Source organism: Ekhidna sp. (assembly GCF_040223195.1).
In the GTDB taxonomy this organism is placed as follows: Bacteria; Bacteroidota; Bacteroidia; order Cytophagales; family Cyclobacteriaceae; genus Ekhidna.
Genome location: NZ_JAVKDX010000022.1, coordinates 115,344 through 346,029 on the forward strand (window position 1 = coordinate 115,344; position 230,686 = coordinate 346,029).

At 44.3% G+C, this 230,686-nt stretch carries 219 protein-coding genes, 4 tRNA genes and 1 riboswitch (2 of these 224 only partly in view); of the genes, 97 read left to right on the forward strand and 126 right to left on the reverse strand.

Annotated features, from left to right (window positions below; translation table 11 throughout):
- Nucleotides 1–191, reverse strand: partial view of an ATP-dependent helicase HrpB gene (gene hrpB / locus RLN88_RS14085; protein ID WP_350222054.1) — the 5' portion only. 2,308 nt of this gene lie to the left of the window's left edge; 191 of the gene's 2,499 nt are visible here — the first part of the coding sequence; the start codon lies at nt 189–191; the stop codon falls past the left edge of the window.
- Nucleotides 192–544: 353 nt separating this feature from the next.
- On the opposite strand from hrpB, the gene RLN88_RS14090 reads away from it, so the two are divergent.
- Nucleotides 545–1,201, forward strand: coding sequence for an SET domain-containing protein (locus RLN88_RS14090; RefSeq protein ID WP_350222055.1), 657 nt, complete (start codon nt 545–547; stop codon nt 1,199–1,201).
- 217 nt (nt 1,202–1,418) lie between these two features.
- Nucleotides 1,419–3,710, forward strand: a complete 2,292-nt coding sequence (locus RLN88_RS14095) for a Tex family protein (RefSeq protein WP_350222056.1) — start codon at nt 1,419–1,421, stop codon at nt 3,708–3,710.
- Here RLN88_RS14095 and RLN88_RS14100 read toward each other — a convergent pair.
- Nucleotides 3,707–4,840, reverse strand: coding sequence for an MBL fold metallo-hydrolase (locus RLN88_RS14100; RefSeq protein WP_350222057.1), 1,134 nt, complete (start codon nt 4,838–4,840; stop codon nt 3,707–3,709). The two genes, RLN88_RS14095 and RLN88_RS14100, sit on opposite strands and share 4 nt — an antisense overlap.
- Nucleotides 4,841–4,896: 56 nt before the next feature.
- Here RLN88_RS14100 and RLN88_RS14105 point away from each other — a divergent pair, with 56 nt between their 5' ends.
- From RLN88_RS14105 to RLN88_RS14115, 3 genes are read left to right on the forward strand one after another with little or no spacing between them, the layout of a single operon-like run.
- Nucleotides 4,897–5,424 carry a TetR/AcrR family transcriptional regulator gene (locus RLN88_RS14105; protein ID WP_350222058.1) on the forward strand — a complete coding sequence of 176 codons (528 nt, stop codon included), beginning with the start codon at nt 4,897–4,899 and terminating at the stop codon, nt 5,422–5,424.
- 50 nt (nt 5,425–5,474) lie between these two features.
- A complete protein-coding gene (locus tag RLN88_RS14110) occupies nt 5,475–6,302 on the forward strand; it encodes an oxidoreductase (protein WP_350222059.1) in 828 nt (275 codons plus the stop codon).
- A 52-nt stretch (nt 6,303–6,354) separates the two neighbouring features.
- On the forward strand, nt 6,355–6,756 hold the full coding sequence (locus RLN88_RS14115) for a hypothetical protein (protein ID WP_350222060.1): 402 nt from the start codon (nt 6,355–6,357) through the stop codon (nt 6,754–6,756).
- Nucleotides 6,757–6,758: 2 nt separating this feature from the next.
- Here RLN88_RS14115 and RLN88_RS14120 read toward each other — a convergent pair whose 3' ends face one another.
- The 4 genes from RLN88_RS14120 to panB form a co-directional block, all read right to left on the reverse strand.
- On the reverse strand, nt 6,759–7,616 hold the full coding sequence (locus tag RLN88_RS14120; protein ID WP_350222061.1) for a phytochrome family protein: 858 nt from the start codon (nt 7,614–7,616) through the stop codon (nt 6,759–6,761).
- The gene (locus RLN88_RS14125) at nt 7,606–8,484 is read right to left on the reverse strand and encodes a hypothetical protein (RefSeq protein ID WP_350222062.1); all 879 of its coding nucleotides are present in this window, start codon (nt 8,482–8,484) and stop codon (nt 7,606–7,608) included. Before RLN88_RS14125 ends, RLN88_RS14120 begins: the two co-directional genes overlap by 11 nt.
- Before the next feature lie 122 nt (nt 8,485–8,606).
- Entirely contained in the window at nt 8,607–10,823 is a 2,217-nt protein-coding gene (locus RLN88_RS14130; RefSeq protein WP_350222063.1) for an NADP-dependent isocitrate dehydrogenase, read from the reverse strand.
- A 16-nt stretch (nt 10,824–10,839) separates the two neighbouring features.
- Complete coding sequence (panB, locus tag RLN88_RS14135; protein WP_350222064.1) at nt 10,840–11,655, reverse strand: 3-methyl-2-oxobutanoate hydroxymethyltransferase; 816 nt, start codon at nt 11,653–11,655, stop codon at nt 10,840–10,842.
- 111 nt (nt 11,656–11,766) lie between these two features.
- Here panB and RLN88_RS14140 point away from each other — a divergent pair, with 111 nt between their 5' ends.
- Complete coding sequence (locus RLN88_RS14140; RefSeq protein WP_350222065.1) at nt 11,767–12,213, forward strand: hypothetical protein; 447 nt, start codon at nt 11,767–11,769, stop codon at nt 12,211–12,213.
- On the opposite strand, the gene RLN88_RS14145 is transcribed toward RLN88_RS14140, so the two are convergent.
- The gene (locus RLN88_RS14145; RefSeq protein WP_350222066.1) at nt 12,214–12,771 is read right to left on the reverse strand and encodes a thioredoxin family protein; all 558 of its coding nucleotides are present in this window, start codon (nt 12,769–12,771) and stop codon (nt 12,214–12,216) included.
- Between the two features lie 54 nt (nt 12,772–12,825).
- On the opposite strand from RLN88_RS14145, the gene RLN88_RS14150 reads away from it, so the two are divergent.
- Nucleotides 12,826–14,475, forward strand: a complete 1,650-nt coding sequence (locus RLN88_RS14150) for an amidohydrolase family protein (protein WP_350222067.1) — start codon at nt 12,826–12,828, stop codon at nt 14,473–14,475.
- Nucleotides 14,476–14,481: 6 nt separating this feature from the next.
- Nucleotides 14,482–15,462, forward strand: a complete 981-nt coding sequence (locus tag RLN88_RS14155) for a tetratricopeptide repeat protein (RefSeq protein WP_350222068.1) — start codon at nt 14,482–14,484, stop codon at nt 15,460–15,462.
- On the opposite strand, the gene RLN88_RS14160 is transcribed toward RLN88_RS14155, so the two are convergent.
- Together RLN88_RS14160 and aspS are read right to left on the reverse strand one after the other, a co-directional pair.
- Nucleotides 15,434–16,366, reverse strand: a complete 933-nt coding sequence (locus RLN88_RS14160; RefSeq protein WP_350222069.1) for a glycerophosphodiester phosphodiesterase — start codon at nt 16,364–16,366, stop codon at nt 15,434–15,436. The two genes, RLN88_RS14155 and RLN88_RS14160, sit on opposite strands and share 29 nt — an antisense overlap.
- A 47-nt stretch (nt 16,367–16,413) precedes the next feature.
- The gene (gene aspS / locus RLN88_RS14165; RefSeq protein WP_350222070.1) at nt 16,414–18,174 is read right to left on the reverse strand and encodes an aspartate--tRNA ligase; all 1,761 of its coding nucleotides are present in this window, start codon (nt 18,172–18,174) and stop codon (nt 16,414–16,416) included.
- A 293-nt stretch (nt 18,175–18,467) separates the two neighbouring features.
- Between aspS and RLN88_RS14170 the strand changes: the two genes are divergently transcribed.
- The 10 genes from RLN88_RS14170 (at nt 18,468) to hisIE (ending at nt 27,536) form a co-directional block, all read left to right on the forward strand.
- Nucleotides 18,468–19,025: a hypothetical protein gene (locus RLN88_RS14170; RefSeq protein WP_350222071.1), complete on the forward strand. Its 558-nt coding sequence runs from the start codon at nt 18,468–18,470 to the stop codon at nt 19,023–19,025.
- Nucleotides 19,022–19,474 carry a nucleoside deaminase gene (locus RLN88_RS14175; protein ID WP_350222072.1) on the forward strand — a complete coding sequence of 151 codons (453 nt, stop codon included), beginning with the start codon at nt 19,022–19,024 and terminating at the stop codon, nt 19,472–19,474. Before RLN88_RS14170 ends, RLN88_RS14175 begins: the two co-directional genes overlap by 4 nt.
- A 60-nt stretch (nt 19,475–19,534) precedes the next feature.
- Nucleotides 19,535–20,134: a superoxide dismutase gene (locus RLN88_RS14180; RefSeq protein ID WP_350222073.1), complete on the forward strand. Its 600-nt coding sequence runs from the start codon at nt 19,535–19,537 to the stop codon at nt 20,132–20,134.
- 212 nt (nt 20,135–20,346) lie between these two features.
- Entirely contained in the window at nt 20,347–21,204 is an 858-nt protein-coding gene (hisG, locus tag RLN88_RS14185) for an ATP phosphoribosyltransferase (protein WP_350222074.1), read from the forward strand.
- 17 nt (nt 21,205–21,221) lie between these two features.
- Nucleotides 21,222–23,054 carry a histidinol dehydrogenase gene (hisD, locus tag RLN88_RS14190; protein WP_350222075.1) on the forward strand — a complete coding sequence of 611 codons (1,833 nt, stop codon included), beginning with the start codon at nt 21,222–21,224 and terminating at the stop codon, nt 23,052–23,054.
- A gap of 6 nt (nt 23,055–23,060) precedes the next feature.
- Nucleotides 23,061–24,668 (forward strand): histidinol-phosphate transaminase, encoded by a 1,608-nt coding sequence (hisC, locus tag RLN88_RS16755; RefSeq protein WP_502880109.1) that lies wholly within the window; start codon nt 23,061–23,063, stop codon nt 24,666–24,668.
- A gap of 31 nt (nt 24,669–24,699) precedes the next feature.
- Nucleotides 24,700–25,278 carry an imidazole glycerol phosphate synthase subunit HisH gene (gene hisH, locus RLN88_RS14205; protein ID WP_350222076.1) on the forward strand — a complete coding sequence of 193 codons (579 nt, stop codon included), beginning with the start codon at nt 24,700–24,702 and terminating at the stop codon, nt 25,276–25,278.
- Nucleotides 25,279–25,382: 104 nt separating this feature from the next.
- The gene (hisA, locus tag RLN88_RS14210) at nt 25,383–26,105 is read left to right on the forward strand and encodes a 1-(5-phosphoribosyl)-5-[(5-phosphoribosylamino)methylideneamino]imidazole-4-carboxamide isomerase (RefSeq protein WP_350222077.1); all 723 of its coding nucleotides are present in this window, start codon (nt 25,383–25,385) and stop codon (nt 26,103–26,105) included.
- A gap of 65 nt (nt 26,106–26,170) precedes the next feature.
- Nucleotides 26,171–26,929 carry an imidazole glycerol phosphate synthase subunit HisF gene (gene hisF, locus RLN88_RS14215; RefSeq protein WP_350222078.1) on the forward strand — a complete coding sequence of 253 codons (759 nt, stop codon included), beginning with the start codon at nt 26,171–26,173 and terminating at the stop codon, nt 26,927–26,929.
- 4 nt (nt 26,930–26,933) lie between these two features.
- Nucleotides 26,934–27,536 (forward strand): bifunctional phosphoribosyl-AMP cyclohydrolase/phosphoribosyl-ATP diphosphatase HisIE, encoded by a 603-nt coding sequence (hisIE, locus tag RLN88_RS14220; RefSeq protein WP_350222079.1) that lies wholly within the window; start codon nt 26,934–26,936, stop codon nt 27,534–27,536.
- Here the strand turns inward: hisIE and RLN88_RS14225 are convergent.
- Genes RLN88_RS14225 through rlmD form a run of 4 tightly spaced genes read right to left on the reverse strand, consistent with a single transcriptional unit; the run spans nt 27,533 to nt 30,218 of the window.
- Nucleotides 27,533–28,015: a GNAT family N-acetyltransferase gene (locus RLN88_RS14225; protein WP_350222080.1), complete on the reverse strand. Its 483-nt coding sequence runs from the start codon at nt 28,013–28,015 to the stop codon at nt 27,533–27,535. The two genes, hisIE and RLN88_RS14225, sit on opposite strands and share 4 nt — an antisense overlap.
- Nucleotides 28,015–28,425 carry a hypothetical protein gene (locus RLN88_RS14230; RefSeq protein ID WP_350222081.1) on the reverse strand — a complete coding sequence of 137 codons (411 nt, stop codon included), beginning with the start codon at nt 28,423–28,425 and terminating at the stop codon, nt 28,015–28,017. Before RLN88_RS14230 ends, RLN88_RS14225 begins: the two co-directional genes overlap by 1 nt.
- Nucleotides 28,403–28,771, reverse strand: coding sequence for a four helix bundle protein (locus RLN88_RS14235; RefSeq protein WP_350222082.1), 369 nt, complete (start codon nt 28,769–28,771; stop codon nt 28,403–28,405). Before RLN88_RS14235 ends, RLN88_RS14230 begins: the two co-directional genes overlap by 23 nt.
- Before the next feature lie 28 nt (nt 28,772–28,799).
- Entirely contained in the window at nt 28,800–30,218 is a 1,419-nt protein-coding gene (rlmD, locus tag RLN88_RS14240) for a 23S rRNA (uracil(1939)-C(5))-methyltransferase RlmD (RefSeq protein WP_350222083.1), read from the reverse strand.
- Nucleotides 30,219–30,268: 50 nt separating this feature from the next.
- On the opposite strand from rlmD, the gene RLN88_RS14245 reads away from it, so the two are divergent.
- The gene (locus RLN88_RS14245) at nt 30,269–32,833 is read left to right on the forward strand and encodes a T9SS type B sorting domain-containing protein (RefSeq protein WP_350222084.1); all 2,565 of its coding nucleotides are present in this window, start codon (nt 30,269–30,271) and stop codon (nt 32,831–32,833) included.
- On the opposite strand, the gene RLN88_RS14250 is transcribed toward RLN88_RS14245, so the two are convergent.
- Complete coding sequence (locus RLN88_RS14250; protein WP_350222085.1) at nt 32,834–35,326, reverse strand: DUF5686 and carboxypeptidase regulatory-like domain-containing protein; 2,493 nt, start codon at nt 35,324–35,326, stop codon at nt 32,834–32,836. It abuts the gene before it with no gap.
- A gap of 126 nt (nt 35,327–35,452) precedes the next feature.
- Between RLN88_RS14250 and RLN88_RS14255 the strand changes: the two genes are divergently transcribed.
- The gene (locus RLN88_RS14255) at nt 35,453–36,250 is read left to right on the forward strand and encodes an SDR family oxidoreductase (protein ID WP_350222086.1); all 798 of its coding nucleotides are present in this window, start codon (nt 35,453–35,455) and stop codon (nt 36,248–36,250) included.
- Here the strand turns inward: RLN88_RS14255 and RLN88_RS14260 are convergent.
- Entirely contained in the window at nt 36,243–36,959 is a 717-nt protein-coding gene (locus RLN88_RS14260; protein ID WP_350222087.1) for an SH3 domain-containing protein, read from the reverse strand. The genes RLN88_RS14255 and RLN88_RS14260 overlap by 8 nt on opposite strands.
- Nucleotides 36,960–37,054: 95 nt before the next feature.
- On the opposite strand from RLN88_RS14260, the gene RLN88_RS14265 reads away from it, so the two are divergent.
- A tRNA-Lys gene (locus RLN88_RS14265) sits at nt 37,055–37,127 on the forward strand.
- 37 nt (nt 37,128–37,164) lie between these two features.
- Here the strand turns inward: RLN88_RS14265 and RLN88_RS14270 are convergent.
- From RLN88_RS14270 to RLN88_RS14290, 5 genes are all read right to left on the reverse strand, one after another.
- Nucleotides 37,165–38,799 (reverse strand): sensor histidine kinase, encoded by a 1,635-nt coding sequence (locus RLN88_RS14270; RefSeq protein ID WP_350222088.1) that lies wholly within the window; start codon nt 38,797–38,799, stop codon nt 37,165–37,167.
- 23 nt (nt 38,800–38,822) lie between these two features.
- On the reverse strand, nt 38,823–39,197 hold the full coding sequence (locus tag RLN88_RS14275; protein ID WP_350222089.1) for a LytR/AlgR family response regulator transcription factor: 375 nt from the start codon (nt 39,195–39,197) through the stop codon (nt 38,823–38,825).
- A gap of 236 nt (nt 39,198–39,433) precedes the next feature.
- A tRNA-Leu gene (locus tag RLN88_RS14280) sits at nt 39,434–39,515 on the reverse strand.
- A gap of 128 nt (nt 39,516–39,643) precedes the next feature.
- Entirely contained in the window at nt 39,644–40,450 is an 807-nt protein-coding gene (locus RLN88_RS14285) for a GyrI-like domain-containing protein (RefSeq protein WP_350222090.1), read from the reverse strand.
- 18 nt (nt 40,451–40,468) lie between these two features.
- Nucleotides 40,469–40,681 carry an SRPBCC family protein gene (locus RLN88_RS14290; protein ID WP_350222091.1) on the reverse strand — a complete coding sequence of 71 codons (213 nt, stop codon included), beginning with the start codon at nt 40,679–40,681 and terminating at the stop codon, nt 40,469–40,471.
- Between the two features lie 41 nt (nt 40,682–40,722).
- On the opposite strand from RLN88_RS14290, the gene RLN88_RS14295 reads away from it, so the two are divergent.
- From RLN88_RS14295 to RLN88_RS14305, 3 genes are all read left to right on the forward strand, one after another.
- Complete coding sequence (locus RLN88_RS14295) at nt 40,723–41,121, forward strand: RDD family protein (protein ID WP_350222092.1); 399 nt, start codon at nt 40,723–40,725, stop codon at nt 41,119–41,121.
- A gap of 77 nt (nt 41,122–41,198) precedes the next feature.
- Entirely contained in the window at nt 41,199–41,783 is a 585-nt protein-coding gene (locus tag RLN88_RS14300) for a TIGR00645 family protein (RefSeq protein ID WP_350222093.1), read from the forward strand.
- A gap of 101 nt (nt 41,784–41,884) precedes the next feature.
- Nucleotides 41,885–41,968 (forward strand) — tRNA-Leu (locus RLN88_RS14305).
- 283 nt (nt 41,969–42,251) lie between these two features.
- On the opposite strand, the gene RLN88_RS14310 is transcribed toward RLN88_RS14305, so the two are convergent.
- The 5 genes from RLN88_RS14310 to egtB form a co-directional block, all read right to left on the reverse strand.
- On the reverse strand, nt 42,252–42,896 hold the full coding sequence (locus tag RLN88_RS14310) for an SCO family protein (RefSeq protein ID WP_350222094.1): 645 nt from the start codon (nt 42,894–42,896) through the stop codon (nt 42,252–42,254).
- A complete protein-coding gene (locus tag RLN88_RS14315; RefSeq protein ID WP_350222095.1) occupies nt 42,893–43,495 on the reverse strand; it encodes a toxin-antitoxin system YwqK family antitoxin in 603 nt (200 codons plus the stop codon). Before RLN88_RS14315 ends, RLN88_RS14310 begins: the two co-directional genes overlap by 4 nt.
- Before the next feature lie 76 nt (nt 43,496–43,571).
- Nucleotides 43,572–44,369, reverse strand: coding sequence for a YHYH protein (locus RLN88_RS14320; protein WP_350222096.1), 798 nt, complete (start codon nt 44,367–44,369; stop codon nt 43,572–43,574).
- Nucleotides 44,370–44,441: 72 nt separating this feature from the next.
- Nucleotides 44,442–45,392, reverse strand: a complete 951-nt coding sequence (gene egtD / locus RLN88_RS14325) for an L-histidine N(alpha)-methyltransferase (protein WP_350222097.1) — start codon at nt 45,390–45,392, stop codon at nt 44,442–44,444.
- Nucleotides 45,393–45,399: 7 nt separating this feature from the next.
- Nucleotides 45,400–46,656 (reverse strand): ergothioneine biosynthesis protein EgtB, encoded by a 1,257-nt coding sequence (gene egtB, locus RLN88_RS14330; RefSeq protein WP_350222098.1) that lies wholly within the window; start codon nt 46,654–46,656, stop codon nt 45,400–45,402.
- Between the two features lie 239 nt (nt 46,657–46,895).
- On the opposite strand from egtB, the gene RLN88_RS14335 reads away from it, so the two are divergent.
- Both RLN88_RS14335 and RLN88_RS14340 read left to right on the forward strand, forming a co-directional pair.
- Nucleotides 46,896–47,396, forward strand: coding sequence for a CAP domain-containing protein (locus RLN88_RS14335; protein ID WP_350222099.1), 501 nt, complete (start codon nt 46,896–46,898; stop codon nt 47,394–47,396).
- Nucleotides 47,397–47,446: 50 nt separating this feature from the next.
- A complete protein-coding gene (locus RLN88_RS14340; protein ID WP_350222100.1) occupies nt 47,447–48,133 on the forward strand; it encodes a head GIN domain-containing protein in 687 nt (228 codons plus the stop codon).
- Nucleotides 48,134–48,420: 287 nt separating this feature from the next.
- Here RLN88_RS14340 and RLN88_RS14345 read toward each other — a convergent pair whose 3' ends face one another.
- Together RLN88_RS14345 and ettA are read right to left on the reverse strand one after the other, a co-directional pair.
- Nucleotides 48,421–49,698 carry a metal-dependent hydrolase family protein gene (locus tag RLN88_RS14345; RefSeq protein ID WP_350222101.1) on the reverse strand — a complete coding sequence of 426 codons (1,278 nt, stop codon included), beginning with the start codon at nt 49,696–49,698 and terminating at the stop codon, nt 48,421–48,423.
- Nucleotides 49,699–49,707: 9 nt separating this feature from the next.
- Entirely contained in the window at nt 49,708–51,390 is a 1,683-nt protein-coding gene (gene ettA, locus RLN88_RS14350) for an energy-dependent translational throttle protein EttA (protein WP_350222102.1), read from the reverse strand.
- Nucleotides 51,391–51,435: 45 nt separating this feature from the next.
- Between ettA and RLN88_RS14355 the strand changes: the two genes are divergently transcribed.
- Both RLN88_RS14355 and RLN88_RS14360 read left to right on the forward strand, forming a co-directional pair.
- Nucleotides 51,436–52,638 (forward strand): DUF349 domain-containing protein, encoded by a 1,203-nt coding sequence (locus RLN88_RS14355; protein WP_350222103.1) that lies wholly within the window; start codon nt 51,436–51,438, stop codon nt 52,636–52,638.
- A gap of 142 nt (nt 52,639–52,780) precedes the next feature.
- Nucleotides 52,781–53,002, forward strand: a complete 222-nt coding sequence (locus tag RLN88_RS14360) for a DUF2795 domain-containing protein (protein WP_089356648.1) — start codon at nt 52,781–52,783, stop codon at nt 53,000–53,002.
- A 56-nt stretch (nt 53,003–53,058) separates the two neighbouring features.
- Here RLN88_RS14360 and RLN88_RS14365 read toward each other — a convergent pair whose 3' ends face one another.
- From RLN88_RS14365 to queA, 3 genes are all read right to left on the reverse strand, one after another.
- Complete coding sequence (locus RLN88_RS14365; RefSeq protein ID WP_350222104.1) at nt 53,059–53,835, reverse strand: response regulator transcription factor; 777 nt, start codon at nt 53,833–53,835, stop codon at nt 53,059–53,061.
- 91 nt (nt 53,836–53,926) lie between these two features.
- On the reverse strand, nt 53,927–54,568 hold the full coding sequence (locus tag RLN88_RS14370) for a 2-C-methyl-D-erythritol 4-phosphate cytidylyltransferase (protein ID WP_350222105.1): 642 nt from the start codon (nt 54,566–54,568) through the stop codon (nt 53,927–53,929).
- 9 nt (nt 54,569–54,577) lie between these two features.
- Nucleotides 54,578–55,624 carry a tRNA preQ1(34) S-adenosylmethionine ribosyltransferase-isomerase QueA gene (gene queA / locus RLN88_RS14375; protein ID WP_350222106.1) on the reverse strand — a complete coding sequence of 349 codons (1,047 nt, stop codon included), beginning with the start codon at nt 55,622–55,624 and terminating at the stop codon, nt 54,578–54,580.
- A gap of 197 nt (nt 55,625–55,821) precedes the next feature.
- Between queA and RLN88_RS14380 the strand changes: the two genes are divergently transcribed.
- On the forward strand, nt 55,822–57,081 hold the full coding sequence (locus tag RLN88_RS14380; protein ID WP_350222107.1) for an ABC transporter permease: 1,260 nt from the start codon (nt 55,822–55,824) through the stop codon (nt 57,079–57,081).
- A 53-nt stretch (nt 57,082–57,134) separates the two neighbouring features.
- Here RLN88_RS14380 and recA read toward each other — a convergent pair whose 3' ends face one another.
- Complete coding sequence (gene recA / locus RLN88_RS14385; RefSeq protein ID WP_350222108.1) at nt 57,135–58,130, reverse strand: recombinase RecA; 996 nt, start codon at nt 58,128–58,130, stop codon at nt 57,135–57,137.
- Nucleotides 58,131–58,392: 262 nt separating this feature from the next.
- On the opposite strand from recA, the gene RLN88_RS14390 reads away from it, so the two are divergent.
- Nucleotides 58,393–58,617 (forward strand): hypothetical protein, encoded by a 225-nt coding sequence (locus RLN88_RS14390; protein WP_350222109.1) that lies wholly within the window; start codon nt 58,393–58,395, stop codon nt 58,615–58,617.
- A gap of 80 nt (nt 58,618–58,697) precedes the next feature.
- The gene (locus RLN88_RS14395) at nt 58,698–59,312 is read left to right on the forward strand and encodes a SiaB family protein kinase (protein WP_350222110.1); all 615 of its coding nucleotides are present in this window, start codon (nt 58,698–58,700) and stop codon (nt 59,310–59,312) included.
- Here RLN88_RS14395 and RLN88_RS14400 read toward each other — a convergent pair whose 3' ends face one another.
- A complete protein-coding gene (locus tag RLN88_RS14400) occupies nt 59,313–59,726 on the reverse strand; it encodes a hypothetical protein (RefSeq protein ID WP_350222111.1) in 414 nt (137 codons plus the stop codon).
- Between the two features lie 71 nt (nt 59,727–59,797).
- Here RLN88_RS14400 and RLN88_RS14405 point away from each other — a divergent pair, with 71 nt between their 5' ends.
- The 8 genes from RLN88_RS14405 (at nt 59,798) to tsf (ending at nt 66,115) form a co-directional block, all read left to right on the forward strand.
- On the forward strand, nt 59,798–60,817 hold the full coding sequence (locus RLN88_RS14405) for an aminopeptidase (RefSeq protein ID WP_350222112.1): 1,020 nt from the start codon (nt 59,798–59,800) through the stop codon (nt 60,815–60,817).
- Nucleotides 60,818–60,990: 173 nt separating this feature from the next.
- Nucleotides 60,991–61,677, forward strand: a complete 687-nt coding sequence (locus RLN88_RS14410; RefSeq protein WP_350222113.1) for a response regulator transcription factor — start codon at nt 60,991–60,993, stop codon at nt 61,675–61,677.
- 15 nt (nt 61,678–61,692) lie between these two features.
- Nucleotides 61,693–62,772: a sensor histidine kinase gene (locus RLN88_RS14415; RefSeq protein WP_350222114.1), complete on the forward strand. Its 1,080-nt coding sequence runs from the start codon at nt 61,693–61,695 to the stop codon at nt 62,770–62,772.
- Nucleotides 62,765–63,487: an RluA family pseudouridine synthase gene (locus RLN88_RS14420; protein ID WP_350222115.1), complete on the forward strand. Its 723-nt coding sequence runs from the start codon at nt 62,765–62,767 to the stop codon at nt 63,485–63,487. Before RLN88_RS14415 ends, RLN88_RS14420 begins: the two co-directional genes overlap by 8 nt.
- A gap of 90 nt (nt 63,488–63,577) precedes the next feature.
- On the forward strand, nt 63,578–64,021 hold the full coding sequence (rplM, locus tag RLN88_RS14425; protein WP_350222116.1) for a 50S ribosomal protein L13: 444 nt from the start codon (nt 63,578–63,580) through the stop codon (nt 64,019–64,021).
- A gap of 6 nt (nt 64,022–64,027) precedes the next feature.
- On the forward strand, nt 64,028–64,414 hold the full coding sequence (gene rpsI / locus RLN88_RS14430) for a 30S ribosomal protein S9 (RefSeq protein ID WP_350222117.1): 387 nt from the start codon (nt 64,028–64,030) through the stop codon (nt 64,412–64,414).
- Nucleotides 64,415–64,421: 7 nt separating this feature from the next.
- Nucleotides 64,422–65,189, forward strand: a complete 768-nt coding sequence (rpsB, locus tag RLN88_RS14435) for a 30S ribosomal protein S2 (protein ID WP_350222118.1) — start codon at nt 64,422–64,424, stop codon at nt 65,187–65,189.
- 95 nt (nt 65,190–65,284) lie between these two features.
- Complete coding sequence (gene tsf, locus RLN88_RS14440) at nt 65,285–66,115, forward strand: translation elongation factor Ts (RefSeq protein ID WP_350222119.1); 831 nt, start codon at nt 65,285–65,287, stop codon at nt 66,113–66,115.
- A gap of 329 nt (nt 66,116–66,444) precedes the next feature.
- Here tsf and RLN88_RS14445 read toward each other — a convergent pair whose 3' ends face one another.
- The 3 genes from RLN88_RS14445 to RLN88_RS14455 all read right to left on the reverse strand — a co-directional run bounded on the left by RLN88_RS14445 (nt 66,445) and on the right by RLN88_RS14455 (nt 69,244).
- Nucleotides 66,445–67,395, reverse strand: a complete 951-nt coding sequence (locus RLN88_RS14445) for a zinc dependent phospholipase C family protein (protein ID WP_350222120.1) — start codon at nt 67,393–67,395, stop codon at nt 66,445–66,447.
- A 62-nt stretch (nt 67,396–67,457) separates the two neighbouring features.
- Entirely contained in the window at nt 67,458–68,168 is a 711-nt protein-coding gene (locus tag RLN88_RS14450; protein ID WP_350222121.1) for a ZIP family metal transporter, read from the reverse strand.
- A gap of 47 nt (nt 68,169–68,215) precedes the next feature.
- A complete protein-coding gene (locus RLN88_RS14455; RefSeq protein WP_350222122.1) occupies nt 68,216–69,244 on the reverse strand; it encodes an FAD:protein FMN transferase in 1,029 nt (342 codons plus the stop codon).
- A gap of 67 nt (nt 69,245–69,311) precedes the next feature.
- Between RLN88_RS14455 and ruvB the strand changes: the two genes are divergently transcribed.
- Together ruvB and RLN88_RS14465 are read left to right on the forward strand one after the other, a co-directional pair.
- Complete coding sequence (gene ruvB / locus RLN88_RS14460; RefSeq protein WP_350222123.1) at nt 69,312–70,337, forward strand: Holliday junction branch migration DNA helicase RuvB; 1,026 nt, start codon at nt 69,312–69,314, stop codon at nt 70,335–70,337.
- Between the two features lie 31 nt (nt 70,338–70,368).
- Nucleotides 70,369–70,977, forward strand: coding sequence for a superoxide dismutase family protein (locus RLN88_RS14465; RefSeq protein ID WP_350222124.1), 609 nt, complete (start codon nt 70,369–70,371; stop codon nt 70,975–70,977).
- A gap of 51 nt (nt 70,978–71,028) precedes the next feature.
- On the opposite strand, the gene mscL is transcribed toward RLN88_RS14465, so the two are convergent.
- Nucleotides 71,029–71,421, reverse strand: a complete 393-nt coding sequence (gene mscL / locus RLN88_RS14470; RefSeq protein WP_350222125.1) for a large-conductance mechanosensitive channel protein MscL — start codon at nt 71,419–71,421, stop codon at nt 71,029–71,031.
- Between the two features lie 67 nt (nt 71,422–71,488).
- Here mscL and queG point away from each other — a divergent pair, with 67 nt between their 5' ends.
- Entirely contained in the window at nt 71,489–72,412 is a 924-nt protein-coding gene (gene queG, locus RLN88_RS14475) for a tRNA epoxyqueuosine(34) reductase QueG (protein ID WP_350222126.1), read from the forward strand.
- Here the strand turns inward: queG and RLN88_RS14480 are convergent.
- Nucleotides 72,387–73,295, reverse strand: a complete 909-nt coding sequence (locus RLN88_RS14480; RefSeq protein WP_350222127.1) for a LytTR family DNA-binding domain-containing protein — start codon at nt 73,293–73,295, stop codon at nt 72,387–72,389. The genes queG and RLN88_RS14480 overlap by 26 nt on opposite strands.
- 162 nt (nt 73,296–73,457) lie before the next feature.
- Between RLN88_RS14480 and RLN88_RS14485 the strand changes: the two genes are divergently transcribed.
- From RLN88_RS14485 to RLN88_RS14515, 7 genes are all read left to right on the forward strand, one after another.
- Nucleotides 73,458–74,375 (forward strand): DUF5694 domain-containing protein, encoded by a 918-nt coding sequence (locus RLN88_RS14485; protein ID WP_350222128.1) that lies wholly within the window; start codon nt 73,458–73,460, stop codon nt 74,373–74,375.
- A gap of 2 nt (nt 74,376–74,377) precedes the next feature.
- Nucleotides 74,378–75,154: a CPBP family glutamic-type intramembrane protease gene (locus RLN88_RS14490; RefSeq protein ID WP_350222129.1), complete on the forward strand. Its 777-nt coding sequence runs from the start codon at nt 74,378–74,380 to the stop codon at nt 75,152–75,154.
- Nucleotides 75,155–75,224: 70 nt separating this feature from the next.
- The gene (locus RLN88_RS14495) at nt 75,225–75,584 is read left to right on the forward strand and encodes a VOC family protein (protein ID WP_350222130.1); all 360 of its coding nucleotides are present in this window, start codon (nt 75,225–75,227) and stop codon (nt 75,582–75,584) included.
- Between the two features lie 9 nt (nt 75,585–75,593).
- A complete protein-coding gene (locus tag RLN88_RS14500) occupies nt 75,594–76,178 on the forward strand; it encodes a hypothetical protein (protein ID WP_350222131.1) in 585 nt (194 codons plus the stop codon).
- Nucleotides 76,179–76,195: 17 nt separating this feature from the next.
- Entirely contained in the window at nt 76,196–76,798 is a 603-nt protein-coding gene (locus RLN88_RS14505; RefSeq protein WP_350222132.1) for a trimeric intracellular cation channel family protein, read from the forward strand.
- A 78-nt stretch (nt 76,799–76,876) separates the two neighbouring features.
- The gene (locus tag RLN88_RS14510) at nt 76,877–78,982 is read left to right on the forward strand and encodes a M3 family metallopeptidase (RefSeq protein ID WP_350222133.1); all 2,106 of its coding nucleotides are present in this window, start codon (nt 76,877–76,879) and stop codon (nt 78,980–78,982) included.
- Between the two features lie 130 nt (nt 78,983–79,112).
- Nucleotides 79,113–79,607, forward strand: a complete 495-nt coding sequence (locus RLN88_RS14515) for a phosphoglycerate mutase family protein (protein ID WP_350222134.1) — start codon at nt 79,113–79,115, stop codon at nt 79,605–79,607.
- Between the two features lie 54 nt (nt 79,608–79,661).
- Here RLN88_RS14515 and RLN88_RS14520 read toward each other — a convergent pair whose 3' ends face one another.
- The 9 genes from RLN88_RS14520 to RLN88_RS14560 all read right to left on the reverse strand — a co-directional run bounded on the left by RLN88_RS14520 (nt 79,662) and on the right by RLN88_RS14560 (nt 93,653).
- A complete protein-coding gene (locus RLN88_RS14520) occupies nt 79,662–80,774 on the reverse strand; it encodes a THUMP domain-containing class I SAM-dependent RNA methyltransferase (protein ID WP_350222135.1) in 1,113 nt (370 codons plus the stop codon).
- A gap of 292 nt (nt 80,775–81,066) precedes the next feature.
- Nucleotides 81,067–82,428: an amidohydrolase family protein gene (locus RLN88_RS14525; protein ID WP_350222136.1), complete on the reverse strand. Its 1,362-nt coding sequence runs from the start codon at nt 82,426–82,428 to the stop codon at nt 81,067–81,069.
- Nucleotides 82,429–82,511: 83 nt separating this feature from the next.
- Nucleotides 82,512–85,679 (reverse strand): FG-GAP-like repeat-containing protein, encoded by a 3,168-nt coding sequence (locus tag RLN88_RS14530; RefSeq protein ID WP_350222137.1) that lies wholly within the window; start codon nt 85,677–85,679, stop codon nt 82,512–82,514.
- A gap of 74 nt (nt 85,680–85,753) precedes the next feature.
- Entirely contained in the window at nt 85,754–88,360 is a 2,607-nt protein-coding gene (locus RLN88_RS14535; protein WP_350222138.1) for an ATP-binding protein, read from the reverse strand.
- Nucleotides 88,361–88,633: 273 nt separating this feature from the next.
- Nucleotides 88,634–88,792, reverse strand: a complete 159-nt coding sequence (locus tag RLN88_RS14540; RefSeq protein WP_350222139.1) for a hypothetical protein — start codon at nt 88,790–88,792, stop codon at nt 88,634–88,636.
- A gap of 170 nt (nt 88,793–88,962) precedes the next feature.
- Nucleotides 88,963–89,235 (reverse strand): hypothetical protein, encoded by a 273-nt coding sequence (locus RLN88_RS14545; RefSeq protein ID WP_350222140.1) that lies wholly within the window; start codon nt 89,233–89,235, stop codon nt 88,963–88,965.
- A 188-nt stretch (nt 89,236–89,423) separates the two neighbouring features.
- The gene (gene dnaK / locus RLN88_RS14550; protein WP_350222141.1) at nt 89,424–91,346 is read right to left on the reverse strand and encodes a molecular chaperone DnaK; all 1,923 of its coding nucleotides are present in this window, start codon (nt 91,344–91,346) and stop codon (nt 89,424–89,426) included.
- A gap of 506 nt (nt 91,347–91,852) precedes the next feature.
- Nucleotides 91,853–92,047 carry a hypothetical protein gene (locus RLN88_RS14555; RefSeq protein ID WP_350222142.1) on the reverse strand — a complete coding sequence of 65 codons (195 nt, stop codon included), beginning with the start codon at nt 92,045–92,047 and terminating at the stop codon, nt 91,853–91,855.
- 1 nt (nt 92,048) lies between these two features.
- Nucleotides 92,049–93,653 (reverse strand): class I SAM-dependent methyltransferase, encoded by a 1,605-nt coding sequence (locus tag RLN88_RS14560; RefSeq protein ID WP_350222143.1) that lies wholly within the window; start codon nt 93,651–93,653, stop codon nt 92,049–92,051.
- A gap of 114 nt (nt 93,654–93,767) precedes the next feature.
- Between RLN88_RS14560 and RLN88_RS14565 the strand changes: the two genes are divergently transcribed.
- Entirely contained in the window at nt 93,768–95,348 is a 1,581-nt protein-coding gene (locus RLN88_RS14565; RefSeq protein WP_350222144.1) for a peptide chain release factor 3, read from the forward strand.
- Here the strand turns inward: RLN88_RS14565 and RLN88_RS14570 are convergent.
- Complete coding sequence (locus tag RLN88_RS14570; protein ID WP_350222145.1) at nt 95,345–95,884, reverse strand: Uma2 family endonuclease; 540 nt, start codon at nt 95,882–95,884, stop codon at nt 95,345–95,347. The genes RLN88_RS14565 and RLN88_RS14570 overlap by 4 nt on opposite strands.
- Before the next feature lie 29 nt (nt 95,885–95,913).
- On the opposite strand from RLN88_RS14570, the gene RLN88_RS14575 reads away from it, so the two are divergent.
- The 5 genes from RLN88_RS14575 (at nt 95,914) to RLN88_RS14595 (ending at nt 101,947) form a co-directional block, all read left to right on the forward strand.
- Nucleotides 95,914–96,597: an RluA family pseudouridine synthase gene (locus tag RLN88_RS14575; RefSeq protein ID WP_350222146.1), complete on the forward strand. Its 684-nt coding sequence runs from the start codon at nt 95,914–95,916 to the stop codon at nt 96,595–96,597.
- The gene (locus RLN88_RS14580) at nt 96,584–96,895 is read left to right on the forward strand and encodes a DUF6787 family protein (protein WP_350222147.1); all 312 of its coding nucleotides are present in this window, start codon (nt 96,584–96,586) and stop codon (nt 96,893–96,895) included. Before RLN88_RS14575 ends, RLN88_RS14580 begins: the two co-directional genes overlap by 14 nt.
- The gene (locus RLN88_RS14585; protein ID WP_350222148.1) at nt 96,879–97,844 is read left to right on the forward strand and encodes an aminodeoxychorismate synthase component I; all 966 of its coding nucleotides are present in this window, start codon (nt 96,879–96,881) and stop codon (nt 97,842–97,844) included. The genes RLN88_RS14580 and RLN88_RS14585 overlap by 17 nt, the downstream gene beginning before the upstream one ends.
- A gap of 128 nt (nt 97,845–97,972) precedes the next feature.
- A complete protein-coding gene (locus RLN88_RS14590) occupies nt 97,973–99,079 on the forward strand; it encodes a fatty acid desaturase family protein (RefSeq protein WP_350222149.1) in 1,107 nt (368 codons plus the stop codon).
- 135 nt (nt 99,080–99,214) lie between these two features.
- On the forward strand, nt 99,215–101,947 hold the full coding sequence (locus tag RLN88_RS14595; RefSeq protein ID WP_350222150.1) for a CBM96 family carbohydrate-binding protein: 2,733 nt from the start codon (nt 99,215–99,217) through the stop codon (nt 101,945–101,947).
- 77 nt (nt 101,948–102,024) lie between these two features.
- Here RLN88_RS14595 and RLN88_RS14600 read toward each other — a convergent pair whose 3' ends face one another.
- Entirely contained in the window at nt 102,025–104,913 is a 2,889-nt protein-coding gene (locus RLN88_RS14600) for a CHAT domain-containing tetratricopeptide repeat protein (RefSeq protein ID WP_350222151.1), read from the reverse strand.
- 77 nt (nt 104,914–104,990) lie between these two features.
- Between RLN88_RS14600 and RLN88_RS14605 the strand changes: the two genes are divergently transcribed.
- The gene (locus RLN88_RS14605) at nt 104,991–105,590 is read left to right on the forward strand and encodes an aminotransferase class IV (protein ID WP_350222152.1); all 600 of its coding nucleotides are present in this window, start codon (nt 104,991–104,993) and stop codon (nt 105,588–105,590) included.
- On the opposite strand, the gene RLN88_RS14610 is transcribed toward RLN88_RS14605, so the two are convergent.
- From RLN88_RS14610 to RLN88_RS14645, 8 genes are all read right to left on the reverse strand, one after another.
- A complete protein-coding gene (locus RLN88_RS14610) occupies nt 105,579–106,610 on the reverse strand; it encodes a hypothetical protein (RefSeq protein WP_350222153.1) in 1,032 nt (343 codons plus the stop codon). The genes RLN88_RS14605 and RLN88_RS14610 overlap by 12 nt on opposite strands.
- A complete protein-coding gene (locus RLN88_RS14615) occupies nt 106,588–107,184 on the reverse strand; it encodes a hypothetical protein (RefSeq protein ID WP_350222154.1) in 597 nt (198 codons plus the stop codon). The genes RLN88_RS14610 and RLN88_RS14615 overlap by 23 nt, the downstream gene beginning before the upstream one ends.
- Nucleotides 107,174–107,716 (reverse strand): RNA polymerase sigma factor, encoded by a 543-nt coding sequence (locus RLN88_RS14620; protein WP_350222155.1) that lies wholly within the window; start codon nt 107,714–107,716, stop codon nt 107,174–107,176. The genes RLN88_RS14615 and RLN88_RS14620 overlap by 11 nt, the downstream gene beginning before the upstream one ends.
- Before the next feature lie 188 nt (nt 107,717–107,904).
- A complete protein-coding gene (atpC, locus tag RLN88_RS14625; RefSeq protein WP_350222156.1) occupies nt 107,905–108,156 on the reverse strand; it encodes an ATP synthase F1 subunit epsilon in 252 nt (83 codons plus the stop codon).
- 30 nt (nt 108,157–108,186) lie between these two features.
- Nucleotides 108,187–109,695, reverse strand: coding sequence for a F0F1 ATP synthase subunit beta (gene atpD, locus RLN88_RS14630; protein ID WP_350222157.1), 1,509 nt, complete (start codon nt 109,693–109,695; stop codon nt 108,187–108,189).
- Nucleotides 109,696–109,780: 85 nt separating this feature from the next.
- Nucleotides 109,781–110,998, reverse strand: a complete 1,218-nt coding sequence (locus RLN88_RS14635) for a sensor histidine kinase (RefSeq protein ID WP_350222158.1) — start codon at nt 110,996–110,998, stop codon at nt 109,781–109,783.
- Nucleotides 110,999–111,034: 36 nt separating this feature from the next.
- Nucleotides 111,035–112,327 (reverse strand): ABC transporter permease, encoded by a 1,293-nt coding sequence (locus tag RLN88_RS14640; protein WP_350222159.1) that lies wholly within the window; start codon nt 112,325–112,327, stop codon nt 111,035–111,037.
- Nucleotides 112,328–112,347: 20 nt separating this feature from the next.
- Nucleotides 112,348–113,274: an ABC transporter ATP-binding protein gene (locus RLN88_RS14645; RefSeq protein ID WP_350222160.1), complete on the reverse strand. Its 927-nt coding sequence runs from the start codon at nt 113,272–113,274 to the stop codon at nt 112,348–112,350.
- A gap of 125 nt (nt 113,275–113,399) precedes the next feature.
- On the opposite strand from RLN88_RS14645, the gene RLN88_RS14650 reads away from it, so the two are divergent.
- A complete protein-coding gene (locus RLN88_RS14650; protein ID WP_350222161.1) occupies nt 113,400–114,125 on the forward strand; it encodes a lysophospholipid acyltransferase family protein in 726 nt (241 codons plus the stop codon).
- A 65-nt stretch (nt 114,126–114,190) separates the two neighbouring features.
- On the forward strand, nt 114,191–116,773 hold the full coding sequence (locus RLN88_RS14655; RefSeq protein WP_350222162.1) for a hypothetical protein: 2,583 nt from the start codon (nt 114,191–114,193) through the stop codon (nt 116,771–116,773).
- Between the two features lie 70 nt (nt 116,774–116,843).
- On the opposite strand, the gene RLN88_RS14660 is transcribed toward RLN88_RS14655, so the two are convergent.
- From RLN88_RS14660 to RLN88_RS14730, 15 genes are all read right to left on the reverse strand, one after another.
- On the reverse strand, nt 116,844–117,521 hold the full coding sequence (locus RLN88_RS14660) for an energy transducer TonB (protein ID WP_350222163.1): 678 nt from the start codon (nt 117,519–117,521) through the stop codon (nt 116,844–116,846).
- A 107-nt stretch (nt 117,522–117,628) separates the two neighbouring features.
- Nucleotides 117,629–118,003: a glycine cleavage system protein GcvH gene (gene gcvH, locus RLN88_RS14665; RefSeq protein WP_350222164.1), complete on the reverse strand. Its 375-nt coding sequence runs from the start codon at nt 118,001–118,003 to the stop codon at nt 117,629–117,631.
- Between the two features lie 56 nt (nt 118,004–118,059).
- Nucleotides 118,060–125,181, reverse strand: a complete 7,122-nt coding sequence (sov, locus tag RLN88_RS14670) for a T9SS outer membrane translocon Sov/SprA (RefSeq protein ID WP_350222165.1) — start codon at nt 125,179–125,181, stop codon at nt 118,060–118,062.
- Between the two features lie 25 nt (nt 125,182–125,206).
- A complete protein-coding gene (gene ruvA / locus RLN88_RS14675; RefSeq protein WP_350222166.1) occupies nt 125,207–125,800 on the reverse strand; it encodes a Holliday junction branch migration protein RuvA in 594 nt (197 codons plus the stop codon).
- A complete protein-coding gene (locus RLN88_RS14680; protein WP_350222167.1) occupies nt 125,797–128,079 on the reverse strand; it encodes an NADP-dependent malic enzyme in 2,283 nt (760 codons plus the stop codon). Before RLN88_RS14680 ends, ruvA begins: the two co-directional genes overlap by 4 nt.
- Nucleotides 128,080–128,165: 86 nt before the next feature.
- Nucleotides 128,166–129,251 carry a DUF4837 family protein gene (locus RLN88_RS14685; protein WP_350222168.1) on the reverse strand — a complete coding sequence of 362 codons (1,086 nt, stop codon included), beginning with the start codon at nt 129,249–129,251 and terminating at the stop codon, nt 128,166–128,168.
- Nucleotides 129,252–129,339: 88 nt separating this feature from the next.
- On the reverse strand, nt 129,340–130,704 hold the full coding sequence (locus RLN88_RS14690; RefSeq protein WP_350222169.1) for a lytic transglycosylase domain-containing protein: 1,365 nt from the start codon (nt 130,702–130,704) through the stop codon (nt 129,340–129,342).
- Between the two features lie 215 nt (nt 130,705–130,919).
- Complete coding sequence (tatA, locus tag RLN88_RS14695) at nt 130,920–131,120, reverse strand: twin-arginine translocase TatA/TatE family subunit (protein WP_350222170.1); 201 nt, start codon at nt 131,118–131,120, stop codon at nt 130,920–130,922.
- Between the two features lie 68 nt (nt 131,121–131,188).
- The gene (locus tag RLN88_RS14700; protein WP_350222171.1) at nt 131,189–132,385 is read right to left on the reverse strand and encodes a murein hydrolase activator EnvC family protein; all 1,197 of its coding nucleotides are present in this window, start codon (nt 132,383–132,385) and stop codon (nt 131,189–131,191) included.
- Nucleotides 132,372–133,112: a lipoprotein insertase outer membrane protein LolB1 gene (gene lolB1 / locus RLN88_RS14705; RefSeq protein ID WP_350222172.1), complete on the reverse strand. Its 741-nt coding sequence runs from the start codon at nt 133,110–133,112 to the stop codon at nt 132,372–132,374. Before lolB1 ends, RLN88_RS14700 begins: the two co-directional genes overlap by 14 nt.
- On the reverse strand, nt 133,105–134,808 hold the full coding sequence (locus tag RLN88_RS14710) for a tetratricopeptide repeat protein (RefSeq protein ID WP_350222173.1): 1,704 nt from the start codon (nt 134,806–134,808) through the stop codon (nt 133,105–133,107). Before RLN88_RS14710 ends, lolB1 begins: the two co-directional genes overlap by 8 nt.
- A 5-nt stretch (nt 134,809–134,813) precedes the next feature.
- The gene (locus tag RLN88_RS14715) at nt 134,814–135,812 is read right to left on the reverse strand and encodes a sugar phosphate nucleotidyltransferase (protein WP_350222174.1); all 999 of its coding nucleotides are present in this window, start codon (nt 135,810–135,812) and stop codon (nt 134,814–134,816) included.
- 19 nt (nt 135,813–135,831) lie between these two features.
- Complete coding sequence (locus RLN88_RS14720) at nt 135,832–137,304, reverse strand: lipopolysaccharide biosynthesis protein (RefSeq protein WP_350222175.1); 1,473 nt, start codon at nt 137,302–137,304, stop codon at nt 135,832–135,834.
- Between the two features lie 3 nt (nt 137,305–137,307).
- Nucleotides 137,308–138,096 carry an enoyl-CoA hydratase/isomerase family protein gene (locus RLN88_RS14725; protein WP_350222176.1) on the reverse strand — a complete coding sequence of 263 codons (789 nt, stop codon included), beginning with the start codon at nt 138,094–138,096 and terminating at the stop codon, nt 137,308–137,310.
- A gap of 45 nt (nt 138,097–138,141) precedes the next feature.
- A complete protein-coding gene (locus tag RLN88_RS14730; protein ID WP_350222177.1) occupies nt 138,142–139,092 on the reverse strand; it encodes an NAD-dependent epimerase/dehydratase family protein in 951 nt (316 codons plus the stop codon).
- 83 nt (nt 139,093–139,175) lie between these two features.
- Between RLN88_RS14730 and RLN88_RS14735 the strand changes: the two genes are divergently transcribed.
- Genes RLN88_RS14735 through RLN88_RS14745 form a run of 3 tightly spaced genes read left to right on the forward strand, consistent with a single transcriptional unit; the run spans nt 139,176 to nt 140,889 of the window.
- Complete coding sequence (locus tag RLN88_RS14735) at nt 139,176–139,427, forward strand: hypothetical protein (protein WP_350222178.1); 252 nt, start codon at nt 139,176–139,178, stop codon at nt 139,425–139,427.
- Between the two features lies 1 nt (nt 139,428).
- Nucleotides 139,429–140,616: a glycine C-acetyltransferase gene (gene kbl / locus RLN88_RS14740; RefSeq protein ID WP_350222179.1), complete on the forward strand. Its 1,188-nt coding sequence runs from the start codon at nt 139,429–139,431 to the stop codon at nt 140,614–140,616.
- A gap of 60 nt (nt 140,617–140,676) precedes the next feature.
- Nucleotides 140,677–140,889: a hypothetical protein gene (locus RLN88_RS14745; RefSeq protein ID WP_350222180.1), complete on the forward strand. Its 213-nt coding sequence runs from the start codon at nt 140,677–140,679 to the stop codon at nt 140,887–140,889.
- On the opposite strand, the gene cdaA is transcribed toward RLN88_RS14745, so the two are convergent.
- Nucleotides 140,886–141,749 carry a diadenylate cyclase CdaA gene (cdaA, locus tag RLN88_RS14750; protein WP_350222181.1) on the reverse strand — a complete coding sequence of 288 codons (864 nt, stop codon included), beginning with the start codon at nt 141,747–141,749 and terminating at the stop codon, nt 140,886–140,888. The two genes, RLN88_RS14745 and cdaA, sit on opposite strands and share 4 nt — an antisense overlap.
- Nucleotides 141,746–142,579 (reverse strand): dihydropteroate synthase, encoded by an 834-nt coding sequence (gene folP / locus RLN88_RS14755; RefSeq protein ID WP_350222182.1) that lies wholly within the window; start codon nt 142,577–142,579, stop codon nt 141,746–141,748. Before folP ends, cdaA begins: the two co-directional genes overlap by 4 nt.
- 97 nt (nt 142,580–142,676) lie before the next feature.
- On the opposite strand from folP, the gene RLN88_RS14760 reads away from it, so the two are divergent.
- Genes RLN88_RS14760 through RLN88_RS14770 form a run of 3 tightly spaced genes read left to right on the forward strand, consistent with a single transcriptional unit; the run spans nt 142,677 to nt 144,783 of the window.
- Entirely contained in the window at nt 142,677–143,225 is a 549-nt protein-coding gene (locus tag RLN88_RS14760; RefSeq protein ID WP_350222183.1) for a DUF1599 domain-containing protein, read from the forward strand.
- Nucleotides 143,222–144,316: a BT_3928 family protein gene (locus tag RLN88_RS14765; RefSeq protein ID WP_350222184.1), complete on the forward strand. Its 1,095-nt coding sequence runs from the start codon at nt 143,222–143,224 to the stop codon at nt 144,314–144,316. Before RLN88_RS14760 ends, RLN88_RS14765 begins: the two co-directional genes overlap by 4 nt.
- Nucleotides 144,313–144,783 carry a shikimate kinase gene (locus RLN88_RS14770; RefSeq protein WP_350222185.1) on the forward strand — a complete coding sequence of 157 codons (471 nt, stop codon included), beginning with the start codon at nt 144,313–144,315 and terminating at the stop codon, nt 144,781–144,783. Before RLN88_RS14765 ends, RLN88_RS14770 begins: the two co-directional genes overlap by 4 nt.
- Here RLN88_RS14770 and RLN88_RS14775 read toward each other — a convergent pair.
- Both RLN88_RS14775 and RLN88_RS14780 read right to left on the reverse strand, forming a co-directional pair.
- Entirely contained in the window at nt 144,780–146,309 is a 1,530-nt protein-coding gene (locus RLN88_RS14775; RefSeq protein WP_350222186.1) for an OmpP1/FadL family transporter, read from the reverse strand. The genes RLN88_RS14770 and RLN88_RS14775 overlap by 4 nt on opposite strands.
- Before the next feature lie 12 nt (nt 146,310–146,321).
- Nucleotides 146,322–147,494: a hypothetical protein gene (locus RLN88_RS14780; protein WP_350222187.1), complete on the reverse strand. Its 1,173-nt coding sequence runs from the start codon at nt 147,492–147,494 to the stop codon at nt 146,322–146,324.
- Between the two features lie 125 nt (nt 147,495–147,619).
- Between RLN88_RS14780 and proS the strand changes: the two genes are divergently transcribed.
- From proS to floA, 3 genes are read left to right on the forward strand one after another with little or no spacing between them, the layout of a single operon-like run.
- Entirely contained in the window at nt 147,620–149,089 is a 1,470-nt protein-coding gene (proS, locus tag RLN88_RS14785; RefSeq protein WP_350222188.1) for a proline--tRNA ligase, read from the forward strand.
- A 7-nt stretch (nt 149,090–149,096) separates the two neighbouring features.
- On the forward strand, nt 149,097–149,567 hold the full coding sequence (locus RLN88_RS14790; RefSeq protein ID WP_350222189.1) for an NfeD family protein: 471 nt from the start codon (nt 149,097–149,099) through the stop codon (nt 149,565–149,567).
- A 4-nt stretch (nt 149,568–149,571) separates the two neighbouring features.
- Nucleotides 149,572–150,591: a flotillin-like protein FloA gene (gene floA / locus RLN88_RS14795; RefSeq protein ID WP_350222190.1), complete on the forward strand. Its 1,020-nt coding sequence runs from the start codon at nt 149,572–149,574 to the stop codon at nt 150,589–150,591.
- A 46-nt stretch (nt 150,592–150,637) separates the two neighbouring features.
- Here the strand turns inward: floA and RLN88_RS14800 are convergent, their stop codons facing one another.
- From RLN88_RS14800 to RLN88_RS14840, 9 genes are all read right to left on the reverse strand, one after another.
- Complete coding sequence (locus RLN88_RS14800) at nt 150,638–151,195, reverse strand: YfiT family bacillithiol transferase (protein WP_350222191.1); 558 nt, start codon at nt 151,193–151,195, stop codon at nt 150,638–150,640.
- A gap of 6 nt (nt 151,196–151,201) precedes the next feature.
- Nucleotides 151,202–151,711 carry a DUF2480 family protein gene (locus tag RLN88_RS14805; RefSeq protein WP_350222192.1) on the reverse strand — a complete coding sequence of 170 codons (510 nt, stop codon included), beginning with the start codon at nt 151,709–151,711 and terminating at the stop codon, nt 151,202–151,204.
- A gap of 3 nt (nt 151,712–151,714) precedes the next feature.
- Nucleotides 151,715–152,395 carry a tRNA (adenosine(37)-N6)-threonylcarbamoyltransferase complex dimerization subunit type 1 TsaB gene (tsaB, locus tag RLN88_RS14810; protein WP_350222193.1) on the reverse strand — a complete coding sequence of 227 codons (681 nt, stop codon included), beginning with the start codon at nt 152,393–152,395 and terminating at the stop codon, nt 151,715–151,717.
- Nucleotides 152,396–154,054, reverse strand: a complete 1,659-nt coding sequence (locus RLN88_RS14815; RefSeq protein ID WP_350222194.1) for a S41 family peptidase — start codon at nt 154,052–154,054, stop codon at nt 152,396–152,398. It lies immediately after the preceding gene.
- Nucleotides 154,055–154,138: 84 nt separating this feature from the next.
- Nucleotides 154,139–154,516: a ribonuclease P protein component gene (gene rnpA / locus RLN88_RS14820; RefSeq protein WP_350222195.1), complete on the reverse strand. Its 378-nt coding sequence runs from the start codon at nt 154,514–154,516 to the stop codon at nt 154,139–154,141.
- A gap of 10 nt (nt 154,517–154,526) precedes the next feature.
- On the reverse strand, nt 154,527–154,682 hold the full coding sequence (rpmH, locus tag RLN88_RS14825; protein WP_350222196.1) for a 50S ribosomal protein L34: 156 nt from the start codon (nt 154,680–154,682) through the stop codon (nt 154,527–154,529).
- A 102-nt stretch (nt 154,683–154,784) separates the two neighbouring features.
- Nucleotides 154,785–155,777 (reverse strand): adenosine kinase, encoded by a 993-nt coding sequence (locus RLN88_RS14830; protein ID WP_350222197.1) that lies wholly within the window; start codon nt 155,775–155,777, stop codon nt 154,785–154,787.
- The gene (locus tag RLN88_RS14835) at nt 155,774–156,583 is read right to left on the reverse strand and encodes a glycerophosphodiester phosphodiesterase (RefSeq protein ID WP_350222198.1); all 810 of its coding nucleotides are present in this window, start codon (nt 156,581–156,583) and stop codon (nt 155,774–155,776) included. Before RLN88_RS14835 ends, RLN88_RS14830 begins: the two co-directional genes overlap by 4 nt.
- Nucleotides 156,584–156,642: 59 nt before the next feature.
- Nucleotides 156,643–157,722: a metallophosphoesterase gene (locus RLN88_RS14840; RefSeq protein WP_350222199.1), complete on the reverse strand. Its 1,080-nt coding sequence runs from the start codon at nt 157,720–157,722 to the stop codon at nt 156,643–156,645.
- 185 nt (nt 157,723–157,907) lie between these two features.
- Here RLN88_RS14840 and RLN88_RS14845 point away from each other — a divergent pair, with 185 nt between their 5' ends.
- On the forward strand, nt 157,908–158,261 hold the full coding sequence (locus tag RLN88_RS14845; protein ID WP_350222200.1) for a hypothetical protein: 354 nt from the start codon (nt 157,908–157,910) through the stop codon (nt 158,259–158,261).
- Nucleotides 158,262–158,315: 54 nt separating this feature from the next.
- Here RLN88_RS14845 and RLN88_RS14850 read toward each other — a convergent pair whose 3' ends face one another.
- The 4 genes from RLN88_RS14850 to RLN88_RS14865 form a co-directional block, all read right to left on the reverse strand.
- A complete protein-coding gene (locus RLN88_RS14850) occupies nt 158,316–159,005 on the reverse strand; it encodes a hypothetical protein (protein WP_350222201.1) in 690 nt (229 codons plus the stop codon).
- Nucleotides 159,006–159,220: 215 nt separating this feature from the next.
- Nucleotides 159,221–159,295, reverse strand: a tRNA-Val gene (locus tag RLN88_RS14855).
- 65 nt (nt 159,296–159,360) lie between these two features.
- Nucleotides 159,361–160,023 carry a DUF2461 domain-containing protein gene (locus RLN88_RS14860; RefSeq protein ID WP_350222202.1) on the reverse strand — a complete coding sequence of 221 codons (663 nt, stop codon included), beginning with the start codon at nt 160,021–160,023 and terminating at the stop codon, nt 159,361–159,363.
- Nucleotides 160,020–161,282 (reverse strand): UDP-N-acetylmuramoyl-tripeptide--D-alanyl-D-alanine ligase, encoded by a 1,263-nt coding sequence (locus tag RLN88_RS14865; protein ID WP_350222203.1) that lies wholly within the window; start codon nt 161,280–161,282, stop codon nt 160,020–160,022. Before RLN88_RS14865 ends, RLN88_RS14860 begins: the two co-directional genes overlap by 4 nt.
- A 50-nt stretch (nt 161,283–161,332) precedes the next feature.
- Here RLN88_RS14865 and RLN88_RS14870 point away from each other — a divergent pair, with 50 nt between their 5' ends.
- Complete coding sequence (locus RLN88_RS14870) at nt 161,333–161,518, forward strand: hypothetical protein (RefSeq protein ID WP_350222204.1); 186 nt, start codon at nt 161,333–161,335, stop codon at nt 161,516–161,518.
- Here the strand turns inward: RLN88_RS14870 and RLN88_RS14875 are convergent.
- Genes RLN88_RS14875 through RLN88_RS14885 form a run of 3 tightly spaced genes read right to left on the reverse strand, consistent with a single transcriptional unit; the run spans nt 161,515 to nt 165,623 of the window.
- On the reverse strand, nt 161,515–164,703 hold the full coding sequence (locus RLN88_RS14875; RefSeq protein WP_350222205.1) for an endonuclease: 3,189 nt from the start codon (nt 164,701–164,703) through the stop codon (nt 161,515–161,517). The genes RLN88_RS14870 and RLN88_RS14875 overlap by 4 nt on opposite strands.
- Nucleotides 164,704–164,730: 27 nt before the next feature.
- A complete protein-coding gene (gene recR / locus RLN88_RS14880; protein WP_350222206.1) occupies nt 164,731–165,339 on the reverse strand; it encodes a recombination mediator RecR in 609 nt (202 codons plus the stop codon).
- A gap of 2 nt (nt 165,340–165,341) precedes the next feature.
- Complete coding sequence (locus RLN88_RS14885) at nt 165,342–165,623, reverse strand: ATP-dependent Clp protease adaptor ClpS (RefSeq protein ID WP_350222207.1); 282 nt, start codon at nt 165,621–165,623, stop codon at nt 165,342–165,344.
- Between the two features lie 84 nt (nt 165,624–165,707).
- Here RLN88_RS14885 and RLN88_RS14890 point away from each other — a divergent pair, with 84 nt between their 5' ends.
- Nucleotides 165,708–167,150 (forward strand): sodium:solute symporter, encoded by a 1,443-nt coding sequence (locus RLN88_RS14890; RefSeq protein ID WP_350222208.1) that lies wholly within the window; start codon nt 165,708–165,710, stop codon nt 167,148–167,150.
- Here RLN88_RS14890 and RLN88_RS14895 read toward each other — a convergent pair.
- Nucleotides 167,139–167,471: an MGMT family protein gene (locus RLN88_RS14895; RefSeq protein ID WP_350222209.1), complete on the reverse strand. Its 333-nt coding sequence runs from the start codon at nt 167,469–167,471 to the stop codon at nt 167,139–167,141. The genes RLN88_RS14890 and RLN88_RS14895 overlap by 12 nt on opposite strands.
- The gene (locus tag RLN88_RS14900; protein WP_350222210.1) at nt 167,471–167,881 is read right to left on the reverse strand and encodes a hypothetical protein; all 411 of its coding nucleotides are present in this window, start codon (nt 167,879–167,881) and stop codon (nt 167,471–167,473) included. The genes RLN88_RS14895 and RLN88_RS14900 overlap by 1 nt, the downstream gene beginning before the upstream one ends.
- 107 nt (nt 167,882–167,988) lie before the next feature.
- Between RLN88_RS14900 and RLN88_RS14905 the strand changes: the two genes are divergently transcribed.
- The 6 genes from RLN88_RS14905 to RLN88_RS14930 all read left to right on the forward strand — a co-directional run bounded on the left by RLN88_RS14905 (nt 167,989) and on the right by RLN88_RS14930 (nt 173,493).
- Nucleotides 167,989–168,702 (forward strand): ABC transporter ATP-binding protein, encoded by a 714-nt coding sequence (locus tag RLN88_RS14905; protein ID WP_350222211.1) that lies wholly within the window; start codon nt 167,989–167,991, stop codon nt 168,700–168,702.
- A complete protein-coding gene (locus RLN88_RS14910; protein WP_350222212.1) occupies nt 168,699–169,259 on the forward strand; it encodes a cob(I)yrinic acid a,c-diamide adenosyltransferase in 561 nt (186 codons plus the stop codon). Before RLN88_RS14905 ends, RLN88_RS14910 begins: the two co-directional genes overlap by 4 nt.
- A gap of 35 nt (nt 169,260–169,294) precedes the next feature.
- The gene (locus tag RLN88_RS14915; RefSeq protein ID WP_350222213.1) at nt 169,295–170,362 is read left to right on the forward strand and encodes a branched-chain amino acid aminotransferase; all 1,068 of its coding nucleotides are present in this window, start codon (nt 169,295–169,297) and stop codon (nt 170,360–170,362) included.
- A 141-nt stretch (nt 170,363–170,503) separates the two neighbouring features.
- A protein-coding gene (gene prfB / locus RLN88_RS14920; RefSeq protein WP_350222214.1) for a peptide chain release factor 2 occupies nt 170,504–171,587 on the forward strand; the annotation gives its coding sequence in 2 pieces (ribosomal slippage) (nt 170,504–170,563 and nt 170,565–171,587; 1,083 coding nt in all).
- 108 nt (nt 171,588–171,695) lie between these two features.
- Complete coding sequence (locus RLN88_RS14925; protein WP_350222215.1) at nt 171,696–172,838, forward strand: MFS transporter; 1,143 nt, start codon at nt 171,696–171,698, stop codon at nt 172,836–172,838.
- 1 nt (nt 172,839) lies between these two features.
- Entirely contained in the window at nt 172,840–173,493 is a 654-nt protein-coding gene (locus tag RLN88_RS14930; RefSeq protein WP_350222216.1) for a lysoplasmalogenase, read from the forward strand.
- A 35-nt stretch (nt 173,494–173,528) separates the two neighbouring features.
- Here the strand turns inward: RLN88_RS14930 and RLN88_RS14935 are convergent, their stop codons facing one another.
- From RLN88_RS14935 to RLN88_RS14955, 5 genes are all read right to left on the reverse strand, one after another.
- Nucleotides 173,529–174,419, reverse strand: a complete 891-nt coding sequence (locus RLN88_RS14935) for a hypothetical protein (RefSeq protein WP_350222217.1) — start codon at nt 174,417–174,419, stop codon at nt 173,529–173,531.
- 49 nt (nt 174,420–174,468) lie between these two features.
- Nucleotides 174,469–175,584, reverse strand: coding sequence for a molecular chaperone DnaJ (dnaJ, locus tag RLN88_RS14940; protein ID WP_350222218.1), 1,116 nt, complete (start codon nt 175,582–175,584; stop codon nt 174,469–174,471).
- A gap of 1 nt (nt 175,585) precedes the next feature.
- Nucleotides 175,586–176,146 carry a nucleotide exchange factor GrpE gene (locus RLN88_RS14945; protein ID WP_350222219.1) on the reverse strand — a complete coding sequence of 187 codons (561 nt, stop codon included), beginning with the start codon at nt 176,144–176,146 and terminating at the stop codon, nt 175,586–175,588.
- Between the two features lie 75 nt (nt 176,147–176,221).
- The gene (gene obgE, locus RLN88_RS14950; protein ID WP_350222220.1) at nt 176,222–177,205 is read right to left on the reverse strand and encodes a GTPase ObgE; all 984 of its coding nucleotides are present in this window, start codon (nt 177,203–177,205) and stop codon (nt 176,222–176,224) included.
- Nucleotides 177,206–177,211: 6 nt separating this feature from the next.
- On the reverse strand, nt 177,212–177,787 hold the full coding sequence (locus tag RLN88_RS14955; protein WP_350222221.1) for an adenylate kinase: 576 nt from the start codon (nt 177,785–177,787) through the stop codon (nt 177,212–177,214).
- A gap of 92 nt (nt 177,788–177,879) precedes the next feature.
- On the opposite strand from RLN88_RS14955, the gene RLN88_RS14960 reads away from it, so the two are divergent.
- Complete coding sequence (locus RLN88_RS14960) at nt 177,880–178,329, forward strand: hypothetical protein (protein WP_350222222.1); 450 nt, start codon at nt 177,880–177,882, stop codon at nt 178,327–178,329.
- On the opposite strand, the gene sdaAA is transcribed toward RLN88_RS14960, so the two are convergent.
- On the reverse strand, nt 178,326–179,234 hold the full coding sequence (sdaAA, locus tag RLN88_RS14965) for an L-serine ammonia-lyase, iron-sulfur-dependent, subunit alpha (RefSeq protein ID WP_350222512.1): 909 nt from the start codon (nt 179,232–179,234) through the stop codon (nt 178,326–178,328). The two genes, RLN88_RS14960 and sdaAA, sit on opposite strands and share 4 nt — an antisense overlap.
- Before the next feature lie 79 nt (nt 179,235–179,313).
- On the opposite strand from sdaAA, the gene hemE reads away from it, so the two are divergent.
- Entirely contained in the window at nt 179,314–180,336 is a 1,023-nt protein-coding gene (hemE, locus tag RLN88_RS14970; RefSeq protein WP_350222223.1) for a uroporphyrinogen decarboxylase, read from the forward strand.
- On the opposite strand, the gene RLN88_RS14975 is transcribed toward hemE, so the two are convergent.
- From RLN88_RS14975 to RLN88_RS15005, 7 genes are all read right to left on the reverse strand, one after another.
- Entirely contained in the window at nt 180,330–182,669 is a 2,340-nt protein-coding gene (locus RLN88_RS14975) for a response regulator (protein ID WP_350222224.1), read from the reverse strand. The genes hemE and RLN88_RS14975 overlap by 7 nt on opposite strands.
- 17 nt (nt 182,670–182,686) lie before the next feature.
- Complete coding sequence (locus RLN88_RS14980; protein WP_350222225.1) at nt 182,687–183,685, reverse strand: bifunctional heptose 7-phosphate kinase/heptose 1-phosphate adenyltransferase; 999 nt, start codon at nt 183,683–183,685, stop codon at nt 182,687–182,689.
- Between the two features lie 3 nt (nt 183,686–183,688).
- Complete coding sequence (locus tag RLN88_RS14985) at nt 183,689–184,885, reverse strand: pyridoxal phosphate-dependent aminotransferase (protein ID WP_350222226.1); 1,197 nt, start codon at nt 184,883–184,885, stop codon at nt 183,689–183,691.
- Between the two features lie 84 nt (nt 184,886–184,969).
- A complete protein-coding gene (porV, locus tag RLN88_RS14990) occupies nt 184,970–186,175 on the reverse strand; it encodes a type IX secretion system outer membrane channel protein PorV (protein WP_350222227.1) in 1,206 nt (401 codons plus the stop codon).
- A gap of 97 nt (nt 186,176–186,272) precedes the next feature.
- Complete coding sequence (gene porU, locus RLN88_RS14995; protein WP_350222228.1) at nt 186,273–189,608, reverse strand: type IX secretion system sortase PorU; 3,336 nt, start codon at nt 189,606–189,608, stop codon at nt 186,273–186,275.
- Between the two features lie 34 nt (nt 189,609–189,642).
- Entirely contained in the window at nt 189,643–190,302 is a 660-nt protein-coding gene (gene pssA / locus RLN88_RS15000) for a CDP-diacylglycerol--serine O-phosphatidyltransferase (RefSeq protein ID WP_350222229.1), read from the reverse strand.
- A complete protein-coding gene (locus RLN88_RS15005; RefSeq protein WP_350222230.1) occupies nt 190,299–190,937 on the reverse strand; it encodes an MBL fold metallo-hydrolase in 639 nt (212 codons plus the stop codon). The genes pssA and RLN88_RS15005 overlap by 4 nt, the downstream gene beginning before the upstream one ends.
- 19 nt (nt 190,938–190,956) lie before the next feature.
- Between RLN88_RS15005 and RLN88_RS15010 the strand changes: the two genes are divergently transcribed.
- From RLN88_RS15010 to RLN88_RS15020, 3 genes are read left to right on the forward strand one after another with little or no spacing between them, the layout of a single operon-like run.
- Nucleotides 190,957–192,021: an NAD(P)/FAD-dependent oxidoreductase gene (locus RLN88_RS15010; protein ID WP_350222231.1), complete on the forward strand. Its 1,065-nt coding sequence runs from the start codon at nt 190,957–190,959 to the stop codon at nt 192,019–192,021.
- The gene (locus tag RLN88_RS15015; protein WP_350222232.1) at nt 192,002–195,220 is read left to right on the forward strand and encodes a translocation protein TolB; all 3,219 of its coding nucleotides are present in this window, start codon (nt 192,002–192,004) and stop codon (nt 195,218–195,220) included. Before RLN88_RS15010 ends, RLN88_RS15015 begins: the two co-directional genes overlap by 20 nt.
- Before the next feature lie 21 nt (nt 195,221–195,241).
- Nucleotides 195,242–196,117, forward strand: a complete 876-nt coding sequence (locus RLN88_RS15020) for a YicC/YloC family endoribonuclease (protein WP_350222233.1) — start codon at nt 195,242–195,244, stop codon at nt 196,115–196,117.
- Nucleotides 196,118–196,276: 159 nt separating this feature from the next.
- Here the strand turns inward: RLN88_RS15020 and RLN88_RS15025 are convergent, their stop codons facing one another.
- The gene (locus RLN88_RS15025) at nt 196,277–196,795 is read right to left on the reverse strand and encodes a DUF2911 domain-containing protein (RefSeq protein WP_350222234.1); all 519 of its coding nucleotides are present in this window, start codon (nt 196,793–196,795) and stop codon (nt 196,277–196,279) included.
- Nucleotides 196,796–196,998: 203 nt separating this feature from the next.
- On the opposite strand from RLN88_RS15025, the gene RLN88_RS15030 reads away from it, so the two are divergent.
- Entirely contained in the window at nt 196,999–197,562 is a 564-nt protein-coding gene (locus RLN88_RS15030) for a hypothetical protein (RefSeq protein ID WP_350222235.1), read from the forward strand.
- Nucleotides 197,559–197,885: a nucleotide pyrophosphohydrolase gene (locus RLN88_RS15035; RefSeq protein WP_350222236.1), complete on the forward strand. Its 327-nt coding sequence runs from the start codon at nt 197,559–197,561 to the stop codon at nt 197,883–197,885. Before RLN88_RS15030 ends, RLN88_RS15035 begins: the two co-directional genes overlap by 4 nt.
- 74 nt (nt 197,886–197,959) lie before the next feature.
- On the opposite strand, the gene RLN88_RS15040 is transcribed toward RLN88_RS15035, so the two are convergent.
- From RLN88_RS15040 to RLN88_RS15090, 11 genes are all read right to left on the reverse strand, one after another.
- Nucleotides 197,960–198,184 (reverse strand): hypothetical protein, encoded by a 225-nt coding sequence (locus RLN88_RS15040; RefSeq protein ID WP_350222237.1) that lies wholly within the window; start codon nt 198,182–198,184, stop codon nt 197,960–197,962.
- A gap of 10 nt (nt 198,185–198,194) precedes the next feature.
- Entirely contained in the window at nt 198,195–198,896 is a 702-nt protein-coding gene (locus RLN88_RS15045; RefSeq protein ID WP_350222238.1) for a 2-phosphosulfolactate phosphatase, read from the reverse strand.
- 83 nt (nt 198,897–198,979) lie between these two features.
- On the reverse strand, nt 198,980–200,062 hold the full coding sequence (gcvT, locus tag RLN88_RS15050) for a glycine cleavage system aminomethyltransferase GcvT (RefSeq protein WP_350222239.1): 1,083 nt from the start codon (nt 200,060–200,062) through the stop codon (nt 198,980–198,982).
- A gap of 5 nt (nt 200,063–200,067) precedes the next feature.
- Nucleotides 200,068–200,844, reverse strand: coding sequence for an exodeoxyribonuclease III (locus RLN88_RS15055; protein WP_350222240.1), 777 nt, complete (start codon nt 200,842–200,844; stop codon nt 200,068–200,070).
- Nucleotides 200,845–200,978: 134 nt separating this feature from the next.
- The gene (locus tag RLN88_RS15060; protein ID WP_350222241.1) at nt 200,979–201,311 is read right to left on the reverse strand and encodes a tRNA-binding protein; all 333 of its coding nucleotides are present in this window, start codon (nt 201,309–201,311) and stop codon (nt 200,979–200,981) included.
- Nucleotides 201,308–201,943, reverse strand: coding sequence for a hypothetical protein (locus RLN88_RS15065; RefSeq protein WP_350222242.1), 636 nt, complete (start codon nt 201,941–201,943; stop codon nt 201,308–201,310). The genes RLN88_RS15060 and RLN88_RS15065 overlap by 4 nt, the downstream gene beginning before the upstream one ends.
- A gap of 51 nt (nt 201,944–201,994) precedes the next feature.
- Nucleotides 201,995–202,867 carry a sigma-70 family RNA polymerase sigma factor gene (locus RLN88_RS15070; protein WP_350222243.1) on the reverse strand — a complete coding sequence of 291 codons (873 nt, stop codon included), beginning with the start codon at nt 202,865–202,867 and terminating at the stop codon, nt 201,995–201,997.
- A 180-nt stretch (nt 202,868–203,047) separates the two neighbouring features.
- Nucleotides 203,048–203,431: a hypothetical protein gene (locus RLN88_RS15075; RefSeq protein ID WP_350222244.1), complete on the reverse strand. Its 384-nt coding sequence runs from the start codon at nt 203,429–203,431 to the stop codon at nt 203,048–203,050.
- The gene (locus RLN88_RS15080) at nt 203,428–204,315 is read right to left on the reverse strand and encodes a M28 family metallopeptidase (RefSeq protein ID WP_350222245.1); all 888 of its coding nucleotides are present in this window, start codon (nt 204,313–204,315) and stop codon (nt 203,428–203,430) included. The genes RLN88_RS15075 and RLN88_RS15080 overlap by 4 nt, the downstream gene beginning before the upstream one ends.
- On the reverse strand, nt 204,315–206,948 hold the full coding sequence (locus tag RLN88_RS15085) for an FtsX-like permease family protein (protein WP_350222246.1): 2,634 nt from the start codon (nt 206,946–206,948) through the stop codon (nt 204,315–204,317). Before RLN88_RS15085 ends, RLN88_RS15080 begins: the two co-directional genes overlap by 1 nt.
- A gap of 2 nt (nt 206,949–206,950) precedes the next feature.
- Entirely contained in the window at nt 206,951–207,280 is a 330-nt protein-coding gene (locus RLN88_RS15090) for a PadR family transcriptional regulator (protein ID WP_350222247.1), read from the reverse strand.
- A 105-nt stretch (nt 207,281–207,385) separates the two neighbouring features.
- Between RLN88_RS15090 and RLN88_RS15095 the strand changes: the two genes are divergently transcribed.
- Nucleotides 207,386–207,739, forward strand: coding sequence for a hypothetical protein (locus tag RLN88_RS15095; protein WP_350222248.1), 354 nt, complete (start codon nt 207,386–207,388; stop codon nt 207,737–207,739).
- Here RLN88_RS15095 and RLN88_RS15100 read toward each other — a convergent pair.
- The 3 genes from RLN88_RS15100 to RLN88_RS15110 are packed head-to-tail and all read right to left on the reverse strand — an operon-like array spanning nt 207,726 to nt 211,161.
- Nucleotides 207,726–208,940 (reverse strand): TCR/Tet family MFS transporter, encoded by a 1,215-nt coding sequence (locus RLN88_RS15100; protein WP_350222249.1) that lies wholly within the window; start codon nt 208,938–208,940, stop codon nt 207,726–207,728. The two genes, RLN88_RS15095 and RLN88_RS15100, sit on opposite strands and share 14 nt — an antisense overlap.
- Before the next feature lie 2 nt (nt 208,941–208,942).
- On the reverse strand, nt 208,943–209,854 hold the full coding sequence (locus RLN88_RS15105; protein WP_350222250.1) for a motility-associated ABC transporter substrate-binding family protein: 912 nt from the start codon (nt 209,852–209,854) through the stop codon (nt 208,943–208,945).
- Nucleotides 209,851–211,161: an MATE family efflux transporter gene (locus RLN88_RS15110; RefSeq protein WP_350222251.1), complete on the reverse strand. Its 1,311-nt coding sequence runs from the start codon at nt 211,159–211,161 to the stop codon at nt 209,851–209,853. The genes RLN88_RS15105 and RLN88_RS15110 overlap by 4 nt, the downstream gene beginning before the upstream one ends.
- 81 nt (nt 211,162–211,242) lie before the next feature.
- Here RLN88_RS15110 and RLN88_RS15115 point away from each other — a divergent pair, with 81 nt between their 5' ends.
- From RLN88_RS15115 to RLN88_RS15125, 3 genes are all read left to right on the forward strand, one after another.
- Nucleotides 211,243–212,076, forward strand: coding sequence for a polysaccharide deacetylase family protein (locus tag RLN88_RS15115; protein ID WP_350222252.1), 834 nt, complete (start codon nt 211,243–211,245; stop codon nt 212,074–212,076).
- A 124-nt stretch (nt 212,077–212,200) separates the two neighbouring features.
- Nucleotides 212,201–212,758 carry a hypothetical protein gene (locus tag RLN88_RS15120; RefSeq protein ID WP_350222253.1) on the forward strand — a complete coding sequence of 186 codons (558 nt, stop codon included), beginning with the start codon at nt 212,201–212,203 and terminating at the stop codon, nt 212,756–212,758.
- A 25-nt stretch (nt 212,759–212,783) separates the two neighbouring features.
- A complete protein-coding gene (locus RLN88_RS15125) occupies nt 212,784–214,664 on the forward strand; it encodes an ATP-binding protein (protein ID WP_350222254.1) in 1,881 nt (626 codons plus the stop codon).
- Here the strand turns inward: RLN88_RS15125 and RLN88_RS15130 are convergent.
- Together RLN88_RS15130 and RLN88_RS15135 are read right to left on the reverse strand one after the other, a co-directional pair.
- The gene (locus RLN88_RS15130; RefSeq protein ID WP_350222255.1) at nt 214,661–215,209 is read right to left on the reverse strand and encodes an NUDIX domain-containing protein; all 549 of its coding nucleotides are present in this window, start codon (nt 215,207–215,209) and stop codon (nt 214,661–214,663) included. The two genes, RLN88_RS15125 and RLN88_RS15130, sit on opposite strands and share 4 nt — an antisense overlap.
- 93 nt (nt 215,210–215,302) lie before the next feature.
- On the reverse strand, nt 215,303–216,238 hold the full coding sequence (locus tag RLN88_RS15135; protein ID WP_350222256.1) for a hypothetical protein: 936 nt from the start codon (nt 216,236–216,238) through the stop codon (nt 215,303–215,305).
- Between the two features lie 61 nt (nt 216,239–216,299).
- On the opposite strand from RLN88_RS15135, the gene RLN88_RS15140 reads away from it, so the two are divergent.
- The 3 genes from RLN88_RS15140 to RLN88_RS15150 all read left to right on the forward strand — a co-directional run bounded on the left by RLN88_RS15140 (nt 216,300) and on the right by RLN88_RS15150 (nt 221,058).
- A complete protein-coding gene (locus RLN88_RS15140; protein WP_350222257.1) occupies nt 216,300–218,171 on the forward strand; it encodes an ABC-F family ATP-binding cassette domain-containing protein in 1,872 nt (623 codons plus the stop codon).
- A 24-nt stretch (nt 218,172–218,195) separates the two neighbouring features.
- A riboswitch (TPP riboswitch) is annotated at nt 218,196–218,304 on the forward strand.
- A 66-nt stretch (nt 218,305–218,370) separates the two neighbouring features.
- Nucleotides 218,371–220,602, forward strand: coding sequence for a TonB-dependent receptor (locus RLN88_RS15145; RefSeq protein WP_350222258.1), 2,232 nt, complete (start codon nt 218,371–218,373; stop codon nt 220,600–220,602).
- A 72-nt stretch (nt 220,603–220,674) separates the two neighbouring features.
- Nucleotides 220,675–221,058, forward strand: coding sequence for a hypothetical protein (locus RLN88_RS15150; RefSeq protein WP_350222259.1), 384 nt, complete (start codon nt 220,675–220,677; stop codon nt 221,056–221,058).
- 5 nt (nt 221,059–221,063) lie between these two features.
- Here RLN88_RS15150 and RLN88_RS15155 read toward each other — a convergent pair whose 3' ends face one another.
- Together RLN88_RS15155 and RLN88_RS15160 are read right to left on the reverse strand one after the other, a co-directional pair.
- Nucleotides 221,064–222,062, reverse strand: a complete 999-nt coding sequence (locus RLN88_RS15155) for an aldo/keto reductase (RefSeq protein WP_350222260.1) — start codon at nt 222,060–222,062, stop codon at nt 221,064–221,066.
- Nucleotides 222,063–222,144: 82 nt separating this feature from the next.
- Nucleotides 222,145–223,983, reverse strand: a complete 1,839-nt coding sequence (locus tag RLN88_RS15160) for a vWA domain-containing protein (RefSeq protein ID WP_350222261.1) — start codon at nt 223,981–223,983, stop codon at nt 222,145–222,147.
- Between the two features lie 131 nt (nt 223,984–224,114).
- Between RLN88_RS15160 and RLN88_RS15165 the strand changes: the two genes are divergently transcribed.
- The 4 genes from RLN88_RS15165 (at nt 224,115) to RLN88_RS15180 (ending at nt 227,250) form a co-directional block, all read left to right on the forward strand.
- Nucleotides 224,115–224,450: a GIY-YIG nuclease family protein gene (locus RLN88_RS15165; RefSeq protein WP_350222262.1), complete on the forward strand. Its 336-nt coding sequence runs from the start codon at nt 224,115–224,117 to the stop codon at nt 224,448–224,450.
- A gap of 209 nt (nt 224,451–224,659) precedes the next feature.
- Nucleotides 224,660–225,223, forward strand: a complete 564-nt coding sequence (locus RLN88_RS15170; RefSeq protein WP_350222263.1) for an RNA polymerase sigma factor — start codon at nt 224,660–224,662, stop codon at nt 225,221–225,223.
- Nucleotides 225,210–226,562 (forward strand): energy transducer TonB, encoded by a 1,353-nt coding sequence (locus tag RLN88_RS15175; RefSeq protein ID WP_350222264.1) that lies wholly within the window; start codon nt 225,210–225,212, stop codon nt 226,560–226,562. Before RLN88_RS15170 ends, RLN88_RS15175 begins: the two co-directional genes overlap by 14 nt.
- A 1-nt stretch (nt 226,563) precedes the next feature.
- A complete protein-coding gene (locus RLN88_RS15180) occupies nt 226,564–227,250 on the forward strand; it encodes a carboxypeptidase-like regulatory domain-containing protein (RefSeq protein WP_350222265.1) in 687 nt (228 codons plus the stop codon).
- Here RLN88_RS15180 and prmC read toward each other — a convergent pair.
- Complete coding sequence (gene prmC, locus RLN88_RS15185; RefSeq protein ID WP_350222266.1) at nt 227,247–228,083, reverse strand: peptide chain release factor N(5)-glutamine methyltransferase; 837 nt, start codon at nt 228,081–228,083, stop codon at nt 227,247–227,249. The genes RLN88_RS15180 and prmC overlap by 4 nt on opposite strands.
- Before the next feature lie 24 nt (nt 228,084–228,107).
- Between prmC and ribD the strand changes: the two genes are divergently transcribed.
- The 3 genes from ribD to RLN88_RS15200 form a co-directional block, all read left to right on the forward strand.
- A complete protein-coding gene (gene ribD / locus RLN88_RS15190; protein WP_502880110.1) occupies nt 228,108–229,130 on the forward strand; it encodes a bifunctional diaminohydroxyphosphoribosylaminopyrimidine deaminase/5-amino-6-(5-phosphoribosylamino)uracil reductase RibD in 1,023 nt (340 codons plus the stop codon).
- Entirely contained in the window at nt 229,123–229,599 is a 477-nt protein-coding gene (msrC, locus tag RLN88_RS15195; RefSeq protein ID WP_350222268.1) for a free L-methionine (R)-S-oxide reductase MsrC, read from the forward strand. The genes ribD and msrC overlap by 8 nt, the downstream gene beginning before the upstream one ends.
- A gap of 66 nt (nt 229,600–229,665) precedes the next feature.
- Nucleotides 229,666–230,686: the 5' portion of a GAF domain-containing SpoIIE family protein phosphatase gene (locus tag RLN88_RS15200; protein WP_350222269.1), read on the forward strand. It continues 1,031 nt past the right edge of the window; the window shows 1,021 of its 2,052 coding nt (coding positions 1–1,021); it begins with the start codon at nt 229,666–229,668; its stop codon lies beyond the right edge, outside the window.

A 230,686-nucleotide genomic window follows, 5' to 3' on the forward strand; every position in this document is an offset into this window, starting at 1 on the left:
CGACGCGGCTCCAGCATTATAATTTTTTGGTCTTTCAGCCAGTCTTCTTCGAGTAGTGCCAATGGCAAGAGCGTACTCTTCCCTGCCCCTGGAGGTGCGTGCACGATGAGGGTGGCATCTGTTTCCAGGTGACTTTTTACTTCATCGAGGATCTCTACGATTGGCAGGTCGACGGAGGTTGGATCGAACATGTGGCGAAGTTAGTGTGGTATCTCTTTCTGTCATTTCGACAATAGGAGAAATCTTAAATACATCCCCCTCCCTCCCTTTATCCTCGACTCGCCCCCTTCAAGGGGGGATTTCGTCTTTACTTCATGACTGAATGTCCCCTGGGGGACTATAGGGGTGTTCACATCTTGATCGAAGCGAATCCCTCAGCATCCTAGACGGGATGGGATTCGGCCTGTTCTGCGATGGACGCAGTAAGGCGTACAGCGGAATATCCGTGGATGTGGAATCCTGTATGCTCTCCCCAGAAAAAAATATTTCCCTCCCAATTTTTAAATGCGTAATAATTCCGAATTACTGAGTAAACTTTGTGTTAATGATTCATCCGAAGACGGAAATTAAACACATCAGTGACGAGGTTGGTTACGGTGTGTTTGCCACAGCGTTTATTCCAGAGGGTACGATTGTCTATGTAAAAGACAGCCTTGAAATAACAGTAACACCCACCGACTACCTGCTATACAGCAAGGAAATGCAGGATGTGATCGAAAAATACTCCTACATCGATGAGCAAGGTAACCGCATCATAAGCTGGGATTTTGCCAAATATGTCAACCACTGCTGCAACTGCAACACAATCAGCACAGGCTATGGATTTGAAATGGCTATTCGGGATATATTTCCTGGCGAACAAATAACTGACGAATACGGTATTTTTAACCTGGAGGTAGAGATTCCGCTTATTTGTGGTGAAAAATCTTGTAGAAAGAAAGTAAGTCCCGCTGATTTTGACAGCCACTACGAGGAATGGGATGGTAAGATCAAAAAGTCAATCTCCAAATTATTTGATGTAGATCAGCCGTTGATCCCACTGATTGATACGGAAACCAGAGCTCAATTGGATCAACTCTTCAAAGATCCGGCCGCTTATAAGTCAGTCTATTCGCTTAGAAACAAGAATTCATTAAAAAGTCATTTACCTCAATCGATGAATGGCCGTTCTGATGTAGCGGAAAATTTGGATCTGACTTAATCCTTCATCTACTTCCAGTACTCTCCCATTGACAAATGAAGTGTCTTTGGATGCGAGGATAGTTCAAGTTCGGCTTTCTATTTGCCTATTGGAACAGACGATTCAGATCAAAAAAATGTTTATTCTCTTACCTATCAACAAGTGGATAACTCTTTTGCGATTTTCTCTTTTCGATTGAATCAGAGTTATTTTTGGCGACCATTTTTAGATCAAATTTATGAGACACGAAGCGCGAATTGCGAGTGAACTAAACATTACGCCAAGACAAGTAACTGCCACGGTTGGGCTACTAGATGAAGGAGCGACGGTACCATTTATTTCCAGATATCGGAAAGAAGTGACAGGAAGTCTGGATGACTTGCAGGTGGCAGCCATTCGTGATCGTATTCAGCAGCTTCGTGATCTGGATGCTCGTAGAGAGGCCATTTTAAAGTCAATCAAAGAGCAGGAAAAACTTACGCCAGAACTGGAGAAGAAAATCAATGAAGCAGAGACCATGGCTAAATTGGAGGACCTCTATCTTCCATACAAACCAAAACGAAAGACCCGTGCCAGCGTAGCTAAAGAGAAGGGTTTGGAGCCTTTGGCACTAAAGATTTTGGGTCAGGGTCATTTTGATGTTCATTCAGAAGCTGCCAAATTCATCGATAGTGAAAAAGGGATAGAATCCGAGGAAGAGGCCCTCCAGGGTGCGCGTGACATCATCGCCGAAACAATCAACGAGCATGCAGAGACCCGCCAGAAAATCCGGGAGCTCTTCATGAAAAAGGCCATCATCACTTCCAAAGTACTGAAAAGCAAGGAGAAGGACACAGATGCGCAGAAATACAAAGACTACTTCGAGTGGGAGGAACCTATTGCTAAAATCCCATCACATCGATTGCTGGCCATCCGACGAGGTGAAAAAGAAGGGTTCCTATCCATGAACATTGCTCCGGAGGAAGAAGAAGCCATTCAAATCATTGAGCGGGAATTTGTAAAGGGCTCTACAGAGGCTAGTGAGCAGGTAGCTACCGCTGCAAAGGATAGCTACAAGCGACTGATGAGCGTAAGCATCGAGACGGAGGTGCGAATGGAAAGCAAAAAGCAGGCGGATGAAGAGGCCATTATGGTTTTCGCAGAAAACTTAAAACAACTACTGATGGCAGCTCCGCTTGGACAAAAAGCAGTGATGGCCATCGATCCGGGGTTTAGAACTGGTTGCAAAGTGGTTTGTCTGGACAAACAAGGAAAGCTATTGGAGTTTACCGCCATCTATCCAAACGAGCCACAAAAGGACATCACCAGAGCGGGAGAAACGGTGAAGCATCTCGTAGAAAAGCATCAGATTGAAGCCATCGCTATTGGGAATGGCACAGCGAGCCGGGAGACCGAATCGTTTGTGAAGAAGCTGGGCTTACCGTCCAATGTAATCGTTGCGATGGTGAACGAAAGTGGGGCATCTATCTATTCTGCTTCTGAAGTTGCCCGCGATGAATTCCCGAATGAGGATGTGACTGTGAGGGGATCGGTTTCTATTGGTAGAAGAATGATGGACCCGCTGGCTGAGCTAGTGAAGATTGATGCGAAATCCATTGGAGTAGGTCAATATCAGCATGATGTAGATCAGACAGCCCTGAAAAAATCCCTGGACGATGTGGTGATGGCCTGTGTGAATAATGTGGGTGTGGAACTCAATACTGCCAGCAAGCAGCTATTGACTTATGTATCAGGCCTTGGTGCAAGCATCGCAGAAAACATTGTGAAATACAGAAATGAAAATGGCCCGTTCAAATCACGAGAGGCGTTGAAAGGTGTTCCACGTTTAGGGGGCAAAGCATTTGAACAGGCAGCAGGGTTCTTGCGAATTGCTAGCGCGGAAAATCCACTAGATAAGAGTGCGGTACACCCCGAGCGATATAACCTTGTGGAGCAAATGGCAAAAGATGCTCAGGCCACCGTCAAAGACCTGATGACCAGCGCTGAACTTCGAAAAAAAGTGGACCTGAAAAAATATGTGTCAGATGAAGTGGGGCTGCCTACCCTAAAAGACATCATGGACGAGCTTGACAAGCCTGGCCGTGACCCAAGGGATCAGTTTGAGGCGGTGCAATTCCAGGAAGGCGTGAATGAAATCACCGATTTGAAGCAAGGAATGAAACTACCTGGCGTGATTACTAACATCACCAAGTTTGGTGCTTTTGTGGATATCGGGGTTCATCAGGACGGGTTGGTACATATCAGCCACCTATCCAATTCATTCGTATCCGATCCTACCCAGGTAGTGAAATTGGGACAAAAAGTGAATGTGACCGTACTGGAGGTAGACGTGCCCAGAAAGCGTATTTCGCTCTCCATGAAAGGAGATGCTCCTCAGGTGAAGCGAAGTGAGAAGCGTGCTCAAAACAAAGCTCAGGGTGATAAAACGTTTCGGCAAACTCAGTGCGAAAACAAACCAAAAGAAGAGCGAGTGCCGGATGGTGATCTTCAGGCCAAGCTTGCGATGCTGAAAGGAAAGTGGGGAAACTAGTCATAGCTCTCCCACCACTGATCTAAGTCAGAGCTGTCTGACAGAGAAACTATCTGTCCAACCTCAGGCGTGAAAAGCCTGATATTTTCTTCCAGTGCTTTCTTGTTCAATCGCTGAACGGACTCCTTCCATGGGTGCAGACTCAGGTCGAATTTGCCCCAATGAATGGGCATGAGCAATCTGCCTTTTACATCCAGGTGAGCCTGGGCGGTTTCTTCAGGAAACATGTGAATTTCACTCCAGCCTTCATTGTAGGCCCCACACTCCATAAAGGTGAGATCAAAAGGACCATACTTTTCGCCTATTTCTTTAAACCCCGGGAAGTAACCACTATCGCCGCTGAAGTACACCCGCTTGTTTTCACCCAGGATCACCCAGGATCCCCAGAGGGTTTTAAACCGATCGCCAAACCCTCTGCCAGAAAAATGTCTGGTTGGTGCAAAGGCCAGTCTCAATCCCTTGAAGTCCAGCTCATCCCACCAGTTCAATTCGGTAATGTTTTCAGCAGGAACGCCCCAGCGCTCAAAATGCGCACCTACTCCCAGCGGTAGATAAAATCGATTTACCCGCTCTTTTAGGGCTTTGATGGTTGGGTAGTCCAGGTGGTCATAGTGATCGTGAGACAGGATGACTGCATCAATTTCCGGCAGCTCATCGATGGTCAACTGGTACGTATAATCAAACCGCTCCGGCCCCATAAACGAAAACATGGAAGCCCGCTCGCCCACAATCACCGGATCAGCAAGGATAGTCACCCCATTGATTTTCATGAGAATAGTGGAATGCCCAAACCATACAAATGCGATGCTATCATCAGGTATTTCATCAAATTTTTCCCTACTGAACTTCCTCACCTGAATCATCCATTGTGGATTTTTGTAGGTCTTATCTTCAAATAGATAATGAGCCAGAGACTTGCGAATAGTCGCCCAACTCATCTCCATCTTAGTCTCTACGGTATTCTGAAATTTACCATCACTAAAATTCGGAGCTGATTGCATTCGCTCAAGTCTTTCGCCAGCGGCTTTGCCTCCTATCTGTGGTGCAGTGCGAAAAAAGATAACGACTGCCACTACAATAAGCAGGATGATCGAGAGTAAAATCAACATAATTCGTTTAAAAATTTTCATAATAGTTGGCAAGTTAAAAACATTTTCTAAATTTGTAAGTGATCACTCACTTTTAAATGACTGAAAAACAAGAAAAAATTATCACTGCTGCCCTTGAGCTTTTCGCCGAGGAAGGATACCGAAGCACCTCTACCAGCAAGGTGGCCAAACGTGCCGGAGTATCCGAGGGATTGATATTTCGTCATTTTACCAATAAAGACGGGCTGCTCGACGCTATCATCAAAATGGGGGAAGAACAGGCAAAGGCTCTATTTGCAGATATTGTACTGGAGCCAGATCCCAAAGAATTAATCCGAAAGTACATTGAACTTTTCATCACAGTCAGCAAGGATCAGGAAGCGATAAATTTCTGGAAACTGCAGTTTAAGATTAAATGGGAACTGGAAATATATGGTGAGCATAAAATGGAGGCGATTAAAGGGGCATTAATCAATGCTTTTGAAAAGCTGCGCTACAATCATCCAGAACAAGAGGCAAATCTGCTCCTGACACTCATGGATGGGCTGGCTACCCGGTTTATCCTTCAGCAGCAATTTGACATGAGCGAAACCATTGAGTTTTTGAAACAGAAGTATAAAGTATAAAATTTTACATCATAAATAAGTGATTACTCACTTATTAAATTAAACAAACTATGAAAACAAAAAAAGTCATTCTTATCACAGGTGCCTCCTCTGGAATGGGGAAGGATGCTACGCTACACTTAATTAATGAAGGTCATATCGTCTACGGGGCAGCCCGAAGGATTGATCTAATGAAAGAGCTTGAGGATGCAGGTGGACATGTCCTCAAACTAGACGTTTCTAACGAAAATCAGATTATTGAGGGGGTGAATAAAGTGATAGAAGAGCAGGGACGAATAGATGTGCTTTGGAACAATGCCGGATACGGACTTTACGGAGCGGTGGAAGACATCCCTGTTGATCAGGCGAGAAGACAGTTTGAGGTGAACCTCTTTGGTCTTGCAAGAATGACTCAGGAAGTGCTGCCTCACATGCGAAGGCAACAATCCGGGACCATCATCAATACTTCCTCTATGGGTGGTAAAATGTATACCCCGCTTGGGGCATGGTATCATGGCACCAAACATGCCCTGGAAGGATGGAGCGACTGTCTGCGACTGGAACTTAAACCTTTCAACATAAATGTAGTAATCCTAGAGCCAGGTGTGATTGCAACAGAATTCGGCGAAGTGCTATATGAACCACTACTGAAAAATTCCGGTGAGGGAGCTTATGCAAAAATGGCTAAGCAAGTAGCTCAAGGAACAATGGACTTCTATAAAAAACCAAATGCAGCCTCTCCATCCAGCGTCATTTCCAAAACGATAAGCAAGATCGTAAACAGCAGAAATCCTAAAACACGCTACGTAAAAGGGAAAATGGCCGGGCCACTTATGTGGATTCGAAAATACATGGGAGACCGAATCTTTGATAAAGTGGTAATGAGTCAGGTGAAGTAATGGCGAGAACCATTACTTTGCTTCTCACGTAAAAAGTGAGAAACACCTGACCATGAAAAATCTATTCACAGCTCTTTTGATGGTATCCTTTGGGTTTTCTTTTGCCCAACAGGAATCCTTCTTAACCCGTCATTTCTTCAATTCAGAAGTATACGAATATGCTGACTTGAGTGCATACTCAGTTTTCCAATCGCAGGCTAAAACCAACCTGAATCTGATTCCGAAAAATGCCAATGATCAAACCATTACGCTAGGTGAGCAGTCATTTTTACCCATCACTCAGGGTGTAACGCCTCCTAGCAATGTGATTGGTCTGAGTCCATACCTGGGCACCTCCACCACCAAAACCTTCGAATTGCTTAATCAGAAGGGGAGAACTACATACATTTTTGATGCTCAGGGTAATCTCAGAAGCTCGCAGATGAGCATCTCGATTGGCAAGAAAAAGAACTGAGATTACTGATTCAGAACACCTCCAATTTTATGAAGTACCCCATCAAGCTGGTTTGCGTGTTTTTTCAATTTTTCGAATCCCCGTGGTTCTTTGTGGCTCTCACTGATTAAATCCACCAGGCCCATGATATTCGTTAATGGTGCCCTCACCAGATGAGCATTGATAAATGCAAAATCAACAATACGGGAATTCTCTTCTTCAAGCGCTTTGGTTCGCTCCTGCACTATCGCTCTCAAATTATCGTGGGTTTGCTGAATCTGCCGAGTGTTTTGTTCCAACTCTTCGGTTTTGGCTATGAGGGTTTTGTTCAAAGCTTCCAGCTCCGCATTCCTGAATTCTATCTGATTTCGCTCCTTGTCCAACGCCATTTTGAACAGGATCAACAAAACGGATAGCATGACAAGGTTCAGGAAGTAGTCAAACAGTAATCCCGAGTAGGATATTTCGCCTATAATTGGCAGCATATCAAATCCTAGCACCACCGTAAGTACCACCAGCATTGTACTAAACACCACCCTGAAAATTCCTCGTGTGATGAGGATGATTAATATGGACACTACAGGAAACACATAAGCTCCCCCGCCATTGAGCCCGCCGGATGAGACCCAATAAAAATACACTCCGGCAATGATGAGCAGGCAAAAGAAATTTATCAGAATAGGCCTTAAGGAAGCCACTTTTCTGAGCAAAAGCATGACCAGGCAGATCCCAAAAAAAGTAAGATCTATCGTAAGCAAAAGCGAGTTGCTCATGGAGACCAGATCAAAGAAAATGCTAATGCCGAGGTACGGAATTGCAATCAGGAGGGCTAGGAGAAACAATTGTCCTTCCAGGTCTTTTGGTTTGATATCAAATTTCATAACCTGCCTCCTTTATTTTGCTTCTCAAATGATTCATTTCCTTTTGCAAATTATCCGCTGAGGTCAGCAGCAGCGAAATAAGCCCTTCTGCATCCATTGTTGTCTTGATTTCAGCAATCTCCTGCTGTATCTGCTGATACGAATGTTCCAATTCCGAAAGTGTAATGGAAAGGTATTCTTCCATCTTGCCCTGCTGCTTTTTCAGATTTTCTGTTCGGTGGGCCACCTTCTCATCCAGGAGTTGGTTCAATTCCTCAAGCTGAATTTTCTGGTTAGTCAACTCGTCATTTTTTACCTTCAATTTCTCTCCGGTACTCATCAGCTCATTGGTCAGCATAGCCAAGCGTCGCTTTTTCCTATCAAAGAATACTTTGGCATAGAGTGTAAAACCAATGGCTCCAACGGAGGAAAAGACAAAGTTGTAAGGGCTGTCATTGAGAATGGTAAATGACTCGCTAAAAGAGTTTATGTACTCCACTATCAGGAGGCTGACGATTGCGGCAAAGATCAAAAGTGAGATAAAATAAACAGGCCCTCTTCCCCGAAGCGTAAAAGCGATGATAATTACCCCACCGTAAATATTGTTTTCTATGGATCTGGCCAGGCCCTCGGCCTCTATGAGCATGAGCGCCAGAAGAATGATGAATGGCACGTAGAAAAAGGTGTAGATTTTGAAAAGTGAAAGCTTCCAGTAAACCGCGAGTAGGGCAAATCCAAAGACAAAAACAAAGGCCAGATCAAGGTAAAAGTCTATTTCGATGGATGCATTGGTCAAATCCATGATCACTTCAAGAAGTGATCTTAGCAGACCAATACCGCATGCCAGTATCAGGACATTAGTTTCAAACTGGTGGTTTTGTTTCTCCACGCTCAACAATTAGGGTGACTGATCATTAAGGTAATTAATCCAGACGATTTTTCTTCGTTTTTTTTAGCAAAACAAAAACGCCCAACCGTTTGGCAGGGCGCTTTTTCATGAGATCCATAATCTCAAATCGAATCAATAATTTTGTTCAACGTACCACTAGGACGCATGGCCGCTGTGGTGAGTGTCTCACTTGGCTGGTAATAGCCTCCGATATCAACAGCAGAACCCTGAGCAGCGATAAGCTCTTCATTGATTTTGGATTCATTTGCCACCAATTCCCTTGCCACCGTTTCAAAAGTCTCCTTCAGTTCGGCATCTTCATCCTGATTTGCAAGCATCTCCGCCCAGTACATGGCGAGGTAGAAATGGCTGCCTCTGTTGTCAATTTCATTCACTTTTCTGGAAGGTGACTTGTTCTCCTCCAGCAATTTGGAAGTGGCGTTATCAAGGGCTTCAGCCAAGACCCTCGCGTGTTTATTATCGTATTTCTCACCCAGATGATCCAGCGAAACAGCCAGAGCCAAAAATTCTCCTAGCGAATCCCATCTAAGATGACCTTCCTCTACAAATTGCTGTACATGCTTTGGAGCGGATCCTCCAGCTCCCGTCTCAAACAATCCCCCACCATTCATCAATGGCACGATAGAAAGCATTTTAGCACTGGTTCCAACTTCCAAAATTGGGAATAAGTCTGTCAGATAATCTCTTAGCACATTTCCTGTCACGGAGATGGTATCCTGTCCTTTCCTGATTCGATCTACCGAAAACCTGGTAGCCTCCACCGGGGACATAATATGGATTTCTAACCCTGTGGTGTTGTAATCCTTCAGGTACTTCTCCACCTTTTTGATTAATTCCGCATCATGGGCCCGGTTTTTGTCCAGCCAGAAAACTGCCGGTGTTCCGGTAGCCTTTGCCCTGTTTACCGCCAATTTTACCCAATCCTGCACCGGGGCATCTTTCACCTGACACATCCTGAAAATATCTCCTGCCTCTACAGACTGCTCTAGCAGCACGTTTCCATCAGCGTCCACCACCTGCACTTTGCCCGCAGAGGCCAGCTGAAATGTCTTGTCGTGTGATCCGTACTCCTCCGCCTTTTGCGCCATTAACCCCACGTTTGATACACTTCCCATTGTTGTTGGATCGTAAGCTCCATGCTCCTTGCAATCCTCAATCACAGCCTGGTAAATACCCGAGTAGCATCTATCAGGAATTACTGCTTTCGTGTCCTGCGTCTTGTTGTCCTTATTCCACATCTGACCGGATGTGCGAATCATGGCTGGCATGGAAGCATCAATGATCACATCGCTGGGCACGTGAAGGTTGGTAATCCCTTTGTCTGAATTTACCATGGCCAAAGCAGGACGAGTCTCATAGACCTTTTCAATGGCATCTTCGATTTCTTTTTGCTTTGCCGCATCCAGAGACTGTATTTTGTTGTATACATCCCCGATCCCACTTGTGGCATCTACGCCTAGTTCGTTAAACAGGTCCGCATATTTTTCAAAAACATCTTTGTAGTATACCTCCACAGCCGCGCCAAAGATGATCGGGTCAGATACCTTCATCATGGTGGCTTTCATATGCAGGGAGAAAAGGACATTTTTTGCTTTTGCATCTGCTATCTCCTGCTCAATAAATGACTTCAGTTTAGACATACTCATTGCTGAAGTATCGATCACTTCACCCTCCTGAATGCCAAAGCTATCCTTGAGCATCTTTGTGCTTCCATCAGCTCCCACAAAGTTTATTTTAACCTGTGTTTTGCTTGAGACAGTAACTGACTGCTCACTTCCGTAAAAATCACCCTCCTGCATACTCGTCACATGCGATTGTGAATTGGCACTCCACTTACCCATTGAGTGGGGGAATTTTCGAGCGTAGTTCTTCACTGCCTTTGGTGCCCTTCGGTCAGAGTTACCTTCACGAAGGACTGGGTTTACGGCACTTCCTTTCACCTTGTCGTAGCGGGCTTTGATGTCTTTCTCCTGATCATTTTGGGGATCCGCAGGATAGTCCGGCAAAGCATATCCCTGAGCTTGTAATTCCTTTATTGCCGCCATCAACTGAGGGATGGAAGCACTGATATTTGGAAGCTTGATGATGTTGGCTTCCGATGTTTTCGCAATCTCTCCCAATTCTGATAGCGCATCCCCTATTCGTTGATCTTCGGAAAGGAATTCTGGAAATAGCGCAATGATCCTTCCAGCCAATGAGATATCCCTGGTCTCTACATTTACCCCGGCTTTGCCAGTGAAGGCTTTTACGATTGGTAGAAGTGATTTGGTGGCTAAAGCGGGTGCTTCATCGGTGTGTGTGTAAATGATTTTTGGCATTTTTTCTCTTTAATGGTTAGTAACTCTCCTTTTCGTTGGGGAATTTTTGGGATTTAATGTCAGAAACGTAGTTCTCGAACGCCTCCTTCATGATCTTGTTCAGATCGGCATACTGACGAAGGAAACGCGGTTTAAAATCTTGGGTGATACCTAACATATCGTGTACTACAAGTACTTGCCCGTCTGTGTCGGGACCTGCACCTATCCCGATTGTAGGGATAGAGATAGATTCTGAAACTTTCTTTGCGAGTTTGGATGGAATCTTTTCCAAGACGATCGCAAAACACCCCATTTCCTCAAGTGCTTTTGCATCTTCAAGCAACTTTTGAGCTTCCGCCTCCTCTTTCGCCCGGACGGTGTATGTGCCGAATTTATAAATGGATTGTGGGGTGAGTCCCAGATGGCCCATCACGGGGATGCCGGCGGATAATACCCTGGAAACGCTTTCTTTAATTTCTACGCCCCCTTCCATCTTCACTGCATGTCCGCCAGACTCTTTCATGATTCGGATGCAGGATCGCAGGGCTTCTGAAGAATTTCCTTGATAGCTACCAAATGGGACGTCTACTACCACGAGTGCACGATTTACTGCCTTGACTACCGAAGTAGCATGCCAGATCATGTGATCCAGGGTGATGGGCAGTGTTGTTTCATTGCCAGCCATCACATTGGAGGCACTGTCACCCACCAAAATCACATCTACTCCGGATTGATCAATGATCTTTGCCATGGAGTAGTCATAGGCGGTAAGCATAGATATTTTTTCCCCATTGGCTTTCATTTCCTGAAGCTGGTGGGTTGTTACGATTTTAATTTTTCCTTGTACACTCATGGCATAAAATGGAAGCGCAATTTACATAATCGAAGATGGACTTTAAAATCACCAAAAACTGTAGTATGGCATTTAATTTGATGTAAATTGATTCACCTTCTACAATAAAATATGAAACTCATCTCGATTGCTTTTGTCTTTTTCGCTGTAGCCCTTTCTAACTGCCAGGATGATTTTCGTACTTTGGAAATTACAAAAATCAAGTACGGGACCAGCTTTGGAATGTGCATGGGCTACTGTACACAAATTTTGATCATTGAAAATAATATTGCCTCCAAGAAATTAGTTTCCAGAAACGAAAGTGATTCGGAAAAAAGTTGCTCCAGAAGCATCAATTCATCTGAAATATTTTCTCAAGTCAATAGAGAGCGCTTTAATGATCTACCTGAAACTATTGGCTGCCCTGATTGTGCCGATGGGGGTTCTGAATGGATTGAAATTACAACTAATATCGGATCTAAAAAGGTAATCTATGAATATGGAAAAGAACCAAATGAGGTTAAAGGCTACATAGACGATCTAAGATCTCTGTATGAAGAATTAGGAACGTGTGAGTAATCAGGCCTTCCACTTAATGCTGCAACCGATACTGGGTTTTTGATCCTCAATAATTGGATCATCCTCCAGGTGTGCCTCCAGTGCATCAATCAAATCATCTCCTGTTACCGGCTCAGGATTTCCCGGCGTGCTTGCATCGAACCTGCCCCGGTAAATGCATTTCAAATCCTCATCAAAAAGATAAAAATCCGGGGTGCAGGCTGCCTGATAAGCCTTTGCCGCCTCCTGTGTTTCATCTACCAGATAGGGAAATCCAAACTCAAATTCCTCTGCCTGGGCTTTCAAACCCTCGGGGGCATCTTCGGGATAGTCGGTGGGATCATTCGAGCAGATCGCCACGAAACCAATTTTCAAATCCATATACTGCCGGGCCAGTACCGCAATCTCCTCCTCGATGTTTTTTACGTAAGGACAATGCGCACAGATAAACATGACAACCAGGCCATATTCCATGCGCACATCCTCCAGTGTTTTGTTTTCTCCGGAGATTACATCCTTCAGATCAAAGTCTGGAGCCACCGTGCCAAGGGGCATCATATTCGATTCTACTGCTGCCATACTCCCGAATTGATTATTTTTAAATCTGAGCCAAAAGTTAATACAACATTATCCATGAAAAAATTCCTATTCTACATATTGATTGGTTGCCTATTGCAGACCGCCAGGGCACAAATCACACCATCCCCTTCCAGAACGAGCGGTGATGGCCCTTATGATATGACCATCATTCGTGGCGCCACCCTCATCAATGGCAATGGCGCACCTCCCATCGGCCCGGTGGATATCGTGATTGAGAAAAATAAGATTACGAAAGTTCAGGTGGTTGGTTACCCCGGCGTGGAAATAGACCCGGAGCGAAGGCCGAAACTTGAGGGAAACGGGATGGAAATAGCAGCGGATGGCATGTACGTGCTTCCCGGCTTTGTGGATATGCACGGTCATATAGGAGGAGAGAGCCAGGGGACGCCTGCTGAATATGTATTTAAACTTTGGCTGGCCCACGGCATCACCACCGTTAGGGATCCATCAGCCGGAAATGGGCTGGATTGGGTGCTGAGCCACAAGAATAGAAGCAACCAAAATCAAATCACAGCTCCCCGGATTTTGGCCTATACATCCTTTGGTCAGAACCTGGAAGGCATAGAAGTGGTGAGAAATTTGCCCGGAGAGCGATCCGTAGGCGAGGAGGTGCTAAAAGGCCCAATCACCAATGCGGAGGAAGCCATTTCCTGGGTGCAGGCGAATTATCGCAGAGGAGCGGATGGGATTAAATTTTTCGGGGCTTCCCCCGAAGTAATGGAAGCGGCATTGAAGGAAAACAAACGCCTGGGATTAAGATCGGCCTGCCACCACGCCCAGCTGAGCGTAGGCTGGTGGAATGTGCTGAATTCCGCTGAAGCCGGACTTACCTCCATGGAACATTGGTATGGGCTGCCGGAAGCGATGTTTGAGGACAGAGTGGTTCAAGATTATCCTGTGGATTATAACTATCAAAACGAGCAGGATCGGTTTGGTGAAGCCGGAAAACTGTGGAAACAGGCCGCCAAACCCTATTCTGAGAAATGGAATGCCGTAATGAACCGCCTGATTGAGTTGGATTTTACGCTCGATCCTACATTCAATATTTATGAAGCGAGCCGTGATTTAATGAGATCACGAAATGCCGACTGGCACAAAGACTACACGCTTCCTTCCCTGTGGAAATTTTATCAGCCCAGCAAGATATCTCATGGCTCCTACTGGCACTTCTGGGGTACTGAAGAAGAGGTGGCCTGGAAAGAGAATTATAAGCTTTGGATGACCTTTGTGAATGAATACAAGAACCGCGGCGGTAGGGTAACCACGGGATCAGATTCCGGCTTCATCTTTCAGCTTTATGGTTTTGCCTACATCCGTGAGCTTGAATTGCTGAGAGAGGTAGGATTTCACCCGCTGGAGGTGATTCGATCTGCAACTTTGATGGGTGCTCAGGCACTAGGAATGGAAAAAGAAATTGGCACAGTGGAGGTAGGGAAGCTGGCTGACCTGGTCATCGTGGAAGAAAATCCATTGGCCAACCTGAAGGTGCTGTATGGAACTGGCGCCATCAAACTGACAGAAGACAATGAAATAACACGGGTGGGTGGTGTGAAATATACCATCAAAGATGGCGTGATATATGATGCCAAAGAGCTCCTCAAAGACGTGAGGGAGATGGTGAAAGAAGCCAAAAACGGAGAGGAATTGAAACAGCCCGGATATCCCAATTGGGACGAAAAGTAATTTGACATGAACTTTAGAATCACCTTATTCATACCCATAATCGTTCTCTTTAGCTGCCAGCAAACAAACAATGCTGGTAATGAGGGAAAAACAGCAGTCGTACACCAGGATCGAGATCCATCCAAGGTTTACAACCTGATGGGTGAAGAGCTTCCTCCTGTCCAAATGACAGAAGAAACCCGCAGAAAGTACGAGGAAAATTTGCAGAAAGCTAGATCTGACTATGAAGCAAACCCAGATAGCCTGGAACTGATCATCTGGTATGGCAGGCGTTTAGCTTATTTGGGGAGATATCTGGAGGCTATTCAGGTTTATACAGCAGGCCTGGAAAAATTTCCCACTTCCCATAGGCTAAGAAGGCACAGAGGCCATAGGTACATTACCACCCGGCAACTGGCAAAAGCAGTGGATGATTTTGAAATGGCTGCTTTCTACGCCGTGAATGCTGAAAATGCCATAGAACCGGACGGACTTCCAAACAAGCTGAATAAGCCTCTGGGCAATGATAAATTCAATATCTGGTATCATTACGGGCTCGCTCACTATCTCAATGGACGATATGACAAGGCGATTTCCGCATATAGGAAATGTATGGAATTTAGCAACAATGATGATCTGCTGACAGCTACCTCCTACTGGCTCTATATGACTTATAAGAAAATCGGAAATGCGGATTTGGCCGATCAGTTGTTAGCAGATGTCAATAGCAAAATGACCATCATTGAGAATGATGCTTACCTGGACTTGCTCTTGCTTTTTAACGGCCAAATGAAGGTGGACAAACTTTATAAAAAGGCATTTCCTGAGGGAGGCACCATAGATCCAACCCTGGGCTATGGCGTTGGCAACTGGTATCAGCAGCAAGGGAATACTGAGAAAGCCAATGAAATCTTTCTCAAAATTCTTGAAAGCCCAAGTTGGGGATCGTTTGGATATATCGCAGCGGAGGCTGAGCTTACTACTGCGTTTCCTGTCCCAATCTCCTGATCTCATTTCTGAGCTGGATGGCAATGTTTGGATAATCCGTAATGATGCCATCCACACCGGCATTCAGCATTTTAATCATATCCTCACGGGTGTTTACCGGGTATGCATGTACCTGATAGCCTTTGGCGTGCATCTGGAAAACCCTTCGTGGTGAAAGTGTTTCCCATTGTGGGTTGATCGCTTTCATTCGGTTGCTTTCCTTGGCCCGACCCATATGAATTCTGGTCTCCAGATAAAATGCGATCAAAGGCGCTGAGTCCTCTCCCACGATCAGTGCTTTGGTCTGAATGAGCGGATCAAGCTCGTGTACCTCATCAAGGTATTTGGGCTCATAGGACTGAAGTAAAATCCAATCTTCGCCATTTTTCTCACTCAATACCACATCCACCAGCTTCTGGGCAAAGTCATGATAGTGCGGGTGATCCATGTGCTTGATCTCAATTAAAACCTTGCATCTTCCATTTATCAGGTCAAGCACTTCCTTCAGTGTCGGAATCCTTTGATCGGCATAATGAGAGTCATACCAAGACCCCACATCAAATTGTCTAAGTTCTTCCAAAGTATAAGAGTGGACATCTCCGGTAATGGGGTTGCCGAGCGTATCCCTGGCAATCCGGTCGAGTCGCTCATCGTGAAATACGACAATCTGCTCATCTCTGGTATTCCGTACATCCAATTCAATCTGATCCACGCCTAAATCCAGAGCTTTCTGAAAAGCAGCCATGGTGTTTTCCGGGGCAAGTCCGGAAGCCCCCTTATGGGCGATGATCTGAAACTCCTCGCCAGCCAATCGATCGATGGACGTACTGGCAAAAATGTTCCTATAGAACCAGGGCTCAAAAAGGGAAAATGCGCCAAAGAGTATAAAAAACGGGGCGGAGTAAAGAAGAAATTTCTTAGTCATCAGGTGCGATTATTTAACCGGAAAAGTTAGTAAAAAACTACCAAATGCTAGGATTTTATTGGCTCTACTAATTTCAATCCCAACTCGTCCAATTGCTCCTGGGAGATTTTACTTGGCGAATCGATCATAACATCCCGTCCCGCATTGTTTTTAGGGAAAGCAATGAAGTCCCGGATACTCTGCTCACCTGCCATAATCGCACATAGTCTGTCAAAGCCAAATGCCACACCACCGTGAGGTGGTGCACCGTACTCAAAAGCACCCATAAGGAATCCAAACTGAGCTTCAGCTTCCTCTTTGTTAAATCCTAGCACCTCGAACATTCTGGCCTGCATTGCTCTGTCATGAATCCTGATGGATCCTCCTCCTGCCTCAACACCATTGATGACCATATCGTAGGCATTGGCTCTCACGGCCCCCGGATCAGAAGTCAATTTCTCCACATCCTCCGGTTTTGGTGCTGTGAATGGGTGGTGCATTGCATGATATCTTTTCGTATCCTCGTCCCACTCCAAAAGAGGGAAGTCAAGCACCCATGCGGCCGCTACTTTATTTTTATCTCTCAAACCAAGCTGCTCACCCATTTCCAAGCGAAGCTCATTCAATGCTTTTCTGGTTTGATTCTCTTCTCCAGCAAGTATTAAAAGTAGATCTCCCGGCTTAGCTCCAAATTTCTCAGCCCAGCCTTTCAGAGCATTTTCATCAAAAAATTTATCAACAGAAGATTTGAATGATCCATCTTCATTGTACCTCACATAAACCAATCCCTTTGCTCCGATCTGTGGTTTTTTCACAAAATCAGTTAGAGCATCCAGTTGCTTTCGGGTATACTCCGCACATCCTGCTGCATTAATTCCAACTACCAGTTCTGCACTATCAAACACTACGAATCCTTTGCCTTGCGCCAGATCGTTTAGCTCACAAAACTCCATCCCAAACCTGAGATCAGGCTTATCAGAACCGTATTTGGTCATAGCTTCATCATAGCTGATCCGCTGAAAATCCTCCAGCTCAATCCCTTTAATTTCCTTGTATAGGAATTTGGTCATCCCCTCGAACGTCTGAAGGATATCCTCCTGCTCAATAAAAGCCATCTCACAGTCTATCTGCGTAAACTCCGGCTGACGGTCAGCTCTCAGATCCTCATCTCTAAAGCACTTCACAATCTGGAAATAGCGATCCATCCCTGCCACCATAAGAAGCTGCTTGAAGGTTTGCGGGGACTGTGGAAGTGCGTAAAATTCGTTTTCATTCATTCGCGATGGCACTACAAAATCCCGTGCTCCTTCTGGTGTGGATTTGATCAAATAAGGTGTCTCAACCTCTACAAATTTTTCTTTATTGAGGTACTCACGCACTTTTTGCATCATCGTATGGCGAAGCTGCAATTTTTCCCTCACCGGGTTTCTCCGAATATCGAGGTACCGATATTTCATTCGAAGATCCTCACCCCCGTCTGTCTCATCCTCAATCGTAAATGGTGGGACTTTTGAACCATTCAATAGCTCCAATTTGCTCACACGAATCTCTACATCACCCGTAGGCATCTTATCATTTTTGGAGTATCGCTCCACTACCTCGCCGGTCGCTTTGATCACAAACTCTCGTCCCATTTTCTTTGCCTGGTCAATCAATGCCTGATCCGTCACCCCCTCTTCAAAAATGAGCTGAGTAATCCCGTATCGATCCCGCAAATCGATCCATACCACGCCTCCCTTGTCCCGCTGCTTTTGTACCCATCCGCACAGGGTCACAGTTTGTCCAACATGTTCTGATCTTAATTCTCCACAAGTATGTGTGCGTAGCATAGTTTGTCTTTAGTGTCTATTATAATTTAGTGTTTGCAAAATTAGAACTCTGGATAAGATTTACGAATAAAAACATCCCCCTAACCCCCTTCAAAGGGGGATTTATTTTAAGATTAGAAAGAAATGTCCCCTTGAAGGGACTGCAGGGGTGTATTTCTTAAATTCGCACCATGAAATGTCCATAAAGCAAACTATACCAACCAAGATGAATATCCGAGTAGAAATCACGATTTGATGCAGTTTCAAGCTATCCGGACATTCCATGTGGCCATTGAAAAACAAATTATATACACATGAAAAAACACATTTCTATTCTCGTTGTACTAATTCCACTTTTAACATTCGCCCAAGAGAAACTGGTGAAACGTCAGGTTAATGAAGAAATCAGCTACCTGGTGCCCGAATCCTTTTCCCAGATGAGTGCAGGAGATCGAATTCAGAAGTTTGTTTCTTCACGCGAACCACTCGCCATGTATTCCTCAGTAGATAGAGAGGTGGATTTTGGGATCAACTGGAACCCGATGCAGTGGATGGATGGGGATGAGGAAATCATCTATGGGTTCTACAAAGCGAGTATCCAGTCCATGTTTGATGAAGTAGAATTTCTCCAGGATGATATCAGGGAAATAAATGGGAAGAAGTTTATTGTTTTTGAATTTGTCTCATCGCTGAAAAGTGAAAATGCCTTTTCCGGTACCTCATCATCAAAAAACTATTCCTACATCCAATATACCTCCTACAATGATCAGGTGCTTCTCTTCAACCTTGGATGCAAGGCCCGATTGATGAGCCAGTGGCAGCCAGTGGCCAAGGAAATGATGGAGGGGGTAAAAGTGAAAGAGAAGGGATGAGTCTTAGCATATATAGTGATGAGCACTTCATGAAGCAGGCTTTAAATGAAGCTCAAAATGCTTTTGATGAAGGAGAAATTCCGATTGGTGCAGTGGTGGTGTGTGAAAATAAAATCATCGCCAAAGACCACAACCGGGTAGAGCGACTAAACGATGCTACGGCACATGCCGAAATGCTGGCCATCACCGCTGCACAAAATTACCTCGGATCAAAATACCTGAATGAATGCACCCTTTTTGTGACGCTGGAGCCATGTAGCATGTGTGCCGGCGGATTATTCTGGACACAAATCGGAAGAGTGGTGATTGGGGCATTGGATAAAGAGCGAGGCTTTTCCCGATACAACAAAGACATCATCCACCCCAAAACAGACCTCAAGCTTGGCGTGATGGCTGGTGAATGTGAAGTTTTGATTAAAGACTTCTTTAAAAAGCTTCGAGGCAACTAAACATGCCTCAACCTTGTTATCTTCACAAATCAATTTTTAGAACCTAAAAAACCAAGAATTATGGCATTTGAATTACCAAACCTACCATATGCACACGATGCATTGGAACCACATATAGACGCAAAAACCATGGAAATACACCATGGAAAGCACCATGCAGGATACGTGGCTAAGCTAAATGCTGCCATCGAGGGGACAGACATGGCCGGCAAGTCTCTGGACGAATTGGTAAAAAATCATTCTGACAATGGCGCAGTAAGAAACAATGGCGGTGGTCACTGGAATCACTCACTTTTCTGGGAAGTGATGAGCCCAAATGGCGGTGGTAAGCCTTCCGGAGCTTTGGCAGACGCCATCAACAGCGCATTTGGATCGTTTGACAAATTCAAAGAAGAATTCAGCAATGCAGCGGCTACACGATTTGGTAGTGGATGGGCATGGCTTTGCAAAACGTCTGATGGTAAACTCGAAGTTTGCTCCTCTGCAAACCAGGACAACCCACTGATGCCGGGTGTTGGTTGTGGGGGCACTCCCATCCTTGGCCTGGATGTATGGGAACACGCATATTACCTCAACTATCAAAACCGCAGACCAGACTACATTGATGCATTTTTTAATGTGATCAACTGGGATGCTGTAAGCAAAAAATTTGAAGGCTGATTTGTAATTTAAAAATCGACCTATATTTGCGACAAGAATGAGAACAGTACAACTACATCATCATGCACATCATATCCACTTCACCGAAGAGGTAAGAAGATGATGCTGTAGTTATTAAAAAATAATGCAAAGGCCCGTCGGATTACCCGACGGGCCTTTTTGTTTTTACACGAAAAATTTTGACACATATCAAAAGAAACAGTTTAACCGAAATGCAAGACGTACTAAAAATAGCCATCCAAAAGAGCGGCAGACTCAATGAGAAGAGCATGGAGCTTATGAAAGAGTGTGGCATCAAAATCAACAACGGAGGCAAGCTGAAATCCACAGCATCCAACTTTCCGCTTGAGATCTTCTACCTCCGGGATGATGACATTCCGCAATACGTGGCTGAGGGAGTGGCCGATATAGGGCTTGTTGGGGAAAATGAATATCTGGAAAAGCAGCAGCCTGTTGAGATAGTAAACCGAACCGGCTTTTCCAAATGCCGACTTTCCCTCGCCATCAAAAGAGAGGAAGAATACACGGGGCTCAGTTGGTTCTCAGGGAAAAAAATTGCCACCAGCTATCCGGTTATTCTTAAAAAATTTCTGGAAAAAAATGACATCAAAGCCACCATCGAAGAAATCAGCGGCAGTGTGGAAATCGCCCCAAGTATCGGGCTTGCAGATGCTGTGTTTGATATTGTGAGCACCGGAAGCACCCTTTTGGCGAACGGGCTCAAGGAAGTAGAGGTAGCCCTGAGAAGTGAGGCACTGCTTATTGCCAACACTATGCTGAGCAGCGACAAGAAGGAAATCCTCCAAAAGTTGCTTTTCCGTATTGAGGCAGCAAAATCCGCAAAGCAGAACAAGTACATCCTCCTCAATGCACCGAACCAGAAACTGGATCAAATTATTGAACTCCTTCCCGGTATGAAAAGTCCGACGGTGCTACCCTTGGCCACAGCAGGCTGGAGTAGCGTCCACAGCGTGATTAAAGAAGATGATTTCTGGGACGTAATTGATCAACTAAAGGAAAAGGGAGCTGAGGGAATACTGGTATGTCCAATTGAAAAGATGATCGTCTAAACAACCGACAATTAACAATGAAAAATTATAGATATCCCGAACGCTCCACTTGGGCATCTCTGTGTCAACGTCCAACGCTGGATTTCACAGAATTGAATGAAAAGGTGGAGGCCATTTTCAAGGAGATAAGAGAGCGAGGTGATGTCGCTTTACTTGAGTACAGCAAGCAGTTTGATAAAAAAAACCTCAAGTCACTCCAAGTTGATTTGCGAAATATTGAGTTTTCCATAGACCCGGAATTGGCAGATGCAATTCACTTAGCTAAATCCAACATTGAGAAGTTTCACCTCTCTCAGAAAGAAAAGCCTCAAATCGTGGAAACAACAGAGGGAGTAAAATGCTGGAGAAAAAGTGTGCCGATTGAGAACGTCGGACTGTACATTCCCGGAGGCTCTGCCCCGCTATTTTCCACTTTACTGATGTTGGTCATACCCGCTCAGATTGCAGGATGCAAAGAAATTGTGGTTTGCACACCACCATCAGGTTTTGATACAAAAAATTCCTCTTTAAAAAAGGGGGTGGATGGGGATTTCAGCAGAAAATCATCAAAACCTATTCAATATCTGAACCCTATAATTGGCTGGACCTGTAAGCTGCTCGGCATTGAAAAAGTGTTTCTGACTGGTGGCGCACAAGCCATTGCTGCCATGACTTTTGGTACAAAGACTATTCCTAAAGTGGACAAAATTTTTGGGCCGGGAAATCAATATGTAACTGCCGCCAAGCAAAAGGCAATCAACTATGGAGTTGCCATTGACATGCCAGCCGGACCTAGTGAAGTGCTGGTGATTGCAAATGATACCGCCTATCCACAATTTGTTGCCGCTGACCTTCTCTCTCAGGCTGAGCACGGGCCAGATAGTCAGGTGGTCTTGGTAAGTGATTCAGAAAATCTTACCCTCAGTGTGGAGGAAGAAATAACAAAACAGGTAGAAGATCTGCCTCGAAAATCGACTGCACTTAAAGCACTCCAAAACAGTCAATCCGTTTTAGTTAGAGACCTGAAAGTAGCAATCGCTTTTAGCAATGAATACGCTCCTGAACATTTGATTATTGCAACAGATAATGCGGAAGAATTAGCGGAGCAGGTCACGAATGCGGGAAGCGTGTTTCTTGGAAACTGGAGCTGTGAAAGTGCCGGTGACTATGCGAGCGGCACCAATCACACCCTCCCTACCAACGGGTTCTCCAGGAATCACAGCGGGGTATCACTTGATAGTTTTTTGAAAAAAATCACCTTTCAACAGCTCACTGAGCAAGGAATCAAAAACCTTGGACCAGCGATTGAAAAAATGGCAGAGGCTGAGCGGTTAGAGGCACACAAGAATGCAGTTAGTTTGAGATTGAAGCATTTGCAGAATAAACCCCTCCCCCCAACCCCCTCCAGAGGGGGAGATAGCGCCGGACAATTCCCCCTCCCCGAGGGGGCCAGGGGGAGGCGGGATTCCACATCCTCTAAGGAGCATAGCTTCTACAATAAGAATTTAAAATCAAAAGCGAGAAAACTTAGGAATGAAGCTACAATAGCTGAAGCCACATTGTGGAAATACGTACTAAGAGCCAGTGGATTGGGTTACCCTTTTAGAAGGCAAAGGCCTATTGGTAATTACATTGCGGATTTTGTTTCACTTCCCCTGAAACTTGTAATTGAGGTCGATGGCATCTCTCATTCCTACGAGGAAGTAGCAAAGAAAGACGAATCTCGTCAGGCGGACTTAGAAAATTTAGGGTTTAAGGTAATTCGAATTCCAGATGATGCAATTCTTTCCAATGTAGATCATGTAAGAAATTATTTAATTGAAATTATTGAAAACCTTCACTCAAAGCCTCCAAAAAAAGGGGAAAAATAAATCACTATGTTTGACATCAATAAAATCACTAGAGAAAACGTCAGGAAACTAAAGCCCTATTCCAGCGCACGAAGTGAGTTTGGCGGGGTTGCCGAAGTTTCTCTGGATGCCAATGAAAACCCTTTCGGTTTTGGGCTCAACCGGTATCCGGATGCCTCCCTCCCACACCTCAAAAAAGTCTTTGCTGATTTTCGAGGTGTTGCAAGCAATCAGCTGATTTTCGGGAATGGAAGCGATGAACTTATTGACCTACTCATCCGGGCCTTTTGCGAGCCTGGAAAGGACAAAATTCTGACCTTCCCACCTACCTTTAGCATGTATTCCGTAGCTGCAGCAGTCAATGCTGTGGAAGTGCTGGAAGAACCGCTGGCCACTGATTATCAGATTGATTTGGAGAAGCTCCGACCCAGGCTGAAAGATGATCAGTTGAAACTAATTTTCATTTGCTCCCCGAATAATCCAACCGGAAAGTGTATGGACAATGAAACGATTTTGTCCCTAGCTAAGACATTTGACGGGCTGGTGGTAGTGGATGAGGCCTACATTGACTTTGGAGGTGAAAGTCTGGTTCAGGAAGGTATTCCAAACCTTTTCATTATTCAGACCTTTTCAAAAGCGCTGGCACTCGCCGGGGCTCGACTGGGCGCAGGCATTGGTTCACAGGAGGTCATTGACGTTCTACAAAAAATCAAACCTCCATACAATATCAATTCGCTCACGCAAGAAAAAGCCCTGGAAACTCTAAGCCGGCCGGAATTGATCAAAAAGCAGGTGGAAATCATTATAAGGGAGCGAGAAAAAATGGAGTTGGCATTGAGGGGCATTCCTTCTGTGAAAGAGGTCTATCCCTCAGATGCCAACTTTTTGCTTGTAGCATTTGAAGATGCCAGAGCCACTTATGAGAATTTGCTGTCACAGGGAGTTGTGGTGAGAAACCGCTCAGGCCAGATTGCGAATACCTTAAGAATCACCATCGGAACCCCCGAAGAAAATCTTCGATTGATTGCGGCATTGAAGAAAGAAAAACACACAATCGAAGGCCGGATTGGCCGGTGTGTCCGCGCTACTTCAGAAACTAAAATCAAAATTGAAGTTAATCTGGATGATCCTACCAGAACGTCCATATCTACCGGAGTGGCCTTCTTCGATCACATGCTTGATCAGATCGCCCGGCATGGAGGTATTGGCTTGCAGGTTTTGGTGAAAGGAGATCTGGACATTGATCCTCACCACACCATCGAAGATACGGCACTCGCTTTGGGGACTGCTTTCGATCAGGCGCTTGGAAATCGCGCAGGAATTGAGCGCTATGGTTTCTTGTTGCCAATGGATGATTGCCTCGCGCAGGTAGCGATAGATTTCGGTGGCCGCCCGTGGCTGGAATGGAATGCAGATTTTAAAGCCACTCATGTAGGAGAAATGCCAACGGAAATGGTGTCGCATTTTTTTAAATCATTTTCTGATACGGCCAGGTGCAATTTGAACATCAAGGCAGAGGGTGAGAACGACCATCATAAGATTGAATCCATTTTCAAAGCATTTGCTCGAGCACTAAAAATGGCTGTGAGAAAGGATGATAGTGGGGTGTTGCCATCAACCAAGGGAGTACTCTAAAATTTGATAATGAACAATTAATAGTTGACAATTGATTGCAATCGTAAAATATAACGCAGGTAATATCCGATCAGTGAAAAATGCATTGGATCGGTTAGGGGTTGAGTCAACGCTAACAGATGATCCGGACAAGCTCACTTCAGCTGAGAAAGTCATTTTTCCAGGTGTGGGTGAAGCAGGAACGGCCATGAAATACCTGAAAGATCGAGGTTTGGATCAAGTGATCATATCGCTGAAGCAGCCATTCCTTGGAATCTGTCTGGGCATGCAGCTGATGTGCAGCCACTCCGAGGAAAAAGACACCCCATGTCTTGGGATTTTTAAGGAACGTGTAAGAAAATTTCCTCCGAAAGGCATTATCCCTCATATTGGTTGGAATGATTTTACCAAAGCAAAGGGTTCGCTATTTGAAGGAATCGCAGAATCTGACAACATGTACTTTGTACATAGCTATTATGCTGAGCTTGGTGAAGACACGATTGGGGAGACGGAGTATCTGATCCCATTCACATCAGCCTTGCAAAAGGGCAATTTTTACGGGGTTCAGTTTCATCCAGAGAAGTCGGCGGAGGTGGGGAGAAAGTTGATTGAAAATTTTTTGAGACTATGAATATAGAATAGACCCTGAAACAAGTTCAGGGTGACCTTCTATATATAATTGAGGATATAATTAAAATGTCATGCTGAACTTGTTTCAGCATCTATTTAAACAGCATGCGAATAATACCAGCCATAGACATCATCGAGGGAAAGTGCGTGCGCTTATCCAAAGGTGATTACAATACGAAGAAGATATACAATGAAGACCCGTTGGAGGTGGCGCTACAATTTGAAGATGCCGGCCTCCAATATCTCCACCTGGTAGATTTGGACGGTGCTAAAGCCAAGCACATTGTCAACTGGAAAGTGTTGGAAAAACTTGCAACGAAAACTCAGTTACAGATTGATTTCGGAGGTGGTATCAAAGCAGATGAAGATTTGAAAGTTGCTTTCGAAAGTGGGGCTAAACAAATCACGGGAGGTAGCATCGCTGTAAAAGAACCAGTGAAATTCACTTCGTGGATTACGGCCTATGGTGCTGATAAAATCATTCTCGGAGCAGATGCCCTGGATGGAAAAATTGCCGTTTCCGGTTGGCAGGAAAGTACGAATGAGGGAATCGAAGATTTTATCTCAGAGTATGTTTCTAAAGGAATTGACTATGTGATTGCCACAGACATCTCCAAAGATGGCATGCTGGAAGGACCATCGTTTGAGCTTTACTCTTCGATCCTTGAAAAAATCCCTGATTTAAAATTGATTACCAGTGGGGGTGTTTCTTCAATTGACGATTTAGTCAAATTAAAAGAGCAAGGACTCGAAGGAGCAATTGTAGGAAAGGCGATATATGAGAAGAGGGTGACGTTGAAAGAATTGGGTGAGTTAACTCACCCCTAAATTTCTCCGAAATTCCTCCCCTCTCTTTCAAGAGAGGGGTTTGGGGGAGAGTTAATTATGAACAAATGACATTAAAAAAACGCATAATTCCGTGTTTGGATATTAAAGACGGGCAGACCGTGAAAGGGGTCAACTTTGTGGATATCCGAAATGCCGGCGACCCAATAGCGCTGGCGAAACGATACGTAAAAGAAGGAGCAGATGAGTTGGTCTTTTTAGACATCACAGCCACAGTGGACGGCAGAAAGACCTTCGCAACACTCGTCGAACAAATCGCTCATGAAATTAATATTCCTTTCACTGTAGGTGGTGGCATCTCCTCTGTTGAGGATGCCGCTGTGCTGGTAAAAGCCGGAGCAGATAAAGTGAGCATCAACTCCGCTGCAGTAAAACGGCCAGAGCTGGTAAAAGAAATTGCCGATGAATTTGGGAGCCAGTTTGTAGTGGTTGCCATTGATGCCGGCATGGTCAATGGCGAGTGGAAAGTATTTGTAAAAGGAGGAAGAGAAGCCACTGACATAGATGTATATGAATGGGCAAAGAAAGTTGAGGAATTAGGAGCCGGTGAAATTCTGCTCACCTCTATGAAAAATGATGGTACAAAAAAAGGATTTGCTATTGAACTTACCAGCAAGCTGGCTGCTGCTCTCAATATTCCAGTGATTGCATCAGGTGGAGCAGGCAGTATTGGGCATTTTGCAGAGGTTTTTAAAAAAACCAAAGCGACAGGCGTCTTGGCGGCCAGTGTGTTTCACTTTGGTGAAATTCCGATTCCAAAACTCAAGGCATTTCTTAAAAATAAAAATATAGAAGTAAGAATCTAAATCTATGACAAGCTCAAAACTCGCAACTCAAGACTCGCAACTAATCCCCGCCATCATCCAGCATGCTGAAACGAACCAGGTGCTGATGCTTGGCTACATGAACGATGAATCATTGGCTAAAACCAAAGAAGAAGGGAAGGTCACTTTTTTTAGTAGATCCAAGCAGCGGCTCTGGACTAAAGGAGAGACATCAGGCAACTTTTTGAATGTGGTGAGCATAGAGGAAGATTGCGACAAGGACACCTATCTGATAAAAGTGATGCCGGATGGAGCCACGTGCCACACCGGGAGCTACACCTGTTTTGGTGAGAAAGAGCCTGCAGGATTCCTGCATGAACTTCAGGGAGTGATTCAATCACGAAAGGAAAATCCGGATGAGGATTCTTACACTACCTCGCTCTTCAGATCAGGCACCAAAAAAATTGCTCAAAAGGTAGGTGAGGAAGCGACAGAGGTCATCCTTGAGGTCATGGATGGTAAGAAAGATTTACTCATTGAAGAGTCCTCCGATTTACTGTATCACTTCCTTGTTTTGCTCGCCGATCAGGGATTGAAACTGGAAGATATTGAGGCTAAGTTGATGGAACGGCATTTGAAGAAAGCCTAGGCAATTTTCGCCCCATCAAAATAGCTGATGCGTATGTGACAGCCGTCTTCTATTCCCACAAAGTGGAATTGTGTTCTGGGCCAGGTAGCCTGTGGAAAATGCTTCATCAGAATCGGACTTTGCACTTTCAAAAGGATACCTATCACATCAGAATCTTTACCTTCATTGAAGCGATTGTTCAAATGCTCTTTCGCTTCGCTTATTAGTTGGAGCACCACACCCTGCTGCCGGTGGCCTTCTGCTACAAAAGCTCGAAATACCCAAAAAGTCTTCCCTATTGGTTCGTATAGTCGCTTGGCCATGGTGCTCACACCGATTACCTGATTGTCATCACCTCTCGCAATGAGTGCAATCTGGTCTACTCGTTTTCTCGCCTGATCTTCATTCAGGGCATTCTCGGCAACCCAAAAATTAATCACTTCCTGCTTTTGTGCATCGGTAATCTGTTGGTAAACAAATTCAATTTTTGGAGTCTTCATCAGTCAATGGGATAAGGAATAAAAAGGAAGTTAGTAAACTGCTCATCAATCACAAACAGGCAGCAAAATTCATCAGGGTCTTTGTAGTTTTCCTTGAAGATTTTTTCGTCGGCGATCAAGCCACGTTGGGTAAATTCCTCCATTAGCGAAGCAAAGTAATGCCAATCGTTACCTTCCTGCCCACTTTCCACCAGCAGTTGGCCAATCGGCTGGTCTATTTTGCACATCGCAAAAACCGGAAACTCAGAAAACTCCTGCTTGCGTATGGCGTAGGATGCCTCCTTCAGTGTCTCGGAAATTTTCACAAAATCAGATGATATCTGTCCTAAGTATTTTGGATCTAATTCCGGGTCGTTGTGCATATAGGAAATTCTTCGATTTAAAGATTTACGATTTCTTTGATTGCTCATTTCTGCGAGCAGTTGAAAGTGACTCAACAATTATTGATAAAATCTCATTCGCCTCCTTCCAAATAGGTTCAACAGATTTTCCAGAATCAGGTTTTAATTCCTTGATCAATTCAAGAAAGAACATGCACTCATCACACTCTTCCTCCACTATCTTGAGTTTGTTGATGAAGTCCTTAGCGGATTTAGCTCTACATGCTGCTCTGTAATTAGCTCCCACAGAACTGGAGGCTCGTATAAGCTGATTGGCATATGCCTTAAGTAAGGGGTCAGGATATATTATTTTACAGAAAAGAGCTACATCGACTCCAAACTGTAATGTTCTTTTCTTTAATTCTTCTGCCGTCACTACTAAATCGAATTATTCGTCAATCAAGTCAATCTTTTAATTGCAAGAGTATCACATTCTCCACATGCTGCGTCTGAGGAAACATATCCACCGGCTGGATTTTCACCACATCGTAGGATTGACCTAGCACCTCCAAATCTCTTGCCTGCGTGGCAGGATTGCAGCTCACATAAACAATCCGATCCACCCTCAAATCAGCCAAAAGCTGCGTGACCCGTGGGTGCATGCCTGCCCTTGGTGGGTCTGTGATAATCACATCCGGCTTTCCATGCTGATTGATAAATTCATTAGCCAGCAAGTCCTTCATATCCCCGGCAAAGAACTCCGTATTGGCTATCCCGTTGATCTCGCTGTTGATTTTGGCATCCTCGATGGCTTCCTCCACATACTCGATCCCCACCACTTTTTTTGCAGATCGGGCCACAAAGTTGGCAATTGTTCCCGTTCCCGTGTACAAGTCATACACCAGCTCATCAATCTTCAGGTTGGCAAAATCTGCCGCAACTTTGTACAGTTCATGCGCCTGCTCAGAGTTGGTTTGATAGAAGGATTTGGGGCCAATTTTAAACTTCAAATCACCCATCTGCTCCATGATGTGATCTTTCCCGCCAAACAACTCCACCTCTAAATCTGAGAAAGAATCGTTTCCTTTTTCATTCACTACATACATCAGTGAGGTTATCTGAGGAAACTCTTTCTTCAGGAAGTTCAGCATTAGTTCAATTAGCTCCTGATCACGATAGTACATCTGAAGAATAACCATCAAGTCACCAGTAGTAGCCGTTCTGATCACCAAATTTCGAAGAAACCCCTCCTGTTTCTTTACATCATAAAAGGAAATGTCATTCGCATCCGCAAATGCCTTCACAGCCAGCCTGATCGCATTGGATGGATCTGCCTGAAGGTGGCACTTCTGGATGTCAATTACCTTGTTGAATTGCTTCGGGATGTGGAAGCCCAGACCAGTCCTCACCACATCCTCACCGGATGCTATTTCTTCCTTTGTCAGCCACCTGAAATTTGAAAACGTAAACTCCAGCTTATTTCGATAGAAAGATGTTCTTCCCGAACCTATGATTGGCATCACTTCCGGCAAATCCAGCCCACTGAGTTTTCGGAGATTCTCCTCTACATGGCTTTGCTTATATTTCAGCTGTGCCTCATAGGTCATATGCTGCCACTTGCACCCTCCGCACAGCCCGAAATGCTCACAAAAAGGCTCAATCCTTTCGCCGGATTTTTCCAGTATCTCCTCTGCATAAGCTTCCAGAAACTTCTTTTTCTTGCCGATTATTTTTGCCTGCACCACATCTCCGGGCACAGTCTCCTTCACAAAAACCACCTGCCCATTTACGCGCCCCACGCCTTTTCCTTCGGAGGAAATGCCGGTTATTTCCAGCTCCTCAATAATTGCCCCTTTCTTCATCCTCACAAAATTACTATTCATCCCCTTGCATTACAGGGTTTTTAATGGTTTCATTGTTATTGAATTAATTCATGAAGAGAGTATTAATCACCGGGCTATTCATTCTAATGGCTAGCATGTCCTTTGCCTTCCACATTGTTGGGGGTGAAATCGAGTTTATCTACCTGGGTGATGGGCTGTATCGCATCAATCTCATTCAGTATTTTGACGAGGCACAAAGCCAAAATCCAGGCCCGGATGGGTCGGTGACGGTTTACATTTTCCGAAATGGGGACAATCAGCTAATGTCTACCCATATCCTTCCATTTGTCTCGCAGGAAAATGTAGAATATACCAACATCGAATGCTCGCGGGACGACTTGCAAACCTCCCGGGTGTTTTACTCCGCAGATGTTGCTCTTGATCCTGCTACCTACTCAAGTATTGATGGCTACTACATCCAATGGGAACGATGCTGCAGAAATACGGCAATAGATAATATCGTCAATCCTCAGGGAACTGGAATGAACTATGTTTTGGAAATCCCACCACTCATGAAGGACGGTCAAATTTTCAGGAACTCTTCGCCTATCCTTTTCAAGCCACTCAGCGATTACGCATGTATCAATCAGCTTTACTACGTGGAGTTTACCGGGGAAGACCCTGATGGCGACTCGCTCGTTTATTCCCTGACCACCCCGCTCAATAGTTCATCGGCGGTTGCACTTCCCATCCCCCAGCCCAAACCTCACTTTGGCGTTACATTTCTTCCGGGATTCTCAGAAACAAATATGGTAGGAGGATCCCCTCCGTTGAAAATCAGCAAGAAAGGCTTATTGACAGTGAACCCTGACCAAACCGGACTGTTTGTATTTGCAGTGAGGGTGGAAGAATTCAGGGACGGGGAAAAGATTGGTGAGGTGCGCAGGGACTTTCAGATGCTGGTAGTGGATGGGTGTGAGCCTCCCGATCCGCCAGTGGTAGATATTGAAATTCCGGGGAACCCAACATTCAATCCTGAAGTGGACATACTTACCTATACGGCCAGCGATGAAGCCAAGTGTTTCAGCTTTTTAGTATCCAATGTCACGGCGGGGGAAACCATCTCTTTCCGGGCTGAAGGGGTAAATTTTGATGAAGACCTGGATGAGATTTTTTCATTGAGTTCCCAATTTGTGGATGGCAGCACCAGTGAGCTGGAGATCGAGGTATGTATCCCTGATTGTCCCCCGATAAGAGATGAGCCGTTTATTTTGGATTTGATTGCAGCGGACAATGCCTGCCCATTGCCCCAATTGGACACCCTGAGGCTAACCATCGAAGTAGAGCCTCCTGCAAATACAGAACCTGTCGGCTCTGTGGGAAACAGCAATATTTCTATCGATGAGGGAGACTCTGATTCCAGAATAATCACTGGTACGGATGGTGATGGAGAAAACATGAACATGTCATTATACATTGAGGGGATCGCTGACCCGGCTGCACATGGTTTTGAGTTGATAAACATCACTGGCACACCAGGGAACATCCAGGGCACACTTTTTTGGGATACGAATTGTGAAACCTATGATTTTTCAGAATTTCAAAACTTCAATGTGGGGGTGATTGTAGACGATGCAGATACCTGCAGTTTGCCGGGTGACACGGTATTTATCAATGCTACCGTCATTCTTCCTCCAAATAATGACCCACAGGTTTCACTTGGAAATACCCTTCCGGCACAAATTAATCTTGGTTCCATGTTAGATGTGGAAATTATTGCTACCGATGCAGATGGAGATGATGTGACGCTCACCTTTGCCGGAGGAAACTTCGACCCTGACTTTTACGGAGCTCAGTTTACCCCGGTATCCGGCAATACCTCTGTGAGCTCAGATTTTACCTGGGATCTTAGTTGCAATGCCGAAATATTTGTGGACGGTCATCTGTTTGAGCTGCTGTTCATCGCTGATGATGATGATAAGTGCAAGGTCAAAAATTTTGATACGCTTCGTCATTTCATCCAGGTAAACTATCCACCCAACTCAGCTCCGCAATTTGAAGATATTGATGAAAGTGAGCTATCGATTCGGGTAAATGAATATGTGGAAATTGAGATTGAGGCGTTTGATGCGGATGCGATGGATGAAATCACGATTGAATTTGCCCCCGGGGTAAGGACGCCCAATTCCAGTTCCCTGGAGCTGGCGGCTGTGACCGGGCAAGGCAGGGTAATAGCCATTTTAAAATGGCAACCGGAGTGCGACTTGCTACGCTTTGGGGAAACTTCCTCCTTTCAGGATGTGGTCTTGCAGGTTTCGGACAATGCCTGTCCTGACTCAAATGAAGAAACCCTTCTGCTTACTTTCGAAATCTTCGATGATGCGGATCGGCGCAAGGAGTTTCTGCCACCAAATATTTTCACACCGAATGGCGATGGCAAGAATGATTTTTTCAGTCTTTCAGGAAATTTTGATCCCAATCAAAACCTGCCACCAGACAACTGTGACAATACCTTCGAATATATTGCCATCACCAACCGTGCCGGTGCTCCGGTGTTTCGCTCAGCAAGCAGGGATTTTGTCTGGAACGGAGGCCAGTTTCCGAGCGGGATCTATTACTATATTATCAAATACTCCAATTCGGAATTTAAGGGGTACGTGCATTTGATGAGGTAATTAAAACCCAACCCCAATCCTGAATCCACTCCCGAAGAAATCACTGTTTTGGAAGGCCCAATAGTAGTCCACTCGCATAAACTTGAAGATGTGCTCGATACCTGCACCCAGCTCCACATAGTTTCCGATGGTCTCTGTTGTCAGGTAGTTGGCTGAGGCCACCGCCTGCCAGTTTAGCTTTTTCACCAGCGGGATTTTATTGAAAATAAACTCATTGAAGTGGTGCTGATAATGTGCTTCCAGGAATGGCTTGGTGGTACTGAACACATAGAATGGCAATAGCTCAAATTTGAAATCCTTTCCCACCTGGCTCAGAGAAGTCTGGTTCGCAGAAAAGTGCTTGAAATCCACAAATGTCAACGCATCATCATTCAGGTAGGCTCCTGCTCCCACTGCATAGCTACTTGTCCCGATCAGCCCCAGGCTCATGTCATCCGTCACCCGAAGTTGCACAAAATCAAAATTCACATCACTACCGAGTGCCTCTATCCCTTTTCGATAGGTAAAGAATACTTCAGGGTACTTTGAACTGTAAACAAACTTCTGATCCGGGCGGGTGGCATAGGTCTGCTTGAAACGGAACCTGAAGGTGGCTTCAAAAATCATGGCCTGGTGCTGCGGAAAGCCCGTTTGCGCCAGCTCCTGATTGATCGGCTGGTTGCTGGTGAAATTGACCTTATTGTCAGACGCGAACGTGAAGTCCGTGGTATTTGTCAGCGTGTCTCGCTGCGCATATTCCAGACTGGTATTGAGAAGAACCCCATTTTTTACCTCCTGCTGAAACCGCACATATCCGAAAGACTTCTCAAAAATCTTCATGTAATTCTCTCCGCTCACAAGTGTCACATAGCTATTGATAAACGGAGTGATCGCCTCCGCCTCATCAAACTGGGAAATATACCTACCTCCTCCTGCATAGAAGCGGGTAAACTTGTTGTCAAGTTTTCTATAGCTCCCCTCAAGTTTGGCGTTGAATCGTTCATTTGAAAAACCATAGCGCACTGCCGGCCTGATCCAGTACTTTGTTTGCCCGTCAATCTGTTTCCAGATGGTAGGCTGAATTTCCGGCACAAACCCTTCCACCGTATTGTACTGGAAAATGCTGATCACCGCAGGCAAAGACCAATACTTCTCTTCCACACTATTGGAATGGGTGTAGCCACTCAGAAAAATATTGCCAAGCGTTAGTTTGTTGGTTTCATTGTCCACTGAGTCTTTGTAGGGCACACTTTCCTTCACCAGTCGGATGCTATCCTTTATATGATAGTCCGCCACTTCAATACTCGTCAGGGGCACAGGCCGGATAGTTTTCCAATAGGTAGAATCCCGTTCATTGGAGCCTTCTTCCACCACCAAAACTTCAGCGGTAAAATCTTCTTCCTGAAAAAGATCTGCCTCTTCCTTCGTTCCAAATTTCTGCTCATAAAGCCCTGCACTTCGGTAGGCTTCATAGTTTGGCTCCACTTTATAGTTTGAGTAAACACCAATGTAGTAGCCGCTTCCTTTGAAACCAAAAGCGCCAAACTTGAAAGAGTACTTCTGCGATAGCGGCATCCAGATGTCATATTCGGTGGGAGCAAATACCTGATTGATTTTGAGTGAATCGATAAATTCCAGTCCACGAGCCTTAGTTACAAACAGGTCGATGGTGTGGAAGCGCCACTCATCTTCCACGATGTAAATCACTCCTTCAAACACCGGGTCAGTGGGGCGTTTGGGGAGCACTTTGATCTTGTTGATCAGCTTTCCACCTTCTTCAAAAATCCCCAGCCATTCATAATCATAAAAGAGAAATGCATTGGGCGAAATGGGCGACACGAACTCCCGTTCCATATCCAAATCGATAAACTTATTGTAGGCATTGATATTGAAATCAGACGCCTTGTTGAAGCTAAACCCCTGCTCGTTTCCGCTTACTTTGGAGCTGATCATGCGCTCGGAAACTTTGTCCGGCAGCTCAAAGGAAAACTCAGAAACCGACTCGGATAAGTAGATAATTCCAGTATCTATTGTGATCTTCTGCCCAAGGATTTTATCGGGACGCTTATCCAGCCGGAATAGTCCCTTCAAATAAGCATCCGTTTTGAAGGCACTTACTTCACTTTCATAAAACTTCCGGGTTTTGATCGCTTCCCTGATCACTCGATAAGCCGGATCCTCATCCCCCGCAGTGACCACCACCTCTTTCAACTGAAGCGCCTGTTCCGGCAATTCGAAATCGAAACGTACTGTCTGGCCTTCATTCAACGTGATTTCTTTCTCGGTCACTTTGTAGCCTACATATTGCGCCACGATGGTATGCCTACCAGGGGGTGTTTTCAGGAAGAAAGCCCCCTCGCTGTTAGAAGTGGTGCCATTGGTAGTGCCTTTGATGTACACGGTGGAAAATGGCAAAGGCTCGCCCGATGTACTTCGGGTCACGCCCTTTATTCCGGTTTGTGCCAGTGCAGCAAGCGATAGGAAACTGATCAGAGTGAAAGAAAGTATTCTCATAAGGTTAGTGATAAGTATGGTGATAATGCACTAAAGGCACAATGGGTTGCACAGATTACATTTTTCTCGAAAGTTTTTCATTGTGGGTTATCTTGGCAAAAGTTATACCAGCAGCAAATTTTGAACATGCAAAAAGTAGCAATCATAACAGGTGGATCTTCAGGGATTGGTAAGTCATTGGTGCTAAAATACGCCAGCGAAGGATACGCAGTTGTATTTACCGGAAGGAATGGAGAACGTATGGCCCAAGTGGCAAAAGAGCTGGGCGAGCGGCCTCACCTGGCACTGGAACTAAATGCAGGAGACAGGGACGACAATCAGCGAATGGTGGAAGAGACTGTTCAAAAATTTGGTCGGATAGATGTGCTCATTTGTAATGCCGGGATTTCCATGCGTGCACTTTTTGAAGATGTGGATTTGGACGTTTTCAAAAGCCTGATGGATATCAATTTTTATGGAGCCATCTATGCCACGAAGTTTGCGCTTCCACATTTACTGGAAACAAAAGGTACAATTATAGCCATCTCCTCCATCAATGGGTGGCGCTCTACTCCTGCGCGCACGGCCTACTCCTCATCCAAGTTTGCCATGCAGGGATTTTTCGAGTCGCTACGAACCGAGGTGATGACTCGTGGCGTGCATGTGCTGGTGGTATGTCCCGGATTTACCAGCTCCAATATTCGAAATGCAGCACTGACAGCAGATGGAAAGGCTCAGGGGGAATCCCCTCGCGATGAGAAGAAGATGATGACCTCCGATGAAGTGGCTGATCGCACATTCAAAGCTGCCCAAAAAAAGAAACGAGATTTGATCCTGACATTTGAAGGAAAGATGGCCGTTTTTCTTAACAAGATCATACCATCCCGTCTGGACAAGATGATCTATAACATGATGAAAAAGGAACCGGATAACCCGCTTAAATAACCTTCAATTTCCCATTCCTCACAAAGACCTCCTTACCATCCCAGATAATTCTGGCCCACACTTCATCCTGATCCAGCACTTTCACTTTGTGGCCTTTTGTCAGCATCTCAATGGGCTCTGCGCCAGCCGATGGCCCGGATCGAAGCAAGGTATTGTCTGAAATGATGATGCCCTGAGCTGAGGGTCTCAGGTTCAAAACGGAAAACAGCATGACTGCAAGCACAATCTGGATGACAAAGGCGCCCATTGGCTTCTGGTCTTCCTGTTTTTTTTTGTAGATATATACAGTCAGCGCTACCATCAGGACGACCAAAAGAAGCATGATCCAAAGCTGATTCTTGTGAAGGAGCGCAAGAAAATAACTGAAATCGTCATAATCATATCCGCTCAGCTCGTTTTCCTTCACTATCTCCTCGATTTTCCCAATTACCTGACGGTCAGCAGACTCCTCGTAATATTTATTCATGAAGTAGAGTGCATCGGCATAGTTGCCCAGGCCATCCTGAATAAAGGCCATTTTTAGTAGCATCGATGAAGAAGCCTTGCCCTCCGCAAAAAGCTGATGATATTTGGAAAAAGCCTCGGTGTATTTCTGCTGGTCGAAAAGTGAGTCAGCATGAGTCAATAATTGATTTTGCGCCTTCAAGCCGCCCATCGTGCAGAAGAATAAAATTCCCAGAAATAATCTCACCTTTATTCGGTAAATCATGTGGTATTATTAATTAAGATTTCTATTTTTGCATCCGCAATTTAAGACAAGGGTCTTGAATTGCACTTCTTTTTATATGAAAGGAGATTTAAAATGACTGGCTAGCTCAGTTGGTAGAGCAACGCCCTTTTAAGGCGTGGGTCCTGGGTTCGAATCCCAGGCCAGTCACATCAAGTCCCGGTTAAATGCCGGGATTTTTTGTTTCCTACCTCTCAGATTTAGGTATTTCTATCTCCACGCGCGTGCCCTGTCCTGATTGGCTACTCATAGAAACCTTGCAATTGTTCTTCTCCAGAAGCTCCAGGCTAAGCCCAAGTCCAAGCCCTGTCCCCCGCTCACCTTCCGTGCCAGCGCTCGAAGACTGAAATTCCCGTTTCAGGATCGAGGCTATTTTTTCCTTATCCATGCCTATGCCACTGTCCTGGATGGCTAGCTTGATGTAGCTTCCGTTCCCCACAGCAGATATGGCCACAGTGCCTTTGGGCGGGGTGAATTTCAACGCATTGTGAATTAAGTTTCTAAACGAAACCTTGAGATGATTTTTGTCCGCCCAGACCTTCAGACCTTCAGGGATGTCCACTTCCATAAGAATCCCCTTCTTCCTGATCAATTCTGCATACAGGTCAATATTACTTTCCACTACCTCCCTGATATCTACATCAGTTAGTTTCACATTGATGCCATCCAGCTGGGTGCGGGCCCACTCCAGCAGCGTATTCATGGTATCCTGCAGCGCGCCCACTTTTTCCTTCACGTCTTTTTGGTACTTGAAAAAGTCCTCCTGAGAAAGGGCCCCATCAGATGAAACAGCGAGGAGGCCTTCGAATAAGTCCAGAGGGCTTTTCAAATCATGGGCAATGATCGAAAATAACTTATCCTTGGACTGATTGGCGTCATCCAGCTTATTTCTAGCAGATTCCAGTTTGGTTACATCATTGACAAATACCGCTACTCCCACCACTTCATTGTCATTTTTTATAGGTGTGTATTTGCCTCCTGCGTAAAACGTGGTGCCATCTGGCAACTCGGTCAATTCCAGAAATTCCGGACTCTCTCCCCTTAGAGCGGCTTCAACCAAAGGTTGGTGCTTTTCCAGAATATTGGGCGGCAGTACCTCATCTAGGCGGGAACCGATGATTTTGTCCCTCTTCATTCCGAACGCCCTTTCATAGCTGAGGTTTACCATGCGATACTTCAAGTCCTTCCCCACCAATCCGATAAAAAGCGGCACACTGTCAATCATAGAATACAGCAGCTCATCCTTATCCTTCAACCTCATAAACGCCTTTAACAACGACTGTCTAAAAGCCTCCGCAAACAGGAAAATCAGCAAACATAGAATACTCGTATTCTGAAGATTTATGAAAAAATTGAAGTCATATGGATTCCCCATATAGCCTTGCTTGACAAACTTGAGCCACATCAATACGGCATAGATGATCAAAAAACCAATATATCTGAGCTTGCTATCATACAGCAGGTAGTTTACAGCCATAAAGCCTATCAGAATATTTTCGGTCTCATTGAACCTTCCCTGCTCAAAGGCAACAAAAGAGGCCAGAATCAATGTGGAAACAGATAGAAGAAGGAAATAGGCCCTTGCCGCTCTATACTTTCGCTTATAATTGAGGTATAAAACCAGTGCAAACAGACTGCCACCTACCATAGTGACATAGAATTGAGGAAAGAGGTTTTCAATTCCAATAAGAACAGTCACTCCATAAGTGACAAAAATGGTAACCAAAGAGAGGCTATTGATGAACAAAACCCTTCTGTAATGGAGTGGATCTTCCAGCCCATCAAGCCCCAAATGGTTGATTTTAGCGATTAATCTCTTCATGCAACAGGCGAACCTGCTGGATCTTAATGATCTAACAATTTAATGCATTTGTGAATGGCATTTACCAACTGATCTGAATTTTTCAGTGGCTTCTGAATGAAGTAGACGTACTCCACGTCATAATTTTCCATGACTTCTTCGGGGTGGCTGGAGATCACGATCGTCTTTGGCTTATGGTCACTAAGCTCCAAAACTTCAGGGCCCTCCAGTCCGGAAATATTGATATCCAGCAGCAAAATATCCGGCTTATCCAGATCAATGCGCTTGGCAGCATCGAGCGTATTGTCACAGTTGCCCAGCAGCTCTACCTCCGCAACTTTTTTTACCACGATCTTCAAAATCTCCACAAAAGCGGGATCGTCTTCTACTATCAGGCAGGTATATTTTGAGTCACTCAATGCTTGAAATGATAAATTGAAAGGAGGATAAAAATAGGGTCTTTTTCCGTCATCCAAAAACCAAGATAGCCCGATCCGTCAACATAAAATTCAAATTTATCCTCATAAAGTAAAATTTTATCTTCAGAGCCACATTAGATTGATGATTGGGGGATGCTAAGGCAGGGAGTGGTGGCGGGCGAACCGGCACTCTCCGCTAAATAAAAAATCCTCCTCAGAAAACTGAGAAGGATTCGTACCTGAGGCCGGAATCGAACCGGCACTCCTTGCGGAACACGAGTTTGAGTCGTGCGCGTCTACCAGTTCCGCCACTCAGGCATATTTCTTTTGCCAATATAAGCTGGTGTTTTGGTAAACGGTGGGCAAAAGTATCTAATCACCCATAACATTGCAATAAAAAAAGCCTCCGAAAAAAGGAGGCCTTCTTATGATCTGATTTTCAATTGTTAATTCACCGGATAATACACTTCCGTAATCCATTTGGTAGTATCCGCTTCCATGCTTGGGTCTGTCACATACACTTCCCACGGCATACCTGTTATTTCATAGCCATAGTACCCGGCGTATTGATTGATTTCTTCATGTGTAGCCTCCAGATTGTTATAGCTACCATAGTGTATTGCCCTGAGTGCCGCGCCTTCAGGAGATTGCCGGATTGTTACAACCTCACTATCAATGGTGGACTCCTCAGTAACAGGAATACCGCAGATCATGCCAATGCTGGTTTCGCTATACTCTGTGGTAACAGCCAGCGGATAGCCTTCGCCCATGGTAGCGCCGCTCTGAGTAATAGCAGCCATAATTTGCCCATAGGTATCTCCCATCGCCTGTGCTATCTCATCCGGATCGTGGGAGGTAGTTACTGCCATACCTGCATAAGTAATAGCTGCCACTTCTTGAAGAGAAATATCAGCTTTAAAATTGGGTCGGTTTTCTACCCGCTCTTTGAGTGCGGCCAGTCCCTCCTCATAAGGTGGGCCTAAAAACATCTCCAGTCCTACTACCATCATCTTTTCAAAACCAGACACACCGGTGATGTCAAATGTCCATGTCACTTTAGTTCCACCCTCTGTTTCTTCCAGAATAAATGAGGCGGTTGGCTCCTCCTCGCCTTCATCCGTGAAATCCCGATTATTGTTTTGATCAAATCCCATGTCCATGGCCACAAACGCATTTTCCCTCACCTCAGTAATCTCCATATACCCGTTTCCCACATTTTCATCGGAGCTATACCATATTTGCTTTGCACCCACACCGCTGGATGGGCCTTCCTATTGATACTCGGCATTTGGATCCATCTGAAACCATGGTGACCATTTGTTAAACGTTTTGAGGTTGGAAACCTCTGCATAAACCGCACTGGCCGGGGCATTGATAACTACCTGCCGCTCCAAATGACCGGCCGATGGCCCGAAAAGAACCAGGCCAAGTGCCAGAACCACCACTACCAGAATGATGATCCCAAGAATTTTAAGAATTTTCATAGTTAGATTGTTGAATTTTGTGATATCTAAAGTTAAAAATTTTGCAAGAGAAAACCCCTAAATACGCCGGTTTCTGGAACAGGCTTCTGGCACACAATATCGACCTCCTTCCAATTCTTTTGTTGTTTTATGGAGTGTCTTTTATTGTCCCCAGTTCAGGATATGACTATCTGCTCATTAGCGGAATATATTTTCTTTACCACTTCACATTTGAAACCAGTGCTATGCAGGCCACACCTGGAAAAAGATGGACAAAAATCAAAGTAACCGACTCAAACGGCAATCATCCATCAATGCATCGAACCGTCATTAGAAACTTAACAAAGTTTCTCTCACTGATACTTTTCTTTGGAGGGTTTATTGCTATCATTTTCGACCAAAAGAGACGGGCTCTACATGACTATATAGGGGGTACGTTAGTATTATTTGATGAAGATTAGCTTAATTTGATTTTTTTAGAAGTTTACGTTTAAATATTCGATTATATTTCAGGTCAAATTCTAACAATTCATAACCTATGAGTAATCAGGAATCCCCGATAAAGCGGTTTGAGAATTTTTTTGAAGGCTTCATGTTCTGGAGTAGATGGGTACAAGCTCCTCTATACACCGGTTTGATTATCTCTTCATTTTTCTACTTATACAAGTTTTTCCAGGAGTTGCTTCACATCATCCAGCATACTGTGGATTTTCACGAGACTGAGATGATGCTGGGGGTATTAAGCCTGGTGGACATTTCCATGGTGATGAACCTTGTGGTAATGGTGACCATAGGTGGGTATTCCATCTTTACCAGCCGCATTGATGTGGACATGCACGATGACAAGCCGCTATGGCTGGAAGATCTGGATGCTGGTCAGTTGAAAATTAAACTTGCAACATCGCTTGCTTCGATTTCCGGGGTTCAGTTGTTGAAAACATTTATCGATTACCGGGAGGCAGTAGAGAAAACAAGCTCCGAAGGTATTGTAATGGAGATCGTTATCCACATGGTATTCATTACTTCGGCATTGCTACTTGCACAAACTGAAAAGATCACTCACAGCTACAAGCATGGAGCCCATGCAGAGCCAGCGAGTAGTGATTCTTCCAAAGAGCATTAATTAGGGATACATTGAAAATATTTAGCCGGGAGTTTCTTCCGGCTTTTTTTATTTCTCATCGCTAAGGGATTTACCATCAAAAAGTTATTTTTGCCCTCCCTGCGCACGTGGTGAAACTGGTAGACACGCCATCTTGAGGGGGTGGTGGGAGCAATCCCGTGGAAGTTCGAATCTTCTCGTGCGCACTCTTTCATTCTGAAAGTGCTCGCTTCTCCTTTTTAAATACTAGCAATCCCGTGGAAGGAGGTACGCCTCTCCGATCGAATCTTCTCGTGCGCACTCTTTCATTCTGAAAGTGCTCGCTTCTCCTTTTTAAATACTAGCAATCCCGTGGAAGGAGGAACGCCTCCCCGATCGAATCTTCTCGTGCGCACTCTTTCATTCTGAAAGTGCTCGCTTCACAATTTACAAGTGCCTGCAATCCCGTGGAAGGAGGAACGCCTCCCCGATCGAATCTTCTTGCATTGATTACTCTCCCAAAAGCTGCCGAATATCTTCAATCATCCTTTTCATCTCCAGCTTCAAGGTACCGTTATAGATTCCCCTGATTCTTCGTTTCTGATCTATGAGCACAATGTTTTCGGTGTGGAGAAAATCATCCAGATCGGTGACACCTTTTCCAAATCCTTCATCCACAAAATAGGCCAGACGACCCATCTTGTACAACTCTTCTTGCTCCCCGGTCACCAAGTGCCACTGATCTGAATTGATATCATTTTGCTGTGCATACTCTTTTAATCTAGCCACACTATCCGCCCATGGCATCACAGTGTGTGAAAGTATCTTCACCTGATCATTTCCTTTAAATTCGTTTTGTATCAATGAAAGATTGGCTTCCATTTTGGGGCAAACAGTGGGACATAGAGTGAAGAAGAAATTGGCCACATACACCTTCCCGTCAAAAGTCTCATTGGTGATCATTTCACCCTCCTGATTTACAAATTGAAAATCTGAGATTGTGTGGATTTGCTCATAGGCCGGATCACTTTCATCAATCCACTGAGCGGTGAAGGTGGCCTCCGAATAGAAAGGAAGTGATAACTCCTCGTTCCCTTTCGTTGAGGAGCATCCAATCACAAGTGCAATAAGGGGTATGTATTTTAGTTTTTTCATTTTTCAATTCCTTTATAGGGATCAACAGTCTTTGTGGCTCCATCCAATTTGGTACATCTTTTTATTCCCTGAAGGCCGTACCTCCTCCCATTCTCCCGCACGATATAATTTGATCTTGGCTTGCCGTCCGGCCTCCATACTTGCTGCCTGCCAAATTCTTTCCCATTCACATAATTCATATCAGCAGCCAGCAGACCAGTATCAAACCACTCCTTATGGTTGCCTTCGTTAAATCCATTAACAAAATGGTACTCGAACGCTTTCACTCTGTTTGGGTGATAGCCGATATGAACACCATGCTTTTCACCATCCAAATATGTACGTTGATATTTGATTCCTCCATTTTGATAAAAGGCGGTTGTCATCCCATTTTGCTTTCCATCAAAGTATCCGGTCTTTACTGAGATTGAGTCGTTGGAGTACTTCTCAATTAAATAACCGGAAAATGGAAGTCCGTTATAGCTGATTTCTCCGGTCTGTTTTTTTGTAATTCTTTCATCAAAAGCTGAAATCATCAATTCAGGAATTTGGTAGACTGTAGCTACCGGCTCATTGACTAGGCTTTTAGATTCACTACATCCAATTATCAGTAAAATCAAGAACCCAATTATTCCTATTTGCTTCATGGTAAAAAAGCCAGCTCAGCTTTCGCCAAGCCAGCTATATCGTTAAATGTTATTGTGTAATAGTTCCTGCCTCACCGTAAAAACCATCACCATTGATCCAGGGGAGGTCTGCAGTGATGTGATAGTGGTAAACTCCATTCGGGAAATCCTCGGTAGCAGATGTGTGACCATGGTAGTCATCCAAATCATCATTGGTAATTTCTACGCCATTTTCCATTGGCCCATACACCGGAAAGCCATCTAGCAAGAACCCTAAAAATGCATCAGATCCTTTATTTTCAGTCAACCAAATAGGCTCGATGTGATAGTGATACGCATCACCAGCCGGGTGGCCCTCGTATTGGTCGAATGTATTGAGTTCCTCCAAAATATCATCCCCCGGAGCAGCATTCTGATTAAAGAAAACCACACTGTTTATGGAAATCCCCATTGGCCCCATTGGTGTGGATTCTTTATTGGCCGCTTCTGCAGGGTAGCGTGGGATTTTAAACACATAGTTTTGTGCCGCTATCTCTCCTGGGTTTTTCTTAAAATCAGGATTGTCTGGCTCATCGTATGCTTCATACAATGGATCTGCCAGTGGATAATACATGCTCTTGTGATCGGGAAGATTGGAAGATGTGATGGTGACCCAGGTGTCGTCGAATGTGACGCTCAAGGCATCAGTGTTGTAGAATTTAGAAGCCAGGATGCTAATGTCAACCTCGTCTTCCGTTTCATTTTCATCGTCCTCCAGCTCGTCCTCCATTTTATCATCTATTTCCTCCTCAGCATCATCGCCTCCACAGGCCATAAACATGATCATACCAAACATCAGAATGGCTAGTTTCAAATTGAATTTTTTCATTGTTGTCATCTTTGGTTTCTTATTCGACGGCCAACAGTGAAAAAACCCACCCCTTAAAATCAAAAATTACATCTATTTCTCCCAGAGCACATCGGCAAACCATTTATCACTATCCAGGAAAGTTTTGAGAGATGTAAACCCGGAAGCATCTGCTAATGATTTTAGCTGCTTTTGATCATATTTTTTTGAAATCTCCATGAATATGGCTTCCCATGATCTGAATTCGATCTCGTCACCATCGATGGTCACCGTTTGCTCTGTTTGACTAATCAGGTAGCTACGACATTCACCGGTGTGAGGATTGTAATAGGGATAGTGAATGAACTGATCCCGATCAAAATCAGCACCCAGTTCTTGATTGATTCGATCCAGTAAGTTCAGGTTAAATTCCTTCGTGACCCCCTGGCTATCGTTGTAAGCATTTAGGATAATGGAAGGATCTTTCTTTAAATCCACGCCCATAAATAGCAAGTCCCCTGGCTTCAGAAATTCCTGGAGTTTAGAGAGAAATCCCTCCGCCTCTCCCTGGCCAAAATTCCCCACTGTTGATCCAAGGAAGAATACGATATCTTTTTCCGGACTCTCCGAAATCTCAGCCAAAGCATCAAAATAGTCTCCTTCGTAAGACTCAATGCGGAGGTTTGGCATTTCAGCTTTCAAGTTTCCTTCCAGAATTTCAAGCACATTGCCAGAAATATCCACCGGCGTGTAGGCAAAATCAGCACCTGCATCAAGAAAATGTTTGAGCAGCACTTTGGTCTTTGAACCATCCCCTGCCCCCAACTCAATGATTCGGAAAGGCTCACCTTCATCAATCGCCTCAAGGATTGCAGCTTTGTGGGTTTCGAATATCTCCAGCTCCTTTCGGGTGAGGTAATATTCATCCAACTGCATAATCTGCTGGAAAAGCTCATCGCCCCGGACATCATAGAAATACTTGGATGGGAGATGTTTTTTCTCGGCTTGCAGGCCTTCCATAACATCCTCTGCAAAGGGGGTGAGCGTCGTGGATTCTTTTGTCATTCGTGTGTTATATGTGCTTTGCTAAACGGATACCCGAAAACATCCATCGCAAATGTGGATGAAAGAAATTACGATATGTAGCTCTTATATGGTTTCTGGGCGTACCAAAAGAACCGCCGCGAAGCACCATTTGGTTCACCATAAATTTCCCATTGTACTCCCCGAGTGCCCCCTCAGGTGGGCTGTAATAGGGATAAGCCACATACGGACTGGACGTCCACTCCCAGACATTGCCAAAAAAATCAAAATCGGAAGTTTGGATTGGTCGGAAGTGATCCTCCTCTACAAAGTTTGCTTCCGCCAGTACGTTTGGAGAGTACATCTTGCAGGCAATCTCCCACTCCTGCTCGGTCGGTAACCTGAGCCCTTTCCATTTTGCAAAAGCATCTGCCTCGTAATAGGAAACATGACAAAGCGGGTCATTTTCATTTACTCGCTCAAAGCCACTTAGTGTGTAGTGCCACCACTCTCCCCCATCCTGCTGCTCCCAATATCGTGGAGCTGAAATTTTATTTTCATTGACCCAATCCCACGCTTCTGACAACCATAACAAATGATTTTCATAGCCTCCATCCTTTATAAATTCAAGGTATTCTCCACACGTCACCAGACCTGATGCTATCTGATATTCGTGAACGAAAACTTTATGCCTTCCTTTCTCATTGTCAAAATGGAACGCCTCGCCCTCAAAACCAACTTCATAAATACCCTCATCTACGTTGAGCCAGTCCGACTTTTTTTCCACTTTTTTCACAGATTTGGGAGTCTCGATGTATGGCGGATACAGTGGATTGTCTCCTAAAATGCGCTTAATGTCATACAAAAAAAGCTCCTGATGCTGCTGCTCGTGATTCAAACCAAGAATGACCACATCGGCCACTTCCTGCGAAAGCTCTCCCTGAAGAAACTGCTCCATGTGCTCATTCACATAAGCGCGATACTCAAAGACTTCCTTGACGGTAGGACGAGTAAGCTGGCCCCTGTTTGCCCGAGTCCAGCGCTCACCAGCCGAGATGTAGTAGCTGTTGAAAAGGTATGGGTACTTTGGATGGAAGAGCCTGTAGCCCCTGACATTGGGTACCAAAACGAACGTTTCAAAAAACCAGGTTGTATGTCCCAGGTGCCATTTTAGGGGGCTTACGTCTGTCACCGGCTGCACCACAAAATCCTCTATTTCAAGTGGATCACACAGGTGTTGGGTTTGGTTTCTAACGTTTTTATAACTTTCAAGAAGACCAATAGTGAGTTTAGTTTCCGATTGCAAAACGATTATAGATTTTTTCCAAGATAAAACATCTTGACGGGAGAAGCCATGAAAATTGGACGTTTTTGAAAAAAGAAACCCTATCCCGACAATGCAGGATAGGGCCCTCAACTAACCAAAAAGACAAGAACAATCTATGTTCTAAACTACCTGTCCCATTCATGACAAAATCCCTGCCAGATCATTTCACGTATACCAAAATCGCATACTTATTTCGTTAAAAAACCTTAAAATGCACTATGAAAATAACCCTTTACTTCCTGAGCCTACTTTGGCTTTCACCAATGCCAAAAGGTGATGAACAGGCTGTCCTCACTGCTGATGAAATCCAAATGGTCCTTGACAGGCATAATTACTGGAGAGCTGATGTGGGAATAAATGATGAGCTGGAGTGGTCTGATGAAATGGCGAAACTGGCGGCAGACTGGGCCAGACAATTGAAGAAGAATGGATGTGCCTGGGAGCATCGGCCAGATAATAAGTTTGGCGAAAATCTCTTCAAAGGAACTGCCGGGGCATTCAATGCCGCCTATGTGGTGGATGCCTGGGCCAGCGAGAAAGCAGACTACAATTATTTTAAAAATAAATGCAAACCCGGCAAGATGTGCGGACATTATACACAGATCGTTTGGCAAACAACCACGAAGGTAGGATGCGCCAAAATAGAATGTGATGGCATGGATATCTGGGTGTGCAACTATGATCCGCCAGGCAACTGGGTGGGAGAAAAGCCCTACTAGGTGCAACCTTCCTCCGTACAAATTGTCACTAACTAAAAAAACAACTCAAAATGAAGACTTTTATAACCTTACTATTATCAGCTGCTATTTGCCTCCCATCTTTTGCTCAGAAGCGAACGGTGGACGCTGGGAGCTTTAATGAACTATCTCTTGGCATTCCTGCCAATGTGTATTTAAAGCAGGGAAATCAGAAAGTAGAAATCGAATGTGATGACGACATTTTTGAAGAGATCGAGTTTGAACTGAAAGGTGACCGGCTGGTGATCAAGAAAGAAGGAATACAAATGTGGGGAAGTAGCTGGAGGAAATCTGAGGTAAATATTTATATCTCCATGCAAGAAATTGAGGAGCTATCAGTAAGCGGGAGCGGGATGATAGAGAGCGATGGCAGGCTTGAAGTCGAGGACATTAAACTGTCAGTGAGTGGTTCGGGAGATATTGATCTGGACTTAAGAAGTGATGAGCTTGACATGAGAATTTCCGGCTCTGGCAGCATTATCCTGAATGGTGAAGCATCTGAGGCTGAAGCCAAAATCAGCGGATCAGGAAAAGTAAAAGCAGAGGATATGACGGTTGGGGTGTTTGAGGCATCCATTAGTGGGTCGGGTAGCTGCTACATCACCGCAACGGAAGAAGTGAGTGCCAATATTTCCGGCAGTGGAAGTGTGTACTACAAAGGGGAACCGAAGCGAGTAGTGAGCAATTCCTCCGGAAGTGGCAAAATCAGGAAAATGTGATTAGATCGAAATAGAAGCAAGGTAAAGCCCGGGAGACCGGGCTTTTTTATGTAATCTCCCTTTCAGGTATTTCAACCTTTAAATTTCAAGAACATTTATATCTAATAATGAAGATGCCGGATCAAGTCCGGCATGACATGCTAATGATGTAAGGTTAAAAAATGTTAGGTCACCCTGAACTCGTTTCAGGGTCTATCAACATCCCCCTGCAACCCACATCCCACAGCACCCCCCTTCGAAGGGGGAATGATCACTCCGGCTCATTATCAATTCTTCATTTTCAACTATCAGTTCTTATAAACCTTCCCCTCCTTCATCACAAACTTCACATCTTTCATCACCTCAATGTCTTCCAGCGGATTTCCTGGGACTGCTACGATATCCGCCAGATAGCCTGCTTTCAATGTTCCAATCTGATCGCCCATGCCCAGTAGGTTGGCTGCTGTAGAGGTTGCACAAATGATCGTCTCGATCGCTGGCATGCCACCTTCTACCATGTAAGTAAACTCCCGGGCATTCTCTCCATGCTTGAATACTCCGGCATCCGTACCAAACACGATAGGAACTCCTTTCTTGTAGGCTGCTGTGAATGTGCTTTGAATCTTTGGTCCAATCACTCGTGCTTTTTCAGCTACCACTTTAGGATAGTAGCCCGGCTTTTTCGCATTCTCGGCTACTTCCATACCGGCAGTAATAGTAGGTACCAGATACGAATTCTTCTCTTTCATCAAATCCATAGTGGCGTCACTCATATACGTACCATGCTCAATGGTTTTTACTCCATTTGCAACCGCTCTCCTCATGCCTTCATCACCATGCGCGTGAGCTGCCACGTGAAATCCAAGATCATTAGCTGTTTCCACAATTGCTCTGATTTCGTCTTCTTGAAAGTGCGCCCCTTTTCCATCTTTGGCCACACTGAGCACCCCTCCGGTTGCTGTGATTTTGATTAAGTCAGCTCCATTCTTGTATCGCTGGCGTACTGCCTTGCGCGCATCAGCCACACCATTAACTACACCATCCATAGGGCCAGGATTGCCCATCAGGTCATCTCGGTATCCGTTGGTAGGGTCAGCATGTCCACCAGTGATCGCCAGGCTCTTCTCTGCAGTAAAAATGCGAGGGCCATCTATGGTGCCCTTGGCAATGGCATCACGCAATGCTACATTCACACCGCTCCCTCCTACATCACGCACAGTAGTAAAGCCTGCCATCAACGTCCGTTTTGCAATATCTACAGAGACAAATGCCCTGTCGGCAGGGTTATCCGTAAACTCTCTGATGTATCTATCAGGGCTGGTTTCACCTTCCATGTGGACGTGCATATCTATCCAGCCAGGCATCACGGTATGATTTTTCAAGTCAATCACCTCATCACCTTCCCGAGGTGTCACATAGCCATTTTCTATGGAAGTAATGGTTTTGTCTTCTACAATGATCGACTTTTCATTCATGGCTTTCTTGGATACTCCGTCGATCAAGGTGCCAGCATGGATAATTGTGCGCTGGGCAAAGACGGAAGAAATCGCCAGTACTGCCAATAAGGTTAAGGTTAGTTTTTTCATAGTATTAGGTTATCCAATTAGTTTCTTGTACTTGATTCTTTTCGGTTCCTCATCTCCCAGACGCTTCTTGCGGTTTTCCTCATATTCCGAGAAGTTTCCTTCAAACCAATAGGCTTGAGAATCTCCCTCGAATGCAAGAATGTGCGTCGCAATTCGATCCAGGAACCAACGGTCGTGGCTGATCACTACCGCACAGCCTCCAAAGTTTTCGAGGGCCTCCTCCAATGCCCGAAGGGTATTCACATCCAGATCATTTGTTGGCTCATCCAGCAGAATCAGGTTGGCTCCCCTCTTCAAAGTAAGAGCGAGGTGCACCCTGTTTCGCTCCCCGCCGGATAAAGTGGATAGCTTCTTGCTCTGATCCGTACCTGAGAAGTTGAATTTGCTGACATACGCACGCGCATTCATTTCCCTTCCACCCAGATCAATGATTTCATTTCCCTCGGAGATCACCTCATATACCGACTTATTGGGATCTAGCTGATCATGCTCCTGATCCACATAGCTCATCACCACCGTTTCCCCTACTTCAAAGCTTCCTTTATCAGGCGTTTCCTGGCCGGTGATCATTTTAAAAAGAGTGGACTTACCCGCACCATTCGGCCCGATCACCCCAACAATCCCTCCTTGCGGAAGGCTGAAAGAAAGATTTTCATAAAGGAGCTTGTCACCATATCCTTTGGCCACTCCATTCGCTTCAATCACTTTAGCGCCAAGACGTGGGCCTGGCGGAATGTATAGCTCTAACTGATTTTCCTTTTCTTTCGCTTCCTGACCCATTAGCTTATCGTAAGCGCTCAAACGAGCCTTGGCTTTGGCCTGACGTCCTTTCGGGCTCATACGCACCCACTCCAGCTCTCGCTGTAAGGTCTTCTGTCTCTTTGATTCCTGCTTATCTTCTTTGGCAAGTCGCTTTTCCTTTTGCTCCAGCCAGCTGGAGTAATTTCCTTTCCAAGGAATTCCTTCCCCCCGATCCAATTCCAAAATCCATCCTGCCACATTATCCAAAAAATATCTGTCGTGAGTTACGGCGATCACCGTGCCTTCATATTGCTGCAGGTGCTGCTCCAGCCACAATACTGATTCCGCATCCAGGTGGTTAGTAGGCTCATCCAGTAAGAGAACATCAGGTTGCTCCAAAAGCAGACGGCAAAGAGCCACCCTTCTTTTTTCTCCTCCCGATAGATTTTTTATCAACGCATCTTCAGGTGGTGTGCGAAGGGCATCCATCGCTCGCTCGAGTTTGTGGTCTATCTCCCAAGCCCCCGTCGCATCCAGCTTTTCCTGAATCGCTCCCTGACGCTCTATGAGCTTATTCATCTTATCAGGGTCTTCCAAAATCTCAGGCTCACTGAATTTGGCATTCACTTCGTCATATTCTTTCAGAAGGTCGTTGATTTCCTTCACTCCTTCCCGTACCACCTCGATTACAGTTTTCTCTGGATCGAGCTCGGGTTCCTGCTCCAGCATACCTACAGAGTAGCCGGGTGAAAACACAACCTCACCCTGAAAATCCTTTTCTTTACCGGCAATAATTCGTAACAATGAGGACTTTCCTGCACCATTTAGACCCAGTACGCCTATTTTAGCACCATAGAAAAAGGACAAATAGATATTCTTGAGTACTTGTTTTTGCGGAGGGTAAATCTTGTTTACCCCCGACATTGAGAAGATGATCTTTTCGTCTGACATGCTTAAGTTTGATTAGAAATCGAATATACAGAATTACACTCACCCTTGGACATCATAGAAGTACCATTTGGATTTATAAAAGACGGTAAGGTCTTTCAGAGCGGATGGGGAGAAAACCCTGACAGAGAAATTGGAGAGGTTCGCGATGAGGACAATGAAAAATCTGTTCAGTTTTTTAAGGATCGCTTTGTTGACCTGGAAGGAAAGATCAAGGAAGTCACAGAGAAAATTGACGCTACAGAGAATAAGGGATCGTTCCTGATGAAATTGGTACACCTGAGAGAGCACCTGCCTCAGCATGATGGATTGGGTGATTATCAGGCATTGCACGATCAGATCGCTAGATACGAATCGCTGGTCAGGGACATCATTCAAAAAAACAGGGTACGAAACTCTGAGATCAAATCTGCACTAATAGAAGAGGCTAAGCAGATAGTCGAAATCATCAACTGGAAGGAAGCAACGGAGAGAATAAATGACCTGAAAAGCCGATGGATAAAAACCGGAAGTGCTGAGGAGGATAAAAACGATGAACTGGAAACCAGCTTCTGGGAGATTATTGAGCGTTTCTTTGATCGGAAGAAGCAATTTTTCGAAGATAAGCAAAAACTCACCGAGCATCGAAAGCGGCAATATGAAGAGCTGGTAGAGGAAGCAAAAAAACTGGCAGATGTTCATGGCAAGGAGCGTTTTAATAAAGTGAAGGAGCTAAAGGACAGATGGGCAGAAATTGGTGGCATCCCTGCAGAGTTTTACAAGCCCCTGAATCTTTCCTTCAATCAGGAACTAAAGGGAAAGAAGTTTTCTGCCCCATTCATAGACCATTCGGAAACTCTGAAAAAACTTGAATCTGTAAAAGCCGGAAAGGTACCATTCAACAAAGAGGAGCTGGATCGGATTAAAAAATTGATGTTTAGGGACAAAAGCAGAAACCCTGACAAACAAAAATGCCTTGAACTGATTCAACTTCTCAATGAGCGGGAGTTTGTCATCAAGCTATCTCATAAGCGTTTCCCGGATTTTGCCAAGCTGGATTTGGATAAAAAGAAAAGTGTTCGGATGGGCATCATCAGGGATCTGATTTCGCGGGATCAGGATGATTTGAAAATCTACGAGGAAAATTCTGCCAACTTTTCTTCCAGCGATGGGAAAATGAACAAGATGGTGGAAAACAAGATTAAAAGCCAAAAACGGAAGATTGAGATCAAGTCAAAATTGCTTGACTGGGTTGATTCTGGAGAATTTTGAAAGTTTTAGCAACTTTTTCTTGCGTTTTGGTGTAAGAAAATTACCTTTCGACAAAGGAAAAATTTGATATCTCGCACATAAAATATAATAATATATATTTGCGCGCATTATTAAAACAGGACTTTAAAAACGAGGCTAGAATATGTATTGGACACTAGAACTTGCATCTTATTTAGAAGACGCTCCATGGCCTGCCACCAAAGACGAACTGATTGATTATTCTATCCGATCAGGTGCTCCGCTGGAAGTAGTAGAAAACCTTCAGGAATTGGAAGATGATGGACAGCCATTTGAAAACATCGAAGAGATTTGGCCTGACTACCCGACCAAGGAGGACTTCTTCTTCAATGAAGATGAATATTGATTTGAAAAGAAATTAACAACTCAAGCTCCAGTCTTACGATTGGAGCTTTTTTATTTTTAGATAATCCCCTGCCTGATGCACATGGCTACCAGTTGGGTTGTGTTTTTGCAGTCTGCCTTGGTCATCACATTTTTTCGGTGAGTCTTCACCGTGTGAGTGCTTATGTTGAGTTTATCAGCTATATCATCATTGGAATAGCCAAACGATAACAATCTGAGTACATCTCGCTCCCTGTGAGTAATATCCTGCACGAGCAACTTCTGTCCGCCATACATTTGATAGAAGAGCGTCTCATATTCATCGTTGGCATTCAGGATTTTTGCGGTGGCCTGTATCGGAAGTATTTCATTGGCCTCCAACACCGAGTAGTGTGCAAGCCCGATAATTGGTTTCCCCTGATCGTCAAAAAACATGGGAGTGGTATGCTGGATGATGTTCTTGTAATTGTTGCTCCCATCTTTCACCCGATAGTTCCAGGTATAGGTCATCCTTCGTCTGTCTTCCAGCGGAATGTTTCCCATCGTAAATTCCATCAGGTCCTTCAGTGACTGAAGCCATGTTCCCATCTCCTCAGGATGCATTCTATCCCACCAGTATTTCATCCCAAGGTCACACATATTGAGGATGGAAAGCCTCATAGTTGGTTCAAAATTCTTACTCACATATTCAAATGCTTGTGTGCTGGTATTTGTCACGCAAAAAAAAGTGGCACTGTGAGGGATTAACTGATCGAGTTGCCGGAGCTTCTCTACATGCTTCTCCAGGCTCTCACCCCTAAACTCTTTAAATGTGGAAAATATATCATTGTAGCTTTCTACGATCTTTTGGTTCATAATATCAGTTCTGGTTGAAGGACTATTATCAATTGATAATGCGTAAAATATCAACCAACCTTGAGCAAATCAAGAACTATCACTAAAAAGGCTATTTTAAATCCTCCGGCGTGGTGATTTTAATATTGTCGTAGGACCCACTTACTAGATGCACTTTGTAACCTGCCGCTTCGAAAACACTGGCATCATCGGTAAAAACTGCTGCCCCCATTTTTTCGTATGCATCCTTCAGTGTCGCCACTTCAAAAGTCTGCGGGGTTTGCACCAGCACATAATTTGTGCGATCTCTGGCGATGGATGATCTCCCATCAATTTCCCTGATCGAATCCTTGAGCTCAACTACTGAAACTCCTGATCCATGCTTTTCAGCCGAGTCAAAAGAAGCGGCGATCGTATCTACTGAAACATAAGGCCTCACAGCATCATGAACGGCCACCAGGCCATTCCCTGAAATGAGTGCAAGACCTGAAAGCACCGAAGCACTCCGGGTAATCCCTCCGGCAGTAACAGTTATTTCAATATTCGGAAAATATTGAAATCGAATTGCTTCCCATTGTTTCATATGGGTCTCTGGGAGCACCACGATAATTTCCAGTTTGGAATCATATTCAAGAAATTTCCTAATTGATTGGACGATGATAGGAACATCATTGACAAGGAGGAATTGTTTAGGCACCTCGCTTTTCATACGGGCCCCCACCCCTCCAGCCACTATGATGGCATATTTCTTCAAAACCCCTGATTAGACAATCAACATCGCATCTCCATAGCTGAAGAAACGATACTTTTCCTTGATGGCAATCTGATACGCTTCCTGAATCAACTCATATCCCCCAAACGCTGAAGCCATCATAAGCAGTGTTGACTCTGGCAAATGGAAATTTGTGATAAGAGCATCACAAATTTTGAATTCGTAAGGAGGAAAAATGAACTTATCCGTCCATCCTGAATTATCTTTTAGCAGGCCATTGGCAGATACAGAAGACTCCAGCGTCTTCATCGCTGTGGTGCCTACAGCACAAATCTTGGACTTTTCCTCCAGCGCCCTGTTCACCCTGTCAGCGGTTGGCTTCTCCACCCAGTAGTTTTCTGAGTCCATCTTGTGCTTGGTCAGGTCTTCCACATCCACCGGACGGAAAGTGCCAAGACCGACATGAAGGGTGATTGGAGTCACATCTATTCCAATCAACTCCATTCGTTTCAACAGTTGAGGCGTAAAGTGCATGCCTGCAGTAGGAGCTGCCACAGCACCAATTTTTTTTGCATAGATCGTTTGAAAGCGATCCCTATCCTCAGGCTCTGCCGCCCTTTTGATTTCCTTAGGTAGCGGGGTTTCGCCCAGGGCGTCAATCATTTTGTAGAACTGCTCCTGATCACCATCAAACAGGAACCTGATGGTTCGGCCTCTGCTAGTTGTATTATCAATGACTTCAGCCACCAATTCTCCATCACCGAAGTAAAGCTTATTTCCAACCCGTATTTTTCTTGCCGGATCTACCAGCACATCCCACAATTTCATTTCCGTATTCAGCTCACGCAAAAGGAATACTTCGATTTTTGCTCCGGTTTTTTCTTTGTTTCCGTACAACCTCGCCGGGAAAACTTTCGTGTCATTGATCACAAATACATCGTTTTCACTGAAGTAATCCACCACATCTTTAAAAACCTTATGCTCAATTTCGCCGGTATCTTTGTGTACGACCATAAGTCGTGATTCGTCGCGGTTTTCAGTTGGGTGGAGGGCAATAAGGCTTGATGGTAAGTCGAATTTGAATTCGGATAATTTCATTCCCATAGGAAAAAGGATCTATTTTAATGATCAAAAGAGCGCAAAATTAGCAAATATGTTTCACGTTTGTAACGTAAGCAAGCTTAATCTCGTCAACTACTAGTATTTACCGTTTGAAAACAAGATTGACCGATCGCTATTTAATTGAAAAAGCTGATTAGCTATTGGCTATTTTTGTTTTGATATAATCCGCACCAATGAAAATATTTAAACTGGTACTAGAAAGCTTCAAATTTGCATGGAGTGCACTGAGGCAGAACCTCCTTCGAACCACCCTTTCCTTGCTTGGTGTGACGATTGGAATTTTCGCCATTATTGCGGTTTTTACATTGGTAGATTCATTGGAGCGGAGTATCAAAAGCAGCCTTAGTTTTCTGGACGCTAACAACCTGGACATTCGACGATTCCCTTATGAATTTGGCCCCAACATCCCCTGGTGGGAATACATTAAGCGGCCGTACACCAATTATGAAGAGTACGAATTTCTGAAAAAGAACCTCAAAAAATCTGAGGGCATCACGATTTTCGCAGTGACTGGTGGCGAAACGGTGAAGTTTGAAAGTAGCAGCTATGACGATGTGTCACTTTTCGGGATATCTCACACCCATCAGGATGTCTACGACATTGCCAGCGATGTAGAGAAAGGTAGATATTTCACAGCTTCTGAATCATATACCGGAAAAAATGTGGCCATGATTGGCTATCGGATTGCAAATAAGCTTTTCCCACGAGGAGATGCCATAGGCAAGGAAATTAAAATCAAGGGTCTCAAATACGTCGTTATTGCCATTTTTGAAGAGGAAGGGGAAGGCATTTTTGGAGATACCGGAAACGATGAGAGCATCATGATCCCTTATCAATCATTTAAAAAGATTTTTTACTCAGGAAGAAACCGGGGGGTTGAAACGTTGGTGAGTGTGAAAGGAAGTCCCGATGATATAGGATTGGTAGAACTGGAAGCCGAAATAACCGGGCTACTCAGAACCAAAAGGGGGCTAAGGCCAAAAGAAAAGAACAACTTCTCAGTCAATCGTCAGGACGCCATCATGAACATCATCGGCTCCACTTTTGACGTGATCGGAGTAGCCGGCTGGGCCATTGGAGGCTTCTCCATTTTGGTAGGTGGTTTTGGTATAGCCAATATTATGTTCGTCTCGGTGAGGGAGCGCACCAACATCATTGGAATACAAAAATCACTTGGAGCAAAGAACTTCTTTATCCTTTTCCAATTCTTGTTTGAGGCTGTATTCTTAAGTCTTATTGGAGGTGGAGTTGGGCTATTTCTGGTTTGGCTGCTATCCTTTGCCAGTCTTGGCAATCTAGAGCTAGTATTGACATTTGGGAATGTGGTACTCGGACTTGGGGTAGCTGGTATTATTGGAGTGATCTCAGGAATCGTTCCTGCATTGATGGCGGCAAGACTGGATCCTGTTATTGCGATCAGGACAACAGGATAAATAAAAAAGGTGAGCTGAGCTCACCTTTCTGAAACGATTAAGGATTAATTTTTTTACCCGTTCAGCTTTTCTTTGATCTTTTTCTCAAGTTCTTCCATAAGCTCAGGATTGTCTTCAATGAGTACTTTCACCGCATCCCTGCCCTGACCAAGCTTGTTGCCATCATAGGAAAACCAAGAGCCCGATTTTTGAATCACATCCAGCTCCACTCCTATATCCACAATCTCCCCGCTCTTGCTAATTCCTTTGCCATACATAATATCAAACTCTACCACCTTGAATGGAGGTGCTACTTTGTTCTTCACCACCTTCACCCGGGTTCGATTACCCATCACATTATCTGCAGATTCTTTGATCTGGCCAATTCTTCGGATATCCAATCGGATGGAAGCATAAAATTTAAGCGCATTACCGCCTGTGGTTGTTTCCGGGTTTCCAAACATTACCCCGATCTTCTCTCTTAGTTGATTGATGAAAATGCACGAGCATCCTGTCTTGCTAATTGTCCCAGTCAGTTTCCTCAGGGCCTGAGACATCAAACGTGCCTGAAGACCCATCTTGCTGTCCCCCATCTCACCTTCCAGCTCCCCTCGCGGTACCAAAGCAGCAACAGAGTCAATCACGATAATATCCAGCGCACCAGATCTGATCAAGTGCTCCGCAATCTCCAATGCCTGCTCTCCATTATCTGGCTGGGAAATCAATAGGTTTTCAGTATCTATCCCTAGCTTCTCGGCATACCCTTTGTCAAACGCATGCTCCGCATCAATGATGGCAGCCATGCCTCCCGCCTTTTGTGCCTCAGCTATGCAATGCATGGCCAGGGTGGTTTTACCGGATGATTCCGGTCCATATACTTCTATGATCCGACCCCTCGGTATTCCGCCCACTCCCAATGCCATATCCAGGCTTAAGGATCCGGTAGAAATAGTGGGCACATCCATCACTTTTTCATCACTAAGCTTCATTACCGCACCTTTACCATAGGTCTTTTCCAGCTTATCTATGGTGATCTGAAGGGCTTTCATTTTTTCTTGCGAGTCGGCCATATGTTATTTTGATCTAGTTTTTAGAAATCAGACAAAAATAGTCTTTTCAAATTGAAGAAAAATACAATTTGCTAAAAATATTAGGAATGACGTGATTTATTAGATTTCCACATTTCTTATCATTAAACCAGCTAATTAGTCATAATGCTTACTCATTCCTACGCTATTTCCCCGATTATCTAAAAATTCAAACCATCCATCGAAGGCCACAAACTCGCCTAAAATTTTTGAGTTTACTTTATCTGTGTAAACCACCACGCGTATGATCAATGCTATACTTATCAAACACGAAGGCCAGATGTATTCTGCTTCGTTTCCTTCCAGAACTTCCATGATTGATTTTATTGAATCGGATATTCAGCATACCAGATCATCTTTTGATCATAAAGTCATGATTTATGAAAATCAGCTGGAAGATTTGAAGCAATGGGCGCATGCCAGGAACATGGAGACCATGGAGTTTACCGCCACTCGGGTTAGTGCATAACTTAAGTTTATAGCTGCCGTCAAACTATTTCTTCTCGTTCTTCTTTTCACTATCTTGTCGGTCCATCAATCCTATCATCTATGGACAATTCCGGCTATGAAAAGGTGTACACGCAATTAAAGCACCTTAAAAACATCATTACTTTCAAAAAGCTGATGACGGACTCCAATGTGAATGTCGTCTACCTTGGAAACGTCACACAAGCTACAATCGATGGGGTCACGGAGATGATCTCGGAAGACCTAAGCGTCCGAAATGAAAATAAGCGAGTAACCAAACGGGTGTATCATGCAATGATGGAGTCGCTCCAAAACATCTGCAAACATGCCGATAGCCAATCCGATGAGGAGTCAAACTCCTTGGAACAAGGCCTTGTGAAAAAAGGGATTTTTCTTATTGGGCATAATGAATCGGAGTATTTCATTACGACCGGAAACAATATCGAGATCAAAAATGCCGTAGTTCTACGGGATATTCTGGACAATGTAAATGCACAGGATGCTGACGGCCTGAAACAACTATACTTTCAGGCAATGGAGAATTCAGAGCTTGGTGAAACCGGAGGTGCCGGATTGGGATTTATAGACATGGCCAAAAAGACCGGAACGAAATATGAATATTATTTCGAACCGGATAGTGAGACTTCCTGCTTTTTCATTTTAACAATGCGCATTGCCAAGGATGCAGAAGCCTGATCAGGCTACTTCATCGCCATTGACCATTTTTTCCTCCTTCGGCACATAATGAATAGCGTATATCATATACGCCCCCAGTGCCGTTCCGATGGGAAACTTGAAAAACAGCATCACCGCCGGAACAATGGCAAACTTCTTGCCCCAATCCTTTTGAGCACTAAGGCCATAACCTGAGATAAGGAAAATGACAGAGGAGATGGTCTGAATAGTGGGAAGAAAGTAAGCTACACCATCAGGAGGCCGAATCTCAAACAAAACAGCATCAAACTCGCGGATTTCCATCCACAAATCACTCTCAATAAACATATCCACAAAGAAGAATGTGCAAATAGAAATTGGAACCAATATCAGGCCGATGACAATGAAAATCTTTCCAATGATTCGTAAATTATTGTCGTGATCTTTTAAATCCATAAGTGATAAAGGATTGGTTATTACTGTGTATTGCAAGGTATCTTACGATAAACAATAAATAAAGTTGTAGCATGATAAAAAAATTGCTGTGGGGAATAGTTGCCGTCCTGGCAATCATCCTCATTTTGAACAGGGAGATGGTGGCTTACGGACTGAAGCAAGCCAAGGGGCAGCTCTCAATTACGTTCAATACTCGACCAATCAGTGAAGTATTGGCAGACTCTCTGGTTGCCGATAGTATTAAAACCCAGATTGGAATTGTGATGGAAGCACGGGAGTTTGCCTTTGATCGGCTGGGGCTAAAGCAGTCCGACAACTACACCACCTTCTATGATCAGAAAGGCGAGGTGGCACTTTGGAACCTGTCCGCATCAGAGCCATACGCCCTTGAGCCAAAGCTTTGGTCGTTCCCCTTGCTAGGCTCATTTCCTTACAAAGGATTTTTTGACCTGGAAAACGCCAAAAAGGAAATGGCTGAACTAGAGGAGCAGGGATATGATGCAAGGATTAGGCCGGTTGGTGGATGGTCTACCCTGGGATGGACCAAAGACCCAATCCTTTCAAACATGCTGGAGCGACCCGAAGGTGCATTAGCTGAGTTGATCATCCACGAACTCACCCACTCCACCCTTTTTGTGAAAGATCAGGTAGAGTTCAACGAAAATCTCGCTTCTTTCATCGGTGAAAAAGGGGCCGTCCTGTTTCTGAGCGAAAAATATGGCAAAAATTCAGACCCGCTTTTTGAATATATCCTTGCAGAGGATGATAGCCAAACCTTTCGAAATCAGATGCTTCTTGCTACCTCTAAGCTCGATTCACTTTATCAGGCCATAGCAGATATGTCCGATTCAATAAAATCGATCAGAAAGCATATCCTGATTGATCAAATTGCCAGCTCCATTGATACGCTTCATTTTCATAATCCAAGGTACTATCAGGCTTTTCGGTCAGGGAGGCCAAACAATGCCTATTTTATGTCCTACCTGCGCTACTACTCAGCCAAAGATTCATTGGAAAACCTATTTGCAAATAGCTATGAGAGTGATTTGAAGAGATTCATTCAGGGAATGAAAGCATACCATGAAAATTAAATGTTCAGTTACGAAATTGTTACCATTTTAACATACAATTGATTTCTAAGTAATTTTGAATAACGTTGATTGAGATGAGCGAAAGAGATGCTTTTCATTAATAGAAATGGTCAGCGTTTATCAAATTGTAAATAGAGCGTTAATTATAGATTACTGAGACAACCACGCTGAAAATGGCAAAAAACAATCAAAAAATTCTCGTAGTAGATGATGAAGCTGATATCCTGGAGCTGCTGAAATACAATCTAACCAAAGAAGGCTATGATGTAAGAACGGCCAGCGACGGGATCAAAGGGGTAGACATTGCCAAAACCTTTGTGCCAGACCTGATTCTATTGGACATAATGATGCCTAAGCAGGATGGCGTGGAAACCTGTAGGCAAATCAGGGAGCTGCCTGAAATGGCCAACACATTCGTGATTTTCCTCACCGCCAGATCGGAAGAGTATTCAGAAGTTGCCGCATTTGATATGGGCGCAGACGATTACATCACCAAGCCGATCAAACCGCGTGCTCTGGTCAGCAGGATCAATGCCCTTTTTAGAAGGGAATCCAAAAAGAAGAAAGAATCAAACACCATCACTATTGGTGATCTGGTAGTAGATCGAACGAGCTACACTGTGAAAAATGGTGAAGACAAAATTTCCCTTCCCAAAAAAGAGTTTGAGTTGCTCTACTTCCTGGCTCAAAATCCGGGTAAAGTATTCAGTCGCGACGAGCTGCTTCAAAACATCTGGGGAACGGATGTATATGTACTGGCTCGCACAGTAGATGTCCACATTCGTAAGGTGAGGGAGAAGATCGGAAATGATCACATCGTAACCGTGAAAGGTGTAGGATACAAATTTGACGCTAATTAGTTATAATTAGCCTGTATGCAATTCAATTCCCGAGCAATAGCGCTATTGCTGGCACTTTGTGTGGCGGTCATTACCACTGCATTCTTATATCTGGTGCCAGGCATCACTACCACTGCGATAGTGATTGCTTTTTTATTGTCTTTTTCCTCTTCCTATATACTGGTAAGGCTGGTGCTGGAGTTCCTGTTTTTCCGCCAGATCGAAACCATATATGATTCACTGAAGAAAATAAAAGAACGAGAAATCACGCTCAGGGGAAGAGCATCTTCAATCAACCCCCTCAAACGTATTAATCGGGAGATTTCAAGCTTTGCCAAAAGCAAGGAGAAAGAGATTGAAGAGCTAAAAGAGCGGGAAAATTTCCGGCGAGAGTTCATAGCGGATGTTTCTCATGAGCTAAAGACACCCATTTTTTCTGCTCAGGGGTTTGTACACACCCTGCTTGATGGAGCCATCAATGACAAGGAAGTTCGCAAGAAATTTTTAAGGAAAGCCGCCAGAAGCCTGGATGCCCTGGACCTTCTCGTTCAGGACATCCTCACCATTTCTCAAATCGAATCCGGAGAGATCAAAATGCACTTCGAGAACTTTGACATGCGAGGAATGTGCACTGAGATTCTGGAGCAATTGGAAGATAAAGCAGAGAAAAAGGGTGTAGAGATGATTATGTCCAGGAAGTATAAAGACCCCATCATCGTACGCGGGGATTATCGGCGCATCTACCAGGTCATGCTCAATTTGGTTTCCAATGCCATCAAATACACCAAAAAAGGGGGGCAAGCAAAAATCACCTTCAAAGAAGTAGCCGATAATAAAATTCGAATCATCGTCAGTGACAATGGACGTGGAATACCTGAGTCGGATATTTCACGTATTTTCGAGCGCTTTTACAGAGTGGAAAAAAGTCGCTCCCGCGAAAAAGGGGGAACCGGACTCGGATTATCCATCGTAAAGCACATCCTTGAAAGTCACGATTCAGAGATATTTGTAGAAAGCGAGTATAAAGTTGGCTCTACCTTCTATTTCGAACTGGAAAAAGCCAACTACATAGACAAAGTAGACGAAGGATGGGAAGAGGAAGAAGACTATGCATAAGAATTTCAAAAACATTTCTTTCAGTGATCTCATCATCACTGAAAATGCCAATTACATCCTGGTAAACAAGCCCCCCTTCATTGCCAGCCTGGACGATCGCGTTGAAAGTAAAAACCTGCTCAGCCTGGCAAAAGAAGTAAATCAAGAATACCAGATATGCCACCGGCTGGATAAGGAAACATCCGGAATCGTCGTATTTGCCAAGAATCCTGATGCCTACAGGAATTTTGCCATGCAACTGGAGAATAGAGAGGTAAAGAAAGTGTATCATGCAGTGATCAACGGTCTTCACCGGTTTGACGATTTTGAAGCTGATGAGCCTTTACACACCACATCAACCAAATCCAGGGTGGATTTCCGAACCGGCAAACCAGCTTTCACTCTGATAAGTACTCTGGAGGTCTTCAAAAAGCATACATTAGTTAAGTGCTTTCCGGTAACAGGTCGAATGCACCAGATTCGCGCACATCTGGCACATCACGAAGCTCCCATTGCTAACGATCCGGCCTATGGAGGTCAGCCTCCCTTGCTTTCGGAGCTGAAAAGAAATTACAATCATAAAAAGTGGGAAGAGGAAACCCCAATGATAAATCGGGTAGCTTTGCATTCATATCAGGTAGCATTTAAGGACCTTGATGGGAATGTCATTGAGGCAAATGCAGAGTATCCCAAGGATTTCTCGGTGTTAATCAAGCTCTTAAGAAAATTTAATTAGAGCCTCTGGTTTGTTTTCTTAAATGAAAATTCTATTTTTGTGTCCCTTTTTCAAGGGGATAGATTTTGACATTATAAAATCAATATAAAATTGGATACTAACAGCTTTAAAACTGTATCATTAAACAGTACAACTGTAGAGAAGAATTGGGTGATCGTTGACGCTGATTCTCAGATACTTGGAAGAATGGCAAGTGAAGTTGCTAAAATGATTCGTGGCAAACACAAGCCATCGTACACTCCACATGTAGATTGTGGTGATAACGTAATTGTGATCAATGCTGATAAAATCAGATTGACGGGAAGCAAGTGGACTGACAAGCAATATGTGCGTCACACAGGCTATCCTGGCGGTCAGCGAATTGAAACTCCTAATAGTATTAAGGCTAAGTCTTCTACGATTCTTATTGAAAAAGCAGTGAAAGGAATGCTTCCTATCAACAGACTTGGAAGACAGCTTTTCAAAAATCTATATGTATACGAGGGGGCGGAGCATCCGCATGCAGCTCAAAAACCAAAAGAAGTAAAACTATAAACCTGAATGGACAGAATTAATACCATAGGAAGGAGAAAGACCTCAGTAGCTCGGATTTATATGACGAGCGGGAAAGGTGTAATAACCGTAAACGAAAAAGAACTAAACGCTTACTTCCCTTCCGAAATTCTTCAAACCATCGTAAAGCAGCCTTTAGTAAAGGTGGAGCAAGATGGAAATTTCGACATTGATGTGAATGTGTCTGGCGGTGGCCCTGCCGGACAAGCTGAAGCAGTAAGACTGGCTATCTCCCGAGCACTTACAGAAGTAGATGCAGAGTACAGAGGCCCACTAAAGTCTGAAGGCTTTCTTACCAGAGACTCCCGAATGGTAGAGCGTAAGAAGCCCGGTCGAAGAAAAGCAAGAAGAAGATTCCAGTTCAGTAAACGATAATTTTGAGATGCAAAAACTAGAACATAAAGATCTATTGGATGCAGGTGTACACTTCGGACACCTTACCAGAAAGTGGAACCCAGCCATGGCTCCTTACATTTTCATGGAGAAAAATGGCATCCACATCATCGACCTTCACAAAACATTGGTTTGCCTTGAAGATGCTACTGAAGCCATGAAGGCAGTAGTGCGATCAGGACGAAAAGTAATGTTCGTGGCTACCAAAAAGCAGGCAAAAGAAGTAGTAGAGCAGGAAGCTCAGCGACTGAACATGCCATACGTGACTGAGAGATGGCAAGGTGGTATGCTTACCAACTTCGCGACAATCAGAAAGTCCTTGAAGAAGATGCAGGGAATGGAGAAGCTCATGAAAGAGGAAGCTTACCAAAACCTGGCAAAGCGAGAGCGATTGATGATCAGCCGCGCAAAAGACAAGTTGGAAAAAGTATTAGGTGGTATTGCCGATCTAAACAGGCTTCCTGCGGCACTTTTCGTTGTTGATATCAAAAGAGAGCATATCGCTGTAGCTGAAGCGCAGAAATTGAACATTCCGGTTTTCGGGATTGTAGATACAAACTCAGATCCAACACAAATCGACTACCCTATTCCGGGCAATGACGATGCTTTCAAGTCAATCAAATTAATTACCAATTATATAGGAAAAGCACTTGAAATAGGATTGTCTGAGCGCAAAAAGGATAAAGAGGAGCAATCTCAAGCTGAAGAAGAAGCTGCAAAAAAGGCGGCTGACGAAAAATCTGAGGTAGCAGAGTAAAATCTAAAAGACCATAAAATCTTAACATAAAGATTGAACATTGATGTATTTCGGTGTTCAATTTTTGTTTGTAGAAAATTAAACCAAAAATAAAAATGGCTATTACAGCACAAGACGTAAACAAACTAAGACAAATGACTGGTGCCGGCATGATGGACTGCAAGAAGGCACTGACAGAAGCAGAAGGTGATTTCGATAAAGCAGTAGAGCTTTTGAGAAAAAAAGGCCAGAAGGTATCTGCCTCCCGAGCTGATCGTGAAACTTCTGAAGGTGTTGTATTTGCTAAAACCAATGATGCCGGAACTGAGGGAGCTTTGATCGCATTCACATGTGAGACTGATTTCGTGGCAAAGAATGAAGAATTCATGACGCTTGGAAATCAGATTGCCGAACTGGCATTTGCTGAAAAGCCAGCGAGCATTGAAGCACTAAACGGCCTGAGCCTGGGAAGCCTGACTGTAGGTGATAAAATAGTTGAGCTGACCGGAAAAATCGGAGAAAAGCTAGAAGTAAAAGCTTTCGAAATCCTCACTGGCGAAGCTGTGGTTCCTTACATCCACTCAAACGGAAAGCTTGGGGTGATGGTAGTGCTCTCTAACACCAGCGGAGCAAACGTAGAAGATGCCGGAAAAGATGTAGCTATGCAGATAGCCGCGATGAATCCGGTAGCTGTGGATAAGGATGGTGTTGATCCCGGAGTGGTTGAGAAAGAAATCGAGATCGGAAAAGAGCAGGCAAGACAGGAAGGAAAGCCGGAAGAAATGGTTGAAAAAATTGCTTTGGGTAAACTAAACAAGTTTTACAAAGAGAATACTTTGCTAAGTCAATCATTCGTAAAGGATAACTCTAAAACCATCGCTCAATACCTGGATTCAGTATCTAAAGGATTGACCGTTTCGGAATTCAAAAGGGTTTCTATCGGATAAAAAAGCGAAATCTACACTAAAAAACCACCTGCAACCAGGTGGTTTTTTTATGCCCAAAATCAACTAAACAAATAAGCATTATACCTAGATACATCTAAGAGTTACTCACATTTCGATTAACTCATGATATTCGGAGTTTTACATCAAAAAACAATGGACAAACAGGTGAACTATATAGATCCCGAAATCCTTACACGAAAGTTCGTGAAGGCAGGGACTTTGGTAAGGGTTGCATCGCTTGGCCTTGCATACCTTGCAATTATATTAATGTCAATTTAAGGTCTTTTCAACCAGCAAGACCTGATTAGCCAAGGATATCCTTGGCTTTTTTATTTTTCACCAATTCCTGCTTCGTGATTTCGTATTTTCACATTAGGGTCAACCACAAAAGTAGAATCCTGAACCTCATCAATGAGTAAATCACTCAAATCCGGCTGGCCAGCCTTCACCCAGCAGCTAAACCAAAAATCGCCGATCATCTTGATCGAAGATCTCATCCTCCTCTCCACCATTCCGTTGAGCTTTCGGTGATAGTCCAATGAAAAATCATAGGTATGGGTCCGTATGGTGGAACGTCCCCGCTCTTCATAGCCATACTTTTTCGATTCCGGGTACTTCTTGGTTAGCTGCTGCTCAAACAACAGCACCGAATCCAGTGCTTCATGTGCTTTCACCACGGCATCCCACGCATATAATTGTAGATTTTCAACATACTCTGCCTGACCAGTAAGGAGATCATAGTTATCCGCAAAAAGCTCCGGCAATCGCGATTCCCAAAACCCATGAATACCATACTGACCCGTGAGCTGACCGTTGTAGTTTTCTGTGGTGTGAAGTGGCACATTCGCATCAGCGATATAATGCCCCAAGTCGGATGAAAGCCTCAAAATCTGGTCTGCATTCTTATCCTGAAAGGCCTTAATCAACCAATAAGACATTTTATTGATATGATACGGAACAATACCGTAAGCCTGCAGTGTGTCTTCCGTATACTTCTCTACCGCATCATTCCAGTATCGGGGCATTTTGTACACGGCAGAATCTCCATAAACATCTACATCTATGTAATGTCTGGCTGCCTCCTCCTTTACAGCATACCTGCGCATATCCGGTTTCACAGCATTTTCTGTGATATACTGTATGTTTTGCTTGTAGAAAACGATCATTTCAGGAGGCAGTGTGAATACCGCGAGCCGATTGATCTTTTGATGAGCGAAGAACCCCCAGCTTTGTGTGAGAATTGGTGCCAAAAGAGCTATGATGATCAGGGGGAGTCGCATGACAGAAAGGTAGGAAAAAATCCAGTTTCCGTTCAAAAATTTTCTTTAAGCTAGCATTAAATCTAAACGAGGAATTCAACGAAAATGGCCAGAACTGCTCCCAGCAGGCTGATCAGAATTTTATTCAATCCGAAATGGTGCTCCGGACTGGCTTCCACAAAAATGGTAGTTGAAATGTGAAGAAAGCTACCACACACAATCGCAAACACGATCAAAACCGCATCAGCGGAAATTGGGACAATATCACTTAATAATAGGCCTAATGGGGACGCAAGGCTAAAAAGAACCAGGATATAAATCGCCCTTCTACCAATTCCCTGCATAGTCGCCATCAATGCAAATGCAGCCGGCATTTTATGAAGAACAATCCCCAACAGCAAAGAATATGACTCATGCTTTTCATGGAATGGCGAGTCGTGTGTTAGTAGAGTTCCCTCCAGAACACTGTGAACCATTAGGGCAATTACAATCGAATATCTTCCGCTTACAGTCACAGCCTTGTGTGTATGCACGTGACCATGCTCCACTCCAGACGAAAAGTACTCCAGAAACTGCTGCATGAAGAAGCCTATCAAGACATAAAGCCCAATTTTTGAGGGATTCGGACTGATGGAAAAGAGCTCCGGAATGATGTGGATGATCGTAATTGCAAACAGGTAAGAGCCGGCAAAAATCAAGGGTAGCCGAAGGTTTTTCTTCATGCCGGGAATGAGGTAAAGGCTCAATCCTCCCAGCAACGTACAGGCAATAAGTATAGAAATTGTCAGGATCATGGGTTAGGTTCTATTCACATGCATTGTTAAACCAAACTACGGTTTATTTAATTCCCTGCCTTGTTCATTTCCAAAAATGGCTTAATTCCATCAGACACAAAACTTTCAATGGTTCCATCTTCAGACCTGTAGATCAGGATACCATCCAAATCCTGTGAGCGGATGATCTCCTTCGCATAATCTAATCCCAAAACCATAAAAGCAGTGGCATAAGCATCTGCTGTCATGCAATCCGGCGCAAAGACCGAAGCACTCAGCAAGTTGTGCTGTGCAGTAAAGCCAGTTCTGGGATCTATGATGTGCGCATAGATTTTACCGTCCTTCTCATAAAAATTTCGATAGTTACCTGAAGTAGCCAAAGACAAATCCTTTAGCCGCACAATGGCCATCAGCCTCTGCTCATCTTTCGAAACTGTAGGATCTTCAATACCCAAAGACCATGGCTTGCCTTCATCATTCTCGCCCCTACACCTCACCTCTCCCCCTATCTCCACCAGGTAATTCTCAATTCCTCTTGCCTCCAGGAGCTCTGCAACCACGTCCACCGCATATCCCTTTGCTATGGCGCTAAAATCAATCTGAAAGTTCTCAGGAAGTGAAACTTTGCTCTGATCAAACTGCACTTTGTCAAATCCAATGATCGACTGCAAAGAATCCACTGCTGCAGAATCAACGTTGGGGATGCGTTTATCTGGCCCAAATCCCCACGCCTGAACAAGTGGCCCTATGCTCGGATCAAACGCTCCATCCGTCTTTTGATAAATATCCTTACTTTTCTGAAGTACGGGCAGAAAGAAGCCGGATTGAAACTCAAAATAACCTTCCTTGTTCAGGGTTGAAATTTCTGAGGTTGGGACGTATGTAGAAAGTGATTGATTGAAAGCCACCAATTCATCCGAAATCTCTTTGTCCAGCCCATCTGCAAACTCATCCACGTATTTCACATTGTAGATGATCGTGCCCATGGTCTGACCTGTGATATGGTATAATCGCTCCGCATCCTTTCTCAAATAAGAGATGAGTACAAAAGCCACTGCCAGGCCTATTCCAAAAATGATTAGACGCTTTTTGTTCATAGAATTCTTAAAGTGGCAAAACTAAATCAATCGTTCTTCAATCGCTTGTGAGTTATATTTGAGGGCAATGAGAGAAGACTACCTGCAACCGGATGGTGAGGGCATGGAGCCCGCAGAAAGAGAAATTGAAAAGGCACTTCGCCCGCTATCATTTTCTGATTTTACCGGACAGGGAAAAGTGGTGGAAAACCTCAAAATCTTTGTGGAGGCTGCCAAGCAACGCACCGAACCCCTCGATCATGTTTTGCTACATGGCCCTCCGGGACTTGGGAAGACGACCCTCTCCTTCATCATTGCCAATGAGCTGAATGCCAATATCAAAGTGACGTCCGGACCCGTGCTGGATAAAGCGAGCGAGCTTGCCGGCCTACTCACCAATCTGGAGCCACATGATGTGCTTTTCATTGATGAGATTCACCGGCTGAATCCGGTGGTGGAAGAATACCTCTATTCTGCTATGGAGGATTATCGAATTGATATTATGCTGGATTCCGGGCCCAATGCCCGCTCAGTACAGATTGAATTAAATCCATTTACGCTGATAGGCGCAACAACAAGATCGGGCCTTCTCACCTCACCTCTCCGGGCAAGATTCGGAATCAATGCACGTCTGGAATACTATGACTCCAAGCTTCTGACCAAAATCGTTGGGAGATCGGCAGATATTCTCAATTCAATCATTGATGAAGAGGCTGCCTTTGAAATCGCCAGAAGGAGCAGAGGCACCCCGCGTATCGCAAACAACCTGCTTCGAAGAACCAGGGATTTCGCTCAAATCAAAGGAGATGGAGCAATCACCCTGGACATCTCCAAAGTAGCCTTAAAAGCTCTGGATGTAGATGATCATGGGCTGGACGAGATGGACAATCGCATTCTTTCCACCATCATCAACAAGTTTAAAGGTGGTCCTGTGGGGCTCGGCACCATCGCCACAGCATGCGGAGAAGAAGCCGAAACCATTGAAGAAGTGTACGAACCTTTCCTCATACAGGAGGGTTACATCAAGAGGACTTCCAGGGGTAGAGAAGCTACCGAGTTGGCTTACAAGCATTTGGGTGCTATACCCCCTCAACAATCCGGAAGGTTATTCTAATGGTTTCATTCACACAAATTGTCATAGTTGGGTGACTAATAAATTCTCCATACCGATACGCCCACTTTCCCTTCTACTGCTCCTAACCCTGGCCTGTGAGGATGAGATGACCCCTGGCCCAAAAACACATGCTGCCGCAGATATCTATCTGGTAAGCACGGAGGATGGAGAAACATATTCCAAAGGAGAATGGACAGGAAATGCATCCTTTGAATATCAGGATGGGGTCACCACGCTGGAGGTTAACCTTTCAGGGATGGTGCCCGGCAGTCTCCACGCCATGCATCTACATCAGGGAACATTGGAGCAGCCTGGCAGGCATTGGAACCAGGAGCAGTTCGTATCATTCTGTACCAAAAGGAGTTTAGGAGAGATTTGGGCCAAGACGTTTGCCGGGGATATTGGAAATATTGAAATCGATGAGGAAGGAAATGGTTTTTTTACCATCCAGACTGACTTGTGGAGCCTTGGGACTCAGGACAGCACCGACATTTCGGGGACGGTATTGTTTGTGCATGAAAATTTCGAAGACTTTCCTAATGAGTGCGATCCCTTTCATGGCCATGATCACCCTCATATCAATACCAAAATTGCCGGTGGCACGGTGGTTTTAGGCTCAGAGCTGCTCACGGCGAATTAATTCATGTTAAAAAAAGAGTGCCTCACCTTGTAAAGCACTCCTCTTATCCAATTATTTTTTCAATAAATCCCTGATTTCACCTAGGAGAACTTCTTCATTGGATGGTTTAGGGGGTTCGGCAGGTGCCTCCTCCTTTTTCTTTTGCAAGCGATTGTACGTCCTGATTACCATAAAAATCACGAATGCAACAATCAGAAAGTCGATGATTGTCTGGATAAAAACCCCATAATTTATGGTGACAGGATTCACCCCCTCTGAAGCTTCTACTAGAGCAAATTTCAGATCGGTGAAGTCAACTCCACCCAGTGCCATCCCAATGGGTGGCATCAGAATGTCATTGACAAAAGAAGTCACAATGGTCTTGAATGCGGCACCAATAATTACAGCAACAGCCAAATCCAGGATGTTGCCTTTCATGATAAAACTTTTGAATTCCTTCAGCATCGTATTAGGTTTTAGTTAGATTAAATACCTATTCAATCTAATTTGTAAAAAAAATAAATCCAATACCGTGAACCGTTCAAATTCTTCTTTGATCAAGCAACTTGCACGAGAACTTGGATTTTCATTTTGTGGTGTATCCAAAGCCGAGTTTCTGGCAGAAGAAGCTCCTAGATTGGAGGAGTGGCTCCAGAGAGGGTACCAGGGGAAAATGGGATACCTCGAAAATCATTTTGATAAGCGACTGGACCCAACAAAGCTGGTGCCTGGCGCAAAATCGGTGGTCTCTTTGGTATACAATTACTTTCCAAAGGAAATCCATGAATCAGCAGACAAACCTAAGATAGCCAAGTATGCCTACGGTCAGGATTATCACTTTGTGATTAAAGACAAGCTAAAAGAATTCATGGCTCAGATTCAGGAAGAAATTGGTGAGGTGGGGGGAAGGGTATTTGTAGACTCTGCACCTGTGCACGAACGAGCCTGGGCAGTCAAAAGCGGGATCGGATGGATTGGCAAAAACTCACTTTTGCTCAATCGGGAGATGGGCAGTTTCTTCTTCCTCGCCGAGCTGATCCTTGACTTGGAGCTGGAACCGGATGGCCCCATGAAAGACTACTGTGGGACCTGCACTGCCTGCCAGGATGCGTGTCCTACAGGTGCCATCCCTGAACCCTATGTAGTAGATGGAAGTAGATGCATTTCGTATCTCACCATTGAACTAAAAGATGAAATACCCACCGAATTCAAAAACAAAATGGAGGGCTGGGCTTTTGGGTGTGACATCTGCCAGGATGTGTGTCCGTGGAATCGATTTTCAAAGCCTCATGCTGAACCGCAATTCAAACCACAAGGCTGGGAGGAGTTGTCAAAACAGGATTGGCAAGAAATGACCAAAGAAGTATTTCAAAAGGTGTTTAAGAAATCTGCGGTGAAACGAACGAAGTTTGAGGGGTTGGTCAGAAACCTCAAGTTTCTTTCTCAGACAGATTAAGCAGCCTTTCTTTAATCTTGTTTAATCGCTCTCTGCTCATCACAAATTCCGTTTGAGATTTATCCTTCATTCGGAGAATATATTTATCATTTTCCCAGAAGGAATAATTCAGTACCCATTCCAGGTTGACAATGGTGCTTCTGTTGATTCGTAAGAATAGCTCAGCATCCAACTTCTCCTCTAGCTGTGAAATATTTTCTTTTAGGCGGTACTTTTCCGATCCTGTGATTGCAAAGGTTTTTCGGTCTTCGCGAACAATCCACCGAATTCGCTCTACATCCAAAAAAACTTCACCAAAATCATCAGTTGCCCAAAGTCGTTCCTTCTTTTTTCGATTCTTCTCTTTTATCAGCGTGGATTTCGTTTCGTTCAATTGCTGATTATATTGAATGATCAGGTTCACATTTAATATCCCATAGCCAAATAGCAATGACGGAAATAAGTAAACAATGTAGAGTTGGGTGCTGTAAAAATATTCGTCGAAGTATTCTGACCAGTCCGGATCAGGAAGTGTGTGATAAAGAAAGCGAACCGTCAGGGTAAACGGAGCAAACACAAAAAAAGCCAGCAATAGAACAGGGAGAAATTTCAGCTCATAAAGCAGTATTTCCCTTGGTTGCAACTTGATCTGATTCAGCGACCGAAACTGTGCATACTTTCTGATTAGAAAGAAAATAATTGCGACCGTGATACACTCAATCAGCATCTGATCGATAAAAACAAAGCGAAACAAATTAGACCAGGAAAAATATTCACTCTCCGTCCATCCCAGATTTTCAGGGTGGAAATAAACCAGCACCTGATAGATCGATACCACCACCGCAGAGGTAAGGATCACTGCTTTCCAGTTTTTAAGCAAATCATAGTTGAGCGATAGCCACATGCTGTCAGATTTCAGACATGAATATAGTGGTTTCAGACAACCCATTACTCCTTTCCCATTCCGAAATACTCAGATTTCAGACATTCAAAACTGGAATTGAGACAACATTTCAAATAGGTGATTATCAAGGAAACGTGATTTGAAGAAAAAACAAATCACAAAATGAAACACGCAATCACAATTTTAATCATGCTTTTGGTATTGAAGCTATCTGCCCAAAGCCAAATCAACGTAACCATCATAGGTACTGCCCATAGTTTTAAGAAGGAGTACCAGCCGTTGCAAAGCTTTAATGAGGTGCAATCATTCATTAAAGAACTAAGCCCGGATATGATTTGCATTGAGGCAATTCCTACCTATGATACGGCTAGCCTGAAAGAAATCTGGCCCAATACCATGCGAAAAGCAGATCAGCTGAGGGATACTTTAGAAAACATAACCTCTGATTCGGAGCAGGTCATAGTTGGTGCCCAATACTATTCAGCTTATGACTTTTGGAATGCATATTACCATTGGTTTCAGGCAAAACAAACCGAGGACTCACTCCGGTATTTTTCAAAATATTTTAAAGATCAATCAAGCTCTGAATTCGGCCTGATGGTGTTTCCAGCAGCTCAAAAACTGGGAATAACACACCTCTATGGAATAGATTTTAGAGATGGTGAGGATGAATTCATGGCTGCTAATAATAAGGTGTTAAAAAAGCTTTTCTTCAGCTTCAAATGGAAGCCACTGAGGGTCTACTTAAAAACACAGAAGCAGTATAAAAAAGCGGAGAAAGCAGGTGAGCTCATCGAGTTCATCAATGGTGCAGCATTTCAGGACTCATTCAGTGCGCTCATAGACGATCTACCTAAGCGATTGCCAAAATTGGAAGAAGCCAAATTCGTAAAGGCTTACTGGCACCACCGAAATGAAGTGATGGCTGAGCGAATCATCCAGACTGCACAAGCTAATGATGCGCAAAATGTATTGCTCACAGTAGGGAGCGCTCATGTCACTCATATCAAACAATTTCTGGAAAAAGAAGGACATCAGGTTACTACTTATGGTCAAATTCTTAACATTAAAAATCAATAATCATGGAAGAGATCATGCAATCAAACTCCTTCTTTATTATCCCACTTACTATTGCTTATGGAAGTATTTGTGGATTGTGGTTCTGGCTGGACAAAAATGGAAAATCATGGAATCTGGAATCTATTAAATCCTCCACTCATCCCTGGCTGGATTTTGGAATAGCACTAGTCGTATGTATTGCGGTCATGGGTGTAGGGCAGCTCTTTTCAGCGGGATATTTGATTCCAAGAACAGAGAACACGATTATTAATCAGGCACTCATCTGGCCATTGAATAATGTGATCATTTTTTCACCCATATTTTTCGTGTTGATCATTAGAAAGCAAGATCTGAATACAATCTTTATTTCTACTAATCAGATTCTTCGAAAATTAGCATTAGGTTTTGTTGCATCAATAATTGGAATCGTCATTTTTACAGGAATCAGAGGCGAATGGGCTCGTATTCCAGAGATTTTCACCTCCTCGGCACAGTTAAAAACTCTATCCAATTTCCCTGCAATCTTCTTTGAAAACGTAGCGTTGGCCTTCCTTTTCGTTAGACTGAAATGGGCAACAGGAACAAAATGGGCTATTGGGATTCCAGCCATATTATTTGCATTTGCCCATGTTCCCGGTTCAATTGCTGAAGGAGATCCAATCGGTCATATTCTCACATTCTTCTTTCTGACTGGTGGTTTGACCACATTTATCTTATACACAGCTTATCGAAGTAGAGACATTATATGGCTTGGAGTAGTGCATTATTTAATGGATGTGACGATTAAGGCGTTTGGATAAATCACCCATTAGTATGAGCTCAATCATCAATTCTTTAGCGATCATTGAGCTCTACTTTTAAAACAAAAACATGAACTTAGGACAATTTTCAATAAGCCTTCCGGTCAAAAACATGGAAGCAAGCGTAGACTTTTATCAAAAACTAGGGTTTGAAATTATCGATGGTGGGCACATGAACGATAGCTTCCCGGATGGGGAAAATACCTCCTGGAGAATTATGAAATCAGAGAGTGTGGTTATTGGACTTTTCCATGGCATGTTCGAGGAATCCATTATGACATTCAATCCAAAGGATGTCAGAAGCATACAAAAAGAGCTAAAGGCAAAGGGAATAAAGCTGATCAAAGAGGCTAATGAAACAACTGAGGGTCCAGAACATATCATACTAACTGACCCTGATGGTAATCAAATTATGATGGATCAGCATTAGTTTAGAGAAATGAAGAACGTGAAAAAAGTAGCTTATGACATTGTAATGGGAATACTACCTGTTATGATCGGAGTATACCTGGGCATCTATTTCAATAATAGAAATGAAGCAACACAGCAAGAGAGGCTAAAGCAACGAATCATCGAAAGTTTACTGGTAGAGGCTACTTCCAATAAGTCAGAACTTGAAAGATCAGTATCCTATTTTTCCCTTCTTAGGGATAGTACTGAATACTTGATCAGAAACGATCTTCCCTATCGCCAATTCGGTTTTTGGGAAGGGCTAAATCCTCCTAAAATGAATAACACAGCTTTTGAAACCGCTCAAATAACGAATGTCCTTCCTGACATCTCAATTGATTTGTTGCAGGCACTGAGCAAAACGTACTCAAGCATCGAAGATGTTGACAACCTAAGCAATGAATATTCGCTCAGTGTCACGGATAAAATTGGAACATCAGATTTTAGTAACGATAAATATCTCGTCATCCTTTCCAATTATTCATATGACATACTCGTCGCAGAAAAACTTGCGATCGAAGAATTGGGCTCCTTAATTCAACTCTTAGAAAGACAATCAAAAAAACCGAAATAAGAAGGTAATTTCGTCCCGTGACTATCCTTTATTTCATCGATATTCTCGGAACCATGGTGTTTGCCATCTCTGGTGCCTTGGCTGGCAGAGACAAGAAGCTTGATTTCTTCGGGATTTCGGCAGTGGGTTTGATCACTGCTATTGGTGGTGGTACGGTTCGGGATGTATTGCTGGGCAGCACCCCTGTAGGCTGGATGAACGATGTGATCTATATCACCATGATCGGCTCGGGTATTCTCATTTCATTGCTTTTCGGGAAAACTGTACTGAAGCTCCGCCGAACTTTCTTCATGTTTGATACTATCGGGATAGCGGTATTTACCGTGCTGGGATTACAAAAGGCACTCACCATCGGTGTACATCCGGTCATTGCGATCATGATGGGGATGGTTTCTGCCGTTTTTGGTGGGGTAATTAGGGATATCGTGTGCAATGAGATACCGCTTATCTTCAGAAAAGAGATCTATGCCCTCACCTGTCTTTGCGGTGGCATTCTCTACTTTATCCTCCAAAAAGTGGGATTGGATCAGGGCTGGAATATTCTCATCACAGTGGTCTTCATCGCCTCCTTCAGAATTCTTGCAGTGAAGTTTAAGTGGCAATTGCCGGACATCTCTTAAAAAGCAGTCTCCAAATAATTATGAATCAGATTCACCGAGCTTCTTGGTATATTTAGGATTCATCAAGAAAACCACAACATGAAAAAATTGCTCTATGCAGTGGCAGCCATCATTTTCATCAGCTGCCAGCAACAATCAGAAACTAAAGACATGCAATCAGAAAATCCTTTCTACCAGGAATGGGATACCCCGTACGGCGTTCCTCCTTTTGCACAGATTAAAAACAAGCACTACAAGCCAGCCTTTGAGGATGGCATGAGTCAGCAGCTCAAAGAAGTAGAAGGAATCGCTGGCAGTGAAGAATCACCCACCTTCGATAACACCATCGCAGCTTACGAGAAGTCAGGTGAGTTGCTCAATAAAGTTAGCAACGTCTTTTTTACCCTGACAGGCGCACATACCAACGATTCTATCCAGCAAATTCAAAAGGAAGTGAGTCCGATGCTTTCGGCACACAGTGACAATATCTTCCTCAATGCAGATTTCTTCCAACGTGTGAAGACCCTGTATGAGGATAGGGAAAATCTTAATCTCACGGTGGAGCAAAACAAACTTCTGGAGAACTACTACAATAGGTTCATCCGCTCAGGAGCCGCCCTGGATGAAGAGCAAAAAGCCCGAATGCGGGAAATCAATGAGCGGATCTCGGTGCTACAGGTACAATTCGGGGAGAACGTGCTGAAAGAAGAAAACAAGTTTGAGCTGGTGCTGGAAGAAGATCAGCTGGATGGCCTGCCGGAAAGTGTAAGAACCGCTGGCGCTGAGGCTGCCAAAGAAAAAGGATATGAAGGCAAGTATCTATACACTACACATCGGCCAAGCTTATACCCATTCATCACCTACTCAAAAAATCGTGACCTGAGGAAGCAACTCAAAATGGGCTACATCATGCGAGGAGACAATGGTGATGATCTGGACAATAAAGAGATTTTGAGGGAGATCGTGAACCTGAGATTGGAGAAGGCAAACATGCTAGGCTTTGAAACTCATGCTCACTATGCCCTTCAGGATCGTATGCTCAACACCCCTGAAAAAGTATATGACCTGCTAAACAAAGTATGGCCTGCCGCTATTGAGGCGGCTAAAAAAGAGCGTGATCTCATGAAACAAATGTCTGTGGAAGAAGGCCTTGATATTGACATCATGCCGTGGGACTGGTGGTACTATGCTGAGAAAATCAAAGTGCGGGATTACAGCCTGGATGAGGACGAAATACGTCCGTATCTGAAGGTGGACAATGTGATCAACGGATCATTCATCCTTGCCAATAAACTTTTTGGGCTGACGTTCGAAGAGCAAAAGGATATTCCAAAATATCACCCGGACGTTCGAACCTACACGGTGAAGAATGAAGCAGGTGAATTGATCGGAATCTACCTTTCTGACTGGTTTTACCGATCCAGCAAGCGGGGTGGTGCATGGATGAGCAACATCCGTGAGCAGTCCAATATGGATGGAAATCGCATCATCCCAATCATTTACAATGTGGGAAACTTCACCAAACCTACCGCTGACAAGCCTTCACTCTTGTCTCAGGATGAAGCAACAACCCTATTCCATGAGTTTGGGCATGCGCTACATGGCCTGCTTTCCGAGTGTACCTATCCAAGCATTTCAGGCACTGCTACTCCACGGGATTTTGTAGAGTTCCCTTCTCAGGTGATGGAAAACTGGGTGTTCCAGCCGGAAATGTTGTCGCAATATGCCTTCCACTATGAGACAGGTGAGGTGATGCCGGATGAGCTCGTTCAGAAGATCAGAAAAGCCGGAACATTCAATCAGGGCTTTGGCACAGTGGAGTATATGGCTGCTTCTTACCTGGACATGTCCTATCACACCATCAAGGAGCCTTTGACTGGCGACATGAATGAGTTTGAAAATGCAGCAATGGATGAAATCGGCCTGATTGATGCGATCGTGCCGAGATACCGTAGTGGCTATTTCCGTCACATCACAGGAGGATATTCTGCCGGATACTACAGCTACCTGAACTCTGAGATCATGGATGCGGATGCATTCGATGCGTTCAAGGAGAATGGATTGTTTGATAAAGCAACTGCTGATGCATTCCGTGAGCACATCCTTTCCAAAGGTGGCACCAAGGATGCGATGGAAATGTATGTAAACTTCAGAGGTAGAAAGCCGAGCTACGAAGGCTTGCTGGAAAGAAGAGGATTCAATTGATCCATTTTCAAAATGAAATTGAAAGGCCGGCGTTTGTCGGTCTTTTCATTTTATGATCAACCACTCAAATAAAAAGGAATTCATTTCCTGAATTTCATTGGTTAAGTTGCTCTTAGAAAACCCATTCGCTATGAAAAAGCTATTGCTGATCGCCCTACTTCTAACATTCTCAACTCTTGCTTTTGCGCAGGATCAAACCACTTTCATCCTGGTACGTCATGCAGAAAAAGCAGATGATGGCACTCGAAATCCTCCACTGAATGAGGATGGTAAAGTGCGAGCTAATGATCTGGCTTCACTTCTTGCTAATCAGGAAATCACTGGCCTTTACTCCACCCCATTCAAAAGGACCGAAGAAACCCTTCAGCCAATCGCCGAAGCAAAAGACCTTGAAATAATGACATATGATCCGCTTGCAAAAGATGAATGGCTAAAGGCACTGGCTGATAAACATTCAGGAGGTACAGTGGTAATCTCGGGTCACTCCAACACCATCCCGGGGCTAGCCAATGCGCTATTAGGTGAAGAAACTTTCGAGCAGTTTGATGAAAGTGATTACACCAACCTGATCATTATTGTGACAGATGAAGTAGGTAAAGGGAAATTGGTGAGATTGAAGTTTTAACTCTCCCCCAACCCCTCTCTTGAAAGAGAGGGGAGAAATTTGGGGTGAGTAGATTTAATACAACTCATACTTACAGAAGTCACACTCCAGCTTGCCGTTATAGAGCTTGATTCGTTCCGAATCTTTTAGTCCGATTTGCTTCAATGCCTGCTTATTTGAGCTGATCAGCCAGGCATCATAGCCGGCAAAGTTTTGCTTGAAAGCATCGCCCATGCTTTTGTAAAACTCAAGGATATCATCCCCGATACGCTCACCATAGGGTGGGTTGGTGATGATCATGCCGTGATCATTAACCGGTTTGAAGCTCCTGAAATCCATTGTCTTGATTTTGACTTCACGGCGCAAACCAATTTTTCCAAGTGCTTTGCGAGCCAGGGTCACTGCACTGTCATCCACGTCTATCCCTGTCAAATCCATCACCGGCTTGCGCATCTTGTTTATCTCTTCATTCTTCACATTGTTGAAAAGAAGGGGGCTGTACTCCGGCCAGGTTCGGAAACCAAACTCCTTTCGTTTCAGGTTCGGCCCCATGTTCATGGCGATCATTGCTGCTTCGGTAAGGATGGTGCCACTCCCGCACATCGGGTCTACCAGAGGCGTTTTCTTATCCCAGCCCGTCATCATCACCATCCCGGCAGCCAGCACTTCATTCATAGGTGCCCGGTGGCCCTCTTCCCGGTATCCCCGCTGATTGAGGGATTCACCTGAACTATCCATCGACACTGTGAAAAAATCATTGGCACAATGAACATTGAAAAGTACATCGGGCTTTTCTGTATCGATATTTGGACGCCTTCTATATTTGTTTCGAAACTGATCCGCTATTGCATCTTTGGATTTATAACCTACATACTTGGAGTGTGTGAAAATTTCGGAAAACACCACAGTATCAATGGCAAACGTCTGATCCACATCCAGGAAATTTGACCAGTCAAACTCCATCATCTTATCATACAGCTGCTTTTCATTCTTGGCCTGAAAGGAGTGGATAGGAACAAGGATTTTTAATGCAGTTCGTAGCGAAAGATTGGCTCTGTATAAGAAGGCAGGGTTGCCTTCACATTTTACACCCCGGGTGATCTTCTCGATCTTCTCTCCACCCAACTCGGCTACTTCCTTTGCGAGAATATCTTCAAATCCGAAAAGTGTCTTGATGGTCAATTTCATAGGAGTGCAAAAATAGGCTATGTCATCCTGGTACGAGATAAATCTTTAGATTCTTCGCTTGAGCTCAGAATGACACTTCGATTAAAATTCAGTGCTAAAAAATACGCTAACCCCCGCCCTTAATTCTGTGCTGTCATGCTGAGGAACGAAGCATCTATACGTTTTACATGTCATCCCTGAGACTGAGGAAGGAAGGATTCAGAAATCTTATGATAATCAATGATTAAAAGATTCCGGTATTTCTCATCCTTCGAAAACCGAAATGTCTTTGCAGACTTCTTACGGAATCACTTTAGTTGTTAATCCTTTCTTGAATCTGCCCGCTTTTAAAAACAGTGTTGATAGTAAGTGTATTCTCAATTTCTGACAATGGATTTTGATCCAATAAAATCATATCCGCCAGCTTTCCAACTTCAATGCTCCCCAGACTATCTTCCGCATGCATCATTTTGGCGGCATTTAAGGTGCCCATTTTTATGATATCTATGGGTGCCATTCCGCCCATTTGCAGGAGCTGCATCTCTTCGTGCAGGCTGTATCCATGGAAATTAAAATCATTACCTGCATCCGTACCAAGTACCATATTCATCCCTAAATCTATCAATTTTTGAATATCCTCCACCTTTGGCTGGAAGATCGATTCCATGGAAACGGAATCGAGACCATATTCCTCTTTGGTCATCTTTTCCATCCTTTGAGCAAAAGCGATCGCCCCGGGCGTCAGAAGTTTCCTAAGCGTATCTGCAGGATACGCCTGGTTAAGTGCAGGTACCTCAAGCCAATCCGGATTTAGTGCGTAGATGAATGATTTGTCGATCATTAGGGTGGTCACAATGGATGCATCCCGACTAAGCAATGTCTCTACTGCTACCTGATGCACTGAATCACCCCAATCAATGTCAATACCCACAAAATGTATAATATTCTGAGCGCCTCCCCTCACTGCCATCAAGAATTCCTCATTGTCACTGGCATGCGCGAATACCTCCAATCCATATTTTGAAGCCTCCTTCACTGTTTTATTGATAAACTCTTGTGGAATGCGCTCTACAAACGGGGGTGCAGGCCCATCCTCGATGGTCAGCTTAATCCCCAAAATCGGGTATTGAGCTACCCGTTTTACAATTTGTGCAATTTGTGCAGTATCCCGAAGAAAAAAGACAGTCTCACCATCCACCCAGCGAGGACTGGCATACGTTTTTACGGGATGTCTCCCCTCCATAGTAAAATGCTGACTTGTGTGGAAAACACGTGGTACAGGAATTGAATCCTGATTTCCAACCGCTCGCATATCGGCAAAATAATCGTTGGTGCAAGTGCTGCCTCCTGGTATGAAAACAGAGGTCACCCCATAGTGCATCAATTTTGGAAAGTCCCTATTGAAGTCTGTCGTGTGCACATGACAGTCAAATAGACCAGGGATAACAAATTTGCCTGTTCCATCCACCATTTCACCTTTGCCCTCGATATATCCAGAATCAATTTTTGTAATTACCCGATCCTTGACGTAGATGTTTACACGCTTTACCAATGCAGCTCCTGTCCCATCAATCAGGTTGACATTGGTGATGATGAGGTCATAAGAATACTCCGAAGAGGAATTGCATTTGGCCAGCACCAAACTGACCAGCAGTAAAAAAATGAGCTTTTTCATGGTGTTTTGATGTTTCTTCTAATTGTGGGCCACCACACAAATACCATCTCGGTGATGGTAACCGACAATTTGTTTGTAAGGTGCTACCTCAACACGACCCTTTGGTGATGAAATAATTCTTCGCCCCTTCTAATCTCCACCCAATAGATGCCGCTGCGTAAGGCTGAGAGGTCTAGACTATTTTGACCTTGCGAAAGCCGGAATTGAGCCACTCCTCTTCCCGACAAATCCAAGAGTACAACAGACCAATCCTTGCCGGATGGCAAACCATCAACATGAAGCTGTCCGTGCGATGGATTCGGGAAGAGGGTCGGCGCGTTTTCACCTACGCTCAGTACATCATTCACAGTGAGTGTGGCCGCATCGCTCGCAATCGTTCCGCAATCGTTCGTCACATTGCATCGGTAATCTCCGGCATCCGAAAGACTGACCGAAGATAGTGATAAGGTACTCGTGGTAGCTCCAGAGATATCCACTTCATCTTTTTGCCACTGGTATGTCAGATTCTGACCGGAAGCGGTGACGGAAAAATTAACGTTGGTGTCTTCATTCGCAGTTTTGTCTGTGGGCTGCCCGGTAATTGAAGCAGAGGTCAGTATGCTGGCTACCACCTCTGTGCGGGGGCTTTCGCAAATTCCGTTTGTGATGGAGACATAGTAGCTGGTAGTTGTTGTCAGTGTGGGCGTGGTGAATGTGCTGTTTACCGCGCCGGGTATCGCGGTACCCCCGGTGGGCACTTCATACCAGCGGTAGTTTCCATTGGTGCCTCCGGATGCTGTGAGCTCAATCGCTGCAGCCCCACAGCCGGAGTTGCCAGTGGTCATCGGTTGAGACGGGGTGGCATTCAGATTCAGCGTGAAGGCCAATCCATCGGAACCGCAGGCGTTGGTCACCTGCACACTATAGAGTCCGGCATCTGCTGTGCCAGAGGTATTGATGGTAAGTGTATTCGACATTTCTCCAGAAAGAGGATCACCATCCTTGTACCATTGATAGTCAAGATCGTCACCCGTAGCAGTAATACCTATCTCTGTGCTCTCGCCAACACAAAGGGTTGGTGGATTACCAGTACTCCCGATGATCTCCGGAGCGGTGCATGTTGCGTCGGTGCTATTGAACAACACCCACACCCCATTGTAGTTTACGTCCGTAGTTGCCACATCAGGGAGACCATCGTGATTAAAGTCGTGGATTACTGCTTTAAACCCACCAACGGAACCAGCCTCTACCTCCCACGAATCTTCTATACTTAATGATTCGTCAAGTGAATAAACAGTAACAGTACCGGCTCCAAATACACTCGATACGCTTTGAGTGGCTCTTACGATATCCGGCTGGCCATCCACATCCATATCTTCAATCAAAAAATGCGTTGTACCTCCCATACCAGTGATAGTTTGAATAGTAAATGTGCCATCACCTACCCCAAGCAATACTTTATTGGTACTGGCCACTGCAATATCCAGGTGCTCATCGTTATTAATATCTCCAAGCTCAAGCCAGGAAGCATCGCCGGTATCGTAGTTTCCATTGCTGGTGAAACCTCCCTCCCCATCTCCCAGAAATATCACCACCTCGCCCAGTGAATTCTGGCTGACTGCCAGGTCCATGTCCCCGTCTTCATTGGCATCCACGGCACGGATGTCATAGACGGATGAAGTAAGGCTGGTATAGACCGGGGCTGCAAATCCCCCCATGCCATCGCCGGCGAAGAAACCAAAATTGTTTCCTGATCCGCCTGCCACCACAATATCGAGTTTATCGTCGTTATTAAAATCTGCCGTATCAAAATTGAGGGAGGTGGAAGATATGGCCGTGCTGGTGCCGGCGGAGAAGTTGCCTGCCCCATCTCCGAGGTGGAGTCTCATATTGTCTCCGTTCCAGTTGAGCGTGATCAAGTCCAGGTGGTCATCGTCATTGAAATGTCCGGTAAGCAGATCCCTGGGGTCATCGCCCGTGGCAATCGCCTCCGGTAGCGTAAACCGCCCCAGGCTATTCCCAAGCATCACTAAAAGCTGGTCGTCTTCATGACTGGTAGCCGCCAGGTCCATTTCACCGTCTTCATTGAAATCTCCCTTGACCAATGCATAGGCTCCTTCATAATTATTTTCCAGTGGAAGAATGGGATACTGGATGGGAGCGTTAAAGTATCCTTCACCGTTATTTTTCAAAATAGTAACAAACTGCTCGGATGGTAAAGTGCCAATATCCCCGGCTACCACTATATCCAGATCTGTATCATTATCCACATCCACGATCTTCATGGTGCCCTGGCTACCGGCCTGCACATGGTATTTTACATCGTGCGTCAAAGCTCCGACACCATCCCCTTTAGCAATATATACAGCAAAATCACGCGTGAAGAACACCGCATCGGCATCTTCATCACCATCCAGATCACCAGTATGGCCAGGGCCTTCACAATAATTATAGTTAGTTGGTGTGCCAAAGCTCCCAACACCATCTCCCAGCACAGTAATGAATGCAGAGGAGCTGTTTCCTGAAATATCCGGGTTGTTGTCATTGTTCAGGTCGGCAAGCTCGATTGTTCTGGCAAAGAAACTTTCCACCGTATTGGTGGTAGGAAATGTTCCGTCTCCCTCACCCAGAAGCACCATCAGGTTGTCATCTAATGTATTGACCACCGCAATATCCAGGTGCTCATCGTCATCAAAAAAACCGGACACGATATCCCAGGGAGATTCTCCTACGGTGATAAACGTGGGAGCTGCAAAGCTGCCGGAACCATCTCCTGCTAAGAGAGAAATATTGTTACCATCCCTGTTTGCTGTAATGATGTCTGGGAATGCATCGGCATTAAAATTACCTGCAACCAGCCCATATGGCGTGGTGTCTGTACCAGTAGTAAAATAAGAAGGGTCTCCAAAGTCTCCCTCGCCATCACCGAGCAGCACTGCTATTTGATCTGCGTTATTTATCGTTACGATTAAATCGAGGTGATCATCTCCATTGACATCTGCTGCAATCACATCGTAAGGGCCATCGGTTAAATCGATATTTGTCCGATCTGAAAACCCTCCTGACTGATCATTGATAAGAACGCTAAGGCTTTCGCTGTTACTATCCGAATTTCCGGTGACCAGGTCCATGAAACCATCTTCATCAAAATCACCAACGGCCATGGATGTGGGGCCATAATCCACATTGTAGGCGTCTGGCGTCTGAAAGGAAAACTGGGCGGTAAGCTGGATGGCAAGGATGAAACAGAGCGTGAAGATTAGGGTTCTCATAAAGTAATTATTTGTATGGCAAAGGTTGGGCATACCTGGGGGCAGGATTAAAAGTATTGTATCAATGATTGGCTCTATTGTAACACCTGGGCTGCCGCGGCAAATTCGGACGGAACCTTGCCAAACTCCTCTTTAAAAGCTTTGGTGAAATAGGAGAGGCTGCTGAATCCTACTGCGTAGGCCGTTTGGGAGACCGATTCGCCCTGGGAGAGCTTCCTGGCAGCCTTTGCGAGGCGGAGGTGCCGGATGAAAGAAGAGGTGGAATGATTGGTGAGTGCGGTGATCTTACGATGCAATTGCATCCTGCTCAGTGCCATTTCACGACTCAGGTCACTCGCCCCGAATTCGTTGTTGTTGAGATGTTCTTCGATCGTGTGAATGAGCTTTTTCAGGAATATATCCTCCTGGCTGGTCACTACGATTTCGCTTTCCGGGAGCCGCGCGATCTGTCTGTATTTTTCCCGCAACTGCTCCCGACGTTTCAGCATGTTGGAAACGCGCGTCCTGAGCTCTTCTCCATCAAAAGGTTTGGTGATGAAATCGTCTGCCCCGGCGCGCAACCCCGCCATCTTGGTCTCCTTATCTGCCCGGGCTGTGAGCATGATCAGCGGAATGTGGCTGGTGAGCTCATTGTCCCGAATCCACTCACTGAATGCCAGCCCGTCCATTCCGGGCATCATCACGTCAGTGATGATGAGGTCTGGCACTTTTTCATTGGCCATTTTCATTGCCTCGTTTCCATTCTCTGCTCTCACAAGCTCATAGTCGCTGAGTGTCTCGCAGATCAGTGTGCTGATGTCCTCATTATCCTCCACAAGCAAGATAAACTGCTCCTGTCCTTCTGCAAGCATGACCTGCGCTTGTGGCTCGCTTTCCGATGTTGGTGGTGACTTCCGGAGCGGCAGGTCCACCCTAAACGTGGTACCTGCTCCCACCTGGCTGTCTACCGCGATACGTCCCTGATGCAGATCGATAAGCTCTTTGGTCAGGGCCAGCCCAATGCCTGTTCCGGGTGATCTGTGTGTGTCTGATTGGTAGTATCGATCAAAAATGCGTTGCAGTTCCTCTTTCGGAATCCCGATTCCACAGTCTGAGATTACCACATGCAACGATTCATCATAAGAGACCCGGATGGTCACCTCTTCCTCCGCACGGGAAAATTTGATCGCATTTGAGATCAGGTTGTAGAATATTTTTTCCAGCGCATCCTGATCATATGCCAGCCAGAGAGAGGGCTTATCAGCCATCAGACTGATTTTTACACCTTTATTTTCCGCAAAGGAGGCATGCAGATCCACCAGGGTTTGGAAAAAGCGAATGATGTCCCCGGGGGATTCATTGAGGCGAAATTGGCCAGATTCCAGCTTGGAGAGGTCGAGTAATTGATTGATCAGACGGAGCAGCCTGTCCGTGTGTTTCTTGAGCAGGCTCCATTCGCTGGTGTCGCTTGATTCAAGTTGCCGGTCGATAGTGCCAATGATCAGGGTCAGGGGTGTTCTTAGTTCATGAGAAACATTGGCAAAGAGTTTTGTCTTTAGCTCATCAAACGACTTGATCTTTTCCGCCTCCAGCTGCATCTTCAGCGCATGCTCCCGCTCTTGCTCGGCGATGGCCCGGATGACTTTATTGGCACAGAGCGAAGCGATCGTTTTGAGGATATTGAGGTGATGTTCTGTAAAAAAGTACTTGTCCGGATGCTCCGAATCCACCACCCCGATCACCTGCTGGTTATAAACAAGTGGCACAGCCAGCTCGGATAGGCGATGAGCATCATCGGCAATGTACCTGGGGTCTTTGCTTGTATCCGGGACGATGATCGGACGAGCTGACTCTGCCACAGCTCCGACAATCCCTTTACCAATCGGGATGTCAATTGGTTGGTAGATTTCGAATTCCTGAGGGTTTTTGTGTCCATAAGCCGCTTTTTGAACAAGCACTTTTTTCTCTTCATCTACTAGGTATATGACACAATCCACGAACCCGAGTTGACCGATGCAGTTTTTAGCCACATCCCACAAAATTTCATCCACGGAGTTTTTTCCAAACAGGGAGTTGGAGAAGTAATTGATGGTTTTCTCTATTTCCTTACCTTCTGCGATTATTTGCTCATTTTCCTCCAGCTTTTGGCCATAGAGATAGAAATAACAGATTGCTATGACCACACAGCAAAAAAAGGTGACCGTGAGGTTTCCGTAGTAATATTCCGATACTTCGCCAACCGTGAGTGGCACCTCAAAGAGGGAAAAATCTGTAAGGATCAATGCCACGATCGTACCAATAGTGAAAAGGATAGCAAACAGGAGGCTCAGCTTTTCTCTGAACTCAAAAACCAGCACGGCACCAAATAATACGGGGATCAGCACCAGGTGCTCTCCAGCATCTCTACCGAAGGTGGAGGCCGTGGTAAACAGGTATGCATGGGCGGTGAAATACATCCAAAGCTTGGCCAGGTAGTGCCAGCCGAGCCGGTTCCAGAGCCAGGTCATCAAAAAGCAGATCAGCGAAACCACGGAGACATCCGCAAGAAAGAGCTCCTTTCCGTAGAAAACAAACACATACGGCAAGGTGGACGCAGCAGCAAGCAGCGCAAAGATATTGACCAGCCTGATCCGTATCGACTGATCAAATGGCATGGTCTCATCCACACCCCAGCTTACAACGTTCCAGGATTTTGAAGCCATATTCTGCAACACAAGTTCAGCAAAAAGTATTAAAAAATGGTATAAGAATAACGGTTGTAACTATTAACAGGCTCTTTAGTTAGATTCTTCGTATCGCTCAGAATGACACTTCGATTTAAAAATCAGTGCTAAAAAAATACGTTAACCTCCGCCCTCAATTCCGTGCTGTCATGTTGAGCCTGTCGCCGACATAGGCTGGGCACGAAGCATCTCAAAAAAAACCCTCTCCGATTTCTCAGAGAGGGTCTATCACTACCTAAATTAAAAACTACCTTATTTGATTTTGTTGAGGTTGCCGGCCACTTTCTGTGACAGTGCCAGCTGGTGCGTTTCAAAAGCATATAACACCTCGTCCAATGAGTGGGTAAACTCACTGCATTTCTCCGTTACATATCTTTTCCTTATTTCGTCATACCATAAGTAAATCTTCATAGCTCCATCATTTGTGTGATTACACTAGTATGACGGTGAGCATCTTTTTTACCCTACCTAGAAAAGCTTCAAGTCACTAGTTTCAAGCCCCAAGCTTGTCCAGGCAATAAAAAACCCTTCCCGATTTCTCGAGAAGGGTTTATTACCCAATGTTTAGATTAGATTTAATGCTACGCTGCAAAATTATTTTCAAACGCCTTAGCAACATCAAATCCCAATTCCAGCCTTTGCCATTCCTTCAAATCTTCTTGATTTATGCTGGCAACTTTTAAGAACTTAGCCAACACTCCTTCGAATTCAAATCCTGTATCATGTCTATAAGTCAGATAAAGATACTGGCCGTAAAAACTATAACTTTTTCGAAAGGAAATCCAATAATGGGTTGCAGTTACATTTTCAAATCCTAGTTTGTTTATTGCTCTTATGGTATTGTTATTTATCATCTTAAAAAAATTAAATCATCAAGAAATCAATACTAAGATACGATAAACGAAGTGAAGAATACTAATTTTTTTAGCAAAAACCCTCCCTCCCGAGTATTCGGGAAGAAGGGTATAATCTATATCCAGGGTAAAATCAGAGCCAAAAGCTAACAGCCAATGGCAAATAGCTAACGGCCAAAAAACAACAGCTATTTCTTCTCCTCTTCTACCTCTTCGAATTCTACATCAGACACATCGTCAGCAGAACCTTCTGAAGCTCCGGTATCAGCACCTGCACCAGCGTCAGCGCCACCTTCGGCACCACCCTGAGCAGCGTACATCTCCTGCGAAGCATTGGTCCATGCAGTATTCAGCTCTTCCATGGAAGAATCAATTGCTGCAAGGTCTTGCTTGCCGTGTGCTTCTTTCAGCTTAGTCAAGGCGCCTTCGATAGCAGTTTTGTTGCCTTCAGAAAGTTTGTCACCAAACTCTTTCAACTGCTTTTCGGTCTGGAAGATTAGCGAGTCAGCCTGGTTGATTTTCTCAACCTTTTCTTTGGCCTGCTTATCTGCTTCAGCATTTGCTTCTGCTTCCTGCTTCATCTTTTGGATTTCCTCATCGGTCAATCCGGATGACGCCTCGATTCTGATTTTCTGCTCTTTGCCAGTGCCTTTGTCTTTTGCGCTCACATTCAGGATACCGTTCGCATCTATATCGAATGTCACCTCAATCTGAGGCACGCCTCTCGGTGCTGGTGGGATTCCATCCAGGTGAAACTTACCGATCGACTTGTTGTCTTTCGCCATTGGTCGCTCACCCTGCAGTACGTGAATCTCAACAGACGGCTGATTGTCCGCAGCTGTCGAAAACGTCTCAGACTTCTTGGTAGGGATCGTCGTATTCGACTCGATCAATTTCGTAGACACACCACCCATGGTCTCAATACCCAATGAAAGTGGAGTCACATCAAGAAGGAGTACGTCTTTCACCTCTCCAGTCAATACACCTCCCTGGATCGCAGCACCAATCGCCACTACCTCGTCAGGGTTCACCCCTTTAGAAGGTTTCTTGCCAAAGAATTTCTCAACTTCTTCCTGAATCTTAGGGATTCGTGTAGAACCACCTACCAGGATTACTTCGTCAATTTCTGAAGTAGACAGTCCGGCATCTTTCAATGCTGCCGCCACCGGCTTCATAGATCGCTGTACCAAATCGTCAGCCAATTGCTCAAACTTAGATCTGGTCAATTTTCTCACCAAGTGCTTAGGCACACCGTCTACCGGCATGATGTATGGTAGGTTGATTTCAGTCTCAGTAGATCCTGAAAGCTCAATTTTTGCTTTCTCCGCCGCTTCTTTCAATCGCTGAAGTGCCATCGGATCTTTTCTAAGATCAATTCCTTCGTCATTTTTGAATTCCTCTGCAAGCCAGTTGATGATTACCGCGTCGAAATCGTCACCGCCAAGGTGTACATCACCGTTGGTAGACTTCACTTCGAATACACCATCGCCAAGCTCAAGAATTGAAATATCGAATGTACCACCCCCCAGGTCGTACACTGCGATCTTCATATCTTTGTCTTTCTTATCAAGGCCATATGCCAATGCTGCGGCGGTAGGCTCGTTGATAATTCGTTTCACCTCAAGGCCTGCAATTTGCCCTGCTTCTTTGGTTGCCTGTCGCTCTGCATCATTGAAGTATGCAGGCACAGTAACTACTGCCTCTTTCACTTCCTGTCCCAGGAAATCTTCCGCAGTGGATTTCATCTTTTGAAGGATCATCGCCGAAATCTCCTGCGGAGTGTAGGTTCTGTCACCGATTTTCACCCGCACTGTGTCGTTGGTTCCAGACTCCAATCCGTAAGACACATTTTTCATTTCTTCTTTCACTTCAGAATACTTCTTACCCATGAATCGCTTCACGGAGCTTACCGTATTCTGAGGATTGGTGATCGCCTGTCTTTTTGCTGCATCACCTACTTTCCTTTCTCCCTTGCCACCATCGAGGAATGCCACGATAGACGGAGTTGTTCTTCTTCCTTCACTATTCTGGATCACTACCGGCTCGTTACCCTCCATTACTGAGACGCAAGAGTTGGTAGTTCCTAAGTCGATACCTATGATTTTTCCCATGTCTATGATTTATCTATTGTTCGTTAATTCAATGTCTGACTTCAAGTAATCAATGGATGTGCCAAAGGAAAAATTGTGACACATTGACAGACCACATAGTGGCCTTTTATTATTTTTTGTCAAAATGTTGCATTAATGGCATTAATTCTCATTTAAGAAAGTGTGTTGACTTAAACAGAGGAAACGGGATTAGACCCTGAAACAAGTTCAGGGTGGCCTTCTAATTTTACTTTGGTCTTATTAAAAAGAGTACGTCATGCTGAACTTGTTTCAGCATCTATAATTTTTTATGAGAGAACTGGCAGATTTTCACCTCTGCTTATATCCCGGCTGTACGGCTTACTTTGTGCCGCCTGCCATCCGGTCTAGATGGACAGGTATTCGCTTCGAGCTGGTGTGAAAAACATCCCCCTAACCCCCTTCAAAGGGGGAATATGTTCTTATTTAAGAAAGCGAATGTCCCCTTGAGGCCGGGCCGACGTTTCGGGACAATAGAGGTGTTACTATCACTCCTCACCCTTATCATCATACCTACTCTTAATGACCCGCACGATCATCAACAGCACAAAAACGACAATCATGCTGATAACCAATGTATTTTTTACCTCCTTGTGGGTGAGGCCGGTTTCGCCGGAGTTGATCACCTGATAGATCAAAAAGCCGATCATAATGTAGAGGAGGTATCGGAAGGGTTTTCTCATTCTATTTCAAATAATTTATGCTGACAGTGGCCAACTCCGAGTCTGGGAACCGTGAGCGATGATTTGGGTCGATTTTAAGTCCGGCTTCCTCAACCACTTTATTAAAGCTGTCCAATTCCAGAATATACTGATCCGAAAAACCATGAGTAGCTTCATAGGCTGTGCTTGCTGTCCTTCCAAGGTTGACAGCCGTAAGTTTCGGATCGAGTCCATGTAGCTCTATCACAATCAATCCAAAATTTTGAATGTATGGCTTCCACTTTTTCAGATGAGCTTTGAGGTTTGCCTCTACTTCATTGTTGCTCAAAAGCCTCCCTCTCGATGCGAATGCGCCAGTTGAGATGCTGGTCTCCGATATTTTTTCATCCGAATCTTCCCACGTTCGGTTATGATCCAGAAAGGTGCGCACATTTAGCAAATCCGAAAGCTCCATTTCATAGTTTTCTTTCAGGTCATTCGCCAGTCGCTTGGGGTCACCTATATCTCCCCAAATTACCTTTGCCCATACATCTGCATTGATCAGGTGTTCCCGGGTCACTTTCAGCGCTGCTTCATTGTAGTCCGCACCTACTAAAAAAAGCGGATACTCATCCAGCATCTCACCTCGCTTGGTTTTATGGAATACCACATCGAAAATGTGGATCAAAAAAGCTCCATTGCCACAGCCCATGTCCAGGATTCCGCGAGGTTGCTCTTCGATAGGCCTATTAAATAAATCAATGATGATGTCATCCACCCTTTCAAAATAAGCGACATGAGCACCTCCACTTCCCCACACATTCATCTCCCTATCCACTCCCCTTTCCTTTTCGCCTGCTCCCACTTTCAATATTTCAGGATTTCCAAAAATCAGTTCATCAAGATTGCGGAAGGTTGGAATGTAGGATACAGTCACCCCATACGCTGAGGAGCGCTTAGCAAAAAACAATCCCTTTTCAGTGAATTTGTAGGTGTCGTTTTTCTTCTCAAACCAACCCAGATAAGCAAAAAAATCCAATATCTGCTCGAAACTGGTCGGATCCTGATGGTACTCTGCAGGACTGAATGACATCTCCATAAAGTATTTATGAAACATGCCCCCCATACCCAACTGAACCGTGCTGGGCCCTACTAGCATTCCTTCTATATGCTTCAGGATTTGATGATGAATCTCCTGCTCTTCCTTAATGTCAGATGGTTGGATATAGCCTCCCATAAACTTCTTTGCGATCCGGTTCCAAACTTCAAACGGTTCTTTCTCAAATTTTCGCGGATGGAATTGCGCAGAAAATTTCATAAGCTCCACCACCTCCCGGTAATAACTCACATTTGCAAATGCAATCTCACTTTTATCATTGACACTTATGGTCACTTCGCTCACCCGGTTGTCGACCTCATAGTTCAACCACCCCTGAGAGGCAAGAAGTCGAAGTGCTACATTGAGATAACCCGCATTGGCATTAAAGAGATCCGAAAGATCTGTCAGTTTTACAGATTCCGATTTTACTAGTGTATTGAATACTCCTTTATTGTAAAGCTCGTAAGCTACCGGGGCTATGGCTATGCCATCGAGGTGTTGGAATAGCTCACTTCTATACGTCGCATTTCTCTTTTTTATGGAATCCATGGCATGGTTTAAGTCTGAAATTTATTTCAATTCTGCTCCATACCCATCATTATTGGAGTTGAATATCAGATGCTGCCTGCTATTTCCTACTTTTGCGCCTCAATTTCATAGGATATGACACTGGAGCAGGAAATAGGAAGACGAAGAACGTTTGGCATCATCGCCCACCCCGATGCAGGTAAGACAACTCTGACGGAAAAACTCCTGCTTTTTGGTGGAGCAATCCAAACGGCAGGTGCTGTGAAGTCCAACAAGATTGACATGGGTACCCGTTCCGACTGGATGGACATTGAAAAACAAAGAGGTATCTCTGTTGCTACCTCCGTGATGGGTTTTGAATATAAGGATCTGAAAATAAATATCCTGGATACTCCTGGTCACAAAGACTTTGCCGAGGATACCTACCGAACCCTAACCGCAGTGGACAGTGTGATCATGGTGATCGACTGTGTGAAAGGTGTGGAGGAACAGACGGAGAAGCTGATGGAAGTGTGCAGAATGCGAAAAACACCGGTGATTTGTTTTATCAATAAGCTCGATCGGGAAGGACAAGATGCATTTACCCTACTGGATGAAATTGAAGAAAAGCTGGACATCAAAGTTCGTCCCATGAGCTGGCCGATTGGTATGGGAAAAACGCTTCGTGGAGTATACAATATCTATGAAAATAATGTAAACCTCTACGAGCCCAACAAGCAGAAACGTGTGGATGATGTGGTAAATATCAAGGGAGTAAATGACCCGGAGTTGGACAAACGCCTTCCTGAATCATTGGTGAAAGAGCTTCGGGAAGAAATAGAGCTGGTGAATGGTGTGTATGATGATTTCAATGCGGATACATATTTAAAAGGAGAAGTAGCCCCGGTATTTTTCGGCAGTGCGGTCAATAATTTTGGCGTGCGGGAGCTACTTGATTGCTTTACAGATATTGCCCCATCTCCACGGTCAAGGGAAACAGAAGAGCGTGAGGTGAGCCCGGCTGAAAAGAAATTCTCAGGATTCATTTTCAAGATTCACGCTAATATGGATCCGAAGCACAGAAACCGGATTGCTTTCGTACGGGTGTGCTCTGGGAAGTTTCAGCGAGGAAATAACTACTACCATGTGAGGCAAGACAAGCAAATCCGCTTTTCCAACGCCACCGCATTTATGGCCCAGCAAAAGGAAACGGTGGAAGAGGCATTTCCCGGGGATATTGTGGGCTTGTATGATACAGGAAACCTGAAGATAGGCGATACACTCAGCGAAGGGGAAAAAGGACTGTATAAGGGCATACCATCTTTCTCTCCGGAAATGTTCCGTGAGGTGATCAACATGGACGCCATGAAATCCAAGCAGCTGGACAAAGGGCTCAACCAACTCATGGATGAAGGACTTGCTCAGCTTTTCACTTTCGAGCTTGGATCACGGAAAGTAGTTGGAACAGTAGGTGCACTACAATTTGAAGTGCTTCAGCACCGCCTGCTAAACGAGTACAGTGCCAATGCCAAATTTGAGCCCGTAAACATTTACAAGGCCTGCTGGATCAGTTCTTCGTATAAATTCAAACTTGATGCTTTCGTCAAAGACAAGCAACGACACATTGCCAGGGACAAAGAAGGTAAGTTGGTCTTCATGGCTGAATCCAAAGCATGGTTGCAGATGGTGCAGGAAAACTTCCCGGATATAGAGTTCCACTTTATTAGTGAATTCTAGAATATCGATTTCAAATCGAAACCAATACTATCTGATACATCTGACTTTACCTTGCCCTCACGTATCAGGTAGCCCTTCGGCGTGTCATATTCCATTGGGGTGTATATCTCAAGTGTTTGATTTGCCGGGTCTACGATCCAATATTCCGTCACACCAAGATCAAGGTATTTCTTTCGTTTGGTATTTCTATCAATAAAACTATTGGATGGGGAGATTACCTCTATGACCAAGTCCGGTGTGCCCTCAATTCCCCTTTCAGTGACGATTTCATTCCTGCTTTCTGAAATGTAGACCAGGTCTGGCTGTAGCACATTTTGTTCATTGATGTAGAGATCAATTGGAGAAAAAAATATTTCTCCCTTGAGTGTGGCACTTAAAAAATCATACAATTTTCTTAATACCCTTTGGTGATTAGTTGTTGGTGCGGGTGACATAATTAGGTTTCCATCAATGAGCTGGGCAAGCAACCCTTCCTCCAGCTGAAGGTAATCATCAACCGTCCATTCCTTACTTCTATCGATAGTTGCTACTTCCATATATTAAAGATACCTAATTTCGCACCAAAATGAGTGTTCCATTAGTCAAATACGAAGACAATCACCTCCTGATTGTGGAAAAGCCAACCGGATGGCTGGTGCAGGCAGACGATACCGGTGACGGCACGCTCACTGCCTGGGCCACAGAATACATTCGCAGAAAATATAACAAGCCGGGAAACGTATTTTGTCAGCCTTGTCACAGGTTGGATCGTCCGGTCGGCGGATTGGTGATTTTTGCCCGTACATCCAAAGGGCTGGAACGCATGAACAAGCTTTTTAGAGATCGGACCATTAAAAAGTCATACCTGGCAATCGTTGATGGTGTTCCAAAAAACCCTGAACAGACGCTCAAACATTGGCTGGACAAGGATTCGAGCAAAAACAAAGCACACACACGTACCAAGCAAAAAGGAAACGCCAAAGAGGCCATTCTATCTTACCGCATGCTGGCCACTCACAGCAAAATTTCTTTGCTGGAAGTCACGCCGGAGACGGGACGTCCTCATCAAATCCGTATTCAGATGCGAGAGAATCAAACTCCGATCCGGGGAGATGTGAAGTATGGGTTTTCCAAAGCCAATCAGGACAAGAGCATCGATCTGTATGCCTACAAACTAGAGTTTGAACATCCGGTGAAAAATGAGCCGATCAAAGTAATTGCAAAACCAAAATGGCCTGATTTCCAGGCATTCATCAATGAGTTGGATTGAAAAATTGAAGAAAAAGTGGGGGCTGGAAAGTAACTGGCAGTTTATTATTATCATGCTGGTTTTTGCCTGCACAGGTACCACGGTGGTTTTGATCAAAAAACCCCTCATCCATTTGCTATTTGAGGATGGGGTTCGTCCGCTTTGGTTCCAAATTTCCTATTGGATCCTGATCCTGCCTTTCTATAATGTCATCCTGCTTTTCTACGGATTTCTTTTCAGGCAATTTGACTTCTTTTGGAAATACGAGCAGAAAATGCTCAAACGTTTTGGGATCAGTGTGAATGCTGACAAAGAATGAAGCGATATCGAGGCTAAATGAATTGGGAGCGGCTGGCTTGCCATTTTCTTTTTATTGCGATTTTTTGGGAGAGCAGTGGTGTGTTAAGTCTTCCGAAGAACAGTATTTCAGACTAGATATTGATTCGGATTTTTCTAAAAGTCAACAGTCGACAGTCGACAGAAAGCTGTTGACATTTAAGAAAAAACCAATAAGTCTAGAGAAGTTCAAACAAGGATTCAATCAAGTCATTCATCAAATCAACATCGGCAACTCATTTCTTACCAATCTTACCTTCGAAACCCCCATTGAGACCAACCTCAGCCTGGAGGAAATCTTTGCGTACTCCAAGGCCAAATACAAACTCTTAGTGCCGGATAAATTTGTCGTTTTCTCGCCAGAGACTTTTGTGAAAATCAATGGTGACCATATCTATTCGTACCCCATGAAAGGAACCATCGATGCTGATTTGCCCAATGCTGAGCAAACAATCATGGATGATGTCAAAGAGCGGGCTGAGCACGTAACCATCGCGGACCTGATCCGAAATGACCTGAGCCAGGTAGCCGAAAAAGTAGAGGTAACAAAATTTCGATACATCGAACAGCTCGAAACCAACGATAAGAAATTACTGCAGGTAAGCTCAGAAGTGAAAGGGAAGCTGGACAAAAACTGGAGAGGAGAGCTTGGTTCTATCCTTTCCAGGCTGCTTCCTGCAGGCTCTATATCCGGTGCTCCAAAGCCAGAAACTTTAAAAATCATACAGAAAGCTGAATCTTATGATCGTGGATTTTACACCGGGATCTGCGGTCACTTTGATGGAGAATCACTGGATACGGGGGTTATGATCCGGTTTATCAAAAAAGATAACGAAACCTTAATCTTTTGTAGTGGAGGAGGTATTACTTCTTTCAGTCAGGCTGAGAAGGAATATCAGGAGATGGTGGACAAGGTGTACCTCCCCTTATAATCGTTCGAAGCTTCCTATCATCCGATGTACCTGGTTGACTCTCAGCGTTTTCTTGATAACTTTGCGGTTCTATTTATTAAACACTTTCTTTTTAGGGGTGTTAGGTAAAAAATGAAACTGCAAGAGACATGATCAGATACAAATTTGAAAATAAGCTGGACAAGGAATTTGCAACTGCCCTGCGAACAAGGGTAAACGCCTACTTTCAGGATAACGATATCCAGCGCCATGCAAATACCAAAATGATCATTAAGACCATTTCTGTCTTGTCCATGTATTTGGTTCCCTACTTTTTGCTGATCCTGGGAGGATTCACCAATTTGTGGCTTCTGATGGGGCTGTGGCTTTTTATGGGTGTGGGCAAAGCCTTCATTGGCACCACCATCATGCACGATTCCATTCACGGGTCGTACTTTCAGAAGAAATCTATGAACAACCTGATGACATTTTCCGCTACAATCGTGGGTGTGGATAAGCTCATCTGGCACATTCAGCACAATGTGCTGCACCACACCTATACCAACATCGAACATACAGATGAGGACATCCTGCCACGATTTGTCTTCCGATACAACACCAACCAGCCACATATGTGGTTTCACAGGTTCCAACATATTTATGCACCGATCTTTTACTGCGTGCCTCTACTTGAGTGGATCACCACGAAAGATTTTATTAAGGTCTTTGACTACCGTAGAGAAGGACTGATCAAGAAAAAGGACTTCCCAATGGAACTCACGAAGGTCATCCTTAGAAAAGTCTTCTATTGGATCGTCTTCCTTGTGCTTCCGGTACTCCTTATTCCAGTTCCTGCCTGGATCACCATCCTCATGATTTTTGCTTCCCACTGCATTACCGGGATTATGCTGGCGATGATTTTCCAAACTGCCCATGTGGTGGAACCTGCTGAGTTTTTCCTGGAAGAAGATGAGCATGTGAAACACAGCTGGATCGTGCATCAGTTAAGAACGACCTGCAATTACGGCATGGATGATAAGGTGCTTTCATGGTTCCTGGGGGGACTAAATTTTCAGATCGAGCACCACTTGTTTCCGGATGTCTGCCATGTGCATTACCCGGCCATTTCCAAGCTGGTGCAGCAGACCGTAAAAGAATTTAACCTTCCTTATTTCGCATTTCCATCGTTTGGTGCTGCAGTGGCCAGCCACTTCAAGCACATGAAGGAAATGGGGAGCGCAAAGGATTTACAGGTAAGATCCTTTCAGGCCACTTAAGAAAAAGCTATGTCAAATTTGCAATTGTACAAAATTGGTTTTTTCGCTAAGAACTGTTCTATGAAAATCTATTCATATTTCATTTTTCTATTTTTTCTTATTTCAAGAACGCAATCATTCGGCCAAACCTTTCAAATGGATTCCACTAAAGCATTAAATGGAGATGACTTTAGGGCTCCATCCTCGCTTGCTTTCGACTCAGAAAATAGACCTTATTACTTCAATGATACTTACAAGGAGCAATTTGGTAAAATATACTATCTGGATGATGATGGTGTAGAGCAGGTTATCGATTTTAAAAGTGAACTTACTTCATATCTTGCTTCCAATGTAGATGGAGGAACACACTCAGCAGTTGATTTTGAGCCAGTCGACACATTGTATCACGCCAATGGAATGCTCTCCATTACACCTAACAATGAGCTTTTTGCCGCGATTTATCCCCGTAATCCAAAACCTCAAAATCAGGATAACTATAGATTTCCGGTTCTAGTTTATAGCAATAATTTTCAGGATACCGCAAGTTCTTTCGAATTCCATCATTTTTTTGATATCGACAATAGAAATGATGCCGACCTCTTTATTGAATCAAATCGAGGGCATAATGATATAACTTCATGGTTGCCAATCATCGGATTATGGGAAAGAACAGGCGATAAACTACATGGTTCCTTAAATTATTCACATCTAAATACCCTTACTATTTATTTACCCAGCTATGATAATGGACTAGACTTGACTAGCACACTTATTTTGTCTGATTCTGCTTTGCACAGATCAACCCATTCGGGATCTAGATCATGGGCTGCAACGCACGATGATATCACATATATCGCATATGCTGATATCCAGCCTGGGGATTACCACCCTACAGACTTAACCAAAGGCAAGACATCAATTGTACTGGCCGCCATTGACAGAACTACCAACTCAATCATTTCTGGATCTAATTCATTTTTTGATACAGCACATAAGCCGGATGAGAAGATAGATAAATATCCAGATGGTCATTGCATTCCAGAAATAGCTGTTGATGGGATGGGTCGACTTCATATTATCATAGGGTCTCACTCTGGAAGTATGAAATATTACCTTTCAAACCATGGGTCGGATAAATTAACTATAGATGATTTCACACTTCAACATGAGGTTGGAGAAATCAATGATTTAGCTCAGAATGGGTTATCATATCCCTCACTAATTGTCAACTATGAAAATGAGTCTTTGGTAACAAGTAGAAGAAGGTGGGGAGATAATGGACTTGTTCGTACTAAGTCGCATAATTTTACAAATGAGCACTTTCTCATGGTTCAATGCGGTGATTTAACTAGCAGCTGCTACTTGAACGAAATTGATTACTATACCAATTGGAACCATCGGCTTTTTATTGATAACATGGGAAGAGTTTATAGCGCCAATGCACTAAGATCAAGATACAGCTCAGAATGTGCTGCAGAAGATCCTTGTGAAATGCATTATGCATGGGCATTGATATATTCCGATGATGGTGGTGTCAAATGGCATGTTGCCAATAAACACCGAATGGCTAATAATATAGATGGAAATCAAACTTATTTAGTGCCCGCTGCAGACACATTCGTCAGAAATGGCTTACCTGATGAAAATTATGACGGTGAAAATAACTTGTTAATAAAAAATAACACCCCAGGTTCCACAACTATCCGAGAAGCATATTTGAAATTTGATTTAAGCAATCTGGATTTTGTATCATCCGCGCTGCTTACGATGACTACTGAATCCATCAATTCGGATGGTGACATTACAAATTTTGAAGTTTATCGTGTTACCAATGATGTATGGGATGAAACTAAGTTGACGTGGAATAATAAACCTGCCTATCAAACAGAGATTTTGGACTCAAAATTGGGTGATAGTAGCCAAGTGGTCTTTGATTTGACCGACGCTATAAATGAAGAAATAAACGCAAACAAGGTATTAAGCATCGCTATTGTTGGCAAGGAAGAAGGAAACCAACGTAGAATTGGATTCTACTCCACTACAAATCAAAATGGTAAGTCTGTTATTCCAAAACTAACATTTACAGAAAATAGCCTTAATGTGTTAGCTGATAGTTACGTAAGAAGTGGAACGCATTCATCTAACAATTTCGGTACGGAAAGTAAAATAGCTGTTAAGCGTTATGATAATTCCTCAACAGAAAGAGAGTCATATTTAAAATTTGACATTAGTCATATAGATTCTGTTGAAAAAGCATTCTTGATTCTTACTCCAAGCTTGGTCAATGAAGATGCACCAACTACTAATTATCAGGTTTTTGGGGTCACTGATAACTCTTGGACAGAGACGGGAATAACCTGGGATAACAAACCAAATGCGTCGGGAACGTATATCGACAAAATATTGGGTTCTTTTGGTAAAATGGAATGGGATATTACTTCTCTTGTCAATCAAGAAGCCTTACAATCACATGATACGTTGAGCTTGGTACTAAAAGGTGAAGAAAATGGAAGCAAAAGAAATATTTCGTTTCATTCAAGAGAGACAATGAATAGTGATCTAATCCCAAGAATAACTTTCATTGGGTATTCAGGTCAAAGTTCAGCCAGAGAAATTCCTATAGTTTCTAATGCTGGCCACTATAATGAACAAAAAATTGAAATCTACCCAAACCCAACTTCTGATAAAGTAATGATAAGAAGTCTAGGGAAAATTTCGTACTATTCTCTTATTGACTTAAATGGTCGCATTCTTCAAGAGGGTACTTTTGAGGTTAAAGATCAAAGTGTCAAGGAAATCGAAATAAGTTCTCTAAGCAAAGGTTTGTATGTACTACGAATTACCTTTGATACAGGAGATGAATTGATTGAAAAATTCTTAATTGAATAGCTCATGGCTTGACTTTCAACATAAATCAGCTTGACACACATATTATATTCAATTCATCAAAGGCCAATTCTTTTAGCTTAGTTCAGCATCACAAACGCACCCCAATAATATGGCTCAGGGAATGTCTCTCTGAGCTTTTTTTGTGCTGCTGAAAATGCAGCCTCTTTTGATTTGCCCCCCATCCACTCATTGTAAAAATTGGTCATCAGCTGCTTGGTGGCCTCATCGCTCACCTTCCACAAACTCATGATTACCGACTCTGCCCCGGCCACCTGAAATGCCCGCTGAAGTCCGTACACACCTTCGCCGGATTTGATCTCCCCGAGCCCGGTTTCGCAGGCGCTGAGTACCACCAGGTCGGTGTTCTTCAGATCGAGGGTAATCACCTCATAGGCAGTGAGGATGCCGTTATTGGTGCTACTGACTTCCGCACCAGAGGTCTCATCCCCCATCGCCTGCTCCGCATTGGCCAGCATCAGGCCAGACCTAAGTAGTGGGTTGTCTCTGGCTTGATTTACCTCCACTCCAAATACCGCCTCTCCTGACGCCTGGCTTTCGGGCAGGAAGAAGCCATGGGTGGCGATGTGAAGCAAAGATGGCGAGTTGATTCGTTTGAAGTTTTCTTCAGACGCCTCATTCTGCATATAGGTCTTGGCGGTAAATCCTTTCGAGCGTGTGATCTGGCTCACTGCTTCTATTTCCACTTTGGTGCCCGGGAGATCGGTGAGTAATCCCCTCGAACCAAAGGTTGGATACCCAAAGAAATCTGCCTTTTTAGAAGAGAAGCCACTCGTTTTTGCATTTACCAGATCGCGTGTGCTAGCGTACAAATGAAGGTTGAGATTGTCTGAAACGAACGTGCCGTCCGGACGTTGCAATGCGCCGATGTTTACCTGAAAATAGATGCCATCCAGAGACAAATAAACTTCCTTTTTATCTCCCAGCATCTCATCTACCGGCTTCCAAAATTTATCATAGGTGATCCGGTCAGTCGCCTTGATCTTCACCATGTTGAGGTATGCCTTCGCATATTTCGTATCCAAATCCTGGCCTTCTTCAATCAATACGAGCTTTGGGTGAACCGATTGCAGGTCGGCAATCAGGAAAGCATAGTTCTTTTGACTGGTGAAGCTTCGATCAAATTGCGGATACCCGATGATCTCAACGGCTGCACTTCCGGTCGCCAGCTTTCCTTTCACCTCTGCCAAGGTGGTGGTTGGCAGTTTGTTGGACTGAGCAAAAGCAGCTGACATTTTGTTGAGTTCTTTTTCCAGATTGTTTGCCTTCTCCTCTTCAGCCCTGATATCGATTTTTAGCTCCTGCAATTGTTCTTTTGAATAGGAGTAATAGAGTAACAGGTTTTCCTTAGCATCCACCCACTCCCGGTAGGTTTTCTTCAATTGCTCATTATCACTACTTAAAATTTGCTCTCGAACTTTTGTAGAAGCACTCAAAAGAATTCCCTTCGTCTTTAAATGAAGGTTGTACATGTCCGTAAGCAGGGATGGATCATCGGGCTGACGAGCCACTGCAAAAGCAAAGAACTTGAGGATTGAGGGTCGGATCTTCGCCCAGTATTGTGCCTTTTCATATTCACTCATCGCACCGAAGTATTTCTCTACCAGCTCCAGATTGCTCGTGAGCGCACGCTCAAAGTATGATTTGGCCTGCGCGTGATCTCCGAGTTTCCAAGACACGACCGCCAGATCTTCCATGGAGTTGAGATAGTCAGGATGAAACTCATTGAATGTCTCCAGGTAGGCGTTGTTTACTTCCATGAGGATGCCCTTTGCTTCAGACAAATTACCGGAGATCAAGTGGTACCGCCCGAGATTGTGCCGGGTCTTGATGTATGCCGGGTGCGATTCCGAATACTTTTTTCGAAAAATATCCAACGAATGATCCAAAAGTGCGGGCACTTCACTGGTTTTGCCCATCTCCATCAGGGTGGATGCCAGGTAATTTTTCACATTGCCCACATCTGTCTGATTTTTTGCAAATCGCTTTTCCTTCAGCTCGATAATCTCCCGAAAGATACGTTCAGCTGTTTCATATTCACCCGCACTAAAGTGGATCAGGCCTTTATTGATCTCAAATCCCACATTGTCCCTGCCTTTTTCACGAAGTGCCCCATCTGCATATCGGGTAGCCAAATCGATGGTTTGAAGGGCCTTATCGTATTGGCCGATTTCATTATAGAGCAGCGCCTTATTGTTTAAAATCAGGGCGTGAGAAAGTGAACCCTCCCTGTCATTCTTCTGCATGATTTGCTCCGCCTTGTTAAAATATTCTTCTGCCTCAGTGTACCTGCCCTGGGATTGTGAGATAGTGGCATGATTGCAGTAGAGCGAAGCAAGCGCCACAGTATTTTCTCCTATGATCTCCTTAAAGTAGCTGATTGTTTCATCGAGAAATTTCTCTGCGAGCTTGTATTTGCCCTCCGCGTGAATCAGGATCGAAATGTTGGCGATGGTTTTACCCAGCGCATATCTATCCGCAACATTCATTGTATCCATGCGCACCAGCTCCTTGATGACAAATGGTTCTTCAAAAGATGGAGCATCATCCATCATCAATTCCAGCGCTTCTGTCAGGTTCAAGGTGGCCGCACCCGGATGAATGTAAACGGATAGCTCTGCTGCCCTGTTGAGGTCAAAGACCTGCTCATAGACCTCCAGTTTTACCGGCTCTGTATCTTCGTCTTCATAGTTTTTGGCCAGCGTCACCAGCAGGTTTTCTTTGCTGTCCCTATTGGCAAAAAAAGAGGATCGATTGCCTTGTGAAAAAATGTAGTTGTAATACGAGGTATCCTTAACCAACTGTTCTTCTCGGATTTTGGCCATCCTATCGTCCTGATTTACCAATTTTTCAGGATCAACCTCCTCTTCTACCGCCTTTTTCACTCGATCTTTCAGCTTGTTAAAGTTGATCTGAGCCGATGCAGCGGATGAAAAAACAATTAGCATTATGAGTGATATGGTAAGGCGCATATTGTTAGGATTATTTGGATATAAAGTTAGAATTTTACCAGCACACGAAAAACATGAGATTTATAGAAAGCATACTTCTGAAGGACGGTGAGTACAAAAACCTTTCGTATCATCAGCAACGAATGGATCATGTTTTTGAGAAGTTTGCTCCAAAAAATGATGCGCACAACCTTTCACGAATACTGCCTCACCTACAGATGGAGGGTGTTTTTAAGGTGAGAATCGTATATGACATGGATTCTGAAGATGCTGAGTATGACATTGAGTATTCAGAATATCAGCCACGAAAAATTAATACCCTGGAGGTCGTACACTCCCCTCCGTTTGATTATTCGATGAAATATGAGAATCGTACCCCAATCGCAAAACTCCTCAGGTCTTCGCAGGCGGATGACATCATCATTGCGATGAATGGCAGCATTACTGATGGCTCCTATTTCAATCTTGCCTTCTGGAATGGAAATGAATGGCTGACTCCTGACACCCCCTTGCTCAAGGGTGTGAGGCGAACTCAGCTACTGGCGGAGGGGAAAATAAAAGAAGCACCCATCCGGATTTCCGAACTGGGTGCTTTTGAAAAAGTGAGTCTGATCAATGCGATGCTGGATCTGAGTGAGGTGGAAGTGCCTCTGTCGGCGATATTAAAACGATAGTCCGAGCCTCAACGCCGGGAACATTTTTTCAAAATCATTGGTAAAAATCAGCTCAGGAGAAAATGTCACCTTTGAGTTGGACCCTTTGTTGTAAAGGGATAGCTTCCAGGTACTCCCCTCGAAATAACCTCCATCCCGATGGATTAACCCACCAATACCTATTCCCATTTCGTTATTTTTTCCTGTGTTCATTTTCCAGAATCCGGTAATCCACCCATTCAAATCTGACTGATACTTATTGGCTTCATCGCGCGAAAAGAAATATTGTTGGGTATACAAGACGCCAAATTCCATCCAGTCATTCCCCAATCTATCTTGTAGCCTAAAGGAAACCCTACTTCCAATGTCTGGAACAAAACGGTCCCGATAGTATCCCAATCCTATCCCAACAAACGTAATCTCAATATGATCATGCCCCAGCTCCTTTGCTCTTAGTTGGTCAACCTGAGCCTTTCCGTATCTAAATTTCCCATCTCCCAAATACTGATTTCGCTTGCCCTCATCTTCGAATTTCATGTCAATCTGAGACCATACGGATTGAATATCCAGTGCTTTAACTTCTTCCAGTTCAGACAAATCACTGACAAAGAAGCTGACCACCACCTGATCAAAAAGGAGCTGAAACTCTGTCCTGTCTGCCTTTCTCTGGATCATCCCATCCTTCCCGATGAGATACACATCATTCGCCTCTTTCAGCGGCTTCACCTCCACTTTGGCTACTTCACCATCGGGTTGAGCTACCTTTCTGTAGGTCACCTGTAATCCTGGGTTCAGGTCTGAGTTCCGGACTGCAGTCTCCATTACACTCACGGTGGATTTCCACAGGTCATTGTTGAAGTACACCCTTTTCCGACTCATGCGGTTAAAGGCGAAAGTGACCTTGTTACCTACATCCGTCTGGAGTGTCAGTGTGTCAGGGAAATTTGCGCTTAGTGGCTGCAATTCCTGAGCGAATCCCTGACTCATTCCTATCAGAAGAAGTCCGAGGATCGCATATCTAGTGTTTCTTTTCTTTTTCATAGAGCTTAATCTTTAATGCTTGATAATCGACATTTACTTCATTGGGAGAAGTCTGCCATTGAGCTCTTATGGACAAATTCTTACCCTTTTCGACCCTGGCACCCTCGAGACTGGCCTGGATGATCGAAATATCTTCTGCAGCAAATTGCGGAGTAGATGTGTCACCGGCCTTCACCTCCACTTTCTTCAGCGGGATTATTGGCCTGAAATCGATCTCTGCTATGCTTAATTCAATTTTCTTTGGTTCAATAGTTATTGGTGTGCGTTCGAATCTCTTTGTACCCTCATATACCGGTACAACGATTTGAGTTGGTTTCTCCACTATTTCAATTTCATGGCTCTCCATAACCATACGATCTGATACGCTATGCGAGGACTCTTTGAGTAGAGTGAAGGGTATCGTAAGGATGGCGATGAATAAACAGGCTGCCGCCAACCATCGCCTTTCCAAAATGAATGACTTCTTATTCAATCTCGCTTCAAGCTTTATCCATGATGCATCCTCATCGAATGAGAAGCCCAAATCACCAGCAGATATTTGATCTAATTTTTCTGAAAAATTGTTATGAGCCATACCCTGAATTTTTTGATTCCAACATTTCACGAAGAAGCTTCTTTGCTTTGAATAATTGTGATTTGGATGTGCCAACAGACACTCCCAACTGTTCACTGATTTCCTGATGAGAGTAGCCTTCTATCTCATAGAGATTGAAGACTGTGCGATAACCCACGGGGATTTCCGTGATGATTTTTAGCAAATCTGCGGTTTGAAGGTTTTCGAGTGGAGAAATGTCTATCTCCTTGTCCAGGTCCTCGTTGATAGTCAGAATCTGAATCTCTTTATTCTTCCTTAGTTTCATCAGTGCTTCATTCACCATAATGCGCTTCACCCATCCAAAAAAAGCATGCTCACTTTCGTAACTGAACTTCTTCAGATTATTAAAGACCTTGAAAAAACCTTCAAGAAGTACATCCTCCGCATCTGCCTCATTTTTCATATACCGAATGCAGACACCCATCATCGGAATACTCAGACGTTTGTAGAGCTGCTGCTGTGCTTTCCGGTCTCCGGATGTACTTTTTTCGATTAGGTCTTTGGTATTCAAGAGAAGCATTTGGTAGGAGAATGCGAATTAAAGTTGGTTGGTTGTCTGAACACAAAAAAGAATCCAATTTTTCCTACTTGGGAATTTACCACGATGGGATGCAAAAAGCTGAGAAGGTCGAAGCACAATAAATAAAAAAGCCATCTACTACTTAGCAGATGGCTTTTGATTTCCTTATTAACTCTTAATTATTCACTAAGAATTTTTTCCACCAGCACATTCACTTTGTTGTTCATCACTTCTACAACGCCCCCTTCCACAAGGATATGAACCTCTTCCTTTTTCTCAGGTTTGTATCGAATATCCCCCTTGCCAAGTGTCGAAACCATCGCTGCGTGGTTGTTCAATACCTGAAACGATCCATCGCTCCCGGGGAACGATGCACTTATTACTTCTCCCTCGAATACTTTCTCGTCTGGTGTTACTATTTCTAGAAACATAGTTTCTTAATTATTAAAAGTAATTCTTGCTTAAGCAGAAGCTTCAGCCATTAATTTCTCACCTTTTTCGATCGCTTGCTCAATCGTACCTACTAAGTTGAAGGCTGCCTCTGGCAAGTGATCCAGCTCACCATCCATGATCATGTTGAATCCTTTGATGGTGTCCTTGATATCTACTAGAACACCCTGAAGGCCTGTAAACTGCTCAGCAACGTGGAATGGCTGAGAAAGGAATCTTTGCACTCTTCTCGCTCTGTGTACCACTTCTTTATCCTCATCAGAAAGCTCGTCCATACCTAGGATGGCAATGATATCCTGAAGTTCTTTATATCTCTGAAGAATCTCCTTCACTCGCTGTGCGCAATCATAATGTTCAGCACCTAGGATATCTGCACTCAAAATTCTGGAAGTAGAATCCAATGGATCCACCGCAGGGTAGATACCTAGCTCGGCAATCTTTCTTGAAAGTACTGTCGTAGCGTCCAAGTGAGAGAATGTTGTTGCCGGAGCAGGGTCAGTCAAGTCGTCCGCAGGTACATAAACAGCCTGTACGGAAGTAATTGATCCTCGTTTTGTAGAAGTGATTCGCTCCTGCATCAGACCCATTTCTGTGGCAAGCGTAGGCTGGTAACCTACCGCTGAAGGCATACGACCTAGAAGTGCGGATACCTCAGAACCCGCCTGAGTAAATCGGAAAATATTATCAACGAAGAAAAGAATGTCCTTTCCCTTTCCTTCTCCGTCACCATCCCTGTAGTGCTCAGCAACTGTCAGTCCTGAAAGCGCTACCCTTGCTCTCGCACCAGGAGGCTCATTCATCTGCCCGAATACGAACGTTGCTTTCGAGTTTTTAAGTCTTTCTTTATCTACTTTGGACAGGTCCCATCCGCCTGCTTCCATTGATTCTTTGAATTCGGGTCCGTAATCCACGATTCCAGCTTCGATCATCTCACGAAGAAGGTCATTACCCTCTCTTGTTCGCTCACCCACACCTGCAAATACGGACAAACCACCGTGTCCCTTAGCAATGTTGTTGATCAACTCCTGGATCAAGACGGTTTTTCCAACACCCGCACCACCAAACAATCCAATTTTACCTCCTTTGGCATAAGGCTCAATCAGGTCAATCACCTTAATACCTGTGAAAAGTACCTCGGTAGTAGTGGAAAGATCCTCGAAGGGAGGAGCTTGTCTGTGGATAGGGAGACCGTTCGTATTGTCTACCTCTTCCATGCCGTCGATAGCAGCACCTACTACATTGAAAAGACGACCTCTGATTGCCTCTCCTGTTGGCATTTTGATGGGGGCACCCAGGTCAGTCACCTCAGTTCCTCTGCTCAGGCCATCTGTGCTTTCCATCGCGATGGTTCGCACCGCTTCTTCACCCAGGTGTTGCTGCACCTCCAAAATCACCTCTGTGCCGTCCGGACGAACGACCTTTAGTGCATCCATAATTCTTGGAAGTTTTGATCCTTCAGCACTGAAGCTTACGTCTACTACCGGACCAATAACCTGGGTTACTTTACCTTTATTTGCCATTATTTCTTGTGGTTATATTAATGGGTTGATTGAAATTTGGTGCGAAATTAAGGCAAAAATCCATAAGGAAAAAGGGATTTTCACTTCATCCATTCAGGTAAATTCGGAAAGTTGTCCCCCTGTTCATTTCTGACTGCTTTACGAAAATTTTTCCCTGGTGATATTGCTCTATAATGCGTTTTGCGAGGGTCAGCCCCAATCCCCAGCCCCTTTTCTTAGTGGTGTAGCCCGGTCTGAACACATTCGTGATTTTTGACTTAGGGATGCCTTTACCAGAGTCCTGCACATCCACCGCAATCCTGCCTTCGTTGGCCCTCAGGATACTGATGTGAATGGAGCCTTTCCCCTCCATGGCATCAGCAGCATTTTTGCACAGGTTTTCGATGACCCAGGCAAAAAGTGACTGATTGATTTTAGCAGAAATATCCCTGCTCGGGAAAGCCGAAACCGTGATCACTATTTTGGTGGACAGGCGCTTCTGCAAGTACACCACTATTTCATCAATAGCATCTGCAATATTGAGGGCAGAGAGCTGAGGTTCGCTACCAATGCTAGAAAAGCGATCAGTGATGACTTTCAACCGATCCACATCTTTGTCGAATTCAAGTAATGCCTCCATTTGTTCAGGGTATAATCCCTTAAAATATTCCGACCATGCCATAAGTGAGGAAAGAGGAGTGCCGAGCTGATGTGCCGTTTCTTTCGCCAGGCCCACCCATACTCTGTCCTGCTCTACCCTTCGGATATAATTCAGGATCAGGAAAGTGATGATCCCAAAAAGGGCAATGACCGATAGCTGAATATAGGGGTAGTACTTCAGCTGGCTGAGCAGGTAGGAGTTCTTGTAAAAAATATATTTGTAGCCGTAAATGTTGTCCTGATCATCCTTCAGCGTAACCTCAATAGGAGCATGCGCTTCCCTCATCTCTTCAATTTCCCGCTTCAGAAAATCATTTCGATCCTTGCCTGGAGTGAACTTCTCTGCCCTTGCCAGGTTTCTGAAATCTTCCGGATTCTCGTTTTCATCGGTGAGTATGACGGGGATGGAATGATTGGCTGCTACTATTTCGTCTAGTATCAGAAAGAAGTTTACATTGTCGCCTTCATTGGCCAAAAACTCGAGTGAGCTGGCATAAATCTCAATTTGTCGCTGCTCACGCTCGCGTATCTGCTCCACCAGGCTATTGGTATACCAGATGGATCCAAAGCTGATAACAATGGCAAACCCCACCACGAGCCACTTGAAGTGGGGTCGTAGTGGGGCCAGTGTGCTGCCTGTCGCTTCTCTAAACTTTGTTTTCAACCGGTGATCGTTTGGTTAAAAATAACCACGATCTGTCTAATTCTTTTGCATGAGCCACTTGGCCAGCACCTTGTAGTTCACTTTGGTGCCATGCATCAATATCCCTATTCGGTAGATCCTGCCCGCCAGCCATAGGGTGAAAATGAAGCCACCAACCAGCAAAACCATGCTGAGGGCGATCTCCCAAGCCGGCACGCCAAACCCTATTCTGCCCATCATGACGATCGGGGAGGTGAACGGAATGATGGATAGCCAGAAGCTGACAGGACCATCGGGCTCTTCAAATACGAACATGAATAATCCCATTAAGCTGATAATGATTGGCATCATGATCGGCATCATGAATTGCTGTGCATCTGCCGGTGTGTCAACTGCTGATCCTACTGCGGCGAACAACGCTCCGTATAATAGATAGCCGCCAAGGAAGTAGAAAAGGAAAAGAAGGACTATTTGCGTCCAATTAACATCTTGAATGATCTCCAAGATTTCGTTGGATTGCGCTTGTGTTTGCTCCGGTGTTAAATTGGAAGCTTGAGCTGCCGCTGGATCAATTCCAAGAAAAGACATTGCTAGCATCCAAACGACACCCATTAAAACAATCCAGATTACGAATTGTACAATCCCTACTGAAGCTACTCCAACAACCTTCCCTACCATCATCTGGAATGGCTTCACTGTAGATACAATCACCTCAACTATTTTACTGCTTTTTTCCTCAATTACTCCCTGCATCACTTGAGCGCCATATGCAAACAAGAAGATATAGATCAAAAAGCCCATCACATAGCTAATCCAGAAAGTAGACTTAGCGCTGCTTTTAGATTCGTCTCCGGTTTCAGAAAGGTTAAATGATGCAATGGAAATATCCGTCTGAAGCTGATCCAACTGCTCCTTTGTAAGGCCTGCATCTGTTAGCTTAAGCTCCCTGATTTGGTTTTCTATCTCTCGCTCAAAATCACGAACCAGCGTCACTCCGGGAGTGTGCTTGGCATAGAAGGTGATGCCTTGCTGATCATCCAGACTAACCTCTGGGACATAGATAAGTGCAAAATCTTCCGATTTCGTAAATCGTGCTTTTGCAGAGTCCAAGGGACCCTCTACTTTTTCATATTTATACCGCTCGGAATCTTCGAAGGAGATGATGCTGCTTTCATTGAGCAAATGAATGACTTCCTGTTCTTTGTTTTTCTCACTTTCCTCCTTCAAGTAAATCATCCCAATGATGATGGCCGGGAAGATCAGGGGTACCAAAATAGTGGCCAGAAGAAATGATTTCTTCTGAACTCTGCTCATAAACTCTCGCTGTATTACTAATAATATCTTGTTCATTTGAAATTTCTTTAGGGGGATTAGGCTTCTATTAATTCAGGGTTTTCACCTTTCACCAATGAAATGAAAATGTCATTCATACTTGGGATTCGTTCCACAAACGAGTGGATCTCCACCTGGCTGACTAGCTGTTTCAACAATTCATTTGGATTACCATCCGACTGATATTGAATGAGTGACCGTTTCAATCCACGTCCAATTTCCTCCGTGCTTAGAAGCTCAAATCCTCCTCCGGATTTAACCTCCCCCTCACGGTATTCTACGTGGTAGGTTCCATCCCTGAATTGTTCTTTGATGTCGATTTTGGAGCCATCCAGAATTTTCTGAGATTTATTGATCATAGCTACATGGTCGCATAGCTGCTCCACAGATTCCATTCGGTGAGTGGAGAAAATGATGGTGGAGCCTTTTTCCCTCAACTCCAAAATTTCATCCTTTATCAGGTTAGCGTTTACCGGATCAAAACCAGAAAATGGCTCATCAAGGATGATCAATTTTGGCTCGTGCATCACCGTGGCAATGAACTGAATTTTTTGTGCCATCCCTTTGGACAAATCTTCCACCTTCTTTCCCCACCAGTCTATGATTTCCAGCTTCTGGCACCATGCCTTGCCTCGCCTGGAGGCTTCCTTCAGCGAAAGTCCCCTCAGCTGCCCAAGGTATACCAGTTGCTCTCCCACCTTCATCTTTTTATAAAGGCCTCTCTCTTCCGGTAGGTAGCCAATCTCCCGGATATGATTGGGATTGAGTACCTCTCCATCGAACAGGATAGTGCCATTGTCTGCTTCTATGATTTGATTGATGATTCGGATGAGCGTGGTTTTTCCTGCTCCATTCGGCCCCAGAAGGCCAAAAATGGTTTTCTCGGGAATTTCCATGCTCACATTCGTCAAAGCCTGATGCTCGCTATATGACTTGTTTACGTTTTCTACTTTTAATAAACTCACAGTGATTCGGGTTTTATGATCATTAGTTTACGAAAGTATCAAAATATTACACAGCCTCGTATTTTTTTCTACTGACTGGATTTTGCAACTAATTTAGTGGCGTAATAGCACACCTAACCGGCGACATGATTTTAAGACGTTTGTACTCTTTCTGGGCAGTATTTTCTATTGTCTTTTTCTTTTTGATTCTGATCATCCCCCTGATACTGATGGTGCCTATCAAGCCACTTCATAAACTGGCTTTGAGAATCAACTGTCTGTGGGCCTGGTGTTTTTTGAAGATGGCATTTATCCCTGTGAAGAGAAAATGGGAGTTTAAGCTGGAAAAGAAGCAGCAGTATATCTTGTGTGCCAATCATTTTTCCTACCTGGACATCCCCATTCTTGGCCTTTTCCCAAGGCCCTTCAAATTTGTAGGCAAAAGCTCCCTGGCCAGAATTCCCATCTTTGGGTACATGTATAGGAGCCTCCATATTACGGTGAACAGGTCCAGCTATAGAAGTAGGGCTCAAAGTCTCATGAAAGCTCGTGAGGCAATTGGTCATGGGTATAACCTTGCACTTTTCCCGGAGGGTGGAATCAGGCTGGAGCACTACCCAAACATGATGGACTTCAAGGATGGGGCGTTCAAGCTGGCAGTGGAAAACAATGTGCCGATTGTTCCCGTCACGCTCCCTGATAATTACTACATCCAAAGCGATGACGACCTTCTCAATATCCGAAGAAGAACGTGCAGGATCATCTATCACAAACCCATTTGGCCAAACCTTGAATCGGAAGAGCCTGTGAAGCAACTCCGGGAGGAAGTTTTTCGTGTCATTCAGACCGAACTACTTAAGTACAAACAATGATCTACATTTGATCTGATCTCAGGTCGTTATCATTTTCGGGAACTCCAACTAATTAATTCAAAAACGTGATCCAATCTTTCAAAAAGCCACTTTTAGGACTCTTCATTGCAAGCATGATTTTGATGCTGGGAGCTTATAATTCAGGCTATGACCAAGCCATCGACTGGGAAGTGACCACCACAGGTGAGGTGATTGAGTTTCCTGCCTGGACACTCACCACCGACCTGATGACCCACGAGATAACGGGAGAAAAATATTTGCTGACAGAGCAATATTCCGGGAGTGAGATCACCAGAAATATGCTAACTGACCGGGTCTTACTTGGCTTGCTATGGATAGCCATATGTATGACCCTGGCAGCCTCCACCTATCTCAAAAGGTATGGTTTTTTTGCATCTGCCGCTCTTTTTGCTTTACTCATCAATCGGCTCAATCTCCAGGAAATTGGTTTGTTTGGGGTTGAGTCCAAGCTCATTGTATTTATCCCGTTTGTCTTGCTGATCACACCGCTCGTGATTTTTCACGAATACAAAAAAAGCACACCTTTCCTCCTGCGGCTCGGCATCCTGCTTTTGCTCAGCAGTGCGATTCTTTTGGGGGTTGATAACTCTACCTTATTCACTGATCATCTGATCGCTCACTCGCTTTTTAGCTTTGCAATCTGTGCTTTGCTGTTCCTTTTTATCATTTCAGAAGAAATCATTTTCAGCATCCTTTACGTGGTAACATCAGTAAAAGGTGGCCGAAGCAACCACACCCACTTTCTGATCCTCTCCCTGATTTATCTTGGGGATCTTACACTTTACTATTTGAATAAATCCGGATTATTTGAAAACAGTTTTTTCTTTTTTGATCCGTTTATTCTGCTTGTCATCTCTGCATTGGTTGCTTTATGGAGCCTCAGATACAAGGCAGAATATCTCAGTAGGCATATCGATCCTGTTGTTTTCTTTACCATCACCATTAGCCTCGGCATTATCACTTTTGCATTTCTAGCTCATCAAATGATCCGGGGCAATGATTCGGTATATCAGGCTTTTCATTATGTCATCCTGTATTTCCATTTAGGTTTTGTAGCCATGTTTTTTCTTTACATCATAGGCAACTTCGTTGACCCATTGATCAAAGGATTTGAGGTATACAAGATCGCGTACAAAGAGCGGAACCTGCCATACGCCAGTGCCCGTCTTGGTGGCTTCATCGCAGTGCTTGCATTCTACTTTTTGTCGGGGCAGGAGCCTTACAACCTCCTAAAATCAGGGTACTATAACTATCTGTCTCAAGCAGCAAAAACGGAGGGCAATCAGTTGCTGGCCAACGAATACCTTTTGCAATCGGCCTATATTGGATACAACACCCACTATGCAAACTACTCGCTGGGCTGGGTTGAAGCCAAAAAGGATAATGAGTATCCTGCTAAAACCTATTTTAATAATGCGGCGCAACGATATCCCTCGCCTTACGCATGGATAAATTATGGGAATCTGGATTCCGAGATCAATTCAAGCAAGGTAATGGCGGTCTACGAGGAGGCACTTCGAAAGGAAAGCAGTGGTGAGATGGAAAACAACCTTGCGCTTCTAAGGGCCGAGAAAGGGGATCTAAAAACTGCACTGGAATACTTTGAAAAAGCGACACCATCCGACGAATGGAATGAAGCACCAAAAGTGAACAAATGGTGCCTTTTGAAGAGACTGGAAATTATTGATTCCACCGCTCTTTTAGAAGATTACTACGAAGGCAACTATGGGGTAAAAGCGAATATTCTCACTACCCAACTAGCTGAAAACGATCTTGAATTTATCTACGATGGGATAGCGAAGGTTGGGCACCTCCACCGCCAGGCTTATTTGCTAAACAGCAGCTTCATCTTTTCGCATGATTCGATTGAAAGCATCATCCGAAGGGAAGTGGAAAAATCCTCGGATGGCGTTTATAACAACCGATTGAGGAAAGCACTCGCTATTCACCTGTACAAAAAAGGAGAGGTCAATGAGGCATTTATGATGATGGATTACCTTCAGGCCAATGCACACCAATTTTACAAAGGGGAATATCTGGATGCCTTGGGGAAGTTTGCTCTGGATCAGGGTGCTTATAAGCTGTCCCTTGAATTTTTTGACCTTGCGCTGGAGGTAAAACATCATTCATCCATTTTCGGCAAAATGGAAGTGATGGCCAGAATGGGAAATGCAAACCAAATCCCGGATGTACTGCTGAAATTTCTGAAAAGAAATCCCGAATTCACCGAGCAAGCCAACCTGCTACTCGACAAGCTTGAAGGGTACAATGCTCCTTCCCCAAAATCAAAAACAGTACCTGATCTTACAACCCTCTCCAATGATGACCTCCTCTCACTTGGCAGGAAAAATGCCTTCCATGAAGCTCAGGTCATAGCTGTGGCTGATGAGCTGGAGCGAAGGGAGGCCTCCGGTGGGTATGAGCTACTAGTGGATGCAACAGAAATCAATCCTTACTCCACTCCGCTTCTAAAGAAATATGTACTTGTGGCACTTGATTGGAACCTGCTAGCGTATGCAGACCAAACACTGAAAAGGCTCCAAGAATTACTTAGCAAAGAAGAATTTGAGGCATTTCAAAAGCAATACAATCAAGCGAAAAGTGTAATGGAGCAGGAAGGCTGGTAACTGATCAAATTTCACAAGGCATAAAAAAAGCCTCGTGAATCACGAGGCTTAATTTATATTTCCTTCCTACTTAGTTCGAAAACTTGAATAGGATGTTCTGAATCATTTTCTGACGCACCGGCTGGCCTCTTTGCTTGCCCGGCTTCCATTTTGGAGACTCTTTAAGTACCCTTACTGCTTCTTCATCACATCCAGCCCCAATTCCTTTCACCACGTGGATGTCAGTCAATCTACCATCTCTCTCCACCACAAACTGTACGAATACGCGTCCCTCGATACCCATTCTTTGAGCTTGTCTTGGGTATTGCAGCTCTTTCTTTAGATACTCATAGAACGCTGTGATCCCTCCAGGGAAGGTTGCAGACTCTTCCACAATTGTAAAAATCTCGTCTACGTTTTCCTCTTCAGGGGCTTCATCAAAAATAATGTCTTCTACCACCGTCTCTTCTGTCACCTCTACGTCCAACTCCACTTCGATTTCCTCCTCGATTTCTTCCTCATCAGGAACCTCGATAATCTCCGGAATCTGAACTTTCGGTGGTGGTGGAGGCGGCTGCTCGGTAGGTGGAATGTCGATGATGTCTTCAAAGTCATCATCCAAATTTCCAAGGTCCATTAGACCTGAATCATCATAATCTTTCCACTCAAACGCTACGATTACGATCAATAAACTTAGAGCCATCCCAATATTCAGGAACATTCCTGACTGTCTGGAAAGGTCTATTTTCGGATTTTTTTTCGGTTCCATATTCCTTCTTTTGTGAAGTTGAACATCAAATATATGCCCTTCAATTTTTATATACCAAAAGGACACTGGTATTTACTTAATACAAACAAAAAACATTCCAAAATTTCCTATCCCCCTACTTCTGCCTTATAATCTTCGGCACTAATCAGGTGATCTCCCTTGTCAGACACTTTGATCTTGATCATCCAGCCATCTCCATAAGGATCAGAATTTACAACTTCAGGATTGGACTCCAGCGCTCCATTGATCTCAATCACCTCACCCGATACCGGCATGAAAAGATCGGAAACCGTTTTTACAGCCTCCACTGTTCCAAAAACTTCGCCGGCATCCAAAGATTCACCTTCGGTCTCAATCTCTACATAAACAATGTCTCCCAATTCACCCTGGGCAAAATCGGTAACACCAACGGTGGCAATGTCTCCGTCAATTCTCACCCACTCGTGATCTTTGGTGTAAAGTAAATCTGAAGGAATATTCATATGTTTTCTATGTTGTTAAATGGGCGTCAAAAATAAAACTTAGAATTGAACTTGCCTTACTGTGAAAGACCAAATCTTAGCTGAACGCCAAAGGCCGTGGTAGCTCGCTTGTATGAGCTGAGAACTTTCGGGTCGGTGACGTTCCTCTCCATGTAGAAAGTAAAATCCAATTGATTGTTGATTTTGTAAGTAATCGTAGGTCTCACCTGCCAGGTCAGGTTGCCATTGGTAATTGTGCTTCGCTCGTTGATTTTTCTCTGCACTGTCTTGCTATCCCGCACTGAGGCCGCCACACGCATGGTCAGGTCATTTTTCAATGTCATGGTCCTGCCTTGCCACCTCCACGGAAGTTTGAATCCTACTTTTGAATAGCCAAGATCCAGGGTCACATCATTATTGGTGGTTTCGGTCACTTGTGCATTTGACATGTTCAACGCCAGGCTCCTGCTCTTTCTGAATTCCAGGCGTGTGGAGATGTTGCTCTTGGTCCGGATATTGAAGCCGATAAGCGGCACAAACTGCTCAGAGACCATCACCTGATTGATGATATACACAGGCACCAACCTTCCTGTGCTGTCATCCCTGGCCAGTGGGTAGTCGAGAATGTCGTTTTGAAGTCCGATGAGGTCTTCGCCATAATTCAATGAATTGGTAAAACTTGAAACACTGTAAGTGGAATTGTAGCCATGAGAGATGGTGAAGGATGAAAATACTTCAGAAATAGCCGGAATATTAACCAGGCCGGCATAATCCACCCGCCAGTTGGGGAGCGGCACTTTCGGGAATGGTGAAAGACTGACATCACTTGCATCTTTGCCAGAATAGGCCGCTAAAAATGCCGGTATCAATACATCCTGTGAAATCGAATCATAGCCAAGGCTACTGTTAGCTGTGACAGGGTTATTTTCATTTTGTCGCCTTCTTATGATGTCAATATTTCGCTCAAACTCCGAAAAAGCTTCCGAAGAATTGTCCGGGCCGTCTTTTTGAAAAGCTGTTTTAATGGAAAGGAATGAGATGGAATAGCTACCACTTCTTGAAGGAGTCAAAGTCTCAAAGCCGCCATTGCCATCAAACCTGAAAATTTCCTGGTATTGGTTATTCAACCCCCGATTCCAGCTTAGCTGAACCCGAAGATCTTTGGCGGGTTCCAGGTCAGCCTGGATGTCAATGTCTGTCCCATATGTTTGCTGGAATGGACTGGTCAGGTTTTCATTTCTTACAAGCCAGCCGTTTCTGGCTGCCTTCTGCTTGATACCCGAATCCTGACTGCCAAAAATAAATCCAAGCCCCGGTGCACTAAATCCACTATCCAATCCGAATAGAAAAGCCGTGGGTTTGAATCCCGGAAGGGACGTTCCTTCATTGATGTTGTAGCTTCCGTTGATTGATTTCAGCATCATCATAAACCTGAGTGCCTTATTTCCCGGACTCACCGATTCTCCTCTTCCTGGCGGTGTATTGGCATTTTTCAAAAAGGTGACTTTATCATAAACCTTGTTCATGTCTATCCGGCCTGTCAGGCCGATGGTTCGCTGATTATTGATGAAGTTTCCAAAGAACAGATCATCATCTACCAGGCCAACCGTATCACTGGCGGTCCGATTGATTGCCCCGGCCACCCAGCCATACCCGACAGAGTATCTTACATCGGATGAAAGCCAATCGGTAAAAGGAATTTTGTCAAGCGGAAGTGAATAATTTGCCGCAATGCTTTGATTGAAGTTCTTCATCCGCCCAAGATTGAAAATCTGATCCCAGATATATTCCCTTTCATTTCTGGTATTTATATCCCCTTCAATGATCCCTTCAGGCTCATCTATCACCGCATTAGCTGTAGCGCTGTAGGTCAGTCCCAGGCTCTTGGTGATGTCCCAGCGCATGCCATAGTTTCGTGCAAAGGTGAAGGTTCGCTCATAGAGTGGATCAACCCCCTCGGTTGTCAAATCATTGTTGTAATACTGCGTGAGCCTGAAGTCTCTACGCAGATTGGTGGAAACTGAGAAATTGGTCGGGACCGGGGAAAAGTTTATATCCTTTATCAGCGCTAAATATGGAGAGGTGAGTTTCTCCGATTCGCCGAATGGTTCTATGCTCCATGCTGCCGGTGAGAAATTGTAATTGACTCCTCCACTGACTGTCTTATTAAATAATGTCTCTGTATTCACATTGCTCGATACCCGATCGCTATAGGCGTAGCTGAAAGCAAAATTTTCTATGTCATAAATCCTGCTCTTGGCATCCGGATTTACTTTTTCCTTCCTCACATTCGTGAAGTTGATGCTTCTTCTTGTTGTTCGATCTTCTACGATTCTTCGATAGCGAGCACGCTCTTCTGCGTCATCAATGGACTCCAGGGAAGCCTCTAACGGCACATCTGGATCGAGTGGGTCAAACTGAGGGGTAATGGTGGTCTTTTCATAGCTGACAAACATAGGCACCACCAGTCCTGTCTTATCCGGGCGCATGAATTTTTCCAAATTCAGGTTTGCAGAAATGTCGTACTGTTTAGTTTCTGCCCGTGTCCTTTCGGAGATTCTTTGCTGAATGTTCCCAAATCCAATGGAGGTATATCGGGTAGAGGCGGAAACGGTTCCCAGATCTGCCAGCTTGGTGCTGATTCGTGCATTGGCCGCCCAGCCTGCATTACTGTCGAAATCCGTTACCCGAAGTTCATTGGCCCACACACACACGGACTTGGCGGAGCTGGATTCATCCCCCGGATTTTTCACCCCGATCATCATTACCTGCACGGCACTGATATCCGGTCGGCCTTTTACTGTGAAGGTATATTTGCCATCGTTTGATGGTACTGAATAAGGGATGTTTTCATCGAGGTTTGCCCGGTTTCTCTCGGATTTTATACCTAGTAATTCCTTGATTGAAATGTCGATTTCATTTTCCAACGGCCACACTTGCCTCCGAATCTCTTCAAGGTTTCCGGTAATATCTTGGGGGGTCACTTTTAGCGGAACTTCCACTTCATAGTAGTTTTCGTCAAAGTCTGTACCCAGCCGGAGGAATGCAGTGACCTCATCATCAAGCACCATCTCATTATTATATGCTTCAGCATGAAAGAACATTTTCATTCTGCCGTAATTGATCAGGTCGTAGGATACGTTTTTATACACTGCCCTCGCATCCTTATCATCCAAATCCTCTACACACACCTGTAGTGATTGCTCATTGATCCGTCTATTCTGGGTGGTGGTGTTGTCAATATCCCGATTGATACCGGGCGGCAAAACATACCTCACCCCGCCTGTGGTGGAGGTACTGTTGTCTTCGATATTGACCACAGAGACGGAGAAATCTGAGGTTTCTATGTTCGGAATGGCATCAAGCCCCGGTTCATTAAGTGCCCGATCGTATTTCCTCCACTGGCTACCCACCAGCCTCATTTGAGCAAAACGAAGCACCACCGGCTGACTCCAACCGGTTAGGTACATCCTCACGTATTTGATGTTCTCAAAGGTTGGGTTGCCAATTGGTCTTCCTACGTTTTTGATCGGGATTCGGAATAGGTACCAGTTGGACTCTCCGTTACCACTTTCTATCTGATCCACGATGTATTCCTGAAGCACGAGATTTCCCCCATCAGGATTGGTGGACTGATTTTTTGGTGCCAGGTCAATTTCATACTCGAAATATTCTTCCAGATCAGAAACGGTATTATCCTGATTCAAGTCTTCATTGTCTGGAAGGGTAGTGGATGCCGGTATAAATTGGCCGCCACCTCCGGCAATGGGAGAGTTGTTTTCCATGCCATTCCAGTTTTTATATCGCTGAACGATCTTGGCATTCTGGGCATCATACTCTCCATCCAAAATGTATCGGAAGTTGTCCGCTGAAATATCCCCGTCAGTGGGATTAAGGTTGATCCCCGTGCCGTTCAAAATTCTTCCCTCGTCATCATCACTAAGTCCATCAATACCCACATCCTGATTATCTCTGGCTCCCGGTGAGTTCTCAAAGAAATTGGTCAGGTATTGCTCCTCAGTAATTTGTCCCCAGGTGGTGATTGGCCCAATATCCCCATTCGCCGGCAACCCATTTTCAAATGCATGTTTATCATCCGGGGCAATGTCTTCAGAAACGCTCCCCAGGTTAAAGATCAGCTTTCCACCATTTTGATCTAATGAAGCATTTTCATTAAACCTACCATCTTTCACCACTCCTCTTTCCCCATTTATGAATGGATCCATCAGCCAGAATTCCAGGTACTCGATGTTAGTTTTGTTAAAGTTTACCTCGTTGGTAATCGCGCGGGTGACCCCACCCCAGTTTTGCTCAGGGTTTGGCAGTGTATTGTCGGCAGATGTGGCGGGGTTATAATTATACTGCCCCCGTTCGCTTGGGAAAAAGGCCACATCAAAAATCGGCTCATTGAAATTGACCAGGGTTTGATCCCTTTGTCTGAAAATCTCCTGAGGCAGGACTAAACGTTCGTAGTGATTCTCCAAATCACTATCGCTAATATTAGATGGGCGAGCATTCCCCCCAGCCCGGTAGAAAATACTATTGTCAACGGTATACCAGGCGATTTTGGCTTTGCGATCGTTAAAGCTCAAATTTGAATTTCCCCCCTGAGCTTCCGAAAAAACACGTGGCGTTGCGGCCAGCTTCCAGGCCTGCCATCCCATTATATTAATCGGTGTGATGGCATTTTCGAAATCATCAATGTAGGAGGTTCCCTCACCATCTACCACGTTGCTCGTTCCCGGTATCAACTGGGCAAATTCCGCATTGATGGTGACGGTAGATGGAGCCTTGGTACTAATCAATGGAATCTTATCCACCATTTTCGTCAGGAAGCGAGACTCATTCTGATAGTTGATATCAAAGCCGTACTTGGTGTTTTTGGTTGGCTCATTGCCCACCGCATACCTGGAGATACCTCCGGGCCGCTCATTGAGGTGGAGCACGGTAGCCCCAATGTTGAAATTATCATTGAACCGATAGTCAAACCTTGCACCGGTTAGTGTTCGAGTCTGGAAATTGAAAAGATCCGCTTTCTCATATGAAATCTGAATTTGCTTCCCTGAGTTGAGGATGCCTTCATTCAGAATCCGCACCCTTCCCAGATTATAATCAACAGTATAATCCAATCCCTCTGTCAATGGCGTGCTACCGGCAATCACCGTCACCGAACCTTCGGCTATATTGATGCCCGGAAGGGTGATTTCACTGGATGATCCTGCTGTCAGCCTACCGGAAATCACAAACTTATTCTGTGTGGCATTCAGCTCGGCAGTAGCTTTTGGCTCATCGTAGAGTTCGTCATACACGTATTTCTCTACCAGCCTGCCTTCATCGGAATCAAACTGGCTTTCAAGATTTTCGCCAAATGGCTCCAGAATTGGAAAGATGATGTTCCCGTTTTGCACATCAATCGTGTACCCTTCTATAAAGTCAAAATTTCCATCTGGCTGTCGGTCTCCCGTAGGGTTCAATCGATCCAGGTTAAAAACCTCCACAAGTGGCCGGTCTTTAAGTCTTCGCCCTTCATGGAGCGATGGATTGTCCTGTCCCGTGTTGTCATCCCGGTAAATAACCCTAAGCTGAAACCCTTCCTGACTGACCTGAGCGGCATTCAGGTTGTAGATGTTTTTCATCATCAGGTCCCAGGTGGGCACTTGCGTATTGATTTTGTTCGGACGAAGAAGCTTTAGGTAGATGAATTTATCATCGGATCGGTTTTGGTAATCCTCGGTGAGCTCGCCCACTTTGTATCCTGTGCCATTATAGGTGTATTCGTAGGCTACCGCAAGAATTTCGTCACTTGCCAGGCTTCTGGTCAGTGTGATGTATCCCAGCTCCCGATTGATTTTATATTCAGACTCATCCAGCTTTCTGGCGGTGGTCACTTTTACATAATCCGTTGAGTTTTCAAAGCTACCAGCAGGATTGTCTAGGCTACTCAAAAAAGACTCTATGGCCGGGGAATTGGGTTCCGGCAAACTATTAAACAGGGTGTTTGCATTATTTCGGGTGGGCCCGCCATTTCCATTGCCAAAAAGGGCTGGTCTGTGAATCACCTCGCCTTCCCCCAAATCCATAAAACCGACAATGTTTCGTGTGGTTTGCGTGTCGTTATTTCTATTGAGCACGTAGACCTCTGCCCGGGTCACATTTACCCCGGAAATAACTTGAGGCAGTGCTGATAGCCATTGTTCATAATTGTCCCGAAAGAAATGCCCCAGGAAAAAGTGACGGTTTTCGTCATAATCTGAGGCCTGAATTTCAAACTCCCTTCCCTGGAAGCCACTTTCGATGGTCAGCGTCTCATTTCGTCCACGCTGCTGGGATAGGATGGTGGTCACATAGAGTTTTCCAAATTGCAGCTCCGTCTTGATCCCGAAAAGGGACTGTGCCCCACTCATGAGTGAGTTGGTCACCGGCATACTCACATTTCCTATCTCAATTTTCTGAATGATCTCTTCCTCGTATCCGGTATACTCTACTTTCAGATTGTTTTGAAAGTCAAAGGTGTTGTTATTGTCAAAATTTGCAGTGATGGCCAGCTTTTCCCCAACCTTACCAACCACATTCATACTAATTTGCTGATCAAAGTTGAATGCGCCGTTTTTCTGCTGACGAAGTGGGATGGCGGGATTATCTATCCGCTGAAATCTGGCACCAAAATCCAGGTTTACAAATCCATTGGGCTGAATATCTACATAGCTTCCACCGAAAATCCGATCGAAAACCGGACTGATATATAGCCTGGGGATCAAGCTACGTCCGCTCACTGCACTTTCGCCATCCAATCCTACGGATCGCTCCTTGAAGTATTCCCGGTTTAGCTGAGAATTGTTGTAGCGGTTAAATTCCCCAAAGGTCATGAATGAGGCCGGACGGAAGTCCAGCGCACCGATATTTTCATAAACCGAGTAAGTCACCCCGGCATCTTCTGCAGTGGTGTCTGGATTGAACTGCACCTGCATATCTAACTGAGAGGGATCCCGCAGAAAAAGGGGTGATCGTGAGCTCCTGAAGGAAAATGGATCACCAAAGCGATAACCAGGCTGAAAAGTAGGTTTTTTGCTTGGCTCGTACGGACCGACGGTATCTGTTTGGACGGTATCCTGTTCTTGAAAAAGAGAGGCTTTGGCCACAGACCCGCATCCAATCAATAGGCATGCGAAAAGTAATCGTATGTAAAGATTCTCTCTCAAAAAAAGGCGCTTAGGGTTCGGTTAGTTATGACCTCTTGAGGGCTTGTTTAATCAATTCTTCAAGTTTAATCTCCTCTCCATATTCTTTCAAAATCTTGTCAACAGTTTTTTCAGCTGCCAACTTATTAATACCCAAAGTGGTCAAGGCAGATAACGCCTCAGAACGCAGTGTATTATCGAATCGTGGTTGAATTTCTACTGATTTATCCAACAGGCCTTCTTTTTTCATCTTATCCTTCAGCTCTAAGATGATCCGCTGGGCTGTTTTCCCGCCAATGCCTTTCACAGACTGAATGGTTTTGACGTCTTCCTGTACTATGGCAGCCTGGAGTTCTTTGGCATCCAGCGAGGACAGGATCATGAGTGCGGTACTCGAGCCCACGCCGTTGATGGAAAGTAAATCGAGGAACCGCTTTTTTTCTGACGTTTCGTAAAAACCGAAAAGTGTGTGAGAATCCTCCTTCACATGCATATAGGTCTGGATGAGGATATCCTCTTTATCCTTGACCTGAGAATAGGTGGTCAGGCTGATTTTTACTTCATATCCAACTCCACCCACATCCACAACCAGGTGGGTCGGGTCTTTAAAGGCCAGGCGCCCCTTCAAATAAGTGATCATAGTCCATCTCTGTTTTCTACTTCGGCATCTACTACCGCAATCGCAACCATGTTGTAAATCTCCTTCACTGAGCTGCCAAGCTGAAGTACCTGCACAGATTTTTTCATTCCCATCAAAATTGGCCCTATCACCTCTGCACCGCCAATCTCCATGAGGGTTTTATAAGCAATGTTGCCCGATTGCAAATCCGGGAAGATAAGGGTATTTACACTGTGACCCTTTAAATCGCTGAATGGATAGAGTTCTTCCAAAAGGTTTTTATTCAATGCCACATTTGCCTGTATTTCCCCATCAATGATCATATCCGGCCATCGCTTTTTAGCTAGTTTCACGGCTTTAGACATCTTCTCAGGTACATCTCCCTTAGCCGAGCCAAAATTTGAATAGGAAAGTCCGGCAATTTTTGGCTCATAATCGAAGAAGCGAACCGCCCGATGCGTCAGCCCGATGATTTCTACCAGCTCTTCTGCGGTCGGGTTCAGGTTGACCGTTGTATCGGCGAAGAAATAGTTGCCTCGGGAAGTATTCATGATGTACATGCCGGCTACCCTGTTCACGCCTTCTTCCATACCTACAATCTGAAGTGCCGGAAGCACGGTTTTAGGATAGTCATTGGAAAGCCCGGAGATCAATACGTCTGCTTCCCCTTTTTCTACCATCATCATCCCGAAGTAGGTCCTGCTCAGCATGGCCTTTCTAGCCAGGTGCATCGTCATACCTTTTCGCCTGCGCATCAGGGTATATTCCTCTGCAAACTCATCTACTTTTTTGGGATGCTCATACGGGTCGATGATGTTGCAATCGTTGAGTGCTTCCAGTTCATGTTCCTTGATGAGTGACTTGATGGTTTTTGATTTCCCCATAAGTATGGGGGTGCCAATACCACTATCGAGAGTCATTTGTGCGGCCTTGAGGATATTTACATGGTCTGCCTCAGCAAAAATTACTTTTTTAGGGTTCTGGCGCGCACGGTGCACAAATCGGGAGATGAGGCGCTGATCCAATCCTACCCGCTCCAGCAGCTCCTCTTCATATTTTTTCCAGTCTTCAATCTGAATCCTGGCCACACCTGAATCCATGGCAGCTTTGGCCACAGCCGGAGAGATCGTGGTGATCAATCGAGGATCCATGGGCTTAGGAATCAGATACTCCGAACCAAACTTCATGTTGGTCTTACCATAGGCTTTCAGGACAATATCCGGCACTTGCTCCTTTGCCAACTCAGCGATCGCTTTCACCGCAGCAAGTTTCATTTCTTCATTAATGGCCGTAGAGCGAACATCCAGAGCTCCTCTGAAAATGTATGGGAAGCCAAGCACATTATTTACCTGGTTGGGATGATCAGATCTGCCTGTTGCCATCACCACATCTTTACGGGTTTTTACAGCCAGGTCATAGGCTATTTCCGGATCCGGGTTTGCAAGGGCAAAAACAATTGGATTGTCTGCCATTGATTTCAGCATTGCGGGGGTCACTACATCGGCAATGGATAGACCCAAAAACATATCTGCTCCTTTGAGTGCCTCCTCCAGCGTATCGATTTTTTTCTTGGTAGCATACCTAGATTTGATCTCATCCAGCCCCTTTCGGCTTTCATTCAGGATCCCCTTACTGTCCGCCATTAAGATGTTTTCCTTTTTGGCACCTAAAGAAACATAGAGGTCAGTGCAGGCAATGGCTGCAGCGCCTGCACCACTCACTACGATTTTCAGATTTTCGATTTTCTTTCCAACTACCTCCAGCGCATTGAGCAAAGCGGCACTTGAAATGATCGCTGTACCGTGCTGATCATCATGCATGATCGGGATATTCATCTGCTCCCTGAGCGACTGCTCGATCTTGAAGCTCTCCGGGGCTTTAATGTCCTCCAGATTGATCCCTCCGAAAGTGGGCTCCAACGATCTTACGATTTCTATGAATTTATCTGGGTCCTCCTCGTTGATTTCTATATCGAAAACATCAATACCTGCAAATTTTTTAAAGAGGACTCCTTTTCCCTCCATCACAGGCTTGGATGCTGCCGGCCCAATATTGCCCAGCCCAAGCACCGCTGTGCCGTTTGAAATAACCCCTACAAGGTTTCCTTTGGCAGTATACTTATAAACGTCTTCAGGATTGTTTGCGATTTCCTTGCACGGTTCTGCAACACCTGGTGAGTATGCAAGGGCCAGATCATGCTGCGAACTCACCGATTTGGTGGAGTTCACCTCAATTTTTCCGGCGGGTTTGTTTGAATGATATTCTAATGCCTCCTTAGGCCGAATCTTCGTCGTACTCATTCTTTGTTGGTTAAAGTTGGATCGGACATGCTATCCGACCTTCAAAGGTCACCAACTAAAAAGGAATAAGCAATTATTCGTGCGGATTAAGAAGGTTCTTTTGAGCCGGAAATATCTCCTTTGGTCTTGAATGTAGACAGAATAGCCTCCAACTCACGAATCAGGTTTTTCTTTCTCGTCCCCGGTGAATCTACGTATCCCTCCACGTAATAAATGAGCCCTTCAGCTTCGTCTACAATTGTGTAGCTTACGAATGGTCCTCCCCTGGACATGTCACTAATTCTCCACAGACCCCTTCCCTCTACTGCAAAGTGGCCATTGAAATTTACCCGCTCAGTAAAAACAGGGATTTGAGGCTGGCGCTCGATCGCTACATCGGGGTTCTCACCGTCATAGAGATTCCTTCGGGTGATTTTATCCCTGAATTCTCCTATTTCATTGAAGACCCCCTGATCAGTATACGGCTCATAATAAATAAAAATGCTTTGTTCCGTTTCGGCATCCATTTTTCTCAACCAAACAAAGTTTTTGAGGTCGCGGGCTTTCTCCCACCCGTATGGGATAGTCAGTCTCACATTATGATTTTCTTCAATCCGGTTTGCCAATTCCATTTTAGGACTTGCAAAAAGCTGCTCCTTGATGGTCTCCCTGGCAGAACTTTCAAAGTATTCACGAATCTGTGATCGATTGTAATTGATTTGCTGTGCGAGCTTCTTCTCTGTGGCTGAAAACAGGAACATCACCGTTTGGCCTTTGGCAAAAAGGTCACGCTGTGTCCTCATGAATATTGTAGTATCACGTTTGATCTGGTTTAATGACTGATCAGTAAAGTATTGCTGGAGCACACGACTATCCGGTGTTTTGCTATCCAGCGTCATCACAAACACCATGTTTTTGGCAGACTTCAGGACTGAATTTAGTCGTTGTGGATTCACTTTGCTGACCTGAAAGAGTGACTCATCCTGAGGTAGGCCCAGCATCGGGGACATGAATGTTTTTCTAAGTTCAGCGCCCAATAGCACAGTATCTGCCCATTGAGTGGAGTCTACCACGATAATGATTTCATCGGCTTCCCCCCGTGCCTTTGGCAGCATGTCTTTTCTGGCATTTTCGCGTGCGCTTTCGCTGCAACCGAAAGCTATTGCGATAAAAAGAAGTATGTATTTCTGCATATTATCCTGATTTCATTTTCGAGGAATTACGAGCAAAAACTATTCCTCTAGTTTCAAACTTAGGATATTGTAAGAAAAGATGGCGGATTTAATTTGGAATGACCAGCGATTGGCCTGGCTTTATCATGTTTGAAGTCAATTGATTTGCTTGCTTTAGCTTCTCGATGCTGGTATTGTTGTTCCTGCTAATACTCCAAAGCGAATCACCATGTTGGACAGTATAAAGCTTTCCTTCTGCCACAGAAAGTGTGGTTGGCTTGGTGGCAGTTGGAGTACTGGTTGATGCAGAAGCTGTGTAAAGATTTTTGGTATCCGAACTATAAGTAGGCAAAACCCAAATACTGAGCCTTTGGTCTACTCTGATCAGATTCCCTCGAATCCCATTCCAAGACCGAATATCTGAAACTCGTACCCCATATTGTTGAGCAATGGTTCCCAAAACATCACCACTTCTCACCTTGTAGTAAAGTCGCTCTCTACCGTAGGTGCTTCCGGGAGTATTTCTAGCCAAATAATCCAGCTGTTCTTTTCCAACTTTCGAGGCAGTGTCATAAAGTGTGATCCTGTTAGCCACAATTTCTTCCTTCCATTCAGAGGGGATTCTTAAAGCAAAGTCTTTAGTCCCCTCAGGCAAAGCTCCTCGCTTGATTTGTGGATTCCATAGCAGCATTTCATCCAGGCACAGACCTAACTGATTGCAAAATGTCTCCACATGAAAATACTGAGAGATCATGATGGTATCCATCTCCGGGTAGAAATGCTCTGCTTGCTCATGAAAGCCGTGCTCTTCCAGGTGATTAAATAGGTAAGTAATAGCCACAAACTGCGGAACATAAGACCGGGTCTCCCGGGGCAGATAATTATAGATGTCCCAAAAATCTTTTTTGTATCCACTGCGACGAATGGCTTTTCTTACATTTCCAGGGCCGCAATTATATGCTGCAAGTGCCAGCTCCCAGCTATCGAACATTCGGTATAAATCTCGAAGGTGACGTGCGGCTGCATCTGTTGCTTCGTGTGGATCCATCCTGTCATCCACATACCAATCGCTTTGCAGCCCGTACATTTTGCCTGTGGAGGAGATAAACTGCCACAACCCCACTGCATTTGCTCTGGAGATGGCGTTTGGCCTTAAACCTGACTCTACAATAGAAAGATATTTGAGCTCATCCGGCATGTCATATTTTGCCAGTGTTTCTGAGAATAAGGGAAAATAAAGTTCCTTTTTACGAATAATGTCGCGCGTGTATTCACGATCCTTTATGGCGAAATAATCAACGAAAGCCATCACCCGCTCATTAAAAACAAGAGGCACCTCCTTTTCTATGCAAGAAATCCGATCGGCTATTTCGTCGTATGTATTGTCTGGAATTACCTCAGTGAGCTGAAATTCCTGACCTCTTCCCACCAATGAAATGAATATAATTCCAAGAAGGAACCATTTTCGTGTCATACCCTGTCTCATTTTAATCCTTGAAAGTAATGATTTGATTCGATATTTCAATCTAAATCCGCCTTATTGTAGCTGTTTAACACGCTTTGAACGTAGAATCAGTGCTATTATTAGGGATAATCCATATAAAATAGAAAGGAAGGCATGGCCTTCCCTAATATCTTTTGTTATTTGGATTTGCGAACAACTTTGAGGTTCAAAATCTGAATTCAAGCTTAGGCCTTATTCTCCTCGCTTGACCCTTCTTTGATCTCGTTTTTGATTTCTTTCGTAGCATCTTTAAATTCTCTGATGCCTTTTCCCATGCCACGCGCTATCTCAGGTATTTTTTTCGCTCCGAAGAAAATAATGATAAAAAGAGCGATGATCAACATCTCAGTCCACCCTGGCATTGCAAATAGTAATGATGTATGCATTGCTTATAAATTTTATTAGTTACAAAGATAAGTATTTAGCTATGGAGCTTTCAGGTTCTGCTCACAAATTATTTCAACGCTAACCAGTTCTCAGGGTTTAGCTTGGTTGTGCCTTTGTAAACCTGGAATTCCAGCTCAGAAATACCGTCACGATCAGTAAATACCTCCCCAATTATATCATTGGCCTTCACTCTTTGGCCTTTTTTTACATTGATGGTCTTTAATCTTGCATAGACGGTCAGGTAGTCACCATGCCTGATTACCACAATGTTGTTTTTACCCTGAATCGTTCCGATCAACGTTACTTCACCATCAAAAACTGCTTTGACAGGAGAATCCTTCTCAGTTTGAATCCCGACACCATCATTTACTACTGTTATTCTTTTGAGAACCGGATGTGGCTGCTTTCCAAATTTGGATGAAATAAAACCTGACCCCACCGGCCATGTCAAGCTATTTTTTTTAGACTCAAACAAACGGGTCAACTCGGCTGAACTAGCCGCCTCGGCTGTAGAAGCAGTTGAGGATTTTCTCACTTCATCTTCAATGATTTTAGCTATCAACGTATTCAACCTGGCGTTGGCGGCCTTTCTGTCCTCTACCTCCTTTCGCAGTTCTCTTTCCTTTTTTGTAAGCTGGGCTACCAGTTCTGATTGCTTCTTTTTAGAGCTGGCAAGTTTGCGGCTTTCCCTTACTTGCTGATTGAGCAATGTTTGTTGTTCCGTTCGCTTGGCTTCCACTCTACTTCTTTGTTCGCTCAACTCTTTGGCCACAACCTCTATTTGCTCCGCCTGAAGCCTTCGAGCGTCTGCATATTGTTCCAGGTATTTCAGTCTTTGAAGCAATTGGTTAAAGTTTTGGGCTGAAAAAAGGAACATCAGCTTGCTGTTGCCACGGTTTGCCTTGTAAGATGAATAAATCTGCTCTGCATATTCTTCTTTTAAGTGCTTCAGGTCATTTTGTAAGGAGTTGACAACTATTCGAAGATCTGAGATTTCACTGTCAAGAATTTTTATCTCAGATCCAATGGACCGAATCAAAGATTCCCTCGCATTGATCTGTTGATTGAGTGCCTGAAGCTGGCCGAGTGTTGCTTTCTTCTCATCCGCAGTTTCATTGAGAATTCGCTCAGCCTCGGCAATCTTCCGAAGGTTCTCCTTCTTTTCCTGCTCCAGCTGATTCTTCGTTTTCTGGGCGAAGGAATCAAATGAAAGGCAGCATATGAAAGCTAAAAACAGAAAAAGAGCGGTGCTACTTCTTCTCATACTTGTTTGGTACAGAGTAAGGAAAGCTAATAGGTGAGTCCTCGATGACCATTTTGTTGTAAGAAATATTGATCTCCGTATTAGGCTTCTTGTCATCTTCATAGTCTATCACTGCCAAAATCTCATTTGGGAAAATCTGACCGTCTACTAAGATAAAGTCGCTGTAATTTACAGAAATCGTGTTTCTTGTGGCTTCATCGAACACCTTTACTTTTTCCAGCTTCATGGAGCTTGCGCCGATAAAATTATGGAATAGATAAACCCCCTTGGAAGCTGTGTAGGTAAAATAATTGTCTTTTTTCTCTACTCGCTGCTTCTTATAAGGCTCAACCAGATTTCCCAAAATCACTGACTGGATCATTTTGAAGTTGAAGTCAAAATCGTACTCTTCCGATAGTTCTTCAAAGGTGTATTCGTAGTAGTGCTTTTTGAGTTTATCCAGGATGAAAACGTTTTCCGTGTCAATCAAAACGCGAGCGCCTTCCACTCCAAATCCTGAAATAGATATCCAGATGATTGAGTCCTTCTTAATTCTGAAATTGGCAGTTGCTGAGATGCCCTTGTCCCCGTCATCAAACCTAAATTTTGCCTTGGCGGAGAAGTATTCAAACTGTGGATCTACAATCTCCAGCTTATCCTTTTTCTTGCCAAAAACCGCACCTACGTTCCTATTACAGGAAGTAAAGGTCAGCATCCCCGCGAAGCACACTAAAATGAGCTTATTCATACAGCTTTCGATCTGCGATTTTCTTTTCAATTAATTCTGAAGCATTTCCAACGTCTCTTGCCCGCTCCCATTGTTTAATGGCTTCTTCAATTTCGCCCAATTGGAAAAGTACATCCCCGTAATGTTCAATGACTGTGCCATCTTCATCCATCGATGCAGCGCGCTCCAGAAATTTTCTTGACTCCCTGAATTTTCCATTCACATAAAGCACCCATCCATGGGTGTCAAGATAGGTTGGATTATTGGGGTGCTGCTCCACCAACTGAGTTGACATCTCCAATGCTCTCTCCAAATCCTTATTGGCAAGCGAGAGAAAGTAACTGTAATTATTCAGCACATGGTCATTATTGGGGGCATTTTCCAGTGCCTTATCGTATGCCTTATAGGATTTGTCATGCTCCTTCATACCATTGTATGCATCGCCTAGCTGACCATAAAAAACCGTAAGAAGATTTGGGTCTACCGTATATTTTTTTCCTTGCTCCAGCATTCTCACGGACTTTCGATAGTCCTTTTTGATGAGGTATCCGGTTCCCGCGAAATAGTATAGTAAGGCTTGGTTAGGAAAATATTCAAGTGCTTTCTCCGCATGCACCACCAGGCTATCATATTGATTGAGGTCAGCTTCTACGTTCAAAATATTTTGCCAAACCGAGTAGTTGGCGGGCTTAATCCTCACTGCTTTCAAATAGTATTTAACTGCTTGCTCACCTTCTCTATTTTGATACAGCAGGTCGCCCACAAAAGCTTGCGCTTTAAATTCATCAGGGTATTGACCAGCCAAATCAACTGCCACTTCGGTCAATCTTTGCTTGTCATTCGGGTCATTGCTCATTACCAGATAATTGGTAAGAATCTGAAACTTGGATTCAAAGTCGATCGAGCTGGTCTCAAAGGCCTGAGAGAGCAGGTCAAGGGATTTTTTTCGGTCCCCACGCATCCAGGCAAGCTCACTTTTCATGAGGGTAATTCTGGAAGAGGCCGTTTCTGTTGCCTCATAATCAGCAATTGCCTCCTCTGCCTTATCCAGCTTTCTGTTTTGGATTAAAAAGTTGATAAGCTCTGCTTTATAGGAGGATTCATTTGGATAGGCATCAATTAATTTCTCAAACTCCACTACTACTTCATCCACCTTTCCTTCTCTCATGTAAATGCGTTGTTTTTCGCGGGTGATTTCCTCTTTTACTCCCAGTTCTGCTTCTATCTGATCGAAGATGCGAAACATATCATCCCGACGACCTGTCAGTTGGTAAAGTTCTGCCAATTCATAAAGAGCATTCTCCTCCGAGGGGAATTTCTCCAGAAGCCCTTCATATGTTTTTGCAGCATCTATGTAGAATCCTATGGATTGATAAATCCGGGCCAGTCCCAATCTATAGTACTTGTTTTCAGGGTCAAGCTCAATGGCTCTAAGTCCGTAAGGTAGAGCGTCTTGCCCTTCATCACTTTTCGCCAAAACCTCCGCTATTTTAAAATTGATGGCCGCACTTTCCGAATTCATCTCCAATGCCACATGAAAGTTTTCCAGGGCCTTGGCATAGTTTTCAAGAATCAACTGCTTTTCGGCTTCTACCAAAACACCTTCAAGTTTGAGTGAGTCTTCCTGGGTTTGTGGCACAACAGAATCCTGCTTCTTCTTTTGGGCATTGGAAGCAAACACCATCAGAAAAATGGCTGAAAATAAAAGTATGCGCATTGGTTTTACCATTCGGTGTAATCTCCTAAACTCACGGATTTTGGCTGGCCTTTCACATTAACGAAGTTTCCAATCATTGAGTTGGTTAAATCAACGCCCTCTAAAGACGTGTTATTTTGAATGAGTGATTCGGATATCCTAGAGTTACTGATTTTGCAATCTTTCCCTATCGAAACATTGGGTCCGATTGTAGAGTTCGATATCTCTGTGCCCTCCCCAACAAATACAGGTTCTATAACCTCACAATTTTCCAGTTTAGCTGATTTGGCTATCAGGTTCTCTCCCTTCAGAAATCCCAGATAGGCAGAATTTGACTGTACGGTTATTTCTTTGTTTCCACAATCCAGCCACTCCTTCACCGTGCCAATGGTAAAGTTGGTGCCCTTATTTTTCAGGTTTTCAAGTGCCATCGTCAGCTGAAACTCTCCACCTGCCCTGATATTATTTTTGATCAGATAGTCAATTTCTTCTCTTAAATCTTCACCTTTTTTGAAATAGTATATTCCAATAATGGCCTGATCTGAGACGTATTCCTTAGGCTTTTCTATGAAGTCGGTAATGACTCCCTGATCGTCAGTTTTCACCACTCCAAATGCACTTGGGTCTTCTATCTGCTTCGTCCAGATGATGCCGTCATCTTCTGGATTCAACCGGAAATCAGCCCTGAAAAGTGTATCCGAAAATGCCACAGTCACCTTCCCTTCCAAAATTTCATTTGCACAGGCAATGGCGTGTGCTGTTCCTTCTGCTACTTCCTGAACAAAGAAGTGAGCTTCTGCCCCAACCTCTCTCGCTATTTCTTTTAGCTTATCCTTGATCTCCTCATCAAAGTCCCCAATCACAAAACCAATTTTTTCTATTTTCTCTGGTGTGACCTTGGCAATATCCTCTACCAACCGCTGCACAATGGGCTTGCCTGCGATTGGAATTAAGGGCTTTGGGGTGGTAAGTGTATGTGGCCTGAGTCGCTTTCCTTTTCCGGCCATCGGAATGATCAAGTTCATAAAAGCGTATTGGGTTTAGCTATTTAGCTCTGAGTCGGGATAAAGATTTTCTTTCCAAAATGATCGGCAAAGTTAGAAAGATTAAAACGATCAATACCGACTTCAGAAACGATTGTTGCGAGACTTCATTGATGAGTATTCCTCCTGCTGCAAAAACAACATATCCAAGAATCTTAAAAACCTGATAGGACACAGGATAATGCTTCATTCCCCAGATGTAGGAAATGATGACCATCAGGAAATACGAAGCGAAAGTCGCAACGGCACTGCCCATATAGCCAAATACCGGAATTAGTGACCAGTTTAAAATGAACGTGGCGAATGCACCGATTAAACTGATATAGGCCCCATAAAGGGTTTTGTCTGTGAGCTTGTACCAAAGCGACAGATTATAGAAAACTCCAAGGAAAAGCCCACCTCCGAGCAGCCACGGCACAGCATCCAGAGCTATCAAATAGCTATCCTGACGAAGAAAGATCGGTGCATAGTAAGGCATGAACACACATAGCAACAGCCAGCTCAATGACGTAAAAAGCACAAACCATGTCATCACGTTGCTAAATACTTGAGAAGAGTTTTTCTCTTTAGCTTGGGCAAAAAAGAATGGTTCAAACGCATACCGGAAGGCTTGTACTGCCAGTGTCATGAAGACTGAAAGTTTGTAACACGCCCCAAAAATTCCCAGTATTTCAAGGTTGGTGAAACCTTCATAAAAGCCCTCCGGCAGTCTGTATTTTAAAATTGCCCGGCTAAGCATTTCGTTTGTCACCCCGGCAAAACCAATAATTAAAACCGGCCATGCATACTTCATCATGCGCTTCCACTCGGCTGCATTGAGCGTTAACCGAACCTTGAGCCAATCAGGGATAAAGAAGAGAAGATAGAGTCCATTGGCAATCAGATTGGAGAGAAAGACATAACCCACTCCGAGATCCTGATTATATATGTGCCTGACAAAACTTTCCGGGTTTTCCTCCAAAATGAGCGGACAAAGTATGATGAAGAAAATATTCAAAAAGATATTGATCCCAATATTCGATAGCTTGAATGCAGCAAAACTGTAAGCCCTTCCTTCTTGCCTCAAGCGAGCAAAAGGAATTGCTACAATCGCATCAATAGCTAAAATTGCCGCCAGCCACTTGATGAAGCTCGCCTTATCAGGGTAGTAGAGCACTTCGGCAATTGAACCAGAGAGAGTCCACAATGCGCCTGAAAGAATTAAGGATGAAATAAGGACACTGGTAAGTGCCAGGTTGAAATAATTGTATCCTTTTTCATGAGATGAAAACCGGAAATAAGCCGTTTCCAACCCGTAGATATAGAGAATATTCAGAAAAGCCACATAGGCGTAAAGCTCTGTAACAATGCCATATTCTGCAGGAGCAAAAACCGAGGTATAAAGTGGAACCAGCAGGTAATTCAGCATCCGGCCAAGCACACTGCTAAGCCCATAAATAGCTGTCTGGCTGGCTAGCTTCCTAAGAATTGACAAGGGTTATTCGCCTTTAAAATTGGCTTTTCGTTTCTCCAGAAATGCAGCTACGCCTTCTTTGAAATCCTCGGTACCAAAGCAACCGGCAAAGGCATTGGCTTCTGTCTGATAGCCGTTCACTCCTGATTCAAAGTGTGCATTTACCGAATCGATCACCAGCCCGATCGCCACAGGAGCTTTGGAAGAAATTTTGCTTAGCAATTCAACCGCTTTGGCATGTGCTGCATCTTTATCAGCCTCCACATAGTTGGCCAAACCAAGCTTCTCAGCATCATTTGCAGAAATCATATCTGCGCTCATCAGGTATTCAAATGCTTTTCCCTTTCCGATTAGTTGGGTCAGTCGCTGTGTTCCACCATAGCCAGGAATCAAACCCAGGTTCACCTCCGGTTGCCCAAATTTTGCCGATGCAACTGCAATACGCATGTGAGCAGCCATAGCCAATTCACATCCTCCACCCAATGCAAAGCCATTCACCACCGCAACTACCGGAGTATGACAATTTTCGATCGACTGGAAAATCTCCTGACCTTCCTCTGCAAATTTTCTTGCGTGCATCTCGCTCAGCCCGGTAAACTCACTGATATCTGCTCCGGCTACAAATGCCTTTTCTCCGGCACCAGTCAAGATCACTCCTCTAATCTCTTTTGGATTATCCTGCACATGTTGAAAAGCATCTTTCAACTCAAGCATAGTAGCCCGATTCAATGCGTTCATTTTGCTCTCTCTGTTGATGGTAATGGTAAGTATTCCATCCACTAAGTCTAAGGCCAGATTTTCGTACGATTCCATTTGGTTGATTGGTTTTTAGAGACGGAAAGAAAAGGGAAAATTGCCTCAATCAAAAACAATTGTGTCTTTGAGATTGGCAATCATCGTGTTTGTCAGCTCCTTCAAACCAAAGTTGTGTTGCCAGCCCCAATTGTTTCTCGCCGCACTGTCATCAATACTTCCTGGCCAGCTATCAGCTATTTTTTGGCGGAAATCAGGCTTGTAGGTAATCTTGAAGTCTGGGTAGTGCTTTTGAATTTCTGAGGCTATTTCTTTTGGAGTAAAACTCATAGCTGCCAGGTTGTAAGAGCTCCTCACTTTCACATTTGCAGCATCCGTTTCCATCAAATCAATGGTTGCCTTTACCGCATCATCCATATACATCATCGGCAGCATGGTGTTTTCTGACAGGAAGCATTCGTAATCATCGCCGGCTATTGCTTTATGAAAAATATCCACGGCATAATCCGTAGTGCCACCTCCAGGTAAAGCCTTATACCCAATTAACCCCGGATATCTAAGACTCCTCACATCTACACCGTATTTCTCGAAATAATATTCACACCATCGCTCTCCAGCCAGCTTGGAGATCCCATAAACAGTGTTTGGACTCATTACCGTATTCTGAGGAGTGTTTTCTTTTGGAGTATCCGGCCCAAACACGGCAATGGAGCTTGGCCAGTAGATTTTATTCAGCCGATCTCTACCGGCCTCAAGAACCAATAGAAGGCTTTCCATATTCAGTTTCCACGCAAACTGCGGATTTTGCTCGCCTTTCGCAGAAAGTACAGCAGCCAGGTGGTAGACCTGTTTGATATTGTATCGACCCAGGATTGCATGGAAAGCATCCTTATCCATAATATCAAGCTTCTCGTAAGGACCATCGGCAATGAGCTTAATTGGCTCATCCCGAAGATCTGAAGCGATCACATTCTCCGTCCCTTTTAATTCTCTCAATCGCTGGGTGAGCTCCGTGCCCAGCTGTCCACAAGCGCCAATAATCAGGATTTTGTCCATCGGGTCAATTGTTGTTTAAAATGATTTTGGGTTTGCAAATTTACACGCCAAGAGAAAACTAGCTTCCATTAAATTTGCCTTCGATGAAGTTTGATGAATACCTGGAAGGAAAGAAGATTGATTCCAAAAAATACCGACTGGCAGAGCCAGGGCAGTATGAGGAGTTCAAGCGAATTTATGACCAGGTTCATCCTGAAAGCTTTACCCAACAAAAACTCTTCTTGATTAATAAAATTCGCAGAGCCTATAAGCTGGAAGCGGAAACCGCAGAGAAAAAGCCGGCAGCAAAACAGGCCATGCGACCGAAAATACCTTTAAAACCGAAAACAAGCTGATATGTACAAGTCATTAAAGCCAAGACTGGAAAATGAACTAGCCGAAATCAAAGAAGCAGGTCTCTACAAACAGGAGCGCATCATCGCGTCACCGCAGGCTGCTGATATTGTGCTGGAAGATGGATCGAAAGTGATCAACTTTTGCGCAAATAACTATTTGGGTCTTTCCTCTCACCCCAAAGTGATCGAGGCTGCAAAGGCTACCATCGACTCGCATGGTTTTGGTATGTCATCGGTTCGATTCATCTGCGGAACGCAGGACATTCACAAAGAACTAGAAAGAAAAATTTCTGAATTTCTGGGGATGGAAGATACCATTCTGTATGCTGCAGCATTTGATGCAAATGGAGGTGTTTTTGAACCATTATTAGGTCCCGAAGATGCAATCATTTCTGACTCATTGAATCACGCTTCTATCATTGACGGTGTGCGACTGTGCAAAGCACAGCGCTACCGATATAAAAACAATGACATGGCTGACCTGGAGGAGCAACTAAAGGCTGCTTCCGGGGCTAAAGTGAAAATGATTGTGACAGATGGGGTTTTCTCTATGGACGGCACCATTGCCCAGCTGGACAAAATCTGTGACTTGGCAGACAAATATGATGCACTGGTGATGACTGACGAGTGTCACTCTACCGGATTCATTGGAAAAACCGGACGTGGTGTTCATGAGTACAGAAACTGTATGGATCGTGTAGATATCATTACCGGTACTCTTGGGAAAGCACTTGGAGGAGCTTCTGGTGGATTCACAGCAGCCAGAAAAGAGATTGTGGATATTCTGCGTCAGCGATCCAGACCATACCTGTTTTCCAATACGCTTGCACCATCTATTACAGGCGCTTCGATTGCGGTGATCGACATGCTGAGCGAGACGACTGAACTAAGAGACAAGCTGGAAGACAATACCAAATATTTCCGTGAGCAGATGACTCGGGCTGGATTTGACATCAAGCCGGGTGAGCATCCAATCGTACCAATTATGTTATATGATGCCAAGCTTTCCCAACAAATGGCAGCCAAGTTGCTGGAGAAGGGGATTTACGTGATTGGTTTCTACTATCCTGTAGTGCCGAAAGGTGAAGCTCGAATTCGTGTGCAGATATCAGCCGTTCATGATCGTGAGCACCTTGATAAGGCTATCAAAGCCTTTACAGAAGTGGGTAAGGAATTGGGGGTGATATGAAAGCGATAAATTTTTACTAAAAACGAATCAGGTATGATCTGAAATCGTTAAATTCAACATATGAAAGATCATAAGGATTTTGAGAAAAGAGTAAATAAAAGCCTTCAACACATGGAGGCTAAAATATCTTTTCTTAGAGATGGAGTTAAGGGTTTGAGCGAAGCTTTCCATGAATTCCAGGAAGAGATTGGTGATTATATGGCCTATGCATCTGAAAAACATGAAGATTACGATAGAAGAATCTCACGAATTGAAAAAGAACTCAACCTTTAAGCTACCTCTTCCTTAATTTCTACCTCAGGCTCTTTCTTCTCCTTTTCCTTCTCTTTCTTCTCCTTTGGTTCGTTGAGGTATTTGTTGATCTGACGTCTCAGCTCCTGCGCAGAAATGTTGTGCATGGTCTCTCCATCCTGCATCACGGATATCTGCCCGGTCTCCTCAGACACTACGATAATAAAGGTTTCCGTATTCTCCGACATACCAAGTCCTGCTCTGTGTCTTAGGCCATATTGGGCAGGCACATCCCGTTCGGTCACAGGCAGGATACATCTGGCTGCAACGATCCGATCTTTGTGAATGATCACGGCACCATCATGCAATGGGCTGTATTTATTGAAAATGGCCAACAACAATCTTTTAGAAAGGAGGGAATCCATCGCATCCCCTGATTCTGCGTAAAACTTTAGTGGAGAGTCTCCGGAAAGCACAATCAGCGCACCTGTGTTCGATCCGGCAAGTGACTTCACCGCCTCCACAATAGGGGTAATGTTGGCTCGTTTAGCATTTCCATTCTGAGACCAGAACCGTACATTTTTGAAAAATTTGCCCTCCTCGAAAATATTGGTACGACCAACAAGCAAGAGGAACTTTCTGATTTCCTGCTGGAAAAGGATAATAGCTGCCAAAACTCCCACTCCCATAAACTGTCCTAGAATGGTACTGAGGAGCTCCATCTGTAGGGCACTCACTACCAGATAAATCAGGTAGATCGAAAGGAAGCCCACAAAAACTTTGATGGCCACACTTCCTTTCATCAGCTTGTACACCTGACTCAGCAGGATGGTCACCAAAAGAATGTCCAGCACATCCTTCCAGCTGATATCTAAAAATCCTATTTGAAATGCTAAAATCAATTCAGTTTACTTACAAGTTTCACGGCTTCAACAGCCTCCTTTACATCATGTACACGAAGAATGGCCGCACCCTTAAACAAAGCTACGGTATTTAATGCCGTTGTGCCATTCAAAGCTTCCTCAGCGGTCAAATTAAGTGTTCGGTAGATCATGGACTTGCGCGAAACTCCCACAAGAATGGGCCGATTGAGGTGGTGAAAATGATCGAGCTTGTTCAGCAGATCAAAACTCTGATCGGCGGTTTTTGCAAATCCAAATCCCGGGTCTATTATGACATCCTTAACGCCTAACCGGTTGCAATCATGAAGTACTGATGAAAAATATTTCATCACCTCAAACAACAGGTCATCATACTCAGTCAACTCCTTCATGGTTTGTGGAGTTCCACGCATATGCATGGCGATGTAAGGAATATTCAATTTTGCCACCGTTGAAAGCATCTGTTTATCCAGATTTCCGGCGGAAATATCATTGACGATCGCAGCTCCAGCATCGACAGCTCGTCTGGCAACATCCGAACGGAAAGTATCTATGGAAACGATTGCCTTAGGAAACTCTTTCGTGATGGCCTTAATCGAAACTACCACCCTGCTGATCTCCTCCTCCTCAGAAATATCATCAGCAGCCGGTCGAGAAGAATAGCCACCTACATCTAAAAAAGTTGCTCCATCAGAAAGCATTTGCTCCGCACTTTTCAGGATGTCAGTGATTGCAGTTTTGCGACTTCCGGAGAAAAAAGAGTCTGGAGTCGCATTGATTATTCCCATCACTTTAGGTGATGATAGGTCAATGATTTCTCCTCTTACATTGATAGTGTGTTTGGGGCTCAATGGATTAGTTTTGTTGTTCCTAGTCTACAACTGACAGTCGATAGCCGACAGTCTTTACAAAACTAATCTGTAGACTAAGCACTGACGACTGTTGACTATGAAAATTGAAACTGAGCAGCAATACAAAGAAATCATTTCTGAATGCAAAGAGATTTTTGCCAAAAAAACGAAAGATTATGGCACTGCGTGGAGGATATTGAGACTTCCATCCATCACCGATCAGATTTTTATCAAGGCTCAGCGGATCAGATCCATCCAGGAAAAAGGGGAGAACAAAGTTGGCGAGGATATAGCCAATGAATTTATCGGCATCATCAATTATTGCATCATCGCGATCATTCAAATGAAGCTTAATGGAACGGAAGAAATGGAAATTCCATTTGATACCCTGGAACCAAAATACGATGAAGTTGCAGATGACACGATGCATCTCCTGTCTGCAAAGAATCACGATTATGATGAGGCGTGGAGAGACATGCGTGTGAGTTCTATGACAGACATCATACTCATGAAGCTGATGCGAGTGAAACAAATTGAGGACAATGCAGGTAAAACATTGATCTCGGAGGGAATTGACGCCAACTATCAGGATATGATCAATTACTCAGTTTTTTGTTTGATTAAGTTGAAAGAAGGAAAATCATGAAGATCATCAAGGAATTTGCACGATACGCAGTTGGAGCACTATTTATTTTCTCAGGACTTATTAAGGTCAATGATCCGGTTGGAACTCAAATAAAGCTAACCGAATATTTCGAGGTTTTTGCTTCAGATATAGCTCCATTTTTTGAATGGTTTGTGCCTGCTGCACTTTTCTTAAGCGTATTTCTAAGTGTGCTAGAAGTGGTCTTGGGAGTAGCATTAATCATTGGCTACCGGATGAAGCTGACCTCATGGGTGCTACTGGCCATGATTGTCTTTTTTACATTCCTTACCTTCTACTCAGCCTACTTCAATAAAGTCACAGATTGCGGGTGCTTTGGGGATGCAATCAAACTGACTCCATGGGAATCATTCTATAAAGACATCATTCTGCTCGTTTTGATTGGCATCATTTTCTGGAAGCGAGACACATACTCACCACTTTTGAATGCCAAAATGCAGGAGATCAAAGTGGCTGGCTCTGCGTTCTTTTTTAGTGTATTTGCTATTTATGCAATCGAGCATTTGCCTTACATAGATTTCAGGGCTTATAAAGTAGACAATCATCTTCCTTCACTGATGACGAATTCTGAACCTTTGAAGTATGTCTACATCATGGAAAAAGATGGCGAGACTTTTGAATTTGAAAACTATCCGTCGGAAGGAGGCTATGAGTATGTAGCAGCCAGACTGACTAACCCGGATGCTGCCGCCAAGATCACAGACTTAAGTGTGTGGCAAGGTGATAATGACTATACCGATGAACTGCTTTCCGGTACAAAGCTTGTGATCATTGTCCATCAGGTGGAAAAGACTTCTCTGGATGAGATTGACAGGCTAAGAAATCTCACTTTTGATAATCCACAATATGATACATGGATTCTAACCTCATCAGGTTATGAAAAATTTGAAGCCTTCCGACACGAAAATCAGCTTGCGGCACCCTACTTCTTTGCGGATGCCACGGTGCTGAAAACGATGGTTCGCTCCAACCCCGGAGTGCTTCTTCTAAAAGACGGGACTGTTTTGGCCAAATGGCACTACAACGATACACCATTGGCTGACGATGTAGTAGAAATCCTAAATCGTCAGTGAGTCAGCGGATTTTCCTGATCGGCCTTCCCGGTGTAGGTAAAACCACCATGGGGCTGGATTTAGCAGTGGATCTGGGTCTTCAGTTTGTGGATCTGGATCAAGATATTGAAAAAGCTGCCAAGCTTTCAGTTTCGGAAATATTTGAAGAGTATGGGGAGGCGCACTTTCGTCAATTGGAAAAACTTCACCTCGAAAAGGTCATCGATGAACTAGACAACTTTGTGATGGCTACCGGAGGTGGTACACCCTGCTTTTTCAATAATCTCGACACGATGAAGCAATCAGGTAGGGTCGTTTATATCAACACGCCGATAGAAACCATCAGGGGTAGGTTGGAAAAAGATAGGAGTCGCCCATTGATGAAGAATCATACGCTAAATGAGCTGTTTGAAAAACGGAAAGGATGGTACAATCAAGCTGACCATACCATCCGGGAATACAAAGAACTAGTTAAAATATTTAGTTAGAAATTCAGCCCAAACGTCACGGAAACAGCCGTATTTCTTATATCTGAGTTTGCTACAGGCTGATTGTCCGTAATAAAATAGGGAACCGCCTGTTGCTGCGACGAGCTGGACACCACCGCAAAATCCAGATAATAATCAAAGGTTCGGTACCCAAAACCAAACGTAATATTGGTTCGATCATCCAAGGTAGAATCCTTCACAGGATCAGGAAAAATTGCGTATCCGGCCCTCAAACGGAAGTTGTCAAATCGATACTCCCCGCCTACTCGCACATTTACCACGGAGTTGAAACTATCATTGATCACATCATTATCTGAAGCGGTTGAAAAATCATCCGAATTCAAATTGGCTCTGCTGTAATCCACAAATTCTAAATCTCCAGTCAAAAACCCATTCTTACCAATGAATGCGGCTGCTCCAACACTTACTCGTGACGGAGTTCTAAGTCGATACTTATTTACAAACAAATCACTTTGATATGGGTCAATGGTTGCCAGATCAAAGGTGGTGCCATCTTCGGTGTATGTGGTGCCTGCATCCCAGTCTGCGGCCAGATCAATGTAACTTTCCTCATCGAATGTCATGAATGATGGAGAAGTGTAGCTCGCTCCAATTGTAAGGAAACTCACAGGCCTGAAGATTGCGCCTACATTGAAATTCACCCCCGCCCCTCGCACTTTGATTTCGTCATCAATTCGGATCGCATTTAGAGAGTCAAGGTCTTCCGTACCCTGAAGAAAGTCAAATTCCTCGTACGAACGGTTTTGATTATAATTTAAAAGCTGGACTCCCATGCCACCACCGAAATAGAATTTGTCGTCATAGTTTCCACCCCAGGCAATGTTCATCTGGTAATGTGATCCTCGTTGCTTGATCGTCTCTCTTTGTATTGGATAGCCACCAACAAAAGCATCATAGAATTGAATGTTGTCATTTCCGTCAACCACCGGAGTTATCAGAAATTGGTCGTAAGCAGCATAGCCTAATTCACTCAGATTGTTGGTGCTTAGATTACCTGCATCCTGAAGGATATTGTCCACCACCGAATTGAATCCGTTCTCTCCTTCATATGACCTGCTCAGGTGATACGTGTTATTTCTGCTCAATGAGATAGCAAGTGATCCGCCTTTAAACTTGTCATCTGTAAAACGTCCCTTCCCAAAATTGATCACTGTACCTATGTTGGCAAAGTTGAAATTGTTTTTGAAAGTTTCTTCTGATCCCTGAGTTTGCAGCCCATTCGGACGAATAATTCCAAATTCGGTATTTGCATTTATAAAGTCTAAAGAGGGAGTAACCACAAAGACGCTTTTATTGAAAAAACCTAACCCGGCCGGATTTGACATAGCAGAGCTAATATCGCCTCCCAAAGCCACTTGGGCACCTCCAATGGCCTGAATACGGGCAGTGCTCCCCAGGCTATAATTACTTTGGCTAAATCGCAATGCGTCTTCAAAATATTGTGCATTGGATACAACTGAATATCCTAAAAGACCAAACAAGATCAGGTAGAGTTTATTTGTCATTGCAGTGATTGATTAATTGCCTCCTCTCCCCGAACTAGACCTACCAGATGAAGACCTGGATCCGCCTGATGACCTTCCTGAAGATGACCCGCCGGATCTTCCCACAGAACCGCCTGAACTTCTCGATGATCTGGATGATCCAACGGACGAATTTCTACCGGACGAAGAAGGAGGAGAGTAGGACCCGCTTCTTGAACTACTGGAAGAGGGCCTGCTGTAATTATTGTTTGAACCGGATCTTCCACTATTTCCATATGAGCTATTGTCCGATCTGCTGGTTGTACCTACGGCCGCCGATCCTCGTGAAGAAGGTGTGCCGGGATTATATCTACTGCTTCTTGATCTATTCAAATAATCTGCCTGCTGCCTGCTGTAACTTCTGCTATTCACATCGCTGGTGACCACCGCTCCACGACCAGAAGACGATCTGCTCTCTCTCGAAGAAACGGATCCCCTGGAAGGCCTGGCCCCTCTGACCACATCTCTTCCACGTCGCTCATTACTGACTACATAAACCGGCCTATTGTAATAACCTCCATAGTATGGCGAATACCACCCTGATCTCCAGCCCCATGAATTAAACGCCCAGCTATTCCAACCCCAGTAAGGGCCTCCCCAGGCATTAAAATACCATGGATCCCAGAATGGATCATAAAAAGGATCGTACCATGGGTTCCATGCATTTCCGTAGGATACAGACCAAAAATTTCCACCCCAGCTATTCCAGCCCATACCGAATCTCCATCGTGGACGATTCCAGTTGTTCCATGAGTTCCAATTGTCATTGTAATAATTGTTGACAATCACCTGCTGAGGGATGTCACCGTTGTTGTAGGTGGTTTGAGGATCACTATAGTTTGGATTCTGAATTTGGCCAGAATAGGCATAATCCCCATTTATATAATCTTCCTGAGTTTTTTCAGGCTTATAGTAATCTTGAGGGGATAAATCCTCTTCCTCAAGTACCTGGTTATTCTCCTGATATTGGCGGCCCAAAAAGCTCATCGCTTCATCATTTGATGGTGATTGCTCGCCAGTGATTTGGGACGCCCGATTTTTAAGCTTCTTCTTTTCCTTCACACGATCTTCTTTGGTGAAGTACAAATCATCATATTCCTGACCGAAAGCCCCGACCATCGAAATTGTAAAGATGAAAACCAGAAAATTTTTTAGATAATGTCTCATGACGTCCTCCTTTTTTTATTTAAACGACTCCTAAGGGTTCTCTGTTCACTACCTCCGCTATATTTGCGATCCTTAGAAAATCTATAACAACAAAAGCAAACTCCATACCAAAAGAATAACAATACATGGCTAAAGCTATTCCATCTCGTTCGGAAGATTACTCTCTATGGTACAATGAATTGGTGAAAAAGGCAGGATTGGCCGAAAATTCTCCTGTCAGAGGCTGTATGGTGATCAAGCCGTACGGATTTGCCATATGGGAAAAAATGCAACAAACCCTTGATCGAATGTTTAAAGAGACGGGGCATGAAAATGCTTATTTCCCGCTTTTGATCCCTAAATCCTTTCTAAGTAAGGAGGCAGACCATGTGGAAGGTTTTGCGAAGGAATGCGCTGTAGTTACTCACTACCGCTTGAAAAATGATGAAAATGGCAAGGGTATAATTGTTGATCCTGAAGCGAAACTCGAAGAAGAACTAATCATTAGGCCAACGTCTGAGACAGTCATTTGGGACGCATATAAAAACTGGATTCAGTCGTATCGGGACTTGCCTATTTTAGTAAACCAGTGGGCCAATGTGATGCGGTGGGAGATGAGGACGAGACTATTTCTGAGAACAGCAGAATTCCTGTGGCAGGAGGGACACACGGCACACGCCACCAAAGAAGAGGCTGAGGCAGAAACCAATCAAATGCTGAATATATATGCCACGTTCGCAGAAGAATTTATGGCTATGCCGGTGATCAAGGGAGTGAAAACCGCTAGCGAACGATTCGCTGGTGCGGTGGATACCTATTGCATTGAGGCGATGATGCAGGACGGCAAGGCACTTCAGGCAGGGACTTCACATTTCCTTGGGCAGAATTTTGCGAAAGCTTTCGATGTGAAATTTGCCACAAAAGAGGGCAAAGAAGAGCTGGTATGGGGAACATCGTGGGGCGTGAGTACCCGTTTGATGGGGGCATTGGTCATGGCGCACTCTGATGATGATGGCTTGGTACTTCCTCCAAAGCTTGCACCTATTCAGGTGGTGATTGTGCCTATCTACTTTAAAGATGAAGAGCTTGAAAAAATCACTGAGGTGGTGAATCCAATTTTGGCTCAGCTAAAAGAAAAAGGCGTTTCGGTGAAATTTGATACTAGAGATACCCATAAACCGGGATGGAAGTTTGCAGAGTATGAGCTAAAGGGTGTGCCAATTCGTTTGGCTATTGGGCCAAAAGATCTGGAAAAGGGAACGGTCGAAATTGCCAGAAGAGACACCAAAGAGAAATCTTTCCACCCGATAGATACCGCTGTGGATCAAGTGATGAATCTTTTGGAAGACATTCAGAAAAATATCTATACCAAAGCTTTAAAGTTCAGAGAAGAGAATTCGCGAGAGGCTAATACTTACGAAGAATTCAAGGAGCTCGTAGAGCAGGGGTTTGTCTACGCTCACTGGGATGGAACCGCCGAGACAGAAGAGAAGATCAAAGAAGAAACCAAGGCTACCATTAGATGTATTCCTTTGGATCAGGAAAAGGAGGAAGGAAAATGTATCTTTACAGGTAAGCCATCAAAAGGGCGCGTGCTCTTTGCTAAGGCTTACTAAAACTACTATGGACTGGCTCATTATCACCGGATTTATCCTACTCGGAACCTTCCTGATTATTGCAGAAATTATTTTCGTGCCCGGCACCACCATTGTGGGGGTCCTCGGACTCATTTTTTCGGTATATGGGGTGTATCTGGGTTATGACTATTATGGTGCAAGCACCGGGACGATCATCCTGATCGCCACGCTAATAGTTAATGTTGTAGCACTGGTAATGGCATTTAAAGGCAAGTCGTGGGAGCGATTTTCCCTCAAGGGGACCATGACCGGAAAGTATAACGAAGATTTTAAATTTGATCTTAACATTGGCGACAAAGGCCAAACACTTTCATCCTTAAAACCGATTGGCAAAGCCATGTTTGACGAACATGAAATTGAGGTAAGATCCAATGGTGGTTATGTCGATGAAAATGTGGAAATTGAGGTCATAAGAATAGAGTCATCAAAAATTTTTGTAGAACCTGTAAAAAACTAAAACCATGGGCAACTTAGTGCCAATTTTAATTGTGATTGGGGGAATAATTGTCTTTTTTATTTTCCTCTATTTTGTTCCGGTCAATCTCTGGATCACAGCGATCTTTTCAGGCGTAAGAGTCGGTTTATTGGAGTTGGTATTTATGAGAATAAGAAAAGTACCACCATCCATTGTAGTGAATTCACTAATCACAGCAACCAAAGCAGGACTTACCATCCAGGAGACGGAAGACAGTCCCCCAAGACCACTAAAAACGCAGGAGCTGGAAACACACTATCTGGCTGGAGGAAATGTGCCCCAGGTAATCAAAGCATTAATTTCTGCTGATAAAGCAAACATTAATTTGACTTTTAAGCAGGCCACTGCGATTGACCTTGCCGGCAGGGATGTATTCGAAGCGGTACAGATTTCGGTAAACCCTAAGGTAATTAACACACCTTCTGTTGCGGCGGTAGCTGCGGATGGTATCCAGTTGGTAGCCAAAGCCAGAGTAACCATCCGGGCGAATATTCAACAATTGGTTGGGGGAGCCGGTGAAGAAACCATCCTTGCCCGTGTAGGTGAAGGAATTGTAACTTCCGTTGGTTCAGCCGCCAGTCACAAAGAGGTGCTGGAAAATCCAGACAAAATTTCAAAATTGGTGCTTCAAAGAGGCCTTGATGCAGGCACTGCATTCGAGATTCTATCTATTGACATTGCGGATGTAGATGTAGGAGCCAACATTGGCGCAAAACTTCAAACAGACCAGGCATCCGCCGACCTGAAAGTGGCAGAGGCGAAAGCTGAAGAACGAAGAGCCATGGCCGTTGCGGAAGAGCAGGAAATGGTGGCTAAAGCTCAGGAGGCAAGAGCAAAAGTAATTCTTGCTGAGGCGGAAGTACCAAAAGCAATTGCTGAGGCATTTAGAAGTGGCAACCTTGGCATCATGGATTACTACAAGTTCCAAAACATCGAGGCGGACACAGATATGAGAAGCTCGATTGCCGGATCCGGTAAAAAGGGTGGATCAAGAAAGAAAGACTAAACCTTAACTAACCTAAAAAAAGAGCCCCGAGTTATCGGGGCTTTTTTTATTCCTTCACTTTCTCAGGGGTAAATTCCCCTTGCAGTTCTATCGCTTGTTTGATGTGGGCCAGATGATGTCGGCAATGCCAATCATAAAGGCCCAACATCCACTCAAGGGTAAACTCCTTATTATGTTCCGGATGGAAATAGGTGCGCTTTTTATCTTCCGGCTTTAAAGACTTCATCAACACCACCCATCGATTATGTAGTCCCTCCAGTATCTCAATCGACTCATTAATATCTTCATTATCAGCGTCAGGTGTTCTGGCCCAGGCAGCCTCATTGTAGGGCTTTATGGTTGGATTATCCTCGGTAAGAACAAGCTTGAAACGAATAAAACTATTCATGTGACTATCTGCCAGATGGTGTACCACCTGCTTCACATTCCATCCACCTGGGCGATAGGTAAGCTCCAACTCATCATAAGAAAGGTTACCCACAAGTTTTTTCAACTTTTCAGGAAAGGTCTCAAGTGTTCCAATCCAGCCGTTAAATGTATCATCCATGATCTCTGCAGGAGCTATGTATTTCCCGACAGGGTATTTCAAAATTTCAATGTCCACAGTAGGTTATTTTTTTCGCTTAAAGATAGGCACAGTACTGCAAGGTTCGCCATACATCAGGCTACTTACATGAGGAAGTAATTTATCAGTGATTGTAGTGTAGGCATATTCAATGTTCTTCACATTTCCACACCCCTTGATCACCACTTTTTTACCTTTCAGGTCATTCTTTTCCAGACATGTATTAATGGCCTGATCAATAAGGGTCTTTTCTATTGCACTTTCATCACCAAAAGTGACACTATTGGCATAGTCTTTCAGTTGGGTGACCAGAAGCATGTAAGCCCAGGTAGGTACGATGGCATCTGCTGTGCAGACCAGCCCAACGTTTTTGTCCTGATACTGCGACCAGTCATGATCCTTTAGAAAGGATCGAAAATCTTTCTCTCTAAGAATTAGTCCTTCGTAAAGGGTGTCCTTCACATCAAAAATTGCATTCGCACCCTTATGAAGATATTCCTCCAGATCAATTGAGATCAGTGGACTCTTGGCTACCCTGTTTACAATTTCTTCCATTAGCTAGAGCAACTGTTTTTTGGGTGTAGTAGTTCGCCACTCTTTCAGATAATTTGGCTCGAAATAGGCCACATCCTCAAATTTCCCTAATCGATATTTTTCTTCTGCCAAGCGTCCCATGTTGGCTGCATCAGGATAAATGTCATCAATGAAAATCAAATTTTCCTGATTCGAAATTTCCCTGAACTTCGCCATGCCGTCACCAAACAGATATAGCGTTTTATCAAACTCTTTGAAAGTGTTTTCATCCAGAATTTTCGGTTGAAGCTCCCAGACCTTGTGGCCATCCTGATCTTCGATGTGTGTGTAAACCTCCATCCTTCTGGCATCCATCATGGGGCAGAGAAGATGATCTCCTAAAAATTTACCTCTGACAGCTTCTGCTATCACATCCAGAGATGGAATGCTGATGAGCTTCTTGTTTAACGTGTAGCATATCCCCTTGGCTGTGGATACGCCAATCCTGAGGCCTGTATAGGAACCAGGTCCTGATGAAACCGCTACAGCATCCAGGTCATCAAAAGTCAATCCTTGCTCCTTGCAAATTTCAAGGCCAATCCCCGGTAGCAGGGATGAATGGGACTTCTCTACCTGATGCGCCTGATTTGAAAGCAGTTGGCCATCCCTATGGAGAGCAACAGAACACACCATGGTAGATGTCTCTATGCTGAGAATTAGTGCCAATTAATTTGGTTTTAGGATTGACTGATATCGTGCAGGATCGTTAAGAATCGCAACTGCCATTTGAACGTCAGGATCCTTCCCGAAAGTAGACTCGATGATGCCACGCTCATAAAAATACCTTCCGGCAATCTCTTGCTCCAGGAGCATCTTGATCTCCTCTTTAAAGGTCACCAAATCTTTTTCTTTATTGTGCTTGGTAGCCTTTTCCAGGTTGTCAAAATAGCTTTTCAGCTCTGCATATCTCTTTTCTTCTTTGGCGATTTTTATCAGGTCCTTCGTTTCTTTCTCCACTCTTGTCACATAATCAAAATCCTTTCCTGAAAGCCACTTTAAAAAACTTTCATACTCAGCATCTGTCAGCCTGAGGTCGTCCGGCGATTCAGGTTTTAAATCCTTGTTTTTGTAGAAATACTCGGTGGCATAGAAGAACAAATGATCATTTCTGAGCAGACTCTCTGTGACCGGGGCAAACTCCAATCGTTCTACTTCTACATCCGGGTCAATCCCTCCTCCGTCAAATACCTTTCTTCCATTCAGTGTATAAAATTCATTCTTTAGTGAATCAGGAATTTTACCAACACTTCCATCTTCATTTCTATTGCTGTAGTCAATTGCCTGAATGCACCTCCCTGTTGGGGTGTAATACTTTGCTGTGGTGATTTTCACTACGGCATCATACGAAAGTGGGCGTTCGATTTGCACCAAACCCTTTCCAAACGTTTTTCTTCCTATCAGCACTCCACGATCATAATCCTGCATCACACCCGAAACAATCTCTGATGCTGAAGCGCTTCCATTGTCCGTAAGTACCACAAGTGGAATGTTTGGATCCACCGGATCATTGAGGGTATTGTAGGTCCAGTCGTTTGCCCGTACTTTCCCCTTTTGGGTTACGATCTTCTTTCCTTTTTCTACAAATATGTTGGACACATTTACTGCTTCATGTAAAAGCCCCCCCGGATTTCCTCTGAGATCTAGAATGATGCTTGTAGCTCCTTGCTCCATCAAGTCGAGCACTTTGATTCCGATTGATCGACCAACATTTTGGGTAAAGCTGGTGAGCCTGACATATCCGATATTATCGGTGACCATCCCTGCATAAGGCACACTATCTACAGCGATTTTCTCGCGCTTCACCTGTACTTCAAAAGTTCCTTGCTGACCATACCTTTTTACTGTCAGAGTGATTTCCGAATTCGACTGGCCCTTCATCAGGTACCTGATCTCCTCCTCCGACTTGCCTTCCAGAGATATTCCATTGATGGCATGAATTTCATCTCCTGCTCTCAAACCGGCCTCATGTGCAGCAAATCCTTCATAGGGCATCACTACTGTGCTCACACCATTTTTCCTTTCCACCACCGCACCAATACCTGAGTACTCACCGGTAGTCATCATCCGATACGTCTCAATATCATCTGCCGCTATATAGTTTGTATAAGGATCCAGGGTTTCCAGCATCTCGTCAATCCCAGACTTTATCAATGTTGTCGGGTTGATTTCATCCACGTAGTGCGTGTTCACCTCCTTGAAAAGTGTAGCGAAAATGTCCAGGTTTTTGAGAATCTCGAAGTACCTGTCCGTTGGTGGCTTTACCGCCGCTGTGGTCAAAATCAATACCACTAAAACTGGTAGGAATATGGTTGCTTTTCTACTCATATCTTCCGGACAATATTTTATTATTTAAGACAAAAAATTAGTGGACAACAAATACATGCCTCGCTGCAAATATCTCCATCACATTTATTTATAGCTAGTACCCAAACGTTCGAGGCACTTGATTAGTTGGGCTTCAATTTCATGAAAGGTCAAAATCTGCTTTGAAAGATAAATGAATCCGATGTAAAGGGGTGTAGATTCGCTTATATCCGTGATCAAATGCTTGTTTAATCGGTATGCCTCACGAATACGGCGCTTTAGGAGATTGCGATCGACCGCACGCTTGAAAATTTTCTTTGGAACTGAAATGAGAACCTGATGCGGACCGGAATCATCGGTGGGCATGTGACGGACCTGGAAATTGTCCAAATAAAAAGAGGAACCAGTTTTAAACAGTCCCTCGATTTTTTTCTTACCTGAAAGTCTTTCCTTTTTGGAAAAACTGTATTTAGATAGGCCCATAGGCCATGATTTACTTCTTGTGGATATCGTCAGATACAGTAAGTCTTTTACGACCCTTTGCTCTTCTTCTTGAGAGAACAATCTGACCGTTCACACTCTCCATTCTTTTTCTGAAGCCGTGCTTGTTCTTTTTCTTTCTTACTGAAGGTTGAAACGTCCTTTTCATAATATTTTCTTCTTACCCTGAAAAACGGAGGGCAAAGATAGATAAATCCTTTTCCTCTATGCAAGTTTTAGGAATAAATTATCTATGAGAAGAGAATGACTGTCAAATTCTGCCCAGAATGTCTTTGATGTGATTTTGACTTAATCGGGGGCCATATTTACTTACTATCGCCGAACTGGCAGCACTTGCAAGCCTTCCAGCCTCCGCATGCGACATCCCGTGGTTGATCCCATACAGAAATGCGCCCGCAAACATATCCCCTGCGCCTGTAGCGTCCACTGCTTTCGTTGGGAATGGAGCTATATCATGATAATCAGTGCCATCAAAAACGAGTGCACCGTCTTTTCCCTTCGTGATCACAAACTCCTTCGCTACTTTTTGGATGGCTTCTTTGGCCGCTTCCATTCCTTCGACTCCTGCAAATAATTCAGCTTCGTGAATATTGCAGAAAAGCAAGTCAACTCCTTCTCCTACCACCTCTTTCATTTGATCATTGAAGTATTTTACCATGGAAGGATCGGAAAATGTAAGGCTTACCTCAGTGCCGCTCTCCTGCGCCATTTGTTTGGCTACTTTCATTGCTTCCAGTCCGGTGGGTGATGAGACCAAAAAGCCTTCCATAAAGAGATAGTCTGAGTCTTTTATCGCTGATTCGTTCAATTCATTCTTTGAGAAATCAGTAGTAATGCCGAGAAATGTATTCATAGTTCGCTCAGCATCCGGGGAGATCATTACCAGGCATTTTCCAGTGGTGCCTGTATATAGATTATTAGGATCAAGGTTTGTATCAATTCCTGCTTTGATCAGGTCGTTTGCATAGAGTTCTCCGTCAGAATCATTGGCTACTTTGCAAGTGTAGTATCCCTTGCCACCAAACTCTGCCATTCCAAAAATGGTATTTGCAGCAGAGCCTCCTCCCTGTTTCTTTTTAACCTTTCCCTCAACCAGTGCCAGCAATGTGTTTTGTCGATCTTCGTCTACCAGGGTCATCAGCCCTTTTTCTACATTATTTTCTCTAAAAAACTGATCTTCTACTTCAATTTCATAATCCACCAAGGCATTGCCAATGGCACACACATCATACTTCTTATTCATTTTCTTTTGATTACTTTCAGCGCCCGGTCAGGATAGTCTGTGATGATACCGTCTACTCCCCAGGCTATTAGCTTCTTCATTTCTGCGGAATCATTGACCGTCCAGGGAACTACCCTCATGCCGGCCGTCTGGATTTCCTTCACAATATCCTGCGAAAGTAATTGATAATAGGATGAATAGATTTCAGGAGTAAAGCTTAATTGGCCAATATTATCCTTCCAGCTCAATTCATTTTCTATCAGAGCCGCCAATTGAATTTCGGGATAGTTGGCACGAATGTATCGCAGGGTTCTGAAATCAAAGGATTGGATAGTCACCCGGTCAAGTAGGTTTTTTTCTTTCAAAAGCGAAACAACCAACTCTGAAAAAATATCGGGAGTGGGATGGAAAATTGAATCAGTTTCCAATTGAGTTTTCAGCTCGATGTTATACCTGATGGAATCAAAACCGGCTTCTTTCACCTGATCAAGTACTTCACTCAGAAGTGGCTTATAAACGCTCATTTTTTCCTGATCCGGGAAGCGAGGGTTGCCAATAGACCCGCAATCAAACTTCTTTATCTCGGCATACTCCATTTGATAAATATTGATAATGGAATCTGCCGGAATTCGATTCCCATCCGGACGGAGGCAAAAATCCGGCGAGAAAAATGGCTCATGGCTAACCACCAATTGATGATCTTTTGAAACCACCAGATCCAGCTCCAATGTATTGACTCCCATCTCAGCAGCCATCAAAAACGCAGGAATGCTGTTTTCTGGAGCCAAGCCTCTGGCCCCACGATGGCCCTGTATATCGATAGTCATTGGTTTCTCTTTTGACTGACTGCAAGCTGCAATTAACGTTAGCAATATCAATAAATACTTCATGCTAAAAACTTGATTCGGGTGAAAATGTAATGCAGCGATTCTTCATTGATCACCAATCTATAGAAATCAGAATCTTCCAGCTGCTCGGGTTTATAGCCGCTTTGCATCAGGTATTTTTTGCTGATTTTCTTATCAAACCAGTGAACAAGCCTGATTTTATCTCCTTCGATTTCGAGGCAGGTCATCCCCCTTTTCCCAACCACACAGCCGGAATTGAACACACACGGGATATGAAAAAGTGTGTTGTAGACGTAACTCTGAAAATTGTGATCCTTATTTTCCCGATAGTACTTTTTGAGCTCTTTTTTGTGAGCCTTGATCTCTTCTTTAAGTTGCTCCAGTTTTTCACCTTTCGTGTCTGCATAATCCCTGCACAATTGCTCAATCTTGTATTTCAATCGGTCTACCTTATGAAGTGATTCAAACAAGGGACGATGGGTGTGACCAATAATCGACACTACCTTATTGAAGGCAGAAAATCCATACACCCGCTTCTCAATTTTGTATTGCTTCTGGCTACTGTGAGATACGGAGTAGCTTTTTATTCCCAGCGGATTTGCAAAATACTTCAGGGTAAACCCGATCAGCTCATTGTGCTCCTGATATTTTTTACTTGCCTGATGGCCGTGAAACACGAAGAGGTCGTCACCCTCAAACCTAAGCCGCAGCGATTCATATAGTTTGTATTTGAAAGGTAAGTTTTTCATCAACAATAGCTCCAAATCATGGTTGCCTATGGTCTTGAACAAATTGTCTTGCTCGTGAAAAGTGTCAAAGATGTCATAGACATTTCGCCATTTGTCCATAATCTTTTCCACTTTGAATCGCTGCAATTCCTCCACATCTCCATTGAGGATGAGGGCAAATTTCCCTTTCAGGTAGTGGTCTTTGAGTGCTGCGGCAAAAAGTTTTGAATTCCGCTTGAAATCATCTGTGGAGCCACCGTCCCCCATATGAAGGTCAGAGAAAATAACCCACCTTTTTTTTGAAGCCAGGTCGATAGTGGGACTTGACTCGCGAAGCTTATCTAATTTTTTATATAAAGCTTTGGTGTTGATTTGGTTCTTGTTCGCCATTCAAAAATTGAAGCTGCCAAGTTAAAAATTATGAACTCAACGAAGCGCTATTTTATCTCAATGCGAAGAAAATTTAACATCTCATACATACCCATTTCACTTTGATCACCTATAATGTGTAGGGAGTTTTTGAGGATATTTTATTAAACTCGTTATTTTCGTGATTCACACATAACCTAACCACTATGGCGGGAATACAGAAGATTACTCACAAAGGAAAAGAAATTGTATACGTTGACTATAGAGGACAATCTGAAGATGAAATGCTTCAAACAGCCTCATCGCTCAGGGACTTCCTGCTATCCGATCCTGGAGAACATCTTCGACTTGTGAATATCACAGATACGCCAGCCACAAGAAAGTTTACCGCTTTTATACGTGAAATGGGAAAGGAGACCAAGCATGTGCCAGTCAAAGGTGCAGTGGTGGGAATTACTGGTGCCAAAAAGGTGCTTCTCTCCGGATACAACCGACTGCTGGGTGGAGCTATGCGACCCTTTGATGATGAGATGACTGCCAAGGAGTATTTGGTGAGTTAAAATAAAAACCCGATGATTGCTCACCGGGCTTTAACAAATAGCTAGTGCTTAATCCTATCTCGATATTCTGAATTCGATAATTTCCTTTGTCATGTTATAAAAAGTATCATAGGCATTGACCTCAATGGTGACTTTTTCATCTTCCACAGCAGACAAGTCGATAGTAAATGAGCTACTTCCTTCCACTTTAGGTCCTTCATTTATTTGATACATCACCTTCTGTACGTCTACTTTCTCATCTGCAACTTCGACGGACAGGACTGTGCCTGATGGAAATACGGGTATGCCCTCATTGAAGGAAACCGGTGCTTTATTGAATGCTGAAGTAACACTCGGCCCTCTCTTATCTACATAGACGAAATCCGTACGCACCTGCTCCTGATTGCCCTGCTTGTCTACGCTGTAATACAACATCATGTGCTCGCCATCCGCCACATCGTGAGGAATCATCTGGCGTCCGTCAGACTGCATATAAGGCAAGTCGCCTATTTTGAAATAGGTGGTTTCCAAGCCTGATTCATCTTCAAAGATTTTAAATTTCACTCGTGTGGCAGGGCCAAAAATGAACTCGCCCGTGTGGGTTCTAAGCAAATCGGTTTGAGGTGCCTTTGAATCCCTATTTGCATTAATGATAGCAGAGGCAGAGGTGGTAGAAGGCCCGTTTTCCAATGCCAATTGAGCCGCTGAACTCAAGCTTATAAGCAACAGAAAAACAAGTCCATAGATTTTGGTTGAGGTATCCATAGTGTAATTAATGATTGAATTTGATGCAAAATTGATCAGAAACGGACCTCCGGCTTATCGGTGAAAAAGTGGCTTTTTAAGTAGGTGATTTGATTAGATACTAATCAGTAATTATTGGATTGGATAAGTTTGAATGGAAGCTGCAACCCCTTAGCAATCCCTCAGCGAAAGGGTATAAAAAAACCTCAATCTAGGATTGAGGTTGTGAAGTGGTGTGGGCGCTGAGGGATTCGAACCCCCGACCCCCTCGGTGTAAACGAGGTGCTCTGAACCAACTGAGCTAAGCGCCCTTCCTTAAAAGGATTGCAAATTTAGTACGGTTTATTTTCCATGCAAGCACTGATGAAAAATAATTTCAGTCCAATGCGCGCGAAAGGAAAAGATTGAATGGATGCAAAGTTCGGTAGGTGTCTGCCACCTGATCCACAATCTTGTCCGAAGTTATTTCTTTGTCAGTCAGCTTTCGCATAAACACATAATGCTTCAACTGTAGCAAATCAATATTCTCGTGATCTTTCGGGTATCCTTTCGGGGCAGTTTTCAGCTTGTCTTCTGCGTAAGGTTTTCCAAAAACTTCCGTGAAGTTCCTATCTCCAATGATGCTATTGATTTCCTTACCATTATAGTCGATCTCTTGCCTCACTTTGGCCAGGATGTCTGCCGATGGCTGGTAGATGCCACCTCCGGCAAAGTTGCTACCCGGCATAATATGAAGATAAAAGCCGGGATTTCCTGACTTCTTCCCGCCCTCTACAATGGAAGCACCAAAATTGGTTTTGTAGGGGTCTTTGTTCTTGCTAAACCGAACATCCCGATTAATTCTAAACAAGGTTTTTTTCGGGTCAAGACCGGAAAGCTCCGGGGCAAAAACAGCAGATTTCTTTATTACTTCTGAAACGAGCTCCACCATCTGCGCCTTCGCCTCCTGATATCGCTTCTTATTATCATCCATCCACTCCTTGTGGTTGTTGTTGGCCAGGTCTTTTAAGAATTTAAGGGTTAGTTGTAAATCCATCATCCAATGCTTTTAAGAATTGTTTCTAGTTTGATCGAACGAGAGGCTTTTAAAAGGACAGTGGTACCTGATAAATCGAATTTTTTCAGCCTCTCTTCAAGTTTTTCCTTGGTATCAAAGTGGTACTCAGGGTCGGCTACCCACCCAAACTTCTGACCTACGGTCAGGACATTCTTTATCCCCACTTTTTTTGCAAAAGTGAGTATTTCCATGTGGTGGGAGTTGGAGTCTTCCAGCTCATTCATATCGCCGAGTATAGCCAGCGTATTCTTTCCTTGCTCTGATAAATTTTCCAGCGCCACTTTCATGGAATCGGGGTTGGCATTATACGCATCTAAAATGACGGTGGTCCTTCCTTTTTTTATGATTTGTGAGCGTGCATTGTCTGGTTCATAGGCTGCAATTGCTTTTAAAATCAAGCTATCGGGGACATTAAAATGCCGGCCTATTGCTACTGCTGCCGCCATGTTGGAAAAATTGTACCGCCCGACTACACTTGTTTCCTTCTGGCTTTCGCCCAGCTGCACCTTCAAAAATGGCGATGAAGACAAAAGCTTAAAATCTGGTTGAGGAAAAACGATGGGAGACTCAAATCGCTTGATCATATTGGACAGTACCGAGTCATTCTTGTTTACAAACGGCTGACCCCCACTTTTACGAATAAAATCAAACAGCTCACTCTTGCCCCGGATCACTCCTTCTATTCCTCCGAAAGTCTCGGTATGTGCCCGACCTATATTGGTAATCAGGCCGTGTGTGGGCCTGGCCACCTCGCAGTATCCTTCAATTTCCCCCACGTGATTCGCCCCCATTTCTATGATGGCAATTTCTACCTGCGGATGAATGTGTAGCAATGTAAGCGGCACACCGATGTGGTTGTTGTAGTTGCCTTTCGTAGCATGCACAACATATTTCTCGGAAAGAACTCTGGTAGCAAGTTCCTTTGTGGTTGTTTTTCCATTGGAGCCGGTGATTCCAATCACGGGTTTTTTAAACCTGGATCGGTGAAATGCCGCGAGCTCTTGCAAAGCCTTCAGTCCATCCTGAGCCAGTATGATCCGCTCATCGGTCACATATTTTTCATCGTCTACCACCGCATAGGCGGCACCTTTGCTCAGGGCCTCCTCTGCAAACTGATTTGCATTGAAGTTTGGTCCGCTTATCGCAAAAAATAAGTTATCCTTTTCAATGGTGCGTGTGTCGATGGAAACACCATCGCTCAGCAGAAACCGGGAGTAGAGAAATTCGATAAAATCACCCATTGAAACAAAAATATCTCTAACTGGGCAATTGAGCTCCTTATATTTACCACATGAATCCAAAAGGCATACGATTGCTTGCTTTCGCAGGAATAATCCTGACGCTATTCCTCAGTATGTGGTACCTGATGAAAACCTATGAAGAAGGCAATCCACGATGGATTTTTCTTATCATGGCCCTGGGAATGGCCGTTTTGCTCTCACAGAGTTTAATGGGCGGAGGCCGCAGAAAGGATTAGCGGACTACCTTCAATCGGATGGTCTGCGTTGATTGCTGTTCAATGATTTTCAGCACATAGATGCCCGATTCAAGACGATTGATTTTGCCGTTGAGTGACTTTTCAACATCCCTGATATTTCCTGTAAGATTTACCAACTCTCTGCCGGACAGGTCTATAAGTTGAAGGGAGATGTTTGCTCTATTGGTTTTTAAATGAATCCGATCCTTTACCGGGTTGGGGTAGACCCGGATACTGGTGCTTTCCATTCCTAAAGCAACATCCTCATTGGGGAATCCGGGCGTAGCAATAGCCGCCAGCCAAGCCATGTCTTCCTTTTCTGTTTCATTGCAGCAAAGCTGAAGTGAAGTGCCCAGTGGAGTTGACTCTCCTTCCTCTACCGGGATAAGCTCCGCTCCGGAAATGGCAGCCTCATACGAAATGAAGTCTACTACATCTGTTCCGTATAATAGTCGGATTCCATTAGGACCATCCTTTAACCCGCCGAAATTGCGATAGAAATAGTCATCTGAAAGGGTGGTCATGGTTGATGCAAGGAAAGAGGAGTAAACACTTTCGTCTTGCTCTACCAATTCAATGGTGAATAATGACAAATCAAAATCGCTGGCATTTGCCACGTATATCTCCACAAATTCACCCTGATCCTGACCTTCATTGTCATAGTGAAACTCGCTGATCCAAGCCTTAGGTGCTACCACTTCCTCAAGCTCACTTCCTGAAACGGTAATGCTTTCATCGATTCCTGTCGAGGCGTGCAAAATAGTCCCCGATAGCGTGGATTCATCATCGGCAGCTGGTGTGTACCGAACAAAAATAGTGGTCAACTCCACCGTGCCTTCATCCTGAAGAAGGGTAAGTGGGGAGGAATTGGAATAGACAGTTCCATCAAATGCGGCAGATTGTGACAGGGTAACCTGATTGGGAGGTATAATGATCAGGTTGCTTGTAAGGTTAGATGCGGAAACAGTGTAGCTGTCATCGCCGAAGCTACCAAATGCCACCTCACCAAAATCTATTGATGAAGCCGAAAGGTTCAACTCAGGATCAGGAATTACTTCAGGGGTAGCGGTACCGGTCAAATTCACCGTCTCCTCTTCTCCTGAAGATGTGAACGTGAGGGTGCCCGCTTTTTCACCCGCTGAAGTTGGAATAAACCGCACGAAAATATCCTGATCTATTCCTCCATCATTTAATGACAAGTCTAGAGATGAACTATAGGAGCCACCTTCAGAAGTTGACATCTCAAATTCTCCGGAGAGAGATACTGAAACATTTTCCGTCAAATCCGATCCGGAAATATTTAAGCTGGCAGAGGACGATACCGTATTTTCTTCTGTATCGGGAAAATCAATGGAAGGTTGGCTCGCAGACAATACAGGAGGATTGTCTTCCGATTCTATCACATCACCATCAAAAAAGGGCATTATCTGCACTGCCCCAGAAAACTGGGTGAGAATGCCTGAGACAATCAACGTGCCCGAAGGTGCTGGGGTGCCGTCATAAAAAGATGCATCGTCAATTCGAATAACGAACCCTGTTGTGCCCACCGTTGCATTCACATTGGTACCGGATGAACTAGAGGTTGTTGGCCATTGCATAGCATCATCTAGGGTGACTCCCCCTACTTTCACCAGCTGGCCCAAATATGAGCTTGAGGTGGAGATATCAGATTCATCAATTACTTCATGATCTGGAACAGTATTTCCGCTGGAAAGAATCGAAATAGCAGAAGGCTCCAGTTCTATCAAATCATTGAATGTGGCTCGTGTCCCAGTAATCTGCACTTCATCTCCATATGAAACTAGTCCGTGATTTCCTTCATGGTAAATATTGATACCTCCAGTGGCATCCTGGACGAAGTATTGTCCATTTGATGATCCATAATCAGGGGTGGTGACTATACCAACAATCGTAAACTCCTGACCATTGGTGCCAGCCCTAACACCACTTATATCGTCAATAGTCAAGGTGTATTCTGTACCTGTCACAGAAACATTGACTGCTGTGGCTCCTGAAGAAGTGTGTGAAATGTTTTGATTGTAAACCAGGCCGTTTTCAATTGTTGGAGAAAACCGAACATAAACCGTTTGGCCACCGGACTCAGCGTTGGCCTGCGTCACGGTGACAGCACTGGACCATGTGCTGTTATTCAGGGACAGCTGAAACGGACTTGCCACCGAGACCGAAATATTTCCTTCCAGGTCTGATCCCGAGACCATGTATGATTGTGAGGTGCTGCTTTGACCGGCAGCAACTTCCCCAAAATTTAGTGTGCCAACAGCCGTCACATCAATATCTGGTGATGTTCCGCTTCCATCGCCCCATATTTCATCTACCCATTCCGGATGGTCTACGAATGGGTTTCTGTTGCCTTGAAATATATAAATGTTATCATTCCGATCCAGTTCTTTTTGGCTTACAGGATCATTAGAATGCCAGTCCATGAGCATATCCAATGCCCAGGTTTCAAACACCTGATCAGTGCTTCCGTCAAGCATATCGCTACTCCAGGAACCCAGAACATCTTCATATCTGGTAGCCATATAAAAATAGGCTCGTGCCAGATCTCCTTTAAATTCATCGATTGGCTCGAAGACTGTGCCTGAGTAACCCAGGCCGCTCCTTGCACTTCCTTTCTTGCATCCGTTTTCCGATGTGAAAGAAGCACTACCTACCTCCCCGAAAGGAAAATTTCCCCTTTGGCCATTCACATATCCATCAGTTGGGAATAGGTGATGAACATCTGAGAACATTGGAGAGGCGTCATCAAACCAGCTTTTGGGGAATGAATGCTCCCGGTTGTAGCACGACCCCTCCCCCGAGTAGTTTCCACATTGGTCTGTTCCTTTGGTAAAATTATAAGGATCAGTTCCAGATGGATTTTCTGAATAGATGTCTAAAACCGAGCCGTCATTTTCATAATAAGTATCAAGCTCGTAATCATAAATAAAGTCCCAAACTGCGCTATAGCCCTGATCATCATGGTCATCGATGATATTGTGAAGCTGTGTCTTGAGTGTGTATCCTGTGCCAGTGGCATTGGTGTAATACCCTGCCGGAATTTGTGCATGAGCTAGCAATCCCATGCATATTGCTAAAGCAAAAGCAAATGTCTTCATGATGTTGATGATCGTTTTCAGCAGGCAGGCTGTCGCAAATATCAATAAATCGAAAGGCGGGATCAAGTTACAATTGTTATCAAAAAGTAAACTCTACTCCTGATTGAACAAAGTCCTGGTGGCAATACTTCTTCCGAGTGTAACCTCATCGGCAAACTCCAGCTCACTCCCCACAGGAATGCCCCTAGCAATGGTGGTAACCTTTATTCCAAATTCCTTCAAAAGCTTGGTGATATAAAAAGAGGTGGTATCGCCCTCCATCGTGGCACTGAGGGCAAGGATAATTTCCTTGATCTGACCATCAGCTTTCACCCGGTTGATCAAAGAGTCAATTTTCACATTCTCAGGCCCAATTCCGTCCATCGGAGAGATGCGGCCTCCGAGCACATGAAACAGCCCGTTGTACTGTCCGGTATTTCTGATCGCCAAGACATCCGGGGTATCTTCCACCACACAAATCACAGAAGTATCCCTGTATGCATTTTGGCAGGTGCAATCTTCCGTATCGGCTATGATGTGACAGGTCTTGCAGTATTTAATGTTTTCCCTAAGTTCCTGAAGGGCTGATGACAGCTCCTGAGTAGAATGCTCAGGCTGCTTTAGTAAATGCAGTGCCAGGCGAAGGGCGGTCTTCTTTCCGATTCCCGGTAGCTTGGAGATTTCCTCCACCGCACGCTCCACTAGCTGAGACGGGAATTCCATGTTTAGACGATGGAAGCTTTAATTCCCGCAGAAGTGATCCCTTCTCTCATTGGTTTCAGCTCCTCGTAGATTCCCTTTTTCACAGAACACTTGCCTTTGTAATGGATCAGAAAAGTGCACTGCTCGGCCTGGTGTATATCATGTTTGACAACTTTCACCAGTGTGTTGATGACATGATCGAAGGTGTTGAAATCATCATTGTAAACCATGAGATCTCGCACACTCTCACTGCCGATATCTTCTCCCGTCTGTATTTCTTCCTCTATATCAAAATCAGTACTCATATCTCTTGATTTCCTGCAAAATTAATAATTGCTTCACAACCCACTTGCTTTTGTAATTTGCAAGCGCAACATTTTAGTAACACTATGAATCCGCTTTTCGTTGGCTCCATCGTACTGGGATACTTCATTTTGCTCATTGGCATATCCTGGCTGACATCCAGAAATGGACAGGCTACAGATTTCTATACGGCCAGCCGTGAATCCAAATGGTACCTGGTTGCTTTCGGCATGATCGGTGCTTCGCTCTCGGGTGTCACGTTCATTTCTGTGCCGGGGGAAGTGGCCAACTCCAACTTCTATTATTTTCAGGTGGTGCTGGGGTATTTGGTCGGCTATTTCGTCATTGCCAGGGTACTGCTTCCTCTTTACTATCGGTTAAATCTGGTTTCAATCTATACTTATCTTGAGCAGCGATTTGGGTTTTGGTCGTACAAATCCGGGGCTTTCTTCTTTCTCATCAGTCGGGTCATTGGTGCCAGCTTCAGATTGTTTTTGGTTGCAGGGGTTTTACAAATTGCCTTCTTCGATGCGTATGATCTGCCATTCTGGGTTTCGGTGCTCACTACAGTGGTGCTGATCTGGCTGTATACTTTTCGGGGCGGGATCAAAACCATCGTATGGACAGACACGCTGCAAACTACTTTCATGCTGGTAGCTGTTGTGGTCAGCATCCTTTTTATCAAAAATGAACTTTCATGGACCTGGACCGAGCTTACTACCAATCTATTTCAGGATGAGCGATCTACGATTTTTAACTGGGACTGGCAGAGTGGACGAAACTTTTTTAAGCAATTTTTCAGCGGGGCATTTATCGCCATTGTGATGACAGGGCTGGATCAGGATATGATGCAGAAAAATCTGACCTGCAAAAACATTGGAGAAGCTCAGAAAAATGTCTTTTGGTTCTGCGTGATCCTTGTGATCGTCAATTTCCTTTTCCTAAGCCTAGGTGTTTTACTCTATCAGTATGCTGAAATTGGAGGTATTGCCATGCCAGACCGAACAGATAATTTATTTCCCATGCTGGCGGTGAATGAGTTTTCAACACTGGGAACGATCACCTTTTTACTTGGAATTACCGCTGCGGCTTATTCCAGTGCCGATTCCGCTTTGACTGCTCTCACTACATCATTCTGTGTGGATTTTCTTGGATTCAAAAAGGAGAATTACGCAGAAAAGAAAAACTTGAGAATTGGCGTCCACTTCGGATTTTCCCTTGTGCTATTTCTCGTCATTCTGATCTTTCAGGCCATCAACGACCAGAGTGTAATCAACTCCATCTTCATTGCGGCGGGTTATACGTATGGGCCGCTATTGGGATTGTTCACCTTTGGGATTTTCACCCAATGGGATGTGAAGGACAAGTGGGTTCCGGTTGTGTCTATCCTTTCTCCGATTATTAGCTATATAATCAATCTCAATTCAGAGGCATTGCTGTGGGGGTACAGATTCGGATTTGAAATATTGATTTTAAACGGGATGATAATGTTTCTCGGGCTGCTTTTGATTCGAAAATCAAAGGCCTAACTCAGTCATTGGATCCCAAAAGTGTTTTTCAAAATCGATGATCTGATCGTCTTTGACTTTCACTCCTTCGGACTCCAGTAGTTCTTGCATTCTTGTCGGTGACAGGAAGTGATGCTTCCCGGTCAGAACTCCTATTCTATTCACCACACGATGTGCCGGTACTTCATGATCTGTGGCTGCCCCATTCATCGCCCACCCCACCACTCTGGCAGAGCGGCCTACACCTAGATATTTTGCGATAGCACCATAGCTGGTCACTCTACCTTTCGGGATCAGCTTTGCCACCTCATAGACATCCTGAAAGAAGCTCTCCTTGTCCATCAATCCAGTTTTGTCACCTCACATTTCTCAAGAATATAGAATAAATGAAGAGGGTTGTCATCGTTCAACCTGAGGGTACCAGTGACCCTCACCCGCTCATCAGTAAATCGAAACTCCCGATCAGAATACACTTCAACTACCGTCTCTGGACCAGCGGCCCCACAGAAAAAACACGATTGGTAGGGAAAGCGGGAAAGCACAAAGTAGTCCTGATCGCTCTCCTGTTGAAGTGGGATTATGAACCCTTCAAGGGTCAGCTCTTTCCCTTCCCGTAATTTTAGTTGTTCGGAAAATTTAGGTTGCTCAACTTCGGCTCCCATAAAGTCATCATAGCCCATCACTATCTCCACGGAGGATAACAATTCCCACCCGGATAACTGAGATGGAAACAAATGACCAAGAAAAATCATCAACAAAGAGTGTAACATAATGCGAACCAAAGCTATCTAAAAAACGTGTTAGTGTCTTGCAAAGGCATCTTCAGAATTTTTTACTTTAGCCGAACATAAAGAATACAATGAGCAGTATCATTTCAACCTCCAATATTTCCAAAAAGTACGTCATGGGCAGTGAGATTATCATGGCCCTAAAATCCATATCAATTAACATAGACAAAGGAGAATACGTAGCTTTCATGGGGCCTTCAGGATCGGGAAAATCTACATTGATGAATATCATCGGATGCCTGGACACTCCCACGGATGGGACTTACATCTTAAACAACAACGATGTGAGCGACTTGACAGAAAATGAACTTGCTGAAATTAGAAATAAGGAGATTGGTTTTGTATTTCAAACATTCAACCTCCTACCCAGAGCTTCTGCTTTAGAAAATGTAGCCTTGCCGCTGGTTTATGCCGGATATAATTCTGCCGATCGTCAAGAAAAAGCACTTGCCGCCTTGGCCGGGGTTGGCCTGGAAGACAGGGCTTATCATAAGCCAAACGAACTCTCCGGAGGGCAAAGACAAAGGGTAGCCATTGCAAGGGCATTGGTAAACAATCCATCCATTATCCTTGCCGATGAGCCTACCGGAAACCTGGACTCCAAAACTTCTTACGACATCATGGATCTCTTTCAGGAACTACACGATAGAGGAAACACCATCATCATGGTGACACACGAAGAAGACATTGCTGAATATTCTCACAGAATCGTTCGATTGAGAGATGGTTTGATTGAGACGGATGAAGTAAACAAAAACATAAGATCAGTCCGCACCCCTGCATGAGTGCCAAACTCTATACCAAAACAGGAGACAAAGGAAAAACTTCCCTTTTAGGAGGCAAGAAGGTTTCCAAAGCAGACCTTCGTATTGATGCGTATGGTAATGTGGATGAGCTCAATTCATTCATCGGTCATTTGAAGGATCATGATGCGGTAGAAAATCGACTTAAGCAGCAGCTTTATTGGATTCAGGAACACCTCTTCTCAATCGGTAGCATCCTGGCCACAGAGGCAGGGTTTAAAGGGTTTGAACTACCGAAAATTACCCAATCAGAGGTGCAACAACTGGAGGTTTGGATCGACAAATTTGATGGCGAAGTACCTTCGCTCAAGAACTTTATTTTACCTGGTGGACATCCCGCAGTTTCGCTTGCTCACATCTGCCGCACGGTCTGCCGCAGAACCGAACGGAGCATCATTTCGTTAGCTGATCATGAGCCTGTAGATGAATCAATATTGCAGTTCATAAATAGATTGTCTGATTATTTGTTCATCTTTGCGCGCGCAATCGGGCACATACTAGGTGTGCAGGAAGTACCCTGGGCACCCGGGTCTGATTGAAATTAACCCCATTTCAACCCCAAAGATTGTAGAAAATGACCGAGACGTTGGACATCCAGATTACCGAAACAAGCCAATCGAGACTACCCCAAATCGATTTTGAAAACCTTGCCTTCGGAAGAACATTTTCAGACCACATGTTTATAGCTGATTACAAAAACGGCGAGTGGACTGACCTGAGAATTACCCCTTATCAAAATTTATCCATCAGTCCGGCTAATGCAGCGTTGCATTATGCGCAGAGTATTTTCGAAGGGCTTAAGGCACACAAAAATGATAATGGTGAAATTTTGATTTTCCGACCAGAGGCAAACGCCAAGCGGATGATCAAAAGCGCCGAGCGCATGTGTATGCCTCCGGTTCCACTAGAGCTCTTTATGGAGTCGATAGAGGCTTTGATCTCTGTGGATAGGGATTGGGTACCAAATAAACCCGGCACTTCACTTTACATTAGACCTTTCCAGTTTGCAGATGACCCATTCATTGGTGTAAGACCCTCGGAGACTTACAAATTTATCGTACTGACAGGCCCGGTGGGCGGCTACTATGCCGAGCCAGTGAAGGTAAAAATCGAAAAGCATTTTACCAGAGCAGTCCGTGGCGGAGTGGGAGCCGCAAAGACCGCAGGAAACTACGCTGCATCTCTTTACCCAGCCAGACAAGCCCAGGCAAAGGGCTACCATCAGCTGGTTTGGACAGATGGCCAGACACATGAGTTTATTGAGGAGTCGGGCACCATGAACATCATGTTCGTGATCAATGACACATTGGTAACCCCACCAACCAGCGATTCAATCCTTCCGGGAATTACCAGGGAAAGTGCGTTGATCCTTGCGAGAGACTGGGGGTGGAAAGTAGAAGAAAGACCTATCAAAGTAGACGAAGTGATTGAGTCTATTGAGAATGGATCACTGACTGAGGCTTTTGGTATTGGCACGGCTGCTACGATTTCTCACATTGCTGTGATCGGCTATGAAGGAACAGACTATCAACTTCCGGCCATTGAAACCCGTAAGATTTCTAATCGACTGTTAGATGCCCTTACTGGCATCAAGATGGGACAGATTGAAGATAAGTACGGGTGGATCAAGAAGATTGGGTGATAATCATTTTCCATTTTTAACATCCTCCCCCTAACCCCCTCCAAAGGGGGAAATTGAGACCTAAATAAGGGAAATAGTATTGTTTTTAATATTGATTCCTAAAAGACTAACGCTATCTTCGCCACTCAATTTTAGCATTTCATGACAACCGAAGAACTGAAAGATTTAAAGGCTCGCGTTAATGCCTTGAGGGGGTACCTTTGACTATGCGGGGCGTAAGAAAAACCTGGAGGAATTAGAGCTTGTAACCGCACAACCAGACTTTTGGAACAATCCTGAAGAAGCCGAAAAAACCATGAAAAACATCCGGTCGCTGAAAGGCTGGACGGATAGTTTCGAAGAAGTAGAAACTTCGCTTGGTGATGTAGAAACCCTATTTGAATTCAATCAGGAAGGGGAAGCTTCTGATGAGGAAGTTCAGGAGGCCTATGATACCGCTTTGAAGCAGTTGGAAGAACTGGAGCTTAAGAAAATGCTGGGCGAGGAGGAAGATCAGCTTTCCGCCATGCTGCAAATCACTCCGGGTGCGGGAGGCACTGAAAGCAATGACTGGGCCGGAATCCTCATGCGGATGTATATCATGTGGGGAGAGGCCAATGGATACAAAGTACGTGAGGTTGATTATCAGGCGGGTGATGTCGCTGGTGTGAAATCCGTAACCTTAGAGTTTGACGGCCCTTTAGCTTACGGGTATCTAAAATCTGAAAATGGTGTGCATCGTTTGGTTCGTATCTCCCCTTTCGATAGTGGCGGAAGGAGACACACTTCTTTTGCCTCTGTATATGTCTATCCTGTGGTAGATGATTCCATCGAAATTGACATTAATCCTTCCGATGTGGAGTTACATACTTCACGATCCGGCGGTGCAGGTGGTCAGAACGTAAACAAGGTGGAAACCAAAGTGCAGCTAACCCACAAGCCTACAGGCATTGTGGTAGTGTGCCAGGTGGAACGCTCGCAGCTTGCAAACCGGGAGCGAGCCATGCAGATGCTCAAGTCTCAGCTCTACCAGATGGAGATTGAAAAACGAAACAAGGAACGGGCAAACATTGAAGCTGGAAAAAAAGCGATTGATTTTGGATCACAAATCAGGAATTATGTGTTGCACCCCTACAAACTCATCAAAGATGCCCGAACTGGCTATGAGCGAACGGATGTGCAGAATGTACTTGATGGGGACTTGAATGATTATATAAAGGCTTATCTGCTTCATGGTGAGGAGTAGCTTGCTCAACTTACGCAGTTACTTGTCATGTTTAGTGTTTGTAAATAATCCTCCCCCTAGCCCTCGAAACGTCGAACCGCTCCAGAGGGGGGAATGATATTTTAACATATGAAAAAATACTCACTGAACTTTTGGTTGCTCTCCTTGAGTTCTTTCCTGTTTTTCGGTTCGTTCAACATGGTGCTCCCCGAGCTGCCGGATTTTATGCGGACGTTTGGCGGAGAGGGTTACATTGGGCTGCATATCACCTTTTTCACACTGACAGCCCTCATTTCACGTCCATTTAGTGGAAAACTTACTGACACTTGGGGACGAATCCCTGTGATGGTTTTCGGAGCAGCTGTGACGGCAGTTGTTTCACTTTTTTATCCGTTTTTTCTAAACATTTATGCCTTCCTGTTTATTCGCTTTTTGCATGGTTTTTCTACCGGTTTCAAACCCACGGGAACAGCAGCGTATGTAGCCGACATTGTGCCCTTAAACAGACGTGGCGAAGGGATGGGTATTTTGAGCTTCTTCGGGATGACCGGAATGGGAATCGGAAATTACATTGGTGGAGTGATCGCCATTCACTATCACATCAACGTGCTTTTCTACTCCAGCGCGGCTGTGGCACTTCTCTCCGTCATCGTGATAGCCGGGATGAAGGAGACGGTAGAAAACAAGCAGCGCTTTTCCAGGCAGCTTCTCATGATCAAAAAGACGGACATCTATGAGCCTACCGTTTTGGTTCCCTCGGTGGTGATGATGTTGGTCACCTTTTCGTTTGGAACTGCTCTGACACTGATCCCAGATTTTAGCGGATACGTGGGTGTAGATAATAAAGGTCTGTATATGTTCTACTTTACCATGACTTCACTAGTAGCCAGAGTGGTCGGTGGCAGGCTATCGGATGAATTTGGACGCAGGAGAATACTTCAGGCAGCAACTTTGATCATTGCTACGGGATCTATCTATACAGGCTTCTCATTCAATTCTCTTCACTTTTTAACAGGGGCACTGATCTTTGGCGCAGGCTATGGTTTATCCTCCCCGGCATTGTTTGCATGGGCTGCTGACCTGGCTCCAGACCAGTTTCGGGGACGGGGATTCTCCACATTGTTCATGGCGCTGGAGATAGGCATAGGCATGGGTGCCATGCTAGCCGGACAGATCTACAATGGCAACCCGGACAACTTTCCGGTGGTTTTCGCTGGATGTGGTAGTTTGGCGTTTTTGGCGTTTATTTATTTATTGTTTAAAGGGAAATAATATGCCAAACATCATATTCTGGATCTACATTGCAGTATCTGTTGCCAACCTTTTGGCCAAATTGATCCCTTCGGAAGAACTTGATCAATTCACCAAGCCACTGCTGATGCCTCTGCTTATTCTTTATGTCTATAAGTCGAGCCTTGGTAAAACCACCGGAAGGATACTCCTACTCTGTCTTGCGCTTGTCTTTTCCTGGCTGGGAGATGTTGTGCTCATGCACCAGGAAGATCAGATGTATTTTATGGGGGGGATAGGCCTGTTTCTGGCTGCTCAGATTACCTACATCGTGCTATTAAGAAAGTCATGCTATCAGGCTCCATCCGTAAATCTGAAACGAATCATTCCGTTTCTGCTTTATGGGGGCTTACTTTTCTACATTCTCCTACCGGCAGGTGATTTTACCATTCCAATCATCATCTATGGATCGGTAATTATGATCATGGCGATCATGGCCAGTAAGCGGGAGGGACATACCTCACAGGAAAGCTACAAGCTGGCCCTGCTAGGCAGCATTCTCTTTGTACTTTCAGATTCCATCCTGGCATTCAATGCATTTCACACGGCTATCCCGTATGCAGGAGTGTTCATCATGTTTACTTATTGCGCGGCGCAGTTGCTGTTGGTGAAGGGGCTGTTGAAACACGTGGAATAAGATCTATAAGTTCTTTTCCGAGCGTCAAATAAAAATCAATCTGCGTACCTGAAGCGAACCATACCTAATGCAACATCCACATCAAAAGAGAGTAGGTTTTCGGCATCTGCTGCATAGCTCATGTTCACAAACACATTTTTCTCAACCTCCTCAAACCCCTTGGCAATTTTTACTGCGCAAAGGGGAGAATCCCTCACATAAATAATGACAGGGGTGCCATCTTTGGGGAGTAGGATCTCCAGATTCCCTGCCCCAACGGAGGCATCTACATTGCAGCGCTCATTCATTTGCTGATCGAAATCCAACAGGACATTTCCAAAGCCTATTTTAGTGATTACGTTTTTGGCACGGGCCAGCTCCATCCGCTTGGCCACAATGGAACCGAAATCTGCTTTAACGAAAAAGGTATCCATCTGAATTGGGTTCATACTGCCCTCATCATAGCCTACAATGATATCTGCACTACCGGATTTGATTTTCAACCGCTGCACGGAAGAGCCTGTAAGGTTTACATCGGCATTTCCAAAGCCATAAATCAGATTGAGCTTATATATCTTATTTTCACTGAAATTGACTTTCCAAAAATCATTCTCCTTATCACTGCGGGAAACAGCCATGGTGAAACTATCCCCAAACCCAGAAGAACTGTATTCATCCAGCACCAGTTTGGAGTAGCAGGTATTGTTCTTCACTTTGCTGGCAAACGCAGGGTTGATCTTTTCCAGATCAGGATTCCCGTAGATTGTAAGTGGGTTTTTATCTTCTTCAGACAGCTTGAGGAGACAGTTGGTGGCCGTGGCTTTTAAGTAAAAGTCAACGGTATCAAAGTCTGAAGATTCCTTAATTGTATAAAACTTAGTGAGTTGTGAAACTGCACTTATGCTCACAAGCAGGCTAATCCCTGCTATCAATACCAACCGCAACATGGATTCCTATTACGGAAAGAATATGCGGAGGTTACGTTTCTCTCGCTAATTAGAAGAATTCTTTCATCCGCTCGAAGAAGCTCTTATCCGCCTTGCTTGGATCTGGCTGAAAGTTCGGAGAATCCCGCAGTGCCTCAAGTGTTGTTTTTTCCTCAGCACTAAGTTTTTTAGGTGTCCACACATTTACGTGAACCAGCTGATCTCCCTGCCCATATCCTTCCACGGACTTAATCCCCTTTCCTCTCAGGCGCAGAATTTTACCACTTTGAGTCCCAGGTTCAATTTTTATTTTGGCTTTGCCACCGATGGTTGGCACTTCGATGGATGTGCCGAGCGCCGCATCAATGAAATTGATATACAAATCATAGATGACATTGTTTCCATCTCTCTTTAGCGTATCATCCTCTACCTCTTCCACAAGAATCAAAAGATCTCCCGGGATTCCTCCCGCCACCTCATTGCCTTTTCCTGACATGGAGAGTTGCATACCATCGGTTACACCTGCTGGTATTTTTATGGAGATGACTTCCTCCTGTCTTTTGAGGCCTGAACTATCTACGCCTGTCGCTCTGCTTTCCACGGTCTGACCACTACCTCCGCATGTTGGGCAGGTGGATGTGCTCATCATCTGACCAAGCATAGTGTTCATTACCTTTCGCACCTGGCCGGTACCATTGCAGCTTGAACATGTCTGGAACTTAGTATCCGGGTCAACAACGAGTCGGTTTACTTTGATTTTCTTTTCTACACCATTGGCTACTTCTTCCAGGGTGAGCTTCAGCTTGATTCGTAGGTTGGTGCCTTTCCTGGTTCTACGACCACCGCGAGCCCCTCCACCAAAGAAGCTTTCGAATGGACTGCCTCCTCCGAAAATGTCTCCGAATTGTGAGAAGATATCGTCCATGTTCATACTTCCGCCACTGAAGCCTCCACCGGCTCCTCCAACTCCCTGATGACCAAAACGATCATACCGCTGACGCTTCTCATCATTGCTCAGCACTTCATACGCCTCAGCAGCCTCCTTAAATTTCTCCTCCGCTTCCTTATCGTCAGGATTTTTGTCAGGGTGATACTTGATGGCGATCTTGCGATAAGCCTTTTTAAGCTCCTCTTTGGTCGCCGACCGTTCAACTCCTAAAATTTCGTAATAGTCTCTTTTTGCCATCTTATTGCTTCGCTCCTACGACAACTTTTGCAAATCTCACCACAGTCTCACCAAGGGTGTACCCCGGCTCAACAACGTCAACAATTTTTCCTTCCAAATCCTTATCAGCAGGTATCTGTGTGATAGCTTCATGCTTCTCATCATCAAACTCATCCCCCTTGCTTACCTCCATTTTCTTTAGGCCTCTGTTCTCCAACGACTTGCTCAACTTAGTCTGAATTAAAATCATGCCTTCCCGCAAAGCCTTTATATCATCACTTGATTCTGATGCATTCATGGCCCGCTCAAAATCATCCAGTACCGGAAGCAAATCCGACATTAAATCCTTATTGGCGGTGCTGATCAGATCAAGTTTTTCTTTGGCTGTTCTTCTTCTGAAGTTTTCAAACTCAGAATATAATCGCAGGTATTTGTCCTTGGCTTCCCCTAGCTGTTCTTCAAGTGTAGGCTCAGAAGATTCCTCCTGATTGGATTCTTCCTTCACTTGCTCATCGGCTACCTGAGCTTCTTGCTCTTCTGCTATTTCCTGCTCTTTAGTCACTTTTTCTTTTGTTTCCTTCATTCTTTCAACATGCTTAAAGACGATCTCAAATTGACAATTTCTTTGCCAATGACAATTGGTGTGTCAATATGTCAGTTAGTTTAGGAGTTGCCAGATTTTGTCCTTCAATTCCTGAATTCCAAAACCAGTCACACTGGAGATAAACAGCGTCTCAATTTCTGGGAGTTCCTCTCTCATTTCCGTCATCAATTCTTCATCGAGCAAATCAGATTTGGATACTGCAAGCAGACGATCTTTATCCATCAGCTCCGGATTGTGTTTTTTCAGTTCACCCATAAGAATGTCAAACTCTTTACGGATATCCTTGGCATCCGCCGGGATCAAAAACAACAAAATGGAGTTCCTTTCTATGTGCCGAAGAAATCGATTTCCCAGCCCCTTACCTTCTGCTGCTCCTTCGATAATTCCGGGGATATCGGCCATCACAAATGATTTATAATCACGATAAGGAACCACACCAAGGTTGGGCACCAACGTGGTGAAAGGGTAGTCGGCAATCTCTGGTTTGGCTTCAGAAACTACGGAAAGCAATGTGGATTTTCCGGCATTTGGGAATCCCACGAGTCCCACATCGGCTAGTATTTTAAGCTCAAGGATTACCCAGGCTTCAATACCTTCAATGCCCGGCTGAGCATATCGGGGTGTTTGGTTAGTCGCTGTTTTGTAATGGACATTTCCTCTTCCTCCCATTCCTCCCGGCAGCAGCACCTGCTCTTCACCATCTTCCATGATTTCGAGCATTTTCTCGTTGGTCTCGGAGTTTCGCGCAATTGTGCCAATAGGAACTTCCAGAATGATGTCCTCTCCATCCTTTCCAAACCTCCGATTGCCCTCACCATGGCCTCCATTCTCTGCGGTTATGTGCTTGCGATATTTGAGGTGCAGAAGGGTCCAAAGCTGGCTATTGCCCCGGAGAATAATATTTCCACCTTTGCCGCCATCACCTCCATCCGGGCCTCCTTTGGGTACGTGCTTCTCCCTGCGGAAATGCACTGACCCAGCTCCGCCATCACCTGACTTGGCGTAGAATTTTACGTAATCTATAAAGTTCGATTCCATAGGTCTTTAGACCTTAAGTGCGGAAACGGTCTTGTCTATCTCTGAAAAAATATCGTCGATATTTCCAATGCCATTCACAGTAGAAAGTCTCCCCTGAGCATCGTAGAAGGGCAACACGTGTACCGTCTTATTAAAGTACTCGCCAATTCTTCTATCCAGCTTATCTGAAGCATCATCGGCACGATTTTCCAGTTCCTTTCTCTTGGCGATCCGTTGACGAACTTCCTCTTCAGTCACTTTCAATTCTATCACCGCATGGATCGCCGTATTCATTGATTCCATCAAGGTATCAAGCGCCTTGGCCTGATCTACTGTTCTAGGGAAGCCATCGAAAAGGAAACCGCTTGCACCCGGGTTCTTTTCTACCTCTTCTTTCAGCATGGCGATGGTAATATCATCAGACACCAACTGACCACTGTTGATGATCTCCTTCACTCTTTGGCCAAGGTCTGTATCGTTTTTGGTATGCCATCTAAAAAGATCCCCGGTAGAGATATGACACAGACCATACTTCTTAATGAGTCGCTCACTTTGAGTTCCCTTTCCAGCGCCCGGAGGACCAAACAAAATAATATTTAGCATACCTACAATTTGTAAAAAGCGACAAAGATAATCGCTAAAAATGTTTCGAGCAGTCTGATTTTAAACTACTCTATTTAAGTTAGCCAACTATTATGGCTACCGCACTCAAATATTTCACAGTTTACTTCCTCAGCGGACTCAAGTTCATCTTTGGCCCTACGTTTGGAGTAGCCAATGACCTGCCCGTGCCGGCCATCATCATTCTCACTGCCCTGGGTATGATGACGACCATCTACCTATTCACTTTTTTCGGGGATGAAATCCACCGGTTTTTTGGGCGGTTTAGAAAAAACAAGAAAATATTTAGCAAAAAAAGTCGGCGTTTTGTGAGAATGTGGAGGAAGTTTGGGCTGAAGGGGTTGTGTCTGCTAACGCCTCTGGTGCTTACCCCTCCCGGTGGTGGATTGCTCGTCAATTTATTAGGCTCTAAGAAAAAGCTGATTCTAAAATGGATGTGGATCAGTGCCTTGATTTGGAGCACAGTCATCACACTAATCGTGAAATATGCCTTCTGGCTAATCGAAGATCTTGTGACAATTTAGTCCGGGTCTGGCTCATCTTCCATCACCTCGATATCCTGAATGAGTACCCGCTTGGAAATGGCCCTGCCTGTAGGGGTGGCTGCCAACCCTCCCTCGGCAGTTTCCTTATACCTTGCTTCCATGCTTTGTCCCACTTCACCCATCGCATCTACGCATTCATCCACAGGGATCACAGTGCTTACATCCGCCAGGGCAATCTGAGCCGAGGAATTAGCGATGGCTGCTGCGCTGGCATTTCTTACCACACATGGAATCTCAACTAAGCCGGCAACAGGATCGCAGACCAATCCTAGCATGCACTGGATGGTAATAGCAACCGCATTGAATACCTGTTCATTCGTACCACCTAAACAGTAAGTGATCCCGGCTGCTGCCATGGCTGCCGCTGCACCGGTCTCTGCCTGGCAGCCTCCTACCGCGCCTGCTATGGAGGCCCTTTTTTCCAAAATCAATGCTACACCTGCGCCAATGAGCAACGCTTCATATATCTTCTGATCCGGAAGGTGATGGATTTCCTGAAGGGTCACGAGAGTTCCGGGTAGAATCCCACTGGCACCTGCTGTAGGTGCAGCTACCACACGCCCCATGCAGGAATTGACCTCTTTGGCTGCCAGGGCTCGGGCCACCAGTCTCTGAAACTCTGGAGAAAGTACTGCTTTCGGAAAGTTCATCACCTTCTTCGCTCCATTGTTGATCATCCCGGAATAAGAATTCATTTCCTCGCTCAGCCCCGATTGTACAGCCTCTTTCATCACCTGATAGGCCTGGTCAATTCCTGTCCAAATATCCTCTTCCTTTTTCCCTTTCTGATTGACTTCAAAATCAAGCACGGGTTGAAACAGCGGAGTATCCTTACTCTGACAATCCTGCTTCCACTCTTCGAAACTGTTAAATAAAACGCCCATACTCAAAGATACTATTTGTTTGACCCAATAACTGATGCATTTGGCCAGGAGTTTCGTGATCGTACCTATTTTTGCGGCCATGTTGAAAAATGATCTTATTCTACGAGCAGCCAGAGGCGAAAAGACCGAGCGTACACCCGTGTGGCTGATGAGACAAGCCGGTAGAATTTTACCTGAATACCGGGCAGTTCGAAATAGTCTGTCCGGATTTAAGGAACTGGTAGAGACTCCTGAGCTAGCTGCGGAGGTTACAATTCAGCCTGTGGATATACTCGGGGTAGATGCTGCGATCATTTTTTCGGACATCCTGGTGATCCCGGAGGCAATGGGCCTGACCTATGAGATGGTGGAGAAAAAAGGGCCTCATTTTCCAAAGACCGTTGAAAGCAAAAGTGATATTGATTCGTTGAAAGTAGCAGACCCTGATGATTTGAGTTATGTTTATGAAGCAATCAAAATCACCAAAAAGGAGCTTGATGGAAGAGTCCCCATCATTGGGTTTGCCGGGGCGCCATGGACCATTTTTTCTTATATGATTGAGGGCGGGGGAAGCAAGACCTTTTCGAAAGCAAGAAGATTCCTGTATACCGACCCAGCTATGGCTAACCAGCTTCTGGAGATGATTACCTCATCGACCATTGGATACCTGAAGAAACAGGTGGAGGCAGGAGCCAATATGCTTCAAATATTTGACTCCTGGGCCGGAGTTTTACCCCCTGAACATTACACTCAATTTTCCCTGAAGTACATTGCTAAAATATGTGATGCCATCACTGATGTGCCAATTACTGTTTTTGCAAAAGGAGCCTGGTGGGCACTGCCTGAAATGGCGAACATCAATTGCAGAACGGTAGGGCTGGACTGGAATATGAATCCGCATGAGTCAAGAAAGGTTCTTCCAAATAAGACCCTTCAGGGGAATCTGGATCCATGTGCATTGTATGGCTCTAATGAATCCATCAAAGAGGAAACACGCAACATGCTAGAGGCTTTTGGAGATCAACCTCACATCGCGAATCTTGGTCATGGAGTCTATCCTGATACGGACCCTCAGAAAGTGAAGTATTTCGTGGATACGGTCAAGGAGCTATCTGCTCACTGATACTTGATGTAAGCTGCAATCTTTCTTCTCAGCTCGCTGGGATCAAACGGCTTGGTGATATAGTCGTTCATGCCCGCCGCAATTACCTCCTGCCTTACTTTCAGGAGTGCCGAGGCTGTAAGCGCAATAATCGGGGTTTTCTGATCGAATGTCCGAATCTTCCTGGTGGCTTTGTATCCATCCATGATTGGCATCTGCAGATCCATTAAAACCAAATCATAGCTATTTTCCTGCATCATATCCACCCCTTCCTGGCCATTGTGCGCCACCTCCACAATTAGCTCCCACTTCTTCAAAAACTTCTCAGCCACCATGATGTTCATCTGGTTGTCTTCTACCAACAATATTCGCTTACCTGAGATAATGTTTGTGTCTGCCTCTTCCTGAACTGCCAGATCCACCTCTTCATGCAGTACCTTTTTGAATCTCAGATCAAACCAGAAGATAGTACCCGAACCAGGCTCGCTCTTCACATAGATTTCTGAGCCTACCATGTTCAGGATTTTTTTTATGATGGCCAATCCCAAACCGGTACCGCCAAACTCACGCGTGGTGGATGAGCCCGCCTGGGTAAACATTTCAAAAATTACTTTTTGCTTATTGTGAGGAATGCCAATGCCAGAATCCAACACCTCCGTTCGAATGGTCTGAATATGCTCGTCCTGACTAAGAACAGTAGTTTTAAGCTTCACATATCCCTTTGAAGTGAATTTCAACGCATTATTGATCAGGTTGTTCAAAACCTGGTAAATCCGCGTCTGATCTGCTAAAACAAGTGGATGCATTTTTTCATCAATTTCTAATGATAGATCCAAGCCTTTCTCTTTGGCAATGGGTGTATGCGCCTTGATAATCTTTGCTGCAAGGGTTTTTAAATTGACCTCAGTAAATTCAAACTCAATTGCTCCGGACTCCAGTTTATTGTAATCCAAAATGTCGTTAATCAGCGCTGTGAGATGCTCTGCGGAAAATTGCAGCGACTCTAAGCTTTCCTCCTGATCACGTCTGGGATTTTCATTGACAAGAAAATGAGATATCCCCACCACTGCATTCAATGGCGTTCTGATTTCATGCGAAATGGTACTTAGAAAATCTGTTTTTGCCTTTGATGCTGCTTCCGCCGCATCCTTTGCCTTTCTCAATGAATGAGCAAAACGGTAAGACAATATCAGGGACTGGAAAAAGAAGAAGAGTATGAACCCTATGAACGTCAGGAAGGTGTTTTCCTGCACCGGACTCAGATATACTGAAATGAGGTATACCGCAACCATAAATACAATCCCCGTACTGGCAAAGGCGTACTGAGCCCCAGTCCGGTTTCGCTTGTAGGCGATCCAATAGACATAGATGAGGTAAAAAATTCCAACTATTACCAATACAAAGAATGGCTCAACCAGCTTTGTGAAGAAAATGGGGGGAGCAAAAAGTGAAAGTATGGAGAATATCCCGCAAATCACTGAAAAGCCCAATAGGATGGTTCGCTTACTATCCTCCGGATAGAGTAGATAGCTATAAATGGTAAAAATCCCGCAGGGGATGAACAGAGACAGATACTCACTTCTTATGATCAAATCCCAAGACATGTTGGGATAAAGTGCGTGTACTGCATATTCACCACTTCCGATCATCCGGTAGCTAAACGTGATACAAAACAGCGCAAAGAAAAGTACCGATCGTTCGTGCTGGCCAAACATAAACAGCCCTAGGAAAAACAATCCGCCCATGATCAAACTGCCACTGAGCAGGAAATCATAGCTGAAATCAAAATCCCGCTTTGCACTGAGCGTCTTCCTATCGCCAATCATGATCGGCTCCCTCACACCGCCCTTGGTGTGCCGAAAGTTTGAAACCTGAAGGACGAAGGTGAGGGTATTTTGATACCTCGCAATTGGAATAACCTGAGGCATCCAGTCTGGCACAGAGGCGTCTTTGGTTTTTCCTACTTGTCCATTTCTGCTTATTTCAAATCCATCGTAAAAAAGACGATAAGAATTATAGGTCTCGCCAAGAGAGATCGCCAACTGGGGGGTTTTAGGAGGTAGCAACACCCTGATTCGATAAGTGGCATATCCCTGTGCTGAGAGTTTCTTCCTCTTGACCGTGGTTCCTCCATTCCACAGCTTTGGAAAAGCATAATAATCCTCCTCATAGAACCGAATAGAATCAGGGGAGATGAGTTCATTCCAATAAAATTCCCAGTCTCCGTTGAGCGTTACCGCATTGTTTCTCAGATCGGTTTTGGACAAATCAATTACCCCTTCGATGACTTCCTGGCCACTGGTGCCATGGGCCATCCACAGCAATAAGGTAAGGGTTGTAATGATTCTACACATGGCTGATGGCAGCCAAATTAAAGATATTTTTTGAGTATAGGATTTTCCTTCGCCTCCTGAAATAATTTTTCCTTGTCGATTGGCACTACCCCGGGCATCTCACACACCATGCCTCCACCAATATTTGCGAGTTCAGCGATAAATTCAAGGGGTAAGCCCAGCGTAAGGCAAAGCCCTGCGATACTGATCACCGTATCTCCCGCCCCCAGCACTTCCACGATTTTTCGAGGGTGAGATCCCAGCTTCCCGGATTCTTTGCCTGAATCGTAGAAAATTCCATTTTTTGAGAGTGTGATAAAGTAATTCTCCGCATCTACGCTTCTTTTGAGCTGACTTGCTGCATTGGCCAATTGAACCTCATCCTGAGCATCAAACTCAATCTCCAACCCATCCTGAAGATCCGCCACGTTTACCTTAAAAAGGGTAACTCCCTGGTATTTAGTGAAGTTTCTTCGTTTTGGATCCACCGCAATGGGGATATTTTTATCCTTTGCCAGCTTGATCGTCTGCTCGATGACTTCCGGATTGATGGTGCCTTTATCGTAATCTTCAAAAATCACCAGGTCACATTCGTCCAAAAGGTTTCTGATGTGGTGAAGCAAGGATTTTTGATCCAAATCAATCAACGGGTGTACATCCTCATGGTCAATTCGGATCAGGTGCTGCAACCCTGAGGTAATACGGAGCTTGGTAGTAGTGACTCTATTCTGGCTTCTGATTATGCCTTTATTGGGCATATTTTCGTAGTTGAGTAGCTGCTCAAAAGCCTCTCCGTCGGGATCGTCACCTACCACCGAGCATAAGATCGGTGTGGCTCCCAATGCCCTGAGATTCATAGCTACATTGGCAGCTCCTCCCAGCCTGCTTTCTTTCTTCTCTAGTGTGAGCACCGGCACTGGTGCCTCTTTGGATATTTTGCTGGCTTTGCCGCGTATGTAGTTGTCCACCACCACATCCCCCACAACCAAAACGGTTTTGTCTTTAAAAGCTTCAAAAACGTCTTCGATGGATTTCATGGGCTATGACAGTTTTGCGAGTGATTCTTTTACCTTGGCGATGGCCGTCTTCAGTTCCTCCTCAGAGGCAGCATAAGATAGTCTTAAACATTCAGGATCACCAAACGCCTCTCCGGTCACCAGCGATACATGGGCATCTTCCAGCAAGTACATGCATAAATCACTCACTGTTTCGATCTTCATATCACCGTGGGATTTGCCCAGGTAATACCTCACATTCGGGAAAAAATAGAACGCCCCCTGCGGCATATTTACCTCAAACCCTGGTATTTCCTTTAGAAGATCATAAACCAAAGCCCTCCTTTTTTCATAGGCTTTTGTCATCTCCATCGAAGGCTCCATAGAACCTTTCAATGCTGCCAAAGCTGCGCGCTGGGCAATAGAACAATTGCCGGATGTGTACTGACCCTGCATTTTATTTGCTGCTTTTGCAATCCAGAGTGGTGCACCAATGTATCCCACTCTCCACCCGGTCATAGCAAAGCCTTTTGAAAATCCATTGACCGTCACGGTGCGATCCAGCAACCCCCCGATGGTGCCGATGCTTTCGTGCTTTGCTCCGAAATTGATCAATTCATAAATCTCGTCGGAAATAATTGTGATGTCCTCTCGCTCTTTCAAAACATTGGCAATGCTCTCAAGTTCAGCTCGGGTGAAAACCGAGCCTGTAGGATTGCATGGAGAAGAAAAGATGATGGCCTTCGTCTTGTCCGTAATAGCCTCCCTGATCTGATCGGCAGTGGCTTTGAAATCATTTTCGATGGTCCCCTGCACGAAGACAGGTGTACCCTCTGCAAGAAGGATCATCGCTGAATAGCTTACCCAATATGGGGTGAGTACAATCACTTCATCTCCCGGATTCAGGATCGCCATGAACACGTTGGCAATGGATTGCTTAGCTCCATTTGACACTACAATCTGATCTGCTGAGTAGTCCAGTCCATTGTCCCTTTTAAACTTCTCAGAGATGGCCTGACGAAGATCCAGGTAGCCATTGACCGGAGGGTAGGCAAAATACTTTTCTGAATTTATGGCCTCAATCGCACCTTCCTGAATGTGCTTAGGGGTCTTAAAGTCGGGCTCTCCCAGACTCAGGCTGATCACTTCAATCCCTTTTTCCTTCATCTGTCTGGCTCTGGCAGCCATAGCCAGCGTTTCAGACTCAGGGATACTTTTGATGCGATTGGACAGTGTATTCATGGTTTATTTTTTGACAAAAATAGAAAGAAGAGTTAACTAAAAATCGTCAACTCTTCTTCAAAAAAATCTTAATCGCTATTGGCTTTACCCTTCTTCGTCCGCTCCCTGGTTCAGGTTGAAGAGCAAGGAGATTCTGAGCGTATCTGCCAGCGGGTGGTTTTGACCCTTTGGAATCAGATAAGAAAAATCAAATCCGAAAATCTGGTAACGAAAGCCCGCTCCCAGGGTGAAATACTTTCGATCCCCTTTGTTTTTATGTTCTGAAAAATAGCCTGCTCGTGCGGCGAAGATATCCCTATACCAATATTCCGCTCCGATGGAGTAGGTTAGTTCTTGAATCTCTTCCTGAAATCCCCTTGGAGCATCTCCAAAAGAACCGAAAGTACCTGAAAGCAAAGGCCTATCCGGATCCTTTCCTTTAGCGATTTGTTTTTCCCCATTTACAGTGACAATATTCCCGTCTTCATCCGTCTGATATATTGGGGGTGTTGGAACCATTAATTTATTAATATCAAAAGCCAGTGTGATGGTATTATATGGATCAAGGTTGGTTTTGAAAGCTGACCCTAACCTTAGATTGGCCGGGATAAAGTTCTCATTGCTCTCTGCACTGTAGGTAATTTTCTGCCCGATATTCGACATATGAACCCCAAGAGATAATTCGGAATTTTTGCCCGAGAGCATAAATGGTTTGGTATAGTACCACCCTAAATCTACTGCAACACTTGTCCCTGCTTTTGCATCAGGAGCACCAGTGATATTGCCTGCCAGGTTTGACCAGATAAATCTCAGGGTCACACCTACGCCCATGTTTTCTGAGAGCTTTCTGGAGTAGGTTCCATCAAAAGCGAGCTCGCTCGGATTTTCTACTCCATTTGGGTTGGCAAATTCATCATAGAGTGCGATCTCACCCAAATCAAAATACCGGAAGCTTGCTCCGATGGTTTGTGTCTGATCCAACTTTTTGTAGAAAGTAAGGTAGTTGAGTGACATATCATCCACGATATTTCCCAACCACGGAGAGTAGGAAAATGCAAAACCCAAGTCTGTGTCTATAAAAGCGAGCTTTGCATTGTTCCAATGTACACTATTGGCATCCGGAGAGGTGGCTGCCCCCACATCCCCCATGGCTGATGCCCTACTATCCGGGGCAAAACCCAAAAATGGTACTGCTACAGTGATCGGGTTTCTCAGACTGTCCTGACCGGAAATAAACGATGATTGTCCTAGCGCCTGAACAGTGGCTAAAACGAGAAGAACCGAGAATATCTTCTTCACAAGATGATTCATTCGAATGATTTTATAAAAGGATGCCAAACTTAACATGATCAGGTGAATACCAATTAATATTTTGAATAAAACTGCTGATTTTCAAATATCTAAAGTGCTAATAATCTACAATAACGAGCTTTTGTGTGATTTCTTTTGTTGCTCCATCCAACCGGCTCTGAATGATCAATCTGGAATAATAGATCCCTGGCCTTAGGCTCTCTCCTCCATTTGTGACTGCATCCCAATGGATTTCCACATTCCGCTGACTATTTTCCACCAAAATATTCCTATTGCTTATTACTTCACCTTTTGGACTGTAAATAAGCAGCGAAATAGATAAATCTTCATCTTCCCGATCGTGCTCAAAAGAGAAGGTTGTGGATCCCTGAATGGGATTGGGGTATGCTATCGGGTTGTAAATAAACAGAATAGCCTCGTCCGTCACAGAAAATTGGATGGTGGTTTCCACTGCGTTGTTGTGCGTGTCCCATACTTTGATCGTTGCGGAATAATTGCCAGGGGCCAAGTTCTGAAGTGGGTATACGACCGTCCCTCTTTGGTAGCTATCCCTATCCGCAGTATAAAAATCATTGAGGTTGATTTCTTCATCTCCCAATGACAGGGTGATTCCCTGCACCACGCCAGAGCGAGTGGTGGTAATCCCGCTTTCATCCTGAATCTGTACAATTAAAAGGGGTGAATCTCCCACGACCGATCCATTCACAAAGGATGGGTCATTCATAAATGCCACAATCTGAGGTGGTGCCATATCTTCAGTAGGGTTATCATTTGTACCCCCGATAATTACTTCTCTCGAAGAACCTCCTGCATCAATATTGGTTTCCTCATCCCAGGCATATAGGCTCATTTTCCCTTTTTGGTACTGGTAGGAAATATTCTTTGGCACCACGAAAGTGAAGGAAAACTCCCCATCTACCACGGAAGCTTCGCCCCTGAATATGGCATTGCTTCTGAGTGTGTAGGTATACGGCGCGCTCTCCTGTCCTTTGGTTTTGAAGGATTGCTTCAAATCAAAAATACCCACCGCCAGGATTCCATTAAAATCTGTCCTTATTGATCCATTTTGCTCGATCTGGCCCGTGTAGGTCACTTCTTCCAGAGCACTTAAAGTGTCCAGCTGCGATTGGATTTCATGGATGACAATATCAAGTTTTGGAAAAGCGGGCAGCATCATGGGATCCCCGAGGAGGGTAAAATTTCTATTGACACGCCCTTCCAGCCCTTCGTTTTTTGTGAACCTGATGATATCTCCGAGCCGCAGGTTTTTTCCTCCTTCTTTGCGAAAAACATTCTCATGAAAGGCTCTATTCAGGCTGAAATTGGTACTGGCAAAAACCGGCCTGCTAGTCGTCAAAAGGGCGATCCCACCACCCTGCTCCATGATCAGCAATTCCTCTGCGCCTGAAACGCGTATAGGATCATCAAACCTCCCAAACTCGCAGGTGGCTGTCACAAAAATCGGGAGCTTGTTTCTGTTGGTGAGTTCTCCAATATCGGTCATGGTCAATATTTCCTCTTCCATCCACAAGCGTTCATTTCCATGGCCGATGTAGTTGACTAAAAAGCTTCCGTTTTTGATTCGGGTCTTTAGCGCCGCGCTGGCCTGTGGGGATTTTTCGGAGGAGCCTGATGCTTCCTGGGTAAAGGCGTCCAGCAAGACTTTGTTGACATTGTATTGTGCATAGGTTGTGTCAATCAACTCTGACAGGTCCTCGGCATGGCGGGCATGGATATTTGTATCCCCATCATCCGCCACATAAGTCATTTCCCCTTTCCATTTACCCAGTGTATTTGGACTAGTGGAGTAATAAATGATTTTCTCAACCATTGCCCTGGCTTCTTCAGGGGTTTTGGCAGGCAATCTCCCCACCCCAATTTCCAAGGTATGATCCCCTGCTTCTGACTCCTCCCACTCACCTTCGTCATCTTCGAAAAAACCATAATAATCATCCGATGAATAGCTGTAGACCGGATGAAAACTATCCCTTGATTCATAAATGGGGACAAAATTGGTGTTGTTTGAAATCCGATCCTTGTAATCATACGAACAGTCGCCGAGCAGAAGTAAATATTTCAACGAACCACCCTCCTCATATATATGCCTGGCAAAATCACGTATGGCTGTGACATCCTGCCTTCCGGAAGAAAACTCATTGTACACCTGCGTGGTGGTAGCCACCTTTATGCTGAGTCCGTCGTGATCCCGATGAAATTGTGCCAGCTGATTGGCTGCCTCCAGGAAGTTTGGATGAGTGACGATGAGCCCGTCAACGTTTGAATTTGCGCGGATATTCTGATTTTTTACCCCACCAAAAATGAAGGGTGTTGGAAAATCATTGCCTTCAAAAACCACAAACTCCTCAATGCCGGAGGATTGGCTTTGGAAAACAGCCCTGCCGGAGTTGACTGTGTAAGCTTGCGATTGAATATTTGTGGGATCTGTTACATCCCAAATGGTAGAGCCGGCTGCATTGCCTACCTCATATCTGATCAACTCTCCCTGATTTCCAATCCATCGAAAATCGGTTTCATTTCCATACAATCGTAGATTTCTCTTGAAGGTCATAAAATAGAAATCAATAAACCCGCGCTCGCCAGAGGCGTTTCCATCAAAATCAATTTCCAGATTGAATGCGGAAGTATTGGGCAAGTTGAAGGTTCCAACTTCCTGTCTTGCTTTCAAACTATATGTGGTGCCTGGCCCATCGGGTATGGCACTTATTGGAATACTTCCGACAGTGGACGAGCCAGCTTTGATGTTGAAGTTCGCATTTTCTGAGGACTGGCTAACCACACTGGCTATCAGCTCAATGGTGGAATTGAGGCCGGTTATCTGATGGGAGAAGGACAAAGACTCACCGCTGGACATGGTTTCCCCATACCACCCTCTACCGGAGGAAATCAGGTTGGTTTCATCCTCCTCGAAGGTGATAAAATCATCGTATGAAGTGACCGTCAGAGAAGCCGTACCTGCCAAACTCTCCTTTGAGGAAATTCTCTTTCCATCCGGCCCATCTATTCTGATAAAGTAAAATGAGGTGTCTGAGTAGATATTTTTTTCGTACTCAAAACCTGAATCAGCCCACACTTCCTTGTCTGGCCCAATGCCATAAAACAAGATATAATCATTATTGTCGAAAGAGCCATCTGCTTGTCCGGAAACAAAAATCGCATTTTCCAATAAGTCCGTGGGGCGATCTTCTGAGTTCCGTTGAGGCAGGATTCCCTTTACTCCATTTCCATAAATTTTGACCTTCTGGGGGTTTACAGTGGCAGGCACACCCAATGCATCCAGGGTGTTCTTATCGATTTTAAAAATACCCGTTTCGGTAATCCCTACCTTAAACCATGTGCCGGTGGAAAGCACGGAGGACTGGCCACTAGCCAATTGGGCGCTGATTAAGGTTAGCAAAAAGAGAATCCTCCTCATCGGTATGATAAACGAACCTTTCACCTCAAAAATTCTACGATTTGTACTTTACGAGATAAGAAATTACTGATACAACGATGTAAAACGGTATCAAAAACGGAACGAATGTCCACTGAAAGACAACCAACCCCACCACAATTCCTAACAATAAGATCCAGCGATCTTTATTTTCCTTCCATCCCCAGGATGAAAATTTCAAGGCCAGCAACCGCACCGGCGAGACCAGGAGCAGTGCTGAAAACAGCGTGATGCTGATCAATGTATATTCATAGAGCTCAAATGGTACAAAAACCAACGATGTGAGCATGATGGCATTGGCAGGGGTAGGCAATCCAATGAAACTATCTGATTGAGAATCGTCGATGTTGAATTTTGCCAATCTCAATGCAGAAAACACGACAATAACCAAGGCTATCCAGTAGAAGTCAGAAGTTTGCTGCAGCCATTGAAGCATGAAGAAAGCAGGAAGCATGCCAAACGAAACCAGGTCCGACAGTGAATCGAGCTGTTTCCCAATGTTCGATTGAACCTTGAGCAACCGGGCAGCAAACCCGTCAAAAAAATCAAATAGGCCCGCTGCAATGACAAAGTAAAATGCTGTGGGTTCCTGCTCCCTTATGACATAATAAATCCCCACACAGCCGATGAGCAGATTGATACAGGTCAACAGATTTGGGATATGTCTTTTCATCATCCTTTCACAAATGGATTATAGCGCTTCTCATGACCAATGGTAGTGGATGGCCCATGCCCGGGAAATACCTCCACCTCATCAGGCAGTGTATAAACCTTCTCCTGGATATTTCTCAAAAGATTATCGTGATTTCCTCCTAGCAGATCCGTCCGCCCTATACTCTCCCTGAAAAGCACATCGCCACCTATCATTACTTTTTCATCTTCATTGTAGAACATCAAATGACCGGGGGAATGACCCGGCACTTCAATCATCTTGAAGGTGATTTCATCCAGCTTTAAATCCTCACCTCCCTTCAAGTATTCATCTACCTCCGCATGCCGATACCCTGCCATGCCCCACTGAGGTGCATAAGCCGGCACAGAAGCAAACACTTCCTTTTCATTTTCAGGGATTTTAAGTGGTACTTTAAAAGCAGCTTTCAGTGCATCATTTCCCAGCACATGATCAATATGGCAGTGCGTATTGATGATCGTGACCACCTTCAGATCGTTCATGTTCACATATTCCTTTAGCTCCTCCAGCTCATAATCTTCGTAGCACCCCGGATCGAAAATCAGGCAATGACCCTGATCTGAGGAAACCACATAGGTGTTTTCATAGAAAGGATTAAACACAAAAGATTTTATCTGCATCTGATTAGTTTTATGCCAAGTGAAACACAAAAGTAAAGTGCCGGGAACAAAGGTAGATTATATCATCGTGGGGCAGGGCCTGGCCGGATCATGGCTGGCATTTGAAATGCTGAAAAGGGGACTTTCCATCCATGTTTTCAATGAAGACAAAGAAGCCACCTCTACCAAAAAAGCAGCAGGCTTATACAATCCGATCACCGGCAGAAACATGATCAAAACCTGGCGTGCCGATGATTTCTTCCCCTCCCTGGAACGCAACTACGAAGAGCTGGAAAAAGAAGTGGGCATGCGCTTCATACATCCAGTGCGAATCTATCGGCCTTTCAAAACCATTGAGGACAGAAACGACTGGGACGGGAAAGCATCAGACCCTGGGTATGGCATTTATTTGTCGGAATTCCGGGACAAATCCATGGGACTGGAGCATGTAAATGATGCCCTGGGAGGAATAGTGCTCAATCACTCCGGCTACATAGACCTGTCATTCATGCTAAAATCTGTCCAATCCCATTTAATTGATAAGGGAGTGTATACCAGTGAAGTGTTTGACTATGACATGATTGAAATGAATTCCGATTGGGTGTCATACAAGGATTACTCAGCAGCTAAAATCATTTTTTGCGAAGGCTCATTGTCTGCCAACCCCTATTGGCAACAGCTTCCTTTTCGTCCGGTAAGGGGTGAGGTCATTGACATCCAGTGCGATCTCAATTCCAACTTTATTATCAATCAGGGGGTTTTCATGATTCCCAAGCAAGGCCGGTTTACCGTGGGCTCTACCTATGATCATAAAAATTTAGTATTTGAGCCACAGGAATCCGGAATTAAATCGTTAGAAGAAAGGTTAAAAAAATTATATACAGGAGCGTACCGAATCATAGAAAAAAGAGCAGGCGTGAGGCCAGCCACCCATGATAGAAAACCGTATATTGGATTGCATCATGCATACAAAAAATTAGGAATTTTTAATGGTTTTGGTACGAAAGGTGTTTCTTTAACACCGTATTTTGCAAAGCATTTTGTAGATGTGCTTCAAGGTAAAAGTGAGTTAGATAAAGAGGTAAATGTCCAGAGGGTTTTATAAGTATATCATCTTATTTTTTGTGACATGCAGTGTGGCCTATAGCCAGCACTACACTACTCCTTTTGGCCAAAACAGAATCCAGTACAAAAATTTTGACTGGTACTATTATAGCACCAACAATTTCGACATTTATTACTACCCGGGCGGACAGGAATATGCGCTACAGGCCATCGATTTTTTGGAAGACGAATTTGTAGCCCTCACCGACAAACTTGGATATGCTCCTTACAGCAAAACCAAAATCTTCATTTACAACTCCATCCATGACCTTCAGCAGAGCAATGTTGGAATTGATGGAGCGGTTTACACCATAGGCGGGCGAACGGAATTTGTAAAACTGCAATTGGAAGTGGCATATCCGGGTCAGGCAAATCAATTCAAAAATGACCTGATGTATAAGCTCTCCAGCACTCTCATAAACGACATGATGTATGGAGGTAGCCTGGCAGAGATTTTCCAGAATAGCTATCTTTTAAGTCTGCCGGGGTGGTTTATCGATGGGGCTGCCAGGTACATCGCCTATGGCTGGTCCAGGGAAATGGATGACTACCTGAGAGATTACATGGGCAGGAAAAAAATCAAGAAGCTGAAACGTATAGACGGGGAGTCCGCATCCATTGTCGGCCAAAGTATCTGGAACTACATCGCAGTAAAATACGGTGAAGGCAACATCTCCAACATCCTCAACCTAACACGAATCATTCGCAAGGAAGAAAATAGTATCGCAAATACACTTGGCGTCTCATTCAAAACCTTCATGGACGACTGGCAAAATTATTATCTGCTCCAGAGGCTGGAGGTAGAAGAGAATTATGTAAAGGCGGGAAAAGATCGATTGCTGGAAGATATCAAAAACTCAAAGGAGTTGATTACATCTTCCATTTCATTCAACAAAGACGCAACCAAAGTAGCCTATGCCCTCTTGAAAAATGGGAAGTATCAAGTCTACGTTACAGACTTGGAAACAGGCAATAAAAAGCAAATCGTTAGCGGAGGATATCGAATCAGCGGTCAGGATGTAGACAAGCACTTACCCCTTTTAGACTGGCAGGATAATTTTACTCTGGGGGTAATTCTCTTCAAACGGGGATTTCTCTACCTCAACACTTATAATGTGGATAGGGGCGGCAAAGGACAAAAGCCTTTGGGTAGATTCCGTCAGGTTGAAAGCTTTTCTTTCAACGACAATGGCAGACTTGCAGTGATGTCCGGGGATATCGATGGTCAGAATGATGTCTTTCTGATTGCGATGAACAGAAATGCATTGAGAAGAATTACCCGTGATATTTATGACGACCTGGACCCTGTCTTTATTCCCGGAACGGCAGCCATCATTTTTAGCTCCAATCGGGTAAGTGATTCGGTAAATGTGAGCAATGTGCCTCTTGAAACCCTTGACAATAATTTCAACCTGTTTGTGTATGACCTGGATACCACCACCAGAAAATTTTACCGCCTCACCAATACCTACGGCGAAAACAGAAAGCCTAAGGCGAGGAATATTAATGAAATTTACTACCTGAGCGACCAACAGGGTATCTCCAACCTCTATCGATACAACCTCTACGATTCTATCACCACCCAGATCACCAATCTTGACAAAAGCATCATGAGCTACGATATTCATTTTGCTCCAAACAAGCTCACTTACAGCATGCTAGACGAGGGAGAGCGAAGGGTTTTCCTTGATACCATCACAAATTTGAATACCAGCAAATTCACTACAGAAACCCCTAGAAAACGAAGAGAGAATGCCATCCGTGTGGTCACCAGGGTTTTGCGAAATGCTGAGAAAAAGGAAGAGGAGAAAATTGAGCCAAAAGATGTGATTGACACGGAAGATTTTGCTTTTGAAGATGAAGCTGCTTCCGACAGCCTGATCAAAGAAGAAGATGACCCAAACTGGATTGATACGGACAACTACGTCTTTGAGGATGAGGCAGAGACCTCATTCCAGCCGGAATCCTTTTTCAGCAAGTATCAAAGCTTTAAGCAGGAAAATGAACGTATTGGCCCAATCCCGTACAACCCCAGGTTCAGTTTCAACAATGTGATCACCTCATTCCTATGGGACCCCTACCGAAATTTCATGATGCTGATGGAAACGGAGATCAATGATGTACTGGAAAACTACAAGATCAAGGGAGGTGCGCTCATGAAGACAGACTTCCGTCAGGGTGACTTGTTTGCAGAGCTGCAGTACCTGAAATACTGGATGGACTTCAAGCTCCGCCTTGATCGCAAAACATATATTTTGGAAAATTCAAGTGGGAATTTCAGGCACAAGTATAAGCTCAACAGATTCATGCTCACAGCGGCAGTTCCTTTGACGCACACATTTAGGGTTCAGGCCTCTCCATTTTTTACTGAGACCTCATTCACCAACTTAAACTATCTGAGTGTAACTGGTCAAGCAACGGATTTGGCACAAAACAGCCGGGAGAGATATGCAGGCGGGCGCTTTTCCCTGATTTTTGACAATACCATCGAACGATCATTCAACCTCTATCAGGGTACTCGTGCGTTAGTGGAATTCACCTCCCATTTCCACACAGAAAACTCAAACATGAACTTCAGTAATATCCGGTTTGATTTCAGGCATTATCAGAAAATACACAGGGAAATCACATGGGCCAGCCGTATTCTTTATGGCAAACAGATGGGCCCTGCCAGGAAGGATTACATGCTTGGGGGGATGGATAACTGGCTTTTTGCCGACGCAGATATTCAAAACGATGAGAATGATCCTTTGTTTATCAGCGACAATCAGGACAATAGTGATATCCTATTCAATGAGTTTGTAACCAACCTGAGAGGGCTGGATTATAATGAAGCCTATGGATCAGATGTGTTGGTTATCAATACAGAGCTCCGGATACCTGTGTTCCAATATCTGACGAACGGGCCAATAAAATCCAACTTCCTGAGAAACTTCCAAATTCTGGGTTTTGCTGATCTCGGCTCTGTATGGACAGGTTCTCCGCCTTTCAAAGACGGCAGGCCGATCACCCAGAAATTTGAAGGGAATCCATTTTCAGCGGAGATCGTGAAATTCCAGAATCCCTGGCTTGGAGGCTTTGGGTTTGGAGTTAGAACGGTGCTGCTGGGATATTACATTAAGTTTGATGCAGCACGCCCTTATCTGGATGGCGAGATCAACGACTACCGATTTTACTTCACTCTTGGGCTAGACTTTTAGTCCAAGGTTTAACTTTGCACCATGCAACAATCCATGACAGGCTATGGACGTGATGAACGTACCAGCCAGAATCTGTTGATCAAAACAGAAATAAAAGCACTCAACAGTAAGTTTTTAGACTTTTCACCACGAATGCCAAAAGAACTTTCCGCCTGGGAAGGAGAGATCAGAAATATGATCACTGATCAATTGAAGCGGGGGAAAGTGATGCTCAACATTGAATTGGAAGTTGCTGATAACAGTAACCTGGACGTACTGGTAGATGAAGCCCGATTCAAGGCTTATTATAATAAGTTTAGCGCCCTCACCGAGGCTGTAAACAGCCACAGTGGTGATCTGGTAAAACTGGCTATGCAAGCTCCGGATGTGATTAAACAGCAGGAAATTGACCCGGAATCCCTGCCTTGGGGAGATATAAAGGCCAGTCTGCAAGAGGCTATCCATCACTGCATTGAATTTCGAAAAAATGAAGGAGAAGCACTGGCACAAAAACTGGGTGAGTACATAGCCAATATCCGAAATGGCCTCAAGACTGTGGAAGAAAATGATGAGAGCAGGTCAGAAAATATCCGAAGCAGAATCCAAAAAAACCTGGATGAGATCCGCGACAGGGTGCAGGTGGATGAAAACCGGTTTGAGCAAGAGCTGATCTTCTACATGGAAAGACTGGATATCTCAGAAGAAAAGGTGAGACTAAAGCAACACCTCGATTACTTTGATGAGGTGATAGGATCCGAAGAATGTGCCGGTAAAAAACTGGGATTTATCTCGCAGGAAATCGGGCGGGAGATCAATACTATAGGGTCAAAAGCCAGCCATGCAGAAATACAGCGAACGGTGGTGATGATGAAAGACGAACTTGAAAAGGTCAAGGAGCAAAACCTGAATATTCTATAATAAAAAGAAGCTGTCTCAAAAGCCCTAATTGGCCCGTCATTCTGAGGAACGAAGAATCCCGAATATTTGAAATTCAGGTATTTAAAAATTCAAAGATTCTTCACATTCGTTCAGAATGACACTTTTGAGACAGCTTCTTCCCAAATATTAAACCAAGTGCTACTTTACTTTGAATGTGACGCTGGTCTGGTCCCAGGCCATTGATACATCTCCGTTTTTGGCAATATCTATCGTGAACATTTCTACTTCATCGTCAGTGGAGGTAGGCTCCACCTTTACCCGAAGTACGTCATCCTCCTCTTTGTATTCATAGGCTCCCCATCCATCCCACTTCTTGTTGAAGATGATGGTCCACTCATCCTTACCGGGAATGGTGAAAAGGCCATACTTTCCTGCCGTAAGTGTTTTGCCCTCTACCGTCACATCATTGGACACTTCAATCCATGTAGACTCATTCGCCCCTGTCCTCCACACTTTTCCATATTCTTCCAGTCCACCGAAAATGTCACGCCCTCTTTTTGATGGCCTGCTGTAATCGATGGTTACTGTGGTGCCCCCAACATCCTGCGTCACCTGAGCGGGCGGACTTTTCCTTTTGCTTTTGTCCTTTTGCGCGTTAACTGAAAATACAAGCAGCAAACTCATGGCTAAAAAGGATAGTGCTTTCAATGATTTCATATTTCTCTGATTTTAATGGTTCGGTTTTCAAAAGACTTCTTTTGAACTAGTTATTTGACGCAAATAACAGTTTTTTGTTTGTCTGCCCATCATACTTTTTTAAGTTTTGTGCTGAGCCTGCGGATATATATCGAATAGTTTTGGACATGGCCTTTCCAAATCACGGAATTCATTAACTTTTCCTATTACCAATTTTCCAACTCATGAAAAATGTACTAATCCTAACCATTATCCTACTGCTTGCAGCGTGTGGCTCGGAGGTGAAAAAAGAAAACAGAAAGCTCGTAGAAACTATCGACCACAAAGTCAAAAACATTGACCACAACCATCGAATCAAAATCATAGAGGACGATTTCAAAAGCGCTGATTCTATCTATAAAGTAAGGGGGTATTTCAGTGAGGGTATTTTGTTGAAGCTGGTGGGCATTATCAAAACCCCACATTTTGAGCGCGACGATTATTTTTATTTTGAGAATAGTGCCCCGATATTTTCCGGTCACATGATCAACTTCATGGATGACCGCCTGGCCGAGGAATTTAAGTATTATTATGAAGGCGAAAAGATTGCCGAGTGTCTTTATTGGGAAGACCACTACAAGCCGGGCAAGCGCTTTCCTCATGAAACCTTCAGGGAATTTGAACCAAACATGGATAGCCTGATGAAGGAAGAGCGAGATAGAATGGCGTTTTACCTTTCCAAGCTAAATACAGAGGGCTTTGAGATCAAGCATGAAAACGAAAACCTGGAGGCCAATACCAACCGATGACCCTGGAGGAAGCACAGCAGGTAGTAGACGAGTGGATAAAAACAAAGGGAGTTCGCTACTTCAATGAGCTCACCAACATGGCCATGCTCACGGAGGAAGTGGGCGAACTTGCACGGATCATAGCCAGAACATATGGTGAGCAATCATTCAAAGAATCTGACAAAAACCGCGACCTGGGAGATGAGATGGCCGATGTGCTATGGGTACTCATCTGCCTGGCAAACCAGACAGGAGTGGACCTGACCGAGGCACTCAAGAAAAACCTGGAGAAGAAAAACTCCCGAGATGCATCGAGGCATAAGGAAAATGAGAAGTTGAAGTGATTTTTTTGTGGCGGACTTGATTCACAATCTTCATGAGTGAAGATGCCGTGTCAAGCACGGCATGACACATTATTTTATTCGCCTTCTCCATCATAATATGCCTGAATCTTCTTTTTATCCTCCTCCGGAATGGAAGGGTCAGCCAGCAGCTGCCACGCTCTCTGGCGTGAGTTGATGTTGTATTTCAGAAGCACATTGTTTTCTTTCTCACGCTTTCGAATGCGACGTGCCATGATGAAAATAGCGATCTGGATGATGGCCACAATGGCAAGAAGGATGTAGAGCCAGGGTATTCCCATAAATATCTATTTAAGCTACCAACTCTCCATCAATCAACTTTGGCACCACCTGATATTTGCTTTCCTCCAGACAAAACTCCAGGTCTTCTTCTATGCCAAATGATTTGAGTCGCTCGGCGTGGCTGGATTGTAAGGCAAGGCCCAGCAAGTTTTCATGATTAGCCACAAAAAGCTGATGAGCCAATAGTGCAGAATCCCCAAGGGGTTCCATCTCTTCAGCACACTCATCAATCAATGCTCCGGCGAACAAGGTATCCTCCAGATTGGGCGTGCCCTTCCAGCCGGCACAGTGTACTACCACTCCCAGCGGTAGCTGGAGAAGGTATGCAGTCAGTGCTTCCAGATTCAGAAAAGAGCCAATGATGATTGCGTCAGCTCCTTCGGATTTTAAAATGGCCTGGGAGCCATTGGTCGTGGAGATGGCCACTTTCTTTCCTTTCACTCCCTCCTCTAAATATTCGAATGGAGAGTTACCCATATCAAAGCCTTCTACTTTTTGCCCGCCACGCTCACCAGCCATTAAGTAACCTGATTTTCCCAGTGCCTTGCACTCTGCTATTTCTGCAACTGGCCTGATGGCTTCCAAGCCATTTGCCAATCCCGTCACGATGCATGATGTAGCTCTAAAAATATCCACCACTACTACAATTTTTCCGCTCAGATCATGCTGATGGATGAGGTCAGGAGTTAGGCAAACTTCGATGGTTTTCATAATCACTTTTAAGTCATGCTGAATTTATTTCAGCATCTATAGACCCTGAATCGAGTTCAGGGTGACTTTACTACTTTGTTTGTTTATTTCAAAAACGGTGGCTTCACCACCTTCGCCTTAATCAGTTTATCCCGGATTATCACGTTGATTTCAGTATCTGGTGCACTATGCTCCACAGTAACATAGCCCATTCCTATTCCCATGTTTAGCGATGGGGACATGGTTCCGGAAGTTACCTTACCGATGATGTTTCCATCCAGATCAGCAAGCTCATAATCGTGGCGTGGAATACCCCGATCGATCACTTCGAAACCTACCAGTTTTCTTTCCACGCCCGTTTCCTTTTGAGCTTTCAGGTTTTCTGCATTCACAAAATCCTTAGTGAACTTCGTAACCCAACCAAGTCCGGCCTCCAATGGTGACGTTTCGTCGGTGATATCATTGCCATACAGGCAAAATCCCTTTTCCAATCTCAGTGTATCACGAGCTCCTAATCCTATTGGCTTGATACCGAATTCTGCCCCAGCTTCAAAGATTTGATCCCACACATCCTGTGCATCTTCTTTATTGATATAAAGTTCAAAGCCTCCTGAACCGGTATATCCTGTTGCTGAAATGATCATCTCATAACCGGCAAGAAATGCAGCTTTGAAGTGATAGAATTTCACTTCAGATAGATTCACCTCGGTTAATTTCTGAAGCGTCTCAACAGCCTTTGGGCCCTGCACTGCCAGGAGTACCAAATCATCGGAAACATCTTCCATTTCCACATCCCACTTGTTCTGGCTTTTGATCCAGTTCCAATCCTTTTCGATGTTGGAGGCATTCACTACCAGCATGTATTTTTCTTCAGAAAACCGGTAGACCAGCAGGTCATCCACAATGCCCCCTTTGTCATTTGGCAGGCAAGAGTACTGTGCCTGTCCATTCACGATCTTGGAAGCATCATTGCTAGTCACCCATTGAATAAGATCCAGCGCGTGTGGTCCCCGCAGCATGAACTCACCCATGTGGGATACATCAAATACACCCACTCCTTCACGTACTGTCATGTGCTCTTCTTTATCAGAAGAATAGCGAACGGGCATATTAAATCCTGCGAAGGGCACCATCTTGCCACCCATTTTTTCATGCAGGTCATTCAGGGGAATTCGTTTTGCTTCCATGTTTCTCAGCTATTAAGTTTTAATCCGACCGGACAGTGATCCGATCCAAAATATTCGTTGTAAATATGAGCTTCTGCTACCTGATCTTTTAGTTTCTCGCTCACCAAAAAGTAATCGATTCGCCATCCCACGTTTCGCTCTCGGGCCCGATATTTATAGTTCCACCAGGAGTACTTCACTTCATCAGGATACTTCATTCTAAAGGTATCAATGTAACCTTCATTTAGCAAAGCTTCCAGCCCATCGATCTCCACCTGTGTGTGCCCGGACTGTTTGTTATAATTTTCTTTACTTCGCTCCAGATCGATCTCCGTATGGGCCACATTCAGATCTCCGCAGATGATGACTGGCTTCTTCTCCTCCAGGCTAATAATGTATTCACGAAAAGCCTCGTCCCATGTAGCACGATAATCCAGACGCTTCATGCCTTCTCCTGAGTTTGGGGTGTAGACCGTCACCACAAAAAAGTTTTCGAATTCCGCTGCGATTACTCGCCCCTCCTGATCATGCTCTTCTATCCCCATATCATAGAAAACTTCAAGGGGTTTTTCTTTGGAGAGAATGGCGGTTCCTGAATACCCCTTACGCTCTTTTGATGAGTTCACAGCCACCTGATATTCAGGTAAAAGCTGAAGAGCCGTCTTCACATCTTCAGGCTGTCCTTTGGTCTCTTGCAGGCAAAGGATGTCCGGGTTCATCTTCTTCACATCTTTAATAAAATCTTTCTTGATCATGGCTCGGATACCATTCACATTCCAGGAAACAAGGTGAAGTTGGGGCATATTAGATTTAGGATTGCTGAATTAGGATTTATCAATGTTTTCTTCGAGGCGCAAAGAAAGGCACTACGTGCCATTATTAAAACTTAACACGCAAATTGTTGGATCGCCCTCATGCCTTTTCCTCCACTAAATTTCTACCCAACCTTGCATCCGTTCATCACTTCGCGCTGGGGCCTGAGGAGCACCACATCTTCTTGCTCATTATATATTCCCATCACCAGGCATTCACTCATAAAGGGACCAATCTGCTTGGGAGGAAAATTTACAACAGCAATCACCTGCTCACCCTTCAGTCGTTTTTTGTTGTACAAGGAAGTGATCTGAGCTGAACTTTTTTTGATCCCTATTTCCGGACCAAAATCGATGGTGAGGATATAAGCTGGTTTGATGGCCTCCGGAAATTCCTCGGCTTTTACAATGGTACCTACTCTCATATCAATCTTGGCAAAATCATTCCAGCTAATCATAGTTGTTTGTACAGCTTTTTAAGGTTCTTGTTTAGTCTTTTTATGTGATGCTCATTGCTCACATCGTTGCGTCTTTCTTCCAACGTATCAATAAGCGGTTTCAGATGGTTTTTGTTCAGCACTTCCATCAGTCTTTCTGCGTACTGGCCAAGTTGGTTAGATGGTGCTTTCATTAATTGCTCCTGCATAAGCAAAAACATATCCTCCTGAATTCCCTTATCCTGATATAGCGTGACCATAATTTTAAAACCATAATCACGTGTTACCACTGTGCCGGAATCCATGGCATCAATAATCTTGGGCAGCTGATCAAACAATTCAAGTTGAATCAGGTGCGCAATATTTGCCATGGTGATCATGCTGCCGAACACCACCCTGTTGATCGGGTCATCCAATCGGCTTACCAAAAAATCAACATGAGGGGCAAGCAATTTGGGGTTTCTCTCACCAACATAGGCAAGAGCAAGCATGGCATCCATTTGTGCTCTCTTCTTTGGTTTGCTTTGAATAAAATCGACCAACTCTTTCACCTCTTCTGAGCTATCGGAATCTGCAATTTTCTGAGCAACCTCCCTGTTCGGTTCCTGATCGTTTCTTCCTAAAGCATGTGCAAGTTGATTTTGAATCGACATAAAAAAACCCTGACGATAATGTCAGGGTTTAAGTTAATGCTTTTCCCAGTTTTAGCTTGCGCAGAATTCTTTCAGTCTTCTGTTTTTGCCAGGCTCTCTCAATTTTTGAAGCGCCTTCTCACGGATTTGTCTTACTCGCTCACGAGTCAAGCCCATGGCATCTCCAATTTCTTCAAGTGTAAATGGATTGTCACATCCGATACCGAAGCTCATCATCACCACTTCTCTCTCACGAGCTGTAAGCGTTGATAGTGCTCTCATGGTTTCCACTTTCAGTGAGTCATTGAAAACAAGGTTACCATCTGTAGGGCCTGTAGTTACGTTTTCCAAAACGTCTAGCAATGAACCGCTTTCATCTTCGCCAAAAGGAGCATCCATGGACATTTGCTTCACCTCGGCTCCAAGTGTATTTCTTACTTCACTTGGTTTCATGTCCAGAATTTCAGCCAATTCCTCTTCTGTTGGCTCACGCTCAAACTGCTGCTCCAGCTCTGCATAGGCTCTTCTAATCTGGTTGATCGCACCAGACTTGTTCATCGGCAAGCGAACGATTCGAGACTGCTCGGCTAGAGCCTGCATGATTGACTGACGAATCCACCATACGGCATAAGAGATAAACTTAAATCCTTTGGTTTCATCAAATTTCTTGGCGGCTTTAATCAACCCAAGGTTTCCTTCGTTGATCAAGTCATTTAGTGGTAAACTTCTGTTCTGGTACTGCTTGGCCACAGACACCACGAACCTAAGGTTTGCTTTTACGAGTTTCTCCAATGCAAGGTCATCACCTTCTTTGATACGCTTGGCAAGCGTCACCTCCTCATCGGGAGTAATCATTGGCACATTACTTACCTCAGTAAAATATTTCTCCAGGGTGTGGCTCTCTCTCCTGTTAGTAATCGACTGGGTAATCTTCAGCTGTCGCATATTATCTTATTAAAAACTAATTTGTTATGGGTCTAAAAAAGCAATCTGCAAAGATAGCCTCTTCGAGACTGATTTTGCAATGATTGACTTTTTAATATACGACTTAAGAACCAGAAATTGTATGTTCTGGTTTCAGAATTCTACGAATTGGTTAAAAATCTGTTGTTGGTCCAATCGCCATTATATGACTTTCAGGTAAGTTCTTGCATTTCTAAATGCATATACTCCAACGACCATTACGACTAGGCTGAAGACCATTCCCAATACAGTAAACTGCTCCTGAATATGTGCTTCGGTCAAAGGGACGAAAGCAAACAGTACCCCTAGAGCTAAGCGACTAAATCCCCATAAGGCAATAAGTACCCCTGAAATTCGAATCATGCGCCGAGCCTTCACATTTTGATTGTAAACGATATATACCATAAAGAATAGAAAAACCAAGCTAAGCACGAATGGAACCGGACTACCAATTGTTAAATATATTACTCCTTTTATCAGAAACGCCAGACAGCAAATTGCTAGCGGAATCATTAAGCCAGGATGTTTTTTAAATGAATCTTTCATTGGTTGATTATTTCTTTGATTACCTCATAGACGAACACTGTAGATTTTGCTAAAAACTCAAAATTCACCGTCTCATAGATGTCTTGAGGCGTGTCCTTATAAGGAGCATAGTCTCCATTCACGTATTCATCTGTCAAACCAATCGCAGGGTAGCCTAATTTCCGGAATGAATGATGATCCGTGGAGTTTACTCTGGTCAGATGAAAAGTTTGTCCGATACGCTGACTCACTTGTGTGTAAACCATTTCCAGCTCAGCTGAAGGAAGTTCCAGTTCAACAGTTCCATCGCCATCTGCATCCCACCCGATTGTATCTACCGTATGAACTGAATGAATTTTCAGTCCTTCTTTCTTTAAATGTCTGGCGAACGCCTGACTTCCAACCAGCTCTTCCTCCTCCTGATCAAAGAAAATAAGGATGATATTTTTAGAGCGATAATCAAGTGATTGGAGTTTTTTGACAACACTAAAAATTAATGTCACCCCTGTCCCATTATCGATGGCACCAGGACATCCCACCTCTGTATCGAAATGAGCACCCAGAACAATGTATTCATCAATCTTTTCTGTTGCTTCCAAGATGGTGTAAACATTGGCTCCTTTGAATGGTGCGAAAAGTAGATCGATCAATGGATTGAGATTTGGCATCAGGTAAGTATGTTCTTTGGGTTCCAGTCCCAATGATCGGATTTTGTCTTTTAAATAATCTCGAGCCAAATTCCTTTCTTCTGAGGAACTTCGCGCATTGAGCGATTTCCCATTCCATTCGTATTTTCCTGACAATTCGCCAATCATTTGCTGTTGCTCCCTGATCAAGCTATCCTGCTGACCATGAATGTTAAAAATTGGAACAATCAAAATCAGTAATATATAACTCAGCTTCATTATTCGTATCGGATGGATTGAACAGGATTTGACTTAGCAATTCGATAGATTCTACTAAGCACAGTCGTAAATGATACCAAAAGCACAAGGATAAATGCGATGACAAACAGGTCTGCGCTCAAGTTGATTCGATAGGCAAAATCTGCAAGCCAGTCACTAAACAGCCACCAGGATACCGGAGCAGCTATCACCAATGAAATGAGGAATAGAATAAGGTAATCTTTTAAAATTAATGATGTGATGTTTTGAACGCTGGCGCCCATCACTTTACGAATGCCTATTTCCTTCGTTTTTCGCTCTACGGTAAAATTGATCAAACCGAAAAGACCGAAAGCAGAAATGATGATTGATACGATCGAAGCAATTAAGATAATCCTCGCTCTGCTTTCTTCTGCTTTGTAAAACCGCTCCCACTGCTGATCTAAAAAGTTGATTTCTGGTGGCGTTTCAGGGTCGAAAGTGGCATTAACCTGCTCGATATGGGAAATCGTCTCCTTGGCATTTTGTGAATATTTAATAGTGAAATAATCGATTGATCGGATATGGTTGTTCCAGTTGGTGAGAACCACAGGCCCCACTTCCTGATAAAGGGATTGAAAATGGAAGTTCTCCACTACCCCCATAATTTTTAATCTGGCGGTATCGCTGTTATCATAAATCCACAAACTCGTACCCACCCGATTTTCCAAATTCAACATATCTGCCGCCTTCTGATTAATCAGAACATAAAGGCTATCCGTTTGGTCGTTTCCAGTAAAATTGGTCCCTTCAATCAAGTCGATCTGATAGGTATCCAGCCAGTTGTAATCAATTGCATAGTGGCTTGCCTCAACTGGCTCGTCAGTCAAGTTTTCTGTCAAATTAGCAACAGGGATATCCTTCCATTCACCCGGCACACGTGAAGAGGTGGATGCATTAATTACATTAGGGTTTTCTTTGATTCCTTGCAAAATATTTTTGAACTCCCTACGAGCTGCACCCGAATTGATATCCAGGACAATCATTTTTTCATTGTCAAATCCGAGATCTTTGGATTGCACATAGTTGAGCTGACGATAGATAACCATAGAACCAATAATGAGAAAAATAGATAGTGCATATTGAACTCCAACCAATCCTTTTCTCAACAAATCTCCCTTACCGGAAAAAGCATTTTTCAAGATTAATAATGACCGCTTCAGCTTTGAATAATAGATAGCCGGGAGCAAAGCTGATACCCCCCAGATAATAAGAATGGATCCAATATGGTATGGCACAAAATCAAGCGTAAATAAAAGGCTTATTTGAAAGTCTTTATTTGCTATTTCCTTGAAGAGGGGAAAGAGGACAACAATCAAAACCAATGAAATGGCATAGGCTATTATTATGGTCATAAAAGTCTCGAAGAATAGCTGAACCAATAGTTGCCTATTGTTTGCGCCATTAATCTTTCTCATACTCGCCTCCAGTGTCCGCTTCAAAGCCTGTACGGAGGATAGATTAATGTAATTGAGAGCCGCAATGAATATAACCAAAATACCCATGAAGAAAATCATGGCCACAAATTCACGATCACTGTAAGGGATGGCTAATGGTGCCTCCATATTTTGCCACTCCAGGTCACTGGAACTCAGGTGTAGATCTGATAGAGATTGCAAATAGAAGTCGTGCTCATCTCGGATATCTTCATCAAAATACTTTTCAATGAAAGCCATCTTTTGGGCATATACATCTTCGGGTGTTGCCCCCTCTTTTAGCAATACATAGTTGGTGGAGAAATGGGTATCCCAAGAGTTGAAAAAGTTTTGAAATCCTTGACTGAGTTGACCAAAATTTAGGACGTAAATCTGGTTGAATTGATAGCTCGAATTTCGAGGTAGTTTTTCCATGACGGCCAGCACCTCCACATTTCCAAACCGATCAGTCTCCACGGTTTTGCCAACTGCCTCATCTTCACCAAATAGCTTCTTCGCTGTTTCTGTTTCCATAATTACCCCGGCCTCACCTGAGAAGGCTTTTGCCGGGTTTCCATTCAGCACCTTAATATCAAAAATGTTGAAAATTTCAGGCGATGCAATCACCCAGCTTCGTTCTGCTATTCTTGTCTGACCAAAACCCATTGCAATGGAGCCGAAATTGAACATTCTTCCAGCATCTTCTACGGCTGGAATATCCCGCTTCATCGCTTCTCCCATCGGATTTGCAGTAGCTGCATAATGATGCGTGCCGTCTTCCTCCGTACTCTTCTCTATTATCCGGTAAATCCGGTCAGCCTTGGAGTGGAACTTGTCAATGTTCTGCTCATCGTAAACATACATCAGTATTAAAAACAGAATGGCAAAGCCCATTCCCAGGCCTAAAATATTGACTAGGTAATGTGAGGTTTCCTTCCTGAATCTGCGGAAGTATATCTTCGTGTAGTTCTTAAATAAGTTCATCGTCCAATTATTAAAGAGTTGAGTTTTTTTGAGATTGACAAGACGAAATGAGCGGAGTACATTCCACACAAAAAATAGCTGCGCCGACTTGATAGATTTTTTGGATCGGATGTGGTACATCTCAAAAAGATCCCCCTCAATCTCATCGAGATATTCTTCTCGACAGTACCAGTGCAGAAACCTGAGTGCCCATTTTGGTGGTTGCGATTCCGGCATCCTTATATGTTTACAAATTGAAGTTGAGGAATCTTTTGATAAATGCTTGTTCGCAGATCGTGCGATGCATCAAGCACCTTTTTCCCAAGAGCTGTAACAATGTAGAATTTCTTTCTGCGTCCTCCACGTTCTTCGGTAATGCCCCCGAATCGGGAGTCAACAAATCCTTTCTTTTCCAATCGCTTCAATGCTACGTGTATCGCACTGATATTGATTTTCTTTTTGGTTTCCTCGGTTAGAAACTCATGAATTGAGACTCCATATGCCTGATCATGCTGTGCAGCCACCGTGAGCAAAACCAGCTCTTCAAATTCACCTAATTGATATTCCATGGATTAAAATATTTACTTAACAAACGTGAATGTAATATATAAGTTTCACTTTTGTTAAGTAAATGTGACTTCATTCGAAAAGAACTATCTTGAAGTAAACTTCAAATGAATAAACCTGCGAAAACCGTCTGGCTCTTCGGAATCTACTTACTCGTCGAAGGGCTCTTTCTCATGATGGCGCCATCTTCTTTGTTATCCTCCATCGGAATTCCGGATCCTGAAAGTGTCTGGCGAATTATTCTTGGGTTTGTAGTGGCGGTGCTGGGATACTACTATCTACGGAATGCCAAGGAAAACCTTACGCCTTTCTTCGGTTTCACCGTGCAGGTGAGAATCATTCAGTTTGTCTTCTTTGTCTGGCTCTATGTCTTTGAGCGGGGCACCCTTGCTTTGGTTGGCTTTTCATTTATTGAGTTTGCGGCCGGTATGTGGACGTGGCGCGCACTTAGGCATTCCTGATTTTCACAAGAGATATTCTTGCAATAAAAATGCTCAGAATAGCAATGGCAGTACCAACGATAAATGGAGCACCCGGAAAATAGATCTCATTCTCCTGATTGGTGTAATACCTGAAAATACCTGTCATTAGCAATGGCCCTACTATTGATGTGAGCGTCATAATACTTGTGATCCCTCCTTGTAATTCACCCTGTGCATTTTTTGGCACCTCGCTTGTCATAATGGACTGAAGCGATGGCCCTGCCAATCCGCCAAAGGCATAGGGGATAATGACCAGATAGGCCATCCATCCATAAGGTATGATGCCCATCATCAGTAGTCCGAAGGCGTTAAAAACAAACCCGGTATAAACGGCATTGACCTCACCTATCTTTTTCACAATTGGTCCAACAAGACCTCCTTGAACGATGGCTACCATGATTCCAACAAACCCGAGTGAGAGCCCGATATCCAATGGTGTCCATCCAAACTTTTCATCCGTAAAATACGCCCAGTTAGTATGCGTAGCATGAGCTGCTACGTAGATAAAGAAAAGGCTAATCACCAATCCGACTATTTTTTTGTAACTGAAAATTTGTTTCAGTGTGCCAAACGGGTTCGCTCTCTTCCAGGTAAAAGCTCGTCTATCTTCCTGATGAAGCGATTCTGGAATGGCGATCAACCCGTAGAACATATTTAAAAAGGCCAGACCTGCCGCTATCATAAACGGAATCCGGGTTCCAATTTCCCCTAGGAACCCACCCAGCGTCGGGCCAATGACAAACCCCAGACCAAAAGCAGCTCCGATCATGCCGAAGTTTTTGGCTTTATTCTCAGGAGTGCTGATATCCGCGATATAGGCATTAGCCACGGTGATACTGCTGCCACACACACCGGAAATCATCCGAGCGATGTATAGCCAGATAAGGTTTGGAGCAAAGACGATAATCAGATAATCAAGACCTAAACCAAATAAGGCCATCAATAAAAGTGGTCTTCTCCCAAATTGATCACTCAGGCCGCCCAATACAGGAGCAAAAAAGAATTGCATGACGGCATATGTGGCAATCAGCGTACCTCCAATGAAAGAACTTTCACTGGTATTCAACCCGGAGACTTCCATCAAAAGCTGTGGCAATACAGGTATGATCAAGCCAATGCCTATGATGTCAATCAGTACGGTTGCGAAGATGAAAATGAGCGCAGCTTGTTTCTTTCTCACGACTAGTTATTTAGAGCGGCCAAATATCGAAAAATGTTTAATGCCAACTGCGTATTTTCAGGGGCATCCTCCTTATTGTTCATCCCAACTTTGTGATCGCTATCACCCAGCTGAGCTGTGATCATTGCAGCCTCTCCCAAGAAAACTATTCGCCCTTTTCCGTATTCCATGCAGGCACCCTGAACCCATCCATTAGAATTTTCATTTTTGGTTTCTTCAGAAAACTGCCACGCTATATCCGGCATGAGTATGATATGAGAATCATCATATACCATGAAAGGTTGGGCATTTTCCGGAACCTTAAATACTGACCCGGCAAAACTTGCGATATATGAGATCTCTTTACTATAATCACTGTCTGTCGTCACAGGTGAGTCTAATACCATATTGTCCTTCCTATCGAAAACGCTTGGCGGCCAGTGCTGACCCTGCCGTATTGCAAACCCATTATTCCAATCCACTCCAAATTTCTTTGCCAGATCCTGGGCAGCTCCACCATAAGGCATGTGATCTGCGACTAGCAGTAAAGCACCTCCGCCATTTACAAAATCCACGATGACATCAATTTCCTTTTTTGAAAAGGCTGATGGACAGGGGTTCTGCCAGTTGCCCACATTTGATACATGAAGAGCATTTGCGATAATCAGGATATCATAGCCATCAAGTATTTCTGCCGTAAATTTCTTGTGGTTTGACTCCACCATAGCTCCATCAGATTCCATCATTCTGGTTAATGCAAAAAGTCCTGTTTCCTTTCTGTGAAGATTATTGTGTGCCTCGTCAATCAAAACTTTAGGCTGACTCTCCACGAACATTGGACGCATAACGTCAACACGAAAGGTGGTATCAATTCGGGGCTGTGCTGAAAGAACAGATACTCCCAAACACAAGAATATCACGAGTAAATTTTTCATTGAAATTGGATTTTCTTAGACAACCGATTAAATCGCCATATGTGTAAAATACCGGAAATAGTCAATCCAAGGGAAAGTCCATACCACATACCCTGTACTCCATATCCCCCGTGAAACGCAAACCAATATCCAATCGGGATTGCAATTAACCAATACGCAACGAATGTGACTATCGTTGGTACTTTTACGTCGGTCAGCCCTCTCAGTACACCTAACCCAACGGCCTGAATACCATCTGAAATTTGAAAGGCAGCCGCAATAACCAGCAAGGAAGCTGCGGTTGTTTGTACTACATCATTTTCAATATAAAGTGCTGGCAATACATTCCTCAATAATATGAATACCGTGCCACAGCAGCCCATAAAAATGGCCACCAACCCAAAAGAGGAGAACCCGGCTATCCTCAGATTCCTTCTATCCCTTAATCCCATCTGATTTCCGATCCGAATGGTCGATGCTGCAGCAAGTCCGGTGGCAGCCATGTAGCTAATAGCAGCAAGATTCAGGGCAATGTTGTGAGCGGCAAGTGCTTCGGCACCTATCCATCCCACCATGATCGCCGCAGTAGCAAATGCCCCCACCTCAAAGACGTATTGCATGCCCGAAGGAAGTCCTATTCGGAGCAACTCACGGATACCTGACCATGTATATCTCCACTCAAATCCTTGTATCTTTTTTCTTACCCACCAAATCATCACGGCAAACATGATCACCCTGGCCATGAGCGTGGCAATACCTGCGCCATTCAAGCCTAAGGCCGGAGCACCCAGTTTACCGTAGATGAGCATGTAGTTAAAAAACACATTCAGCAGGTTAGCAAAGACCGATACAATCATGGGACTGAATGTGTCCGAAAGTCCCTCAGCATACTGGCGAAACGTTTGAAAAATCATCAAAGGGATCAATGAACCACACATGATAATTAAGTAAGGGCCTGCTGCCTTTGCCACCGGAACTTCCTGCCCAAAGAAGTGGAGAAAATGACTCGCTATGTAGCCTAGCAAAAACAAAATCAACCCAAGGCTCAAATTCATGAAAAACCCATCCTGAAGGAATCTCAGTAGCCTACCATGATCTTTAGTATCTGTTGCTGCTACTTTGGGTGTGATGGCATAACTCACACCTATTCCAAAAAGCATGAGGATATGATAAATGGTGCCGGCAAATGTGGCTGCTGCCAGCGGGATTACCCCCAGCCTGCCCACCATCACACTATCCGCCACACTCACCATGATGTGGCCAAGCTGACCGATCACCACCGGGGTGGCAAGAAGTATGTTTTTTCGTAAATGTTCCTTTAAAGTCACGGTTAATAATCAGTGAGGCCGCAAGGTAGTATCTTCGACCATGAAGACCTTAATGATCCATGGCTCGTTTACCAATTGTCTATGAAAAAATTATCGTTTTTATTGTTATTTGTCACAGCCCAAACCATAGCTCAGGAGGTGGCAATCACTTTTGATGACCTCCCGTTTGGGTATTCTGCCGGGTATTCCGAAGAGCAGAAAGTGACCGCCATGGATCAATTGCTAATGACTCTGGATAAACATGGAGTCACGGCTACCATGCTGATTACCTCAAGCAATATTTCCGAAGAAAACAAAGTCATACTAGATCGGGTAAAGGAGGCGGGGCATCAGACGGGAAACCACTCCCACCGTCATTTCAATTTCAACAATGTCTCGGCAAAAAGATACATGCTGGATATTGACTCCTGCCAAATATTGGCTCGCCAATGGTTCAATTCCAACTATTTTCGATACCCGATGCTTCGAAGGGGAAACACTTCTGCCAAAAGGGACTCAGTGTATGCATTTCTCAAAAAGGCAGGCTACATCATAGCACCTGTTTCGATTGATAATAATGAATGGATTTACAACCGGGACTACTCCAAGGCCAAAAGGAATGGCAATACAGCAGAAATGAAGAAAATCGCCAGCGAATACCTCAAGCATATGCAGGAGGTTTCTCTCAGCTATCACAGCAAAGCTAGAAATCTGACCGGGAGGGATGTGAAGCATGTCCTCCTGCTGCATGCCAATCCAATAAACTGTGATTATCTGGATGAACTTCTAACCTGGTACAAGTCGGCCGGCTGGTCATTCATTTCTCTGGATGAGGCCCTGAAGGATCCCATTTATCAATCAAATGAGGACCTGGTGAGCGATCACGGCTGGTCACAAATAGATAAGCTGGTCAAAATCAGTAAGGAAAATAAGTAAGTTGATTCAGAGAAGAGTAGTCGGATAATTCAGGCCATTCATCTAATGATTCAGGACAAAATATTATCAATTGATAATACTTGCGATATTGCCTATCTTTAGTTTTGACTAAACCACCCATTTTATGAAACTCTTTCATTTGAGGCAGTTTGCCTTAATAATAATTTTCATTCTAATCGCATGCCGGGAAGATTCTATGGAAAGTCCAGATGATGGAATCGACCATGACATGATCGCCGCTACAGACCTTGCTGAAGAGTACCTTCAGTCCAAAGGCGGAAGGTTTGGAAAATCTGATAAGGCCATTACCGTCTTAAAATATAAGGATGGTGCCTTATTGTTCGACACGAATACAGATGACCATGAAGGATATCAGGTAGTGGAGGAAACTTCTATCACTGCCAATGTGGACCCTGGGGATTACATTTTCTGGTTTGCCGGAGGGGGGCTTTCGGAAGTAGATGAAATAGACTTTGATGGAGAAGCACAAGAAATTCTGGGTACATTGCCTGTGGATTTTGTCCCTCAGAAAATGTGGATAATCAGGGTTCCATCCGATCTGGATCAACCATCCATGCTAAAATATGATATTGTTTATGTACCTCGTGAAACAGGTATTCAGATAAGACTTGATCCTAAAATATCGGTAGGTGGGCAGTCTGATACTGAAACCAGTGACTGAAACCTTCTCTTTTTGATAATTAACCATGGGCAGTTCTAAGCATCTCCTATTTGTGACTTTCAGTTTGCTGTTTGGCCTGATGGGTTTTACTCAGAATCGGGTAAAAGCGGACAGCATTCGGAAAGAAATTGATAAGGGTATATTAACTCCCAGCCAGGAGATGGAGGCATATTATCGGCTGGCTACCCACACCATTGCCCCGGATGAGCGACTGAGCCACTCCGAGTACCTGCTGAAACTGGCCAAAGAAGCCAAAAGTCAGGAATACCTGATAAAGGCATACATGCAGATAGGAATGTCCCACCGCTTCATGAGTAACCTTGAGCGAGCTCTTGAAAATCTGTTTAAAGGCGCAGATGAGGCCAACGGCAAGTCTCAGTTTAAAAGTACCCTCGCAGAGATCTATGCCGAAATATCTACCTGCTATACGCAAAATGGTGATTCAGAGAATGCTTTGTATTATGGATCAAAAACCATCAAAATGCTTCGAGAGCTGGGCCGACAGCAACCACTCGCCCTAAGTTTGCTGAATTACGGATACGATTATTACCTCATGGGTAGCTATGATTCTGCCATGGCCTACTACGATGAATCAGAACCCATCCTGAAAAAATTGGGGTTTGATTTAGGTGTGGCGTATATCATTGGCAATCGCGCCTTGGTTTACTGGAAGCAGGGCAATCGCGAGAAGGCCAAAGAGGATTTGTTCAAGGCTATTGAAATGCTAGAGCCGATGGGTGATAAGTACGGCATGGCTGACTATTATAATCAACTTGGAGCTATCTATCTGGAAGAAGGGGCTGAAGAGGAAGCGATCAAATACACATTGACAGGCCTTGATATGGCACAGGGCATTGGGCTCAAGGAGCAGGTAAGAGATGCCTCTCATCTCCTTTTTCAATTGTACAATAAGCGCGGTAACCTGGAAGAAGCTATTAAATATCAAACCCAATATCACGCCTATAAGGATAGCATCCAGAATCTGGAAACCACACAAAGGCTCGGTGATTTAAGGACTGAGTATGAGGTAGGCATAAAGCAGGCAGAGGTGGACCTTCTGCTGGAGCAAAAGCGTAATAACCGTATCATCATGATCACAATAGGTGTATTGCTCTTTGCCTTTATCTGCCTGGTGGTTATCGTTTTCTCCTTTTTCAAATCGAAAAACAGACTGAGCAAACAACTGGAAAAACAAAAAGATGATCTGGAAGTCCTGAACCATACCAAAGACAAGTTCTTTTCCATCATTTCACATGACCTGCGAGGACCGGTAAATTCCCTCAATGGACTGGTGACCGTATCCCAACTCTACCTCAAGGAAGGCCAGGGGGATAAGATCAAAGGCATGGTGGACAAGATGGGAGAGTCTGTTGATCGTCTCACAAAATTGCTGGATACACTTCTAAACTGGGCCCTTCAGCAGAGGGGTCATTTCCCGTATGTGCCTGAGCGCCTGGAGCTGGGTGAGCTTGTGAAAGATGTGATTGAAATGTTCAGGGATACGGCCATATCCAAAAATATTGAGCTGGAGTTTGAAGCGGACAAGGTTTATCACCTGAAAGCCGACAAAAACACAACATCAACCATCCTGAGAAATTTGGTCAACAATGCCATCAAGTTTACCAACTCTGGCGGACATGTGAAAATAACCGCCAAAGCTGATGATACAAATCAATACTGCCTGATAAAAGTCTCTGATAATGGAGTAGGAATACCACGAGAAAAGCTTGAGGGGATTTTTGATTTGGATGAAAGCATTTCCACCAAAGGCACACTGGGTGAGACCGGACTGGGCCTTGGTTTACAGCTTGTACATGAGTTTGTCATCCTGAACAAAGGAAAAATTGAGGCAGAAAGCGAAGAGGCCAAAGGAACCACCTTTACCATTGCACTTCCTTTGGCCTAGCGCTCAAGCATGCGAGCCAAGCGATAGATAGCTGCCACGCTTAAACTATCCGTGATCTCCCCACGATCGCACATAGCAACCGCCTCATCAAATGGGAGCTTCCAAACCCTCAGATCCTCCGTTTCTTCAAATTCTGTTTCACCCTGAGTAAGCCCCTGTGCCAGGTATGCGTACCCAACTTCGTCCGTCACAGAATTGGACGTATGAATCTTGCATATCTCCGTCCATTTTTGGGCGGTTAGGCCTGTCTCTTCTTTCAGTTCACGCTTCGCCGATTCCAATCTGGGGATGTCAAGAGGCCCTCCTCCCATTGGTATTTCCCAAGAATACTCACCCAGCGTATAGCGGTGCTGACCTACCAGCCAGGTATTCATTTCCTCATCAAGAGGCACGATCCCAAGTGCCCAATTCTTGTAGTGTACCTTTCCATAAAGACTCTTGCCTCCACCAGGGTTTGTCACATCATGCTCCGTCAGGGTGATCCAGGGATTCGAGTAAATTTCTCTTGATGAATGCGTGATCCAGGGGTTTTCGTTTCTACTCATAAATCAAAAATAACATCCCTATTATCCCCTCGTGGAGACATTACCATAATTTAAACAATGCGGAATCCCCCTTTGAAGGGGGTTGGGGATGTTTCAATGAATACTTAATCCCAAATTCTTCCTTATCTCCCTGTCCTTATTGCTGTTCTTTCCCCAATAAGCCGACTTAATCGTGTTGATGCGCTTAGCCTTGGTAGTCAGAAGCTCCGGATTGCCGAATCCACTCAAATAAGTCTCCTCCCATCCAAGTATGGTGAAGGGGAAGTCCCTCTCATAATAGATAGAAAGCTTTCGGCTTTCATACTCCAGGGTATAAATGCTATGAGGATTACTGGAAAATTCGGAAGTATGTACTTCCAATTTGGATGCATTTGCCTTCAAAGCCTTGGCCTCCTGGTGCCTCAGTCGAAGATAAAATGTGGAAGGAAGTACTTTGATCTCACCGATAGGCAGGTTCTCAGGGTTGAATCGAATCCGGGTCCAGAGTTCATCTTCAAGAATGACATTGGGAACAGATACATCCACATCCCCCTCAGATTCAAAATACGAAAATCCCCGCAATCGATAGTCCTTATCTCTCAGATTAAGCTGCATGAATGTATGTCCGCACCACTCTTGCGAAGAAGTTGTAACCTTAAAAGGATCCGGATACTGATCATACGATATGGGGGTGAAAGTGCTCATCATCATCGAATAGGGATATATTCCTGTCAGGAATTTCTTGGTCATATTGAGCTTCATCACACTCACATTATCCTCACTTTCATCTCGCCAATTATCCAGCTTTACCTGCTTACTTTTTGAAAACGGCTCAGTCACAAATACTAATACCGCTTCTCCTGAGTGAATTTCTCCATAGCGAGCTTGTTCTAATTTATAGCTCGTGATTTCAGCTTCACCGGCATACCAGTAGTCATTGAAATTAGCGAGCTTTTTAGCTGGCTGATTTATCGATTTTTTGTCCTGAGAGTTTGTAGGAGCGCAAGCCACAAACGAAAGGATCATTGCGGAAAGTATTATTTGCTTCATAACCTATATAAAACCAAATGCTGTTGATTTGTTCCAATGATGGAGTAGCTACTTTTGCCTCATGAATTATCTGTCAGTTGAGGAGCTTAGCAAGAGCTATGACGAGAAGAAGCTCTTTGAAAACATCACATTTGGCCTGGATCAGGGACAAAAGGCAGCTTTGGTTGGCGTGAATGGAACGGGAAAATCAACCCTGATGAAAGTGATAGCGGGAATTGAGCCTCCGGATAAAGGGATCGTTTCCTTTAGAAAAGGGCTAACAGTATCCATGCTACCGCAGCATCCTGAATTCGATCCTAACGATAAAATCATCGAAGCAGTATTCTCCGGGGAGAAGGAAGAACTGAAGGTAATTCGTGATTATGAGATGGCCATGTTCAAAACTGAGCATGATCCTGCGAATGCACCTGATCTTACACCCATTCTGGAAAAAATGGATACACTCAATGCCTGGGAGTATGAGCATCAAATTAAGGGTTTGTTAGGAAAACTGGGACTTCACAATCTGGAACAGAAGATGAGCGACCTGTCTGGCGGGCAAAAGAAACGTGTTGCCCTAGCTCAGGCGTTGGTTGTAAATCCTGATTTTCTAATCCTGGATGAGCCTACTAACCATCTGGATCTGGAGCTCATCGAGTGGCTGGAAAACTATCTGGCTACTGCCAATCTCACTTTGCTGATGGTTACCCATGATCGGTACTTTCTTGACCGTGTAACTAACGAGATACTGGAGATTGAGCATGGAAAAATCTACCGATACAAAGGAAACTACAGTCAGTTTCTGGAAAAGAAAGCAGAGCGAATGGAGATGGAAGCTGCTTCCATTGATAAAGCAAAGAACCTCTTCAAGACGGAGCTGGAATGGATGCGAAGACAGCCCAAGGCACGTGGCACAAAAGCCAAATATCGGGTGGATGCATTTCATGACGTCAAGGCGAAAGCATACAGTGGCATTAATGAGCAAAAGATGGAGGTGAACCTGAAAGGTGAGCGTCAGGGGAAAAAGATTTTAGAACTGGAACATGTTTCAAAATTCTACGATAATCAGAAACTGATTGAGGATTTCAGTTATGTTTTCAAACGAAGGGAAAAGGTTGGAATCATAGGCCCCAATGGGGTAGGTAAATCCACTTTCCTCAACATCCTCGCGCAGCAGATCAAGCCTGATTCTGGCAAAATAGAAGTGGGGCAAACCACCAAGTTTGGATACTACACCCAGGATGAAACCATCTTCGACCCTGGCAAGAAGGTGCTGGACATTGTGAAAGAAGTGGCAGAATACATCCAGCTTGAGGATGGCAGTCAGGTCTCTGCTTCTCAATTGCTTAATCAGTTTCTTTTTCCGCCCAAGATGCAGCACAACTTTGTGGGCAAACTCAGCGGTGGGGAGAAACGAAGGTTACAGCTGCTCAGAGTTTTGATGGCCAATCCAAACTTCCTCATACTGGATGAGCCTACCAACGATCTGGACATCACCACGCTAAATGTACTGGAAGATTACCTGCAGAAGTTTGCCGGATGCCTGATGGTCGTCTCTCACGATCGCTACTTCATGGACCGTCTGGTTGACCACCTATTTGTCTTTGAAGGAAACGGAAAAATCAGGGACTTCCCTGGCAACTATACCGACTACCGGGAGAAAGAAGGTGTGCCCCTGGCTGAGCTCCCTAAACAGGAAAAGGAAAAACCTAAAGCGGAGGAGTCATCTACAGAGAAACCAAAAAGTAGAAAGCTGAGCTACAATGAGCAGCGCGAGCTAGATCAGCTTGACAAAGACATCCCAAAGCTGGAGGCAAGAAAAGCAGAACTTCAGGAGTCGCTCTTAAATGAAACAGAATATGAAAAGCTTCAGGAGATCAGCGCAAAGATCAAAGCCATAGAAGAAGAGCTGGAAGAGAAGGAAATGCGGTGGCTGGAGTTAAGTGAGGTTTAGTAATTAAAAACTCATGAACTACCTTTGCCTCCACAGGGGTGCCGAACCGCAACGCGGTAGAAATAACGGCTGAGATCATACCCATATACCTGATCCGGATAATGCCGGCGTAGGGAGGCGGTCAGTATGCTGGCCATGTATGATAACCAATAATGGAAAGTCCCCGCTTTCCGATGGTTAAATGTTAATGCTTTAAACAATGAGAACTCTTTTGCTATCAGCAGCTTTGCTGATATCAGGCGTTGCTTTCGCACAAGACAGCCTGAAAACCCAAACATTGGACGATGTGATTGTATACTCCACCCGTGCCAATGAAAACACACCCATGACTTATTCTTCGATATCGAAAGAAGATATCCAAAAGCGAAACCTGGGTCAGGATTTACCGATTCTTTTAAATTTTACGCCTTCCATCGTTACTACCAGTGACGCTGGAGCAGGCGTAGGCTACACAGCTATGCGAATCAGAGGCAGTGACGCTACCAGAATCAACGTGACGATCAATGGCATACCAGTGAATGACTCAGAATCGCATGGCGTATTTTGGGTAAATATGCCAGACTTTTCCTCTTCGCTAAGCAGTGTACAGATCCAACGTGGAGTGGGGACTTCCTCGAATGGTGCAGGGGCTTTCGGTGCTACCGTAAACCTGAAAACCAGTAATGTTTCTACCGAGCCATTTTTCCAGACAGACAATTCATTTGGCAGCTTCAACACCTGGAAGTCAAACCTCACTTTTAATACCGGGCTGATCAATGACCGGTTCAATTTTGAGGGACGACTTTCTAAGATCACTTCAGATGGATATGTAGATCGCTCAAATGCAGACCTAAAATCATACTACCTTTCGGGTGGAAGCTATGGTGAGAAAACCATGATCAAAGCGGTGATTTTTGGTGGACAGGAAGTGACCCAACAAGCCTGGTACGGAACGCCGGAAGCAGTATTAAATGGCAATGAAGATGACATTGAAAGGCTGATTGCTTTTTCTGGAGAATATACTACACCTGAGCAACTCGGTAATGTGAGGAATTCAGATCGCAGGTTCAATTATTACCTGTATGACAATGAAGTCGACGATTACCGCCAGGATCACTACCAGCTTCACTTAGGTCACACATTTTCAGAATCACTGAACCTATCGGCGGCTGTGCACTACACACGGGGGCGAGGGTATTTTGAGCAATTCAATGGGAGTGAAGAATTGAGTGCTTACGGTCTTGATTCGATTGAGGTGGGATCAGAAAAGGTTGGAGCATCTGATATCATTGTAAGGAGATGGCTGGATAATCATTTTTACGGTTCTACTTTCTCCCTGAATTACCAGCAGGACAAATTGAACCTAACCCTGGGCGGAGCTGCCAATCAATATGTAGGTGATCACTTTGGAGAAATTATCTGGATGCAGTTTGCCGGAAATACAGACATCCGAGACCGCTATTACGATGGGGAATCTACCAAAAATGATATCAACGTATTTGCCAAAGCAAACTACGATGTATCCGATCAATTGAATGCATTTGTGGATATGCAGGTCAGAAATGTGGCCTATGAAACAAAAGAGATTGACAATGACCTGAATCCATATGATGTCAATGAAAGCCTGACCTTTTTTAACCCAAAGGTTGGCTTGACTTTCAGCCTCACAGATCAAATGAGCATGTATGGCTCCTTTGCAATCGGAAATAGGGAGCCGGTACGCTCAGACTATATCGATGCAAATCCGAGAGAAATACCCGAACATGAGACCCTCCAAAACCTGGAAATGGGGGTGAGAAAATATGGTTCCAGCTTTTCGTACGAAGCGAATTTCTACTTCATGAACTATGAAAATCAACTGGTCCTAACAGGTGCGGTAAATGATGTAGGTTCGGGTATTCGGGTGAACGTACCAAAAAGCTACAGAGCGGGAATCGAACTCAGCACCATCTACAAATTCAATGATCAACTGACATGGAATGCAAACCTGGCTTTGAGCAGAAACAAGATCGAGGAGTTCACGGAAGTTGCATTCAACTATGGAACAGATTTTAATGGTTTCAGCGAGGTAAGAATTGAACATGAAAATACGGACATTGCTTTCTCTCCAAACGTGGTGGCTGGAAGTATTCTCACCTATTCACCCACAGAAACTCTGACCGTGGAATTACTTACAAAATATGTGGGTCAGCAATACCTGGACAATACTTCCAATAATGACCGTGCGATTGATCCATACCTCACCAATGATGTACGAATTGGATACAACATCAAAACCGGCTTTGCCAAAAGCCTGAATTTCTCACTGCTGGTGAATAATGTTCTGGATGTAGAGTATTCGTCAAATGGCTATACCTGGGGCTATTACTACGGGCCAGATTTGTACCAGCAAAACAACTACTACCCACAAGCCGGAAGGAACTTCCTGGCTGCCATAAGCGTGAGGTTCTAAACAAAGATCATGTAGTGTGGTGCACAATGTCATTGGCATCATGCTACATGCATTTAACTTTGAGGGCATGAAATGAGCATGATTACAAACACCAACTCGGTGATGAATAAAACTTATGCGAATTCCCTGTTTGCCGACAGGCAGGCATGTGTGCCATTAAGAACAAACACTATTCACATGAAAAATATGACGGTTCTCAAGGCTGTTTCGATCCTTCACCTGATACTTTCCACACTCTGGTCCATCGCTTACTATAGCGAAATGGATGACGGCAAAGGATGGGGTGTGCTTATCATCGTCGGGCTTTATGCTATCGGTATTGCCGGGCTTCTAATCAGCTGGATCCTCAAAAGTTTGTGCCAAAAGTACATTCAGGATCAGCCGATGAGGGTACAGAATCTAATAGAGATTGCAGTTGTGGCCGGGTTCATTGTGTTTGTGGCGCTCAGGTATTGAGGCATTTATACGCTGTGATCAATCACGACCTTTCCCAACTCAGCATTTATAAAATCCATCTCCTCCTTCTTCAAATCAAAGCTTAGGGACTTAGCATTTTCTTCTGCCTGCTTTGCATTTCTTGCCCCTACCAAAGCTGCCGTTATCCCCGGGCGTTGCACCGTCCAGTTTATGACCAGCTGCGCCAGCGTCACCCCATGTCCGTCTGCAATTGGTTGGATTTTTTGCAGAAAGTCATTGGTTCTAGATCTGTTTGGTTCTTTAAAAAATTTATTGTCAGCCCGGTGGTCATCGCCGCTAAACTCATAATCAGATGTGATCTTACCAGTAAGCAAACCCCGTTGTAACGGGCTATATCCCAGGATTCCTACATTTTGTTCCAGACAGAATGGAATGATGTCCTTTTCAATCTTACGATACACCATGCTGTAAGGAGATTGCGTAGAAGCCAGCTCAATGACCTTCCCGGCACGCTTCATCATCTCTACTTTGTGATTGGACATTCCAATTGCCCGAATTTTGCCTTGCTGCTGGAGTTCCTTCAAAACCCCCATGGTTTCCTCAATTGGGGTGGTGGCATCCGGGCGGTGGATTTGATACAGGTCAATGTAATCCGTGCCCAACCGCTTTAGACTATCCTCTACTTCCTGAATGATCCCTTCCCTTCCGGCATAAGCATACACTTTGTACGACTCATTCTCATTCTTTGCTTCGAAGTAGTATTCTCCCCTGGTCGTTTTCCAATTGATCCCAAACTTTGTCAGAATCTCCACATTATCCCGGCCCAATTCCTTCACAGCTTTACCCACCAATGACTCACTATGACCATACCCATAGATAGGGGCTGTGTCGATGGAAGTCACGCCCATATCAAAACTCCTTTTGATTGCCTCCAGAGCTTCCTTGTCGTCATTGCCTCCCCAGGCCCAGCCACCGATCGCCCAGGCGCCAAATACGATGGGTGAAATTTTCAGGTCTGTTTTTCCGAGTTGAATTTTTTGCATACGACAAAGGAACAAAAAAGGCGAGGAATCATTCCTCGCCTTAGGACAAAACTCAACCCTTCGAGAACCTCAGGGTGACAAATCACTGTCTTGTATTCATCGCACTAGCCAAATCTACCAATTCAATAAACTCTGCCCGATAGCCAAAAGCATCTTTTCCCTTCGCTGATTTGGCCAGGCTCAAAACATCTTCGTAAGAGAGATCGCCTTTAAACTCAGAATCCCTGAGCAACATCCCGAACCCTGCCACCGCCATGGACCAGTCCAGGTTGGCGCTGGATTTTCCAATCTCGTTTTGCACCACCTGGGTGATCAACTTGCTGGTGTCTCCATCCGGTTCCTTGTATCGGAACTTCACGGTAAGTAACTCATCTGTTGAAGTAGTAGTCTGCTGGTTGTTTGACTGATATTTCAGCGGATCAATATCTTTCACAAACTCACTTTCCACTCCCACAGGTATGATCTCATAGAGGGCAGTCACAGTATGACCGCTACCCAACTCACCGGCATCCTTCTTATCATCATTGAAATCTTCATCATTCAGCATACGGTTTTCATAGCCAATCAGACGGTACGCCTGCACAACTGAAGGATTGAATTCAACCTGAATTTTTACATCCTTCGCAATGGTGAACATAGTTCCCCCAAATTCATTTACCAGCACCTTTTTCGCCTCTTTCATATTGTCAATGTAGGCATAGTTTCCATTTCCCTTGTCGGCCAATGTCTCCATTTTGGAGTCTTTGTAGTTGCCCATCCCAAAACCAAGCACAGTCAGGAATACCCCCTCTTTTCGTTTCTCTTCAATCAATCGCTCCATCTCAGCATTGCTTGATGCTCCCACGTTGAAGTCACCATCTGTGGCAAGTACCACTCTATTATTTCCTCCTTTCACAAATTGCTCTTTGGCGAGCTTGTAAGCCAATTGTATACCCGCTCCACCGGCAGTCGATCCACCGGCCTGGAGCTGATCCAGTGCATCCATGATTTTCTTTTTGTCATTGCCATCGGTAGGCTGCAACACCACTCCGGCAGCCCCGGCATATACGACGATTGATACTTTGTCTTGTGGCCTCAGCTCATTCACCAAAAGCTTGAAGGCGGACTTTAAGAGCGGTAGTTTGTTGGGCGCACTCATAGAACCCGACACATCCAGCAAAAACACAATGTTGGAAGCCGGAAGGTCATCCAGGTCAATTTTCTTTCCTTGTAACCCGATCTGGGCGATCAAATGCTTCTCATTCCATGGAGCTCTTGACACCTCTGTATTGATCGAGAATGGATCTTTTCCTGTCGGATTTTCATATTCATAGTTGAAGTAATTGATCATTTCCTCTATTCGCACAGCATCCTTGGGCGGAAGCTGACCATTGTTGATGAACCTTCTCATGTTGCTGTAAGAAGCCGCATCTACATCAATCGAAAAAGTGGAGAGTGCATGATCCAACACTTTGCGAAAGCCATTTTCGCGAATGGTGGAGTATTCTTCAGTGTTGTGGTAATCAACTTCGTATGCTGGTTGATACATAGACCTCATTGCTGCCCCACTTGCAGCCATGTCATGTGAAATATTGTATCCCAAAGCTTTCTTCTCCCTCTCTGGCTTACCGGTCACGGGTACCACCACTTCCTGAAGTTCGGTTGCGCCACCCATCGTTACATCAATAATTTTTCGGGCACCTACCTGGATTTCCTGTGTTTCAAACCCAACAAAAGAAAAAACCAGAACAGTCTTTTCGCCAGGTACTTCGATGGAATAAAAACCATTGAGATCAGTCGTTGTGCCTGTGGTCGTTCCTTTGATGACTACATTCACTCCTGCTAGCGTCTGACCGTTTTCATCATATACAGTGCCATTTACATATCTGGCATTCACATTGAGTGCGAGTAATATTGAGCAGATGACAATTAGATTTTTCATATCATTTTTCATTTGATTTGACATTGGGATGCAGGCATGATTTAGATTCCATAAAAATTTTTGATTTTTTTTATTTTCTCTATTTTCTACTCAATTGTCATCTCGACTGAAAGGAGAGATATTTACTAATCATGAGGAGCCATAATTATTTCGTTTACATCACAACTAATCCAGGGAGATCTGTGGTGTACGTTGGGATGACGAATGATCTGGCTAAAAGACTGAATGAGCATTATCAAAACAGAGGTAATCCCAAAAGTTGGTCAGGGAAGCACTATTGCTATAATCTGATTTGGTGGGAAAGACACCAATATGTAAATAATGCCATAGAACGTGAGAAGGAAATAAAGAAATGGCGAAGAGAGAAAAAGAATCTTCTTATAGCGTCGTTCAATCCCGATTGGGAGTTTCTTAACAATGAAGTTGGTGCCTGGGATTATTTAAATATTTCTCCTTCGTCGAAATGACAGAGAGGTTGATACAACTGCGTACATGTCATCTCGAACGATAGTGAGAGATATTTACCCCTCGAATGCCTTTAATAAGTACCCATTTCTCCTGCTTTGAAATGACCGAAAATGTAAATGCTTTCCACTTGAATTGACATCTCGATTGAAAGGAGAGATATTTACCATCTATGTCCTGCGAATTCAGATAAGAGTTTTCTATCGTCGAAATGACAGAAAAGGGGAACATATCACCCACTGATGAATTGCAACTTCAGTTTTACCGCAACACTGGGAATCAGGAGGTGCTGGGTGAACTGTATAATAAATACATGCACCTTGTGTATGGTTTGTGCCTGAAGTATCTGAAGAACAGGGATGATGCGCAGGATGCTGTCATGTCAATCTATGAACAGCTTAGCGAAAAGCTTTTAACGACCGAAGTGCAGCATTTTAAAAGCTGGCTGTATATGGTGAGCAAAAATCATTGCCTCATGCAGCTTCGTAAAAAGAATCCGGAAGTTCATACCGAAGTTTTTATGGAATCGGGAGAAGAAATGCATCTCAACAATGAAAAGATGGAGCTGGAGAAAGACCTAACTGCCTTAGAGGCCTGTATTGAGGAATTGAAAGAAGAGCAGCGACACTGTGTGAAGCTCTTCTTTCTGGACAAGAAAAGCTATCAGCAGGTGAATGAAGAAACAGGGCTGGACATGAAAAAAGTGAAAAGCCATATCCAGAATGGAAAGCGTAACTTAAAAATGTGTTTGGAAAGTAAGCATGTCAACCGATAAAAACCATAGCGAGCAATTTGAGCGATACCTGAAAGGGCAGATGAGCCCGGAAGAAGCGCATGCATTTGAGCGTGAGGTGTTGGATGATCCTTTTGCACAGGAAGCGCTGGAAGGCTATGAGGCACAGGGAGCGGAGACTATCAATGATCTGGAAAAATTGCGATCGCAAGCATTTTCCAAAAAGAAGACATTTCCTTTCATACGCATTGCTGCGGCTGTGGCATTGCTTATCGTGGGTTCATTCACCGTTTACTTCTTTATCGATCAGGTCGGGAATGAACAACTGGCCATGGAAAAGGAATCTCCCGAAGAAATGACGCAACAACCGGCACCAGATACCACAAAATCAGTTCCCAAAATCACCACAGAAGAGGAATCTATAAAACCAGCAGAAGAGGTCGTAGACAAACCAAAACTGGTGGCTGAAGTGCCTCCAAGAAAAGAAGAAACTCCCAAGTCGGAAATTGCAACGGAAGAAGAACCTGCCGAAGAAACCGATAATCGAGGAGCTGGGATGATGGCTGATAATGCGATTCAGGATGATGATGACTTTATGCTTGCGGAAGCCGATGAAGTAATAGCTGAGGAATTAGTATCATCGGAAATGGAATTGGATGTGGAAGAGGAATTAGAAAAAATGACAATTGAGCCTTTGATGGCAAAAGAACGGGCAAAAAAAATTGCTTCGGATGCTCAGGCAGATCAACCTTCAGCACTCAGCAGTCGAAGTGCAGCACGAGGGGCAGCAAGCTATTTACCAAGAACCATTTCAGGCATAGTTACTGATGATACTGGCGAATCCCTTCCCGGAGTGAATGTCACCATCAAAGGAACCACCACCGGAACCACCACCGATCTGGATGGAAACTATCGCCTGGCTATTGAAGACAACTCCAGCCTTGTTTTTTCATTCGTTGGGTTTGAATCGCAGGAGGTTCAGGTTGGAGCCAGAAGCACAATAGATGTCACAATGGGCGGAGCTACAGAATTGCAGGAGGTGGTAGTAACAGGATATAGTGGATCAGGACAGCCTGATCCCGGCTATTCTCCGGCTAAGCCATTGGTGGGAAACTCTGACTATAAAAATTACATGGAGACAAACCTCCAATATCCTGAGCAGGCAATTACCAACCAGATTGAAGGAACGGTAGTGCTTCTTCTGGCCATCAATGCGTCGGGAGAAATCGAAGACATTGAAATCAAAAAAAGTCTTGGTTACGGTTGCGATGAAGAAGCCATTCGATTGGTAAAAGAAGGGCCGGGCTGGGAGCCGGCAGAAAAAGACGGAGTAAAGGTGGAGGATAAGGTGAAAGTACGTGTCAAATTCAAACTGGAATGATATGAAAAAGCTGGAGATTAAAATCGACAGACCCTGTTCAGAAAAATGGGAGACATTTGAAAAAAGAGGCTTGAATGGTTTCTGTTCTTCTTGTCAAAAAGAAGTAGTTGATTTCACTAAAATGAGTGATCGACAAATCAAAGATTACTTCCTGAAAACAAAAGGTGATGTATGCGGAAGGATGAGAAAAAATCAGCAAAAACAGTACGAAATCAAATCCGAAACTGCCAGCAATCCTCTTCAATATTTAGTTGCAGCAAGTGCTCTTTTATTCGCAAGTTCTCCTGCTGTCAGTCAATCCAAAAAGGACAAAATAGTTGTCGATGCAAAGTATGACAATACTGCATCTACCAACATTCGCAGAACAGTTTCCGGCAAGGTAACAGATGACTCTGGAGAATCACTGCCTGGTGTAAATGTGGTTGTAAAAGGCACAACTACTGGCACAACTACTGATTTGGATGGTAATTATAGAATTGATGTCAATGAAGGAAATTCCCTTATATTCTCCTTTATAGGATTCGAAACTCAGGAAGTAGCAATCCTGGATCGCTCTATCATTGATATAGCATTGGGAGGATCCATTGGGTTAATAGGGGAAGTAATAGTGGGTGGTGTTCATACCAAATGGTATTCACCAAGAAGTCTGTGGTGGAGAGTAAAAGGATTCTTTGGGAGAATCTTTTAACCTCTACCCCCCCCCACCATCCGATCTTTCCCTTGCATATCCTGATGGACAGTGACTTCCGAGTAACCAATTTGCTCAAGGTAGTTTTTAACTTCAGAAGCAAAATGTTCATGAATCTCGAAGTAGAGCTTCCCTCCTTTATTAAGAGATTTTAAACCTTCATCAGCTATTCTCTTATAGAAAATAATTGGATCATCATCCGGTACAAAGAGCGCTAGTCCCGGCTCATGGGCTGTCACATTGGTATTCATCTGCCTCCGTTCCCGCTGTGGAATGTAGGGTGGATTGCTAACCAGAATATCCAGCTCCTTTTCAGGAAGTTCTTTACTTAAAATATCATGCTGAAAGAAAGTCACCTTCGCACCCAGGCTATCAGCATTCTTTCTGGCAATGCCAAGCGCCTCTTCCGATACATCCGTACCAAAAACATCTCCCCCTGTCTCCAATGAAAGTGTGATCGCAATGCAGCCAGAACCAACACCAATATCCATGATTCTTGGATTTTCCGGTTTAATCTCCTTCAGGATCATATCCACTAACTCCTCCGTTTCCGGACGGGGGATGAGCGCCCCCGACTGAACTAAAAACTTCCTGCCATAAAAATCCGCCACTCCGGTCACATACTGAATAGGCTCTTGATCAAGCAGTCTAGCCACGGCCTGTGCAAGTTGTTTCTCATCTAACCCTTTCAAATCACCAGCAAGAATATCTGCTTTTCTAATTCCAAATAAATCCTCCAGAAGCAAATAGCTGATGTTCTCAGCTTCTCGCTGATCATAAACTTTTTCCAGCTGTTTCGCTGTTTCTTGCCAGATTTGCCTCACATTCTTCATTAGAAAAGCGAAAGTACACATTCAGTGGATGATCCCCGATACATGCAACGCGCGTTGGAACTGGCAGAGCTGGGCAGAGGAAGTGTCTCCCCCAATCCGATGGTGGGATGTGTGATCGTGCACGGTGACAAAATCATTGGGGAAGGGTATCATCAAAAATACGGAGAAGCTCATGCGGAAGTCCACGCCATTAACTCCGTCCAAGACCACTCTCTACTTGCTGAAAGCACGGCATATGTGACATTGGAGCCCTGTGCCCACCATGGAAAAACTCCCCCATGCGCTGACCTCCTGATTGAAAAGAAACTCCGACAAGTGGTGATTGCTTCACGAGATTCATTTAAGCAAGTAGATGGAAAAGGGATTGAAAAACTTCATGAAGCCGGAATTGCAATCGAGGTTGGGTTAATGGAAAAAGAAGCGCTGGAGTTGAACAAACGATTCTTCACCTCCATTCGAAAAGAAAGACCTTATGTGATTCTCAAATGGGCTCAAACATCCGATGGGTTTGTTGCTCGTGAGAATTACGACTCCAAATGGATCAGCAATTCTTACTCCAGACAGTTGGTACACAAGTGGCGAACGGAGGAAGACGCAATTCTGGTAGGAAAGAATACGGCCATCCATGACAATCCAACGCTAACAGCGCGAGACTGGGAAGGGAGAAATCCAATCCGGATTCTTCTGGACAGCAATCTGGTAACCAAAAAAGATGCAAACCTCTTTAATGACGATGCACCGACTCTGGTCTTCAATTCATCAAAAGAAGGGAAAGAAAAAAATATCGAGTGGATCAAGGTTGACCTGAACAATCCGTGGAGTGTACTTGGAAAATTACATGAGCGAAAAATTCAGTCTGTGATTATAGAGGGGGGATCACAGGTATTGAACTCATTCATCCATGAAAATTGTTGGGATGAAGCCCGGGTGTTTACCTCACAGAAAACTTTTGGAAAGGGCATAGCTGCTCCAGAAATTGAAGGCGAGATCACTCAAAACGAAGCAATTTTTGACGACCAATTAACTATTTATAAAAATCGTGGCTGAAGATCTAACACTTATCCAGGACGGCACCAAAGAGGAAAAATACGAATCCCTCATCCCACAAATCCGGGGACTAATGTATGGTGAAACTAACCTCATTGCCAACCTGGCCAATATCGCTGCGGCACTTAAAGAAAGCCTGGGATTTTTCTGGGTGGGATTCTATCTGGTGGATAAAGAAGATGAGTTGGTCCTGGGCCCGTTTCAGGGGCCGGTGGCCTGCACTCGCATCAAAAAGGGCAAGGGTGTGTGTGGCTCCAGCTGGCAAAGAGACCAAACCCTCATTGTGCCAAACGTAGACGAATTTCCCGGACACATTGCCTGTGCTTCTGCTTCCAAGTCCGAGATTGTACTTCCTATTAAGAAAGATGGAAAAATCATTGGGGTGCTGGATGTGGATAGCGACCAATTAAATGATTTTGACGAAACAGATCAGCGATATCTTCAGCAAATCCTTGATCTTCTTCCTTAACATACTTTAACCACTCCCAAGTGCCCTGTAGCCATTATCTAGCCTAAGGTCTGTATTTTTGTCGCTGTGTCAGACAAGGTGAAAATACGTCTTAGCTTTCTGGGAGCGATCCTATGCTGGCTGCTGTTTACAGGCTCCAGCATCTACCTGCTTTTCGTACAGAGCTATGACATGAAGGTGGATTTCTCCAACTTCTTTCCGCAAGTGTGTTTCACAGGATTCGTCCTCAGCACATTCGCCTATTACCGATACATGATCACCAAGGCAGACAGCCTCAATTTCACCGATCTGCTTTGGAAAGTTTTCATTACCGGCTTGATAACCACGCTGATCTCACTGGCCATCCAGTTTTTCTTTACCGTATTTGCAAAAACGACGCTCGTAGAAAGCCCGCTTACAATCAATTTCTTCTACAACATTTTGATTGGGCTGGTGGTGATCTTCATGGTGTCCACTATGGTGGTTTGGAAGCGGCTGATCCTTTATCAAAAATCCAAGAACCTGCTGCAGTTGTGGGGCTTTTTCGAAGTAGCACTCATCGGTGCGCTGCTCTTTGATTTTTTCGGTTTTGAGGCCGGTGGAGCAAACTTCCGCGTGGCACTGGTAGTGTTGGGGTGCTTTTCCCTTATTCTGGTTTTTAACCTCAAGTGGGTGGCTTACCTAAACTTTAAGCAAAAGTGGAAAGGCATTTTGTTTATACTGCTTTCGGCAATCTACCTCTACCATTTTCTTAGAAACCTTCTGAAGTTTTCCTACACCGATGTGCTAGTTATTGATCTGCTCGATCGCACATTTGTTTGGGGAGTTTTTGGGTTTCTATTCCTGTATGCTGTCATTTCCATTCTGGTCACGCTATTCAACCTTCCTACCTCGTCTGTCTTTGAGCAAAAGCTAAAAGAAGCACTCGATTTTCAAAAACTGAGTCAGTCCATTCCCCGAGGAGAAACGCGGGATCAGACCTATGAGATATTGCTGGAGAGTTCGATGAGTGCAGTGTTTGCGGATGCTGCATGGCTGGAGGTGAAAGATGATGGTGGCACCACTCAGGTGATCAGAAACCTGAAGGACGAAGAAGTAGACGAAATCA

Coding starts and splice junctions, on each gene's coding strand:
- RLN88_RS14975 (WP_350222224.1), bottom strand. CDS start 182,669: ATGTGTAGAATCATTACAACCCTTACCTTATTGCTGTGGATGGCCCAT.
- floA (WP_350222190.1), top strand. CDS start 149,572: ATGGGCAACTTAGTGCCAATTTTAATTGTGATTGGGGGAATAATTGTC.
- RLN88_RS14335 (WP_350222099.1), top strand. CDS start 46,896: ATGAAAATAACCCTTTACTTCCTGAGCCTACTTTGGCTTTCACCAATG.
- RLN88_RS14250 (WP_350222085.1), bottom strand. CDS start 35,326: ATGAGAATACTTTCTTTCACTCTGATCAGTTTCCTATCGCTTGCTGCA.
- lolB1 (WP_350222172.1), bottom strand. CDS start 133,112: ATGAATAAGCTCATTTTAGTGTGCTTCGCGGGGATGCTGACCTTTACT.
- ruvA (WP_350222166.1), bottom strand. CDS start 125,800: ATGATCACTTATTTGAAGGGGCGCCTGGCCTTTAAAGACCCGACCCAC.
- RLN88_RS15095 (WP_350222248.1), top strand. CDS start 207,386: ATGAATAAACCTGCGAAAACCGTCTGGCTCTTCGGAATCTACTTACTC.
- sdaAA (WP_350222512.1), bottom strand. CDS start 179,234: ATGGGCGTTTTATTTAACAGTTTCGAAGAGTGGAAGCAGGATTGTCAG.
- RLN88_RS15090 (WP_350222247.1), bottom strand. CDS start 207,280: ATGGAATATCAATTAGGTGAATTTGAAGAGCTGGTTTTGCTCACGGTG.
- gcvH (WP_350222164.1), bottom strand. CDS start 118,003: ATGAATATTCCTTCAGATTTACTTTACACCAAAGATCACGAGTGGGTG.
- RLN88_RS14615 (WP_350222154.1), bottom strand. CDS start 107,184: ATGGCTCATAACAATTTTTCAGAAAAATTAGATCAAATATCTGCTGGT.
- rpsB (WP_350222118.1), top strand. CDS start 64,422: ATGCAAAAACTAGAACATAAAGATCTATTGGATGCAGGTGTACACTTC.
- RLN88_RS14145 (WP_350222066.1), bottom strand. CDS start 12,771: ATGGCAGCAGTAGAATCGAATATGATGCCCCTTGGCACGGTGGCTCCA.
- rpmH (WP_350222196.1), bottom strand. CDS start 154,682: ATGAAAAGGACGTTTCAACCTTCAGTAAGAAAGAAAAAGAACAAGCAC.
- atpD (WP_350222157.1), bottom strand. CDS start 109,695: ATGGCAAATAAAGGTAAAGTAACCCAGGTTATTGGTCCGGTAGTAGAC.
- RLN88_RS14610 (WP_350222153.1), bottom strand. CDS start 106,610: ATGAAAAAGAAAAGAAACACTAGATATGCGATCCTCGGACTTCTTCTG.
- RLN88_RS14310 (WP_350222094.1), bottom strand. CDS start 42,896: ATGAAAAAACTAAAATACATACCCCTTATTGCACTTGTGATTGGATGC.
- egtD (WP_350222097.1), bottom strand. CDS start 45,392: ATGACAAAAGAATCCACGACGCTCACCCCCTTTGCAGAGGATGTTATG.
- RLN88_RS14745 (WP_350222180.1), top strand. CDS start 140,677: ATGAAAGATCATAAGGATTTTGAGAAAAGAGTAAATAAAAGCCTTCAA.
- RLN88_RS14450 (WP_350222121.1), bottom strand. CDS start 68,168: ATGATCCTGACAATTTCTATACTTATTGCCTGTACGTTGCTGGGAGGA.
- RLN88_RS14150 (WP_350222067.1), top strand. CDS start 12,826: ATGAAAAAATTCCTATTCTACATATTGATTGGTTGCCTATTGCAGACC.
- RLN88_RS14955 (WP_350222221.1), bottom strand. CDS start 177,787: ATGCTAAATATTATTTTGTTTGGTCCTCCGGGCGCTGGAAAGGGAACT.
- queA (WP_350222106.1), bottom strand. CDS start 55,624: ATGAAATTATCCGAATTCAAATTCGACTTACCATCAAGCCTTATTGCC.
- RLN88_RS14515 (WP_350222134.1), top strand. CDS start 79,113: ATGAAAAAGCTATTGCTGATCGCCCTACTTCTAACATTCTCAACTCTT.
- RLN88_RS15065 (WP_350222242.1), bottom strand. CDS start 201,943: ATGTCGATTCAAAATCAACTTGCACATGCTTTAGGAAGAAACGATCAG.
- porU (WP_350222228.1), bottom strand. CDS start 189,608: ATGAGGAGGATTCTCTTTTTGCTAACCTTAATCAGCGCCCAATTGGCT.
- RLN88_RS14830 (WP_350222197.1), bottom strand. CDS start 155,777: ATGAATAAGAAGTATGATGTGTGTGCCATTGGCAATGCCTTGGTGGAT.
- RLN88_RS14605 (WP_350222152.1), top strand. CDS start 104,991: ATGAGATTTATAGAAAGCATACTTCTGAAGGACGGTGAGTACAAAAAC.
- RLN88_RS14565 (WP_350222144.1), top strand. CDS start 93,768: ATGACACTGGAGCAGGAAATAGGAAGACGAAGAACGTTTGGCATCATC.
- mscL (WP_350222125.1), bottom strand. CDS start 71,421: ATGCTGAAGGAATTCAAAAGTTTTATCATGAAAGGCAACATCCTGGAT.
- aspS (WP_350222070.1), bottom strand. CDS start 18,174: ATGCTACGCACACATACTTGTGGAGAATTAAGATCAGAACATGTTGGA.
- RLN88_RS14555 (WP_350222142.1), bottom strand. CDS start 92,047: ATGAGAAAACCCTTCCGATACCTCCTCTACATTATGATCGGCTTTTTG.
- RLN88_RS14260 (WP_350222087.1), bottom strand. CDS start 36,959: ATGATTTACCGAATAAAGGTGAGATTATTTCTGGGAATTTTATTCTTC.
- RLN88_RS14930 (WP_350222216.1), top strand. CDS start 172,840: ATGCCAAACATCATATTCTGGATCTACATTGCAGTATCTGTTGCCAAC.
- RLN88_RS15135 (WP_350222256.1), bottom strand. CDS start 216,238: ATGAAGCAAATAATACTTTCCGCAATGATCCTTTCGTTTGTGGCTTGC.
- RLN88_RS14935 (WP_350222217.1), bottom strand. CDS start 174,419: ATGTTGCGGTTGGTATTGATAGCAGGGATTAGCCTGCTTGTGAGCATA.
- RLN88_RS14815 (WP_350222194.1), bottom strand. CDS start 154,054: ATGAGTAGAAAAGCAACCATATTCCTACCAGTTTTAGTGGTATTGATT.
- RLN88_RS14340 (WP_350222100.1), top strand. CDS start 47,447: ATGAAGACTTTTATAACCTTACTATTATCAGCTGCTATTTGCCTCCCA.
- RLN88_RS15045 (WP_350222238.1), bottom strand. CDS start 198,896: ATGAAAACCATCGAAGTTTGCCTAACTCCTGACCTCATCCATCAGCAT.
- RLN88_RS14805 (WP_350222192.1), bottom strand. CDS start 151,711: ATGGAAGAAATTGTAAACAGGGTAGCCAAGAGTCCACTGATCTCAATT.
- RLN88_RS15175 (WP_350222264.1), top strand. CDS start 225,210: ATGTCAACCGATAAAAACCATAGCGAGCAATTTGAGCGATACCTGAAA.
- RLN88_RS15115 (WP_350222252.1), top strand. CDS start 211,243: ATGAAAAAATTATCGTTTTTATTGTTATTTGTCACAGCCCAAACCATA.
- rlmD (WP_350222083.1), bottom strand. CDS start 30,218: ATGAATAGTAATTTTGTGAGGATGAAGAAAGGGGCAATTATTGAGGAG.
- RLN88_RS14870 (WP_350222204.1), top strand. CDS start 161,333: ATGAATCCAAAAGGCATACGATTGCTTGCTTTCGCAGGAATAATCCTG.
- RLN88_RS14105 (WP_350222058.1), top strand. CDS start 4,897: ATGACTGAAAAACAAGAAAAAATTATCACTGCTGCCCTTGAGCTTTTC.
- RLN88_RS15080 (WP_350222245.1), bottom strand. CDS start 204,315: ATGAAGCTGAGTTATATATTACTGATTTTGATTGTTCCAATTTTTAAC.
- RLN88_RS14860 (WP_350222202.1), bottom strand. CDS start 160,023: ATGATGGATTTACAACTAACCCTTAAATTCTTAAAAGACCTGGCCAAC.
- RLN88_RS14685 (WP_350222168.1), bottom strand. CDS start 129,251: ATGCAGAAATACATACTTCTTTTTATCGCAATAGCTTTCGGTTGCAGC.
- RLN88_RS14775 (WP_350222186.1), bottom strand. CDS start 146,309: ATGACAAATAAACTCTACCTGATCTTGTTTGGTCTTTTAGGATATTCA.
- RLN88_RS14840 (WP_350222199.1), bottom strand. CDS start 157,722: ATGGCGAACAAGAACCAAATCAACACCAAAGCTTTATATAAAAAATTA.
- RLN88_RS14700 (WP_350222171.1), bottom strand. CDS start 132,385: ATGAGAAGAAGTAGCACCGCTCTTTTTCTGTTTTTAGCTTTCATATGC.
- RLN88_RS14130 (WP_350222063.1), bottom strand. CDS start 10,823: ATGCCAAAAATCATTTACACACACACCGATGAAGCACCCGCTTTAGCC.
- RLN88_RS15015 (WP_350222232.1), top strand. CDS start 192,002: ATGTCCAGAGGGTTTTATAAGTATATCATCTTATTTTTTGTGACATGC.
- RLN88_RS14390 (WP_350222109.1), top strand. CDS start 58,393: ATGATCAATGCTATACTTATCAAACACGAAGGCCAGATGTATTCTGCT.
- RLN88_RS14115 (WP_350222060.1), top strand. CDS start 6,355: ATGAAAAATCTATTCACAGCTCTTTTGATGGTATCCTTTGGGTTTTCT.
- RLN88_RS15075 (WP_350222244.1), bottom strand. CDS start 203,431: ATGAAAGATTCATTTAAAAAACATCCTGGCTTAATGATTCCGCTAGCA.
- RLN88_RS14570 (WP_350222145.1), bottom strand. CDS start 95,884: ATGGAAGTAGCAACTATCGATAGAAGTAAGGAATGGACGGTTGATGAT.
- RLN88_RS14270 (WP_350222088.1), bottom strand. CDS start 38,799: ATGAAGAGATTAATCGCTAAAATCAACCATTTGGGGCTTGATGGGCTG.
- porV (WP_350222227.1), bottom strand. CDS start 186,175: ATGAATCATCTTGTGAAGAAGATATTCTCGGTTCTTCTCGTTTTAGCC.
- atpC (WP_350222156.1), bottom strand. CDS start 108,156: ATGTTTCTAGAAATAGTAACACCAGACGAGAAAGTATTCGAGGGAGAA.
- RLN88_RS15020 (WP_350222233.1), top strand. CDS start 195,242: ATGCAACAATCCATGACAGGCTATGGACGTGATGAACGTACCAGCCAG.
- RLN88_RS14095 (WP_350222056.1), top strand. CDS start 1,419: ATGAGACACGAAGCGCGAATTGCGAGTGAACTAAACATTACGCCAAGA.
- panB (WP_350222064.1), bottom strand. CDS start 11,655: ATGAGTGTACAAGGAAAAATTAAAATCGTAACAACCCACCAGCTTCAG.
- RLN88_RS14730 (WP_350222177.1), bottom strand. CDS start 139,092: ATGGACAAAATCCTGATTATTGGCGCTTGTGGACAGCTGGGCACGGAG.
- RLN88_RS14380 (WP_350222107.1), top strand. CDS start 55,822: ATGAAAATATTTAAACTGGTACTAGAAAGCTTCAAATTTGCATGGAGT.
- pssA (WP_350222229.1), bottom strand. CDS start 190,302: ATGATGAAAAGACATATCCCAAATCTGTTGACCTGTATCAATCTGCTC.
- RLN88_RS14540 (WP_350222139.1), bottom strand. CDS start 88,792: ATGAAGATTTACTTATGGTATGACGAAATAAGGAAAAGATATGTAACG.
- RLN88_RS14895 (WP_350222209.1), bottom strand. CDS start 167,471: ATGGACAAGGAGAGCTTCTTTCAGGATGTCTATGAGGTGGCAAAGCTG.
- RLN88_RS15130 (WP_350222255.1), bottom strand. CDS start 215,209: ATGAGTAGAAACGAAAACCCCTGGATCACGCATTCATCAAGAGAAATT.
- RLN88_RS14580 (WP_350222147.1), top strand. CDS start 96,584: ATGAGTTGGATTGAAAAATTGAAGAAAAAGTGGGGGCTGGAAAGTAAC.
- hisC (WP_502880109.1), top strand. CDS start 23,061: ATGTTTGACATCAATAAAATCACTAGAGAAAACGTCAGGAAACTAAAG.
- RLN88_RS14520 (WP_350222135.1), bottom strand. CDS start 80,774: ATGAAATTGACCATCAAGACACTTTTCGGATTTGAAGATATTCTCGCA.
- RLN88_RS14980 (WP_350222225.1), bottom strand. CDS start 183,685: ATGAAATCCATCGAAGACGTTTTTGAAGCTTTTAAAGACAAAACCGTT.
- RLN88_RS15085 (WP_350222246.1), bottom strand. CDS start 206,948: ATGCCGGAATCGCAACCACCAAAATGGGCACTCAGGTTTCTGCACTGG.
- RLN88_RS14230 (WP_350222081.1), bottom strand. CDS start 28,425: ATGAGCAATCAAAGAAATCGTAAATCTTTAAATCGAAGAATTTCCTAT.
- RLN88_RS14415 (WP_350222114.1), top strand. CDS start 61,693: ATGCAATTCAATTCCCGAGCAATAGCGCTATTGCTGGCACTTTGTGTG.
- RLN88_RS15025 (WP_350222234.1), bottom strand. CDS start 196,795: ATGAAATCATTGAAAGCACTATCCTTTTTAGCCATGAGTTTGCTGCTT.
- RLN88_RS15005 (WP_350222230.1), bottom strand. CDS start 190,937: ATGCAGATAAAATCTTTTGTGTTTAATCCTTTCTATGAAAACACCTAT.
- RLN88_RS15060 (WP_350222241.1), bottom strand. CDS start 201,311: ATGATTAGCTGGAATGATTTTGCCAAGATTGATATGAGAGTAGGTACC.
- recR (WP_350222206.1), bottom strand. CDS start 165,339: ATGGAATTCCCGTCTCAGCTAGTGGAGCGTGCGGTGGAGGAAATCTCC.
- RLN88_RS14320 (WP_350222096.1), bottom strand. CDS start 44,369: ATGAAAAAATTCAATTTGAAACTAGCCATTCTGATGTTTGGTATGATC.
- RLN88_RS14850 (WP_350222201.1), bottom strand. CDS start 159,005: ATGGATACCTCAACCAAAATCTATGGACTTGTTTTTCTGTTGCTTATA.
- RLN88_RS14140 (WP_350222065.1), top strand. CDS start 11,767: ATGAAACTCATCTCGATTGCTTTTGTCTTTTTCGCTGTAGCCCTTTCT.
- RLN88_RS14300 (WP_350222093.1), top strand. CDS start 41,199: ATGAGTAATCAGGAATCCCCGATAAAGCGGTTTGAGAATTTTTTTGAA.
- tatA (WP_350222170.1), bottom strand. CDS start 131,120: ATGCATACATCATTACTATTTGCAATGCCAGGGTGGACTGAGATGTTG.
- RLN88_RS14510 (WP_350222133.1), top strand. CDS start 76,877: ATGAAAAAATTGCTCTATGCAGTGGCAGCCATCATTTTCATCAGCTGC.
- RLN88_RS14495 (WP_350222130.1), top strand. CDS start 75,225: ATGAACTTAGGACAATTTTCAATAAGCCTTCCGGTCAAAAACATGGAA.
- RLN88_RS14360 (WP_089356648.1), top strand. CDS start 52,781: ATGTATTGGACACTAGAACTTGCATCTTATTTAGAAGACGCTCCATGG.
- RLN88_RS15105 (WP_350222250.1), bottom strand. CDS start 209,854: ATGAAAAATTTACTCGTGATATTCTTGTGTTTGGGAGTATCTGTTCTT.
- RLN88_RS14945 (WP_350222219.1), bottom strand. CDS start 176,146: ATGAAGGAAACAAAAGAAAAAGTGACTAAAGAGCAGGAAATAGCAGAA.
- RLN88_RS14595 (WP_350222150.1), top strand. CDS start 99,215: ATGGATTCCACTAAAGCATTAAATGGAGATGACTTTAGGGCTCCATCC.
- RLN88_RS14985 (WP_350222226.1), bottom strand. CDS start 184,885: ATGAATACACTGTCCAATCGCATCAAAAGTATCCCTGAGTCTGAAACG.
- RLN88_RS14585 (WP_350222148.1), top strand. CDS start 96,879: ATGCTGACAAAGAATGAAGCGATATCGAGGCTAAATGAATTGGGAGCG.
- kbl (WP_350222179.1), top strand. CDS start 139,429: ATGTACAAGTCATTAAAGCCAAGACTGGAAAATGAACTAGCCGAAATC.
- RLN88_RS14245 (WP_350222084.1), top strand. CDS start 30,269: ATGAAGAGAGTATTAATCACCGGGCTATTCATTCTAATGGCTAGCATG.
- RLN88_RS14255 (WP_350222086.1), top strand. CDS start 35,453: ATGCAAAAAGTAGCAATCATAACAGGTGGATCTTCAGGGATTGGTAAG.
- RLN88_RS14715 (WP_350222174.1), bottom strand. CDS start 135,812: ATGAACTTGATCATTCCGATGGCCGGAAAAGGAAAGCGACTCAGGCCA.
- RLN88_RS15055 (WP_350222240.1), bottom strand. CDS start 200,844: ATGCCCCAACTTCACCTTGTTTCCTGGAATGTGAATGGTATCCGAGCC.
- ruvB (WP_350222123.1), top strand. CDS start 69,312: ATGAGAGAAGACTACCTGCAACCGGATGGTGAGGGCATGGAGCCCGCA.
- RLN88_RS14545 (WP_350222140.1), bottom strand. CDS start 89,235: ATGATAAATAACAATACCATAAGAGCAATAAACAAACTAGGATTTGAA.
- RLN88_RS15160 (WP_350222261.1), bottom strand. CDS start 223,983: ATGAAAAATCTAATTGTCATCTGCTCAATATTACTCGCACTCAATGTG.
- RLN88_RS14395 (WP_350222110.1), top strand. CDS start 58,698: ATGGACAATTCCGGCTATGAAAAGGTGTACACGCAATTAAAGCACCTT.
- dnaK (WP_350222141.1), bottom strand. CDS start 91,346: ATGGGAAAAATCATAGGTATCGACTTAGGAACTACCAACTCTTGCGTC.
- RLN88_RS14525 (WP_350222136.1), bottom strand. CDS start 82,428: ATGAAAAAGCTCATTTTTTTACTGCTGGTCAGTTTGGTGCTGGCCAAA.
- RLN88_RS15170 (WP_350222263.1), top strand. CDS start 224,660: ATGACAGAAAAGGGGAACATATCACCCACTGATGAATTGCAACTTCAG.
- RLN88_RS14925 (WP_350222215.1), top strand. CDS start 171,696: ATGAAAAAATACTCACTGAACTTTTGGTTGCTCTCCTTGAGTTCTTTC.
- prmC (WP_350222266.1), bottom strand. CDS start 228,083: ATGAAGAATGTGAGGCAAATCTGGCAAGAAACAGCGAAACAGCTGGAA.
- gcvT (WP_350222239.1), bottom strand. CDS start 200,062: ATGGAAGCAAAACGAATTCCCCTGAATGACCTGCATGAAAAAATGGGT.
- RLN88_RS14400 (WP_350222111.1), bottom strand. CDS start 59,726: ATGGATTTAAAAGATCACGACAATAATTTACGAATCATTGGAAAGATT.
- RLN88_RS14455 (WP_350222122.1), bottom strand. CDS start 69,244: ATGAACAAAAAGCGTCTAATCATTTTTGGAATAGGCCTGGCAGTGGCT.
- RLN88_RS14410 (WP_350222113.1), top strand. CDS start 60,991: ATGGCAAAAAACAATCAAAAAATTCTCGTAGTAGATGATGAAGCTGAT.
- RLN88_RS14120 (WP_350222061.1), bottom strand. CDS start 7,616: ATGAAATTTGATATCAAACCAAAAGACCTGGAAGGACAATTGTTTCTC.
- RLN88_RS14640 (WP_350222159.1), bottom strand. CDS start 112,327: ATGAACAAGATATTATTAGTAATACAGCGAGAGTTTATGAGCAGAGTT.
- hisF (WP_350222078.1), top strand. CDS start 26,171: ATGACATTAAAAAAACGCATAATTCCGTGTTTGGATATTAAAGACGGG.
- RLN88_RS14650 (WP_350222161.1), top strand. CDS start 113,400: ATGATTTTAAGACGTTTGTACTCTTTCTGGGCAGTATTTTCTATTGTC.
- RLN88_RS14960 (WP_350222222.1), top strand. CDS start 177,880: ATGGCTACCGCACTCAAATATTTCACAGTTTACTTCCTCAGCGGACTC.
- RLN88_RS15155 (WP_350222260.1), bottom strand. CDS start 222,062: ATGCAAAAAATTCAACTCGGAAAAACAGACCTGAAAATTTCACCCATC.
- RLN88_RS14445 (WP_350222120.1), bottom strand. CDS start 67,395: ATGCGACTCCCCCTGATCATCATAGCTCTTTTGGCACCAATTCTCACA.
- RLN88_RS15030 (WP_350222235.1), top strand. CDS start 196,999: ATGAAAAATGTACTAATCCTAACCATTATCCTACTGCTTGCAGCGTGT.
- RLN88_RS14900 (WP_350222210.1), bottom strand. CDS start 167,881: ATGATTTTTCTTGGTCATTTGTTTCCATCTCAGTTATCCGGGTGGGAA.
- RLN88_RS14915 (WP_350222213.1), top strand. CDS start 169,295: ATGACCGAGACGTTGGACATCCAGATTACCGAAACAAGCCAATCGAGA.
- recA (WP_350222108.1), bottom strand. CDS start 58,130: ATGGCCGACTCGCAAGAAAAAATGAAAGCCCTTCAGATCACCATAGAT.
- RLN88_RS14365 (WP_350222104.1), bottom strand. CDS start 53,835: ATGAACCAAAAGATCGTAGAAAGCTACAATGATATATTTTCCACATTT.
- RLN88_RS14560 (WP_350222143.1), bottom strand. CDS start 93,653: ATGGATTCCATAAAAAAGAGAAATGCGACGTATAGAAGTGAGCTATTC.
- RLN88_RS14090 (WP_350222055.1), top strand. CDS start 545: ATGATTCATCCGAAGACGGAAATTAAACACATCAGTGACGAGGTTGGT.
- RLN88_RS15120 (WP_350222253.1), top strand. CDS start 212,201: ATGAAACTCTTTCATTTGAGGCAGTTTGCCTTAATAATAATTTTCATT.
- RLN88_RS15125 (WP_350222254.1), top strand. CDS start 212,784: ATGGGCAGTTCTAAGCATCTCCTATTTGTGACTTTCAGTTTGCTGTTT.
- hemE (WP_350222223.1), top strand. CDS start 179,314: ATGTTGAAAAATGATCTTATTCTACGAGCAGCCAGAGGCGAAAAGACC.
- RLN88_RS14600 (WP_350222151.1), bottom strand. CDS start 104,913: ATGCTAATTGTTTTTTCATCCGCTGCATCGGCTCAGATCAACTTTAAC.
- dnaJ (WP_350222218.1), bottom strand. CDS start 175,584: ATGGCAAAAAGAGACTATTACGAAATTTTAGGAGTTGAACGGTCGGCG.
- RLN88_RS14485 (WP_350222128.1), top strand. CDS start 73,458: ATGAAACACGCAATCACAATTTTAATCATGCTTTTGGTATTGAAGCTA.
- RLN88_RS14905 (WP_350222211.1), top strand. CDS start 167,989: ATGAGCAGTATCATTTCAACCTCCAATATTTCCAAAAAGTACGTCATG.
- ettA (WP_350222102.1), bottom strand. CDS start 51,390: ATGTCAGACGAAAAGATCATCTTCTCAATGTCGGGGGTAAACAAGATT.
- RLN88_RS14500 (WP_350222131.1), top strand. CDS start 75,594: ATGAAGAACGTGAAAAAAGTAGCTTATGACATTGTAATGGGAATACTA.
- RLN88_RS14890 (WP_350222208.1), top strand. CDS start 165,708: ATGAATCCGCTTTTCGTTGGCTCCATCGTACTGGGATACTTCATTTTG.
- RLN88_RS14575 (WP_350222146.1), top strand. CDS start 95,914: ATGAGTGTTCCATTAGTCAAATACGAAGACAATCACCTCCTGATTGTG.
- hisG (WP_350222074.1), top strand. CDS start 20,347: ATGCAAGACGTACTAAAAATAGCCATCCAAAAGAGCGGCAGACTCAAT.
- RLN88_RS15070 (WP_350222243.1), bottom strand. CDS start 202,867: ATGCGACAGCTGAAGATTACCCAGTCGATTACTAACAGGAGAGAGAGC.
- RLN88_RS14845 (WP_350222200.1), top strand. CDS start 157,908: ATGGCGGGAATACAGAAGATTACTCACAAAGGAAAAGAAATTGTATAC.
- RLN88_RS15180 (WP_350222265.1), top strand. CDS start 226,564: ATGAAAAAGCTGGAGATTAAAATCGACAGACCCTGTTCAGAAAAATGG.
- RLN88_RS14760 (WP_350222183.1), top strand. CDS start 142,677: ATGAAAATTGAAACTGAGCAGCAATACAAAGAAATCATTTCTGAATGC.
- obgE (WP_350222220.1), bottom strand. CDS start 177,205: ATGGAATCGAACTTTATAGATTACGTAAAATTCTACGCCAAGTCAGGT.
- RLN88_RS14780 (WP_350222187.1), bottom strand. CDS start 147,494: ATGAGACATTATCTAAAAAATTTTCTGGTTTTCATCTTTACAATTTCG.
- RLN88_RS14175 (WP_350222072.1), top strand. CDS start 19,022: ATGAGTCTTAGCATATATAGTGATGAGCACTTCATGAAGCAGGCTTTA.
- RLN88_RS14725 (WP_350222176.1), bottom strand. CDS start 138,096: ATGGAATCGTACGAAAATCTGGCCTTAGACTTAGTGGATGGAATACTT.
- RLN88_RS15145 (WP_350222258.1), top strand. CDS start 218,371: ATGAGAACTCTTTTGCTATCAGCAGCTTTGCTGATATCAGGCGTTGCT.
- RLN88_RS14710 (WP_350222173.1), bottom strand. CDS start 134,808: ATGCGCATACTTTTATTTTCAGCCATTTTTCTGATGGTGTTTGCTTCC.
- RLN88_RS14490 (WP_350222129.1), top strand. CDS start 74,378: ATGGAAGAGATCATGCAATCAAACTCCTTCTTTATTATCCCACTTACT.
- RLN88_RS14225 (WP_350222080.1), bottom strand. CDS start 28,015: ATGAAGACTCCAAAAATTGAATTTGTTTACCAACAGATTACCGATGCA.
- hisIE (WP_350222079.1), top strand. CDS start 26,934: ATGACAAGCTCAAAACTCGCAACTCAAGACTCGCAACTAATCCCCGCC.
- rnpA (WP_350222195.1), bottom strand. CDS start 154,516: ATGGGCCTATCTAAATACAGTTTTTCCAAAAAGGAAAGACTTTCAGGT.
- rpsI (WP_350222117.1), top strand. CDS start 64,028: ATGGACAGAATTAATACCATAGGAAGGAGAAAGACCTCAGTAGCTCGG.
- RLN88_RS14660 (WP_350222163.1), bottom strand. CDS start 117,521: ATGGAACCGAAAAAAAATCCGAAAATAGACCTTTCCAGACAGTCAGGA.
- RLN88_RS14535 (WP_350222138.1), bottom strand. CDS start 88,360: ATGGCTTCAAAATCCTGGAACGTTGTAAGCTGGGGTGTGGATGAGACC.
- hisA (WP_350222077.1), top strand. CDS start 25,383: ATGCGAATAATACCAGCCATAGACATCATCGAGGGAAAGTGCGTGCGC.
- RLN88_RS14885 (WP_350222207.1), bottom strand. CDS start 165,623: ATGAGTACTGATTTTGATATAGAGGAAGAAATACAGACGGGAGAAGAT.
- RLN88_RS15140 (WP_350222257.1), top strand. CDS start 216,300: ATGAATTATCTGTCAGTTGAGGAGCTTAGCAAGAGCTATGACGAGAAG.
- RLN88_RS14180 (WP_350222073.1), top strand. CDS start 19,535: ATGGCATTTGAATTACCAAACCTACCATATGCACACGATGCATTGGAA.
- RLN88_RS14865 (WP_350222203.1), bottom strand. CDS start 161,282: ATGGGTGATTTTATCGAATTTCTCTACTCCCGGTTTCTGCTGAGCGAT.
- RLN88_RS14100 (WP_350222057.1), bottom strand. CDS start 4,840: ATGAAAATTTTTAAACGAATTATGTTGATTTTACTCTCGATCATCCTG.
- RLN88_RS14405 (WP_350222112.1), top strand. CDS start 59,798: ATGATAAAAAAATTGCTGTGGGGAATAGTTGCCGTCCTGGCAATCATC.
- proS (WP_350222188.1), top strand. CDS start 147,620: ATGGCTAAAGCTATTCCATCTCGTTCGGAAGATTACTCTCTATGGTAC.
- RLN88_RS14345 (WP_350222101.1), bottom strand. CDS start 49,698: ATGAAAAAACTAACCTTAACCTTATTGGCAGTACTGGCGATTTCTTCC.
- RLN88_RS14480 (WP_350222127.1), bottom strand. CDS start 73,295: ATGTGGCTATCGCTCAACTATGATTTGCTTAAAAACTGGAAAGCAGTG.
- RLN88_RS15035 (WP_350222236.1), top strand. CDS start 197,559: ATGACCCTGGAGGAAGCACAGCAGGTAGTAGACGAGTGGATAAAAACA.
- tsf (WP_350222119.1), top strand. CDS start 65,285: ATGGCTATTACAGCACAAGACGTAAACAAACTAAGACAAATGACTGGT.
- RLN88_RS14170 (WP_350222071.1), top strand. CDS start 18,468: ATGAAAAAACACATTTCTATTCTCGTTGTACTAATTCCACTTTTAACA.
- RLN88_RS15165 (WP_350222262.1), top strand. CDS start 224,115: ATGAGGAGCCATAATTATTTCGTTTACATCACAACTAATCCAGGGAGA.
- RLN88_RS14590 (WP_350222149.1), top strand. CDS start 97,973: ATGATCAGATACAAATTTGAAAATAAGCTGGACAAGGAATTTGCAACT.
- RLN88_RS14530 (WP_350222137.1), bottom strand. CDS start 85,679: ATGAGAACCCTAATCTTCACGCTCTGTTTCATCCTTGCCATCCAGCTT.
- RLN88_RS14765 (WP_350222184.1), top strand. CDS start 143,222: ATGAAGATCATCAAGGAATTTGCACGATACGCAGTTGGAGCACTATTT.
- RLN88_RS14690 (WP_350222169.1), bottom strand. CDS start 130,704: ATGACACGAAAATGGTTCCTTCTTGGAATTATATTCATTTCATTGGTG.
- RLN88_RS15150 (WP_350222259.1), top strand. CDS start 220,675: ATGAGCATGATTACAAACACCAACTCGGTGATGAATAAAACTTATGCG.
- RLN88_RS14790 (WP_350222189.1), top strand. CDS start 149,097: ATGGACTGGCTCATTATCACCGGATTTATCCTACTCGGAACCTTCCTG.
- RLN88_RS14735 (WP_350222178.1), top strand. CDS start 139,176: ATGAAGTTTGATGAATACCTGGAAGGAAAGAAGATTGATTCCAAAAAA.
- RLN88_RS14680 (WP_350222167.1), bottom strand. CDS start 128,079: ATGAGTACGACGAAGATTCGGCCTAAGGAGGCATTAGAATATCATTCA.
- RLN88_RS14290 (WP_350222091.1), bottom strand. CDS start 40,681: ATGAAAATTCTTAAAATTCTTGGGATCATCATTCTGGTAGTGGTGGTT.
- RLN88_RS14910 (WP_350222212.1), top strand. CDS start 168,699: ATGAGTGCCAAACTCTATACCAAAACAGGAGACAAAGGAAAAACTTCC.
- RLN88_RS14110 (WP_350222059.1), top strand. CDS start 5,475: ATGAAAACAAAAAAAGTCATTCTTATCACAGGTGCCTCCTCTGGAATG.
- RLN88_RS14420 (WP_350222115.1), top strand. CDS start 62,765: ATGCATAAGAATTTCAAAAACATTTCTTTCAGTGATCTCATCATCACT.
- RLN88_RS14160 (WP_350222069.1), bottom strand. CDS start 16,366: ATGACTAAGAAATTTCTTCTTTACTCCGCCCCGTTTTTTATACTCTTT.
- hisD (WP_350222075.1), top strand. CDS start 21,222: ATGAAAAATTATAGATATCCCGAACGCTCCACTTGGGCATCTCTGTGT.
- RLN88_RS14835 (WP_350222198.1), bottom strand. CDS start 156,583: ATGACTATCGATATACAGGGCCATCGTGGGGCCAGAGGCTTGGCTCCA.
- RLN88_RS14155 (WP_350222068.1), top strand. CDS start 14,482: ATGAACTTTAGAATCACCTTATTCATACCCATAATCGTTCTCTTTAGC.
- RLN88_RS15040 (WP_350222237.1), bottom strand. CDS start 198,184: ATGGGAATACCCTGGCTCTACATCCTTCTTGCCATTGTGGCCATCATC.